The sequence below is a fragment of the Noviherbaspirillum sp. Root189 genome (assembly GCF_001428545.1).
In the GTDB taxonomy this organism is placed as follows: domain Bacteria; phylum Pseudomonadota; class Gammaproteobacteria; order Burkholderiales; family Burkholderiaceae_D; genus Noviherbaspirillum.
The window spans coordinates 57,672-288,357 of record NZ_LMHZ01000056.1 but is presented as its reverse complement, the minus strand read 5'-3'; the positions used below and the strand labels follow the sequence as shown (position 1 = coordinate 288,357).

Sequence of the window (230,686 nt, the reverse complement as noted above, 5' to 3'; positions counted from 1 at the left end):
ATATCGAGCAGACCGACATCTGCATGATGTACTCGGTCACTGACGTCTCGGGCCTGAACCGCATCAGCGAGCAGGTGCTCGGCAACGCCGCGCATGCGCTGGCCGGCATGATTGCCCACCCGGTCCGGCCAGCCTCCGAAGCCAAGCCAGCGGTCGGCTTGACGATGTTCGGCGTCACCACGCCCTGTGTGCAGGCAGTGACAAGGGCGCTGGAGGAGCGCTTCGACTGCCTGGTGTTTCACGCTACCGGGACAGGTGGCCAATCGATGGAAAAGCTGGCTGAATCCGGGTTGCTCGACGGGGTAATCGACATCACCACGACCGAGATTGCCGACCACTTGGTAGGAGGCGTATTCTCGGCCGGCGAGCAGCGCATGGACGCCATCATACGGAGTCGCTTGCCTTACGTCGGCTCCTGCGGCGCGCTCGACATGGTGAACTTCCATGGCATCGACACCATGCCAAGCCAATTCCGCGGCCGCACCCTGGTCAGGCATAACGACAACGTGACGCTGATGCGTACCTTGCCTGAGGAAAACCACCGCTTTGGCGAATTCATCGCGGCCAAGCTGAACCGTATGGAAGGGCCAGTGCGCTTCCTGATTCCAGAAGGCGGCGTGTCGCTGCTTGATGTGCCGGGCCAGCCCTTTCACGACCCTGCTGCCGACCGGGCACTGTTTTCGGCAATCGAGAAGGACTTCCGCGCAGGCCCGCAGCGCAGGCTGATCAAGCTGCCCTATAACATTAACGACGCGCGTTTTTCCCAAGCGCTAGTCGAAGCTTGGCTGGAGATCGCCGTCAACAACCGCGCGCCGCTGCGCCAGGCACGCTAGGAGACGACATGGCAAGAATCGAACGACAACAGGTCTTGGCCAAGTTTCGCGCAATGATCGAACGCGGCGAACCGATTATCGGCGGCGGCGCTGGCACCGGACTGTCGGCGAGGTGCGAGGAAGCCGGCGGCATCGACTTGATCGTAATCTATAACTCCGGGCGCTACCGCATGGCCGGGCGCGGCTCGCTGGCCGGCCTGCTAGCCTATGGCAACGCCAATGAGATCGTGGTGGAGATGGCACACGAAGTACTGCCGGTGGTCAAGCGCACGCCGGTACTGGCAGGTGTCAACGGCACAGACCCTTTCATGATTCCGGAGCACTTCCTGCGTCGCCTGATTGATCTCGGGTTCTCTGGCATCCAGAACTTCCCGACCGTAGGGCTGATCGATGGCAGCTTCCGGGCCAACCTGGAAGAAACCGGCATGGGTTACGGCCTGGAAGTGGATTTGGTGCGGAAGGCGCGGGAACTTGACCTGCTTACCACCCCGTATGTATTCAGCGAGGGGAATGCGGCCGACATGGCACGCGCCGGTGCCGACATCGTGGTCTGCCATCTCGGCCTCACCACCGGCGGAGCGATCGGGGCAGAAACGGCGCTCGGGCTGGCGGAATCTGTCCCCCGCATACAAGCGTGGGCCGAAGCGGCGCGCCGCTTCAATCCGGACGTGATCGTGTTGTGCCACGGCGGGCCGATCGCGACGCCGGCCGATGCGCAATTCATCCTTGGCGAATGCCGCGAATGCAACGGGTTCTATGGTGCTTCCAGCATGGAGCGTCTGCCCGTCGAGGTCGCGCTGACTGAACGTACGCGCGAATTCAAGAACATTAAGTATTAACAGGAGTATGACCATGAGTGGTGCTGATTTCGGAATGTTTATGCTGGGCCTCGTCACGGTGGCCATCGTCGTTGCAGTGGCAGTCTGGCTGCTGCACTGGTTATACCTGCGCTCGTCCAAGGAGCGTGCTTTCGTGCGCACCGGCTTGGGCGGTGAGAAAGTAGTGCTCAACGGCGGCGCATTTGTGCTGCCGATCGTGCATGATGTCATCCCGGTCAACATGAATACCCTGCGTCTGGAAGTTCAGCGCGGCCGTGACAAGGCGCTGATCACCAAAGACCGCATGCGTGTAGACGTCATCGCCGAGTTCTATGTGCGCGTGGCTGCTAATGCATCGTCGGTAGCGGTCGCTGCCCAGACCCTGGGTCAGCGTAGCATGGAGCCGGAGCAGCTCAAGGAACTGGTCGAGGGCAAGTTCGTCGATGCGCTGCGTACCGCCGCCGCCGAGATGACCATCGAGGAAATGCATGAAAAGCGCGGGGAATACGTCAAGCGCGTACGTGCCATCGTTGCCGACGACCTCACCAGGAATGGACTGGAGCTGGAAGCGGCGTCGCTGACCCAGTTCGACCAGACGTCGATGGAGTATTTCAATCCCTCCAACCAGTTCGACGCCGAGGGCCTGACGCGACTGACCGAGCAGATCGAGCGCCGCAAGAAGCAGCGCAACGATATCGAGCAGGATACGCTCATCTCAATTCGGACCAAGAACCTGGAAGCCGAGAAGCTGTCCCTCTCGATCGACCGTGAAGCCGAATATGCACGCCTGTCTCAGGAACGAGAAGTAGAGATTGCCCGTGCCCAGCAGCGCGCCGAATTAGCACGAGAGCGGGCCGAAACCGACCATCAAGCCGAGCGTGCCCAGATCGCCTCCCGCGAAGCTATCGAACAGGCGCGGGTGCGTTCCGAGAAGCTGCTCGAGGCTGAGCGCATCATGAAGGAACGCGAGATTCAGGCCGCCAACATTGAGCGCCGGCAGGCGCTCGAGCTGGCCGAGCAGCAGCGCGCCATCGCTGTAGCTCAGCAGTCAAAGGCACAGTCCGAGGCGCAGGCCGCAGCTGATGCCGCCCGTGCTGAAGCGGTGTCCGCCGAGGAGAGGGTATTCTCCGCACGTGAAGTGGAGATTGCCGAGCGCCGTAAGCAGATCGAACTGATCGCCGCCAGCCAAGCCGCGGAACGTGAAGCGCTGGGCAAGCGCTTGGCCGCCGAGGCGGAAAAGCTGGCTTCCGCCGACCGGGGCGAGGCGATCCGCGCTCACGCCGAAGCCGAGGCGGATGCCGAGAAGATCCGCGCCGTCGCGACCCGTATCCGCCAGGAAATCGAAGCCGAAGGACTGCGGCAGATGAACGAAGCCTCCAATGTCCTGTCGGCCGACGCCCGTACCTCGGCTCTACGTATGAAGGTAGTGGAGAAGATGGATGCCATTATCCGTGAATCGGTCAAGCCAATGGAGCGCATTGAAAGCATCAAGATTCTGCAACTCGACGGTTTTGGCGGCGCGGGCGGTGGCAATAGCGGCGGCGGCGATCACGGCGGTGGACTGGCCGACGGCGTGGTGAGCTCCGCATTGCGTTACCGCGCGCAAGCGCCCATCGTCGATCAGCTGCTGCGCGAGATTGGACTCGATGCCAAGGACCTGACGCGTGCTGCAGCATCGGCATTGCCTGCTGCAGTGACCGCAGGCGCAACAGCCGCAACAGCCGCAACAGAGCATAAAGACGGCGAGTCGTCGGAGTAGGCGGAGATGATACGCGTTTATACCAGCAGCGTGATCGATGCTCCGGCCGATCAGGTATGGGGGAAAGTGCGCGACTTCAACGGTCTGCCGCAGTGGGCACCGTTTGTTGCTGAAAGCCGGATCGAGGGCAGTCTTCCCTCCGACAGCATCGGCTGCATCCGCAACTTCCAGCTGCGTTCCGGCGGCACGATACGCGAACAGTTGCTGGCTCTGTCGGATTACGAGTACACCTGCGTCTATTCGATACTGGAGAGCCCGATGGGCGTTGACAATTATGTAGCGACGTTGAAGCTGACGCCGGTTACTGATGGCAATCGTACCTTCGCCGAATGGACGGCGGAATTTGACTGCGCCAGGGAACGCGAGAAGGAGCTTGCCGAGTCGATCGGGCAGGGCGTCTTTCAGGCGGCATTCAATTCACTCAAGAACCTGGTTGCCGGACGCTGATGCCGCTTCATTTCCAAAAACATGCAACATAGAAAATCAGTCAATTGAACAGGAAGACCTCCATGTCACGCATACATTTTCCTCTACGAATCATGATTGCGAGCGCCGTACTTGCTCTGTCCGGTGCGTGGGTTTATGCGGCCGATGAAGCTTGGCCTGCAAAGCCGATTACCATCATCGTTCCTTTCCCACCCGGAGGCGTGGCCGACACAGTTGCCCGTCCCGTAGCGCAGGCGCTGGCAAAGGAACTGAAGAAAAGCGTGGTTGTGGAAAATCGTGCCGGCGCTGGCGGCGGTATCGGCATTGCGCAGGTTGCCAAGGCAACGCCGGACGGCCATACCCTGCTTATGTCGCTCTCATCGATGACAACCATTCCTGAGGCCGACAAGATTCTCGGGCGGCCTGCGATGTTTGAGCTGGCGCAACTCAAACCCATTGCTCGCTTTACCGCCGACCCCACCGTGCTGGTGGTGCGGGCCGACAGTCCCTGGAAAAATCTTAATGATTTCATCGCCGCAGTGCGCAGCAAACCTGGTGCTTACTCATACAGTTCCTCCGGCAATTACGGGACCATGCATGTGCCGATGGAAATGTTGAAAGCGCAGGCCAATCTGCGTATTCTGCATATTCCCTATACCGGCGCAGCACCGGCCGTGCTTGGTTTGCTCAGCGGCCAGGTCGATGCGGTCTCAACTGGCCCTGCCAGCGTTGTCCAGCATATCAAGTCGGGTAAGCTGCGTGCACTTGCGCACTGGGGAACCGACCGTCTCTCCGCGCTCCCTGAGGTGCCTAGTCTCAAGCAATCAGGTTTCCCCGTCGAATATGCACAATGGTCAGGGCTGTTCGTGCCTGCAAATACCCCCGAACCCGTCATAGCCAGACTGCGCGATGCTGCGCAAAAGGTTGCGGAAGATCCTGCAGTTAAGCAGGCCATCAGCACCGCAGGTAGCCCAATCATGTATATGGATGCACCGGAATTCCAGCGTTATCTCGCCGCCGATGCAGAGAAAATGAAGGATGTGGTGAAGAAAATCGGAAAGGTCGACTAGCTATTGGAGTGCAGCGTTTATAGGCTAGGGGCATTCTAGCCAAGGGGCGACGTGGTTAAAGCGATGACAAGTGTCGCATCGCTTAACCTTCCGCCACGGTCCCAGCAGTTTCTCGAACTTGATGATTAGGTTTTAGCACCGAGCTTGAGCATCTCCACGAGGAGTTCTACAGTTCTTTCTGCAGCAAGGTGCTGGTCATACCATTTTTCGAACTCGTCAAGACTAGAAAAATAGTCAATCTCTGTGTCTTCGAAAGATGTTTGTATTCTCGTATCGGTCATTTCAAGTGCTTCATAAGGTAAGAAATTCTGTGACTAAGCACGCCTAATCAAGTTCCAGTTCTCGCCAATGCGGCGACGTTCTCAATGCTATTCGCCCTAATACAGCCCTCGTCCAAAATACGTATAGCGGCAAGGTAGGTTTCAGAGCTTCCATTGCGATTTCAAGCGAAAAGCCGTGATTCAAGCGCTCGCGTTTTGTCGTTTTATTATCGCCGTCAGGCTCCCTTCGATACATTCTTTAGATCGTACAAGCCATATTTACGATTGGACATGGATTGATCGCTGAATGATGATCTCTCTACCGCCACATCGAGCGGTTTCAACAAGTGAGGAGACCTACATGAAATTCATGGCAACGTTCGTCGGAACCATAGGGTTGCTGATAACCGCTGGTTCTGCCAGTGCACAGACATATCCCTCGGGACCGATCACCTTGGTAGTGCCCTTTGCTGCCGGCAGCGGTACCGACGGGGTTGCACGGGTGGTCGCACAGAAATTAAGCGACCGGCTGAAGCAGCCCGTGATCGTGGACAACAAACCGGGCGCAAGCGCGCAGATTGCGGCGGTGCATGTCGCTGGCGCCAAGCCGGATGGCTATACGTTGATGATGACCACCAATACCTCCCACTCCGCCAATCCGAGCCTGTTCAAGGCGCTGCGCTATGACCCGGTAAAGGATTTCACACCCGTCACGCTGGTCGGCGAGTTGCCATTTGCAGTCGTCGTTAATCCGAAACTGCCTGTTAAAACACTGAAGGAATTCGTTGATTATGCCAAGGCCAATCCCGGCAAGTTGTCCTACGGCACGCCCAACAGCACATCGCTGGTCGCGACGGAGACCATAAAGCGGCTGGCTGGCATCAATATGCTTCAAGTCCCGTATAAATCCAGTCCGCAGGCAATGACTGATCTGATCGGTGGACAGATCGATTTCTACGTAGTCGATTTCGGCTCAGGCATGTCAATGCTTAAGACAGATAAGGTCAGAACGCTCGCGGTGACTACTGCCGCGCCGTCAAGACTACTGCCGAATGTGCCACCCGTGGGCCAGACAGTTCCTGGCTTTGATCTGACGTCATGGAACGGCATCTTCGGCCCGGCGGGAATGCCCAAACCCATCGTCGATCGCCTTAATACCGAAATCCTGGCGGTCCTCGGGGATAAAGAAGTGCAGGACAAGCTTGCGACACAGGGTTTCCAGGTGAGCCCGTCGGCGACGCCACAGGAATTCGCGAAGTACGTCGTTGCGCAACGTGACCACTGGAGCATGCTCATCAAGCAGGCCGGCATCCAACCCGAATAGGTAAGGTATGACAACGCAATCAGGCCCGCTGGCGGGCATCCGGATTCTCGACATGACCTCGGTCATCATGGGGCCATACGCAACACAGATCTTGGCATCGCTCGGTGCCGACGTCATCAAGATCGAGACGCCGGACGGCGACAACATGCGTCATGTCGGACCCATGCGCCATGCCGGCATGGGCCACATCTTCCTTCACGCCAATCAGGGCAAGCGAAGCATCGTGCTCGACCTGAAACAGCCGCAGGGACGCGAAGCGGTGCTGAGCCTTGCCGAGCATGCCGATGTGCTGATCACGAACGTGCGACCACAAGCCATCGCACGCCTCGGTCTCGACTATGAATCGGTCCGGCAGCGCAACCCCCGCATCATTCATGTCAGCTGCTGCGGCTTCGGACAGGATGGGCCATATGCGGAGAAGGCTGCCTACGACGACCTGATTCAGGGTGCCACCGGCTTGCCATGGCTCATGCAGCAGTATGGCGCAGAAGCGCCATGCTATGCCCCGGTCACCATGGGAGACCGCGTCACTGGCTTGCATGCGGTGTATGCGGTAACGACGGCATTGTATGCGCGTGAGAAAAGCGGGACAGGGCAGGCAGTCGTGGTGCCCATGTTCGAGGCGATGTCGCAGTTGGTGCTGGGTGACCACCTGGCCGGATTGTCGTTCGAACCGCCGGAGGGCGAGCCGGGCTACGCACGTCTGCTTACTGCGCATCGTCGGCCTTATCAAACCCGCGATGGTTATCTTTGCGTGCTGATCTATAACGATAAGCACTGGCGCAACTTCTTTGCCGCCATCGGCGATCCGGAGCGTTTTACCCGGGACGAGCGCTTTTCGACGCACCGCATGCGCGCCGCCCATATCGATGCTGTCTATGCAGAAGTCGCCTCCCTGATGCGCGAAAGGACCACGGCGGAATGGCAAGCCCTACTCGATGAGGCTGACATTCCCAACATGCCAATGAACTCCCCGGCCGACCTGCTTGAAGACCAGCACCTGCGGCAGACGGGCTTCATTCGTGAGGTTATACATCCGACCGAAGGGGCGATACGCACCACGGGAAATCCGACTTCGTGGTCGCAGACCCCGCCTAATCCCGAGGTGTCGCCGGCGCCGCTGCTCGGACAGCATTCCGCCGAGATCCTGGCTGAGGCGGGTTATTCGGTACAGCAGATTGAACAATTGATCGCCAGCGGCGTGACCGCTTGCCATTCGCTCGACAAGGAGAACAGTTAATGACCAATCGATATCTGGTGCGCGCTGGCGAGGCGCCCGCCTATTCGCCGGCAAACCACACCGGCACGATTAACCGGCGCCTGATCGGTCGGGAGAACGTCGGTGCCAAGCATGTCGAAGTCGTGCTGGGCGTCATCGAGCGTGATGGCGGAGCACTGCCGCATTCACATCCTGGCATTGAGCAGGTGTGTTACTTGCTAGAAGGCAGCGCGCGTGTCGAAGTTGGCGGCGAGATGTTCGACATGCTTCCGGGGGACACCTGCTTCTTTCCTGCGGATGCAATGCATGTATTCACGGTTACCAGTGAAAAGCCGGCCCGGTTACTAGTGATATACAGCCCGCCTTATGCGGAATCCAATGCCCGCACGACCGCTAACCTGCCGAAGGAGTAAAGAATGGACTACTTGCTGAGCGCAGAACAGGAACAGATACGTAGTGCTATCGAAAAGCTGTGCGTCCCATTTGATGATGACTATTGGGCGACCAAGGATCGCGAGGGCGGATTCCCTGAGGATTTTCATCGCGCGCTGGGAGAGGCCGGCTGGTTGGGCATTGCGATGCCGGAGGAATACGGCGGAGCAGGGCTGGGCATCACCGAGGCGGCATTGATGATGCAAACGATCGCCAGCACCGGCGCGGGTTTATCAGGTGCGTCGGCCGTACACATGAATATATTTGGCTTGCATCCAGTGGTTGTGTTCGGCACCGACGAGCAGAAGCGGCGTTGGCTTCCACCCCTTATTCAGGGTAAGGACAAGGCCTGCTTCGCGGTGACGGAACCCAATACCGGTCTCAATACGCTCAAGCTCGCTACCCGTGCCGTACGCGAAGGTGACCACTATGTGGTGACGGGGCAGAAAGTCTGGATCTCGACGGCTCAGGTCGCCAACAAGATGCTGCTGCTCGCCCGTACCACGCCGGTGGAGGAGGCCAAAGGCACCGATGGTCTTTCGCTGTTCTACACTGATCTCGACCGCAGCCACGTGGAAGTACGCGAGATCGAGAAGATGGGCCGCAAGGCGGTTGATTCCAACCAGGTCTTCATTGATGGTCTGCGTATCCCGGTCGAGGATCGCATTGGCGAGGAAGGCAAAGGTTTCAACTACATCCTCCACGGTCTGAATCCGGAACGGATCCTGATCGCGGCGGAAGCCATTGGCCTCGGCCGCGCTGCGCTGCGCCGCGCAGCCGAGTATGCGAAAGAGCGCATCGTGTTTGACCGGCCCATCGGTCAGAACCAGGGAATACAGCATCCCTTGGCAAAATCATGGATGGAACTCGAGGCGGCCAACCTGATGGTGTTCAAGGCAGCCTCGTTCTATGACAGCGGCAGGCAATGCGCCGCGGAAGCCAACGCTGCCAAGTACCTTGCTGCCGAAGCGTGTTTTCATGCTTGCGAGAATGCTATCTTTACCCACGGTGGCATGGGCTATGCAAAGGAATACCATGTCGAGCGTTATCTGCGAGAATCGTGGATTCCAAGGCTCGCGCCCGTTAGTCCGCAGCTCATCTTGTGCTTTATTGCCGAGAAAGTACTTGGACTGGCGAAATCCTATTGACCGCACAGCATGCGTATTGCATGCGTATTGAAGGCATAAGGAGGAAAAGCGCCTTTATTTATTGTTTATACGACCTTCAACGCACGGGGAGACATGGAGCTCAGGCACTTACGCTATTTCGTCGCTCTTGCCGAAGAACTGCATTTTGGCCGCGCGGCATTGCGGCTCGCAATCACTCAGCCGCCGCTAAGCTTCTCGATTCAGTCTCTGGAAAAGGAGCTTGGCATCCGGCTCTTCGAGCGCGACAACAAGCGCGTGAGCCTGACGGCGGCGGGGAAGGCGTATTACATCGAGGCGCAAGCGATCCTCGATCGGCTCGAACATGCGAATGACACTGCTCGTTCAGTGGCGTCCGGCAGTCTAGGACGACTGGATATCGGGTTCACGGGATCGATGGTGTACCGCGACGTGCCTGACATCGTCACCTGTTTTCTTGCGCGGCATCCCAGCATCGAGGTCACCCTGCGCGAGCAATCATCGATGGAACAAATCGACGGCCTGAAGCATGGAAGGCTCGACGCAGGCTTTGTCAACGTGCCTCACATACCGGATGGCCTGGCGGGTCTTGCACTGCCTGACGACGCATTCGTTTGCTGCCTTCCTGCCTCGCATCCACTGGCGGGGCGAGAGCAGATCGCGTTGAAGGAACTCGTCGGCAGGCCCTTTATCATGTTCGCACGCGAGATATCGCCGGCGAACTACGACAATGTGATCGCCATCTGCCGACAGGCTGGCTTTGAACCGCAGACCCGATATGCGGCGAGACAATGGCTTACCATTACCGCGTTGGTAGCAAACGGTCTCGGCGTATCGCTGGTGCCGGCATCCCTGGCGCGATCGGCGATCTCCGGCGCGCGGTTCGTGCCTATTCTCGGCGCGCGTGCTGTATCAGCGGCGCATCTGTTGTGGAATCCTGCAAGCATCACTCCAGCGCTACGGCTTTTTCTTGATGCCGCGGCGAAGCGGTTAGCCGATCTGCTTTAATAAGAGCCGGAAATCTGGCTCAGGAGCATGATGTAGTTATGCAGGCAGGTCGGAAAAGAAAAAAGCCCGCAGACCTTGCGGTAGCGGGCGAATCCAATTCAAGTTGAGTTGGAGGAGACAGATTCATGATACTGCGCCGCACCATCGTTGTCTTCTTTAATTTCTTTATATGCTTATACGCACAAAAATATAATAGGAAGCCACCTTAAGCCCTGTGGGACTGCGTATGAAGCTTAAACCAAGGGTACAGCAGGGGGCATCAGACTAGACGATGAATATCTGTTTGCACTTTACGGTGCGCGGCTTGACGACCGCTGCACCGGTAGATCAATGGTGATGGCCGTGCGGGCCATGCACGTGCCCATGCGAGATTTCTTCCGTGGTGGCTGCACGTACGTCCGTTACGTTCAGTGCAAACCGTAACGACAGGCCCGCCAGTGGATGATTTCCATCCAATGTCACCTGCTCGTCATTGAATTCAGTCACGGTAAAGACAACGCTGTGCGTATTGTCTTCGGCGTCTACCCTTCCTTCGAATTGCATGCCGACCTCGATTTGCGCCGGCAAGTTTTTACGCGGCTCAACCTTCACTAATTGCTCATCGTAGTACCCAAACGCATCGGACGGTTCGACGTTAATTGTGGTTGTATAGCCTGTATCTTTGCCTTCCATTGCCGCTTCAATTTTAGGCAGCGTATTGCCGTATCCACCATGGAGATACACCATGGGTTGCTTGCTCTTGTCAATTTGATTGCCCTCGGCATCTGATAAGGTGTAGTGGAGCGAGACCACGGTATCTTTCGCTATCTTCATATGGCGTCCTTTCTCTGGGAAGCGCCTATTGTAGCGCTGACTACGCCTTTACCGTCACCATCACGCGCTTAAGGAATCTCGACAGCGCCAATATCGATCAGGCCAGCCGCTGGTCGGGCTTCCTTGCCAGCGGGGTACAGGTATTGGAAGACTGGTGCTAGCGAGACACTGGTATCAATCAATTCAAGGCGCTGCCGCGATTCAATCTGGGGTATCCGCAAAAATCCAGGGGAGATAAGTCTTGAAGACCCTATATGCACATAGTAAATACACCCGCGAAACCAGAATGTTCACAGTGAGAACACTTTTAGTCGAACAACCGTCCAGTATTGAAGGCGCGGCGAAGTCAAAGTACATGAGAAGCCCCGGTAGCTAGACAGTAGGATTGATGCAGGTGGCGATACTACCTAAAAAATTTATTTTACGATTGGCACGGTTTTTGCGATCCGACACACTGGTCAGCGGCGCTTTCTTCGCCTATCGCGTCTTTGCCTTACCTTCTTGCCGAGGTAGCGACGGTCAATCGTCTGTGTCGCGTGATCGGACTGGCAATCCGATGGCCGAGGGCCAGGGAGAATAAGCGTAATGACAGGCGGCCGGTGTGTGGATGAGCAAATGATTACGCGAATCCTTACGCGCAAAAAAGCGGGAATTACCGTGGAGGTGAGGCGTTACTCCTTCCAGCCTAAAGAGATGAAATGCAACATGAATAAAGGTGATTTTCTGGTTCGCCAACTCAGTTCACTGAATGGTGCGATGTCTAACGCACGAGCAAAAGAACTTGTCGGATCACCCGGTGAGGATGCGCTGTCGCGCGACGACTTGTCCGGCTCGACCATGGAAAGCGCCGTACTAAAGATCCTTGAGCAACGTGCGCATGGCGAAACGCTAGGATCGATCGCGCAATCGCTGAACCGCTTGGGAATACGAGGAAGATATGGTGGGAGGTGGTATATGGCAAGTGTGCGCGCCGTTCTCAGACGTAGAGCTGTCAAGTAAATTAAGATTGGCACATCGCACAGCCCGCCATATATCTGTGGCGACTGCCAGACGCCAGGAGCATTCGATAGTACGTTCCGCCTTGCGAGGTTACAGGCAATGCGTTGCGTTACTGAAACCGTAGCCACCAGCTCCGACTACATTGACCGCCGCGATGATGGGCGCGTTGACTCTGAAGACGCAGGACCAATGGCTTGAAGTTCTTCTTAAAGATTCGACGATGCTCGGATAAATGCAATTCCGTGCTGCACGGTCAGAACAACGAGCTTCCATGCAGACCGTCTACCTGCCATCCATCCAGCAGAAAGTCTTACTGCTCGCTTTTAAGCCGTGAGCTAGGCTGAATATGTTCTTCATGCAGACAGTAATGATTACAGCAAGTGTCTTCGCCAGAAACACACTGTACATAAAAATTGGTACGGCAGGCTTTCTATCTGCGGTTCTGCCTATGGCTTCGCAGTCTTGCGCCACCTAATTAATACACAGTCGCCGCCATGGCATATTTGTTGCACTTAGCTGCCCGATCGACCAGCAAGAATAAGGTCGGCATACGTGGCCTGAACACGTCTATGCGCCTCAACCAACATTAGACTAAAGAAAGAAAATGCAATGAACATTCAAACGGTAGGTGTCCTTGGCGCTGGTCTGATGGGCAACGGCATCGCTCAGGTATGCGCAGCCGCAGGGCTGAACGTCATACTGCGCGACATTAACGATGCCGCCGTCGAGCGCGGCATCGCTGCCATCTCGTCAAATCTCGATCGTCTCGTCAGCAAGCAAAAAATCTCGGAGCAGCAGAAGTCGGCGATTCTTGGGTCAATCAAGGGATCCACTGATATTAATGAACTTGCCGCAGCCGACTTCATTATCGAAGCGGCCACTGAGAATCTGGAACTCAAACAAAAGATACTCAAGGAAATCGACGGCGTATCGAAGCCGGAAAGCATCATCGCCAGCAATACGTCTTCGGTATCCATCACCAAACTTGCCGCAACGCTGGCGCAACCAGGCCGTCTGATCGGAATGCATTTCTTTAACCCGGTGCCGGTCATGTCTCTGGTCGAAATCATACGTGGCATACAGACTACAGATGCCACCTTCGCGGCGACCGATGCGTTGGCGAAAAAGATCGGAAAAGCGCCGATCGCGGTCAGGAACGCGCCCGGCTTTGTGGTCAACCGCATTCTGTGCCCGATGATGAATGAAGCCATATTTGTATTGCAGGAAGGTCTCGCTACGCGTGAAGAGATCGATGCCGGCATGAAGCTGGGCGCGAATCATCCGATCGGCCCGCTGGCGCTAACCGACCTGGTCGGCCTAGACACCTTTCTTTCGGTGATGAACGTGTTTTATCACGACTTCAACGACTCGAAGTATCGTCCGGCACCGCTGCTGAAAGAGATGGTTGATGCCGGCTACCTCGGACGCAAGTCGGGGCGCGGCTTCTACGAGTATTAGGCGAATACGCATTCGGGAGCGCTCGTCACGCCGAAAATTCTGTCTTTTCCGGATACAGCGCTTCGTGGTTTTGTCTGCAGTATGAACACGGAACAGACAACTCACAAGGCGAAAGCCTGTGGAACCGTGAATTACATGGCTGGGCATAAAAGCTGCTTACAACGCAGTCGAAGTCCGAAATCCGGACTGTCTATCATCAGAGCGAAAACACTCAAGGCGCCTGAATAAATGCAGCGTTCAACTCGCTGAGCTTCATATAACAAATACCTTGGATAAGGAGACTTCGGGAATGCCCCACTACCTCAAGCGGAAACTTGCTATCGTCCATATCGCGGCGCATCGCTCAATCCCACATTCATCAGGCAATGATACGACTGGAGGTGTGTCATGTACGGCTTGATGCAAGATTGGCAGCTCCTGTGTCATCGTGTGATCGAGCACGCGGCACGTCAACATGGAGAGCGCCGGGTGGTCTCGCGCACGGTAGAAGGCCCGATCAAGGTGACTAACTACGCCGAGATACATGAGCGTGCTTTGCGTGTCTCCAAGCGCCTGGTGAAGGATAGCATTCGTCCCGGCGACCGAATTGCGACTTTGGCATGGAGCACGTCAAACCACCTTGAATGTTGGTACGGCATCGCCGGCATCGGCGCAATCTACCATCCCGTCAATCCGCGTCTGTTCTCAGAGCAGATTTCCTACATCATCAATAATGCGAAAGATCGGGTCCTGCTCCTCGACACCAGTTTCGTTGAACTTGTCGAAAGCCTGTCCGACGGACTACCGACGATCGAGCGTTACGTGATCCTGACCGATCGCGCCAACATGCCCCAGACGCGCTTGAGGAATGCGATTGCGTACGAAGACTGGATAGCGGAAGTCGATGCTGATTTCACCTGGCACAGCTTCGACGAAAACACCGCCGCCAGCCTGGCCTATACCTCCGGCACCACCGGACAACCGAAAGGCGTACTGTACTCGCACCGTTCCATCGTTCTCATGTCGCTTGCCGCCAACTCGCCTGATATGTATGGTTTCGGTTCCAATGACGTGGTCTTGCAGGTGGTGCCGATGTGTCATGCGAACGGCTGGACCTGGCCGTTCTCCGCGCCGATGGCAGGTGCTGAGCTGGTGCTGCCAGGAGCGCAGCTGGACGGCGAATCACTCAGTGAACTACTGCTTAATGAGCGCGTAACCTGTACGGGCGGCGTGCCGACAGTCTGGCAAGGCGTACTGGCACACCTTGCCGAGCGCGGTGAAACGCTGACGGACCTTAAGCGCATCTACATCGGTGGATCGCCCTGTCCGCGCTCGCTCATGGAAGCGTTTATGAATGGGCACGGCGTCGAAGTGCGCTCCGCATTCGGCATGACGGAAATGGGACCGATGGCGGCTATCTGTTCGCTGATGCCGGAAACCCATGATCTTACTGGTGACGCCATGGTCGATTTGCTGCAGACGCAGGGCCGGCCGCCATTTATGGTCGAGTTCCGGACCGAGGACGACGAAGGTCGGATCCAGCCATGGGACGGCGTGAGTGCCGGCCACCTGAAGGCGCGCGGGCCCTGCATCGTGCAAGCCTACTACGGCAATGAAATCGGCAGCGCGCTTGACGAACATGGATTCTTCGATACCGGCGACATCGCCGCCATTAATAAGAACGGGTACGTACGTCTGACGGACCGTGCCAAAGACCTGGTTAAATCCGGTGGCGAATGGATTTCTTCCATCGATCTTGAAAACCATGTAATGGACCATCCGGACGTCTTCGAAGCGGCGGTGATCGGTGCTAAACATCCGAAGTGGGATGAGCGCCCGGTGGTGGTCGCAGTGCGTAAGGAAGGGAGCCGCGTGTCCAAGGAAGACATCATGGGATTCCTGACCGGCAAGATCGCCAAGTGGTGGATGCCCGACGACATTATTTTTGTCGATTCTCTGCCGCATACCGCTACTGGCAAGCTGCACAAGAGCGTATTGCGCTCCCAGTATGAGAACCATCTGGTGGGCCGTCTGACTGGCTGAGGTTCTGGCCCGATATTAACGAATGATGAAACGAGCAATGTCGAACGAAAACTACCCAGTCCTGCTTTCACCGATCACAGTTGGCGCGCATGAATTGCGCAATCGCGTCATTATGGGTTCCCTCCATACTCGATTGGAAAATGAACCCGATGCGATTCCACGGCTTGTCGCTTTCTATTCCGAACGTGCGCGTGGCGGTGTCGGACTTGTTATTACCGGCGGCACCTCGCCCAACTTCGAAGGGCGCGTAGAGGAAGGTGCGCAGGTTCTCGATTCGGAAGAGAAACTCCTTGAGCACACTCCCGTTGTCGATGCCGTGCATGAAGCCGGCGCCAAGATCGTGTTGCAGGTCCTGCACACCGGCATCTATGCCAAGCATCCGCAAATCGTCGGACCGTGTGCATCGGCGTCGCCAATCAATCGTCGCGTACCGCGTGAGATGAGCTCCGACGAAGTGGAGCGCACAATCAACGATTTCGTCAAATGCGCATTGCTCGCCCGTCAGGCGGGCTACGATGGCATCGAGCTAATGGGCTCCGAAGGTTATCTGATTACGCAGTTCACTGCACCACGTACCAATCAACGTACTGACAAATGGGGCGGCTCCTTCGAAAACCGGATCCGCTTCCCGGTCGAGATTGTGCGTCGCACCCGCGAGAGTCTCGGCCCCGGTTTTCTCATCATGTATCGAATCTCGGCGATCGATTTGGTCGAAGGTGGCCTCACCGGCGAAGAAGTAAATCAGCTTGCGCGTGCCGTGGAGAGCGCTGGTGCCGATGCGCTAAATACCGGCATTGGCTGGCATGAATCAGTGGTACCTACAATTGCGACAAGCGTTCCGCGTGCCGCATTTGCTTTTGCCGCCGCTCGGCTGAAAAAGGTTGTCTCTATCCCGGTTGTTGCTTCGAACAGGATCAACATGCCAGCCACTGCCGAGGAAATCCTTGCTAAAGGCGAGGCCGATCTGGTATCGATGGCGCGTCCTTTCCTCGCCGATCCAGAATTCGTGATCAAGGCAGCGACCGGCAGAACAGATGAGATCAACACCTGCATTGGCTGCAATCAGGCCTGCCTAGACCACATTTTCACGGATCGCCTCGCCACTTGCTTGGTAAATCCAAAGGCATGCCACGAGACCGAGTTTTCTGATGAATTACCGGAAGTAAAGCGCCGCATTGCCGTCGTCGGATCGGGGCCGGCCGGGATGGCGTGCGCTGCTACGGCAGCCGAGCGTGGCCATCAGGTCGTGCTGTTCGAAAGTAATCAGGATATCGGCGGTCAGCTCAATATCGCACGTCGCATTCCAGGGAAGGAACAGGAGTTTTCTGAACTCATTCGCTACTTCCGCAAGCGGCTTGACAAGAGCGGCGTCGAAGTGCGGCTCGGGGTGCTCGCCGACACCGAGGATTTAATACGTCAGAAATTCGACCACGTCATCGTTGCCACCGGCATCAAGCCTCGCATACCCGACATTGAAGGTCGAGGACATCCAAAGGTGGTGGGCTATATCGATGTCATCAGCGGCCGTGCACAAGTAGGGGAACAGGTCGCGATTATCGGCACCGGCGGCATCGGCCATGATGTCGCTGAACTGCTGACGGCGCCAAAGCGTGGGGTGACGACCAATCCGGAATTTTTTGACGCTTGGGGCGTCGACCCGAGCATTTCGACACGTGGCGGCTTGCGCGAACCCGTGAAAGAAACACCGGCACGCAAAGTTACTATGCTCCAGCGTAGCGATACGAAACCCAGCGCGCGTCTCGGAAAGAGTACTGGCTGGATACATCGCGCCAAGCTCAACAAGCGCGGCGTTCCAGTGATTACAGGGTGCACCTATCACAAGGTGGATGACGCTGGCCTGCACTACAGTGTCGATGGCGAGATGCGCATACTCCCGGTGGACACCGTTGTAATGTGCGCGGGCCAGGATCCGGAGCAAAGCCTCGCGCAACCGCTGGAGAAGGCCGGGATCGGGGTAACTCTCATCGGTGGTGCTCGTTTTGCGTCTGAACTGGATGCTAAACGCGCAATCGACGAAGGCACTCGTCTCGCCTACAGCCTGTAGAAAGATCACCGATATGAAAGTTATGTCATCGCAAATGACAGGTGCCGCCGAACCAGTGCTGAAGGTGAATAAGCTGTCGCTGAAGTTCGGCGGCATCGACGCGCTGAGCGAGGTGTCCTTTTCGGTTTCACCTGGTTCTATCACGGCCCTAATCGGACCGAACGGTGCCGGCAAGACTTCCCTGTTCAACTGCATTTCCGGTTTTTACAAGCCGTTCTCGGGCGACATCCTATTCGAGGGGGAATCGATCTCACGGGTGCCGCCCCCCGAACGCGCCAAGCGTGGACTGGCACGGTCCTTCCAGAACATCGCGCTATTCCGGGGCATGACCGTGCTGGACAACATCAAGCTCGGACGCCATTCGCATATGAAGAGCAATCTACTCGACGGCCTGATCTACCGAGGTCGCGCCAGGCGTGAAGAAGAAGCGCTTAGCGCCGAGATCGATGAACGGATTATCAAGATTCTCGATATCGGCCACATTCGTGATGAGCCTGTGGCAAATTTGCCGTACGGGCTCCGGAAGCGCGTGGAACTTGCGCGTGCGCTGGCAATGCGACCCAAGGTGCTGCTGCTGGACGAACCGGTGGCCGGCATGAACCGCGAAGAAACCGAAGAGATCGCGCATTTTATCCAGGACATCCGGGAAGAGTGGGGCGTCACGGTGCTCATGGTCGAACATGATATGGGGATGGTGATGGACATTTCGGACCATGTGGTGGTGCTCAGTTTCGGCAAGGTGATTGCGCAGGGCAAGCCGGAAGAAATACAGCGCAATCCTGAAGTGATCAGTGCCTATCTTGGTACCGATGCAGCCGGTCAATTGAGCGTTGCCGTAACAACACAGGAGGTCGTGTGACGATCGATTGGATTTATCTCGCCGAGATCGCCCTCTCAGGCATTGGATCGAGCGCCTTGCTGGCCCTGACGGGGGTCGCTTTTGTCCTGATCTACAAGACGACGCGAGTCGTCAATCTCGCCATCGGCGAAACGCTGATGCTGGGCGCCTATCTGTTCTTCGGATTTACCGGCGCCATGGGTTTGCCAGCATGGCTGGCGATTCCGCTGGTGCTGGCGTGCGGCGCACTGTTCGGGGCCGTGGTCGAGCGTACGATCATTCGACCCATGCTCGGGACCAGCCCGCTTTCCATTTTCATGGTGACTATCGGCATCGGCTCGATGGTGGTCGGCGTGGTTGAATTGCTGTGGGGACTTGAGCCGCACCGTTTAATCTCGTTCGTTGAGGAGAAGCCGGTGTTTCTCGGACCGGCCTATGTCTCGCCCAAGACGGCAGTGGCGCTCGTCGTGGCAACGGGAACCATCGCTTTGTTCCTGGTGGTGCTGCGCTATTGGCGCGGCAGCCTGGCGCTGCGCGCGACAGCGAGCGATCACGGCGCTGCCTACTCGTGCGGTATCAGCGTGCCCAAGGTCTATTCGATGTCGTGGGCCGTCGCCTGCATGATCGCGTCCGGCGCCGGAATTCTGGTGGGTACAGTCGGCGGCATTTCTCCCGCAATGGGTGTGTTCGGTCTGTCGGTCCTGTCCGTGGTCATCATGGGCGGACTGGACTCGATTCTTGGTGTGCTGGTGGCGGCGATGTTTGTCGGTTTGATTGAAGCGTTCGCCGGGGCATTTCTGGGCGGTGAGTTCAAGCAGATTTCCACCTTCACGCTGCTGATGATTATGTTGCTGGTGCGCCCGCACGGCCTTCTTGGAACTGCTGAGATCGATCGACTATGACTACTGCACGAAACATCGATGCCCTCAATGGCGTCACAGGCGAAAAGGCAATGTCGGACGGAAATCGGAAACGAATGCTTTTCGCTGCATCGGCAATCGCTTTTGCAATCGTCCCCTTTCTGGTCGACCAGTACTTGCTGTACTGGATATGCCTGATTGCCATTAACATCATCAGCGCCACCGGACTGAACATCCTGTCCGGCTACACCGGATTGGCAAGCCTTGGACAGGCCGCGTTCATGGGTGTCGGTGCGTACACCGTTGCCCTGCTCGAGCTCCATGCCGGCACCTCGTTCCTGCTCAATGTGCCGGTCGCCGGCGCGGTAGCTGCGCTGGTAGGGCTGGTTGTCGGCATCCCGAGCCTACGTGTCAAAGGACTCTATCTCGCCATCGCCACCATCGCGGCCTCGGTCATCCTGGAATTCGTATTCGCCAACTGGGAGTCGGTCACCAACGGTGTCAAGGGCTTAACTGTTGCACCGGCACAGATCTTCGGCGTCGAGCTCGACCAGCCGGCCGAGCTCTACTGGATCATCGTCCCCATTGCGATCCTCTTCGTGGCGATGGCGGCCAACCTTTTCCGGACCCGCGTGGGTCGCGCCTTCATTGCAATCCGCGACCGCGACATCTCGGCTGAGGTGCTCGGCATTCCGTTGCTAAAGTACAAGTTGCTAAGTTTCGGCCTGTCGTCGTTCTACGCGGGGGTGGCTGGCGGTCTGTGGGCATACTTCTTCCGTGTCGTGACGCCGGAGAGCTTCCCGATTGTGATGTCGATCTTCTTCCTCGCCGCGATCATCGTCGGCGGCATGGGAACGATCCGTGGCAGCATCCTGGGAGCGGCGTTCATGACGCTTGTGCCGGAGCTGTTGCGTTTCGGGTTCACGTTCCTGGGGCCATGGATACCGGACTCCATGACGATCATTCCAGCGGTTCGCTCAATCGTGTTTGGGGCACTGATTATCGGCTTCCTGCTGTTCGAACCTCAGGGATTGGCCGAAGTCCTGCCCCGCTTGCGGCGTTTCTTTGGCCGCAGGCAACAACGCCCTGATTAAATATCTGCCCTCTTTCATAAAAACCTAGGAGACTGAAGTGCACAAATCCAGACGCAATACCATTCGCCTTGCCGCCTGCCTCGCTGCCGGCACCCTGGCCTTTTCGCTGAATCAGGCGATGGCGCAAGCCAAGCCGGACCTCGTGATCGGCGCATCGATCCCGTTGAGCGGCATCTTTGCCGCTACTGCCCCCAGCTACAATAACGCGATGCAGGATTACGCCACGCTCATGAACGAGCAAGGCGGCATCGCTGGCCGCAAGCTACGCTATGTGGCGGAAGATACTGGCTACAAGGTGGACGTTTCGGTTGCCGTATTTAACAAGATCACCTCCAAGGAAAACGTCAACTTTTACTATGGCGACTCTACGGGATTCACCAAGACCATCGCATCGGAAGTGGCCCGGAAGGGGAGCATGATCATGTCGGGTACTTCGTTCGCTACCGAGCTGAACGATCCGAAGAAGCACCCTCTGTACTTCATGCCTGGTCCCGACTATTCAGAAATGGTGAAGATCCTGTTGCGCCACATCGCCAAGACAACACCGAAAGCGAAGGTAGCGCTGGTCTATGCCGATAACGAGTTTGGCCGCGATCCGATCGCGTCCAGCGTCGCCTATGCCAAGGAGCTCGGCCTGAACCTCGTCCAGCAGATTGCCACACCGCCCGGCACGGTTGACGTATCGACCGAAGTGCTGAAGCTGCGCCGCGCCGATCCCGACTATACGATCTTCCACGGTTATACGCTGGCACCGATCCCGGAATTCATCACCCAGGCCAAGGGGTTGGGGATGAAGACCCGCTTCATGGGAACGGTATGGTCGATGGATCTGACGACAGTCGAGAAGATGGGACCCGGTGCCGATGGCTTCATGGGCGTCATGCCGTATCGCTACTACTTCGACAAGGAAGGCAGCTCGCCAATGCTGGAAAAGATCCGCAAGCTGCGGCCGGAGTATCAGCAGGTTGGCTACACCCAGGGCTTTCTGACTGCCATGCTGTTCGCCGAAAGTGCCAAGCGTACGCTGGCCGCTGGTAAGGAACTGAACGGCACCAACCTGAAGGCGGCGCTGAATTCGATCAAGGACTTCGACACCGGCGGTCTGATCGGTGCACCGATCTCGGTGCATGGCAACTCGATTCCGATTGGTCGCGTCTATCAGTACGATGCCAAGCGCAACACCATCGTTGCTGCGTCCGACTGGATCGACCTCACTAAGTAAGCCACTGAATCTGAAAGAGGCACCTATGCACGAAGAGTCCGAAAACATCCTCGATGTCAACGACGTCGAGGTTGTTTATGGCAAATCCGTACTGGCCCTGTGCGGCCTTTCCCTCAAAGTAGGGAAGGGAAGTGTTGTTGCCCTGCTCGGCGCCAACGGTGCCGGCAAGTCAACGGCATTGAAGGCCATCACGAATGTGCTCGCGCTGGAGGACGGCGCTATCCGGTCAGGAACGATCAATTATCTTGGCGTGGCGACCTCGTCGTTCGCACCGGATCAGTTGGTCAAGCGCGGGATGTTCCATGTGATGGAAGGCCGCCGCATCTTCGGCGACCTGACGGTGGAAGAAAACCTGAAGGTGGCCTCCTTCGCGGTATCGGGTCGTGGCGCGAGCGCTGTCAGCCTAAAGGATTCCTTCGACGTCGTGTACGGATATTTCCCGCGCTTATACGAACGACGTAACGGACTGGCCGGCTACCTGTCGGGAGGCGAACAGCAGATGCTGGCGATCGGCCGGGCACTGGTTGCTCAGCCCAAGCTGATTCTGCTGGACGAGCCATCGCTCGGATTGGCGCCGAAGCTGGTCGAGGAAATCTTTTCAATCATCGCTCGCATCAACGGCGAGCAGGGTGTGTCCATGCTCCTGGTTGAGCAAAACGCGTCGATGGCATTTTCGGTGGCTCACCACGGCTACATCATGGAGAGCGGCAAAGTGGTGCTAAGCGGTCCGACCAAGAACCTGGTTAGCAATCCCGAAGTCAGGGAACTCTATCTTGGCGTGCACGGCGATTCGGCAGGCGGCCGGCGCAGCTACCGGCGACAAAAAGCCGAAGTGCTGTAGGCGCCCGGATTGTCCGCTATCGAACCCGTTGCATGCGTGACGGGTTCGCCAAATTTCATTTCCGATTTTATCTGGAGAATAAGTTGCAATCGAAGAAGACTCTTATCGCGGGCTATGTGCGCTCGCCTTTCACTGCGGCCCGTAAAGGCGCGCTGGCCGCCATACGGCCGGACGATCTCAGTGCGCAGGTAATCCGCGCATTGATGGCAAAGGTAAATGTGCCCGCCGATGAGATCGAGGACGTGATCTGGGGCTGTGCGTATCCGGAGGGAGAACAAGGTCTCAATCTCGGCCGCATTGTTTCTATGCTGGCCGGCCTGCCGGAATCGGTGTCGGGCGTGACGGTCAACCGCTGGTGCGGATCGGCGATGCAATCGGTACAGGATGCAGCCGGCATGATCGCCACCAATGCCGGTGATGCGTTCATTTGCGGCGGCGTGGAATCCATGTCACGCGTACCTATGTATGGTTTCAATATGGCACCGCCGACCGCCTGGACCCAGGAACAGCAGGACGCCTATATCAAGGTCGGCCTGACCGCCGAGCGCGTCGCCGCAATGTATGGACTGACGCGGGACATGCAGGATCAGTTTGGCTTTGAAAGTCAGGCCAAAGCGTTCGCGGCGCAGATAGAAGGTCGGCTCACAGATGAAATCGTACCGATCCGGATAGAGAACACCGTGGTCGACAAGGACGGCTGCATCCGCCAGCCCTCGCTGGAAAAAATGGCCGAGCTCAAGCCGCCTTTCCTGGAAGACGGGACCATCACAGCCGGTACGACATCGCCAATGACGGACGGTGCAACCGCGCTGCTGGTGTGCGCCGACACGTTTGCCTCGAAACATGGCCTCCGTGCGCAAGCGGAAGTGGTGAGCTTCGCCGTTGCCGGCTGCGCCGCCGACGTTATGGGTCTTGGTCCGATTGGCGCCAGTCGCAAGGCAATGGCACGCGCCGGGCTGTCGATTGGAGATATCGATGTGGTCGAGATGAACGAAGCGTTTGCCGCTCAGGCCGAAGCCTGCCGCCGCGAACTCGACATCGCCCCGGGAAAGTTGAATGTGGACGGGGGCGCCATCGCGCTCGGTCATCCACTCGGCGCGACCGGCGGCCGCCTGATCGGTAAGGCGGCTCAACGCCTGATGCGTGGCGAAGGACGCTATGCGTTGGCGACCCAGTGCATCGGCGGTGGCATGGGTATCGCCATGGTGTTGAAGGCCGTGCAGTAGTGTGGTGCACGTGGAGGGGGCAGAGCCTGCTTCCTCCGCTATGTGCCACAGCGCGGCATGGGCATGCCCTTCGGCTTTTCCAAATTCGCCGCGAACCCGTACCACCCATACCTTTGGTCAGAGACCGAGTTAATGCAAGCGAAGACTTTCCATGAATGAATATGTGGCTCCACTACGTGACATGCGGTTTATTCTTTCCAGCCTCGCCGGAATCGACGAAATCGGGCGCCTGCCTGGCTATGAGGAGACGACGCCGGACTTAGTTGATGCCATTCTGGAAGAAGCCGGCAAGTTTTCGTCAGGAGTGCTCTCGCCATTGAATCCAGTCGGCGACGCCGAAGGATGCCGTGTTGAAAATGGTGTCGTCAGGACGGCGACTGGCTGGAGCGAGGTCTATGCCCAATTCCGCGACGCCGGATGGGTGGGCCTGGCGATGCCGGCGCAATACGGCGGCCAGGGGTTGCCAAAAGCGGTCGCGGCACCAGTCAATGAAATGTGGTTCGCCGCCAACCTCGCTTTTTCGCTGCTGCCGCCGATGGCGGTCGGGTCGGTTGATACGCTGATGCGGGCGGCAAGCGACGATCTCAAGGCGTGCTACATTCCGCGTATGGTCAGTGGCGAATGGACCGCCACTATGGATCTGACTGAACCGAATGCTGGCTCTGATCTGGGTGCGATCCAGACGCGTGCCGAATCGCACGCCGATGGAAGCTATCGTTTATTCGGACAAAAGATTTTCATCACCTACGGTGATCATGATCTGGCCGAAAATATCGTGCATCTGGTTCTGGCACGCATGTCCGGTGCGCCCGCGGGCGTGCGAGGCATATCGATGTTCCTGGTTCCGAAGTATCTTGTCAATGCCGATGGTACGCTCGGTGCGCGCAACGACATGCACTGCATCTCGGTCGAGCACAAGCTAGGGATACACGGCAGCCCGACTTGCACGATGAGCTATGGCGACGCCGGCGGTGCGGTCGGCTATCTGGTGGGGGAACCGGGTCGTGGTCTCGAATACATGTTCGTGATGGTCAACGAGAGCCGCTTCAACGTTGGCTTGCAGGGTATCGCTCTTGGAGACAGGGCTTACCAGAAGGCACTGACCTATGCGCGTGAGCGCACTCAGGGTCGCGATGCGATTACCGGCGAAGCCAACGTGCCGATCATCCGTCACCCGGACGTCAAGCGGATGCTGCTGGTCATGCGAGCCAGCGTCATGGCTACACGCATGCTTGCCTATGTCGCAGCCGGTTGGTTCGACAAGGCCCGACACCACCCCGACGAAGTGACTGTGGCGCAATGCCGCAGCCTGGTTGATCTGCTCATGCCCGTTGTCAAAGGTTGGAGCACTGAACTCGGCATCGAAGTCGCCAACATGGGGATACAGATCCACGGTGGCATGGGCTTCATTGAAGAAACGGGCGTGGCGCAATACCTGCGCGACGTGCGGATCACTGCCATCTACGAAGGCACAACAGGAATTCAAGCGAACGACCTAATCAGCCGTAAGATCCTGCGTGACGGGGGCGCGGCCCTCGGCCTGCTGATTGCCGAGATCCGGAGCTCGTCGCATCAGGCACTCGAGGATGGACGTACTACCTCGCTTGGCAGAGAGCTGGAACGGTCGCTCGCATTGCTTGAGGATGCGCGAGACTGGATCCTCAGCCATGAAAGTGACACTATCGGTGAGCTTCTTGCCGGTGGAACCTCCTTCCTGCGTATGCTCGGAACGATATGCGGTGCCTGGCAGATGACACGCGCCGCACTTGTTGCTCAGAACACCATAGACGAAGGACAAGGCGACGTAGTGTACCTGCAAGGTATCATCGAGCTGGCACGCTTCTATTTCGCGCAGCTGCTACCTCAAGTAGCCATGCATATGGAAATGCTGAATCGGGCTGGACCGGCAGTTCTGCAATTCCCCGATACAGCGCTATAGAAGGCTGCTTCATCTTCTTGATGACGCCAGGCTTCCGGAAGTGCTCACGGACCGCTTCAGATTGGCGCGGTCCGTTCCACCGTCTTGTCACTGGTAGGCAAAGATGCCTGTTATGAAAAGAGGGCGCGCAGGGATCTGGAACGGTCGATACGCCACAGCCAGATTGCGGTGGCGAAAAGTAAGAGTGTGGCAAAAGCGTTTGAGCATTGAATGCCATCCCAACCCGCAATCTGGAGAGCATCGAACATCCGAACCAACAACGGCCCCAGGATCTGCCCGGACGCAAACCCGGCAGTCATTCGCCCTACCAGGACCGTGGGGTTGTCAGGCATCATCTCCCGGGCTGCTTGCAGCCCCGCCATGGTGACCACCATGAAGGTGCCTCCGACGAGTACGGCACTCATCGCGATCGACCATGGCGATGTGATAAACAGCGGCAAAAGCGTTCCCAAGGCCATGCAGCCTTGGGCCATCGCCCATAAGCGTGCCCTTGACCAGCCTCCCATCCACTGCGATACCAGCGCGACTGAAATCACGGCAGCCAAGCCAAAGAGAGGCCAGGCAAGTCCGAAGATTTGAGGATTGGATGTCAGCTGCCTGGCCATGGTCGGCAGAAAGGTTGCAGGGATGATGTATCCAACGCCGAACGCGCTGTAACAGATCACGACAGCGAAAGTGTCATGTTGTTCATTCCCTGCGCCCGATGCCTTATTGGTAAGGGGAGGCCTACTAGAAACAAGGCTGCCTTTTGCGCACGCCATGTTAAGGACTGCTCCTGCACACGCCAGTGCGCCAAGTTCGACCCAGAGCGCGGTTGCGCTTTGGTTTGCGCCAAGCCAGGTCAACAATCCAGTCAATGTGATGCCCAGACCGACCCCGGTAAATATCCAGCTGCCACGTTCCGATGCCTTGCGCGCCGCGAGTTCACCCAGGCACCAGCCGGAAGTGCACACGAGTGACCAGGCACTGAAGACCCCTGCAGCTCCACGCAGGATGGCGCCAGCGGTTGATGAAGAACCGCCGAAGACGGCAATACCTAAAGTGGTGAGCCCGATGCCGATCAGACTGAAGTGCATGCCACGCAGTGGGCGAGTGCCAAAGCGTGAGGCGGTCAGCGCTCCCAGGAGATAGCCGAGGTAATTGGCTGCTGCCCATTCCGTGCCAATGGTAATGTCGATTAGGCCATCGCGCATCATCAGAGGCAGCAACGGCGTGAACGCGAATCTGCCGATTCCCATCGCCACTGCCAGCGATACCACACCGGCCAGGACGATTGGTAAAGTTGATCGCTTGCCGTTGGCATACTTATCCACTGTTCAATCCATAAGGTAGGCGGACTCGCGTGTCCGAGGCGGGGACTGCCACGACCTTCCTACTCCGCGAGGTCCCGGGCGGTCCGCCTTGACGCGCAGGACGGCGTTGCTTGTCGCTTGTGTGGCCCGCCACACGGCACTTCGCGCGCCTTGTCCTGCACGCCAGGTCGACCCGATGCTCCGTACACCACGATGAAATCCGCTCTAGGAAACGGCGGCATTCTTGCCAGTAGCCGTCGGTGTTATATGTTTCAGCTTGGCCAGCGCAGCAAATTCGCCGACGATACCGCGCCGGAATGCCAGCACGCAGATGATGAAGATGAAGCCGGTCACGATGGTCACTGATTCACCGATGGAGCGGAACCACTCAATGTTGGTCGTCACCGCCAGCCAGTCGCCCATGTCACCCAGCTTGTTTTCCAGCGCAATGATGACAATCGCACCTGCCACCGGGCCAGCCAGTGTACCCAGGCCCCCGACCAGCGTCATCAGCACCACTAGTCCGGACATACTCCAGTGCACGTCCGTCAGCGTCTCAAAGCCCAGCACCACCGTCTTGGTCGCGCCCGCCAGCCCCGACAGCGCCGCCGACAGCACAAAGGCGAGCAGCTTGTACTTGTCCACGTCATACCCCAGCGAGATTGCCCGCGGCTCGTTTTCCTTGATCGCCTTCATGACCTGGCCAAACGGCGAATGCACCGTGCGCACGATCACCGCAAAGCCCGCCACTGCAATGGCCAGCACCACGTAATACAGCGTCATGTCGCTGGACAGTTCCACCATGCCCAACAGCTTGCCTCGCGGCACACCCTGCATGCCATCCTCGCCACCGGTGAACGGCGCCTGCAAGAACACGAAGAACAGCATCTGTGCCAGCGCCAGCGTGATCATGGTGAAGTAGATGCCCTGGCGGCGGATCGCCAGCAAGCCCATTACCAGGCCGATCAGCGCCGCGGCCAGCACGCCTGCCACCAATCCCAGCTCGAACGGCAGGCCGATGTTGCGCAGCGCATAGCCGGCGACGTAGCCTGCCCCGCCAAAGAAGGCCGCATGGCCGAACGACAGCAGGCCGGTGAAGCCGATCAGCAAATTGAAGGCGCAGGCAAACAGCGCAAAGCACAGCACCTTCATCAAAAACACCGGGTACACCAGAAACGGCGCTGCCAATGCGGCAATCAGGGCGAGCGAATAAGCGACTTTCTTGTTCATGGACAACTCCTTATTTCTCTTTGCCGAACAAGCCGGCCGGACGGATCATCAGCACGATGGCCATGATGATGAAGACAACAGTGGCGGAGAGTTCGGGATAGAACACCCGTGTCAGGCCCTCAATGATGCCCAAACCCAGGCCGGTGAGGATGGAGCCGAGGATTGATCCCATCCCCCCAATCACGACTACTGCAAACACGACGATGATCAGGTTCGAGCCCATCAGCGGAGAGATCTGCACCACCGGAGCGGCCAGCACGCCGGCGAAGGCGGCCAGGGCCACGCCGAAGCCGTAGGTGAGCGTGACCATCAGCGGCACGTTGATGCCGAAGGCCTCGACCAGCTTGGGGTTTTCGGTGCCGGCGCGCAGATAGGCGCCCAGCTTGGTCTTCTCGATCACGAACCAGGTCGCCAGGCAAATGGCAAGCGATGCGAAAACGACCCATGCCCGGTATTTGGGAAGGATCATGAAGCCGAGATTGAACGCACCTGAAAGCGCCTCAGGCACCGAATACGGCTGCCCGGACACGCCATAGAAGGAGCGGAACAGGCCTTCGAGCATCAGCGTAATGCCGAAGGTCAGCAGCAGCCCGTACAGGTGGTCGAGCTTGTACAGCCAGCGCAGCATGGTCTTTTCGATGATCACGCCGAAAACGCCAACCAGCAGGGGACCGGCGATCAGCATGACCCAGTAATTGACTTCAAAGTAATTCATGCCCATCCACGCGAGGAAGGCGCCCATCATGTAGAGCGCGCCGTGCGCGAAGTTAATCACATTGAGCAGGCCGAAGATGACCGCCAGGCCGAGCGACAGCATCGCGTAGAACGAGCCGTTCACCAGTCCCAGCATGAGCTGGCTAAGCATGGCTTGCAGAGGAATGCCGAAAATTTCCATGATTTTTCCTTTACACGCCAAGCAGTTCGTTAAGAACCGGCATCTTCGATTCCAACTCTTGCGCATCAAACCGCTCTACGATCTGACCATGCTCCATGACATAGAAACGGTCGGCCAGCGGTGCGGCAAAACGGAAATTCTGCTCCACCATGATGATGGTGTAGCCCTTGGCTTTGAGAGCCGTGATCATGCGGGCAAGCGCCTGCACAATGACCGGCGCCAGCCCTTCCGAGATTTCGTCGAGCAGCAGCAACCTGGCTCCCGTGCGCAGGATACGTGCTACTGCCAGCATCTGCTGTTCGCCTCCTGACAGTCGCGTGCCCTGACTGTTGCGGCGTTCCTTCAGGTTGGGAAACATCGCATAGATTTCGTCGATCGACATTCCCATGTCGGTCTTCGACACCATTGGCGGCAGCACCAGATTTTCTTCCGTCGACAAGGACGAGAAGATGCCGCGCTCCTCGGGACAGTAACCGACGCCGAGATGAGCAATCCTGTGTGTGGGAAGGCCGACGGACTCGACGCCGCCGATCTTGATGGAGCCTTCGCGGCGTCCGGTCAGTCCCATGATTGCCCTCAGCGTGGTCGTGCGTCCCGCGCCATTGCGCCCGAGCAGAGTGACGACTTCACCTTGATGCACCGACAGGTCGACGCCATGCAGGACATGCGATTCACCATACCACGCCTTTAAGCCGCGGATTTCAAGCGCGGACACGTTGCTTTTGGATTGTCTGGTGATGACAGCTTCAGTTACGGTATTCATCAATGCCCTCCCTCAAGTACCGCAGTGGTACTTCCCATATAGGCTTCCATGACTTGAGCATTCGCCGAAACTTCGGAATAGCTGCCTTCGGCAAGTACGGCGCCACGCTGCAACACCGTGATGCGATCGCAAATGCCTGACACGACGGCCATATTGTGTTCGACCATCAGAATGGTGCGTCCGGCGGACACCTTCTTGATCAGCTCGGTCACCCGATGAACATCCTCATGACCCATGCCCTGGGTCGGTTCGTCCAGCAGCATCAACTCTGGTTCCATCGCCAGCGTCGTGGCGATTTCCAGAGCGCGCTTGCGGCCATAAGGAAGGTCGACGGTCATGGTATCGGCAAAGCGCTCGAGATCGACCTCGCCGAGCAGCTGCAGGGCCCGTGCGTCAAGTTGCGACAGCGTACGCTCGCTCTTCCAGAAGTGAAATGACGTTCCCAGAGTACGTTGAAGCGCAATACGGACGTTTTGAAGGACGGTCAAATGCGGGAATACCGCTGAAATCTGAAATGACCGGATGATGCCTCGCCGGGCAATCCCTGCGGAGGGAACGTTTGTGATGTCCTGTGTATTGAACAGAATCTGTCCTTTGCTAGGGGCAAGAAAACGTGTCAGCAAGTTGAAGCACGTGGTCTTGCCCGCCCCATTGGGACCAATCAGAGCATGGATGTTGCCGCGCTGTACGCGCAGGTTCACATTCTGTACTGCGGTGAAACCTTTGAATTCCTTGGTAAGATTTTTCGTCTCCAAGATGATGTCGTCTGGCACCATTTCTATGTTATCTCCTGAAAATATCTCTCGTATCTGGGTCGGCGCGCTACGACAGCAACAAGCGTGCCATGAATATTCCGCTAACTAGGACAGCGGAGAACGGATGGCGGCGCTGCACGATGGCAAGGAGATCGGCAGAAGTGACCGCACATCACGGCAAGGACCTAAACTTGACGCAAGTGTCGTCCGCGTGAACACAATTGGAGGCCATGTGTGTCTTCGCGAGACACATCCGACGCTTGGTATGGGCGGGAAACTTTGTTTTATGGCGTTTTACGCATATGGAACGGTCCTTGCAGATAGCCAGCTCAGACCCGTGTCTCAGCCCGGCCGGGCCGACTTCCTAAAGGTTGCAGGAGACGTCGCGGAAAAAGCAATGGATCGCCGCGAAGGACTCGTACCGGAAAGCGCAAGCTTATCGCGCCGCCTCGTTCAGGTCATACACTTAACTAAAAATGGAGAGAATCACATGAAGCAGGTCGCACGTCACATATTGACCATAATGGCTACAGCCGCAGCCGCCCTCGCATCGGGACAGTCGGCAGCCCAGATTTCCGATGACGTTGTCAAGATTGGCGTCATTGTCGACAAGACCGGCGTTTATTCTGCCAACGGCGGCCCCGGCGCCGTCAGGGCAGTCGAACTGGCGGTCAAGGACTTCGGTGGCAAGGTCAATGGGAAGAAGATTGAGGTCGTCTCCGCCGATTACCAGAATAAGGTCGACATCGCTTTGTCGAAGGCGCGTGAATGGATAGACACCGATAAGGTGGACATGATCATCGAATCAACCGATTCTGCTGCATCGCTCGCAATGCAGAAACTTGGCGCTGACAAAAAGCGAGTGATGATCTTCGCCGGTTCTGCAACGACCGCGCTCACCAATAAGGAATGCTCCCCTTACGGCATTCACTATGTTTATGATACCTATGCGCTGGCGACTGGCACCGGGCGGGCCGTCATGAAGGAGGGCGGTGACACATGGTATTTCATCACTGCTGATTATGCCTTTGGAAATTCTCTGGAAAAGGACACGACGCGTGTGATCCAGGAAATGAACGGCAAGGTATTAGGCACCATCAAACACCCATTGTCGGCATCGGATTTTTCTTCCTTCCTTTTGCAGGCGCAAGCTTCCAAGGCCAAGGTGATTGGCTTGGCCAACGCGGGTAAAGACACGCAGAACTCCGTGCGCCAGGCGGCGGAATTCGGAATTGTCAGCGGTGGCCAGAAGCTGGCTACGCTGCTGGTGTTTGACACCGACATCAAAGGGCTTGGGCTGAAATCCGCCCAGGGACTGTTGTTCACAACGGGCTTTTACTGGGACTACAACGATGAGACTCGCAAGTGGTCTCGCCGCTTCTATGATGTGCACAAGGCCATGCCGACCATGATTCAGGCCGGCATGTATTCCGCGACCATGCATTACCTGAAGGCGATCCAGACCTTGGGTATGGACAACGCCGATGCCGTGATGAAGAAGATGAAAGAAACAGAAATCAACGACTTCTTCGCCAAAGGCGGTCGTATCCGTGAAGACGGCCGAATGATTCATGATATGTACCTTGCCGAAGCAAAAAAGCCTAGCGAGTCCAAGGAAGAATGGGACATCATGAAAATCAAGAACGTGATTCCTCGTGATCAGGCATACCAGCCCTTGTCCGAGAGCACTTGTCCTTTGGTCAAGAAGTAGTCATTTTGGCGGAGCCGATGGCTGGCTTCGCCGCCTTTTGTTGGGTAGCATTCGATGAGCACTAAACAGTTCGGCGTCGCGCCAAGCAAGGAACTGGTCAGGAACTGGTTGCACAAGCGCAGGATTGACGCGGGGCCTCCGCCTGAGCCAGACCAGATCAGACATGAACTCGGCTGGGCGACGCCGGAACAACGTAACTCAACAGAGGAAGTTCATGAGCACACTCTCGGCAATCGCTGACGTAAAACAGGCGGATAGTATATTGATCCATCAGCCTGGAGTGCTTTTTGTGATGAATGACGTTCCGAAAGGGATGGAAGAAGAATTCACGCGGTGGTATCACGAAGAGCACCTGGTGGAGCGACTTGCATTACCGGGTTTTCTTCGAGCGCGGCGCTATCGCTCGGTCGATGGCCAGCCGAACTATATGGTCGTCTATGATTGCCAGACTGTCGAGGTCCTGCGTTCGGCGCCTTACCGACAGCGGCTAGCCGATCCATCACCATGGACGAAGAAAATCATGCCCCATTTCCTCAACATGGAGCGCTCTGCCTGCCGCGAAACGTGGTCATCCGGCATGGGCACTGGCGGTGCCGCGATTGTGGCGCACTGCAAGCCCATTCATGGCAGGGAAGAAGATGCGCGCCGCTTCATACGCGAGGAATTTGGCCCCAGACTGATGCGAAACGCCTGCAACGTGCGCATCGCTCTGTGGGAAACGGACCCTGCGGTCACCAATGTCGCCAATGTGGAACGCGAATTGCGCCCTGCCGCCGACATGGTGGCCGATTGGGTGTTGTTCATCGAGAGCACGGATCTTGGTCAGGTCGCCCTGGCGCTGCACAGTCAGGTGATGGAAGGTGAAGGCGCACGCACTGGCCTGCTTCTGGGTTCGTGGTTACGGTATCAACTGATCTATGAAAACCGCGCATCTGGTACGCCATGCAGGTAGCCTGGCGCACCCCGTGTCCGGTGCCAGGGTTTTAGGCAGATTCCGGTTTTTCGTCCGAAAGTTTCTTATAGAGGTAGGCGCGCGAAATGCCAAGCTCCTCTGCCACCTTTTTCTTGTTTCCCTTGTACTTGGTCATCGCACTACGAATCATCGCTTTTTCCAGATCCTCGATGGCGTCCTGGATCTTGCCGGAGGTTGGCTCTGGCTGAGGCTCATTGACCGGTGGGGCGTGATGTTCGACGAGTTCCGGGGACATCAGACGGAAGTTGTCCAGCGTAATGTCCGGGCCATCACAAAAGATGGCCGCCTTTTCTACCTCATGGAGTAACTGCCGAACGTTACCAGGCCAAGGCAGCTCTTTGAGGTAGGAGTAGACGCGGGAATCAACACCCTTCACCCGGGTCCGGTGTCGCTGTGCAAAAGCCGTCAGGAAGCTCCTGACCAGTTCAGGAATATCCTCGGGACGCTCACGCAGACTGGGCATCCGGATGGTGACGCCGCTGATCCGGTAATAGAGGTCGAGCCGGAACTCGCCGTTGGCAATCATCTGCTGGAAGTTGCGGTTGGTGGCGCTGATGAGCCGGAAGTCAGAGTGACGCGGCCGGTCGCCGCCCACACGCTCAAAGATGCCATCCTGCAGAACGCGCAGCAGTTTGACCTGTACTTCAGCGGGCATATCTCCGATTTCATCGAAGAAAAGCGAGCTGTGATCGGCCAACTCGAACTTGCCCTTGCGACCCTTGCGTTCAGCGCCGGTAAAAGCGCCGGCCTCATAGCCGAACAATTCGCTTTCGACTAGCGAAGCGGGAAGGGCGGCGGCATTCACGAACACCATGGGATTGTCGCACCGGGGGCTCAAAGTGTGAATTGCATGCGCCGCGAGTTCCTTGCCGGTGCCACTCTCACCAATGATCAGTACCGGAACGGACAGTGGCGCGACCTTGGCAATATCAGCCTTTAGCTGTCGCATTGCATCGCTGTCGCCTACCATCTTGTCTAGGCCGGAAGTCTGGCGCTTAAGGCCACTCAACTCATTACGATAGAACTCCACCTCCGAGCGCAGCTTGGTGACCTCCTTGCTGAGCTCGACCAAAGTTTCCGGACCTTTGAACATCACGCGGCCAAGGGCGCCAAGCGTCTTGCCATTCTCGATAATCGGAATGCGGGCCACGACCCGAGTCACGCCACCCATTTCCTGAAGCTTGCCGATTTCAGCCTTGCCCGTGCGCACCACTTCATGCAGGTTGGTGTTCTCGATGACATCCGTTACCTTCTTCCCAAGGGCATCGCCATGCGCAATACCGAAAAAGCGTTCGTGCACAGGCGGTATATATTGAATGCGGGCCTGATCATCGACGACCACGACAGATTCGTAAGGGTTGTTCAGAAAATAGTCGAGCACCGTGTGCGCGAAGTCAACAGTGGCGACAAAGTCAAACAAGGTCGACTTGCTCGATGCCTGCTGGATAAAAAACAGGGTTGCATCTTCATTTGAACGATAGCTTGCAATCAGATCCGGTGGCCCACTCAGCGCCATCATGCCCCGTTGCCGTCCCTCATTCCGATAGCGTTCCGTGATTTGTTGCTGAACCACCATGTCGCGCCCGAAGCCGGTGGCAAAGGCCACTTTTCCCTCTGCATCCAGGATCAATGCGCCGAAGGAAAGCGGATCGTTCTTTCTCGACTCCATAATTTAATGTGTCTGCTATAAATACAAAATTCAATATAGTCATTGTCTCCTAAAAAGACAATTGATGGAGACAAAATAGGATTTTCTATTTCTCGATTCGCTTTCATCGTTCGGGCCTCTTCTGTAAGCCCCTGTATTTGCAAGGAAAACCGGCTTGTCTGTGTTGGTCTGTAACAGTCTCTGGCTAATATACGGTTTAATGGCATGGAGGTTGCAATAAGACGGACACTGCAACTGACGCTGACCAACCAATGCTACCTGCTGAACAATTGTCGCCTGCTCCAAATGGCAAACCGCTAAGCCTGCTCGAGGGGATCCGCGTCCTCGACCTCACAACCTCTATTGCCGGACCGTATGCATCTTTGCTTCTGGCCGACTTCGGTGCGGAAGTCGTAAAAATTGAGCGCCCAGGACGTGGTGATGACGCACGCGCCTGGGGACCACCGTTCCTTGATGGCGAGTCGCTGTGGTTCTTGAGTGTCAACCGAAACAAGCACAGCGTCACACTTGATTACGCGCAATCCGCTGGTCTCGACGTCTTGCATTCACTTGTCAAAGTGGCTGACGTCATCATCGTTAATCAGGTAGGAAAAAGCCAAAAGAAGCTTGGCATCGACTACGCTCGCCTGAGCGAGATAAATCCACGTCTGGTTCACGTGTCCATCACCGGATTCGGCCTTGACGGCGCAAAGAAGGATCAGCCCTGCTACGACCTGATTGCGGAAGGGTACAGCGGCGTAATGGACCTCACTGGCGCATCCCCGGAGTCCGAACCACAAAAAGTAGGCACGCCCGCGGCAGACCTGCTCTCTGGCTCGGATGCCGCCATGGCAGTGCTGGCGGCTCTATTAGACCGCAGCCGTACAGGAAATGGACACGAGATCGATATCGCGATGGTCGAAAGCATGACGCGCTTTATGACGCCACGGATCGTGCCTTATCTTGGCTCCGGTGAACTGTCGCGCCGAAGCGGAGGTACCGACAGCGTGATCGCGATTTACCAGACGTTCCATACGGCTGACCATCCCATTACCTTGGGGCTTGGCAACGATGCGATCTGGAAACGCTTCTGTGACGTGGTTGGTCGACCCGACATGGCACAGGATCCACGCTTCGCCGACAATGCAGGCCGCCGTGCTGCCCGTTCCGAAATTGTTCGTGAACTGCAGAAGATGCTGCTGGAAAAGCCCAGTTCATACTGGCTTGACGCATTTGCCAGTGCACGCATTCCCTCTGGTCCAATCAACCGTCTTGATCAGGTTGTCACAGATCCGACCCTAACGGAACGTGGGCTGTTTTACGCAACTCGTCGCAATGGCGTTGCTGTGCCGCAGGTCGGGCTTGGCATCCGTTTTAATGGTAACTTCAATACCCATCGCAAGGATCCGCCTCGTCTAGGCGAAGACACCCGTCAAGCTTTTCATACCTGGCTAGGCTGGGATGACGACGCGATTCAGAAACTCGACGATGCTGGACTGCTTTAACAGAGCAGCAGCACGCCATCGGAACTATAAATTTAAGGAGAACGACATCATGACACGCCAGTTCGAAACCATTATCTACAGCGAAGACGGCCCAATCGGCACCATTACCCTCAACCGACCTAATAATGGCAACATGTTCAACGAAACAATGTGCCATGAAATCCGCGACTGCATCAACGACATTCGACGTGAGACCCGCACGCGCGTGATCGTCATCACAGGCGCCGGCGACAAGTTTTTCTGCATCGGCGGCGAAAAGACCGGCATGCCTGACACCCATCTCTATCCCGGCGTGTTACCTGTCCTCGACATGTACGAAGCAATCGACCGCTTGCAGAAGCCGGTAATTGCCTCGGTGAACGGTTTTGCCGTCGGCGGCGGAAACGTGCTGCAGGTCATGTGCGACATTACGATCGCCAAGGAGAGCGCTGTATTCCGGCAGGTCGGGCCGATGATGGGAAGCTTCGATGCGGGATTTGGCACGTGGTATCTGGAGGACCTGGTCGGCAAGAAAAGAGCAAAGGAAATCTGGTTCCGCAATCCAAAGATCAGTGCGAAGGAAGCGGTTGAAATGGGCCTCATCAACAAGGCCGTGCCCGACGACCAGCTCGCGGCGGCGACGCGGGAAATGGCGCTGGAGATCGCAGACCGTGGCGCGTTTGCGCTGGCCTCGATCAAGGCCGCCTTTGGCGCCCGCCACGGTGGAGTAGCGGGCTTGTCGCGCGTCACGCACGACCTGCTGCTCCGCTTGAACCTCGACACGGATGAGTCCAAGGAACTGTCGAAGTCCTTTAGTGAAAAACGTTCACCCGACTCTTCCACGTTTGGGCACTAGCGGGAGCTGTTTGATGAGCACAGTCCTTACCCTCCACGATCCGAGGACCGCCCGCCAGTATTACGAGTCTGGCGTCTGGCAGGATCAGACGATGTACACGCTGTTGCAATCTCATGCGCGCGCACGCCCCAATGACTGGGCGCTGCGGGATAGCTCGCGTCGCCTCACATGGGCCCAGCTGCTTGAGTGGACAGACGCTGTTGCAGCCGATTTGGCGGCCGCGGGTTTGCGCAAAAGCTCGCGGGTATCGATCTGGCTTCCCAGCCGGGTCGAATCTGTCGTTGTCTTCCTCGCTTGTTCGCGCAATGGCTACATCTGCAACCCTTCGCTGCACCAAAACTATACGGTGGCCGAGATCGTGCGTCTGATCGAACGCATCGATTGCGAGGCGTTTGTTGGCGAGAAAGGCTACGGAGCGGATGCGAAGCGAGAGGGGGTAATCGACCAGATTGCGGCGGTCAAGAGCCTTCGCCGAACCTATTGGCTGGACCCGGCGCGTACCGATGAAACCGGGTTTCCCAAAGCCGGAGAAAACCGTCCGTCATCCATGCCTGATGACAATGCCGACAAGGTGGTGTATCTCGCTTTTACCTCCGGCACCACTGGTCTGCCCAAGGCGGTTTTGCACAGTGACAATACGTTGCTGGCCAACGGTCGAGCCATGGTGAAGGACTGGGCTCATAACCACAATACGATCCTGCTTAGTTTAAGCCCGGTAAGCCACCACATTGCGACAGTATCAATCGAGCAAATGCTGGTCGCCGGCATGGAGTTGGTGTTAAACGACCTTCCTTCGGGGATGAAGCCGATCGACTGGATCCTTGAGACCGGCGCGACTTATGTCATGGGCGTTCCGACGCATGCGATGGACATACTGGCAGAGGCAAAGCAGCGCGGGCTTGACAAGCTGGGCAACGTGAAGGTGTTCTACATGGCCGGCGCCGCCATCCCCCGTGAGATTGCCCAAGGCTTTTTGAACCGCGGCATTTTGCCGCAAAACGTATATGGCATGACCGAAAATGGCTCACACCAGTACACCCTGCCGACTGACAATACAGACACCATCGTTGGTACCTGCGGACGCGCCTGCGATGCTTATGAAGTCAGGCTCTGGAACCAGGAAAATCCTGACATCGAGGCAAAGCCAGGCGAGACCGGCGAAATCGGTGGCCGCGGAGGTTGCCTGATGCTCGGCTACTTCAACAACCAGTCAGCGACCGAGAAGTCGTTTAACGCGCATGGCTGGTTCCTGAGCGGTGACCTTGGCAAATTTGATGAGAACGGGTGCCTTGTCATTATCGGGCGCAAAAAAGATCTTATTATTCGCGGCGGCCATAACATTTATCCCGCTACGATTGAAGACCTCGCCATCACCCATCCTGCCGTCCTCAAGGCGGCAGCCTTTCCGGTGGCCGATGACCGGCTTGGTGAAAAGGTTTGCCTGGCAATCACCTGTCCAGAAGGTGCCTCGCCACCCATGGGCGAGGAGATCCTCAAGCATCTGCATGACGTCGGTTTGTCGAAATTTGACATGCCGGAATACTATGTATCACTCGATGCATTTCCCCAAACTGCCAGTGGAAAAATCTTAAAGCGCGAACTAATCGAGTGGGTAAAGCAAGGGCGCCTTACGCCAACTCCGGTGCGTTGGCAAAGCACCGAAAACAAGGTCACGGAAAAGGTCAACTGAATATGCCAATCACACTTACTTATCGCGACGAGTTTGCGGTCCTTACGATCGACCGGCAGGAAGCGCTCAATGCCTTGAGCTTTTCACTAATCAGCGATATCGCGCGTTGTTTTGATGAAGTCGAAAAATCATCGGCACGCTGCCTTCTTGTTACCGGCGCCGGATCCAAGGCATTTTGCGCGGGCGCGGACATCGCGGAACTGACTGGACGTGATCTTGAAGCGCAAAAGCGCGGCGCGGAATTGGGTCAGCAGGTCTTCGCCCGCCTGGACCAACTTCCCATGCCTTCGGTTGCGATCCTCAACGGTTATGCGTTCGGAGGTGGCCTTGAACTGGCATTGGCGTGCACCTTCCGAATTGCGATGCCGAACGCGAAGGTGGGCCTGCCTGAAATCAAGCTAGGGCTCATTCCAGGCTATGGCGGCACGCAGCGACTCCCCCGCGTCGTCGGTGAAGCGCGTGCCATGGAGTTGATTCTGACTGGCCGCACAGTCGCCGCAGAAGAAGCAATGCGCATTGGGCTGGTGAACCGGATTGTAGAAGGGGATGCAATAGAAGCTGGCGTTGCGTTCGCTCGCGAATTCAGTGCTAATGGCATGGTCGCGCTGCGCTTGGCGCGCGGGGCCGTGCAACGGGCACTTCAGTCTCCGCTTTCCGAAGGCCTGAAGGTGGAGGCCGACTTGTCCACACTTGCGTACCAGACGAAGGATGCCAACGAAGGAATGGCGGCTTTCCTGGAAAAGCGCAAGCCACAATTTAAGGATTGCTGAACATGTCAGACAAAGGAACTATCATCGTCACTGGCGCAAGCCGCGGAATCGGGGCAGCAATCGCCATTGCCCTCGCCGACCTTGGCTATACCGTAGCATGTCTATCGCGTCGCGGTGAACTGCCTGCCGTTGGCAATGCCAGCGCAGAAGCGCTGACGCGTTGCAAGGGTTTCACCTGCGATGTCACAGACAGTGACAGCTTGTGTGGTGCATTCTCGGAGGCGGCAAAGATCGGTGGACCGATCGTAGGGCTGGTCAACAATGCCGGTGTCCATCTAGAAGGCCCAAGCACGAGCTTCTCGCGCGAGGACTACGAGTCCGTCTTCGCTACCAACACAACCTCGGTGTTCATGAGCTGCCAGCATATCTACTCGTACTTGGTGGATTCTGGTGGCGGCTTAATCATCAACATTGGATCTTTCTTCGACAAACTGGGTGTGAAGCGCAACCTCGCATACTGCGCATCGAAAGCAGCAGTGGGTGCCATCACACGTTGTCTGGCAGTGGAATGGGCGAGCAAGGGCATCCGTGTGATCGACGTCGCGCCAGGCTATATCACCACCGATTTGAATAAGGAAGCCATGTCATCCGGCCCTTTGCGCGAGTATCTCGAGAAACGCATCCCGGGCCGGAACCCGGGTACATCAGAAGATGTGGCCAAGCTTGTTAAAGCGCTTTATATGACGGATTCGCCTTTCCTGTCCGGAGAGACCATTTATATCGACGGCGCACAGGGCGTGGCGCACTAATAGAACCAGCGAGGATCAACGTGAACATTTTTGAACGACTCGATGCAAGCATCGAGCTCTCGGACGACGAAAAACTCCTCTTGGACAGCGTACGCACGCTGGCGCGTACCGAGTTAAAGCAACGGGCAGAACATTACGATCGAACAGGCGAATTTCCTTGGGAAAATGTCAAGGCGATCAATAACCTCGGTTTGAATGCCATGTTCATTCCAGAAGAGTATGGCGGCGCCAAACTTTCGTACACGTCCTATCTTGAGTGTGTGCGCGAGATCTCCAAGGCTTGTGCATCCACAGGCATCATTTGGGCAACCAATTTCCATGCGATCAAGCCGCTCATTGATTTCGGCACCGAAGAGCAGAAACAGCGCCTGCTTCCCCGTATCGTAGAAGGTGGACTTGCTGCACTAGCGATCACCGAACCCAACGCCGGGTCCGATGCTACCGGCATGCGCACACGTTTCACGCCTGACGGTGACGAAATCGTCATTGACGGCGGCAAGACGTTCATCACCAATGGCGATGTCGCTGACGTCTATATCCTTTTTGGTAAATGGAGTGAAATCGACGATCCGAAAAAATCCATTTCGGTGGTGGTTCTGGAAAAGGGTACGCCAGGGCTTTCGGTGGTGCGGACCGAACAAAAGATGGGTCACAGGGCATCAAGCACCGCGACGATTTCGTTTGACGGGTGTCGCGTACCTCGAAGCAATCTGTTGTGCAACCCCGGTGATGGCTTGAACATCCTGTTCGCTTCGCTCAACAAGTCACGTCCGAGCGTGGCGGCTCACGCACTTGGGATTGCGCGCGCCGCACTCGAGGATGGATTGAATTACATCAACGAGCGCAAACAGTCTGGACGGAAGATCATCGAGTTTCAAGGGATCCAGTTCATGCTGGCGGATATGGCCACTGACTTGGCAATGTGCGAGTCCTGGCTCTGGCGCCTTGCAAAACTGGTGGACAACGGCGCTACGGATTTCAGCATTGACGCCTCGATGTTGAAGATGAGGGCAAGCGACATCGCCATGCGTATTACCACCGACGTGGTACAGCTGTTTGGCGGCTACGGTTATTGCCAGGATTTCCGGGTTGAGCGTTTGATGCGCGACGCGAAGATTACCCAGATATGGGAAGGTACTAATCAGGTGCACCGTCAGCTGATCGGCCGCAGTTTCCTGACCAAATAAGAGGCATTCAATGAGTGAAATCAAGACTATCGGTGTCGCCGGATGCGGCACCATGGGAGCGGGCATTGCAATCGTCGCCGCGCGCGCTGGCTTTCGAACAGTCGTATTCGATACGCGTCAGGAGGCGCTTGACAATGCACTGAAGCAGACCGATGGCTTCTTTGCGAAGTCGGTTCAACGAGGAAAGATGACCGAGGAGAAAAAGGCGACAGCGCTTGCGAACCTGGTTGTGACAACGACGCTCGAGAACATGGCTGAGTGCGACCTGATCATTGATGCTGTCTACGAGGACCTGAAGGTAAAGCACGATTTGTTCGGAAAGCTCAACAAGATCTGTCCACCGCATACCATCTTTGCGTCGAATACCTCGACCTTGTCGATCACGGAGATCGCCGCTGGTTCCGGCCGTGACGACCGCTTTGTCGGTATGCACTTCTGCCTGCCGGCGCAACTGATGAAGCTCGTGGAGATGTCACCCGGGCTCAACACGGCTGAAGAGACCTTTGCAAAGGCATGGGCCGCTTGCGAGGCCATGGGGCAGCGTCCGGTGAAGACCAAAGATAACCCCGGCTTCATCCTGAACTACTTCCTCATCCCCTACAACAACGATGCCATCCGTCTCGTGGAGGCCGGCGTCGCCTCGCCCGCCGACATCGATCGTGCGATCAAGGAAGGGCTGGGCTATCCGATGGGCCCCCTGGAATTGCTTGACCTGATCGGGCTCGACACTCAGCTGCTGCTGTGTGAGGCGATGTATGGAATCACCAACGAGCCGCGAGCAGCATGTCCGCCACTGGTCAAGAGGATGATCGCCGCAGGCCACCTCGGCCGGAAGTCGGGACGCGGGTTCTATACCTATGAAGGCAACGCGATGTTCGGGAGCTAAAACATGACTTATTCCATTATTGATACCGGCAACAGCCGCTCGTTCCCCTCCAGGCATCCGCTGATGGACGGCCAATCCAAGGACGGAAATGTTGTCCTGCTCATCGGTGAGAACGCTGGCGACCAGCTGGACAGAATTGTTGATGTCGACGCAAAGACAGCCGTGCTGATTGAACTCGGCACTGAATGCCTTGGTGTTCATACCGGAGAAAGCCGCGCCAAGGAAGGTTCAAATGTGCTCGGTTTTGCGCGTTTTCGATTAGGAGATGGTGAACCTTCCAACCTCATTGAGCTGGTACGGCAGCCGAATACGCTCGAGTCGGCACTCAATGCGGCAAAGGAAGTTCTTGAAGCCGCTGGCTTTAAAGTTGCAGTCTGTTATGACTTTTCCGGCCGTATCATTGACCGTCTGGTTCGGCCCTATTACAACGCCGCGCTGCGCCGCCTTGACGAGGGACTCGCCACCGCTGATGACATGGACCTGACACTCAAGTTGGGTCTTGGCTATCCGGAAGGGCCGATCGCTCTGCTCGAGCGCACAGGGCTTGCTCACCATTTTGATGTGACACAGGCTCTGTTTGAATCCTACGGTGAGTCGCCGTATGCGCCCGCACGGCGGGCCCGTGTTGCGAAAGTCCGTTCGAAGAAGAAAGCAGGCTGACATGATGCGACCACTCGAAGGCGTGCGTGTACTTGACTTCAGCACGCTTTTGCCCGGCCCGATGGCGACGCTGATCCTTGCCGAGGCAGGAGCGGAAGTAATCAAGATCGAACGCCCCGGAAAAGGGGATGAAATGCGGAGCTACACGCCAAAGTTCGGCGAGGACAGCGTGAACTTTGCATTGCTTAATCGCGGCAAACGCAGCGTCGCAGTCGACCTCAAGGATGCCGATGCTGTCAACATGCTGCGCCCACTCATTGAAAGCGCGGACATCGTCGTCGAGCAGTTTCGACCCGGGGTGATGGATCGACTCGGCCTGGGCTACGAGGCGCTGTCGAAAATTAATCCACGCATCATTTATTGCGCAATCACCGGTTATGGGCAAACAGGCCCCAAAGCGAACGTCGCAGCACACGACTTGAACTATGTCGCGGAGGCGGGCATGCTGGGTTTATCGGCAGGCAGCGACGGTGCGCCGGTGCTGCCGCCTGCGCTGATTGCGGATATCGCCGGCGGAACTTACCCGGCGGTGGTCAACATGCTGCTCGCGCTACGCCAGCGTGATCGCACAAACAAGGGCTGTAAACTCGACATTGCGATGGCCGATAATCTGTTTACCTTCCTTTATTGGGCGATGGGCAACGGACAAGTAGAAGGAAAATGGCCAGTACCGGGTGGTGAGCTGGTCACCGGCGGCTCGCCACGGTATCAGATCTACCGCACCAGCGATGAGAAATTCGTCGCGGCTGGCCCGCTTGAGGAAAAATTCTGGGTGAACTTTCTTGAGGCGATCGGTGCCCCGCGTGAACTGCAGGACGACACCAGGGATCCGGCTGGCGTACGCGCCGCGGTTGCCGCCCTCATTGCCGCTAAACCTGCTGACCATTGGCGCGCGTGCTTCGCCGGCAAGGATGTCTGCAGCGTGATTGTAGCCACCATGCAGGAAGCGATGCAGGATGAGCACTTCCACTCACGCGGCCTGTTTGCCAAGGAACTGGAAAGCGGCGGAGAACGCATTAGCGCACTGCCGGTGCCGGTTTCAAGTGCGTTCCGCGACGACGCCGTAAGCGGCAGCTATCCCAAGCTGGGTGAAGGCAATCAAGATTTCGGTTTTTCATAAATCATCTCCATGAATCGCGGGCTGCTTTAACGCCTGCTTGATACAAACGAACAACTATGCGTGCAATCCTAATCCGTGAACACGGTGAACCGTCGTCCCTCGTTATTGAAGACGTTTCCACCCCTGTTGTCGGCGATGACGAGGTCTTAATTGATGTTCAAGCCATCGGCGTCAACTATCCCGATCTGCTCGTCATCGGGGGCCAATATCAGATTTTGCCCCCACGTCCATTCAGCCCTGGCAAAGATGCGGCAGGGGTGGTCGCAGCCGTAGGCAAGTACGTTACCTCCTGCAAGCCCGGGGACCGGGTCGTAGCGCAGGTTGAGTACGGAGCCTACGCCGAACAGCTTGTCGCCCGCGGCGTAAATTGTTTTGTGCTGCCGGAATCGATGCCTTACACAGAAGCAGCCGCGATGGGATTGGTTTATCAGACCGCCTATTTCGCGCTGGTCGAGCGCGGTCAATTCCGCAGTGGTGAAACAGTGATGGTCACTGGCGCCGGCGGTGGTGTTGGTCTCGCGGCAGTGCAGATTGCGAAGGCCCTGGGAGCGACTGTGCTGGCTGGCGTCCGGAAGGAAAACCATGCACAGCTGGCGCGGGAGAGCGGTGCAGACTACATTATCAACCTCGGCGTGGACAACTTGCACGAAGAAATCCGCCGCCAGGTGCATGCCGTGACAAATGGTCGCGGCGCCGATGTGGTGCTTGATCCGCTTGGCGGCGATGTGTTCGACGGCAGCCTGCGTGCGATGGCGTGGCGTGGACGGATGGTCGTGATCGGGTTTGCGGCGGGCCGTATTCCTACTATCAAGGCAAATTACCTGCTGGTGAAGAATATCGCCGTATCCGGGATCCAGTGGAGCGATTACCGGGAGCGCGATCCCGCGTGGGTGCGGCGCGTTCAAGATGAACTCTTCCAGCTGTACACCGAAGGTAAGATCAAGGCACACGTCATGCAAGCTTTCCCGATGGAGCAATTTGCCGAGGCGCTTTCCCTGGTCAAGAAGGGGGAAGTCAATGGGAAGGTAGTGTTGACGACGAACAGCGGTAAGCCCCAAGGAAAATGATATGCAAAGCGCTTTAACGACATCCTCTCTTGTTGCCGTCGTCGGCGCCGGCGCGATGGGGGCGGGAATTGCCCAGATCGCCGCGGCGGCCGGACATCCGGTGAAACTGTACGACACCCACCCTGAAGCAGTGGACAAAGCGCTTGCCGGCATTCGCAAGACATTTGGCATGCTTGCCGAGAAGGGACGAATGACGCAGGATGAGGCCGATGCGGCCAGCCAGCGGTTGCAGAAAGCCAATGCGCTTGAACAGCTCGCCGATGCCAGGCTGGTAGTCGAAGCCATTGTTGAGAACCTGGACGTCAAGCGCCAGCTTTTTGGCGAATTGGAGAAGGTAGTCGCCAATGACTGCATCCTCGCCACCAATACCTCATCGATTTCCGTGACCGCTTTGGCTGCCAAGCTTGCCTTGCCCGGACGTCTTGTGGGCATGCATTTTTTCAATCCGGTACCGCTCATGGCATTGGTCGAGGTCATCAGTGGCCTTGCGACGAATGTGGAGGTTGCCGGATGCATTTTCGCCACGGCCGCCGCATGGGGAAAGTCGCCGGTACATGCGGCATCAACTCCCGGTTTTATTGTCAATCGCGTCGCACGCCCGTACTATGGCGAGGCGCTGCGTCTAATCAACGAGAAGGCTGCCACGCCGGCGACAATCGACGCGATCATGCGCGAAGCAGGGGGATTCCGGATGGGGCCATTTGAGCTCATGGACTTGATTGGACACGACGTGAATTTTGCCGTGACACAGTCGGTCTTCACTGCTTACTACAATGATCCTCGCTTCACGCCTTCACTTGTGCAACAGGAACTGGTAAATGCCGGTTTCCTCGGACGTAAAAGCGGACGTGGCTTCTATCGCTATGATGACGGGAGCAAGCCCGTTCCGGAAACCATTGCCGATGTTCCCAAAACCGATCGCGTTACCGTAGTCGGGCAAAGCCACGCGATCGACGGCATTGCTGGCCGTGCCATGTCGGCCGGTGCGTCCGTCCAGCGCGTTGACGGCAGTAGCGGGGCGGATGCGTTTATCCAGTGCGGTGACGCCGTGCTCTGCCTGAGCGATGGCAGAACCGCAACGCAGCGCGCTGCAGAGGAGGGCATCGCCAATCTTGTGCTCGTCGACCTGGCTCTCGACTATACCAATGCAAGCAGGTTGGCAGTTACAGCGGCTGCGCAGTGCGACGATCACGCGTTCCGCATGGCAGTAGGTTTCTTGCAGATGGCAGGTTACGCAGTGTCCCGGATTGTGGATGTTCCCGGGATGGCTGTGATGCGCACAGTCGCCATGCTGGCAAACGAGGCTGCGGATGCAGTCAACCAGGGGGTATGTGATGCTGCTGGCGCAGACATTGCGATGCGAAAGGGCGTGAACTATCCGCAGGGGCCTCTGGCATGGGCTGACGGAATTGGTCTTGGTTACGTCCGGCGCGTACTGAACAACCTGGCGCGCACGTACGGCGAGGATCGGTACCGCGTTTCCCCGTTGATTCAGCAACTGGTGTGGAGCAATACTATAACGTGACAAATGAGATCGATGGATTTTTTTGACTGGCAAGGCGCAGGAGGAGTCAATAGCGAGCTATTGACGACGAGTGCAACGCCGGCAGGCAGAAAAAGACGCGATCTCATGGTGCGTTATGGGTTGGGATTGGTATAAGATCCATCATGAAATCTGCGTTCATTTGCAACGCGGTGCGTACTCCCTTTCGGCCCGGCTGACCTGTCGGCTGCGATCCGCCTCAAGCCGCTGGCAGCGGAAAAAGGCAGCGCAGCGCGCGGTTGGGCCGTCGGCGCAGGTTTGGCGTGCGTTAGCCACGCGCAAGTACCGCCGCAACGCCTTCTTTTTCATCAGGACAAGTGTAGGAAGCAGCGTGCTCGCGGTACCATGTCGCAAACTTGCCGCCAGCTACCGGCTTGCACACATGATATCCCTGTGCCTGATGACATCCATGTCGGCGTAAATACTCCATCGTCGAGTCGCACTCAATACCTTCGGCAACGATTTCGAGGTCGAGCGTGCGGCCCATCGCAATAATGGCCTCGATAATTGCCCGGCTCGCTGTGTCATTCTGGAGCCGATGCACAAAAGATTTGTCGACCTTGATTTTATCTAGCGGCAAGCGACTTAAATAGTTCAGGCTCGAATATCCAGTTCCAAAATCATCGAGCGAAATTTTAATGCCTTTACTACGCAGCCGGTTTAACATGACGATGGCATGGTCGATGTCTTCCATTACTGCCGTTTCGGTTAGTTCAATCTGGACCCCGTTTGTGGCAATGCAATGATCATGAATCGTCGATTCCAGATACGTTGCAAAGTCCTTTCTCCGAAACTGCATGGGTGACACGTTGACTGCAATCGGAATTGCTGGCAAGCCTTCCTTTATCCATGCGGCGTGTTGATGGCACGCCCGTGAAAAAACCCATTCGCCCAGGCGTCCGATCAAGCCAGTGATCTCGGCTACCTGAATAAAGCGGTCAGGGCCCATGCCGTTGGCGGGCCACCGAAGCAGGGCCTCCACGCTCACCACCTGACCGGTTTCCATATCGACCAATGGTTGGTAATACAGGGTGAACTCATCATGCCGGAGGGCATGTTTAATTCCCTCCTCAATGAGGGACTGCATATAGACGCGCTCCGCCAGGGAAGACGTGTAAAGCTGGATGGTGTTACGCCCCATCTGCTTTGCAATGTACATTGCAGCGTCCGCATGGCCGATCAGCATGTCAACGTCAACACCATTGCGGGGGTAGACGCTGACTCCGATGGAACAGGACAAAGAGACTTCCACTGAGCCGACATGGTATGGACGACTGATTGCCTCCATCAGATGCCGTGCCACTTTTTCTCCGGCAGTCGCTTCACGTTGATGAGGGACGAGGGCGAGAAATTCGTCTCCTCCCAATCGGAACACGATGTCCTGTCCCCGCATATTCCGTTTTAACCGGCTGGCGACCTGACGCAGTACCATATCGCCGACCTCATGGCCGTGGACGTCGTTAATCGGCTTAAAACGGTCGAGATCAATAAACAATACCGACACTTCTTGCTGGGCGCGGTTTGCAGTTGCGAAGGTATGGCGGGCATGCTCGTAGAGAAGGGCACGGTTCGGCAATCCTGTCAGAGGATCATGCAAGGCCGCCTGCCGGATCTTTTCTTCAGCCTGTCGCCGTTCGCTATAGTCGTGGCAGATGACCATGATTTCTCGTACCGTTTGACCTCCTTCGGTAATGGGTACGCAGGTGACTCTGAGGTTGCGAAGCCCGGCTTCCGTAGGAAAGTCAAAATTACTGGTTTGCAGTGTGGCTGACGTGAGCGTCGCGGCTAGCAAGGGTTGCCATAAACCCAGAATGGACTTTGTCGGGGCATCCTCGATATGTTGGCCGATTAATTCATTGGCACTCTTGCCGATATTGTAGGCAGCCGTCAGGTTGACATACTGTATACGCTGGCCAGCATCGTAAATCACGATCATGTCAGGGATATGGTCGAACGCCAGTCGCAACCGTTGCTCGCTCACCCGTAACGCAGTCTCTGCCGTCATGCGCTTGGTGATATCCTTGAAGGTCAATACTGCGAGCGGGCCTGGTAGCTGCGCATCGTCTACCAAGGTTCCAGAAACGCTCGCGATCCATGCCCTTCCGGAGTTACGGCGGCTCACAATCATTTCCGCGTTGGAAATTGTTTCGCCTCGTAAGAGTTTCGATACGGGCCAGTCTTCTATCGGGATCCCCTGCCGGTCCAGCGTAGTGGCTTCAAACATATCCGTAAGCGCGTTGGACACCGAACGGATTTCGGCTTGAGTTTTGTACTCGAACAATCGCATTGCAGCCGGGTTGGCTTCCAGAAGCTTGCCTGTATTTGAATAGACAAGAACGCCTTCATCGAGACTATCGAGCACGGCCTTCAGGCGTGCGCGGATTTTTTCCCTGTGGCGTTGCGCTCGCACACGTGCGTCGATATTCTTGACGATAACGATGAAGTAGCTCGGTAAACCATTGGCGTCGCGTACCAGAGAAACACTAAGGTGCGCCCACACCGGATCACCACTTTTCGTGACATAGCGCTTTTGCACCGCGTATGACGTGTGCTTGTCATTGATCACTTCAGTGAGCCGTTGCAGATCGAGCACAAGATCCCCAGGATAGGTCAGTTCCTCAAAGGTCTTTGTTTGCAGTTCTTCCTTGCTATAGCCGAGCATCTCGCACAGGCAAGGATTCACACGAAACCATCTTCCGTCCAACGTGATATGGGCTATGCCGATAGCGGCAAGATCGAACGTCGTTCGATAGATCTGCGTGACTTCGTCGAGGTTGGCCTTTGTGCGGACCAGGGCCATCTCCGCTGATGCCAGGGAAGTGGACTTCTCTTCAAGTGTCTTTTTCAGCTGTGCAATACACTGCTGCATCTCATGGACACTGGTGCTTATCATGAGCGCCTCTTGTATGAATAAGGGACTGAAGAGCAATGCGATAAGCAGAAAGGATGATGCATGCACTTATAATTTTGATGAGCGCATTACTCATTTCATCCGTTTGCAGCATCAGTCATTTGTACCAATATCCGCACCGTCCATCCAGAAAAAGCGAAGCCCGATTTTTTTCAAATATCGATATGGCGAACCATCTCCTGGCCACGATGATGCACTAGGCTTCTACTGGTATAAAAGGAAAAGGCCGCAATGCGGCCCTTGTTTGCCTTCGGCGTAGCACTTACTTGCGAGCGCGCGCCTCAGTCCCGGTTACCTGTTCAGCCGCCTTGGTGACCTGGTCAGCGGAGGCTGCAACGTTGGCCTGAACGACTTCGGCTGCCTGGCGTGTTGCTCTGTTGAACTGATCGTAACCTGCGTTGGCATTGGCAATCGCGGCCTTCATGACTGCCACGACGTTTTCGGAGCCGGCTGGTGCATTTTTAGCCGCGCCATCAACGGCTTCGGTGAAATGACGGGACGTTTCCTTCACCTGCTCCTGAATGGCTGCGGAAAGGGCAGTTTGCGCACCCGATGCGATATCGGCGAGATGGCGGTTGTACGCGGTGACCTTCGTCAGTGTTGGCTGCTGCAGTGCAGTGAGCAACTGCAGTGCTTCTTGCGGTTCCTTCACCGTAAGGAACTGAGTTGTGACGGTCTTTGATTCTTCCAGCGATGCCTTGCAAGCAGTAAGGTTGAGTTCGGCAAGTTTGCTCACACTGTCGATGGCAGTTTCGGCTAAGGTATTGAAGAACGCCAATTGCTTTTCAGCGCTAGCCTTGAACGTGCCTAGGAATTGCTCATTGGCCGGACCCATATTCTGGAATGTCTGGAATGTGTTGGCGAACTGCGTACTCGCAGGCTGCAAGGTTTTGAAGAAAGTAGCGAATTGGTCGTTCATGGGAAACATCGATTTATTCCTTAAGGCGAGGATCAGAAAAATGACTGAATTAAACTGGAGTTGTGCAGTGCAAGATGCGCAGTATAGAGGGATGGTAGAGACTTTCAACGTTTTTATTGTGCAATGCAATAAGGAAACATTTTGGATTGCTGCGTGTTAATTTCACCGCTTGATAAAGACTGCCGAAAGTAGATGGGATCTGCATTGTCCGCAACGGATAATTCTTACCCTCGGGGTCGGCCCTACACGGAGCATACGACTTGAAAATTAATCGCCGAGGTTTGGAACCATTGTAAGAATATGTATCAAAACTGGTACGCGACCTGGGCTCTAACCCGTTATTCTTCAGAGCAGCCAGGAGTCATGCAGCTCTATTCTCGTATGGAGAGTATCTGGGTCGCGGTCTGCCTTAAGAAGGCATTGTTTTTATTCTTGATTAGTGAACGCTACTTGGCGGTAGATCGGTCCGGACCCGTAAGAGGGTACGCGGGCCGCTTTGTGCTGGATCGTTGTACTTGGAACGAAAGCGGATGTGCTATTGCAGCAGCGTTAGAGGCGATCGGGTAGGCGCCTTGCAGTAGTCAGTGGCACAACACTTGTGCAATCGACCTGCATGTTTGAATGAGGGAGCGAAGTGTTGAAGATAAAGCCCTGGTCACGCACTTCGGACCAGGACTTGCCGGAAAGTCTAATTACATCGGAACGATGTTAGACGCCTGCGCACCTTTTGGGCCACTCGTGACTTCAAACGATACTTTTTGACCTTCTTTTAAGGACTTAAAGCCCGAAGAATTGATGGCCGAGAAGTGAGCAAACAAATCCTCGCCACCTTGGTCTGGCGTAATGAAGCCAAAGCCTTTTGCATCGTTAAACCATTTTACTGTACCTGTTGCCATAATTGCATTTCTTCCTAGTTACTGTTTGAAATGCTCCTGCACTGTGCCACTCGTTTCTCGTGTGCATAGGAGCTGATATATCGAGCTAATCGTAGCTTGTTTCGCCTCGATGGAACGGAGTTTAACTTAAGTGGGCAAAGAGACAAGCGAATCTTTGCTTCACCGTTACTTGGTCAATCTATATCTATTGCACCGTAATCACAAATGTTTTTATCAATGTCTCAGGAAGCACCCATAGCGATGGGCCTTGCCCGTCTGCAAATCAGAGCAGGAAGAGCAGGGCTGCAACAACAGTTGGCAGAATCGCCCCAGCCAGCAGCCCGCCGATTCCAATTGCTCCATCGTTAAAGCCATCCCTTAACAAAGCCACGCCTGCAGGATTAGGTGCATTGGCAATCACGGTGAGTCCACCACCAGCCACGGCTCCTGCGACCAACATGTACTTTGCCTGATCGGTCATTCCTTCTATTAGTGACCCCAAATAGGTCAGTGCAGCGTTGTCGGTGATTGCCGTCAGACCGAGTGCGCCAAAGAATAACGCAGTCGGCTCAAGGCTCGAGACAATCGGCTGAAGCCACCACTGCTGCATGCCCCCGAGCACGACGAGACCGGCTAAAAAGAATCCTACGAGCAGGCCCTCCTTGAGAATCAAGGGGTTTTGGTATTCGCCATAAGCATGCGTGAAGCCCAAAAAGAACAAGAAGAAACCCAGGAAAACCACCGGATGATGGGCGAAGACGACGACAGATGCCAGGAAAACAAGGTGAATCCCGCTCACCCAGGCCGGAACGCTGACCCTGTTTTTCTCGTTGTCAGTGGGGACGTGGTCGGACAGTTGCGAGCGAAGCAGGAAGGTGACTACTGTCGCGTTGATGAAGACGGCGGCGACCGCTTTCCAGCCAAAGTTTGATGCCATGAACGCACTGTCCCAACCCCAGGTGGAAGCTACCATTAGCACTGGCGGTGCGGCGAAAGATGTCAGTGTCCCACCGATGGAAATGTTCACGAAGAGCACACCCAATGCGCCGTACTTGAGCCATTCGGGAATGCCAGGCCTAAATACCAATGGCGCCAACATTAAGGCAGCGAGCGTCATTGCAGCGGGTTCAGTAATTAGCGAACCGATGAGGGGCACCAGGGCAAGACAGAGCCAAACCTGAGCGACAGCTGTTCTGACCGGAGACAGCTTTGCAATCGCCGCAACCAGCGACTTCACAGCTTCCAGAACTGGCCGCGAGGCTGCGATGACCATGATGACGAAGACGAATAAGGGCTCCGTATAGTGGCGCGACTCGACGTAGTCGATTGCCTCCTTACCTCCCATGAGCATCGCCATTATCACGATAAGGACAAAGGCCCATAGTCCGAATACGATTTCAATTTCACCAAGTAGATGAAACAAGCCTGCATGCTTCGTGCTCCTGTCGGCAATCCGCTCAAAAGACTTTGCCGCGAAAGTGTGAACAAGGGCAATTGCGAAGATGACCGCTGCGATAACGTTTATGTTTTCCATTTTTTTAGCAAGGGATATATGCTCGGACCGACTTCAGTCCCTCGTAACCGGTATCCCGGTACGATGAACTTTGCGAAAGGGAAGAAGTTTTCCAACTTTCCGCAAGCGAATGTGGGACACAGCCGAAGAGATATGCGCTGGAGAGGCTAGCGCCACGAGGTTGGATGGACGTGGATGCGGTCATAGGTCATAGGTCGTAGAAAAGCCGCGAGGCGGCCCGACCGTCGCACAACCTGCCACACGTAATTGTGTGAGCACCCTTAAAAAGTATATCACGCCGGTGTTGGCAAAGCCCCAAGGCAAATGACTCGGATCTATACGTTCTCGATCTTCGGAGCCGGGCGCAAAGCCGGATGCCTGATGCTGCAAGGGGTGATTATTGCCGTAGCCGCCGTGGCCGTGTGCGCAGTGTAAATCCGAGAACAATCTCGAATTTGGAAGAATATTTCGTCAATATACCGGCGCGCTGATCTTTGTTCTGTGTGCGGTGCTTGAAGAACCTATTTCCTGGCTATCGTTCGCACTGAGCATATGCAAATTGGAATTACTTCGTTCGCAATTCGCGACGGAATCATTATCCTCGTGGCCATACGTAATAAAGTAGTCATACGCTACACCTTCCATGATTCATATTGAAGCACTCCACAAGACGTATTCCTCCGGCGGCCGCACCGTTAGCGCTCTGGCCAATGTGAACCTGCATATCCCCAAGGGTAAAATTTTCGGCATCATTGGACGTTCCGGCGCCGGAAAAAGTACATTGCTGCGCACCTTCAACCTGCTCGAAAGACCGACACAAGGCAAGATCTACATTGATGGACGGGACATCACGCAGCTGGATAAGGCAGAACTTAATCGAGTGCGCCAAAGCATAGGGATGGTATTCCAGAGCTTCAACCTGTTATCGTCGAAGACGGTCCTGGACAACATCGGCTTTCCCCTCAAGCTTGCCGGCGGTTATAGCCAGGCACAGCGTGCAGAACGTGTCGATGAATTGCTCGAACTCGTTGGCCTTCAAGCGCACAAGCACAAGTATCCAGCGCAGCTTTCCGGCGGACAGAAGCAGCGTGTAGGCATTGCGCGCGCAATTGCACATGCACCCAAGCTTCTGCTTTGCGATGAAGCGACGTCCGCACTCGATCCTGAAACCACACAGTCTATTCTTGGACTGCTTGAGGAAATCAATGTCAGGCTCGGGCTGACTATTGTGCTCATTACTCATGAAATGCACGTCATCCGCAGTATCTGTGACCACGTCGCAGTGATTGATTCAGGCGGGATAGTAGAAACCGGCGAAGTGAAAGAAGTTTTTCTGCATCCGCGGCATGCGGTCACGAAAAGCCTGGTGGCCGAAAATACCTACGATGACCTTGCGTTGGATGGTCAGCGTGCGATGACTGGCAATGGCCGTCGCCTGCGCCTTACCTATGTCGGCGATGCGGCTTACCAGCCGCTCCTCAGTGTCGTGGCCGCGCAGACTAGTGCCACCATCACTATTCTGCAAGGTGCGGTGTCGCGGATCAAGAAAACACCCTTTGGGCAGATGCTCGTGGAAATCGGTGGAGAAGCAGAGGAATTCGCCAAGGTGCAAGAGTTGTTTCAGCGCCTGGATATTCGCTGCGAGGTATTGAATTGAAGCTGCTGAATTGATGAACCATATGGACTTTTCCAACATTGACTGGGTTGATATCGCCCAAGCCACCCTTGATACGCTGACCATGACCGGCTTCTCGCTGGTATTCACGGTCCTGCTTGGCCTGCCGCTGGGCGTGCTGCTATTCCTGACCGGGCGTGGCCAGCTACTCGAGCAGCCGGGCGTGTACACGGCCTTATCGCTCGTCGTGAACGTGCTGCGTTCCCTACCTTTCATTATCCTTCTGATCGTCATGATCCCTGTGACGTTGGTGCTGGCTGGAACCTCGCTCGGTGTGGAGGGCACTATCCCCCCGCTGGTCGTCGGCACCACGCCTTTTTTCGCACGATTGGTGGAGAACGTATTACGCGAAGTTGACCGCGGCGTGATCGAGGCTTGCCAGGCGATGGGCGCAAAGACTCACCAAATCGTGTTGCAAGCCCTGCTACCGGAAGCCTTGCCCGGACTGATGGCAGCAATCACTGTCACTACGATTGCCCTGGTGTCGTATGCCGCAATGTCCGGCGTAGTCGGTGGCGGCGGTCTTGGCGACCTGGCGCTGCGCTACGGGTATCAACGTTTCCAGACCGACGTGATGATTGTCACCGTGTCGATCCTTGTCGTCCTGGTGCAACTGCTGCAGGCAGGCGGCGACCGCTTAGTGCGCAAGTTCACCCGAAAATAAATCGTTCCCCAACAACATTCAAAGAACAGGAGTTCCCATGCGTTTCAAATTTGCATTTCTGCTTGCAGCATCGTTCGTTCTGGCTCAGCCATCTGCCTATGCTGCCGACAAGCTGACCATTGCTGCCACGCCGGTTCCACACGCCGAGATCCTGGAGTTCATCAAGCCACAGTTGGCCAGGCAAGGTGTCGACTTGCAGGTCAAGGTCTTTACCGACTACGTGCAACCGGCGGTGCAAGTTAACGAAAAACGCCTTGACGGCAATTTCTTCCTGCACCAGCCCTATCTGAATGAATTCAAGAAGGGGCACAAGAATGACATCGAAGTGCCTGTCGCCAAGGTGCATGTCGAGCCTTTCGCTGGCTACTCGGTGAAGCACAAGACACTGAAGGACCTGCCGGCAGGCGCCACCGTCGCCATTCCAAACGACCCATCCAACTCTGGTCGGGCGCTGCTGCTGCTGGAACGTCATGGCTTGATCACGCTGAAGGACCCGGGCAACATCTCTGCGACTAAAAAGGACATCGTTGCCAACCCTAAGAACTTGAAGTTCCGTGAACTTGAAGCGGCGACCCTGCCGCGTGTACTGAACCAGGTAGATTTGGCGCTTATTAATACCAACTATGCGTTGGAGGCCAAACTCAACCCGGTCAAGGATTCACTCTTCATCGAGAATGGCGATTCTCCTTACGCCAACCTATTGGTGGCTCGTGAAGATAACAAGAACAGCGAGGCAATCAAGAAGTTGGCGTCCGCACTGAACTCGCCGGAAGTGAAGAAGTTTATTGAAGAAAAATACAAGGGCGCCGTGGTTCCGGCTTTTTGATCTGCTGACCAATTAAGTGTTGATACGAAGCCAGCGGCACTTCATTCCGCCAAAGGCTTCGTATAAAACTCAGCTATTCGCTCATGGCAAAGCCATCTTGCCATTGAGATGTTGCATGTTCCTCAACGGACGCAAGCTTTGCGTAGAGATACGCCATCTGCTTCGGCAGACGTATTGCGTTTCAGACATAGAAGCGGATCCGCTTTCTACTCCTGCCTATCACTGCCTTGGTTGAAATTCTTCCCTATTTCAAGCAGTCGGTAATCATTCATTTCTTTCCTCCATCTGTCAGCTAGCGAAATACGTTGTTATTCGACTTGCATTTGACGGCTTGAACTGCGAAAGAAATGCCGTTCTTTGGCAGTTGGTTCGCATACGGGCCTTGTCTTGCATGAATGCAATTTGTTGCGCATTACAAAACTGTTGACAGTAAATTCCAATCTAAGCACAATGAACAATCGTTTGTTCAACCAAGTTTTGCTTGATTAAGGAACCAACAGAATGATTCAGACAGCTCCAGCGACGCTGGCAACGGACGAATCGCCACTTGGCAAAGAAGCAATTACCGACTTTGCAGCGATCGTTGGCGAAGCCAATGTGATGACAGGCGTGGCGGATCGCTACGCCTACAGCCGCGACCGCCTGCCATACGGCCTTTTCCAACTGCGTGCCGGCAATCTTCCCGGCACGCTGCCTTCGGCGATCGTCTCCCCGCACAACACGGAGGAATTGCAGGCGATTGTTGAATACGCGCGCCGCAAGCAGCTCCGTCTTATTCCCTTCGGCGCGGGATCGGGCGTGCTTGGCGGCACGGTGCCGCTCGTCAATGAGGTCGTGGTGGATCTCAAGCGCCTGAACCGCATCGTCGAACTCAACAAGATCGACGGGACGGTAACGGTCCAGGCCGGCATGAACGGCATGCAGTTTGAGGAGGAATTGCGGCGCGAGGGCTTTACTGCCGGTCACCTGCCGCAATCGATTGCCATGTCGACGGTCGGCGGCTGGGTCGCCTGCCGGGGCGCCGGCCAGGCGTCCTCCCGCTACGGCAAGATTGAAGACATGGTCATTGGCCTGAAGGCGATTTTGCCCGACGGACGACCGCTCGACGTCAGGCCGGTGGCCCGCCGTGCGGTCGGACCGAGCATCAAGGACCTGCTGGTTGGTTCCGAAGGCGTGTTCGGCTTCATCACCGAGGTCACGCTGCGTGTCTGGCGCAGCCCGGAGTTCGCGAGCCCGCTGGTGCTGGCTTTCCCCAGCCTTGCCGAAGGCTTCAGCGCATTGCGCGAGGTGTTACAGGCAGAATTGCGGCCGGAGGTCATTCGCCTGTACGACGTCAAGGAAAGCGCGCAGCGCACCGAAGGCATGCCGGAGTTCGCAGGTCATCCCATCCTCTGCATCATGAAGTTTGCCGGCAAGCGCGACCTGGCCATGGTCGAGCGCAGTCTGTCTCTCGCCATCTGTGCCCGCCACGGAGCTGTCGTGGCCGGCAATGCGCCTTACGAGCACTGGGATGCGACGCGCTTCCATTCCTACTCGACGAAGTGGCAGAGCGAAGGCTATTACATGGACACGATCGAGGTGACGGGAACCTGGACCCGGTTGCACGACATGTACACAGCAATGCGTAGCGCCGCCGAGTCCATCCATCCCGACATGCACTTCGGCGCGCACTGGTCACATATTTATCCGGAAGGTGCCTGCCAGTATATGACTATCCGCCTGCCGCCGATGCCGCAGGAAGAGGCACTCCGCCTGCACCGGCAGACATGGGACCGGATCGAGCAGCTGTGCCTGGACATGGGCGGATCGGTTGCTCACCACCATGGAGCAGGGTTGTTCCGGAACCCTTATGTTCGCGCCGAACTGAACGAGGGTTTAAGGTTGCTGCAAATTCTCAAGGATGGACTCGATCCCGACAACCTGATCAATCCCGGAAAGCTCGCCTTGCGCCAGCCGCCCGGCTCCGGCTGGCAATCCTGAGGAGATACCATGAACGAACATCGCGCCACATTGACAACCTGTGCCTACTGTCCGAACACCTGCCGGCCGAGCTATGCTGATAACGACGCAGTACAGACGGAATCACAGACCCCTTCGGCGCTGTCGCTGATCACCCTGGCGGTGCTCGACGGCCGTCTGCCGCTCGACATTGACACGCGGACTGCGCTTGGCAGGCGAGACGCCGCCAATGCCAGCGTAGGGCACTGCACCTACGGCCTGAATATCCCCGCCACGCTCGATGCGGCGCTGGCCGAAAGGATTGAGACATGAGCGCCGTACCTGAAAAGACCTGCCTGATGGGCATCGATATCGGCGCCGGCAGTCTGAAGACCATGATCATCGATTCTTCGGGGCGTGTCCGCGGCAGCGCGGCGGTCGATATCGTTACCCATTCGCCCCATCCGCTCTGGAGTGAGCAGGACCCGGAGGATTGGTGGAAGGCGGTCTGCACCACCGTACCGATGGCATTGAAAGAAGCGGGTCTGACCGCTGGTCAGATTGCCGCCATTTCCTTCAGCGCCGGTGCACACACCCCGGTCCTGGAAGACGGACAGGGCAGACTGGTGCGGCCCGCCATTCTGTGGAATGACCAGCGCAGCGGCGCCGAGTCGCGTGAACTGCAGGAGAAATACGGAGACCGCATCCTCGCCATCGGGCTGAACCGGCCTGCGCCGACCTGGACCCTGCCACAGTTCCTCTGGCTCGCACGCCATGAACCCGACGCCGTGCGTCGCACTGCGCGTGTCTATGTTGCCAAGGACTGGCTGCGCTCGCGTCTGACGGGCACCTGGGAGACCGACCGCACCGAAGCGGTCGGTACGCTGCTATTCGATGCAGCGAACGACAGATGGTCGCCGGAACTGTGCGACATGGCGCACTGGGACATCGCCACGCTGCCGCCGCTGGTGACACCCACCACCATCGTGGGCCAGGTGACGGCGGCAGCGGCGCGTGCCGCCGGGTTGGCGGAAGGCACGCCGGTAGTCTGCGGCACGTCAGATACCTCGATCGAGACCTTCGGTGCGGGCTCGGTCCGTCCGGGAGATGGCACTGTCAAGCTTGCCACTGCCGGCACCATCAGTGTGGTGAGCCGCGAGCCGCGGGTCCACCCGACATTGATCAACTATCCGCTTGCCGTGCCGGGGCTGTGGTACACCATCACAGGGACCAATAGCTGCGCATCGGCACATCGCTGGTTCCGCGACCGCTTCATGATGGGGGCCGGTACCAGCGGCAGCGCCGCGTTCGCCGAAATTGACCGGCTCGCCGCCACCGTGCGCCCGGGTGCCGAGGGATTGCTCTTCCATCCTTACCTGCAGGGCGAACGGGCACCGTACTGGGACCCGATGCTGCGTGCGGACTTCGTCGGCATGACGTTCCGGCACGATAAGGCGCATTTCTCGCGGGCGATCTATGAAGGAATCGCTTTCTCGCTGCGCGATGTGCTCGACCAGTTCCGTGCGCAGGAAATGGATATCCGCACGGCGCGCATCATTGGGGGCGGCTCGAAAAGCGCGACCTGGCGCCAGATCGTCGCAGACGTGCTGAATGTCGAAATTCTCCTGCCGGAGACTACCGATGCCTCTTTCGGCGCCGCCCTGCTTGCCGGCGTGGGTATTGGGGTATTCAGCGATGAATTGTCAGCGGCCGCTGCTTGTGCAAAAGTCATCGACAGGTCGACTCCCGACCCGGACAACGTCGCGTTCTACGATCGCCTGTTCGGGGTCTACAAGGAAGCACAGGCCGGCCTGGCGAACGTCAACCATGCTCTGTCACGCATAACGGGATGAGCGCGATGAACAAGATCGTTCTTTCCAGAGTGTGCAAGCGCTTCGGCGAGCAGGCGGTGGTGCATGAGCTTGACCTCGAGATGGCCGACAGCGAGTTTGTCGTCCTTGTCGGACCGTCCGGTTGCGGCAAGTCGACCACGCTGCGGATGCTGGCCGGACTGGAGGAAGTCAGCAGCGGAACCATCCATATCGGCGGCCGTGACGTCACCCGACTGCAGCCCGGGGAACGCAATATCGCGATGGTATTCCAGAACTATGCGCTGTATCCGCACAAGACCGTGCGCGAAAACCTTGCTTTCGGGCTGCGCATGCGAAAGGTGCCGACAGCCGAAATTGAAAGCAAGGTGCGCTGGGCGGCAGAGATGCTGGGCATCGAAAACCTCCTCGGCCGCAAGCCGCGCGAACTCTCGGGCGGTCAGATGCAACGTGTGTCTCTTGGGCGCGCATTAGTGCGTTCGCCGGAGGTATTCCTGCTCGACGAGCCACTGTCTAACCTCGACGCCAAGCTGCGCATCCGCATGCGGGAAGAAATCGCCCAACTGCATCGGCGCGTCGCCACCAACATGGTCTACGTTACCCATGACCAGGTTGAGGCGATGACGCTCGGCGACCGCATTGTGATCATGAACCAGGGCCAGGTACAGCAAGTAGGGCGGCCACTGGAGGTCTACGACCGGCCAGCCAATCTCTTTGTGGCAGGCTTCATCGGCGCGCCCGAAATGAATCTCGTCAAGGGACGGCTGCGTACCAGCGCCGGACGCTTGATATTCGATGCTCCCGGTCTGCAGGTCCCGGTCGATGCCCCGCCTGCGAAGGCGCGTCCGGATAGCGAAGTTGTGCTGGGCTTCAGGCCGGAGCACGCGCGCATGACCGGTGAGGAAGCCAATGGCAATGCAGCGACGGTGGTCCTGGTCGAACAACTCGGCGCGCAGACGCTGATCATGCTGGAGACGTCTGGCGCCGGTGCGCAAGGCGCAGCATCGGCACGCATCCGCGTCCTCGGTGGCCGACGCAACGATGTGCATCCAGGCGATCGTGCGTGCATCAGTCTGGACTACTCCCGCATTCACCTGTTTGACGCCGCATCGGGAGTGAATCTGGACATGGCGTAACCGTAGTGGCAAGCAGTTCATTTCATCACACTAACAAAGGAGACAAAAAATGACTCAGCGTGACCAGAACGATTTGCTGGCAGAGGAATGCCGTCTTGCCCAGGAGAAGCCACCGGTCAGCCGGCGCAGCGTGCTGAAGTCAGCGGCTGCGGGAGCGGCGCTGATGGCCGTCGGTGCGCCAGCGGTATTTGCGCAGCCCAAGATCCTGCGTTTCCTGAATGCCGAGCCGGGGCGCGAATCGGTACGGGCGCTACGGGTTGCCGCAGCAGAGTACGAGAAGAAAACGGGTATCAAGGTGGTCATCGATACGGTGCCGCCGGACGACGCATACAACAAGCTGCAGAGCGCAATTGCCGCAGGCACCTCTTATGACGTGGGGACGCTCGCGTTCGGCGGCCATGTATTGCTGCTGCAGCAGGCAGACAAACTGGTGCCGCTGACCAAATTGGTGCAGCGTCACAAGTGGGGACCGAACGTCCTGTTTCCCATCAAGGGCGAAAATTACTGGTATCCGTACGACTACAACTTCTGCTGGATGTACTACCGCAAGGATCTGTACCAGCAGAAAGGACTGAAGGTCCCGACCACCTGGGACCAGATGGCGGAAAATTGCAGGGCGCTGACGGAAGGCGGCAAGTATGGCGTAGGCCACCCGGTAGGCTCGAACGCCGCCGCCCAATGGATGTCCATCGGGTACATGTGGGCGGACGGGGTGCGCATGCTGGACAATAATTACAAGCTGATCGTCGACAATGCGGAGATGAAGCCGAAGGTCGTACGCTATCTCGAGTTCATGAAAAAGATGGCGCCATCCATGCCGCAGGGAATGACGCAAGCCCTGTTTGGAACAGTGCTTGGCCAGTACTCCGGCGGACAGATCGCGCACGCGCCGTATGCCGGACGCCTGATTGAGGTATTGGAGGACAAGGCACCGGACTTGGTCGCCAAGACTGGATTCTTCATGTACCCGGACTCGGCCGGCAAGTCCCAGGCCGTCAACCACGGCTACGATGGCTGGGTCGTACTCAACACGCCGATGCGCGAAGAGTCCCTGAAGTTCATGGAATGGTTCGTCGACAACCACTACATCAATTTCCTGCACTCCGCGCCGCTGCACATGCAGCCGCCGCGAATGGATGTTTATGACGACAGCCGCTGGCGTGCGCATCCGCTGATCGAGAAGCATGGGGAACTGGTCGAGTTCATGAAGAGCATACTGACCCGAAAGGACGCGGTGATCCGATCTATCGATACCGAAGGTCCGGAAATCGATCTGCGGCCTGGGAAGATGTTCGAAACGTTTGCCATCTGCGATGCGGTCCAGAATGTCTTGTACAAGAACATGCCGGCCACAGAGGCAGTCGATGTCATGGCAGCGAAATACCGGACCGTGCTCTGACAACCACCTGCCAGGCCCGCAGCGCCGCCGCGCAGCGGGCCTGCGAATTCACGCAGCCAGGTTCAAACATCTATGCTCTCTTTTCGCACAAACAGCGACAAGCTACTGCTGGTCGCCTTCGTCGCCAGCGTCGCCGTCACGCTGGTCCTGATCCTGTTTCCCGTGCTGCACGCGATCCAGCTGAGCTTCTATCGCTCGGAGTCCTTCGTCTCCGAGCGCACCTGGGTCGGGCTTGGAAACTACCTGCGCATGCTGGGAGAAAGCGGTTTCTGGCGAGCGTTCGGAATCGGCATCACATTCAGCGTGGTCACCATCCTGCTGCAGGTCACGCTCGGCATCGCCTGTGCGCTGCTGCTTGACCAGCCGTTCTTTGGCCGTCCGGTAATCCGCGGCCTTGCGGTGCTGCCTTACCTGCTGCCGACAGTGGTGGTCGCAGTTGCCTTCCAATGGCTTCTGGATGGCAGCCTCGGACTGTTTACCGTGTGGGCGGAGCGATTGGGATTTGGTCGACCGGCATGGTTCGAAGACCCGACGATGGCAATGCTGGTCGTGGTGGTCGCCAGCGTCTGGACCTGGACACCATTCGTCACCATCTCGTTTCTTGCGGCCTTGCAGACCATCCCTAAATCCTTGTATGAGGCCGCGCGTGTCGATGGCGCCGGGCCGTGGAAGCGGTTCTGGCATGTCACCATCCCGATGCTGGTTCCGATGCTGATGGTCATCGTCCTCCTGCGCAGTATCTGGATGTTCAACAAGTTCGACATCATCTGGCTGATGACCAAGGGCGGACCGCTGTCGGCCACCGAGCATTTGCCGGTCATGGCTTATCGAAAGGCCTTCCTGCAGTATGACGTCGGGGGCGGGGCGGCAGTCGCCACGCTCTCGTTCGCCGTACTCTCGATACTGATCATCGTGTACTTCTACTTCTATCCGCTGGACGGAAAGGGTGGCAACAAATGAACGACCGACCGTTGATCCTGCGCGCCATGACACTGGTGGCCGCCGCACTGCTCGGACTATGGTCCTTTTTTCCGATCTATTGGATGATCGCTTCCAGCGTTCGGCCCGAGCGCGACCTGTTCGCCCCGCCGAAGCTGATCCCGGAAAACATCGACTGGAAATTCAGTGCCTACCGCAACCTGCTGGAGCTGACCGATTACCCGGTGCAATTTGCTAACAGCGTGCAGGTCGCACTGGCCGTCGTGGTGATCACCCTGCTGGTGTCAGTGGTGATTGCCTATGTCGTGACCCGCTACCGGGTACCGGGCAAGACGCTGATCATCGGCAGCATGTTGTATGCCTATATGTTTCCGCCGCTGCTGCTGGCGATTCCACTATTGTCGATCTTCGCGCGCATGGGGCTGGCCGATCACCTGATCGCCGTGGTCATGGCGCATTGCACGCTGTCGATTCCGCTGGGCGTCTGGATGCTGTGGGGATTTTTCAAGGCCATGCCGTTCGATCTCGAGGAGGCAGCAATGGTCGATGGCTGCTCACGAGCTGGCGCCTTCTTCCGCATGGTGCTGCCGCTGTCGGCGCCGGGCATCATCACCGTGGCGATTTTTTCGTTCCTGCTGTCCTGGACCGACTATGTGTTCTCATTCGTGCTGGTCAACAGCGATGCGAACAAGACCCTGCCGGTCGGACTCGCCTCGATACTCGGCACCTTCGATGCGCGATGGGGTGAACTGATGGCGGGCGCGACGCTGATTGCGTTGCCTCTGTTCATCATGTTCATGTTCCTGTCACGCTATTTCATCAAAGGCCTCGCGGCTGGCGCACTGAAAGGTTAGATCATGGATTTCGGATTGCAGGACAAGGTTGCACTGATTACTGGCGGCGCACGCGGTATTGGCCTGGCTGATGCGCGTGCACTGGGAGAGGAAGGGGCGCTTATCGTGCTCAATGAACTCGACCCCGAGGCAGGGGAGGTGGCGGTCAATGCACTCACCGGCATGGGCATACACGCGGTCTGCTATCCGGGGGACGCCGCCGACGAGTCGGTGGCACGGAATACGGTCGCCCGCATCGTTGAGCGCTTCGGGCGGCTCGACATCCTGGTCAACAACGCAGGTATCGGCGTCAAGCCGGCCTACCACGTGGAAGACATGCCAGTTGATGCCTGGGACACAATGATCCATGTCCACATGAGAAGCACCTTTTTGTGGTCGCGCGAAGCGATGACTGCGATGAAGGTAAATCGCTTCGGCCGCATTATCAATGTGTCGTCGATGAACTTCACCGGCGGTGGGCGGCCGGGAGTGGCACACTATGCGGCGGCAAAGGCCGGGATCGCAGGGTTCACGCGCACGCTCGCCAAGGAAGCCGGCCCACTTGGAATTACCGCCAATGCAATTGCTCCTGGCTATGTCGAGACCGAACTGATTGCGCAATTCTCTGAAGAGATGCGTGAACGGCTCTGCAAGCAGAACCCGGTGGGCCGCACCTGCAGGCCGGAAGAAGTCGCTGCGTTAGTGGTCTTTCTCTGCTCGCACCAGGCAGCGTTCATCAACGGCGAACTGGTGTGCATGGATGGCGGCCGGCGCGATTTCTATTGGGGAAATTGAAAGGACGAAGAATGACAGTCAAGACCATAGGTTTTCCAGGCCGGTATCTTCAGGGACCGGGTGCCATTGCCGAGCTGGGCAGCCTGCTGCGGGAATTCGGCTGCATGTCGCCGGTTGTCGTCATGGACGATATTGTGCGGCAAGCTGCCGGCGCCGCGCTGGATACAGCGCTGGCATCTTCGGGCGTCAGTGCCCGGCACTTGCGCTTCGCCGGCGAATGCACGAAGGAGTCGATCCAGGCACTGTCCGAAGAAGGTGCCGGCGCCGATCTGGTGATAGGCTTCGGCGGCGGAAAAACCATTGATACCGCGAAAGGCGTCGCGAAGGCGGTTGGCGCGCGGCTCATGATCGTGCCGTCGATCGCCTCCAATGACTCCCCGACCAGCCGTCTGATCGTGCTCTACGACGAGCAGCACCGGGTCGCTGGCGTCGAGACCATGACGCGCAATCCTGACGTGGTTCTGGTCGACACTGCGATCATCAGCCGTGCGCCAGCCCGATTCTTCAGCGCCGGGCTGGGCGATGCACTGAGCAAGAAATTCGAGGCGCAGCAATGTCATCTCGCCGGCGGGAAGAACTTCTTCGGCACTGCGTCACTGGCGACGGCGCGCCTTCTGGCGGACCGCTGCTACGAGACGATCATCGAGTTCGGAGCAGAAGCAGTGCGCCAGGTACGTACCCATGGTACGCCGAACGAAGCGGTCGAACGCGCGGTCGAGGCATCCGTCCTGCTCAGCGGTCTCGGTTTCGAAAGCGGCGGGCTGTCGTTGTCGCATGCGCTGACACGCGGCTTCACGGCGCATCCGGTACTTGGCGGATTCTTGCACGGCGAACTGGTTGCGTTCGGCACCATCGTACAGCTGATCGCCGAAGAGCGCCCGCTGGAAGAAGTGGAACGGCATGCGCGTTTTTGCCGCGAGCTGGGATTGCCTGTGCGCTTTGCGGACATGAACGTGCCGGCCATCACTGACGATGAACTGGACGGCATCACTGAAAGGACATGCGCGGCGCCGTATATCGGGAATCTGCGTCCTGCGGCGAACGCGTCGCGGGTCGCCGATTGCCTCCGCCGCGCCGATGCGCTTGGGCGAGGGCTGGATTAGCTGGGTTAGCGGCCAGCCGGCCGCGGCGCCGCGGTCGAGCCGCGCACGACCAGTTCCAGCGGCAGCAACGCCTCGGATACGCCGTCGCGGCGTCCCTCGATAATATCGATCAGACCAATCGCGCCGTCGTATCCCATCTGGTCGATCGGCATGCGCACCGTCGTCAGTGGCGGATACATCGCTTCTGCCAGTGCGCCGTCGTGGACGGTGATGACGGACAGATCTTCGGGGATGCGCAGGCCGTACTGCTGGATTGCCATTACCGCGCCAGCCGCTGCCGTCAGTGTGATCGGGAACACCGCCGTCGGCGGCGCGCTGGACCGTTGCAGCACCGCCCGCATCGCGTCGGCACCGCCCTTGATCGTATAGCCGGATACCTCCACCAGGCTTGGGTCAATGGCGATACCTGCCAGCTCCAGCGCATCGCGATAACCCGCGAAGCGACCGACACCGGTGGATGGGTTGAGCTGGCCGGACAGATGGGCGATGCGGGTATGTCCGAGGCCGATCAGATGTTCCATCGCCATTCTGGCTGCTCTGGCACTCTCGAAGTAGACCGAATTTTCAATTCCGTCGACGGTGCGATTGAGCATCACGACCGGCACCCTTGCTTTTCGCGCCGCCCGCAGCACGACGCTGTTGTCGTCGAGCGTGGTGATCAGCAGGCCGTCGACCCGGTTGGCGGTAGCTAATCGTTCGTACGCATCCTCGTCCGACGATCCTTCTCCGATGTGCGCAATCAGCAACGAATAGCCGCGTTCGCGCGCTCCGCGCTCCGCTCCAATAATCATCTGCGAGTACACCGGATTGTCGAGCTGCGGGACCGCGATACCCAGCGTAAATGTTTTCGCCGCGCGCAGGCTGCGTGCAGTGAAGTTGGGCCGGTAGTCCAGTGCCTTGGCCGCATCCAAAATGCGCTGTCTGGTTTCCTCCGCCACACGCTGCTTCTGCACGCCGCGCAGCACCCGGGATGCGGTGGAAACATCGACGCCTGCCGCATGTGCGACATCATTCAGGGTGGCGCGGATCGTTGCCGCAGCCGGGGTGTGATCGTTGGACATGTGTCTGGCCAGGGCCTTCCTCGAGCCGATAGGGTAGGGGGCGTTGCATGGAGGAAGAAGCACCGCCTCAAGGTGGATATTTTACTCGGCGGGCACCCGCACGGTGAAGCAAAACTGCAAGTTCTTTTGCAGCAAAAGTGAGACTCCCATCCTGGTGAAGCAAAGAGCCGAAAACTTTCCCTTAGATCGGCACTCATCCCGGGAGGGAATCAAAGTGAAAAGCTTGTTCTCATGACTGGTATAGTTGCTGGAAATCCCCGATATCCACTTCTACCTATGTGCCTGGCATTATGAAGAACCATCCAGTTGGAGGCGCGCGCCAGCATCGCGAGGCGATCATGGAGGATGTGCACGACCAAAAACGAGAGCGCATCCTCGCCGTCGCCGAAGAGCTCTTTTTCCAGCGAGGCTATGCTGGCACGACGATGTCAGACATCGTCGAACAGCTCGGCGTTGCCAAACCATACCTGTATTATTACTTCAGCAACAAAGCGGAAATATATGAAACCCTGACCCTACGTTCTTCGCATGCCTGCCTGACGGCCATGCACTTTGACGCGAGCGATACCCGACCTGCGGTGGAAAAGCTGAGGGAAGGGCTGCAACGATTTGCCACCGCTAATGTCCTGTATTTCAAATCCGGTACGTTTGCTTACCGTGAAAGTGCCACGCGTCATCCCGAAGTCGACCGCGAGGTGCGCAACCTCGCCCGCAAGTTTTATAAGGAACTGCGCAGTCTGCTCGACGAGGGACGAGAGAATGGTGATCTTGACTTCGAGGACACGAAACTGACGGCGTTCGCCATCGGAAGCATCGCTGGGTTCCTTTACACCTGGTACAAGCCGGACGGGGCGATATCTCCGGAAGACATGGCGGCGCAACTAACCTCAATCCTGTTGCGCATTGCTGGCGACCGGCCACGGACGACGCGCGCGCGGGGCCGGTCCTGCTCCCGATAGGGCGCTTATGTGTGTCATACCAATCCCAACCCATAACGCACCATGAGATCGCGTCTTTTTCTGGGCGCGCCGAGCTGCCTGCCTGCGTTGCACTCGTCGTCAATAGCCCGCTATTGACTCCTCCTGCGCCTTGTCAGTCAAAAAAATCCATCGATTTCATTTGTCACGTTACAGGTCGGGATTGGTATCAGGCGTTCGCCAATTTGCGCCGTAGCAGTTTGCCGGTCCCGGTCGCCGGCAATGACTCTCGGAACTCGACGATCCTGGGTACCTTGTACGTCGACATATTCGCGCGGCACCATGCAATTAGTGCCTCGTCGGTAAGGACGTCTACACCGTCCTTCAGCACCACCACCGCCTTCACAACCTGTCCCTTGACAGGATCCGCGACGCCAATGACCGCAGCTTGGCGGATGGCCGGATGCCTGATCAGAATCGTTTCGACTTCCTCTGGAAACACGCTGTAGCCGGAGATCTTGATCATCTCCTTAAAGCGTCCGGAAAACGTCAGGTAACCGTCTGCGTCCAGATTTCCCATGTCGCCAGTGTGCACCCAGCCATCACGTAGTGTTGCAGCCGTCGCTTCGGGTTTGTTCCAGTACCCCCTGAACGTGCCGGGACTGCGCAACACGATTTCCCCCATTTCCCCGCTTGGCTGCTCGTTACCGTTCTCGGGATCGAGGATGCGGCATTCGACCCCGGGCACCAGCTTCCCATGCGTTCCCCATTTGACCGCGTCCAGCGGCATATAGGTATCCCAGGTGTGGGTCTCAGATAAACCGTAAGTCGCCTCATAGGTGTGGCAACGGCCGGTAAACTTGCGCCATTGTTCAGCAAGCGCTTCAGTCAGGATGATGCCGAAACTGGTTACCGGATTCAGGCGCAGTGACTGTAAATTGTATCGAGTCGCATTTTCCACTTGCATTGCGGAGACATTCATTGTCGCGATGCTGTACCAGCAACTCACTTGATAATGGTCGATTGCCTGCAAGGCGGTGGCTGGATCGAAGCGGTACATCAACACCGTGGTGGCGCCCGTATAGACCGTTAGATTGATCCCCATCAGCATGCCGGCAATATGATAGAGCGGTGCGATCGCCAACAGGATGTCATTTTCGTTTAGCTCGTTACAATCACCGGCCGCCGATGCCTTGAACAGCGCGTTGCGATAGGAAAGCATCGCGCCTTTGGGCATTCCGGTTGAGCCGGAGGTATAAGTCATCAAGGCGACGTCGTCCATGGAAACCACGAGAGACGGCGGCATGTCGTGCAAGCCTCGGATCGCGTCGAGGAAATCGAGTGTGCCCGAGATTGGCTGCCGGGCCGTGCGAAGCTCCTCAGGAACATCAAGCGTCGGCTGGGACGGCAGGAAGTCGCCGTAATGGGTGAGGAAGCAATGCTTTAACGCGGTTTGCCCTTGCACCGCCGCTACAATCGGATACAGGTTATCGGCTGCAACAATGACCTCGGCCCCGAGGTCGGCCAGTTGATATGCCAACTCATGTTCCTTGAAGAGCGGGCCGCAGGGGCCGACTACGGCTCCCAGTTTTTGAATGCCGAAATGGGCAATCACGTACTGCGGACAGTTCTGCATGAACAGCGCAACGCGGTCACCTTGCTTGACACCGAGGGACGCGAGCTTACTTGCGAAAGCGTCGCTCAGATGGTCCAATTCCGCGTAGGTAATGACGGCGCCGTACCAAATGAAGGCGGCCTTGTCGGGGCAAGCCAAGGCGTGCTGGCGCAGGTAATCATGCAGGGGTTTCTCTCCTTGTCGGTACGTGGCGCAGTGCATGGTGTTGTCTCCTTTTATGGGTGTGCGGATCAAGCGGGGCAAATGAATCGGCTGATTGCACGGGGCGCGCCCGCGCGTCAATAGCAAAACCTACCAACTGGTAGTATATTACTACCAGCCAGTAAAAAGTTCTGGTTGATGACACGCTCATCTTTTCCACAACAATTCAACGGAGACAGCATCATGAACAAGCGGGTTAGCTACTTACTGGCCGTCGCAGGCACATCGGGTCTATGCGCGCTGCCGGTGCAGGCACAGAAGATGACGGATGACGTCGTAAAGATTGGCGTGCTTAGTGACATCTCAAGCGCGTATGCGGATATCGGCGGCAAGGGTTCCATTGCGGCTGCCAAAATGGCTATCGCTGACTTCGGCGGTAAGGTGCTGGGCAAGCCCGTCGAACTGGTGTCAGCCGACCACCAGAATAAAGCTGACGTTGCCTCGACGACTGCACGTACCTGGTTTGATCGGGAAAAGGTAGACGTCGTGTTTGGCCTGGGGAACACTGCGGTTCACATGGCAGTAGCTAATATCGGGAAGGAAAAGAATCGCGCGATCATTAATACTGAAGCTGCCTCCAGCGGCATCACCGGCGAATCCTGCAGCCCGGTTGTCGTGCATTACACCTACGATACCTATGCGCTAGCTAAGAGCACCGCAAAGGCAATCGTCGAGCAGGGAGGAAAATCTTGGTATATGGTCGCAGTGGATTACACCTTTGGACAGGCATTGACCAAGGACGTGACAGACGAAGTACAAAAAGGGGGCGGAAAAGTAATGGGCGTGGTCAAGCACCCGCTAAATGCTCCCGACTTCTCGTCCTACTTGCTCACCGCCCAAGCGTCAAAGTCGCAGGTAATCGGTCTGGCGAACGCAGTAAGCGATACCATTAATTCGATCAAGACTGCGCGTCAGTTTCAGATTACCGATAAGCAGAAAGTAGCAGCCATGTTGCTGTTTCTGACCGACGTACACGCGCTCGGCCTTGAGACCGCACAGGGCATGTACGCTACTACCGGGTTTTATTGGGACCGCAACGATGAAACCCGCAAATGGTCGAATCGATACTTTAAAGAGGTCGGCAAGATGCCCACCATGGCTCAGGCCGGCACCTATTCGGCCGTGACTACGTATCTGAAGGCGGTGCAGGCCGCCGGCACAGACAACACGGCTACAGTGATGACGACGCTAAAGAAACTCCCGATTGACGATTTCTTTGCGCGTGGTGGGAAAATCCGGGAAGACGGGCGTATGGTACATGACATGTATCTGATCCAGGTGAAGACCCCGGCCGAGTCAAAGTATCCCTGGGATTACTACAAGGTCGTGGCGACGGTGCCGGGCGACGAGGCTTTCCGTCCGTTGGCGGACGGTAACTGCCCGATGATCAAGAAATAGTCTTTCGTCATCTCACACACGTGGATATACCCCCATAGGCACCGGCATTCTTTGTTCTGGCATGTAACATGCTCACGCTTAACCTCGACTTCGGCAAGAGCTTGCACGCCGCCTTGGCGGCATGCAAGCTCGCCACACCGATATGAGCGGTTTCGTCTAATTGAAAGAAGCCTTACTGCCCAGTGAAAGGGGATGACGATGAAAAAAGCTGTTAGGCGGCTCTTGTTGATGGCCGTCATGTCGCCGCTTGCTTGCCACGCCTACGATTTCCCGACGACTGACCGCGTCGAGTACGTGCTCGAATGCATGAAGAATCATGGAGGCAAGCAGGAGTACCTGTACAAATGCTCTTGTGCGATAGACAATATTGCCAAGAAGCTAAAGTATGACGAGTACGTCGAGGCCTCGACTGCCCAGCGATACCAGAGCCTCGGCGGTGAACGCGGTGCAGTGTTCCGCGATCCGCAGAATGTAAAGAAGGTGGCCAAGAACTATAAGGCGATCGAAGACGCCGCCCAGTCTGCCTGCTTCGCGGGGTAATCGGTGCACAGTCAGGGTTCCCGCTTGCCGGTTTACTGCCGGCTAATCCGCTTGTCTATGCCGCTGCTGGCGGCTGCGGCACCTTTGGGTGCTCATGCGGATCCTGCTTTGAAGACATTGCTCATGCTCGACTTTGAAATGATCGACGAGACCGGCGATACATCTGCCTTGCCTGCCCAGAATGCGCGCCTGGAAATCATCAGCCAACAGCTGAGCAACGAATTCCATCAAAAACAGCTCTATACGATCCTCGACCGGGCACCGGTACAGGCAATGATCGATGAGCAGCGCAGCCGCTTCAAACTGAATGATTGCAACGGCTGCGAATTGGATATCGCCAGGGCGCTCAACGCTGATCGTGTCCTGACCGCATGGGTGCAGAAGGTCAGCAACCTGATCCTGAACCTCAACATCGAGATAAAGGATGCCAGGACGGGCGCCACTGTCTTGATGAAATCAGTCGATATCCGCGGCAATACTGACCAGACCTGGACACGTGGGATCAATTTCATGGTACGCAGCATGGTCGATAAACAGCAAGGCAACCGATAAGGCTCGCCAGCGTCTGACAGCGCCGACGTATCTATGCCTCGCAGCGTGCCCGTACGGGTCTTCACCAGCGTGACACGAAATCGGCACAAGCCGGAACAAGGCGTTTCGCAGCATGTTCACGAAGCAGGACATGGTGCTCCGCAACATCCACGCGATAGCAGCATGTCGAGCCGTACACCAAAGAAGGTACGGTAGCTGACGCGATATTCGATAGGGACAGCCTTGTTGCGACTGGCATGCTAAGTGCTACGTTGTTCCCAGGGTAACGCCGGTTGTTTCATCCGGCTCTTGGCCAAAGCCCGGTGATTTACACCGGCACCTTGCCGATAAAAATTTTTAAGGAGCTCAGAGATGTCATCCACTAAAAGCTGGATCGGGCTATGGCCGTGCGCACTGATTATGAGCGTGCCGGGTCTGACACTCGCCAATGCAGATGTCGATAAACTCACCAAAGATCCGAAGAACTGGGCAATGCAGGCGGGCGATTTCTCGAACAAGCGCTATAGCGAATTGAAGCAGATCAACAGTCGCAACGTCAAGGATCTGCAGGTGGCGTGGACCTTTTCCACTGGTGTGTTGCGTGGTCACGAGGGGGGGCCGCTGGTCGTCGGCGACACCATGTACCTGCACAGCCCGTTTCCGAACAAAGTATTCTCGATCAGCCTTGCTGACCAAAGCCTCAATTGGAAATACGAACCTAAGCAGGACGCGGCCGTTATTCCGGTGATGTGCTGCGACACCGTCAACCGTGGGCTTGCCTTTGCCGAAGGGAAGATTTTCCTGCAGCAGGCCGACACTAATCTGGTGGCGCTCGACGCCAAGACTGGCAAGGAAATCTGGAAGGTCAAGAACGGCGATCCAAAGATCGGCGAGACCAATACGAATACGCCGCATGTGTTCAAGGACAAGGTCATCACCGGTATCAGCGGCGGCGAATTCGGCGTGCGAGGGCATGTGACCGCATATGACATCAACACCGGCAAGCAGGTCTGGAAGGCATACAGCGTCGGCCCCGATGAAGAAATGCTGATCGATCCCGAGAAGACAATGACCTGGACCGACGGCAAGATGGCGCCGGTAGGCAAGGATTCCTCGCTGAAGACATGGAAAGGCGACCAGTGGAAAGTAGGCGGCGGAACGACTTGGGGTTGGTATAGCTATGACCCGGCGCTGAACCTGATGTATTACGGCACCGGCAATCCGAGCACATGGAACCCGAGCCAGCGGCCGGGGGATAACAAGTGGTCGATGACCATCTTCGCCCGCGACGTCGATACCGGCAAGGCGAAATGGGCATACCAGATGACGCCGCATGACGAGTGGGACTTTGACGGCGTCAATGAAAACATCCTGGCCGATATCAAGATCAAGAACAAGCCGGTAAAGGCCTTGGTACACTTCGATCGCAACGGCTTTGCGTACACGCTCAACCGTGAGACGGGTGAATTGCTGGTAGCGGAAAAATACGATCCGAAGGTCAACTGGGCAACCCACGTCGACATGAAGACCGGGCGCCCGCAAGTGGTCGCCAAATACAGCACTCAGCAGAACGGTCCCGACGTCAATTCCAAGGGCATCTGCCCGGCAGCGCTGGGCACCAAGGACCAGCAGCCATCTTCGTACTCGCCTAAGACCGGGCTGTTTTATGTGCCGACCAACCATGTGTGCATGGACTATGAACCGTTCCAGGTCGACTATACGGCAGGCCAGCCTTATGTAGGTGCCACCTTGTCGATGTACCCTGCGATGGACAGCCATGGCGGTATGGGCAATTTCATCGCCTATAACGCGAGCACGGGAAAGATCGTCTGGTCCAAGCCGGAAAAATTCTCAGTGTGGAGCGGCGCGCTTTCGACGGCCGGCGACGTGGTGTTCTACGGCACGCTGGAAGGCCACATCAAGGCGGTCGACAATAACGGCAAGGAACTGTGGAGATTCAAGACGCCATCCGGGATCATCGGCAATGTCAATACATGGGAATACAAAGGCAAGCAATACGTCGGTGTACTTTCCGGCATTGGCGGCTGGGCAGGCATCGGCATGGCCGCCGGCCTGGAAAAGGATACGGATGGCCTGGGTGCGGTGGGCGGCTACAAGGAACTGTCCAAGTACACTGAACTGGGCGGCGTACTGACCGTGTTCGCACTGCCGGGCAAGCCGGGTAGCTAAGTCCGGGAAGACGATATCTATGATCTGTCGTTCTATGGTGTTTTTTCCTCTTGCATGTTTATGCATGTTTGCCGACAGCCCGGTCCCGGCCGGTCTGTCGGACTTTTTTTACCGGTTGGAAGGCTCGCAATGGGACCTACAGCGCCACGGATAGCAGTGATATTGTGGATAGCGGCCATGCTCGTCGCGTCTGGCATGGCGCAGGCGGCCGATGCAGCGCCGTACAAAGTGGTGGATGGCACCAAGGTGGATGCCAATACCCTAAAAGGCTGGCGCACCTGGCGCGCCGCCGCCTGCGAGCGCTGCCATGGGGCAAAGCAGGAAGGCCTGGTCGGTCCTTCACTGGTCAACAGCTTAAAAGTATTGTCGAAGGATGACTTCAAAAAGACCGTGTTGAAAGGCCGGCCGGAAAAAGGCATGCCGAATTTCGACGGCAGTCCGCAAGTCGTCGAGAACATCGATTTCCTGTACGCATATCTGAAAGGTCGGTCCGACGGCCAGATCCAGCCTGGACGCGTGACTGCAATTGAGGAATGAATACCATCGTGCCAATAATGACTCACTTAAAGCAGAATCACTCGAACCGACTGCCACGTGTCCGCGTGCTCCGGGCCGGGGTCGTTTTTGCGGCGGTCGCTATCGCAGCCGGTGTGTCGGCGCCAATGGCCAGCGCAGACGACAAAGACAAGGTTTTACGGGTCTGCCAGGACCCTAACAACCTGCCGTTCTCGAATCGTGACCTGATGGGTTTCGAAAACAAGATCGCCCAGTTGCTCGGACAGGAGCTCGGCTGGACGGTCGAATACACCTGGTACCCGCAACGTATGGGCTTTGTCCGCAACACGCTGCGGGCGAAAATTCCCGACTCGAACAAATATAAATGCGATCTGATCGTCGGCGTGCCGAAGGAATTTGAACTGGGAGCGACTACACGCCCCTATTATCGGTCCACCTATGAGATGGCCTACGTGAAGGGCAAGGGCTTCGACAGCATCAAGACACCTGCGGATTTGCTTGCGCTCGACCCCGAGCGGCGCAAGGCCTTGCGGCTCGGCGTATTCATAGGTTCCCCGGCCACCGATTGGCTGCTGCAGAACGGCATGATCGACCAGATCGTTTCCTATCAGTCGCAGACCGGCGATGAAAACCAATATCCCGGTCAAATCATTGAAAAAGACCTCGCTCAGGGAAAGATCGACTTTGCCTTCGCATGGGGGCCGATCGTTGCGTACTACGCTAAAAACTCTACCAGTGCGCCGATCGTGGCGATTCCATTCAAGCCGCAGCCTGACATCAAGTTCGATTTCAGCATTGCGATGGCGGTACGTCATGGCGACAAGGCATTCAAGGAGAAGATCGACCAGTTAATCGAAAAGAACCAGGAGAAAATCAACGTCATCCTCAGCAACTATGGCGTACCGATGGTCGACGAGCATGGTGACCTGCTGGTCTCGACCCTGCGGAGATAACCGGCGATGGTATCCACGCGGACTATTTGCATTATCTTTGTCGCCTATTTTCGGGAAACATCGATGAGCTGGTTTTCCGTCACGCGCCATGTATCGCGAAACTTCCTTCAGTGCATCTTTTTTCTGTGCGCATGCCTGTCTTCGACGGCAGCAATGGCGCAAGGAATTTCAGCTGCCGAACATTTGCTGTTCGAAACCAATCACATGCAAGGCATCCGTGTCCCGTCGACGCTGACCTATTCATATCGGAAGGAAGCGGCAGCGGAGGACGGTTTTGAAGACCAGGTTCAGATAGACATCAGCAGGATCAATCCGGACAACACCGTCGCGACGACGACCCGCTTTCTTTCCGGCGACCGGCAAGTGCCGATCCCTGCCATAGAGGAAGCGCACGGTAACCCGGCGGTGCTCGGCTTTCTGGAGCGCGACATCGTGGAAATGAAGCGACTCACCGGCGGCGCGTCCAGTTATTTTCGCAAGCGCATCCGCCTGGCATTGGCCGATGCGCGCGACTTGCGGCCGGTGCGCTTTCGCTACGCGGGGAGGGAAGTACAAGGTCAAGAGGTGAGCATCCAGCCCTATCTGAACGATCCCATGCGCCAGCGCTTTCCTGAATATGAGCACAAGAGTTACGTATTCGTATTCAGTCCCGAATTGCCCGGTGGCCTGTACCAGATAAGCAGTTCATCCGCGGACCCGGCAAAAAAGGAAAAATCCGGGATTGTCGAAACCCTTACGCTCATCAGGGAGCAGCCGTCGGGGAAAAAATAAGTCACTGCATTTTTGCTGGTATCCAACAGGGACACGTCTCCGCGGGCAATGCGAGAAGGCCAGGGTAGGTAAAAACCAAGCATCGCTGGTCGGAATGCCGCCGGCAATGTTGCCCGCTTCGGGCACGTTTCCTTAGTTGACGCTGAATGTCTGAGCATCGACATTGACCACCACTTTGTTGAGCGACGCCGGGACTATATCAATCTTCTTTTGCAGAAGATCGAGCACGAGTCCCGCCGGGTTGCAGCCAATCGATGCATGCAGTCCCGCGTAGGACATGGTCAATCGTGGGTAGATGCCAAGCACGACCGGTCCGGATTCCGTCAGGATAAAGTCGACAGACACATAGCCCCATAAGCCCGGAATCGCTTTGGCGATCTTGCCTGCAAGGCGATGGCATTCCGCGGCGCCGGTACGGATGCTGTTGACCGAAGTGCCAAGGTAATGGAACTGGCTGTTCATTACCGCGAAACGCTGCTCGTCGCAGCTTAGCAGGTGGGCGTCGCCACGGCAGCATAGTAGTGACAGACTGCACGGTTTACCGTGCAGGAATGGCTGCAGCACATACTGTTTTTCGTGGCTTTCGTTGATCCAGTCAAGCGCATTCTTGGCACTGTGAAATATCTGCGTCGTGTGGAATCCGACCCCGTCATCCGACTTGACAACCCAGGCACCGACATCTCCGGGCAAATCGTCGTGAGGCAGATAAGTGTCGATGACGCGTACGCCGGCACGAGCCAGACGATGCCCGGTTAGCAGCCTGCTGGATGCGACACGGACCGCACTGGCCCTGCTGCCCAAAAGAATGCGCTTGTTTCTGACGATCTTGCGCGACAGACGTTCGAGAATGCCCGCACATTCCGGCGCAACTGGCCAGACTGCATCCGACGCGCGGAGACAGTGGTTGAAACCGTTGTCGGTCAAGCCGTCAGTCGACACGACAAGCACCGACTCAGGCAGGTTTAATGCGGGCAGGCGTGGCTCGCGCGTCGTGATGACTTCAATGTCCGGCAGCCTGGTCAGATCAGAGATCAAGGCACAGAGCATGAAATCACCCTGATACACCAGGGGAGGCCGCATCGTTCGATCGAACAGGCCGCCCCCTGAGCCATACTCATATGCAAATATCTTCACGGTCGCCACCGCCAGTCTAAAACATTGTGATACAAGCAACGAATATGCCATCGTCAATTGGCGTCATCGGGTACGGTAGCCAGCCGTATGGCGTCATGCGGTGATGCATCTCAAGCGACACTACTGTCATCCGATTCCCTTGCGCTCCGGACATGCCGCCTGATGTTTTTATGGTGAAGAAAACCCTGGCAGCTGACTAAGGTCTAAGCAGATGCCGGATGCGAACGGTAAATAGTGTTGGTAAGTCCTGTAGACAAAGGTACAAGCCTTTCCTTTGTCCAAATACGCGCGAAGGCGATTCCAGATTTTTTTATTTCATGGCTCTATCCACTTTGCTGTTGGGGCGACTCCTGGCCGCCGCCGTTCAGTTTTCAGGTTTGCCTGCCATCGACGTTAGCGATCTGCCACCGATTGATGTCATCGATACAGGCGCCTTCCTTAAGGCGGTATGCCCGCAAAAGCCTGCGCGATGCGTCCCCATGATGGCGGCATTCGATACGCAGCACTATCGGATTGTCATTCGTGATTCGCTCAACATGGACGATCCTTCGCACAACTCATTTCTTGTTCATGAAATGGTGCATGTGCTGCAGTACAAAAGGGATGGCAGCACACGTTTCATGTCTTGCGAAGCAGTAATAGAAAGCGAACGGCAAGCCTTCAATGCGCAAAATCTTTACATGGAGTCGAACGGCTTGCTGCAGCGGGAAGGCAGCATGTTGCGCTACATGAAGTGTCCGCCGCCAAACAGGCCGGTCGGCGACAACAGTCCACCCTCATAGCGTAAGAGGATGGCAGGACAATATTACTGACATGGCGCCATGTCAGTAATGTGCGGCTTTGTCCGAATCCCGGATATTCAATCGCTGCAGCTTGCGGTACAAGGTGTTGCGGCTCATCTTGAGATTCTTCGCGACATTCGAAATATTCCAGTGGTGGTGATCCAGTTCTTGAATCAGCGCCTCGCGTTCGGCATTTTCAAGGGGATTCAAGCCGACAGACTGTTCGGCAGCCACATCATGGCCTTTTGTGAACTGCGCTGCCCCGCCGGCGAAATCCGCCGGCAAGTCTTTGATCGTCAATATCCGCGAGCTGCACAGCGCCAGCATGGTCCGCAGGTTATTGCGCAATTCGCGCAGATTGCCGGGCCAGTCATAATGCATCAAGGCATTGAGCAGTTCGTCATCGATCCCGAATTCGCCCGCCTCACCGCTTTCCCTTGCCAGGATATGCTTGATGAGCTCACGCTTGTCGGTGCGGTCGCGTAAGGGTGGAAGGGTAATCGCCAATCCATGCAGCCGGTAGTAAAGGTCTTCCCGGAATTCCTTCGCTTCAATTTTTTGCATCAGGTCGCAATGGGTGGCGCTGATCACCCTGATATCCACCTTCACCGGCGTGTTGCTGCCCAGCGGCAGGACTTCTCTTTCTTCCAGCACTCTCAGCAGACGGGCCTGCAGCAGGATCGGCATATCGCCGATTTCATCCAGAAAGAGTGTGCCGCCGTCCGCCTGGAACAATTTTCCGCGCTGGCCTTCACGGCTCGCTCCGGTAAAGGCACCCGACTTGTAGCCGAACAGTTCACTCTCGATCAACGATTCTGGTATCGAGGCGCAGTTGATCGCAATAAATGGCTTGTGCGCGCGGCTGCCGGACTGATGCATGGCCTTGGCAAACCATTCCTTGCCGGAGCCGGTCTCGCCATATAGCAGAACAGCGACATCGCGCTCCAGCACGCGTTGGGCCAACCTGATGTTGGCTTGCATGGCGGGGTCCCCAAACTGCAATTCGTCCAGCGGAGTACGGTGTCCTTCGGGTAGCGTCGTCTCGGGTTTTTGCTTGGTGCGCGGCACCGCCATCGGGCGCGACGCACGTACCGCAGGTTCAGGCGAATAGGCGACCGCGTAAAAGCGGCCGCCGCGCCTGACATCGAAGATCGGAACGGGGTGAAATCCCTTGCCCAAGCTGTTTTCCATCAGCACCGGCAACGATGCATTGAACAACTGGCCTATCTGCAGCCCGCAAATATCCGCAGGCGCCGGAATGTCGAGCTGGAACCGCGCCGTGCGGGATGCGCCAAGCACGATGCCATCGGAGTTGAAGGCGATCAGCCCTTCATTCAGCGTGCCGACGAATTCCGGCCTGCCGTGGAAGTGCACAATGTAGTCATTGCGGAACTGGCGCTGGAATACCCGGTTCTCGATCATGTGTACCGACATGTTGACCAGGACCAGCGTGTGCTGTTGGGCGAGCCGCGCCTCGCCGGACGCGTCAAGGGCGGCCACGATGTCGCCCCGGTCATTGTAGATGGGCGCGGCGGCACAGGTAATGCTGGTGTTCCGCGTCAGGTAATGCTCATCACGGTGAACGATAAGCGGCCGGTTTTCACACAGGCAGGTGCCCATGCCGTTAGTGCCTTGTACCGATTCGCTCCAGACCGCACCCTGCATCAGTCCCGTCCGGGACGCGGCATGCGTAAAGCTCGGGTCGCCAAAGTAATTCAGGACGACCCCATCGCGGTCGGTGAGCATGATCGCGTACCCGGAACCGGACAACTGCTGGTAGAGATTTGCCATCTCGATGCTGGCGACTTCCAGGACATCAGCAATGCGCTCCTGCCGCTCCTGCAACTCGGTGCGGCCGATCACGACAATGTCATGACCGCTTCCCGGGTCGAGATGGTATTCCTTGAAGCATCTGATCCATGACTTCGTAATCTGATTCTTTACGTCAGCGCCGCCATTAAGCCGCATTCCGTGCTGAACAGCCGAGTGCACGCGCCGAATATGGTTGACATCTAACCCCGACATTGGCGTCTCCTATCAGGTAGTTCCCGGCGGGGTTTTTTACCCTCTTGCGGCTACCCGTGTCTCATCCTCTCCTTATTTCTTTTATTCGTCTTTTGCCGTCAAGCAGTGTTAACGGAATGCTTGCAGTGGCCTGTTTTTTGCTCATTGCCTCTATAAGGCAGACGACAAGGTACCGCCGCCAGTGTAGTTATTGCATCGTACGCGCTTCCGTTTGTAGAGAGCCCGGTCGGTGGCCGGCAAGGTGGCACGGACAAGCGCCCGAACGCACAACAATTTGACAGGAAAACTGTGCAGCACACTGAACACTGAAAACCAAGACTGATACAAATCTGAACAGCATCGGCCGGGTAAATAAGTTAAGTGCGATGGCCGTTCTTAACCTTCGCACCAAATTCGTAAATCGATATTGACGTGGAGCAGAACAGTTAATAGCGATCTCGCGGTTATTGCCGCCTGCAAACTTCGTACGACAAAACGGTACTCACAGACAGGTTAGTGTATTGCGGGCCGCGCCAGGCACGCAAACATGAATTTGAAACAGATAGAAACACATGGACTCTCATACATCAAGGAGCAGAACATGGACGTACGTGCGGCTGTTGCACATCAGGCAGGCCAACCGCTGACCATCGAAACCGTACAACTTCAGGGCCCGCGGTCCGGCGAAGTACTGGTCGAAATCAAGGCGACCGGCATTTGCCATACCGATGCCTTTACCTTGTCCGGCGAAGATCCCGAGGGGCTTTTTCCGGCCATCCTCGGCCATGAGGGCGCGGGTGTGGTCGTCGACGTAGGACCGGACGTGCGTTCGCTGAAGAAAGGCGATCATGTCATTCCGCTGTATACGCCAGAATGCCGTCAGTGCGAATACTGCCTGTCACGCAAGACCAACCTTTGCCAGGCAATCCGCGCGACACAGGGCAAGGGAAAAATGCCGGACGGCTCCAGCAGGTTCAGCCTGAATGGCAGTGAATTGTTCCATTACATGGGCACGTCCACTTTTGCCAACTATACCGTGGTACCTGAGATCGCATTGGCAAAGATCCGCGAGGACGCCCCCTTCGACAAGGTGTGCTATATCGGCTGCGGCGTAACGACCGGCATCGGCGCGGTGCTCTTTACGGCAAAGGTGGAGGAGGGCGCGAAGGTGGTGGTATTCGGGCTGGGCGGGATTGGGTTGAATGTAATCCAGGGCGCTCGCCTGGCAGGCGCTGACATGATCGTCGGTGTCGACATCAATCCTGGCCGCACCGCGCTGGCGGAAAAATTCGGCATGACCCACTTCGTCAATCCCAAGGAAGTGGACGGCGACATTGTTTCCTACCTGGTAAACCTGACCAAGGGTGGCGCCGACTACACGTTTGAATGCGTCGGCAATGTCAACCTCATGCGCCAGGCGCTCGAATGCTGCCACAAAGGCTGGGGCGTCAGCACCATCATCGGTGTGGCCGGGGCCGGACAGGAAATCTCGACCAGGCCGTTCCAGCTGGTCACGGGACGCGTCTGGAAAGGCAGCGCATTCGGTGGCGCACGGGGACGTACCGATGTGCCGCGCATCGTCGACTGGTACATGGACGGCAAGATCAACATCGACGACCTGATCACGCACGTGATGCCGCTCGAAAAAATCAACGATGCGTTCGACCTCATGCATGAAGGAAAATCGATCCGTTCCGTTGTCACGTTCTAACGACGTGGTGGGCTGGCATTCGTTCGCCGTTGCGGTCGGTTCATGCGTCGGACGAATGCTGTAGCAAGCAGGCAATTGCAGCAAAGGTTTGCAGCACCTGATCGCAGCACCTGGTTTAACAATTCTGGTAACCGTTACACCGTTGTTTCAAGAAACCCAACGAAGGAGCCAACATGATCACGCTTTATGACTTTGAGCTTTCCGGAAGCTGCTACAAGATCCGGATGTTCATGAACATCCTCGATCTGTCTTACAAAACGATCCCGGTCGACTTCGTCAACAAGGAGCATAAGACAGACAAATACACGGCCCTCAATGCATTCGGCGAAATCCCTATCCTGGACGACGACGATCTGCGCTTGCGCGATGCGCAGGCCATCATGGTTTATCTCGCCAAAAAATACGACAAGAGCAACCAATGGTATCCGGACGACGCCAGGTCGATGGGATTGATCCAGCAATGGCTGTCCACCGGTGGCGGCGAGATCATGAATTCCGCTGGCGCGCGCCTGGTGAAGATATTGAACTATCCGCTTGACCTGGAAAAACTGCAGGCCGGTGCCAGGCGCGTCTTCAAGATCATGGACGATCATCTGGCAGACAGGGATTTCCTCGAACTGGGGCACCCGACGATTGCCGACATTGCCTGCTTCCCGTACACCGCGATGGCAGGTGAAGGCGGTATCGACCTTGCACCTTATCCGAATATCCTGAAATGGATTGGGAACATGAAGCGCATGCCCGGCTTTATCACGATGCCGGGAATCCCGGCCGCAGCGTGATCAGCGCATGAGCGTACGGCCGGCGTCCCATGGCTACCGGCCGGTCTCCGGGCTTCATGCAGTCGCTGCCCATGCCCACGGTCCCAACCCGATAGAAGGAGGAGCGCCATCGTTCCTGTCACGAACACCGCAGCTGTCGCCACGAAAATCGACATGGAGCAGCGTGCGGTATCTCCACGCTCGCAGCCGCTCTTCATCCAGGGACTGAACAAGTCTTTCGGTAACCGGAAAGCGCTCGACAACATCAGCCTGAGCGTATTCGAAGGCGAGTTCGTCGCCTTGCTCGGCCCCAATGGGGCGGGCAAGACCACCTTGTTCCAGATCCTTTCCGGATTGTTTACTGCGGATGCGGGAGGCGCCGCGGTGTTCGGGGCCGAGATATCGACCGCCCCTTTGCCGGCACTGGCCCAGATCGGCATCGTGTTCCAGCAGCCCGCCATCGACCTCGACCTCTCGGTCAGGTCCAACCTGCAATTCCAGGCCGACCTGCATGGCATCGCGCGCGCCGATGCGCGACACCGCATTGCTCACTGGCTCGGACGTTTCGGACTGGCCGATCGGGCCGGCGATCCGGTGCGCGCCCTGTCGGGCGGCAATCGCCGCAGGGTGGAACTGGCGCGCGCCTTGCTCTCCAATCCGCGCCTTTTGCTGATGGACGAAGCAACCGTCGGCATCGATCCGGCGTCGCGCATCCGGATCTTGTCCGATGTACACGCCTTATGTCATGAGCAAGGCCTCGGTGTGTTGTGGGCCACGCATCTGGTGGATGAAGCCGAGGCGGCCGACCGCATAGTGGTGTTATCGAAAGGGCAGATCAGGTTCGACGGCACGCCGGTCGAATTGAAGGGCCGGCGTGGACATGGAAACATGACCGATGCCTTCCTGGAGCTGACGCAGTGACATGAATCGTGTGCACTATCCTTCGTGAACAAAACGGGAGACCGAGCATGGCAAAGTACCTGGGGATGTTGATGGCGGCCACGGCCTTCGTGCTCGCGTCGGTGCCCGCATGGTCATCCAGCGGCGCGGTCTTCATCTCAAGCGAAAAGGACAATACGATCACCGTACTGGACGGCAAGACGCAGCAGCAGATCGGCGTGATCAAGACATGCAAGCGTCCGCGCCACATGCAATTCACTCCGGACCGCAAGCGACTCATTGCCGCTTGCGGTGACGACGGCAGCGCAGTGGTGGTTGACGTCGAGAGCAGGAAGGTGGTCGACAAGGTCGCGCTGGAACAGGGCGCGGAAATCTTCGACGTATCCCGCGACGGTAAAACGCTTTATTTTTCCAATGAAGACGAGGCAACGATCGTCGGTATCGATCTCGTCACTAAAAAGATCGTCAAGGAAATAAAGGTCGGTGAAGAGCCCGAGGGCGTGCTGATCGCGGCCGATGGCAAAAGCCTGTATGCCGCTTCCGAGGTCGCCAGCCTGGTGCATGTCATTGACCTGTCGAACGGCAAGGTCATCAAGAATGTCCCGGTGGGCAAGCGGCCGCGCCGCCTCATGCTGACACCGGATGGAAAGGAGCTCTGGGTCACCAATGAACTCGGCGCGTCCGTCAGCGTGATCCGGACGTCCGACTATGCCGTCACCGACACCATCAAGTTCGAGCCCAAGGGCTTTCGCCCGGACAATGTGACGCCGGTCGGGATGGCGATGTCGAGCGACGGCAAGACCGCTTTCGTCACTTTGGGCAGGGCCAACCATGTGGCTATCGTCGACGTGGCGACAAAAACCGTGAAGAAAATGGTGTTGGTAGGAAAACGCGCCTGGGGCGTCGCGCTGGCACGCGACAATAGCCTGTTATATGTCACCAATGGCCTGTCGGATGACGTGTCGGTGGTGGACGTGGCAAGCGGTCGTGCGATCAAATCGGTCAAGGTCGGGCGTGTACCGCATAGTGTGGTGATCGATGATTAAGCGCACCGGCCATCAGCCCGTACGCCGCCTGCTGCAGGCCATTTTCGCTTGCCTGTTTGCCTGCATGGGCGTGACCGCGCAGGCGCGCGAGCTGAGCATCGCGGTGGTGTCCGATCCTGCCGACCCGCGTTATGACGCTACGCGGCTGGACAAGAATTACCCCGGGCAGCCGCTTGGCCGGCCAAGGGCGGGAGCGGCATTGGCCATTGCGGAATCGGAATTCAGCCTTCGGCAGGCGGGCCTGCAGGTGAGCCTGGTCGACGTTGAGGTTGACAACATCGAAGACGCACATGCCAAGATCGATGCGCTCGCAAAGAAGGGCGTCGCACATTTTCTGCTCGATCTTCCCGGTCCCGCGATGGAAGAATTAAGCAAGGCCATCCAGCCTGGCAATGTGCTGATGTTCAATGTATCGGCGCCCGATGCAAGGCTGAGACGCGCCGCATGCAACGCGCAGTTTTTTCATACCCTGCCGGATGAAACCATGCGCGCAGACGCGATGGCGCAGTTCCTCGTTGCACGCAAATGGAACCGGGTGCTGCTCCTTTCCGGCACCTTGCCCGCTGATCAGGCGATGGCCGCAGCGGTACAGAATGCGATTAAGCGCTATGGGCTCAAGCTGGTCGCCAGCAAAGCCTTCAAGCTGTCCAACGATCCGCGCGAACGGGACATGGCGAATGTGGCATTGCTCACGGCCGGCATCGATACGGACGTGATCTGGGTAGTGGATAGTGACGGCGAGTTTGCGCGCGATGTGCCCTACCATACCGTGTTGCCGCGCCCGGTGGTAGGCAGTTCCGGCCTGGTGGCCGAGGGCTGGCATTCCTCGTGGGAGCGGAATGGGGCGCCGCAACTGAACCGCCGCTTCAGAAAGGCTGCGCGCCGGCCAATGGCCAGCGAAGATTGGGCAGCCTGGATGGCGACCAAGGCGATCATCGATGTCGCGCTCAGGGTGCCGGATGCGCGCGAGCACCGCAATGCCTTACGCAGCCAGGAACTTGTTCTGGACGGATTCAAGGGAGCGCGCCTGTCGTTCCGCCCTTGGGACCAGCAATTACGCCAGCCAGTGTTTCTAGCGCATGGCGGCATTGGGGGCGGCATTGCCGGCGCAGCGCCATTCGAAGGTTTCCTGCACCCGAAAAATAATCTCGACACGCTGGGCGCCGATGAAAAGGAATCGCCCTGCCGGCTGGGAGAAGTGCCGGCAGCGCCTGGCAAAGCAAAATAAGGAGATGAACATTGAAAACCGCGCATGCCTTGCTTGCCTTGCGGGCGATTGCCGGCCGCGAAGTGCATAAGTTCCTGCGCCAGCCCGGGCGCCTGGTATCGTCGATGGTGCGGCCCGCACTTTGGCTGGTGGTATTCGCCGCCGGCTTCCAGAACGTATTCGGAGTGGCGATCATTCCGCCCTACGATACCTATGTCGAATACCGCGTCTACCTGCTGCCGGGCCTGGTGATGATGGTGTGCCTGTTCAATGGCATGCAGTCGTCGCTGGCGATGGTGTATGACCGCGAGATGGGCGTGATGCGGCTGCTGCTCACCGCGCCGTTGCCGCGAACCTATCTGCTAGCCTGCAAGCTTGCTGCGGGCACTTTCCTGTCCGTGCTGCAAGCGATAGCCTTCATCGTACTGGCCCTGCTGTTCGGCGTCGATCTGGGTATTGTCCAGATCCTCGCTGGCCTGCCTGTCATCGTGCTTGGCGCCTTGATGCTGTGCGCCTTTGGTCTGGTGCTGTCGGTCTACATCAAGCAATTGGAAAATTTCGCGGGGACGATGAACTTCGTGATCTTTCCGATGTTCTTTCTATCGTCGGCCCTGTATCCGCTATGGAAGATCCGCGAATCAGGAGCAGAGTGGATCTATAGGCTCGCCAGCCTGAATCCCTTCACGCACGCGGTGGAAGCCTTGCGCTTTGCGCTGTACGGGCAAGTTGAGCCGGCATCGCTGGCGGTGGTCGCCCTCTGCACGGCAGTGTTTTATGCGATGGCTTTGGTCGGGTACAACCCGCAAGGAAGCCTGATCAAGGCGGCACGGCCCGCTTGAGCGTGCTTTCGCGCTCGCTTATTTAAGCTGTCCATCCACGAAGCGCTTCGAATTGGCGTCGGTACGAAACAGGATAGGTTGTTCCATCTTCCGCGCAGCCTGCTCTGCCTGCTTGCGCTGCGTCTGCAAGACAATCGCTTCCAACTCGCCATGGTGGGGCGACTTGCTGCATACCGGATCCGCGTTTTCCGCGGCCCCGGTCAACGCATACGCCTGACAGCGGCAGCCGCCAAAATCCTTCGTCTTTTCCGGGCAGGAGCGGCACGGCTCGCGCATCCATCCATCGCCCCGGTAGCGGTTAAAGGCTTCGCTGTGATACCAGATGTCATGCAGGCTGTGTTGCGTGACGTTCGGGAATTCGAGCCCGGGCAGGGTGCGCGCCGCATGGCAAGGGAGGGCAACACCGTCGGCGGCGATGGCAAGGAACACGCCGCCCCAGCCATTCATGCAAGCTTTTGGACGGTTTTCGAAATAATCGGGTACCACGAACAGAATGCGCAGCCTGTTGCCGAACCGGGCGCGATACTCGCTGACGACCGCTTCGGCCCGTTGCAATTGTTCCTTGCTTGGGAGCAGATGATCGCGGTTGGCAAGACCCCAGCCGTAGTATTGCGTATTGGCCAACTCCAGGTATTCCGCCCCCATTTCCAGCGCCATGTCGATGATGCGGCCGACATGGTCGAGGTTATACCGGTGCAGTACCACATTCAGGACCATTGGGTAATCGTACTGCTTGATCAGGCTGGCGACGCGCGATTTCAGCGCGAAGGTCTTAGTGCTGGACAGGAAGTCGTTCATCTCCTTGGTGGAGTCCTGGAACGACAGCTGGATGTGATCGAGGCCGGCCTGCCGCATCCCTGCGATGCGCGCTTCGTTCAGTCCGACGCCGGACGTGATGAGGTTGGTGTAATAGCCAAGCCGGCGCGCTTCGCCAATCAGCTCTTCCAGGTCTTCGCGCACCAGCGGTTCGCCGCCGGAGAAGCCGACCTGAGCGGCACCCAGCGCACGTGCCTGCCGCATGACGTCGATCCATTGGGCAGTGCTCAATTCGGAGTCCTTTGTTGCGTAGTCCAGCGGGTTATAGCAATACACGCAGTGCAAGGGACAGCGGTAGGTGAGTTCCGCCAGCAGCCAGAGCGGTGGCGCAAGGGCATGGACAGCGGCGCCCTGCGCGCGCTTCGTGGATTCCGTGGATTGAATCGTCTGTACAGCCTCGTTGCGTGATTCAGACAAGCCAGCCTCGCTCGGTTGCGGTACGCAGGAAGGCCCTGACATCTTGTTCCAGTCCTGCGGTGGAGAACGATTGTTCCAGGTCCGTCACGATATGGACGATGTCGCGTTCGCCGTTGCAGCGCTTCAAGATTTCCGCCGCGCTCTGGTTCAGCTTTACCATCCCCTCCGGATACAGCAGCACGTAGTTGCCCTGCGCTTCTTCCCACTGAAAGCGGAACAGGCGCGAGAGCTGGGGCTTGTCGGGAACGTCGTTCATCGTCTCTCCTGTCGTCCTGTCATTGCGTCCTAAGGAAATGCCTTGTCGACTGCGTCAAGCATCGCCCACAGAATATCGAGCTTGAACTGCAGGATATCCAGCGCGCGTTCCTGCTGTGCCCGGCTGGTGAAATGATCCAGCGTCACCTGCAAACCATGCTCGACATCGCGTTCGGCAAGGGCGATACGGCTGCGGAAATACTGCAAGCCTTCCTGGTCGATCCAGGGATAATGGTGCGGCCAGTTGGCAAGCCGGTCTTGATGGATTTTCGGCGCAAACATTTCGGTCAGCGACGAGCATACGGCTTCCTGCCATGGTGCGGTCCTGGCGAAATTGACATAGGCATCCACCGCAAAGCGCACACCGGGCACCACTGACCGCAGCGACCATAATTGTTCGCGCTCTATGCCGACCGCGGTGCCAAGGCGGGCCCACGCTTCAATGCCGCCTTCGCCGTCCCCAAAGCCGTCATGGTCAAGTATGCGCAATACCCATTTGCGCCGCATCTCGCGGTCCGGACAGTTGGCGAGGATCGCCGCGTCCTTTTGCGGGATTCTGAGCTGGTAGTAAAACCGGTTGGCCACCCAGCCGCGAATCTGCTCGGGTTCAAGCTGGCCGCTGTTCATCCGGCGATTGAACGGATGATGAATGTGATAACCGGCACCCTTGGCGCGCAATTGTTCCTCAAACTCGGCGCGACTCCATGCTGCCTTCGTCTTCGTCTCTACGACCGCGCTCATAAGTTGATCTCCATCCCGTCGCAGGCAACTTCGATGCCGTGCCGCGCAAGCGTCGCCCGTTCGGCGGAATCTTCATCGAGTATCGGGTTCGTGTTATTGATATGGATGAGGATTTTGCGGCGGGATTCGAGCGCGTCCAGAACTTCAATCATTCCGCCGGGGCCGGACAGATGAAGGTGTCCCATATCGGCTGCCGTCTTGCCCGACAATCCCATTCGGATCATTTCATCGTCGGTCCACATCGTGCCGTCCACCAGCACGCAGTCTGCGCTGCGCATGGCTGTTTCAATGTGCGGCTCGATTTCGCCAAGACCCGGCGCGTAAAAGAGGATCCGCCCGGTTGCCATATTTTCGATAAGCAGTCCGCAATTGTCGTCGGGCTGTGGACATTGTCGATGCGGCGAATAGGGCGGCGCCTTGCTCTTCAATGCCAAGGCGCTAAAGCGGATGCCTTCAATGTCCGGTATGGTGAAGCGCCTGGCGGAACCGGCAGCGTCCTGAGCGTCGACCGGGTGCCACTGGACGCCGCAGTAATGCATCAGCACCGATGCCACGGGCAAGCCCTTGTTCAGGTCTTCCCAGACCGATGCCGTGCAATACAGCGGCAAGCGCTTGCCCTCGCGCAGCATCAGCAGTCCAGCGACATGGTCAATCTGCGCATCCATCAGCATCACCGCCGCGATCCCGGTATCGCGACTGGCGCGTCCTGGCTGCAGTGCCGGCGTCGCACGGATCTGCACCAATATGTCGGGAGATGCATTGACGATGACCCAATTCATGCCATCTGCGGAAACGGCGATGGATGATTGGGTGCGCGGAACGGCCCGGACTGTTCCCTTGCGGATGCCGTCACAGTTGCGGCAATTGCAGTTCCATTGCGGGAACCCACCGCCAGCCGCGGAGCCCAGGATATGTATCTTCATTCAGTGGCGGATCCCCGAAAAAGCGCGCGGCGATCCGCTTCACGGCCGCCGCGCTACCGTGGCATGTACTAGCTTAGCGATTGGCAATATACATCGTGATTTCAAAGCCGAAACGTAAATCGGTAAATTGAGGTGTGGTCCATTGCATGGCTTTCTCCTTGCATGTTAGATGAGGACGGTCGGATACATCCGCACCGATGAGCTCCGCTCCGTACGCGCTCCGCGCTGCGTCGATCCAGGGCAGTCAACCAACTACGCAATGTTTATGCCGAAGCCAATACCTCTATCGTTACCGCTTCCGTTCCATGAGGGATATCTCCCGGTAGGCGGCGGGCACAGGCTTTACTTCGCGCAATACGGCAACCCCAATGCACCCGCCTCCCTCGTATTGCATGGCGGCCCGGGCAGCGGCTGCAAGCTTTCCATGCTGGATTGGTTCGACCTCTCGCAAGATCAGGTCGTTTTGTTTGACCAGCGCGGCGCGGGCAGGAGCCTGCCGGCGGGCGCGACAGACAATAACCAGACAGGCGACCTGATAGAGGACATTGAACGTCTACGCATGCGATTACAACTGTCCAGCTTCCTGCTTGTCGGAGGCTCCTGGGGAGCGATGCTTGCCCTGTGTTATGCGGGCCGCTATCCGGAAGCCGTTCATGGCCTGGTGATGAGAGGCGCGTTTCTTGCAACAAGAATGGAATTGGACTGGTTTTTTCAATCCCTGAAAGCATTAGTGCCGGCCGCATGGGAGCGCTTGACCGCCGGATGGAACATATTGCAGAAGCGGAATGTGCTCCAAACCCTGACGGTGATGTTACAAAGTGTCTCATCGGAGGAACAGCAGGATGCAGCACGCCGATGGGGGGAATACGAAGAGGCGGTGTTGCAGGCAATGATGGGAAACGGGCCTGTGCCGGTGGACTTCGATCCTCGCTGGGTCGGTAAATACCGTGTGCAAGCCCATTACATCAGTAATGCCTGCTTCACCAATACGCGGTCACTTTTCCGTTGCGCGCGGCGGACGGCGGCAATACCGGCCATCCTGCTGCATGGCACGCATGACTGGATCTGTCCGCCTTGCAATGCACTGCGGCTGACCCGCTGTATGCCCCATGCCGATTTACGCTGGATCACAAGGGGAACGCACACACCATCGGATCCGACAGTGAGAGAGGCGCTGCGGAAGGCAATCCGGGATTTGCGCAAGACGGAATGACGGACGCTATGCCACGGGTGGGTTGCACAGAAGAAGCGATAGGGAAAAATGCCTGTAGTCGGATTGCAATTGGTTTGTGACTCACTAATAAGTAATTGTTCAACTTGGAGGTTGCCGTGAAAACCTTTATCCAGTTGGTAGCAGCATCAATACTGACAATCAGCACAGCAGGCGTGCCGTTGACCGTCCAGGCACAGGACAAGGCCGCACCGGAAAAAGATGAATCGAAGATGGATGCGAAGGGCGTGCAAGGTAGTACGTCAACGCAAAGCGGTAAGGATCCGGCTGACGCTTCCAGTTCTTCATCGGGCAGCTCATCAGACAGCTCATCGGGAAGTTCATCAGGCAGCTCATCGGGTGATTCATCAAACAGCTCATCGGGCAGCTCGAAGGCTGGCGAGGAAAGCGCCGGAAATTCTTCTGGCGGTGCGACAGTATCGAGGGATGAATCGAAGTCCGACCCGAAAGGCATACCGGGCAGCCCCACGACACAAAGCGGCGAAAATCCGGCTTCGAAGTAGTGAACGGATGGAGCGAAGGCGCTTCATCGAATTTCAAGCGAACCGGTATCCAAAGGCGTAGCGGTGATACGCTGCGAGAACGTCATGTTTTTGCCGCCGAGCTTCACTTGCAGGGTCCCCCTGGTCTGTCCGTTCCACTTTTCCCAGAGCGCCGTCCCTGTCGTGCCATTGCTGCCATCGCATAAAAGCGTATAGGCAACCTTGTCCGCACTGCGGCTTTCGTTGCCAAGCCGGCATCCGCGCAGCGAGGAATGCGTCAGGATCGGAAACGCATTCGGCAGCTCGCCAGGCATCAAACAGCGCTTCTCGCGGGTAATGGTGTGACGAAGATTTTCTTCGAGGTGCGGCATCACGGTTTCGGTCAGCACCTCGTGCGGTCTGCAGGCTGGCGGTTCGGCAAGCAGCGGCAGGGCGGTCAATGCCAGGCCGATCGTCAACGCCATGTGACCGCCGGCCGTCGTGATAGTACCCATTGTCAGCCCGCCCGGTATTGGCCGAGCATCGCCGATGCATGTGCCGGCGCTGCGGAGCCCTCCAGCAATTGCGGATAACGCGACAAGAGTTGATGGTGTATCTGCTGCACTGGAGCACTGTCCAATGTGCGCGGCCGGGGCAATGGGATCTCATAGTCCAGGATGACATGGGACGGCCGCGCGGAAAAAAACAAGATGCGATCGGCAAGGCTGATGGCTTCCTGCAGGCTATGCGTAACAAACAAGACCGTAGGCGAGGTGCGCTGCCACAGATCGAACAGCAACTGGCGCAGTTGCTCGGCGGTGGGCGCGTCCAGCGACTGGAAAGGCTCGTCCATCAATAGCAGGTCGGGATCGATAATGAAGGCGCGCAGCAGTGCCACGCGCCGGCACATGCCCGCTGAAAGCTGGCTGGGGAACATGCCGCCGAAGTCCTTTAGCCCGACCAGTTCCAGCAAATGCCGGACCTGCGCATCGTCGTCCACGGCATTGCGCCGGCCCGCATAAGGCCTCAGCACCAGGTCGATGTTTTGCTGGACGGTCAGCCACGGCATCAGGCGCGGCTCCTGGAACATGAAACCGGTCCTGAACCGGTGCTGCTGTGCATCGCCAGTTTTGGCGGAAATATCGCCATCCACTGCGGGATCGAGTCCGGCGATCAGGCCAAGCAGCGTGCTCTTCCCCGCGCCCGAAGGGCCGACGATGGCAAGGAATTCGCCGGGCCGGGCATCGAAGGACATGTCCTTGATCGCGCACACGCCATTGGTAAAGGTCTTGCTGCGGATATTGACGGAAAGTGAAATCATGTGCGCCACCGGGTCAGGCGGGACGCGAGCGGATGAAACAGCAATGCTTCGATCGCGAAGATCACCAGAATAAAGGCAAGCGTATAGGCGAGGATGTTCGTGATATCGAAGAAATGGAAAAAGCTGCCCAACTGAAATCCGATGCCGTCGCTGCGCCCCAGCAGTTCCACCACCAGCACGATTTTCCAGATCAGCGACAAGCCGTTGCGGGCCGACGCGAACAGGTAGGGATAAAGCTGCGGCAGGTAGACGGAAAAAAAAGTATCGCGCCTCGAGAGCCGGTAGACGCTGGCGACTTGCAGCAGTTGCGTGTTAATCGCCCGTGCGCCTTCACGGATCGTCACCGTCACCATTGGAATCTTGTTGACTGTCACGGCGATGATTGCGGCAGTTTCCGTCAGGCCGAACCAGACATAACACAGGATGATGGTGACCAACGCCGGGATGTTCATGCCGAGAATGATGAGAACATCCAGCCGGTTGTCCCAGTGGCGGAAACTTCCCATCAGGATGCCAAGTGCGACGCCAACCAGCATCGCAAGGATGAAACTGATCGTTACCCTGGAAAGCGTCATGCCGAGATGGAAAAGCAACTCGCCGGCGTAAAGCTCTTGCCAAAGTGCCCGCAGCACGTTTTGCGGCGAGGGAAGGGCCTTGCTGTCCAGTCCGAGCGCGAGCACTTCCCAGACGCAGAGCAAGACAAGCACGGACAGTACCCGCGGCCATCCGTCGTGTAGCCACGCTCGGTCAGGTTTTGGCGACCTTAGCACTCCGGTAGTTGAAAGTTCGGCCAAAATGTCCCCGGTGTCAATTGAGTAGAGTTGCCGACCAGTTGCTTGCCGCCCACTTCCGCCAGGACCTGAAAGGTCTTGCTGACCGCGTCCATGGTCTGCCGGTCGGAGCAGGCTGGAATCCCTTCGCGGAACCCTTTGACGAGTGCCTTGAAAATACCTTCCGATTCAGCACGCATCTTCGGGCGTAGCCTGGTCCATTCGTCATCCGAATTCGCCAGCAGCGTCTTGGCCTCGTAGGAGGCGGCGAGGAAGCCTTTTACCGTGTCCCGATTGTTTGCCGCCCAGTCGTCGCGGAAAATCCAGCCGATCAGCGGAATCGGCCGGTCAATACCCAATCCGCTCAATATCTGCGGCATGGTGATCAGGGGACGCATCCCATTGGCTTCCAGCCGCGCGGCGTAATGCCAGTAGTTGAGTGCGCCATCCACCTGGTCCCGTAATGCAAGCTCGTTAAGCAAGGGAGGCGCGGCAAAAGTCGGCTTTACCAGCTTCGCGAGGTCGGTATTGAATTGCCGTTGTGCATACGCGCGTAGCAAGACCCATGTTTTGTCGTTCGGGCCGCCGGCGATGCCCAGTTTCTTGTCCTTTAAATCGACCAGATTCTGATATGGGCTGCTGTTTTTGACCATCAATGATCCGACTGCATTGGAGAAGGGGACGAACGCATACGGCTTCGCTTCGGCGCGCTGGCGGGAAACCCAGATCCAGTCAGAAACGATGATATCCACTGCGCCACCCTGCAATGCGATGGTGGAGGCATCGCCCGAGGCCAGTCGAACCTCGACCAGTTCGATGCCATGCTTGCGTGTAAGTCCATGGGCCTGCATCACGTCAAGCTCCCAATTGACGGAACCGAATTCCAGTACGCCGACGCGTACCTTCTTCATTGCCTGGTCGTCGGCATATGCGATGCAGGCCAACATGGCGAGCAAGGCCGCGACGATGTACCTTATTAAATGCCGATAGAACATAGGAGCGTCCACGCCGGACATGTCACATCCCTTTCGTTAACGCTATCCGTTTGCGCGGAATAGTTGTTAAACATGCGAAGCAATAGCAATATCCATACCGTAGGTTACTGACACGCAATTGGCACGAAGTCTGCTGCATTTGCATACGCTGCTTCATGGTGTGGCGAGGTTCCAGGCGTATTCTTGTTCCCAGCTTGTTCTCAGCCTGCCTTCCACGCCAAAAGACATATGGAACGAAAGGCACCGTACTTGGAACATCTGTTTCAGGAATGGAGCAGCGACGCAAGGCAACGACAAAGCAAAAACAAGATAAATGCGAGGCATGCATAAAGCAGAAAGCCAGCGAGAGGATTTGGCTGGTATGTGCGCGGCAGGCAACGCGAATCAGGCCATTTTGTTGAAAGCCGGCAAAGCGGAATAGCGAGACATCCATGAACAGCAGAATCATTCCTATCGCTGCCGCCGCGCCGACGAGAGAGCGAAAGCGCCAGGCGCCAAGGGGACGAATCGTGGATCCCAAAGCGCTCCATGAAGTACAGGAACTGCTTGCGGCTCGCCCGAGGCAGGCCGATTTGCTGATTGAATACCTGCACCTGATCAATGATTGCTACGGCCGACTATCGGCACCGCACCTTGCGGCGCTCGCGCAGGAACTACGCATGGCGCAGAGTGAGGTCTATGAAGTGGCGACGTTCTATCACCACTTTGACGTCGTCAAAGAGGATGAAATCGGCATTCCGGCCGCGGTCACGGTGCGTGTCTGTACTGGCCTTTCCTGTGAGCTCGCCGGCGCACCCGGCCTGCTCGGTAGCCTGGCAACGGACCTCGGCACCGAAGTTCGCGTGATCCCGGCCGCCTGCGTCGGCCGTTGCGAACAAGCGCCGGTGGCGATCGTGGGCCACAACCCGGTACCCAATGCCACTGACGGTGTGGTGCGGGCCACTGTCGCGGCAAAGGCAATTCACCACGTTCCCAACCACTATATCGAGCTCGCCGCCTATCGCGCTTATGGCGGCTACCAGACATTGAAGCAATGCCTGTCGGGGGAACGCGATATCGACAGCGTGATCGGCTCGATCGAAGCGGCCGGCCTGCGCGGCCTGGGCGGCGCAGGTTTTCCGGCCGGGCGTAAATGGCGGCTGGTGCGCGCCGAACCTGCTCCGCGCCTGATGGCAGTCAATGTTGACGAGGGTGAGCCGGGCACGTTTAAGGATCGCACCTATCTTGAACGCGATCCCCATCGGTTCCTTGAGGGCATGCTGATCGCCGCATGGGCGGTCGACGCCGCCGCCATCTACATTTACCTTCGTGACGAATACCATGGATGCCGTGCGCTGCTGCAGTCGGAGCTCGACAAGCTGCATGCTGACCCGCCGATGGAGAACATGCCCGAAATCCACTTGCGGCGCGGCGCGGGCGCCTATATCTGCGGTGAAGAATCGGCAATGATCGAGTCGATAGAAGGCAAGCGCGGCATGCCGCGCCTGCGTCCCCCGTATGTCGCGCAGGTTGGCCTGTTCGGGCGGCCAACGTTGGAACACAATTTCGAAACGCTGTACTGGGTGCGCCAGATCCTGGAGCAAGGCGGCGCATGGTTTGCATCGCATGGTCGCAATGGACGCACCGGCCTGCGCGCATTTTCAGTGTCCGGCCGGGTACGCAAGCCCGGCGTGCATCTTGCGCCGGCCGGGATTACGGTCCAGGAACTGATCGACGAATACTGCGGCGGCATGACGGAAAATCAGACTTTCTATGCTTATTTGCCGGGCGGTGCGTCCGGCGGCATTCTTCCGGCGCGGCTGAACCAGATTCCGCTCGACTTTGATACCTTGCAGCCGTATGGCTGTTTCATTGGTTCGGCCGCCATCATTATCCTGTCGGACCAGGATTCCGCAGTCGGCGCGGCACGGAACCTGATGCGTTTCTTCAAGGATGAGTCGTGCGGTCAATGTACGCCGTGCCGCGTCGGCACCGCGAAGGCGCTTGAGCTTATTTGCCGGCCGCACTGGGACATTGCCTTGCTGAGTGAACTGTCGCAGGTGATGCGCGATGCATCGATCTGCGGGCTTGGCCAGGCGGCCCCCAATGCTGTCGATTGCGTCATCAAGTATTTCCCGCATGAGCTGGACAAAGCGGGAAGCGAGGCGACATGAATGCCATTACCCGCCGCGAACTGGGCTTGCTTCCGGCCGCCACAGTCCGCTTCACACTTAATGGCAAGGTAATCAGCGCCAGGGAAAACGAGACCATCCTGTCAGTGGCCGCCCATCATGCCATCAAGATCCCGCACTTGTGCTACATGGATGGCCTTGATACGGCCGGCAATTGCCGCGCCTGCGTGGTGGAAATCGCCGGTGAGCGCGTTCTCGCTCCATCGTGTTGCCGCTATCCGCGCGAGGGCATGGAGATCGTGACCGACAGTGAGCGTGCGCTCAAGGCGCAGAGGATGGTGCTTGAACTGTTGCAGTCCGATATGCCGGCGACCGAATACACGCGGCAGAACGAGCTGACCCAATGGATTCGCCGGCTGGGGATCGGCCCGCCGCGCTTTGCGCCGCGCCTGCAGGTAAAGGCGGACCTGTCCCATCCTGCCATCGCCGTCAACCTCGATGCCTGCATCCAGTGCACCCGTTGCCTGCGCGCCTGTCGCGAAGAACAGGTCAACGATGTGATCGGCCTCGCATTTCGCGGCGACCATGCACAGATTGTCTTTGACATGAACGACCCGATGGGCGGATCGACCTGCGTCGCCTGCGGCGAATGCGTGCAGGCCTGTCCTACCGGCGCGCTGACTTCCGCTGGCGGCGCTGCACTTATCGAGCCGGAAAAGAAAGTGGATTCGCTGTGTCCGTATTGCGGCGTCGGGTGCCAGGTCAGCTATGGCATCAAGGATAACAAGATCCTGTATGCCGAAGGACGCGACGGACCGGCCAACCACAAGCGGTTGTGCGTCAAGGGACGTTACGGCTTCGATTACGCGCACAATCGCCAGCGGCTCACAAAACCCCTGGTCCGGCGCGCGGGCGTGTCCAAGCTTGCCGGAATTGAAATCGACCCGGCCGACGCGATGGGCTTGTTCCGCGAGGCGTCATGGGAAGAAGCGCTGGACCTGACCGGCCGGCAATTGATGCATATCCGTGAAACCGCCGGCAAAAGGGCGCTCGCCGGGTTCGGTTCGGCCAAGGGCAGCAACGAGGAAGCGTATCTGTTCCAAAAACTGGTGCGCACCGGATTCGGCAGCAATAATGTCGACCACTGCACCCGCCTTTGCCACGCATCGTCGGTGGCGGCGCTGCTGGAAGGTATAGGATCGGGTGGCGTTTCCAATCCGGTGATGGATGTCAGCAAAGCGGATCTTGTCCTGCTGATCGGCGCCAATCCAACCACTAACCACCCGGTTGCGGCGACCTGGATCAAGAATGCGGTCAGGAACGGGACGCGGCTCATCATCGCCGACCCACGCCGGTCCGACCTCGCGCGGCTGGCCTACCGGCATCTGCAGTTTGCTCCCGATACCGACGTCGCTTTATTAAATGCGATGATGCATGTGATCGTGCATGAAGATCTCGTCAACAGGGACTTCATTACGCGCCGTACCGTCGATTACGATGCGCTTGTGCAGAACGTCGAAACCTATAGCCCCGAACGGATGGCCCCGATCTGCGGCATTGATGCGGGCACCATCCGTGAGGTCGCACGGCTGTATGCCACCTCACCACACTCGATGATCTTGTGGGGGATGGGCATATCGCAGCATGTGCACGGCACCGATAATGCGCGTTGTCTCATTGCGCTCGCCCTGATGACTGGGCAGATCGGGCGCCCCGGCACCGGCCTTCATCCATTGCGCGGGCAAAACAATGTACAGGGTGCATCGGATGCCGGGCTGATCCCGATGATGTATCCGGACTACCAGCGGGTCGACGATCCCGTCGTGCGCGCAAAATTCGAGCAGCTTTGGGGGATGCCGCTAGACCCACGACCCGGACGGACTGTGGTCGAGATCATCCATGCAATCAAGGCGGGCGAGATACGCGGCATGTATATCATGGGTGAAAATCCGGCGATGTCCGACCCGGATGCAAGCCGTGCGCGCGAGGCGCTCGCCGCGCTGGATCATCTGGTCGTGCAGGATATCTTCCTTACCGAAACTGCTTGCCTCGCCGACGTCGTCCTTCCCGCATCCGCGTTCCTGGAAAAAACCGGCACATTCACCAACACCGACCGTGTCGTGCAGCTCGGCAGGCCGGCGGTCGACACACCCGGCGATGCGCGTCAGGACTTATGGATCATCCGCCAGATCGCCGCGCGCATGGGACTGAACTGGCATTATGGCGATGCGTCCGCTGTGTCTGATGTGTTCAATGAAATGCGCTCTTGCATGCCAAGCATCGCCGGCATTACGTGGGAGCGACTGCAGGCCCAGCACGCGGCAACCTATCCTTGCCTGAACGAGGACGATCCGGGAGAGCCCGTCGTGTTTACCGATACATTCCCGACGCCGACCGGCCGCGCGCGCTTTGTGCCTGCCGATATCATCCCCGCTGCGGAAAGGCCGGATGCGCAGTATCCGGTCGTACTGATCACTGGCCGGCAGCTTGAACATTGGCATACTGGCAGCATGACGCGCCGCGCCGCCGTGCTCGATGCGATCGAACCCGATCCGGTGGCATTGGTCCATCCGCTCGACCTTGCGGAACTTGGCTCCAAACCCGGTGAAGTCATTACCCTGGAATCGCGCCGAGGCAAGGTGTCGCTGTTTGCCCGCGCCGACGATAGCTCGCCGCGCGGTACAGTGTTCGTGCCATTCTGCTATTTTGAAGCGGCGATCAACAAGTTGACCAATCCGGTATTGGATCCGTTCGGCAAGATCCCCGAGTTCAAATACTGCGCCGTCAGGCTGCAGCAGGGCGGCGACGATCCGAAGCAAATCGGTTATGGCGGTGACCTCGCCAAAGAGCAAACGCAAACCGTTCCGGAGCAGAGATGACGCGCCGGTTTATACAAGCAAGCCTCAGCACCTTGTGCCTGCTATGGACGGTGCAAGCAGCCGGTGCCGCCGACTGGGCCGGCTATGAAAAGCTGGAACGCGAACAGGTGATTGATGCACTGGCCAGCGCATCACCCGCTACACCGGCCAATTTTTATGCAAAGAATCTCTCCGGGCTGAATCTGTCGGGCATCGATTTCAAAGGGGCGAATCTTGCCGCCGCCGTGCTGAACGGAAGCAATCTGACCGATGCCAATCTTTCCGGCTGCAAATTAACCGTCAGTTTTGCGGAAGGCGCGAACATGACTCGCGCCAATTTGACAGGTGCGATGATGTTCTCGATGCAGCTTGGCGGCGCCAACCTGACGGGAGCCGATCTATCGGGTGCGCGATTCGTCGGCGACCTGCGCAAGGCGAATCTCGAAAAAGCCATCCTCAAAAAAATGGACGGCGCGGCGGACATGAAGAATCAATCGATGGGGCTTATGCGTGCAAACATCGCGTCGGCCAACCTGAAGGATTCGGATTTGTCCGGCTCGGATTTCTCGCGGGCGGATTTCAGTTTTTCGGATCTTTCCGGCGCCAATCTGGCAGGAAGCAAGCTGCGGGGCGCCGAATTCAGCGGCACCGATCTGCGCGGTGCCCGGCTCACCGGCGCTGACTTCAGCGGATCGAAATTCATTGATACCGATTTCACCGGCGCAGATCTCCGCGATGCGGATTTCACGAACGCCACCTTCCGTGGCGTAAAGGGATTGGACCAGGCGAACACCCAGGGAGCCCGTGGTATTGAAACGGCGACGCGCTGAGCGGAGATCCTCACTGCGATCACCATCATATGGTCAACCTTCATCTAGGGCTCAGCAGTAAACAACTTGGTCATCAACGCCTGATGCCATGAAACCGGTTCTCCTCCCAATCTCAGCAAATCACCATGTTGTTGTATGACAAGCCCTAACCGGGGCGAGACAAATCAACCAAATCAACTATCGGCGGATAAGCCATAGTTCAAAAATGCAACTATTTTCGATCACGGTCACTAATAGCTGCGACAGCGCTCTATGGCTCCTGTTGACACTCATTTCGGGTTGAGAGTGTGCTCCCCGCACATTGCGCTACATCTCTGCGCATCTAAACTTGGGTAACGTCAATTTACATCAGAACGTTACCCTTTTGAGTGCGCAGCACGATATTAAAAGGACCGCTCTAGACGGACCAGGTGTTTGAACGAACACTATATTAATCCCGGAGACAATATGAAAAAGTTAGGATGTACGCTCTCGATTTCGTACTCAGCACTGGTAATAGCACTCACGGCATGCGGCGGGAGTGGCGGCGATTCGGGGCAGGTCGCTGCACCGGACACGTCAACCTCATTACCTCTCGCATGCGCGCAACTGCCTGGTACCGTTATACCGGCTTCTTCCATCGGACTGCCCACATCGGGCGGCGTCGTAACAGCCGCCTCGGTGGTTGCAGCTAGTGGTACAGGAGCCAGCGCGGTTCCGGAACACTGTCTCGTCACAGGCAGTATCTCGCCATTCGACAAAACAGCGCCCAACATCCAATTCAGAGTAGCGATGCCGACCACATGGAATTCGAAGGTAGTCATGTTTGGTGGCGGCGGATTCGACGGTAGCATTCCGAGCGTCACCGGGAATGTGCCGGCCGGACCTACCAATCAGCCCACTCCGCTCGGCCGGGGCTATGCGACATTTGCGAGCGATTCGGGGCACCAGGCGAATGCATTCGGCTCGCAAGATGGATCCTTCGCTCTAAACGAGGAGGCGGCTCGCAACTTCGGCGGCGATGCGCTTAAGAAAACCCGTGATGCGGCCATGTATCTTATCAAGGCTCGTTATGCAGTGGATAAAGTTCAGAAATCATATTTCGCCGGCGGTTCAACTGGAGGTCGTGAGGCGCTAGCTTCAATTACCCGGTGGCCAGCCGACTGGGATGGGGCTATCGCATGGTATCCGGCTTGGAATGACGCCGCTGCGCTTCTTGGCGGCCACCGAATGAATCGCGCTCTCGCGAAGCCGGGAGCCTATCCAAACACGGCTAAACGCGAACTGGTCTATAAAGCCGCCATTGCAGCCTGCGACGGCTTGGATGGCGCCATGGACGGACTCATCAGCAACCAGTCGCGATGCAACGCCATCTTCGATCCGTCAACCGCCACATTCAATGGTAGACCAGTGCGCTGTGAAGGCGGAGCGGACACCGGAGATATGTGCTTGTCCGACGCCCAAATTACGGCATTAAAAACCATTAATACGGATACACGTTTCAACTTCTCGCTCGCAAGCGGTGAGACTCACTATCCTGGCTACAATGTTTGGGGCGCGGATCTTGGGATCACGACCAATCCCTCGCCGCTTCAGCCAACCGTTACCTTTCTCGCGCTCGGAACTTCACAGCCAGCCATGCCAATGCCGAGGACGGCGCCATACGTAAGCGTCTTGCTGGATCAATGGATTAAGTACTCCGTTACCCGGGATCCCAATTACGACTCCTTGTCTCTCGACCCCGAAAATCCCGGCCCTTGGGCAGGAAGGATTAGTGAACTCAGCACACTGCTTGACACAAGAGTCGATCTGAACGCATTTGCCGCCAAAGGCGGAAAACTGCTGTTGGCACATGGCTTGTCCGATGTACTGGTAAGCAGCCGTGCCACCGAGCAGTATTACCAGCGTCTCCAGAGCCAGATGGGACCGTCCGAAGTGAACAAGTTTGTTCGTTACTATGAGGTGCCGGGCTACGGACACGCTGCCAGCACGTCGTTCAACGCTTCTTGGGATTCGCTTTCTACACTGGAAAAATGGACGGAAAATAGCGCCACTCCCACAGCCGAAGTAGTAACCGATACTGCGGGAGTTCCAGGCCGTACACGACCACTGTGCGATTATCCGAAGTGGCCGAAGTATAGCGGCGCAGGAGATATCAACAGCGCTTCGTCATTTACATGTTCCAATTGACTTTGGGATAAAGAAGGAAGTCGTGAATGCCAGTTCGGCAAACACGACTTTACCTCGGCAGAGTCTAGATTTAGCGGCCCTAATAGAGATTAAAAATGATTAATCAGAAAGATATTGTCGTCGTAAGCGCTGTTCGAACAGCTATCGGCACCTTTGGCGGCTCACTCAAGGACTTCTCCGGTTCCGACCTCGCAGCGATCGTCGTAAAGGAGGCGTTCGTCCGCGCCGAAGTCGATCCGGTCTCCGCACAACAGATCGTGCTCGGCAACGTAATACAATGCGAACCGCGCGACTTGTATGTATCACGCGTGGCGGGCCTGAATGCGGGCATGACAAAGCAGTCTGCCGCGCTGACCCTGAACCGTCTGTGCGGTTCCGGCCTGCAAGCGATCATCACGGCAGCAAACGCCATTCAGCTGGGAGACGCAGATATCGCAATCGGCGGCGGCGTGGAAACCATGAGCCGCGCTCCATACGTAATGCAAAGCGCCCGGTGGGGAAATCGCATGGGTGATGCAAAGCTGCTGGACATGCTGCTGGGGGCCTTGAATGATCCCTTCGGTGCCGGACATATGGGTGTTACCGCCGAAAATGTTGCAGACCACTACAAAATTTCCCGCGAAGAGCAGGATGCGTTTGCTGCCGAGAGCCAGCGCAAAGCGGCAACTGCTATCGTTGCTGGCCATTTCAAGTCACAGATCGTTCCCGTCGAGATCAAGGGTCGGAACGGCGTTATAAGCTTTGACACTGACGAGCATTCGAAGCCTGGAACCACGGCGGATGCATTGGCCAAGCTTAAACCTGCATTCAGACGGGAAAACGGGACCGTCACAGCGGGAAATGCATCCGGATTGAACGACGGTGCTGCGGCTTGTCTCCTGATGAATGCGGAAGCCGCATCCCGCGCCAATGTAGCCCCAATGGCTCGCTTGGTGTCCTACGCGGTTGCCGGTGTGGAACCATCGATGATGGGTACCGGCCCCATACCTGCGGTTCAACTTGCCCTCAAGCGTGCCGGCCTCTCATTGGACCAGATGGACGTCATCGAGTCGAATGAGGCGTTTGCTGCACAAGCCTTGGGCGTGTGCCGTGGTCTGGAACTTGATCCGCTGAGAACGAACCCGAATGGCGGAGCGATCGCACTGGGGCATCCACTCGGCGCGAGCGGCACGATCATTACAGTCAAATGTTTGCATGAAATGATCCGCACCGGGAAACGCTACGGTCTCGTCACTATGTGCATTGGCGGCGGACAGGGTATTGCGGCGATTTTCGAGCGGTTATGAATCTCGCCGATTTAAGCAAAATGATGAGTTAGTCGGAAACCGGAATTTTAGAGCGAATGGCAAGCGCCCACGCACCAAAGATATCTGGCTTGGTGTGCCCGGGATCATGTTATTAGTCAAGATCGCCTTGGTTCGCCTGACTGTGACTGATAACCTGTCTGGAGCGCTTTGCCCAATAAGGTTTCCTAGAGCGGATTTCATCGTGGTGTACGAAGTGCCGTGTGGCGGGCCACACAAGCGACAAGCAACGCCGTCCTGCGCGTCAAGGCGGACCGAGGCGACAGTACACACGATGAAATCCGCTCTAAGCATCACTCTAAAGTCAGGCTCCAAAGGCGAAGCGCGACATGAATCTCGAGGGCACGATTGGGGCTGCTCCAATGCCCCAGAAGCTCGTCTACGTTTGCCAGCCGTTGTCGAACAGTATTGACATGAATTCCCAAACTGGCTGCCGTCGACTTGGCATTTTGATTATTGTCTAAGTAATTAAGTAAGGTGCCTGCGACTCGGGTGCCGCGCTTGAGGTCATGCGTAATTATTGGGCCAACGCTCGCGTTAATAAATGATTTCAAACTTTCCTGATCATGCGACTCGAAGAGCACCGAATACAGGGCCATTTCACTTTGGTCGACGATCTGGCCTTTGACTCCGATTCGGTGAAGGACCGATAGGCCCCGGCGTAACGACAGATACAATGCGGGCACCGCCTCTATTACCTGGATGGGCTTGGAAAGAATGCCACGGTATTCACCGCTGAATTCGTGCTTGGCTATTGCGTTGAATTCCTTGAGAGTCATCTGCGCTTTCGCGGTGGGACATATGATTGCCAAGATGTCGTCCATCTCATCGAGGACTAGTTCAGACAGCCGAGACCCGGCGCGTAGGCGACGGGCAACGGATTCCGGCTTGGGATGCTCTGTGTCGATGACGATCAGCGAGAAAGGTTGAGAGAGATCTATCCCAAGACGTTTGGCGCGCTCCAGTATTGATGCCCGTTCCTCCCGATGGGCTGTGGCGAGCGACCGCAGCAGAGCCGAGGCATCCCGGTGCTTGTTTGCCTCCATGCGCTCTTGAGACAGAAGCACAATAGCCATGACGGTGGCGCTCCGCTCAAGAGTCCGGACCGATATCTCATCCAAGTCGTCGTGGCGAAACAGCAGCACCGCGCCGAGTACATCATTGCCCCCTATCACGGCGGCGACCCTGCATATTTCGCCCCCATTCTCATAAGCGACAACGGATCGTCCCCCTTGTCTGCTGGCTCGTATGGCTTGCGTAATAGTCGTGTTGGGAGCGCCATGTGGTTCATAGGCCTCTGCCGCCGTGCCGTTGTATTCAGGCGAGGTCGCCCGGCTGATGACATGAAAAGCCTCGTCCAGCACGAGGATACTGCCTCTTAGCAAATGAGCGACCGTATTCGTGAGCGTGTCAAGCGATGCACCTTTTGCCAGCAACGATGTGAGCTGTTCGTGCGCCGCTGCCGCTCTCTGGACATCTCGTGCATGACGCTCGAGTTCCGCACGAGCGTGGTCCGCCTTCTCAAGCGCTATCTTGACTTGTTCAAAAGCTTTTGCATTGTTGATTGCCACGGCAGCGTGCGTTGCCAATGTACTAAGAATGGCGATATTTAATGCGGTATGCGAGCGCTGATACCGGTCAGCGACAAATAAAAGGCCGATGACATTGTCATCGAACAGCAAGGGTACACCGGCCATTGCGGCAACCCCTTCATTTCGAAACGTGTTATCCAGCACGGGATCATGGGGAAAGCGGTTGTCCAGCAAATAGTTTGGCGTATAGAACGGCAGGCGCGTTGACATCACCATGCCCGCGATCCCCTGTGTTTTATTCGCCGTCATCTTCGTCGTGTTGATAGATATCGCACCGTCGGTGACCAGAGCGCGAAATTCCTCGGCTTCGACATCGTACACAGTGAGCCAGGCCAAATGCGATCCCAAGAGGTTTCTTGCGCGCGTGACGATCGCATTCAGCAAGCTTGTCAGGTCAAGCCGGCCGGATAGATCTTTTGCAGAATCGACTGTGGCGAGTAGGCCTTGCTCACTGAGCTGATGCAGTTCCAATTGATGCTTTATCGCCATTGCCGTTTTTATAGCCTCGATAGCGCTGGATCTGCCGAGTGTATCGTTCGGAAGCTGTTCTATCACCGCAAGCCGCGCATTGAATTCCTCGATGGGCGCGTCCCGTTGAAGCATGCGGATGAGATCGAAGGCAACTTCTTCAGTTTCATGGCGCATAGTCATAGCAATTCTGCAATTCAAATGTTTCCACATTAACGCAAGAGGCTCTTGCGTCGACAACAACGGATCGGCTGACCCCCTGGCTGATGACTTTACGTTATTGCACTGACAGCCACGATGTCGATTATAGACATAATAAGGGGCGAAAGATGTTCAGTTCCACATAGCTTGCCAAGCTCAGGTTTGCGAAACTGGCAGCTGTTGAACGGCATGAAAATTATTATAAAGAGGAAGACTGCATAAGACAGATCGACACCTGTTGCGATGTTCAACGTCGCTGGTGTACTCGACGCCGAAGGATATAAGAGCAGACCGGCAAGCTGGTCATACGTTGACTTCCTCCTTGATCTTTATCTATCTGCCTCCTTTCGGTGTGGCAGGAATGGGTCACGCATTACTGGCATGGACGTTGTCAAGCCGGCAGTCATTAAAATTTTTCAAACCGTTAAATACAGCCCCATCGAACAGGGTGCGAATGTCATCAAGGAGCTAATGCAATGAAAAGGTATTTGGAGGGCAGGGTAGCGATCGTTACAGGGGCCGGCAGTGGATTAGGACGAGCGCATGCATTTGCTCTCGCAAAGCATGGTGCCAAAGTGGTCGTCAATGACATCAACGGTCGGCATCAAGGTTCTCCCGGGCGTGACGTTGCGGATCAAATCGTCAGAGACGGTGGTGCCGCGATCGCCGACGGCGGAGACGTCAGGAACATGGAACAGATGGAGGCCATGGTTGCGCGCGCCATTGGAGAATGGGGCCGCGTGGATATTCTGGTGAACAACGCAGGGATCTTGCGTGACAAGAGTTTCTCGAAAATGTCCCTTGAGGATTTTCGCCTGGTGATTGATGTCCACCTGATGGGGGCGGTGAACTGCACCAAAGCGGTGTGGGAGCACATGCGCGCTCAACAATATGGGCGCATCGTCATGACTTCGTCGTCGTCGGGACTATATGGGAATTTCGGGCAATCGAACTACAGCGCCGCAAAAATGGCAGTGGTCGGATTGATGCAAACTCTGTCGCTCGAAGGCGCAAAACATAACATTCGCGTCAACTGCCTGGCGCCCAGCGCCGCTACAGCGATGACCGAAGGCATTCTTCCGTCGGCGGACCTTGAAGGTCTTCGTCCTGATGCGGTAAGTCCCGGGGTGATTGCACTGGTCGGGGAAGATGCTCCGTCGCGGATGATTCTCTTGGCCGGAGCAGGAAGTTTTGAGGCAGCCAACATCACAATGACGCAGGGCATATATCTTGGGGGCACGGACGAGCCGGTGAAGCACATCGTCGAAAGGCTCGGAGAGATCAAGGACCGGCGGGATGAGATTGTGCCCGCGGCGGGCTGGGAGCAGTATCGACTGGAGCTCGCCAAGGCGGGACTCTTGCCATAGCGCTGGGCGTTCGAATGAGAATTTGCATGCGACAAATTCTCTGCCGATCAATATCGGGCATACCCGAATGTTGCAAACATTCGGAATGCCAATAAAACAGGTAGACGCATCTCCGTCTCAGGCGTCATATCTACGAGGTAGTGATCGCTGGTGAGAAACCTGTTGCCCTTGGCCGCAGGCACGCTGAATTGGCTCACATGCGGCGTCTATCGTCTGGCGGTCACACGGTACAGGCCTTCATCAAAAATGCGTCATGACGTTCGTGCTGGCTTGCCTGCTAAACAGTGGATTATGCACATTACGAATAGGTCGGCATGTACATCTGCACATAGCATTCTGATTTGACTTAACGGACACTATTCTCGTCAGGCCACGTCACGGGAAATGAACCCGGTGTGACGATGTTGCGGTGGCGTGATGGGAAGCCATACAGCAGCTTCGTCTATTCCGGTGCAGCACATGAAACATGAATGGCCATAACGGCCGCCAATTTTATTCCTTGCGATATGACTTCGGACATTACTCCAGAATACCCCAAGAGCCCGACGATGGGCCAGATGATGAATCAACCCATGCTGATATCTAGCATCATCCAGCATGCCGACCGCCATTTCGGGCGCAAGGAAATCGTTTCCCGCCGCGTCGAAGGCGATATACATCGTTACACCTATCGGGACTGCCACAAGCGCGCACGCCAAATGGCCAATGCGCTTGGAAACCTCGGAGTAGCGATGGGGGATCGGGTGGCCACCCTGGCCTGGAATGGCTACCGTCACCTGGAGCTTTATTACGCTATATCAGGAAGCGGCGCGGTAATTCATACAATCAACCCTCGATTGCATCCGGAGCAAATCGCATACATTGCCAACCATGCGGAAGATACCTATGTTTTCTTCGATTTGACTTTCCTGCACCTCGTGGAAACCCTTGCCGCGCAATGCAGATCCGTAAAGGGCTATATCGCCATGACGGAACGAAGCAACATGCCGGCCGTGTCAACGATTCCTAATTTAATGTGCTATGAGGACTTGATTGAGGCGAGCTCGGACCGTTACGAATGGCCGACGTTCGATGAAAATTCCGCGTCGACGTTGTGCTATACGTCAGGCACCACGGGTAATCCAAAGGGCGTCCTATACTCGCACCGCTCCACGATTTTGCATGCATATGCCTCGTCGATGCCCGATGCATTAAACATGTCAGGTCGCGAAGTGGTGCTGCCTGTAGTACCGATGTTTCATGTCAATGCCTGGGGCTTTCCTTACTCCGCGCCGCTCACAGGCGCAAAGCTGGTTCTGCCAGGGCCGGCGCTGGATGGCGGCTCGCTCTACGAGCTTATCGAACAAGAGGGAGTGACCTTTTCCGCGGGCGTGCCTACGGTCTGGCTTGGACTCCTTGAGCATGCAGGACGAGGGAAATTGACGTTTTCGAGCTTTCGCCGGATCGTGATCGGTGGAGCCGCCTGCCCGCCCGCAATGATGAAGACCTATCGTCAGCAGTACGGCGTTGAGCTAGTGCATACGTGGGGTATGACCGAGATGTCGCCGTTGGGAACGGTCTGCACGCTTCAGAGCCATCATCTCGTTCTGCCGCAGGACGAGCAACAGGCAATCCTGGAAAAGCAGGGTCACGTGGTATATGGCGTCGATATGAAGATCGTCGACGACGCGGGCAGTGAACTGCCCTGGGACGGTACTATCCGCGGCAATCTGTACGTTCGGGGGCCGTGGGTCGCCAAAAGCTATTTCAAGGCGGAAAACGGCGAAGTTTTGCAGGATGGATGGTTCCCGACTGGAGACGTTGCCACCATCGATCCGGAAGGCTATATGCAGATTACTGACCGTAGCAAGGATGTCATTAAGTCCGGCGGTGAGTGGATCGGTTCGATCGAACTCGAGAACGTTGCGTTGGCTCATCCCGCAGTTCGGCTAGCGGCCTGCATCGGTGTGTTCCACCCGAAATGGGATGAGCGTCCGCTGCTTGTCATCGTCAAGAAGCCTGGCGCCGACGTCAGCAAGGATGAGCTGATCAACTCCTACAAAGGAAGAGTCGCCAGTTGGTGGACACCAGATGATGTGGTGTTTGTAGACTCGCTGCCGGTCGGCGCAACCGGGAAAATTCTAAAGAATGAAATTCGCAACCAGCTGAGGGATTACAAGCTGCCTACAACCTAGTGATACAAGCCACTGCCAACTATTTCAACAAGGAGACTTACATGACATTCAAACTTCGCCCCGTGATGACGGCTCTTGCCATCGTATCCGCGTTTTCCGCATCGCCAACCGTGCATGCCGAGAATGTGAAAGTCGCATTTATCGATCCGCTTTCCGGTTCATTCGCTCCGGTCGGCCAGAACATCCTGAAGAGTTGGCAGTACATCGCTGATATGGCGAACAAGGAAAAATGGGCAGGCAACCATACCTTTGAAATCGTCGGCTTCGATAACAAAGGCAGTCCACAAGAATCGCTGACGGTCTTGAAGGCTGCAATTGACCAGGGTTATCGTTACATCATTCAGGGTAACGGCTCCGGGGTGGGCCTGGCAATCTTGGACGCGGTCAACAAACATAACGAACGCAACCCTGGCAAAGAAGTGGTCTATCTGAACTACGCCGCGGTGGATCCCGATCTCACGAATAGCAAATGCAGCTTCTGGCACTTCCGCTTCGACGCGAATTCCGACATGAAGATGGAAGCAATGACCTCTCTGATGGAGAAAGATCAGAACATCAAGAAGGCCTACATTATCGGCCAAAACTATGCATTCGGACATCAGGTTGCCAAGGCGGCTAAGGACTACTTGAAACGTAAGCGTGCGGATGTGCAGATCGTTGGCGATGACTTGCACCCGATCGGCCAGGTGAAGGATTTCGCTCCCTATGTCGCCAAGATCAAGGCATCCGGAGCGGATACCGTGATTACCGGCAATTGGGGTGCCGACCTTGCCCTATTGATCAAGGCGGCGAAGGAGGCGGGATTAACCGCCAATTTCTATACGTATTATGCTGGCACCACTGGCGTTCCCACCGCGATGGGTGCAGCGGGTGAAGGCCGCGTTAAAACCGTGTCGTACTGGAACCCCAATGGTCCAGGAGCAACGGGGCAGGCCATAGTGGAAGGCTTCAAGAAGAAGTACAACGATGACTACTCTGTCATGGCGACCTATACGGGTGTCGCCATGCTGTCAAAGGCGTTCAAGGACGCCAATTCGACCGACCCGCTCAAGGTCGCCCGAGCCATGGAAGGAATGAAGGTACAGAGCCTCAACGGTGAGGTCGAAATGCGCAAGAGCGATCACCAGTTGCAGCAACCTTTGTATATCACCACGTGGACCAAGGTGAACGGCAAGGACGTCAAGTACGACCAGGAAAACACCGGCTACGGCTGGAAAACCGACAGGAAAGTAGACACGTATATCGCGTCACAGCCATCATCTTGCCAGATGAAGCGTCCTGACTAAGGAATCACCTCCTGCTGCGTGCCACCGCCAGGTGGCACTTGGCACTTTCTGTTCAGTCAAGTACGCTAATAAAAATCCTTTCCTGTCAATTCATACCCATTCTAGGAGTTAGGCGTGGAGTTTACTTTAATTACCTTGCTTAACGGTCTGAGCTACGGGCTCCTGCTGTTCATGCTTTCATCCGGTCTGACGCTGATCTTCAGCATGATGGGTCTGAGCTACGGGCTCCTGCTGTTCATGCTTTCATCCGGTCTGACGCTGATCTTCAGCATGATGGGCGTGCTCAATTTTGCGCACGCCAGCTTTTACATGCTGGGTGCGTATTTCGCCTATGCGATCAGCATCAAGATCGGTTTCTGGCCAGCCCTGATCGTCGCGCCGCTGCTGGTYGGTGCGATTGGCGCCCTGGTCGAGCGCTATGGGTTGCGCTCGGTGCACAAGTACGGCCACATTCCCGAACTGCTGTTTACCTTCGGCCTGTCCTATGTGCTGGTCGAAGTGGTGCAACTGATCTGGGGCCGSGCCGCGGTGCCTTACCCGATTCCRCCKGAACTCGATGGCTCGCTGTTCACCCTGTACACCACCACCTTCCCGATGTAYCGCGGCTTCATGATGCTCATCGCCATCCTGATGCTGATCTCGATCTTCCTGGTGCTCACCAAAACCCGGATCGGCCTGGTCATCCAGGCYGCGCTCACSCATCCCGACATGGTGGAATCGCTCGGCCATAACGTGCCGCGCGTSTTCATGCTGGTGTTTGGCGGCGGCTGTGCGCTGGCCGGACTGGCCGGTGTCATCGGCGGCAATGCGTTCGTGACCGAACCCGGCATGGCGGCGACCGTCGGCAGCATCATCTTCGTRGTGGTGGTGGTGGGTGGCATGGGCTCGCTGGTGGGCGCCTTGCTCGCGTCACTGCTGATCGGCATCCTGCAAACCTTCGCGGTGGCACTSGACTATTCGTTTGCCACCTTGCTCTCCGGCCTGGGCACCAGGGTGACACCGGAAACCTTCGGTTTCCCGGTGCTGAACCTGACCATTTCCCAGGTCGCRCCGATCATGCCGTACCTGCTGCTGGTGCTGATCCTGATCTTCAGRCCGCGCGGTCTGATGGGKACACGGGAGGGCTAATGAACATGAATACCTTGACCATGAAAAAAACAATGACGTACAAGCCGCTCAACCTGRCGCGCTGGATCATYTGGGGCCTGTTTGCGGTGGCCCTGATCGTCGCGCCGCTGATCTTCRACAAGGGYGCGTCGCTGTCGATCCTGTCGCAGATCGGCACCCTGATGATCTTCGGCCTGTCCTACAACATGCTGCTGGGGCAGGGCGGCATGCTGTCGTTCGGCCATGCGGTCTATTCGGGCCTGGGCGCGTTCTTTGCGATCCATGCGATGAATCTGGCCACCGCCGGCAAGATGTGGATGCCTGTCAGCATGATCCCGCTGGTCGGCGGGCTGGCCGGCATGTTCTTCGGCATGCTGTTTGGCTATGTGACGACCAAGAAGTCCGGCACCACCTTCTCGATGATCACGCTCGGTATCGTCGAACTGGTGTTTGCCTGTTCGYTGATGTTCCCCGAGTTCTTCGGCGGGGAAGGCGGCATCTCGACCAACCGCGTGTACGGCGAGAAATTCCTCGGCATCAGCTACGGTCCGCAGATCCAGGTGTACTACCTGATCGCYGCCTGGCTGTTCATYGCCACCATCGGCATGTATGCGTTCACGCAGACGCCGCTGGGCCGCATCATCAACGCGGTGCGCGACAATCCGGAGCGGGTCGAATTCATCGGTTAYGACACCCAGTGGGCCCGTTACCTGACGCTGATCCTGTCGGGTTTCTTTGCYGGCATTTCGGGTGGCTTGTCGGCCATCAACTTTGAAATCGTGACTGCCGAAAACGTCAGTGCCTTRCGCTCGGGCGGCGTGCTGCTGTTCACCTTCATCGGGGGTGTCGGCTTCTTCTTCGGCCCGATGATCGGTGCCGTCATCGGCGTGTTCCTCACCGTCATGCTGTCGGACTTCACCAAGGCCTGGCAGCTTTACCTCGGCATCTTCTTCATCCTGATCGTGATGTACGCCCCGGGCGGTATCGCCGGCATCCTGATGCTCAACCTGCGGGTGGCCAAATTCGGCAAGTTCCGGCGGGTCTGGCCGCAGATGCTGGCCGTGTGCATTGCCGCACTGRTCGGCCTGGTCGGTGYCGTGATGGTGATCGAAATGCTGTACCACTACACGCTGGAATCGGTCAACGGCACGCARATGAARCTGTTTGGCACCATGGTCGATACGGCCGCGCCAATACCCTGGGCGATTGCGCTGGCGTTGGTGGCCATTGGCAGTGCTGGTTTTTGGAAAACGAAACAATCATTTACCCATGTGTGGGGCGAAGTGAATGGCGAAATTGAAGAACAGATCCGGAGGGCCACGGCATGAGCGCGTATTCCCTTGAACTGAAAGAYGTRCGCAAGAGCTTTGGCAAGTCGGAGATCATCCGCGGCGCCAATCTGGCGGTCCCCAAAGGCGAACGCTTCGCCATCATCGGCCCCAACGGCGCCGGCAAGTCGACGCTGTTCAACCTGATCTCGGGGCGTTTCCCGGTCAGCTCGGGCGACATCCTGCTCAACGGCAAGAGCATCCTGGGGCTCAAGCCMTTCGAGATCAACCGCAGCGGCCTGTCGCGCAGCTTCCAGATCACCAACATCTTCCACCGCTTGTCGGTGTACGAAAACCTGCGTTGCGCGGTGCTCTGGTCGCTGGGGTACAAATACTCGTTCTGGCATCGCCTCAACGGCTTGAAGGATGCGCATGAACGTGCCGAAGCGGTCCTYGAGCAAATCGGCCTGCGGCGCCGKCGCGACACCTCGGCCGGTCTGCTGACCTATGCCGAGCAGCGTGCGCTGGAAATCGGCATCACGATCGCCGGCGGTGCGGAAGTRATCCTGCTCGATGAGCCGACCGCCGGCATGAGCCGCTCGGAATCGGACGCGGCGGTGGARCTGATCCGCAAGGTSACGGTGGGCAAGACSCTGCTGATGGTCGAGCATGACATGAGCGTGGTATTCGGCCTGGCCGACAAGATTGCGGTGGTGGTGTATGGCGAAGTGATCGCCTGCGACACGCCGCAGAATATTCGTGGCAATCAGAAAGTGCAGGAAGCCTATCTGGGCGGCCATGCACCGGCGGAGGYGGCATAAATGGCAGCATTACTGGAAATCAAGGACCTGCACGCATACTACGGCAAGAGCCATGTGCTGCACGGGGTCGACCTGAATGTGGGCGAAGGGGAAATCGTCAGCCTGCTGGGYCGCAACGGCGTGGGTCGTTCGACCACGGTCAAGTCGACCATGGGACATGTCGATGTGACYGGCTCGATCAAGTTCAGGGGGGAAGAGCTCACCGGSCTGAAGGCCTTCGAGATTGCCCACAAGGGCTTGGGGTATGTGCCGGAAAACCGCGATGTGTTTCCCACGCTGTCGGTCGAGCAAAACCTGATCCTGGGCGAGAAGAAGGGCAAGAAGTCGCGCTGGTCGCTGGACGACATGTACAAGATGTTYCCGCGGCTGAAGGAGMGSCAGCATACGCCGGCCGGGGTGCTGTCGGGCGGMGAGCAGCAGATGCTGACCTTGTGCCGCACGCTGATGGGCGACCCGGACCTGATCATGATCGACGAGCCGACCGAAGGGCTGGCGCCGAAGATTGTGGAACTGGTGGGGGCATTTCGGTATTGCTGGTCGAGCAGAAGCTGGCGATTGCGATGGAGATTTCGCAGCGCGTGTACGTGATGGGGCAYGGCTCGATTGTGTTCGAGGGCACGCCGGATGACCTGCGCGGCAATGCGGCTATTCGCAAGGAATGGCTGGAAGTCTGAAGCAAGAAGCACAGGAAAGGGTGGAGTTGTCCACCCTTTCTTTTTTGTCCTTTCCGTTTAATCCAGACAACGACGCGAGCACCTTTCATGCCCTTCATCGGACCTGATGTCACTCTGAACAACCCCGCCTATGTCCACGACAGTGCTCTGCTGTACGGAAAGGTCACTGTCGACAAGCACGCGTCGATCTGGATGAACGTCGTTGCCCGCGCCGAGCACAAGGAGATCGTGATTGGCGAATACACCAATATCCAGGACTTTGTAATGCTGCACATCGGTGACAAAACATCGACCGTCATCGGCAGCCATTGTTCTATCACGCACCACTGCACCATTCATGGCTGCACGATCGGTGACAATTGCCTCATCGGTATCAACACGACAATCATGGACGGCTGCGTGATCGGCGAAAACAGCATCGTTGCAGGACACAGCTTTCTGAAAGAAGGCACAGTCATTCCGCCCAATTCGATCGTGATGGGAACACCGGGCAAGGTGATACGCACGCAAAACAACTTCGTGCGTAACCGCCTGAATGCCTACATGTATTACCGTAACGCGCTCGCCTACGCGTCCGGCGATTATCGTGCCTGGTCAACGGAGTCCTTTCCACATGAAGTGGCCGAAGAGGTCCGCCGCCTGTCAGCACTGGTGGAAGCTGGCGAGGTCTAGAACAGATTTCATATGTTGGCGCGCATCCAGACTGCCGCAATCTAATAGAGCGGATTTCACCGTGTGTACTGTCGCCTCGGTCCGCCTTGACGCGCAGGACGGCGTTGCTTGTCGCTTGTGTGGCCCGCCACACGGCACTTCGCGCGCCTTGTCCTGCAACACCACGATGAAATCCGCTCTAGAAAATCCGGTCCAGTAAATTCGAATGTGAATAAAGTGTCTACGTAATACTACGCCTACCTCTGCGAACAAGCCTGCTCAATACTTCATTAAAAATAAAAGCTAACGACATGACGGCATGTATCCCTTTTTGGGATATCACCGCGCCATATTCTGGGGAGAAGACACAATGAAAAACCTGAGCAAGCGCCGGACATTCCTGCTGTACGCATTTTCCATCGCAGCCGCTGCCAGCGGTTCCCTCTATGCGCAAAACACCGATCCAATCAAGATCGGCGTATCCGGTCCGTTCAGTGGCGGATCGAGCCCCATGGGCGAGAGCATGCGCAACGGAATTCGTCTTGCTGTGGACGAAATCAATAACATCGGCGGTATCAACGGTCGCAAGATCGAACTGATCGAACGCGATGACGAAGCTAAAAATGAAGTAGGGGCGAAGATCGCCGATGAACTGACCAGGCAGAAAGTCGTGGCGACAATCGGTATTGTGAACACAGGTGTCGGACTTGCATCGATTGATGCATACCAGAAGGCGAAGATACCGCTAATGATCGCCGTGTCGACAGGCACTTCGCTGACCAGAAAATATGCACCGCCATTAGCGTCAGAGAATTATATTTTCCGGGTTGCGCCCACACTTGATCTGGAAGCGAAGGTCCTCGTCGCCGATGTCAAGCGCAAAGGCTTTGATAGCCTCGCGATCCTCGCCGATGGCACCGCGTATGGTGAGGCGGGGCTCAAGGCATTTCAGGAGCAGGCAAAGCAGGCTGGGCTGGAAATTGTCGCTGAAGAGCGCTTCAAGATCGGTGACCAGGATATGAGTGCGCAGGTAAAACGCGCAAAGGCCGCCGGCGCGGAAGCCTTGATCGTATGGGGTATCGGCCCTGAACTGGCCGCCATCGCACGCAATAAGGATGCGGCCGGGTGGAAAGTGCCAATGCTCGGCAGTTGGACCTTTTCAATGCGCAATTTTATTGACGGTTCTGGCAGAGCGGGCGAAGGTGCGCTGATGCCGCAAACGTTTATTCAAGACCTCGGTTCCAGCAGCAAAAATAGTTTCCTCCTTGCGTACAAGCGTGCGTTCAAGAACGACCGTATTCCTTCTCCGATGAGTGCTGCGCAGGGCTATGATGGCATGCATCTGCTGTATCTCGCGATCCGCCAGGCCAACTCGACCGAAGGACCGAAGATCGTGGCTGCGCTTGAGAACCTGAAGAGTCGTTACCAGGGCGTGATTACGAGCTACAACAAGCCATTCTCCAGAGAAGATCACGACGCAATCACACAGAATATGTTGATCATGGGGGTGGTTGCCTCCGGGCGCGTTGATTATGCGTATATGGATGACCAGAAGAAAGGTGCGCTACTGCGATTGAAGGCGCAATAAGCCTGTGTGGGCGTGAGCGTAAAAGTTCGTGCAAAACCGGTGAATGGCAGCAGCGACAGCGCTGCAACTCGCTTCACCGAACCGGGTCTACTGACGACCCGGTTTTTTTTCTTGAAAATAATACGGCCGTGCTTTTTTGCGGTATAGTTGTGGCGTCAAAAAATAAGAAAGTGGTTCCGAGCTTGGGAATAAGCTTGCGATTCATCGCTGCCGATGCTGTGAGTTAGCAGTGTGGTCGATGGATCGGCAATCTCGTAGACATCTAATTTAAAAAGGAAGAGATATGACTGCCGAATACAAGGTCAATGGCGCGGTTGCCGTCATTACGCTCAACAATCCCCCGGTAAACGGCCTCGGCCATTCAACCCGCAGCGCCATCGTCGACGGCATGAAGCAGGCCTTGAACGACGATGCTGTCAAGGCGATTGTGATCACCGGCGCCGGCAAGGCATTTTCGGGCGGCGCGGACATCAAGGAATTCAATTCCCCCAAGGCTCTTGCGGAACCCTCGCTGCACACCGTCATCAACGTCGTCGAAAGCTCGACCAAGCCGGTCGTCGCTGCCATCCACACCGTCTGCATGGGCGGCGGCCTTGAACTGGCCCTCGGCTGCAACTATCGCCTCGTGTCGCCTGGTGCGCAAATCGCGCTGCCGGAAGTCAAGCTCGGTATTCTCCCGGGTGCCGGCGGCACACAGCGTCTGCCGCGCGTACTCGGCCTCGAAATGGCCCTCAACATGATTGTCTCCGGCAACCCGGTTCCTTCTGACAAGCTGGCAAAGACCGGCCTGTTCAATGAACTGGTGCAAGGTGACCTGATGGAGGCCGCTATTGCGTTCGCCAACAAGGTTGCCGATGTGCGTCCGTTGCCGAAAGTACGTGATATCAAGATCGACTATCCGAATTACGAAGGCTTCCTGCAGTTCTCGCGCAATACCGTGCGCGCAATGGCGGGTCCGTTCCCGGCACCGCTCAAGTGCGTCGACGCTGTCGGCGCCGCTGTCACGATGAAGTTTGAAGACGGCTTGAAATATGAGCGCGAACTGTTCCTCGATCTGGTCCAGACGACCGAATCCAAAGCCCTGCGCCACGCCTTCTTCGGCGAGCGCGCGGCGAGCAAGGTACCTGACGTTCCGGAAGACACCGCGACCCGCCCAATCAAGTCGGCTGCGGTAATCGGCGCGGGCACCATGGGCGGCGGCATTGCAATGAACTTCGCCAATGCCGGCATCCCGGTCAAGATTCTGGAAATGAAACAGGAAGCGCTCGACAAGGGCCTCGCGACCATCCGCAAAAACTACGAGAACACGCTGAAGAAGGGCAAGCTGACTCAGGAAAAATTCGACCAGCGCGTCGGCCTGATCACCGGCACACTGTCCTATGATGAGATCGGCCAGGCGGACATCGTCGTCGAAGCGGTGTTTGAAGAAATCGGCGTCAAGGAACAGGTCTTCAAGAAGCTCGATGAAGTCATGAAGCCCGGCGCAATCCTCGCGTCCAACACATCGACACTCGACGTCAACAAGATCGCCAGCTTCACCAAGCGTCCGCAAGACGTGATCGGCCTGCACTTCTTCAGCCCGGCCAACGTCATGAAGCTGCTCGAAATCGTTCGTGGCGAAAAGACTGGCAAGGATGTGCTTGCCACATCGCTGCAACTGTCCAAGAAGATCAAGAAGACCGGCGTTGTTTCCGGCGTCTGCGATGGCTTCATTGGTAACCGCATGATCGAGCAGTACAGCCGCCAGGCAGGCTTCCTGCTGGAAGAGGGCGCACTGCCGGAGCAAGTCGACAAGGCCATCGAGAAGTTCGGTTTTGCGATGGGTCCGTTCCGCATGGGCGACCTCGCGGGCAACGACATCGGCTGGGCTATCCGCAAGCGCCGCTATGTCGAAAAACCGGAAGTTACTTACTCCAAGACGGCCGACCTGTTGTGCGAGATGGGCCGCTACGGTCAGAAGACCAGCGCAGGCTGGTACGACTACAAGCCGGGCGACCGCAAGCCATATCCATCGCAAGTCGTCAATGACATGATCGTCAAGCATTCGGCCGACCTCGGTATCGAGCGCCGCAAGATCAGCGACCAGGAAATCATTGAGCGCCTGGTGTACGCCCTGGTCAATGAAGCCGCCTACATCCTGGAAGAAGGCATCGCCCAGCGCGCGTCCGACATCGATATGGTTTATCTGACCGGCTACGGCTTCCCGCTATTCCGTGGTGGCCCGATGTTCTATGCCGACACGGTCGGCCTGCCAAACGTCGTGATGGCGATGGAGAAGTACGCAAAGGGCCGCCACGGCGAGGCCTGGAAGCCGGCACCACTGCTGGCGAGGCTTGCTGCGGAAGGTAAAACGTTTAACTGATGTCCTGATGTCCTGATGCGCTGACGTTAGCAGAATCGCTGGCCGAATTTATCGGTCAGTGAAGCATCAAGAGAAAAGCCCGGCCCGGCATGGTCCGGGCTTTTTGTTTTTTGGCTTTCTGCCCCCTGTTTGCGCGACCCGGGAAAAACAGCATCCAAATGGCACCTTGCTTGACGAATGTCAAAACACGTTAATTGTCGTAGAGCAACATTGACGACGGAGGGTCTCGTCCTTCCATAGTTATGGGATACCGGATGTATCTTGTTGCGTTTATAGTCGAAACGATGCGCAGGCCCGATGTTCCAGGCTTGTATCCTTGAGCGGAGGTCCGCGCAAGACGGTAATTGAAAGCAGTGTCATGGAAGATCCCCGCAAATCGACGATCCTGATCGTCGATGACGAAGTACGCAATCGCAGGCTTCTCGAAGTGTTTGTGCAAGCCGACGGTTACCAAACCCTTGTGGCTGGAAGCGGCGAAGCCGGATTGGCCATCGCCATCGAACATCAGCCGGATCTGGTCCTGCTGGACTTGATGATGCCGGAAATGGATGGATTTGAAGTTGCACGCGCGCTGAAAAGCAATGTGCGGACACAGGCTATTCCCGTATTGATCGTGTCCTCACTCGATGATCCCGCAGCACGCAACAGGATGCTTGCATCGGGTGCCGATAAGCTGATTGTCAAACCGATCGATCGCTGGCAACTCTCTCGTGGTATGGCAGATCTGATGAAGGGCAACAGCGGCGGATGAAGAAAAAGAACATCGCTAGCCTGGATCGCGCCAACCGTGTGCTGACCATGCTCAGCCGGATCAATCGCACGATCATCCGTGCCGAGTCCCCCGATACCCTGTACCGCGAGGCATGCCGGAGCGCCGTGGAATGCGGCATGTTTCGTTTTGCCTGGATCGGGATGGTGGATTCAGTCAGCGGCGATATTCGCCTCATGACTTCCCATGGCGATCCCTGTGGCGACGAAGCCAGTCTTGTGGCCAGTGGCGGCCTGGCGGATGTCGTCCGCCAGAGCGGCCGCCTGTGCATTTACAACGACCTCATGACGCTGCCAGACCACATGGGGCGTCTGGAGCTGTTCAACCGGGGCTTCCACGGGATGGCCGGTCTTCCGCTATCCGAAGACGGCAAGGCTATCGGCGTTTTCCTGCTCTATACGGACCAGACGGAATGCTTCGATGACACCGTGGTTGAGTTGATGCACGAGGTCGCTGACGATATTGGTTTTTCGCTTGGTCATATCTTGAATGACCAGCGCAGGCTGGCCGCCGAATCGAAGCTGTATTACCTCGCGTTCTACGACGCGCAAACCGGCATGCCCAACCGGGCACTACTCGATGAGCGTCTGCCGGTCCTTGCCCGACGCCTCGGTGACATGCTTGTTCTCGATATCCGCGTGCATCGCGTCGATAAGGTGACCGAGGCGTTCAGCCGCCCGATAGCGGAAGGCGTGTTGCGCTCGTTAGCCTCCAGGCTGGATGCCTTTCGCGGCAACGAAGGGTTCCTGGCGACGCTCGCACAGGATGAATTTGTTCTGGCCGTTCCGACCCCGGCTGGAGATGGCAGCATCGACATCCTTGCACAGGATATCTTGCATCTGGTGGAGGAGCCGCTGGCCTTCAGTGGCGGCGAGATCTTCCTGCATGCGTCGGTTGGCGTGGTGCGATATCCGGATCAGGAAACGGACCCGGCGCAGCTTTTACGGCGCGCGCGCGTCGCGGCGGACAGTACCGGCGCCGGCTACGGCTACCGCTTGTACAGTTCTGAGCTGGACCACGGGTCTGAGCAGCGCGTACAGATGGAGATCGAGCTGCACAAGGCACTCGAACGGGAAGAGTTCCGTTTGTATTATCAGCCGCAGCTCGACATCAATTCCGGGCACATGGTTGGCATGGAAGCGCTATTGCAGTGGCAGCATCCCGAGCGCGGCATGTTGTCGCCCGGCGTTTTCATCCCCTTGCTGGAAGAATGCGGCCTGATGCCCCAGGTCGGCGCATGGGTATTGCAAACGGCCTGCGCCCAAGCCAGGGAGTGGCAAGACAGTGGTCTGCCGTCAGTGCGAATGGCGGTGAATGTGTCGGCCTTGCAGTTCAGGATGGCGAACCTGACGTCCGTAGTGTGCTCGGCGTTGAAGTCGACCGGACTTGATGCCCGATGGCTGGAACTCGAACTGACCGAAAGCCTGATCCTGGAAAATGCCGAAGCCACGATAGGCGCGATGCATGAACTCAAGGCACTTGGCGTCACACTGTCACTGGATGACTTTGGCACCGGCTATTGCTCGCTCAGCTATTTACGTCGCTATCCAATGGACCGGCTCAAGATCGATCGTTCATTTGTCAATGACATGATCGAGCACGCAGGGAGCGCCGAGTTGGTCCGTGCGATACTTGCCATGGCCAAGGCATTACGGCTCCATACCATTGCGGAAGGAGTAGAGACCGAAGAGCAGTTACACTATCTGCTTGAGCAGGGTTGCGACGAGATGCAGGGTTATTTTTTCAGCAAGCCCGTTCCGCCGGAAGATGTGCGCGTCCTGCTGTCGAATAGCGCAGCCCTGCCAATGTCAAGAAAGTCGCCGTGCGATTGAAGGCATTAGGCATTAGTGCGACCGTCTGGACGTCAACGCTTGCCGCACCGTCGGCGGGCACCAATCAGGAAAACGATCAGTCAATAGCAAGGTGGGCGGGCAGGCAGTGAACTGACATTACATGAATACGACGGCATGCACGAAGAATTGACTGAGATACTCATCGCGGAAGACAGCCCCACACAGGCGGGGAAATTAAGATATTTGCTGGAGGGCAAAGGATATGTGGCGCGAGTGGCGGGCAATGGACGCCTCGCCCTTGAGGCAATCCGACAGCGCAAGCCCCATCTGGTGTTGTCCGATATTGTCATGCCTGAACTTGATGGCTACGGCTTGTGCCATGCGCTCAAGTCCGATCCGGCATTGCGTGATATCCCTGTCATTCTCGTGACCTCGCTGATCGATCCCGAAGATATCGTGCGCGGCCTGGAGTGTGGCGCCGACAACTTCATCCGCAAGCCGTATGCTGATGATTACCTGCTGGCCCGGATCGAACAGGTACTGATGAACCGCAGGCTGCGTCAGAACCACGAGGCAGGCGAGGGCATTGTCGTCTACCTGAATGGCGCACAACACCACATCACCGCAGAAAAGCAGCAGATCCTGGATTTGCTGGTGTCCACTTATGAACAAGCCGTACTGGTCAATGAACAGTTGCAGGCGCGTGAGCGCCAGGTCAATGAATTGAACGTACGCCTGGCACAACATGCCGCGCAACTCGAAGCCACCAACCGGGAAATCGCCCATCAGAACCTGCAACTGGAACAAGCGAGCCGCATGAAGTCGGAATTCCTCGCCAACATGTCGCATGAGTTACGCACGCCACTCAACGCGATCATTGGCTTTTCCGAGGCGCTGAAAACGGGGCTGCTGGGACCGCTCGAATCTGCCCAGGAGGAAGCTGTGGGTGATGTCTTTGACAGCGGGAAACACTTGCTCTCGCTGATCAATGACATTCTCGACCTGTCGAAAATCGAAGCTGGAAAAATGGAACTCGAACTGGAGCCGACCGATATCCAGCGATTGTTGCAAGGAACGATGGCGGTCTTCAGGGAAAAGGCGGCGATCGGGCAGATTCACTTGCGGCTCGAACTGGAAAACCTGGGGTGGACCATGCTCGATCAGCGCAAGACGCGGCAGATTGTCTTCAATCTTGTTTCGAATGCGGTCAAGTTCACTCCGGCCAGCGGCAGCGTTACGTTGCGCATGTGTCGCATGGAGCGCGAGCAGCTGGCGGGCCGGCGCCTTGTCGGCGACGAATCCACCATCGCGCCCGACGCGCGGCAATTCATTACGATTTGCGTGATCGACACTGGCATCGGCATCAGTGATGAAGATCTCGGCCGCTTGTTCCAGCCCTTCGTACAACTGGACAGCGGCATGGCCCGTAAATACGAAGGCACAGGGCTTGGACTTGCACTCGTCAAGCAACTAGTCGATTTGCACGGCGGGGCAATGACGGTTGCCAGTGTGCCCGAGCGCGGTTCAGAATTCATGGTGTGGATACCCTACCTTGAGGCAACCGCACCGGCGCTGCTGGCAACGAGCTGACGGCTTTTGGTATTGCGCGAACCTTATCTGCCGTTCTACCAATAGTTCTCGGTTACATACTGTCCCGGCGTCGCGCGGCGGTCCGGTCGCATGCCACGCTGGTGCAAAAGGGCGCGCATGTCGTCGATCATCTCCGGATTGCCGCACATCATGATTCGCGAGGTGTTCATAGAAAGTGGCACTCCCGCCGCCTTCTCCAGCCTACCGTCCTCGAGCAAGGTCGTGATTCGGCCTTGCAGATAAGGTGCATTTGCCGGAAGACTCGTTTCTCGTGTCACCGAACGCACCACGTGGAGCTGCGCCGAGGAGCCAAAAGCCGGTTCACGGCACAGGCGTTCAAGTTCTTCCGTATAAGCAAATTCATTGGCATGTCGCACGCAGTGTACGAGAACCAGATTGCGGAAATGCTGCCAGACATAGGGATCGCGCAGCATTGAGATATACGGGCCGACGCCTGTTCCGGTCGATAGCATCCACAGATCGCTGCCGTCTTTGAAACGGTCCGGGGTCATGAAGCCGTAACGCTGTTTTTCTAGGAGAATAGGGTCGCCCGTACGCAGGCTCTTCAGTCGCGTGGTGAACAAGCCATGGGCAACAATGATGCCGTAGAACTCCAGGGTCGCTGTTTCCGCAGGCGCCGAAACCATCGAAAAAGCGCGCCAGATAATCCCGTTGTCGTCACGCAGGCCAAGGCGTGCATACTGGCCTGCAACGAAGGAATAATTTTCAGGACGTGTGGTCGTAAACGTGAGCAGCCTATCGTTCCACCATTTCATCCCGGTGATCGATTCGGTCGTCGCTTTCGACGCAATGAGTTCTTCATTCAGCATTTGTATCTGGCGTGACAGGCAACGCACCATGAATATTTAAGATATATTGTACGTGAATCTTTATTCAAGGGCAGGCAATGGCAAAAATCGTCTTACTCGAAAAAATCCATCAAAGCGCAGTGGAACATCTTCAAGCGGAAGGCTTCACGGATATCGTCCAGATGCCCACCGCACTCAAGCCGGATGAACTCAAACGCGTCCTTGCCGACGTCGATATGGTTGGGATCCGTTCCGCTACCCACGTGTCGGCCGATACCTTGCAACAGTTACCGCGCCTGAAAGCAATTGGGTGCTTTTGCATCGGTACCAATCAGGTTGACCTGACGGCCGCTGCGGCGCAAGGTATTCCAGTATTTAACGCACCATTTTCCAATACCCGTTCGGTTGCCGAACTGGTCATTGCACAGGCGATTCTCTTGCTGCGTCGTATCCCTGAAAAAAATGCGAAGACCCATCGGGGCCAATGGGATAAAAGCGCACAGGGCGCCTATGAAGTACGGAACAAGGTGCTCGGCATCATCGGCTATGGCAACATCGGCGCCCAGGTCGGCATCCTCGCCGAAAGCGTCGGCATGCGGGTCAATTATTACGACGTGGAGAGCAAGCTGCCGCTGGGTAACGCTCGTCCCATGCCGACACTGGACGACTTGCTGGCAACGGCCGACATCGTCACTTTACATGTGCCAGGCGGCAGCACAACGGAAAACCTGATGACGGCGGAGCGCATTGGTCTGATGAAACCGACTGCGGTACTGATCAATGCGTCGCGCGGCGGTGTGGTCGATATCGATGGCCTGAATACGGCCTTGCGCGAAAAGCGACTGGCGGGCGCGGCGCTCGACGTATTTCCGGCAGAACCGAAAAATGAAAAGGAAGAGTTTATTTCTCCTTTACGCGGGCTGGACAATGTCATCCTGACGCCACATATCGGTGGCAGTACCGAAGAAGCCCAGGAAAACATTGGCCGGGAGGTGTCGGACAAGCTGGCGCGTTTCCTCAAGGCCGGCACGACGCGCTGGGCTGTTAATTTCCCGGAAATTCGCCATCTTGTAAAAGAAGCCAAGAGCCGCGTGCTTCATGTCCACAGGAATGAGCCTGGCGTCATCGCGCGCATGAACGCCGATTTTGCAGCGAGTGGAATGAACATCGTCGCGCAGCACCTGCAGACGCGCGGGCCGATTGGTTATGTAATGACGGACGTCGATGCGGTGATTCCCGCAGACTTGCTGCAGAAGTTGCGCAGCGAACCGGCGACGATTCGCTGTGAACTGATCTGAGGGTTCGCCGTTTGCAAAAACTGGTCGACAGCGCGGAGGGCAGCGGCTCAGGCCGTGGCCTTTTCTTTTTCCCGGCTGTGAAACTGAATGATCTGGCGTTTGCGCAGGCTGCCGTTGCCCTTGAGTATATCGGCGAGCGTCAATTCGCCGAGCACGCTCAGATAGGCCTGTGTCGCCTTGGCCAGTGCGCCTTGCAGCTGGCACGAAGGTGAGAGCACGCATTCGTTGGCTTCAGTGTCGAAGCATTCCACCATTTTGAAATCCGGCTCGGTCAGTTTCACGACGTCGCCGATATTGATGGCTGCGGGCTCTTTCCCCAGACGCAACCCGCCGCTACGGCCACGGGTCGTTTCAACCAGACCCGCAAGACCCAGTTGATGAACGATTTTCATCAGGTGGCTCTTGGAGATATCGTAGGCATCTGCAATGTCCTGAATGGTGACCACGCGATCACGATGCATGCCAAGATACATTAGCACACGCAGGGAATAGTCGGTGTAATCGGTAAGACGCATTGGAAAGGCCAATCGTGCAAAGCGGGATTGGCCCATTATATATGCGATGTTCTTCGCAGTAGAATCAGGCCCTTCCGGCGCTGTTCCACAACTGCCGAATTAGCGTCTTTCCTTAACGTCTTTCAGATGCGTCAGATGCGCTTGCTGGTGACGACCCGTGCTTCACCGCGATCGCCAATGGTATGCAGCGTGACCGGCCGACGCCAGATGCGCCCGATGTATTCGAGCACACGTTCCGCGCGCGCAAGATCGATACCGCGACCGTCGCTCTGGTGGTCATGCAGCAATTGCAGACTGCCGTCCACGTGCAGGTTGTTGGCCGCGATACGTGGGGCGCCGTAGTTGAATTTCGGCGACAGGATGGCCTCATGCACTGCGTGGACGTCGTTGTCCGCAATACGAATGTCGCCATCGTTACGGGCCTCGTAGACAAACAGCTCCAGCTTCTCAATCAGTTCCTTGGTCAGATAGTTACGTACGAAGCCGAAGTCATCTTCTTCTTTCATGATGCGGCGCGCATTGTCCAGTCCATGCTTTTCAATGATGTCTTCCCACATCGAAAAGCCGAGGTGATACGGATTGACCGCCAATGCCAGTTGCCGCTCCGCCGCATACGGGCGCACGACGTCGGAGTGCGCCTTGATCGCCGACAGGTAGAGGTCATGCGGGAGGAAGTCCGCTTCGCGCAACAGCCGCGCGTGCCAGTACGATGCCCAGCCTTCGTTCATGATCTGGCAGGCAAATACCGGGTAGAAATAAAACGACTCTTCCCGGACCGCGAGGAAAATGTCGCGCTCCCAGCCTTCCAGATCCGGCGCGTAGTTGGCGATGAACCACAGCAAGTCATATTCCGGTTGCGGGGGAATAGTGGCACGTTTGCCCGTCGCATGATGATCCGTCGGCGCCTTCTCGCCGGGCAAGCTGCGAAAACGCTTGAGGAAGGGATCTACGTCCGGTTGCGGTTCGGCCTTCTGTCCCGGGGCCGCGTAGAGTGGGCGATGAAGCTCGCGGTTAATGTCGATGTGCGGCTCCAGCGCAAGCGCCGCATCCAGCACCGCTTCGACGCGTTCCTGTCCGTGCTCCTGAATCGCCGTCTCGATCCGGTGCGCGCGGGCCGCGGCTTGTTCGAGGATGTGACCGCCCGCCATTTCCATGAACTTGGCGAACAGATGATTGTTCTTGGAAAAATCGGCATGCCCGAGCACGTGAGCGGTGACCAGTGTGTTTTCCGGCAGCGTATTGCCGTTGACCAGATACGCGCGACATGGGTCGCCGGGAAACATCACTTCAAAAATGCGCGAGTGGCCCATCCCTTGGCGGATCAACTGGTGGATGTAGCGCACGCCGAATGACCAGTGATGCATGCGTACGGGCAAGCCGTACACTGCAATTTCCATCATGAAATTATTCGGCACCAGTTCAAAGTCGACCGGATAATAATCCAGCCCAAGATCCCGTGCGAGCTGCTCGATCTGGCCTGAGTATTTCTTCAGCGCCTCGATGGTTTCAGGCGAGTTCGTCGTTGTGCACATGTATCCGCCTATCCTTATTCACTGTTACTGTTGCGCTTATTCCGATTCCTGTTGCACGAAGAATTTACGGATTGCTTTCCATACGTCTTCATGGCGAGTCAGGATGCTGCTGCCGATCGGTGCGCCGGTACGCTCGATTTCCCCGCAAAGCATTTTCATTTCCGTTTCGCTGGTTCGCGGCGAACCCGGTACCGTTTCGACATAACCGATGAAATTAAGCAACTTGCCCAGCTTCGCAAGATACTCGGTCGCCGCGGCCCGGTCTTCGGTGAAATTTTCGCCATCCGATGCGTAGAACATGTAGCCGTTATATTGCGACGGGTCGTATTCAGTCTCCACCATTTCATGGACCAACTTGAACGCTGTGGAAGCGCCGGTGCCACCGGTACCAGTCACATTGAAAAACTCGCTTTCCGAGAATTCCCACGCCTGCGTGGTATGAGCGACAAATCGCGTTTCTACCTTTGCATAACGACGCCGGATGCCCTGCAGCACGAAGAAGAAGAAGCTCTTCGCCAGTTTGCGTTCAGCGTCGGTCATGCTGGCCGAAACATCAAGCGCAAAAATCACGACGGCGTTGGTGGCCGGCTTGCGTCGGTGCACCAATTGCTTGAAGCGCAAGTCTTCATTGGTGAAGGCAACCGGATTTTCCTGCGTCGCGCGCCGCTTGACCGCTTCCTTGACGGTGCGCCGACGGTCAAGGCGGGCACGCGCGCCATGTTTGTCCCAGCCTTCACGGACATACTCATCGTCGGTCACGGCAGTGTTGCGCTTGGGCTGCAGATCGGGCAGTTGCAATTCTTCCCACAGCCAGTCGATGATGTCATCAACCTTGAACTCCAGCATCAGTTTGACTTCACCTTCATCATTCCCGCCCTCGCCATCTTCGTCACCCATGTCGGGTTGCGCTTGCCGCAGGATGTCGCCGGGCTTGCCCTGACCCTGGCCTGCGCTCGAATGGGTTTGCGAAGGAGATTCGTTGAGGCGGAACCGCGCATGTTCCAGCAGCTTCACCGGAACCTGCACGGTCCTTTCCTGGGAGCCGGTGATGACATCCGGCCCCGCTACCAGGTTGGGAAGGTTCTCCTTGACGGCCTCGCGCACTTTCTCATTGTGGCGGAGCCAGTCGCGCGAGCCCCTGGAGAACAGGTCATACCAGGGTGTTTCAGCAGAGATCGTGATGAGATCGCTCATAGTTGAACCTTAAGATGCGCAATGCGCATCATTCCTGCGCCATCAACGTGGTCACATAGTTCAGTGCCTCGCGTGCGCTGTGGCTGTCATACGCATACTCGTCGACAAGCCGTTTCTCCACCACGGAAATTTTCTGACGCACTTCTTCGTCAGGACGCGTGGTGGAACTGACAAGCCGCAATACATCACGGCGCTGTTCAAACAGGTACTGCTGGACCGCGTTATGCAACTGCGCATGACTGTCGAGCGTGAACTTCTCGCCACGCTTGTACGCGCCCATGGCTTTGCGGACCACCTCCTGGCGGAAGGACTGTTTGCCTGAATCGGAGATGTGGATCTTTTCTTCGACCGCGCGCAGGAAGCGTTCATCCGGTTTGCGTTCTTCGTTCGTGATCGGGTCCTTGATGTGGCGGTTGTCGAGCATCGCCTCCACTTCATCAAGGTACTTGTCGAGCAGATCCTGGGCTTCCTGTTCGAAGGAGACGAACAAGGCCTTGTGCACATCTTCCTTGACCCAGCGGTTATAGAAATCCTTGCGCGCCAGCACAAGATAATCAATCCATTTGCGCTTGCGCTTCGGGTCGATACGTGCATCGTTTTCAATCGAGTCCTTCAGTGCGAGCAGCACGTCCATCGTGGTCAGGCTCTTTGCGTTCGACTGGATGATGGCATTCGACAGCGCGTTGATGACAAAGCGCGGTGAAATACCTGCAAGGCCTTCATCGGGCATGCGTTGCTTGAGCTTCTCCGTTTCCGCATGTGCATAGCCCTCGACCTCTTCACTGGCGTAGAGACGCACTTTCTTGCTTAGTTCCAGTTCCTTGTCTTCGCCTTCATGCAGGCGAGTCAGGATTGCAAACACCGCGGCGGCGTGCAACACGTGCGGGTCGAGGTGCACTTCACGGAAGGCCGGTGCGGCGGACGAAATCAGTTTCTTGTAAATTCGCGCCTCATCCTTGTAATTCAGCGTATAGGGCACCTGGATAATAACCATGCGGTCAAGCAGGGCTTCATTCTCGCTCTCCTGCAAAAATTTGCGGAATTCTGCAAGGTTGGTGTGAGCGAGAATCGTTTCGTCCAGATAGATCAGCGGAAAGCGTGACACCTTGACGTTCTTTTCCTGTGTCAGCGTCAGCAGCAGGTAAAGGAATTCGCGCTTGACCTTCAGAATCTCGATCATCTCCAGCATGCCGCGGCTCGCTGCGTAGACAGCGCCGGACCACGACCATGCACGCGGGTCGCCTTCGTCGCCGTACTCGGCGACCTTGGACAAATCCACGGAGCCGACAAGGTCAGCGAGGTCCGCAGTCGTCGGATCGTGCGGCGCATAGGTGCCGATACCCACGCGTCCTGCCTCGGAAATGAAAATCCGCTCAACCGGCATGCGCAGGAAATCGCCATCGTAGTCGTTCTCGAGACGGGTACGGCAGTGCGGGCAGACTTCACCGCTGATTTCGACGCCATACGTCTCGCGGAAGCGTGCGCGCAAAGAATGGGGTACGAGGTGCAAAGGCGATTCATGCACCGGGCATCCCTGGATCCCGTATACCGCGCCCGCTTCCGTGCGGCTGTATTCTTCGAGCCCGCGTTTGAGAAGGATCACCAGCGTTGATTTGCCGCCCGATGGCGGACCCAGCAACAGCAGCAGGCGACGTCCGACTTCCGACCCCGCAGCAGCAGCCTTGAAGTAGTCGACGACACGTTCGATCGATTCGTCGACGCCGAACAGTTCCTGGTCAAACAACTTGCATCGGAAGTTGCCGGTTTCATCTTCGCCGCCCATCCAGCGAATCATGTCCCACATGTACTGGTGGGACGTACGCGCAGCACCACGTGGGTCTGCAGTCATTATGCGATCGAGGAAATCCGAGAGCGTCCCGGACCAATACACTGCACGATGGTCCTTGGTGAAGGCGACCAGACTTTTCAGAAGGTCCTCTTGCTGCTCGGTACGGTTGACATCACTTTGAGTGGTCATTGCATCTGCTCCCCGCAAGTTTGCCGTGTATTCAGGATGGACACACGAAATCGGTTTACGTTTCTGTCGCTCTCAAGTTAAGTATAGGGCGGGCTGAAAACATTAAATGATGAGACTCGTCAATGAATCCACATTGCCTCGCGTCTGTATTTGCTTGAGGTGCATGTGCACATCTACGTTAGTAGCAAGATGCATGCAAGCACATCAGCGGGAATGGCGGTGTGAAAATCGGAGTAGCACAAGCTGCATCGCCCGGTTCCGGCATTAAAAATGGCTGGATCGCTTGTTGATCGTTTCGGTCTTGCCTGCACGTTCTTTCAGTTCGCGATGGAAAAGATGCGCACGGTAAAATTTACATGCAGATCGGGACGAATGCGCATGGCCAAGCTTGCTATGGATCAACTGGCGTGTTGGGTAAGCGCGCATTGCAGCGCTAAAGAAGCGCGGTCTGCGCTGGCGCATAGATTGGTATAGGCGGATGTGTACATTGAATCCATTCGGAACTAAATAGAGGTTGACCCATGATGCCGGTGCTGTTTGCGTTGCCAGGCAACGAAGAGGCAGGCAAGCGTCTTGCCCGTGCAATTGGATGTGAAGTCGGACGGATCGAGAGCCGTCGCTTCCCCGATGGCGAGTCGTATATCCGCTTGCTGTCGGCAGTCGAGGGCCGGGATGTCGTGCTTGTCTGTACGCTGCACAAGCCTGATGAGAAACTCGTTCAGCTTTACCTTGCGGCAAATATTGCCCGCGAGCTTGGTGCACGCAGTGTCGGCCTGATCGCACCATATCTGGCCTATATGCGCCAGGATTCCAGGTTCAAATCTGGTGAAGGCCAAACTTCGTCCCATATTGCACGACTCATTTCTTCGTGCTGTGACTGGCTGGTAACGGTAGATCCACACCTCCACAGGCACAGCAGCCTATCGGAGATCTATTCCATTCCTACCCGTGTCGTGCAATCCGCATTATCAATCGCTGCCTGGATTAAGGCCAATATACCTGATCCGGTCATCATTGGTCCTGATGCGGAAAGCGAGCAATGGGCTGCGAAGGTTGCAGCCGCTGCCGGCTGTCAGCATGCCATCCTGCAAAAGACCCGCTATGGCGATCGCGAAGTGGAAGTGTCCGTACCCGACACCACGGGATGGGATGGTGCAACGCCTGTCGTGGTTGATGACATTGCCTCCAGCGGCAAGACCATGCTTGCCGCCGTGCTCCATCTGCGCAACACAAACCTGCCGGCACCGGTGTGTGTTGCGGTCCATGGGGTTTTTGCTGGCAGCGCTTGCCAGGAATTGACTGAGGCCGGTGTGGCACGGATCGTCAGCTGCAACACAATCGCACATGAGACCAACGAAATCGATGTTTCTGACGCGATTGCCATCGCAGCGGCCGAGATGCTGAATCGTACGGCTTTAGCCGCTTAAAGACTTTTGCCAAGGGTTCTGTTTGAAGATTGCGGAGCGGCAGTATCAGATACTGTACGCCGGCATTGGCTTTTCATGGTTCTCTTTTCTGGAAATGCAGTGCTTAGTGCGGCGCGACAGCCACATCTCTTCTGCATTCGCAGCATGTCATTGACATGGTCCGCCAATTTAGGTGGAATAAGGGTAACGATGAATAGCGGAAATCTTTGCCTTGGAACAGAGTTTGCATGGTGAGTAATGAAGGCATGGAAAAGTTGGCCCATGCCGAACGCTGCAACTTACTCGCTAGCAGATATTTTTAAAGGACAATGCCAATTGTAGTTTTTGCAGAGCTGACATACGACCATTCGACTATGCGGCCATGCGTCCCGGAGCCTCAGGAGTTTCAGACATGACGATTACACTCGCTCGCTCTCATCCGATCTATAGCATGAAGGAAGTTGAGTCTGCCCAGGAAAGGGCACGCGCATTGAAATCGCCAGAGCTTGAAGCGTTTTACGAAAATATGCTTGAACTTGGTGCAGAGCGTTTCGTGACCACGCCTTCCTCGACCAGTGCGCTGGAACCGCTTTACGAAGATTGCCCCAATTTCAGCGACGTGCTGGACGACCTGAAGCGTTATCTTGGGTTGTCGATTGCAGGCGGTGCAAGTTTTAACGTGATGCCGGTGCTGCTATTGGGTGATCCCGGTGTCGGCAAGACCCATTTTGGAAAAAAGCTCGCGGCCGTGCTCGGCACAGAATTCGAGTTCATCAGCATGAATGCATTGTCGGCCGGCTTTGTGATTACTGGCAGTTCATCGACCTGGAAAGGTGCAAAATGCGGCAAGGTCGCCGAGCGCCTGGTACGCGGCAAGTTCGCCAATCCTGTTGTCCTGCTTGATGAAGTTGAAAAGGCGACAGGCTCAACCCAGTCTGACCCCATGGCCGCCCTGTACCAGTTGCTTGAGCCTGAAACGTCGCGCGCTTTCCATGATGAATTCATCGATGTCGACCTGGACGCCAGCCAGGTATTCTGGGTGCTGACTGCCAACAGTATCGATGGCATACCGGAAGCGCTGCTGTCGCGCATGGCCGTGTACGAAGTGCCGTCGCCAACGCCTGATCAGGCTGCAGGTATTGCACAGCGTGTATATGTAGGCCTGCTGCGTGAGCTGCGGCTTAAGCATGTCGATGAGGAATTGTCGGATAACGTGCTCGACAAGTTATCTGAAGTCTCTCCAAGAGAAATGCGCAAGGCGCTGCTCGATGGCCTCGGCTATGCCGTTGCTGCCGGGCGCACCGCTCTGACCCCGGAAGATGTTCGACTCAAGGCGGAAACGGGCAAGCGCCGGATCGGGTTCTGACGGCAAAGGCAACCGCGACCTGCAGACCTTCTGCGTTCACTACTTTAGTGCGCCATCGTGCGCCGCGTCGCAGCGGCAGGCGGCTCTTTCCATTACTATGTTTTTTGACGGTGCTCAATATCGCGCCTTTCTTTGTGCAACATCACTGCACAGGCACTCTCAATACAACATCAACATAAGGAGCGTCATGGATAAATTGCTTGGCGGATTCATGCTGGCGATAGTGGCTTTTCTGACTGTCGGCTGTGATAAGCAAGGAAAGCCGATCCAGGAGTTTGGTTTGGATAAACTGGAAAAAGGAGTTTCGTCCGAATCGGACGTACGCATGGTGATGGGACAGCCGGAAACCGTGTGGGAAGACGACGACGGCGGACGTGAGCTGCAGTATCCCAAAGGCCCGGAAGGAGTGCGCACCTGGGAATTCATCATCGACAAGCATGGAAAACTCAAGGACTACCGGCAGCTGCTGACCGAGGAAACCTTTGGCCGCATCAAGACCGGTATGACAAAAGATACCGTGCGCCGTATGCTTGGCAAGCCACGCACGGTCCAGCAATATAAGCTGAAGAACGAAGAAGCATGGGACTGGCGCTATCTGACCGGCACCACTGAACGTTTCTTTAACGTGCATTTCGATATGACCACAGGCCGTGTCACTGGCACATCCAGTTCAGACGCATCCAATTATTGATCGCGCTAATTGGCCATTGCATTTTTACCGATGTTGACGAAACTGAAATAGTAGCGTGCGGTCGTATGGATAGCAGCTTGACGCAAGGTTTTCAGAAGACAAGCTGAATGAAAAATGCGCATCAGGTCTACGGCACGCACTGTCACGATCCCGAGCGTTCGTTCCAGTTTATATAATGGAGGTAACAATGAAGAAAACATCGATGGCAATGCTGATTTCCCTGCTGACTGTCACGGGCGTAGTATTTGCCCAGTCCCAGGCACCGTCGACAGAGATCCGTGAAAGCACTGATCCGGCCAAAGTCGCCGATGTCGAGCAGCGCGCCGCTGATATCCAGGCACGACAGCAGGCGTCGACATCCAGCCAGGATATGAGCTCGGGGTCGAGCGAATCGACCACGACCAAATCTCGTAGTGGGCGTGGCGGCAAAGGGCATGGCAAGATGCATTCCCGTTCCCAGTCACGCAGCGGCAGCAATACCGGCAATTCATCCGGTGCAGGCGCAGAGGTTTCAGGCAGCAAGTAAGCGCAGCTTTTAAGAGCGACATGAAAAGCCCGCTTGCGCGGGCTTTTCATTCGGCTGAGACAGATCGCGACACAACATCAATGGGTGCTGCCATGCGCCTTCGGCAGCCACGCCAGTATTTCTGGCCAGAGCTTACTATGCGCGCTTTCTCCCACGAGCGCACCGACATGAGCGAGCGCGACACCGGTATCTCCCTGATAGACATAGAAGCGCCTGTCGCTACTTGATGTCGCTTCTACAAAGCCGGTTACCGATATGGAAGGAATAATGCGGCTGCGTGGATCATACACGGCGTAGATCGGACAAACGACCGCAGCAGGAGCCAGTCGATGCCCGTCAATCTCCAGCGTGCCACACATAAACGCATCTCCGTGGTACAAACGTTCGATCACGTCCTGAAACAGTGCGGTTGACATCGGTGCTTCATCAAGCGTCCAGCGTTCGACCAGGAAGTGTGTGCGAAGGTCTTCGGACGAACCCATGCACGCCAGCAGATCCGCATAGCGCTCCGCGCCGAAGGTGGACGGAGCGGCAAGCATGCTGGCGAGGTTGAGGATCGTGCCAGGAACACGATCAAACTCTGCGGTCATCGTGTGAGCACGCGGTCCGGCGGCAAGAAGCGGGCCGAAGGCACCTGTGCAGCCGGCGAACTTGAGCGGTGCCTCGACAAGCACCAGACTGGCGACGCGCTCAGGGCGCATGGCCGCATAGATGGCAGCCAGGACGCCGCCAAGAGAATGACTGAGCAACGAGATGCAGGTGTCGTGATGTCGTGAATTTTCCCGTTCGATCGTATCGACGCACGCATCGAGCAAGCGATATCCATAGTGCTCCAGGCCAAAGCCGGCTTCCGCCTTGCCCGGTTCAGTCCATTCGATGAGATAGACCTGCAACCCGTTGTTAAGCGCATCCCTTACCACGCTCCGTTCCGGTGCGAGATCCCAGATATACGCCTGTTTGATCGGTGCCGGGACAATCAACGCGATATCCCTGGATGTATGGTTGCCTGAAAAGCGCCGCAGGCGTAAACCAGGCATACTCAAAGCAACTTCAGACTCGGTTTCGTTTGGCACATAGCCAAGGTGCTCCATCGCAATACCGTGGCGTCTTCTTGCTTGGTCGAGAAGTTCAAAGTACCACTGGATACCAGCCGACATCTGCTGCATGTAAGCTCCTTCAATATGAGATAGGCATATTTCGCAGTCAGAATAATCGTTATATCGATCCCGATGCCAACGCATTACGTCACGGAGTTATATAAACTTTTCCGATGGCTAACGAATTTCTTATTGGTCATTACGCCGGCGAGATTGTTCCTTAACATGCGGCATTCCACCATGCTGTATATGCTGTATACCGCAAGGTAGTGAGCGTGATGGTCTATCATGTGCAAGCCATGGACAAGCAATGTCGATACAGACAAGGCCTTAAGCATCGTTGAGGCTTACGTTCAATGGACAGGTCAAGCTGTGGAACGAAGCGATGGGCGAATGGTCCTTACCTTATATAAATAAAAGTCGAAATCCAGCCTTTTTGGTACGAATATAACAGACGGTGTTGCACGCTTTTCTCGTAACCGCTGTGTCTTTGTTTTAGAGCAACATAAGGAGCGTAAATAGCCGACTATAATGCAAGCTCCAACGCAGGCGGAATTGCTTTACCCGTAGGTGTTGGCCGAACCTTGGCTGCAAGGCGGCGGCGCGATGCGCTAACTTCTCAGACGAGTTGCATGATCTTGTCTTCCTAACGCAATATATTTTTCGACCTTCCACTCTATCCAATGCGTGTATTGGTAATCGAAGACAATCAGGACCTGGCAAAACTGTTTTGCGACCTTCTTGAGGTCATGGGTTGCGTCACCAGTGTTGCTTTCAATGCGCGGACCGCACTTGAACTGGCACGCACTACCATGCCGGATCTGATTTTTTGCGACCTGCGTTTGCCAGGTGAAAAAAGCGGATTTGACGTCGCTTCGTCACTGCGCGCGGATGCTGCGTTCGAGCACATTCCCTTGATTGCGGTTACTGGTTTCGATGACGCTATCGAGCATCAGCGCGCACGCGATGCCGGTTTCGACCGAGTGTTTGAAAAGCCGGTGAAGTTTGCACAAATACAGGAAGTGCTCAATACCTATCGCAAAAGCTAGCAATGCGACGCAGCCCGCCATGTCGAGCCTTGCTGATGTCGTTGGTGACATGGTTGGTGACCGGCTTGATGGCGGGAACGGCGAACGCTGATGAAGCCGCATGGCGCGCCCTGGAAAGGGGACGCGCCATTGTCCTGCTGCGCCACGCAGTTACGGAAGCCGGCATCGGTGATCCTCCCGGATTTACGATCGGAAAATGTGAAACACAGCGCAATCTGTCTGAACAGGGACGTCGTGACGCCCTACGTATCGGCGAGGCGTTCAAAGTTCGCAAGATTCCGATTTCCGATGTCCTGAGCAGCCGCTGGTGCCGTTGCGTCGATACCGCGACTCTGGCATTCGGACGGGCAACGCCAGCGCCGATGTTGGACTCCATGTTCAATGAAGAAAGCAAGGCGCGTGTTCGCAAGGTAAATCTGGTGCGGGACGCCATCATGCAACGACAGCGCGCAGGGAAAACTTCAGGCAATCTGATCCTGGTCACCCATCAGCAGAATATTCTCGCCATCGCCGACGTGTCGCCCGCCTCCGGGGAAATGATTGTGACCGAGGCAGACGGCAAAGGAACTCTGCATGTCATTGGGCGCATCGGGCCCGACGAATACTGAAGGGCAGCGCTATCCCTGCCGAGTAGGCCGCATCAGTATCGCCTGCAAAGCACGAACAAGAACCACCGGCAAAAGCGAAGGCACTACGGTCAGGCAAGCACCCGTACCTGCGCCGGTCCGTCGACAATCTCGCCGACCACCTGTGCATCTTCAAAACCTTCCTTGCGGAACAGTGCCAATACCTCTTCGACGGATTCGGCGGTACAGGATACGAGCAGCCCGCCCGATGTCTGCGGATCGGTCAGCAGCGCTTGCTGTACCGGCGTCACCGCTTCCGACAACACGACATCATGGCCGTAGCCGGCCCAGTTTCGCCCTGACGCTCCTGTGATATAGCCTTTGGCAGCCAATTCTTCCACGTTGGGCAGCAATGGAACATCGGGCATATTGATACGAACCTCGACACCCGCACCGCGCGCCAATTCCAGTGCATGGCCGAGCAGGCCGAAACCGGTGACATCCGTCAGGGCGTGGACGCCGCTCAGACCCGATAGCGACTTGCCGGGTTTGTTGAGCTTGGTGGTGTTGGCGATCATGGCACGGTATCCGGCATCATCCAGTGCTTCTTTCTTCAGGGCCGCGGAGAGTATGCCGACGCCAAGCGGTTTGCCCAGCACAAGTTTGTCGCCCGCTTTCGCATCGGCGTTGCGCTTGATCTTCGACGGATGCACCAGGCCCATGACGACCAGACCGTAGATAGGTTCTACCGAATCGATCGTATGTCCGCCAGCGATCGGAATGCCTGCTTCAGCGCAAATCGATTCGCCGCCCTGGATAATGCGGCCGATCACGTCGACCGGCAATTGGTTGATCGGCATCGCGACCAGCGCCAGTGCCATGATGGGCGTACCGCCCATTGCATACACGTCGGAAATGGCATTGGTCGCGGCAATGCGCCCAAAGTCGTAAGGGTCGTCCACGATCGGCATGAAGAAATCGGTCGTTGCGATCAGCGCCTGTTCATCGTTCAGCTTGTAGACCGCCGCGTCGTCTGCGGTTTCGATGCCGACCATCAGTTCCTTCGGAACCGGGAAACCTGTTGATTTTTTGAGAATGTCCGCAAGCACGCCAGGGGCAATCTTGCAGCCGCAGCCGCCGCCATGCGAAAACGAAGTCAGCCTGATGTTGAGGTCAGCGGAGGTCACGGGAGCGTTAGAGGCTGGTGAGATCGCAGAGGCGGGGGCAGGTGCAGTGGAAGAAGTCATCGTCGTGTCAGCAGGTCGAAAGCGGTCGAGGGAAACCATTGGAGGGAATCCATTGGAAACCCGTAGCAACCAATGGAATCAATACTGCCAGGCCGTCATTGACCGGGCGAAGTTGGAGATTATCGCCGAACTGGCCGGCGTTTGCTGACTTCCCGTCCAAAGGCCTTACAATGGCGGGCTATGTACGATTTCAATTCTTATGACCTGATCATCGACGCGCGCAGTCCGCGTGAATTCGCCGACGATCATATTCCCGGCGCGGTCAACCTGCCGGTCGTCGACAATGCCGAGTTTGCCGAAGTCGGGACTCTGCATCGCACCGACCCTCTTGCCGCCTACCAGCTCGGCGCACGGTATTCCCTGCTCAATATTTCGCGCCATATCGAAACGCATATTTCGCATGTCGAGGCAAGGAGCCGCATTCTCGTCTATTGCTTCCGCGGCGGTAAGCGCAGCAAGGTCTGGCAGGACGTGCTGGAAACCATCGGCTATCGTGTCGAGCGGGTCAAGGGCGGCTGGAAAGCGTATCGTCGCTGGGTCAATGAACAACTGGTAACTGCTCCGGCAAACTTTCGCTACATTGTGGTTTCCGGCCCGACCGGTTGCGGCAAGACCCGGCTGTTGTCAGCTTTGCACGAAAGCGGCGCGCAAGTGCTTGATCTGGAAGGGCTCGCGTCCCATCGTGGCTCCATCATCGGAGCGGTGCCCGGCAAGCCGCAGCCAACCCAGAAACTGTTCGATAGCCGCTTGCTCGAACGCCTCTCACAATTTGATCCGTCACGCCCGGTATGGGTGGAATCCGAGAGCAAGAAAATAGGGCAGGTGCAGTTGCCTGAAGCCTTGCTCGTCAAGATGCGGGAAGGCCAGGTGCTTGCGGTCAATGCACCGATGGCGCAGCGCGTGCAATTGCTGCGAGAGGATTACCAGCATTTTGAAGAAGACCCGCAAGTCCTGATCGATCGCCTGCGTAATCTTCGGCCGCTGATCGGCGGTGAAGAGTTCGAAAAATGGGAAGCACTGGCTGCCGCCCGGCAAGTGCCTGAGTTGTTCGAGCGCCTGATGCGCTATCACTACGATCCCACTTATCGGCGTTCCATTTTGCGTAATTACCCGGGAATCGATTCATCGCCGCAGATTCCCTTGCAGGATTTGTCACCCGCAGGCTTACTGCCTGTCGCCAGAGAATTGCAGGAACGCTTTGAGCGGAATGTCGATTGAAGCGATGAGACATAAGGCTCACTTCTAACTTCTAATCACGTATCGCACCCGCAGGAAAGCAAAAAGCCCCGTCTGTCAGGACGGGGCTTTTTTACGCTACTGCTCTAAAAAGGTTCAGGCAGCCTTGCGCGGTGTTTCAGTCAATTCCGCCAGCAGGGAGAACACTTCATCTTTCGACAAGACATAGCGTTCCAGCAGGGTGCCGGTGAGGGCGCTGATCAGCTCCTTGTAGTCCTGCATCGCTTCGAGCGTGCGGGTGTACAGTTCATCTGCCTTGGCTTCCACCTGCTTCAGTGCTTCCTCCGGCGAGCCCTCACGCTTCAGCTGGCTGTAGTCCAGCTTCGAGCGGGAATACATGGACAGGCGATTCACCATCAGGTCGAGCATCCCGGTGACCTTCTGGATATCGTTCTGGCTCCCGGTCGAAATCCCGCGCGCGCCGTAGAACAATTCTTCCGCTGCAACGCCGCCGTAAAGCTGGATCACATCCTGTTCCATTTCTTCCAGCGTGCGCAAGGACACGTCGCTGGCCGATGACAGCACATAGCCAAGGGCGCCGATCTTCGATACGGATTCGGTGCTGATCTTCAGCAAATGCGATTTGGCCTTGATATCGTCCCATGCCAGACCCTGACGGACGTAGGGATCAATCTGCATGAAGAAGTGGCCGAGTTCATGCAATGCAACGCGCTCGCGTTCCTTGTCCTTTTCGGCGGTGGTCGCGCGGTCGGTCAGGCCGATGGATGCACGTTCGAAAGCGCGGAACAGCACATCGGTCGTGATCAGCGTCTTTTCCTGAATCGCGATCATGCTGGCACGATCGACAACGGTTTCTAACAGCGCCGGGCTGAGATTGGCGGTGATTTCGGCAACATAGTCGAGATTCAGGTTGCTCCAGTCTACGCATTCCACTTCCTTGCGCGACAGGAATACGTTCAGCAACTCACGGCGTTCTGACTTGTTCGGGAGGCGGAAATTGATCTTCACGGCGAAACGACGCAGCATCGCCTCGTCCATTTCGGAGTTTGCATCGTCGAAGTTGGAAGCAACCACCCAGATCACACCCGCGCCTTCATCACTCTTGATGCCATCCAGCAAGCCAAGCAGGGTATTGGCGGTGTCATCGTCCCAGCGCTTGTCGCCGCGTCCACGCGGCATGAACAAGCTTTGCGCCTCGTCGAGGAAGATGATGCAGCGGCCTTGGGCGGCAGCCTTTTTGTAGATGCCGTTCAGTGCCTTCGAGCCACCACCGACGAAGCCGGATTCAAGGCCGGAACCAGAAGCCTGAATCAGCGGGATGCCGAGTTTTTTTGCAAGATAGCCGGCCAGCTTGGTCTTACCCGTACCTGCCGGTCCGGTCAGCATGACATTGAAGGGCTTGTCGATATTGTGCGAGCGATACAACTCACGATTGACGATCATTTCTTCCAGGTGAGCTACTTCCTGCTTGATGTCTTCCATGCCGACCAGATCGTCCATGCTGCCTTTCAGGTTTTCCGGTTTGATCACGGAAGCGCTGTTGCCCATCATGCCCGGGATGCCTTTGCGCATACCGATAAAAAGAAAGGCGAGCAAAGCAATACCGATGGCATTGCGCGCAAGAAAGCCACCGGCTTCCGCCAGCGCACTGCGTTGGGCTTCTGCGTCCTGTAATACGGCACTGTTGGCATTGAGAAAGTCATCCTTCGCAATTGCATAAGGAATAGCATTCTTGAGCAACACTTCGCGTTCGAGGTTGGCATGTGAAGTACTTGGCACTTTTACCACGTGAATGTCGTCCGCGTCCTTGTATTTAAAGACGTAGCGTGGAAAGTCGGAAAGGGGCAGAGCCACCAGCAGATATTCAAGTCGATGCTTATTGGTCGCCAGCTTGGTGATTTCGGAAATGTCTTGCGACTGTACGACTGGGTTGGAGTGGGTTGTCAGTGGTTTGTATACCACGGCGGCCACAGTAAGGAAGGCGAGCAAAACGGACACCACGGCGACGACGTATCCGTTTTTGAACGACTCGTAAAGTTTGGAAATGCTTGGCATGCGTAATCCTATAGACGGTCATTATTGCGGTCTGGAGACAGTCAGGAGGTGCTGTTGGCCGCAACGTTTCTGGTAAGCAGTGATAGGACAGAGCAAGCGCATTTTGGTTGCCCCGGACAAAAATTAATTCACGATTTTTTTCCTATTATGCTCATAGGAGAAGACGACGTTGCAAGCCTTTTAACGATTATTTAAAAAGAAGTTGTCGGGGTGAATTACATGCGGCAATAGATTGACCATTCGCAATTGGATAATGCATTGCAGTGCTTTAATGAAGTATCCACACCGGTGATCGTAAGTGTCCAGAAGGAGGTCCAAATGGTTTCAGCAATCATTATGTTATTGGCGCTGCTGACCGCAGTTCTGGTCATCGGGGTTTTCGCGATGGCACTCATTGAACTGAATCAGATCGATGAAATTGCCTCGGGGAAGTCTGGCTATTGCGCGGGTAGTGATACGTTGCCTCTACAGGCTGGCTCAACTTCTCCGTCCCAGGTTTGAGCCGGAATAGTCGGCACACGAGGCACATGAGGCACACGAGTGTGTGCGGGGAAGCAAAGGAGCTCCTCTGTGTTGCCATACTTGCTGTATTAATAGTGAGACGCCTGTAACGTCTCCTTGAAAATTGCTTTATTAGATTTTCTGCAACATTCCACAAGGAAAACGATCCGCGGTGGTAACATTACCGTCCATGCGGAAACGTCTCATCCTTACCTATAAAACTCCGGTCGCTGATCCTGACCGCGCAGGAAATCCCGACATCATGCGGCGCCTTGCAGATCATGCACGCGTCGTGGTCTGGGAAGCGAAGCCTGATGGAACCTGCGTCTACATTGGTTCTACTGTAACAGGACGCATATCACACAATCCTGACTTATCGGAATGGTACGCCTGTGTCCATACGGAGGACCGCGCAAGGGTTGCCACCTTTATTGATGACGCCAGGCAATACGGTCGCGAATACCAGCTTGAATATCGCATCGTGCGTTCGGACGGGAGCATACGGTGGATCGCTGAAACTGCGGCGCCCAAGCTGGCCCCCAATGGCACGGTCGATCTGTTTGTCGGCACATTTGCCGATGTGACCGACAGTCATGAAACGCGGACCAAACTAATGCGCAGTGAAACGGAACACAGGCTGCTGACGGAAAACGCCTGTGACATGATTTCGCATTGCGATGCGAATAATGTTTATGTGTACGTTTCTCCTTCACACAAGGACACGCTCGGCTATGAGGCGCATGAGCTGATTGGCACGCCGTTATATGACTACATTCACCCTGACGATCTCAAGGCTGACGCGAGCGTCGTCCGGCCTCCCGGTACAAAGCGACGTGGGCTGGTCAATATCCGGTTTCGACATAAGGACGGGTCATGGGTCTGGCTCGGCGCGACGACGCGCACGTTGCGCGACCCGAATACCGGGGCCAAGCTGGGCATGGTGTCGGTGGCACGCGAAATCACGGTGCAGATAGAAGCAGAGCGCGAACTTGCACGACGCGAGGAACGATTCCGCAGCCTGATTTCCCTTTCCTCCGACTGGTACTGGGAAACCGATGCGGATCTGCGCTTCACCTTCTTTTCGGAAGGCATCTACAGCAAATTGCGAGTCCAGCCAGAACGGCTCCTTGGTTCCCGCTTCGAAGACCATGCACAGGACAAGCATGCGCAAGGATTGATGGTCTGCCTTGAAAGCATCCGCGCGCGGCGTCCTTTCCATGACGTGATTTTCCCGGCGGCATCCAGTGCCGACCCGGAGGTGGTGCGATTCCTGCGCATCTCTGGCGAGCCATTCAGCGAGAACGGCGAGTTCCGCGGTTATCGCGGCGTCAGTCGCGACGTCACGCGTGAAGTCCGTACCGCCAAGGCATTGGAGCGCCTCGCCACCCGCGACATTTTGACCGAGTTACCGAACCGCGCCTTGCTGCAGACACGCTTGCGTCAGCGACTCGAGAAACGTGAAAGCAATGTTTCTCATGCAGTGTTCTTTATCGATCTCGACGATTTCAAGGAAGTCAACGATTCCTTTGGCCACGCGGCGGGTGACGTCCTCCTCAAGGAAATCGCAGTACGACTGAGCCAGTGCGTACGTCCTGACGATACCGTGGCGCGGCTGGGTGGAGACGAGTTTGTCGTCGTGGCCGAGTGCCTTAATGGCAATGCGTCCGCGATCGGCCTTGCGGAAAAGCTGTGCAAGATGCTCGACCATCCGGTCATCATCGAAGGCCACGAAATCAAGGCCAGCGCATCGATCGGCATCAGCATGTATCCAGCGGATGGCGACAGTAGCGAGTCCCTGTTGCAAAGCGCGGATACCGCCTTGTATCGGGCCAAGGCGCTGGGCGGAAATACATTCTGCTTCTTCACACCCGAGATGGGGGAAGCCTCACGTTCGCGCATGGTGATGCAGGCAGCGCTGCGCCATGCGATTGCGCGCAACGAACTACAGGTGTACTACCAGCCGCGTGTACAGCTGAAGTCTTTTACCGTCACCGGCGTCGAAGCATTGCTGCGCTGGATGCATCCTGAACTGGGCGCGGTCTCGCCGAATGAATTCATTCCGCTGGCTGAAGAAATCGGACTGATCGATGAAATTGGCGACTGGGTTTTGCAGCAAGCCACACTGCAGGCGCAACAATGGAGTCTGCGCTTCGGCAAACCGTTGAAAGTTTCGGTGAACCTGTCGGCACGACAGATTCGCACCAAGAAGTTGCTGACCTCCGTAGAAAAGGCCTTGCAGGACAGCGGCCTGCCGGCGCATCAACTGGAACTGGAACTAACCGAATCAGCCCTGATGGAAGATGCGGACGTGGCGGCCGACCTGCTGACTGAACTCAAGGCCTTAGGCTTGCGACTGTCAGTCGACGATTTCGGCACTGGCTATTCTTCGCTGGCCTATCTCTGTCGTTTTCCCCTTGACAGCCTGAAGCTCGACCGTTCCTTTCTGATGCAGGTTCAGGCGCACGACACCAGTCGCTGGAAACTGGCGGAAGCTGTCATCAAACTTGCCCATACACTGGATTTGTCGGTCGTGGCCGAAGGCGTGGAAAGTGAAGAACATCTCGCCTTCTTGCGTACCACGTCCTGCGACGAAATCCAGGGTACCTGCATCAGCGAACCGCTGGGACAGGTGAAAGCTGAAGCCTTGCTTCAAGCTGTGTTCGCCAACGGTACGCTGTTGTCACCAGCGTCACCAGCGGCACCTGTGACTTCCGCAGTCCCCGCTGCACCCGGCTTGGCGCCGTAAATTCTTTCTCTCCATGCCGGATGGGCGAGGGCGGAAGTCCAGACACTGAAATGCAGACGCGATAGCGCGATCGGATCGTCGAGCAGGAGTCGGCGCTGCGCTGCGTCCAACACGGCAGGACCATCCTGCAGCGCTGCATCGGCCAGCGCTGTTCGATCTTCCCGCACTTGCGCGGGAAGATGCGGGTGTGGGCGCGAGCCCCGGCACACCACAGCATTTAGCAGGGGGTCGACAACCGCATCCACGAAGTCGGGTTTTTCGACGGCGTTTTTAGCGTAAGCAAAGGTTTCGGTCAACTCCACCGGCGGAGCGGTTTCCTCTGGAATCAGGAATAGCCCGGCATTGCGAAAACGGCGACCCAACGATACGCGACTTGAGAATACGGACATCGGGATGGAGACGGCGAGCGCACCGGCAATCGGCAATAGCCACCAGACAAACGACGGATTGAGGAAATACACACCAATTCCCCATGCCAGGCCGATCAGGGTGTGCAAGCCATGTTTGCGGAAAGCTTCTCCCCAAGTGGTTTCGGAATCTTCTCTGGGCGGCGATTTCCAGCGCATTTCCCAGCCAAGGAATGCCGCTGTGACGAATGCAGTATGGAACAGCATGCGAACCGGGGCCAGAAGCATCGAAAACACCAGTTCGATCAACATGCTGACGGTCACGCGGAATATGCCGCCAAACAGTTTTGCGCCGCGCAATATAATCAGCAGCACGCTGAGAATTTTCGGCAGGAATAATAAGGTCGCCGTCGCGCTGAACAGGGCCAGAGCCTCTTCGGGATGCCATTGCGGCCATATCGGAAATAGTTGCCGCGGTTTGACGAAGTACTGCGGTTCGACCAGGGTGTGTAACGCCAGCATGCCGGTCGACAACACCAGGAACAGGAACCACAAGGGCGCGGACAAGTAAGCCATGACGCCAGTCACAAAGACCGCCCGGTGTACCCGATGCATGCCGCGTGCAGTAAACAACCGGAAGTTCATCAGGTTGCCGTGGCACCAGCGGCGGTCACGCTTGAGTTCATCGAGAAGATTGGGCGGCATCTCTTCGTAACTACCTTCCAGATCGTAGGCAATCCAGACTCCCCAGCCGGCGCGTCGCATCAATGCCGCTTCAACAAAATCATGTGACAGGATTTCACCGGCAAGCGAACCGCGTCCGGGCAGTGGAGCGAGCGCACAATGCCGGATGAAAGGGGCAACCCGGATGATGGCGTTATGGCCCCAGTAATGAGATTCGCCCAGTTGCCAGTAATGCAGGCCAGCGGTAAACAGCGGGCCATAAACGCGCGTCGAAAATTGCTGGATGCGGGCATACAGGGTGTCGCGGCCGGCGGCTGTCGGAGCGGTCTGGATGATGCCCGCACCGGGATTGGCTTCCATCATTTTGACCAGATCGGTCAGGCACCGGCCACTCATCACGCTGTCGGCGTCGAGCACCAGCATGTAGCGATAATTTGCACCCCAACGCCTGCAGAAATCGTCGATATTGCCGCTCTTGCGCTTGACGCGACGACGGCGACGCCGATAGAAAATGCGCCCGAATCCATCAACAGCACGACATAGTTCCTTCCACGCATTGAGCTCGGCAACGCAGGTGTCGGGATCGTTGCTGTCGCTGAGAATAAAGAAGTCAAAACGATCAAGATCGCCGGTTCTCGCAACGGATTCATACGTCGCTCGCAATCCTGCAATCACGCGTGTCACTTCCTCGTTGGCGATGGGCATCACGATGGCGGTGCGCGCATCACGTGGAATCGGGACGTGGCCCATGCCGCGACGGGAAATGACAAAACGGTCCGTGCCGCGCAGCATGACCAGAAAGCCCGTCATGGCGGTCCAGAACCCGGCAGAGACCCAGCAGAACAAAATGGCGAACAGGGTCAGAGTGGCGATTTCGAGCTTGGTCGTTCCCTGGTAAGGAAGGACTTTGGTCATGAACCAGGTGGCGACAGCGGTCTGGCTCAGCATCAATACCAGCAACACGAGACGCCGTATATTGCCCAAGTGCTGCCACTGACCGTGCGGATCAGGCGCATCGATGACGTCTTCGCGCGGCGTCGACGGCATGGCGGCAGGCCAGGCTTTTCGCCCGGCCTCATCCACGCGCCGCTCGACCCAGTGCCGGCGCCGGCGAACGAGCGCGATCGCCCATCGCTTGAGGGGATTAAGTGGTGTCCACGGATGCGGCACCATCGACGTGCGCTTCAGCGGTGGTGCGAGTGGTCCTGACGGTATGGCTGACACGTCATGCTGCTCGCCTGGCGAGGCAGCATCAGTCACACCGGGCAAATCTGTGCCGGGAGCGGACGCAAGTGCAGCACGCGCAGGCACGGAACCAAGCGCCGGATTGCCGGGAGTCGGCGCGGAGCCGGCAAGGGCAGCATGCAACGCGGAAAATGCCTCTGCCTCATTGGCAGCGCCGGTAGCGTCAATGGCATCGGAAGCATTCTTGCGCACAGCGGGAAGTGCCCGCAGACGATCAAGATAGCGCTCGCACAAAGGCGAGCTGCTATAGACACGTTTTAATCGGGCGGAAGAATGTAGCTCCACGTCTCTGACAAGGTTGTGTTGTTGTTTCGAAGGAAACCGCGCAATTCCACGGGTTTCTTATCATCGTTGCGCTTGAAGCGGATGGCGGTTCGCCAGCCACCGGTCATATCATTGAAATACGTATTTGTTTCCAGCACCTTGGCGTTGCCATCGACCGTGATCGATGCTTCCGGCTTGGTGCCGTCCTCCAGCTTTTTCAGTGCCGGACCCTCAAAATCAATGAACAAAGCAATGCTGTCGTCCGGCTTCCTCAGGTAGCCGTGACCGCGCCGTGTTTGCGCCACCCAGGCAAGTGGCGGGCGCTTGTCGGCATCCTTCTGCCAGTACATCCGGTACGCAAGGTCAAGTGCCGCACCTGGTTTGGGCGGTACGTCCGGTACCCAATACGCGACGACGTTGTCATTGGTTTCGTCCGGCGTCGGAATCTGCACCAGTTCAACACGTCCCGGCCCCCAGTTGCCCCGCGGCTCTATCCATGCACTGGGACGACGTTGATAATGTGCTTCGAGGTCTTCGTAGCTGGAAAATTCCCGATCTCGTTGCATTAATCCAAAGCCTTGCGGATTGTTAACCGCAAATGAAGTAATCAGCAGCCGTTTCGGGTTAACCAGCGGCCGCCAGATCCATTCACCGGTACCCGATTGCACAGACAGTCCGTCGGAGTCGTGCACTTCCGGACGGTGGTCATCTATGTTGGGACGGTGGTTCTCACCAAAGAAAAACATGCTGGTGAGTGGCGCGATGCCCAATTTGGAAACGTTTTCGCGCAGGAATAATTCGGCTTTCACGTCGACCACGGTATCTGTGCCGGGTTTGACGACGAACTGATAGGCGCCTGTGACCCGTCGAGAATCCAAAAGCGCATAAATCGTGAGCTGTTTCGCCTTCGGTTCCGGGCGCTCGACCCAGAATTCAACGAACTGGGGAAACTCTTCTCCGGAGGTCAACGCAGTGTCGATGGCCAGTCCGCGTGCCGACAAGCCGTATAACTGACCCTTGCCAATCGCCCGGAAATAGCTGGCGCCCAGAAAAACGAGCACTTCGTCCTTGTATTTATTGGTATTGATCGGATAGTGCACCCGAAAGCCGGCAAAACCGAGGTTGGTTAACTCCTTGGGATTGAGATCGTTCTTGCCGTAATTGAAGAGCATGGGGTCAAAGCGGATTTCGTGCACCGTCTTGTTGCTGATCTCATTGATCCGGACGGGACTCTCAAAAAACAAACCCTGATGGAAGAACGCCAGTTCGAACGGCAGTTTGGCACTGCGCCAGTGTGATTTTTCGGGATTGAAGCGGATATCGCGATACTGATCGTAAGTCAGGGTTTCCAGGCTTTTGGGCAGGTTCTTCGGCGGCTTGACATAGGAAGCCGCCGCCAGGGTTTTCGCTTTGGCGGCGACATCCGCAAAACCGAAGGCCAACGCGCCTTGCGCCGGTAGTGCAAAAACGGCAATTGCTGCCGTAGCGGCAAGAAGCCGGCGCGGCGCAGCAAGAGTATGAAACAGATTCAAAAGCATTGAGTGTGTGTTTACCAAGTACCGTAACGGCCACCATGTTGCCATTTCTACACATGAGGCTTTTGACAACGGGCAATGGGTGTCGATCTTCTTGACAGGCTTGCTGTACGAAGATGAAAAATTCAGTTGTGCTTATGCACAGGCCCAGCCGATCCCGCTAGCGCGGTCAGCCTGTTAAGGACGGAAAATGGAGAAGAAAATACAAACAGAAAAATGGAATGACCGGCGTTGCGCACGGCAATCTATCTGCTGGTTAATGGCTTAGGCTCGTTGAGCCGGTAGAGGTGCAAAAGCCTTTCACGCCAAGGACGATAACCTCCTGGAGCAGTCGAAAGGCTGTTGCATAAGAATCTGCTGATGATAAATAGTGATGGCCCTCAGTTGCCGATGAGTTGGCAATGGCTTAATCCTTGAGAGGTACGCGACGCGAGCGTCGAATCGCTGTTTTGCGTGCTTCCACGACTTCGCGCAACGCGGCAGCGAGCATTTCCTGCCGTCGCTGTTGTGAAACCATATGGGTCGTGACGCTGTAAGCGCGCACGGTGCGTTCCAGGTTGCGAAGGGCACGCAACTCTTCACTGTGTTGTTCGTCCAGCATCATGTTCAATCACTTTCCATAAAACCGATATATCACCCTAGACCGGCAAAGTTAAAAGTTGTTCCCTTGTAGCAAAAGTTCTCTGATGCATCACTGCGGCATCACTGCGGCATCACTGTGCGTGAGCAGACCGGGCGCGCGATCCGCACCATCGAGCGCCGTTCGGGAGGTTCTGCGCATTCATAAAATTTCGTCTATATTCTCCTCACCGCAACGCCATCCATTGGAGCAGAACAATGATCACATTGAATATCAACGGCCGCGACGTGCAAGTCGATGCTGATCCCACCACACCCATCTTGTGGGCGTTGCGAGATAACCTCAACATGACCGGTACCAAGTTCGGCTGTGGCGCCGCACTGTGCGGGGCTTGCACCGTGCATCTCAACGGCGAGGCAACCCGTTCCTGCGTGATGCCGATCTCGGCCGCTGTCGGACAAAAAATCACCACCATCGAAGCCATGGAAAACGACAAGGTCGGCAAGGCCGTTCAGGACGCCTGGGTCAAGCATGACGTTCCTCAATGCGGGTATTGCCAGAGCGGGCAGGTGATGAGTGCGACGGCCCTGCTCAGGGTCAAAACAAATCCGACCGATGCGGATATCGATGCCGCGATGAGCGGCAACATCTGCCGGTGCGGTACCTACCAACGCATTCGCGCCGCTATCAAAGACGCCTCTAAAACTCTCGCCTGAGGAAAATGCCATGCGCACCGAATGGATGAATACACAAGCTGCACCGGAACCCGCCACGCTCAATGGACAGGGCGGCATGTCGCGGCGCGGCTTCCTGAAGGCGACGGGTGCTGTCGGCGGCGGGCTGGTGCTCGGCTTTTTTGTGCCAGGCGCTGGTCGCGTCGCGCTGGCCCAGCCGGACAAGCCAGTCTCGGCGCCCAATGCTTTTTTGCGGATTGCTCCTGACAACACGGTGACGGTATCAATCAACCGGCTGGAATTTGGCCAGGGCGTGCATACCAGCCTGCCGATGCTGATTGCCGAAGAACTCGATGCGGACTGGACAGCCATGCAAGCCACGCTCGCACCAGCCGGCAGCGCCTATAAGGACCCGGCTTTCGGCATGCAGATGACAGGCGGCTCCAATTCGGTCAAGAACTCGTTTGTGCAGTACCGTGAAATTGGTGCTCGGGCGCGCGCCATGCTGGTGGCCGCAGCCGCGCAACAATGGCATGTCACCCCCGATCAATGCCGGACGGACAAGGGCATGGTGTACGGGCCGGGTGACCGCAAGGCTAGTTACGGCGAGCTCGCCGAATCGGCGATGAAGCTGCCTGTGCCGGGAAAAGTCAGCCTGAAGGATCCCAGGGACTTCCGGATCATCGGCAAACCGACGCCGCGTCTCGATGCCCGGGAAAAATCGAGCGGCAAACAGCAATTCGGTATCGACGCCAACGTTCCTGGCATGAAGGTCGCAGTCGTCGCACGGCCGCCGGTGTTCGGTGCAAGGATAGCTAAATTTGATGCGATGAAGGCGAGGGCGATCAAGGGCGTCGTCGATGTGCTCGAAGTACCGACTGATCGCGGCGGGACGGGGATCGCCGTGATCGCGGACGGCTACTGGCCGGCGAAGCAGGGACGCGAAGCGCTTGGGCTGGAGTGGGATACGTCCTCAGTCGAAAAGGTCAGCAGCGACAAGCAATTTGCCACCTATCGAGAGCTCGCGAAGAAACCCGGCATCGTCGCCAGGGATGCCGACATATCCAGACTGGCCAGAGCGCCAAAGAAAATCACGGCGGAATTCGAGTTTCCTTATCTTGCGCATGCGCCGATGGAGCCGTTGAACTGCGTGGTCGACCTCAAGGCCGACTCGTGCACGGTGTGGGCAGGGTCACAGTTCCAGACCGTCGACCAGGGTGCCATTGCGAAGACTGCGGGACTCAAACCCGAGCAGGTCACGCTCAATACCATGATGGCCGGCGGCGGTTTCGGGCGTCGCGCGGTGCCGACCTCGGACTACATTGTCGAAGCGGTCAATGTGGCCAAGGCTTATCACGCTACAGGTAAAGCAGGCCCGGTCAAGCTGATCTGGAGTCGCGAGGACGATATCAAGGGTGGTTACTATCGGCCAGCCCATGTCCATCGTGCCGAGATCGGGCTTGATGCGAAGGGCAATATCCTCGCCTGGAATCACACCATCGTCGGGCAATCCATTCTGACCGGGACACCGTTCGAACCCTTCATGGTCAAGAACGGTGTCGACGCTACCATGGTTGAAGGCATGGGAGAACCCTACGAGGTGCCGCTCAGGCTATCGGTTCACAATGCCAAGGCCAACGTGCCGGTGCTCTGGTGGCGTTCTGTCGGTTCTACCCATACCGCCTTCGTGATGGAAACCCTGATCGATGAAGCGGCACAGATTGCTAACGTGGACCCGGTCGCCTACCGCAAAAAGCTGATCGGAGACAAGCATCCGCGTCACCTGGCCGCGCTGGATCTTGCTGTCGTCCAGTCCGGCTATGGCAAGATAAGCTTGCCCAAGGGCAGAGCCTGGGGCGTGGCGCTGCACGAGTCATTCCAGAGCGTGGTTGCCTATGTAGTCGAAGCGTCGATTGAGAAGGGTGTGCCGAAGCTGCACAAGGTTACGGCAGCGGTCCACTGCAATCAGGCAGTCAACCCATTGTCGATCGAAGCGCAGGTCCAGGGCGCGGCGCTGATGGCCTTGGGCACGACCTTGCCAGGTGCGGCGATCACGCTTAAGGATGGCGTCGTCCAGCAACAGAATTTCAGCGACTATACGGTGGCCCGCATGCCCGACATGCCGCAGATCGCAGTGCATATCGTGCCGTCCGGCGATGCGCCGACAGGAATGGGGGAACCGGGGCTTCCACCGCTGGCGCCAGCCTTCGCCAATGCCGTCGCCAAACTGAGCGGCAAGCGCTTGCGCAAGCTGCCCTTTGAGTTGAACGCAGGTACCAAAACAGCCTAAGGCACGCATGGACAGCATCGACCTGGAAGTACTCAAAAGCTGCGATGACTGGCTCAAGGCCGGCCACCGCTGCGAGCTTGTCACCGTTATCCGCACCTGGGGTTCCAGCCCACGGCCGGAAGGCGCGATGCTGGCGATAAGGGATGACGGCATGGTCGTCGGCTCCGTTTCCGGCGGCTGCATCGAAGACGACCTGATCGAGCATGTCCGGCGCCACGGAATTGTTCGTGAACACCCGGAGATGGTGACCTATGGCATTACGGCAGAGGAAGCGCATCGATTCGGCTTGCCGTGTGGCGGGACCATACAACTGGCGATCGAACCGCTGTCGGTCCAAAGCCGGATTCCCGAATTGCTGGATCGCCTTGCCGCACAGCAGTTGGTCGCCCGTCGGCTGGATCTCCACACCGGTGCGGTGGTGTACAGCGAGGCGCGTCCCGCTATGACAATGCAAGTCTCGGACACCGTCCTGACGACCGTTCATGGACCGCGCTGGCGCCTGCTGATTATTGGGGCCGGCCAACTTTCCAGATTTCTTGCGCAGATCGCGGTCGGTATGGAGTATCAAGTTACAGTCTGTGATCCGCGGGAAGAATATCGACAAGGATGGTCGGTGCCGGGGGTAAGTTTGGTACACGATATGCCGGATGACGTCGTGATCTCCATGCGTCCGGACAGCCGGAGTGCGGTGGTTGCCTTGACCCACGATCCCAAACTGGATGATCTGGCCTTAATGGAAGCCCTGAAGTCAGACGCATTTTATGTCGGCGCCATCGGGTCACGCGCCAACAATGCCAAACGGAGAGAACGGCTTAAGCTGTTTGATCTCGACGATACCCAGCTTGCGCGCCTGCACGGTCCGATCGGCATCTACATCGGCAGCAAGACACCGGCCGAAATTGCCGTGTCCATCCTGGCTGAACTGACGGCGGCAAAAAACGGCATCGATCTTCCTCATGGTGTCCGGGTCGCTGAAGCCAAGTCGATACTGCAGACGCCGCCCGGCGCGGACGCCTGTACGATTCCGGGCCCGCATTAGCCACATTGACCACATAGACCGCATAGACCGCATAGGCTGTCTTGGCGGGAGCGGGCTTGAGATGGGGGACATGAAGCGTTTTGCGCTGAAGTGAATTAATTTCAAGCACCGTCCGCATGCCTGAATGTGGTTGCCTGGATTACACTTGCTCATCTCAGTGAGGAGTTGCCCCAATGCCTGTCATTACCACCATCGAAGACCTGCGCCGTCTCGCGCAAAAGCGCGTACCGCGAATGTTTTACGATTACGCCGATTCCGGGTCATGGACCGAATCGACTTATCGTGCCAATAGCTCGGATTTCGAACGCATCAAATTCCGCCAGCGCGTCGCGGTCAATATGGAAAACCGTACGCTGCGCACTACCATGGCCGGTCAGGAGGCGGCCATGCCTGTGGCGCTGGCGCCGACCGGACTGACCGGCATGCAACATGCGGACGGCGAGATCCTGGCGGCCAAGGCGGCCGAAAAATTCGGCGTGCCGTTCACGTTGTCGACGATGAGCATCTGCTCGATCGAAGACATCGCGGCCAATACCAGCAAGCCGTTCTGGTTCCAGCTTTACGTCATGCGCGACCGCGAATTCATCAAGCGCCTGATTGCTCGCGCCAAAGCCGCGAACTGCTCGGCGCTCGTGCTGACACTGGACCTGCAGGTGCTGGGCCAGCGGCACAAGGATCTGATCAACGGTTTGTCGGCACCGCCGCGGCTGACCATTCCAAACATCCTCAACATGGTGACCAAACCGCGGTGGTGCCTGGGCATGCTCGGCACCTCGCGTCGCTCGTTCGGCAACATCGTCGGCCACGCAAGCGATGTGTCGGACATGTCGTCTCTCTCATCGTGGACCGCGCAGCAGTTCGATCCGCGCCTGTCATGGGATGACGTGAAATGGATCAAGGACCAGTGGGGCGGCAAGCTCATCATCAAGGGCATCATGGATGAAGAAGACGCGCGCCTTGCCGCCGCGAGCGGCGCCGATGCACTGATCGTCTCCAATCACGGAGGGCGACAGCTGGATGGTGCGCCTTCATCAATCTGGGCATTGCCGCGTATCGTCGAGGCCGTTGGCGACAAGATCGAAGTCCACATGGACGGCGGCATCCGTTCGGGTCAGGATGTGATCAAGGCCCTTGCCCTTGGAGCAAAAGGTGTTTATATCGGCCGCGCATTCCTGTTCGGCCTTGGCGCCATGGGAGAAGAGGGTGTCGCTAAGTGCCTGGAGATCATTCAAAAGGAATTGGACCTGACCATGGCGTTTTGCGGACTCACTGATGTCCGCAAGGTCGACAAGGGCATCCTGCTTCCCGGGACCTATTAAGTCCCGTCAAAGCAATCAGGCGACCGGCGTACAGGAAGACCAACCAGGGTGTCACTTTAGATACCGGAACTATTGGCAGGCCGAGACTGACCAATGAAAACCGGGCACGGCTCCGCTTCTTGCGTGATGCCGGTCTCCCGGTTTCACCATGTCCCGAAAGGCGTTGCCATGCATGAATACATCATAAAAACCCCGGACGGCTATCTCTATCCCTTCGCTGGTGATTTATCGCTGACTGACGATGAAACCCAGGCGGGCCGATTTTCCAGTGTTGAAGAAGCCCGCGAAACGGCCGAGAGCCGTGGCTATTACGATGGCGGTTTCGAAATCATCCCCATCGATCTGCATGCCTCGAAACCCGCACAACATTGAAAAAGTGAAAAAGCTGAAGCCACCCATACTGCGCTCCCGAAACGCTTGCTTTTGCATGGCAAGAAGGCCGCGAAACAGGAAGAAATAAACAAATGTCCGTTTGCAAGGAATGTCTTGCGCTCGAAGGTGCGAATACCGCCACGTCGCCCCATGCCAATCTGTTGCTCCATTCTGAGGCGCCGATCAACTTTGGAGCGACGGCGACCGGACGGGTCGAATACTACGTATGCAATGCATGCGGTACGCAATGGGAACGCGAACGTGCGCGTAGCGAACCCGAAGCCACGTGGCAACATTCGCGTCGGACGCTTGCCTAGCTGTACATTGAAATTTCTTCAAGTGGAAGCGCAAGATTACCGCTGCCATTGCATCTGTATAAAAATCACCCAGCCGGTTCGAATGACAGGCTGGGTGATGCACTTGCCTTGCACTTGTCGACGCAGTGACTGCGGCAGTCTTATTGAGACTGAGTTGCCGGCTGGGCCGCTGGGGCGGCGGCAGGTTGCGCTGGCGGTGTAGCTGGCGCACCGGGTGCCGGCTGTGCATCAGCTGATGGTGGAGTCGCCGGTTGGGCTGCGGGAGTCGGTGTGCTCGTGCCGGCGGCCGAGGTGCCTGTTGTTCCGCTGCTGCCGCTGCTAGTCGCGGGTTTTGCTTGCGCCTGTTTTTTCGCTTGCGCGATTGCAAGATCCTGCGTTGCTTTCGCTTCATTCTGGCAAGCTTTTTTTGCGTCGCCAACCTGGTCGTCGCATTTTTCCTTCGCTACTTTATACTGCGCTTCAGCCTTTGCCTGTTCAAGCTCCAGACGGTTTTTCGGTGTGTCGCGCTCAGTCACTTTCGCTTGAGCCTCTGCAACCTTTTGCTGCCCGTCGGCTTCGGCCTTGCAGATATCCTTGGCGTTGTCTTTCATGCTGTTGCATTTTTCCATGGCGGCCTTGTGTTGTTGCTCTGCCTGGTCCTTCGGCGATTGTTGACCAGATGCGCCACTTGACGGCGCCTGTGCCTGCGCTGCGCCGGCAAAAACAAAGGCCAGTGTTGCCGTGATTGTAGTGAGTTTCATCGTCATGTCATTACTCCTGCGTTGCTGTTGGAAGTAAGATCCGAGTGCAAACACTGTGCCTATTTATCGGGCAACTCATACCGATGTCCTGAATCGACATCATTTTTTCCCGGCTTGCATAGCGGGAACGGAGATTGCAAAGAAAGTGCGTTAATGATTAGCGGTATTTTGAGCCGTCCTTAGCCGATGAGTCCCGGCAGCAATGGGGCAGTTACATGGACGTCCTTTTATAGCGTTGTTATAACGGATTCACAACGATTTACTGACCGCCTTACTTCCTACTTCGCCGGCCAAAATGAATTCATGAAAGTCCGCTCATATCTATTGCTGATGGCGCTCGCGACGCTGATTCCAGTCATTATTTTCTCGACTGTAGCCATTGGACAGCTGTTGGAGGCGGAACGTAGCGCTGCCCTGCGCGGCATGCGTGAAACCGTCAATGCCATCACGCTCGCCATTGATGCGGAATTATCGAGTGCCGAAGCCGCGCTGGCGGTACTGGCCCAATCAGAGGCGATTAAGTCCGGTGACTCCGACTCGGCATACTGGCAGGCTAAAGCTGTCGGTAAAGGGCGCGACGAGTGGACAGTTCTTACCGCGCTCAACGGTCAGCAGCTGATGAATACATTTTTTCCGCGCGGAGCGGCGCTACCGGTCTTGTCACCCCGCAGCATCGCACGTATCGAGAACGTTGCGCGGACCGGTGTGCCGCAGGTGTCCGATCTGGTCATCGTGACCGCTTCGATGGAGCATGCCATTGCAGTGGATTACCCAGTCAAGGTGGATGGACGTGTCCGTTATATTCTGACCAAGGCGTTCCGCGCAGATCACTTTGCCGGCGCTTTGCAGGAACGGAACCTGCCGGAGAGCTGGGTCATCGGCATCTTTGACCGCTCAGGCATCAGTATTGTCCGCAGGCCCGGCGCCGAACGGTTTGTCGGCCGCCCGGTGCGGCCCGAACTTTACAGCGCGTCCCGTGCCAATGCGAGCGGCGTGCTTCGGCACGAGACCCGTGACGGGGTGGACGTTTTTGATTCGTACACGCATTCGCGGAAGGCAGGATGGACCATTGCGGTCGGTGTGCCGGTGGCTGAGATCGAACTGGCTGCGCGTCGCGCGGTATGGCTATCGGTGTTGGGACTGGGGGCCGCCGTTCTCTGTGCGGCAACTGTCGCCGTAGTTTTTGCCCGCCGCCTGATCGGATCGATTGACGGCGCCGTCGATGCGGCGGATACGCTGGCAAAAGGGGAGGCGCCCCCGCCTTTGAAAACCTCCGTCGGAGAAGTCGATCAGTTGCACCTAGCGCTCAATAATGCCGGAACACTGATCCAGCGCGGCCAGCGCGAACGGGCCGAATTGCTGCTAAGGGAGCAACAGGCGCGTCGACTCGCGGAAGAGCAGAACAAGGCCAAAGACGAGTTTCTTGCCATGCTCGGTCATGAGCTGCGCAATCCTCTCAGCGCCATCACCTCCGCCATCGACGTCATCGAGGCGCCCGGCATGAAGCAGGCAACGGTGGAAAGAGCTCGATCCATCCTGCGTCAGCAAACCGAACACCTTGGCACGATTCTCAACGATTTGCTGGACCTGAGTCGTATCATGTCCGGAAAAATTTCACTGAATATTGCACCGATCGACCTGGGCCGAACGGTGCAGATGTGTATCGACACCTTGAAGACGACCGGACGAATGACCGGGCATCGCCTAGTTCTTGATTTGCATCCGATGCGGATAGCTGCCGACGCGACGCGTATCGAGCAGATCGTCAACAACTTGTTGATTAATGCGGTGAAGTACACACCTGAAGACGGGCTTATCGACGTCAGCGTGCGGCAGGAGGGCGAGTCTGCCGTGCTGACCGTCAAGGACACCGGCATCGGTATCTCCGCCGATTTGCTTCCACACATTTTTGATGTTTTCGTGCAAGGCTCCACCGCCATCGATCGTGCCCAGGGCGGACTGGGAATCGGGCTATCGCTGGTGCATCAGCTTGTGACCATGCATGGCGGCAGCGTGGCGGCGAGCAGCAAGGGTGCAGGGCAGGGCAGCAGCTTCACGGTCAGGCTCCCGGTTTCCGTTGCTGCGGCCACGTCCGGTACGACATCACCGAATGCCCTTCCTGCGGGCGTTTCGCGCCGTATTTTGCTCGTCGAGGATAACGAACAGGCTCGTTTGATGGTTGCATCCATGTTGGGCGCACATGGCCACATTGTGTATGAATCCGGCAATGGGCTCGATGGATTGAAAATCGCGGTAGAGGAACGACCGGACATCGCCATCGTCGATATCGGCTTGCCCGGCATGGATGGGTATCAGTTTGTCCGGAAAGTCCGAGACACACGCGGTATCGCCGGGATGCCCGTGATTGCGCTTACCGGATATGGACAGGAAACGGACCGGCAGCGCGCATTGCAAGCCGGCTTCAATTTGCATATGGTGAAGCCGGTCAACATTCCGAAATTGCTTGAGGAGATTGACCGCCTTATCGTTCACGACGATTCGGAAACCGTACGGACCTTATAAATTCACTAGAGCGGATTATTGCCACTACCCTTGTGCCCACTCTGCCCAAGCCACGGAAGCCGTGCGATCACTTCAGGCGGGATCTTTGCGGCATCAAGGATCGGGTCTTCCACCCATTCCACCAAACCCTCAACGCCCTCATCGGCCAGTAGTTGTATATCGCCCAGCCAGCCCTTGCACACATCGGCAACGAAGAGGGAAGAGTGGTCTTGAAGCCAAGGCTGAAAAAGCATAGACCCTTCACCCATATTGGTATCGCCGCGTAACAGCAGGTACTTTACATCGTCGATGCGATCTTGAAGAACAAATTCTGGCTCGGCCTGTAGATGCCCTTGGTCTTGCTCCAAGACGCTGACGACATCATGTCCGTAATTCTCCGGTTCGAATTTTCCGGACCAGACGTTATCATCAAGCGCAAAGGCTTCCTGAAACGCTTTGTCCGCTGCATCTTCCTCGTTGTCTGCTTCAACTTCAATGATGGTGGACTGGATGACAGGTCGACTGACAGCGACATAGTATTTTTTTCGGGCTGGCGACATAAGAGCTCCCTTGGGAAAGGCTTTATCAACCTTATACAGCATCCGATAGGGAAAAGATTTGTGATTAAGCATCTCATGCTGCGCGTTTGTTGAGGGAGCTCTATGACGGCTACGCTTTAACCACCGTGAAGTAGCGGTTTGGTACATGGCACCGTATGTGTATCTCATTGGCTGGCGAACGACGCATTCGGCTACCCAACATCCGACGTCATCCGGGTAACTTCAAATCGAATCTTACTGCCGCCATTCTCGTGACAACGGTCACTAGAATACCCGTCGATAAACTGAGCGTTTCAGGAAACGAAAGCCAGTCCAGCAACAGATAGACCCAGCAGCCAAGAAAGGCACAGGTCGCGTAAAGCTGTCCACGCCGAAAAACCATGGGGATTTCATTGCAGATGACATCCCGCAGCACGCCGCCAAAGATGCCGGTAATGACACCCATCATCACACAGACAAAAGGGGGCATCCCTGTGCGGATCGCCAGGGATGTGCCGAGAACACTGAACAAACCCAAGCCCAAGGCATCGGCTGTCACGAGAAGCTTTTCCGAGAAGGCAGAACGAAGATGACGCATGAAAGGAGTAATCACCAATGCAAGGATAAAGATCAACAAGGTGTATTCCTGATGCTCGACCCAAAACAGCGGGCGCCGATCGAGTAGCAGGTCTCGCAGCGTTCCTCCGCCAAAGGCGGTAATGAATGCGACTGTAAAAATGCCCACCAGATCCATGTCCTTTTGGCGTGCTTCGATGAACCCGGAGAAAGCAAAGGCAATGAGGCCCAGTACTTCGACTACCTGGATTAATGTATTAAAACCCTGCATATGAAAGTCACCACACATCAAATAGAGATAACGCGATATTGTCCTGCATAAATTGTGCGCGCGTTGCGCAATGCCAGGTCCAATACCAGGTCATATACGGCTGCGCCGGCGTATGGCAATATTGGCAAGTAAAGAAAAACCAAGTTTAAAGGTTGAATGAGAGAAGAGCGCATGGGCAGACAGGAGCCTGTGAAAAACGACTGATTCCAATATTCCAATTGGTTTTATATGTCTTATATTTACGGAACGAGACGGTGGACAAACTCACTCGCGTAACTTCAATGCGATCTGCAGCATCAGGTGCGAACGGAAATGCCGCCAGTCGAACGGTCGTGCTGGCAGGAGCAACCGGTCTGGTCGGCAAGGAAATTCTGCTTGGTCTGCTGGCAGATAACTCGGTCACGTCGGTCCATTCGCTAGGGCGCCGTCCATTGGACGTCCAACATCCCAAGCTGATCTCGCATGTGGTCGATTTCAAGGCACTGCCAAGGCTTCAGGCAATTGATGAAACGTATCTCGCGCTCGGCACCACGATCAAAATCGCCGGTAGCCAGGCAGCGTTCCGATCTGTCGATTTTGACGCCAATCTGGCGGTGGCGCGAGCAACGCTGGCAACAGGCTGCCGCCGTCTCGGTGTGGTAAGCGCAATGGGCGCGAATGCGCAATCGACTGTATTTTACAATCGAGTGAAGGGTGAACTTGAGCAGGCGCTGGCGACGCTTGACTTCGAAGCCCTTGTCATAGCGCGCCCGTCGCTTTTAACGGGCGACCGCAACGTATTGGGTCAGCCTAGTCGATCCGGCGAGACTATTGGAAAGTATGTCAGTGCGCTGCTACGACCGCTCATTCCTTCGAACTTTCGTGCAATCGCTGCCATTGACGTCGCGCGGGCCTTACTTGAACGCGTACCCGTAGCACAAGGCCGCGAGGTGCTGCTTTCCGGTTCGATGCAAAGCAAGGGATCCCACGCTGGAGAAGAACTACGGTAGCGGCTATGCGACGGCCGGTGTGCTGAAGTCAGGATCATTTCAATCTCACCGACTCTATTTTACATAACGCAAATTATGAGCGATTCCGGTGCTACCAAGAAACATTCTGTCAAGCAATTTCCCATGAACATGGGATGCCAAATAACAAGGCCGGGGTTACTGTAAACCCGGCCTTTTTGTTTCATTGGAGAAATGATGCGTTACCCGAATTTACGCTATGGGAATCCGCAGGAATTGGCCTACCATGCGCAATTTATTGCCTTACCAGATTTAGCAAAACGCCTGCGTCGATCTGAAAGGACCGTACATGATTGGATTTCAGGCAAAACGAAAATGCCCTGGTGGGTTCCTGAAATTATCCGCCTGCAAAAGATGGAACATGCCGAACGACTTCGACAAATGAACATGCAACCTCGGCTCGCCCGCTTAGGTTTGGTTACCGGCGACGTTATCCAGTTCACACCGCCAAATAAAAAGCCGCATACTGCCGAACCTGCCGCAAAAGACCCATTCCATAAAACGGCATAGCCTAATAAATCAGGGAGCTTTAAATGAGAAAATCTATCGCCATCACCATCACGGTCCTTGCCATTGCCGGATGCGCAACCAACGCAACCGTCATTCCTCAGACTGGCGGGATATACAAAACGATTTCCTACGGACAGACGCAACCTATAGCGCTCAATGACGCGCTTTCTGGCGCTGAGTCTCAATGCTCACGGCTAAAAAAGCGATACGAAGTCTCAGACCAGAAAGACGAAACTATCCCGCAGGTTCCAAACACCGTTCTTGGCGAAATGCTCAATAAATCCGGGTTGATTAACCCGCCAGTTGATTACCGCGTAACGCTGACATTCACATGCGTTTAATGAAAAAGGCCCGGATCATCACCGGGCCATTTTTATTTCTTCTTGGCGCTCTTGCGCTTTTTGAATTGTCCGTTCGCCTTGCGTGCTGGCGTTTTCGGTTTGCGCTTTTTCGGCGCTGCTTTTTTCTTCGTCATTTTTTGCCTTTCACGTCATTGATAGTTTCTAGTACCGTCACGCGCTTTTCCATTGCTACACCCCACTTGAAAATAGCCGCCGCCAGCGATAGCACGCCCGCCCCGTTCAGCAATTGCAGGGTTTCAGCAATGGACATAATTACGCTGCCTTTTCGCGCTTGATAATTGCGATTAGACCGCCGATAAGCTGGCCCCACGCCGTTGCGCTTTTCCCGCCCGTCATCACCAGTTCACCAATGGCCGGAACCATCAAACCGAGTCCCGCCCATGTACTTGCTTCGTTAATGCGATCCATGCTTCCCCCTAGTTTTTTGGCATGCCAGCGGCTAGCCATTTAATAAAATCGACCGCTGGCATGTACTCAGACGCAGCCCACACGTCGCCCTCTTTTCGCGCCTTTGCCGCCTTCTCTGCATCCGTAAGTGGAATGCCAAGAATTGAGCCAGCAGAAGTCACCGCGCCCTTTACAACACCGTCTGCCAGATCAATCGCCCCGCTGCCGATGTCTTGCCCAACATTCTTTGCGCCCCGCGTTACCACGTACAAGAGCACCGCCGCGCCGACGCCCGCCGCCGCAATGACCAATGTCCGCTGGTTTATCACGTTGTCAGATTCCCGTAGTTAGAACCGACGCTTACGCCGTCATACGTGCTGGAAATGACTTTGCCCTTCAGGTAATACGTACCATCGGGAGAAATCGCCGTGCCGTCCGAGAAATAGCGCCACCCGTATCCGTTTTGCCCCGGCAGAGCCGAGTTTGGAATTTCGGTTGCAAACGACGATGCCGCGCCCCGTCGCTTGAGCACCATATATGCCGCCACCGCAACACCTGCGAAAATCAAAATGTCTTTTGCGCTCATGCCACCGCCGTTGTAGTTTCACCGCCCGCCATTGCGTAAATTTGCCGCGCTTTGTCGATCGTCATTACAGGTTGACCGTAAGGCGATCCGGGCAAGCTGGCCCACTCTTTTGCAATCTTCTTGATTGCCACATCAAACCGGCCCGCCAGCACGTCAGGAAGCGCCCCACGCGCTGCGATGCGCCCTACTGCTGCCGCATCCTGCGACGCTGGCGAAAAATCGCTTAAACCCATCATCTTGCGGGTTTCATCCCACGTCGACGCCAGCATTTGATATGCGCCCGCCGCCGTGCTCTTGTAACCGCTTTTCGTTACCGTGATGCGTGGATGATCGTCATACGATGTGAACATCTGGCCGCCAAAGATGCGACGATATCCCGCCTCATCTGCCGTGCCTTCCCCGGTACGGATCACGCGCAAAATTGCTTGCACGTTTGGATTAGTCAGAACGGATAAATCGACCGTTCGCATTGCTGAAATTTTCAAGAATCCCCCCGTTGCCGAGTCTAAGAAATTCGCCGCGGTTGCCGCTGCTGATTCAAGTTCGCTTGTAACGTCATCGACAAAATCTGAATCGCCTTCATCGTCTGTCACTTGTTCGCCCTGGCGCTTCTTCCATTCGTAGAAAGCCACGCCAAGGAGCAATCCATACGCGCAAATTAGGACTTCACGCCGCATCACTTACAGGCTCAGGACGTGGCACAAATGCGCCGTTGACATACTCGCCGCCAATGTAAGCATCTGGGTTGCCTGTGCATTCGGCCACCGCGTCATAATCCGGCGCGATGAGATCCGCAAAGGACTTATCAGCAACGATGATGTTTTGCACAATACCGCCCGATACAATCGCAAAAAGTTGTTCTGTCTTTTTCATTCGTACCACTCCACACGTGCATAACCAGAACCGCCAGCCCTGTTGCCGCCCGAAGCACCGGCCCCGGTATTAGCTGGTCCCGCTGACAAAGATTTAGCGCCGTTTGCAGGATGCGCTGCATATGGATAGCTGACTGTTACGCCATTGCCGCCGAAACCGTCCACGCCAACCACTACTCCTGTTGACGATCCCGTTTCAGGACCGAATGACCCGCTAGAATCCGTCGCACGAATCCCGTTTCCTGAGCCGCCGTAAGCGATTGCCACGCCGTCAAACGATGTATTTCCGCCGTCACTGCCGCCCGCCGCTCCGCCCGCACCAATCACGACCGCGCAAGACGCTTTTCCGTTCACGTCATACTTCGTTTTCACGACGTTGCCGCCCTGCCCCGCCGCATAGGTATTAGATGCCGTACCGCCGCCGCCGCCGACGAGGAACAGTTCAACGGTTTTTACGCCTGATGGCACTGTGAACGTGCCTGAAGCACGAAACTCCATCACGCGCAGAGTTTTGCCGCCGCTTGTACCAATTAAACCGGCCATTAGATTAGCTCCTGAATTCTGACGGACTGTCCCGCCGATGCGCTGATTCCATACCATGCCGCTGGCGCTGCCTGATCTTCAATCCATGTTTGGCCGGAAGCGATCTTGATCGCGCCGCCCGCGACTGTCACGCCAGCGCCGCCTAGGTACACGTCCGCAGAACCGTCATTTGTGAAGCGCAGGCCCTTGCGCAGCGCCGAGGCCGCAACCAATGCGGTTGCCACTGTGCCGACATTGACCGCCGCAATTTGATTGACCGTCGACGCCTGTTCAATGCGCAGGTTTGCCAACGCGCTGGTAAGGTCTACGTTGAAATGGTCATAGCCGCCGTCACCATCAAGCACCATGATTTTTATGGTCTGTGCCGTCGCATTGGTGATATCTATGCGATCAAACCCACCTGCCGGTTTCAGATAGAACCCGGTATCCATTTGGGTTGCGCTTGCTATTTCCTGACCTGCACGAAAGAACTTGATATCGACCGGCGAAGGACTTGACACCAGCCGGAAATAGTTGCCTCCGGTTTGTAGCTGCCAGATTGCCCCGGCCCCTAACGCTTGAATAAACTGTTGCATTATTTGAAGGCCCTCATAGCAACCAAGGCAACCGCAACCAAGCCCGCGATCACCAAATATTTACTATCTGCGGTCTGCTTCTCCGCTTGATACCCGGTCGCCGTGTCGTATGCCCGCCCGACGAGGTTCGCTGCATTGGAGCTTGCCTCAAGCGACATTTTTGTATTGTTGTCGTTCGCTTTGAAAGCGAGGTCGACCACATGACCGACCATGCCGAGCGATTCCGCCGCGCTGGTCGCAATCATTGACTGACCACGCGCCGCAAGGTCTAAGGAATCCCGGTTGACCTGTGAGGCGAAGTTCAGCGAACTACTATTCGCCCCAGATACGGCAGTAATTGCGTCTCGCGTTGCGAGGCTTGTCGCCGATAGTGCATCGCGAATGACAGACGAGTTAGCCGCAAGTGCACCGCCCACCGTTCGATCAGCAAGCGATAGCGACCCCATTAATGAGTCGCTCGCCGCAGTTACTACATTGCCACTCAGCGCCATTGCCTTAGCAATCGAGCCTAAATCAGACGTAGTTGTGTTTGTGATGACCGACAAGGCGTTACCGTCGCCGGTAATGCCTTGCGACGCGTTGTCTAACGCAACGCGCCGGTCATTATTTTGCGTTTCATTTACGGTGCTGCTACTGGAATTGCCGCCGCCGAATAAACCCATTTTTTTACCTCTTGAGCATTTTGAAAGCGACTAGCAAAGTAACGACGCCCGCAGCAATGCCGATCCATTGGCTTGCCGCTTCACGCGTCGCGCTGCTGGTGATCCCTCCGCTGCCGAAATTGACATTCCACCCCGAATGATCGTAGCCGCCCCCGAACGTATTACCGTCCGCCGACGAGGTAGCGTTCGACGCTGCCGCCGAACCTAACAGGTTGGCCGCCGCCACATATGGATTAGCGGCGGAAGCAACCGACGATGATCCTAGTAACTGACTCATCAACATCGTGCCAGCCGCCACATTTTGCGCGCTCATTACTTCACCAGCTTGTAAAGCACCACGCCCACCAGCGCCAAGCCAGCTAGCATGACCATGGGGTTTGACGCCATGGTGTTTGCAAGTTGACCCGGCACACGGTTAATGATCTGGCCTGTTGGCACCACATTGCCGTTTTGGTCGACGTAGTAGCTCTGCCCGTTTTGAAGCTGCGGCGTTGAAAACTTTTTCGTCGCCGCAGCCTTAACCACGAAGTCAAGCGTCTGTTGCCACCATGCAGGACCGCTATCAACGGTTGTTTGATCTTCGTCCATTCATGGCCCCGATTACAGGTTGTTCAGCAAATCGAGATATTCGACCTGGACTGTGATGACGTCAGCTTGCGAAACGGTTGCATTCCACTGCATGGACTGTGCATCTGCTGTCACCAGCATGCCGGACTGGTTGTTATCGACAATGAAGTCAGCGACATACAGACCCGCTTGAGGAACGCGACGGTTCTCAGTCTGGAAGTATTCATTGATGACCTTTTTAGTGTCATGAATCACCAGACCGTTTTTCTTCACTTCGAGTTCTGTCATATACGAATTGAAGAAGCCAACGCGCTTGATAATGCTCCCGCCCTGATTACCGTAAGGCAGTTGAATCGGGAACTTACCCGCCGCGCCCAGCGTCACGTTATAGCTCAGCAGCTTATTGATGACGCTGAGCTTCTTAGGACCAGACAGGACAGACCAACTTTCCAGCGTAGGAGCCGTAGCGCCTGTAATGGTGACTTCGAGAGTGAAGCTGCCGACGCCGTCCGCAGTGCCGATAGCGCCGAGGCTTTGGCCGACTTCATCACGAGCGAAAATTTCGGTGAAGTCCATCACCAAGTGCGAAGCGTCTGTCGCAAGGCCACGGAATTTGTTCAGCAAATCCAGCTTTGCGCCGGTTGTTTGCCAGATCACCTTACCGTTAAGTTTGGCCTTCAGATCGGTAATCATTGCCTTAGTAAAGGCAGTGCCGCCGAGTTCCAGAATGATGCGTTCGTATGTCATGCCCAATGGCAGAGACAACGACGCAACACCGGTTGCGACGACGTTAAAGAACGGAAGATTTTTCAGAATTTGCATGTGATGCCCCGATCTTAGGCGAGGTTAAAAACGACTTTTTTTGCAGCATCAACGCGGGAGATCACGGCAACTGCTGCCAGTGCGATCAGAGCGGTTTTCAGATATGCATTCATTTCGGTTCCTTAGAAAGAGTTAGTGACCAGTCTACGAACATCGGTAACGCGATAGACCAGAGCCATCGTCGCCACGACAATCAAAACTGTTTTTACGGTTTGGTTCATGGCTTGCGCCCCCTGTTGTAACGAGTCCCCATGTTGCAATTCCGACGCCCAAAAAACAAACAGCCTGCATATATGCGCAGGCTGTCAATAGATACCTCCTCAGGAACCCCTAGCGGAATTTGATTTTCCCGCGCTCCAATGGCTTTCCCGGCTCAAATCTGATGTATTGCAGAGGCATCAATTGGTCTAATTCCTCTCCCGGAATACGTGTTTTCCGGCATAGATAGGTCACATCGTCCGCACTGGCCGACATAAAACAGACGTACTCAGACGCATTGCCAAAGGCCGTTTTATCTGCCTCCGCCCACCGCTGCGAAATGCAGTACATTGTGATACCCCTCTTGAGACCCCTTCTAATGATGATCCCCCAAGCATCTGGCGCTTTTGCCGTGGTAGTCACGTCCGCAAGTTCCTCCGCAATTACTACCCCGCCACCATGGAACCGCCCCCAATGGAAGGCGCACCGGCAGAAGAAATTGAATTCTTCTTTTAGGTTTGCCGACGCGACATAGGCAACTTTCATTTGTCCCGGCTTGTCTGCCAGTCGCGCCAGTTCCGCCCGTGTTGTAACGCGTTGGAATCCACGGACCTGCGACCATTGGTCTTCAGGGTCCCAAGCGAAAATACGCTTATCCGAACGCGTCCGCCGTTCTACGTAGACCGTTTTCCCCGACCGGGTTTTCCCTGAGATGATGACAATGCGCCCGTCATTGGTTTGCATTGGCCGACGCCTCCTTTTCCTTCGCTTCCCGCGCCGCTGCCTCTTTCCGCTGCTGATTGTCGTGCTTTACCGCCGCCGCAGTTTCTTTTGCCAACGGCAGAGCGACCAGCGCAAAATTGATTTCAGCGCCCCACCGTTCGAAAATTGTCCCCATAGAGAGACCGTATTTCTGCATGAGTGGAGCCGACACCATGGCAAGCTGCTCCTGCCGCGCTTCCGTATATACCCGTTCCAGTGACGGATACAAAGGGAAGAACAGCGTAGTCGCAAACCGGATCACTTCCCGCGCTTCTGTTGCCGGGTCTATTGGCATCCCTCCTGAGACCCCCCCACCCTGCGCATCGTCCACTGGCTCCGCTTCGAGTACTTGACCCTGAATTGCCGCCAGCGATTCGGCCCGCGCCGGATCTCCTGTTGCTACCTCTTCACCTGCCTGACCCTGAATTTCCATGACTCCCCCTTAGCTAATCAATAACCCGTTGCCTGCTTTCGGCTTTGGTGCTGGTGCTGGTGCTGGTGCTGGCGCCGCAACCGGTTTTGGTGCTGGTGCCGGCGCATTGCGCTGCATTGCCTCAGTCCATTCCGCATGCTGGCCAGTACCCGGCCTTGCGTATGGCGCACGCCCGCACCAGTCGCAGGAATAGGACAGTGTTTGCTTTTCGTTCTGGAAAACGACTACCGGCGCACCGTGATCGTGAGATTCGCACCGCTGGCCCTCGCATGCCATGATTCCGGCCCGTACCTTAGCCATGCTTCAGCCTCCCTAATGCCTTCTCGTTAAATTCCTGGCGTACTTCGACATGCTCGCCGTTCTGCACGCCACTGATAGCGACCGTTATTTTGTCGCCGTCGATTGCCTCAACTGTGCCTGCCAGCCCCGCATATTTGCCGACGTTGACCCGCACGACGTCATGTATACGTGCCTCATCCCCTTTTTTCATCCCATCGCCCCCTGTAGTTCCTTCCAGTTGAGAAAAGCCGCCAGCTTGCGAAGAAATCCCTTCACCTGACCCGGCAGAAAAAACCCGTACTGCTTCCAGAGCGCGACCGCTTCGCGCTCCAATTCCTGATGCTGGCCGCTTTGCCCCTCAGTTGACATGCACGGCTTGCCTGTTATTTCGCATTTCATCGGATATCCCTGAAAATGCCCCGTCTGGCCGGGGCCACGCCATTGACAACCGCTGCGCAGGTTAACGGTCTGCTGCTATCGGCCAAGTAGCTGCAACGAGGTCGCGTCAATTCTTTTTTGATGCAAATTTCCATGTGGCCTGATCTATCTCTTTTGCCTGCCGCCTGATTTCCGGCCAATCAACCCACGCGGGAGCGGAAAATTTTTTGTTTTTTACCGCTTCAATGACTGCATCAGTGCTCTTTTCCATCTTTGCGGATATGTCGCCGTAGTCAACTTGCGTACAGTTATTTACACCAGTCCAAGGAACGGCAACGGCAAAAGCCTCTACCTGCTTACGAGTCCATACGTAACGAACCGACTCATATATCCTTGTCGGTTCGCCCTCGCGATTGACGCACGCGGCCTCATAGACGCCAACCGGCTTAGCAGCCGTATATGTCGCGTACTTGCCTTCAATATCCGCCTCTCTACAAGCAAGCCTAATTGCGCCCATGCGCCCAACAACCGGACCACCTTGGGCTTTGAGGTACGCAGCCCACGAAGCCTGTTTTGCAACTTCCGGCGAACCTTCAATTTTTTGGACGGCTTGCCACGCTTTTTTAAGTGCCTCTGAACCGCCCTGTACTGTCTCTGCTTTGATCCTGCGAAGTTCACGCCATACCCCCACCGGCGCACCGCCGATTTGCTGAAATTGACGAATGCCCCACGTCTGCGACCAATACGTGACGCGCTGCGAAGGCGTTATCTCCATATCGCCGATCAAGTCGGCAACGACAATATGCCCTTCGATTGTTCGATGATCTCCGACAGCTTCACCGTCGATATTTTTTGAAACGTACTTTGCAATGTATCCCGCTGCGCTGCCCTTTTCCGGGTTGATGCGCACGAACTTAACGCGGTTTTTTTGCGCCCCGGCTTCGTCGCCGTCTTCAGCGAGCGCATACGATTTGATAATTTGTTCATAGGTCTCTACGTGTTCCGGCGCAACGAACATCAGCATGTGCCAATGTGGGCAACCGTCATGGTGCGGCTCAGCAATGCGGAATCCATAGGCATGGATTCCCCGCCTATGCAGCGCAGCACGCGCACGCGCCCATACGCCCACCAGATGCTTTTGCGCCTGTCTAGGTGTAGGCGAGCCGAACGCGATGTATTTGGGATTGGCCTCGCCGCTTGCCGACAAGACGCCGTGATATTTCGATGGTGCAGTGAGCGTGCCGAACACGCCCACATGCTTCAGGTCCGTTGCGATTTCCTCGAAGCCCCGGATACGCGTCATAAGTTCGCCACGCCTGATAGTCTTATTCGACATACCTAAGGAGGCCAGATGTGCGAGTGTGTAGCTTTGTCCGAGTTCGTTTTGCACTTCGATGGAAGCAAGCAGTTTTTCATTCTGCTTATTGCGCCTTGCCTGCCGCGCCGCACTCTCATTCGACAGATATGGACCTGTACGATAGCTGGTAAAGCCCAACTGTATAGCCGCATGTTCAAAACGGCGGGCATGCGCTTTCCGAATGCTGCGAATCCACCAACCCCGGTCAACAGCACGAGCAATCTTTTCACTAGGCTTTTCTCCCTCAGGTTCCGGCACTTCGCGCCGCGCACATTCCTGGCGGATTTCATCAAGAATCGCATCGACCGTCTTAATACGATCTGCAACCGCGTAGCAGTGACGCGACGCCGCGTCACCCGCCTGATAAATCGCATCATCCCCGGCATCCAGTGGCAATGGGCCGGATTCGGCCCCATGCAGCACTTCTAGCTTTGCAATGTGCTTTGCAATGCCGTCACGAGCGAACAGCGCAGACAGCGCAACGCCCATGCGACGCGGCAGGCCGGGAATGTACGGATAATTCATTGCAGCGTAGTTTTTGCCGTAATGCCGTCAAAACAATGTGCCGCGACTTCGCCATGATCGTTGACCTTGCCACCAGTGCAGCACCTTTGAAGGTCAGGCAGGAACCGCAGCATGTGACCGATCTCTGCATGCACTCGCGCACGCTCCGCCGCATCCAATGCCAGCAATGGCCCCTTGCCCTTCTTTGCGTCAATCCCGGCCATATGGCACACCATCTGCCGCATGCGTTGAGGCATACGGTTCCAGTAAGCCGCCCGCACGGCCTCAGCGTCTGCCAGTTCACGAGCCTCTAGCCGTTTTGCAGCTGCGAGCGCTTCTTTTGCCAGCGCCCTACCCGCTGGCGTAGGTCCGCACGTTGTAACCGGCGCAGATGCTGCCATGAAGGACGGATGCCACACGTTAGAAACCCGGCGCACGACTTCTGTATGATCGTGATCGCCGCTGTCATAGTCGCCAATGTCACCATCCAGATCGCGCGCGCCCATGGTTAAGCCGCCTGCTGCTGCAAAAGATAAATGTTCGAAACGCGCAGATGTACATCGCGCTCGACTGCACGCCAGTCAAACGACGAATAAAGGGATTTCATGAATTTGCGAGCGTTTTCCGCCGCTTCGCCGTCTGGGAAAGTTAAGGCTTTGTCCGCCTTATAAGTGACCGCCACCACGTCGAAATGTGACGTTGCGTCGGCGAGAAACAGCCCGCATGCGGCGCAACGGAGAATGAATTCTGATGTGTTTTTGTTACCAGTTGTAACGTTCATAACGGCCCCTTGGTCTTATCTCCCTTGGTCAGAATGCCGTCAGGCACTAGAAAACTAGCCGACCAAGGAAGCTTTTCGTAGGAATTGCCTGACGACATGTCGGAATATAGTCTACTGGTCTGATACTCGTCAACACCTCTGATACCGGTTGATGGTAAATTGACCGTGTACTACCATTCGCACATCCGATTAATTTCGGTTTTCCTCGACCAAGGAGCAATAAATGAAACCGTCCGAATATCTCGACGCATTGCGCGCCGAGCTTAAATTGCCGTCTGATTACGCGCTGCAAAAGGAATTAGGCGTGACAAAGGCCGCTATCAGCAAATACCGGAATAACAAGGCCCATTTTGATGATGCAGTGTGCCGCCGCGTCGGTGCGCTTCTGAATAAGCACCCCGGAATTATCATGCTTGATATGCAGAGACAGCGAGCACGCGAGCCTGAGGATCAGGCAATGTGGAATACGATTCTGGAAAAATTTTCCATGGGTTTTAAAGGCCTCATGTCGCAGGCTACCCCGCGTCGCAGAAGGCTTGCAACGCGGTGACATGAGGTTTTAGGGTAGCACCGGCATAAGGCAAATTAGGCGTAATTTTCCTGTGGCAGCCGTTTCAAAATGTCCACATCTGGCCAGATTCAAATGTCCATTCTACGGCTAGGCGATGCTGAAGGTTCCTTCCTGTTTAAGGAGCCCAGTGATGGCAAACCAAGGACTGATTACCATGAGTATGCGGGGGTAAGAATCTGAAAACGGCAGCCGGCAAGCTTATATCCTTAACTGACCGCTTTCTTTGAATGCAAGGGGTTTGCACCGCCGTTTTTGCCTCCTTTTAATGGGTTGGTCAGCGGATCGCTTTCACCCAGCTGTGTAAGTTGCTCATCGCGCAATGGTTTCGGAAGCGCCGCAAGACTGCGCGCAGTGACATAGAATGCTTGAAGGTTCGGTTGCTTGTGGAGAAGCGCTTTAAAGCCGGGCACGAAATCATGATAGGTTGCGATGGATGCCAGGTGCGCGTTGTTGAGTGGTTGGGCAAACCAGTCGTCGTAGCCGGAATACCCGCCCCAGCTTACTTTCAGCGTACCGAATTCGTCTTTCAGGCCATGTAGGATCTGCAATTTACGGGCGCGCTTTTCCGAGGTGGATTTTTCGCTGGTGTACAGGTCGGCGAGACGTTCCCGGTATTTCGTCAGGAGCGTCAGAAATTCTGTCTTCCGTTTTTCATAGGCAGTGAGCTTCTTCTGGACACCTGCCGCACCGAATTTGGCGATCCATCGTTGCACGCCCTCCTCGGCTACCGTCACTGCAAAGGATTCGTTGAATTGAGAATCGCCCTTTGCATACAGCACCTGGTGCGCAAGTTCATGAAAGATCAGGCGCGCAAGTTGCGGTTCGGCGTAGTTGACGAAGCTGGAGAGCACAGGGTCATTAAACCATCCCAGGGTCGAATAAGCCGGAACTTCGGAAACATGCACATCATAACCAGCCTTCTGCAACGTTCGCGCATAGGAAACGGCATCGGCCTTGTTGTAATAGCCGCGATAGTTGACACAGCCAGCGATCGGAAAGCACCACTCGACGGGCTGAAGCGATAGTTGCGTCGTCGCGATGACGTTCCATGCAACATAGGGACGCCCTATGTCGACGTAGGTGCGGTAACTGTCGTTATCAGGCAAGCCGAGTTCGTGTACCGCAAAGTCGCGAATCTGCTTGATCTTTGCAAGCCGGACTTTGAGGTCAACCTCAACAGACGGGTCCTTGAGACAGTCATCGATGGGACGCGCGCCCATGACAATCGCCAAATGCCCACAGATTGCCTGCGCATAATATTGAACAAAGGAGTAACTCGCGAGCAGCGAAACAAGCAGCCCGCCAGCGATAACTCTGTGGATTCTCTTATCAGGCGGAAATATTCTACGTAAGGTTGATACGAGCATGTGATCGTTGCCTATCCCTGACGCGTGCAGACACCTAAATAGACCTTTCAGTCAAAGAATAGTTTGTGGGAAGCCAGAAATTGTTGTCTTCCTGCCCATCGTTCCTTTGTATCTGAGAAATGCTCGCCATGGACTCGGCATCCCGGTTACTCCGTATCACGCCTCCTAAGAGTTCACATAGCGTAGTTTGCCTCGCCGTGAATCCCACCTGCTTTCTGCAGGCGGCGCATTGCTGTTCGCACACGGTCTGCGAGTGCTGAATTGCGTACCGGAATGTCCCGTGCGGTAATACTTTTGAGCACGCCGTCATCAGCCAAGATCCATAGCTTCTTTTTCGCCCTTGAAAAGGCCGTATAGACGATGCCGCGATGTACGAAGTTTGGCGAACCATTGGTGCAAATGAAGATCACTACATCGTATTCCGAGCCCTGTGCCGCATGAACAGTCATTGCATAAGCCAGGCCGATTGCTTCGAGATCCTTGCCGGGAAATTCTATTTGCCGGCCATCGTCCAGTTCGAGGCACACCGCAAGGACATTCCGCCCCGAACGGTCGACATGTGCATCGCGGATAAAGCCGGTGTCGCCGTTGACCACCTGCTCGCTCCGCTTGTTACCCTCAAGGTCTTCGCCCAGATCAATGACAATATTCTTGCGAACGATGATCCTGTCGCCAATGCGCAGGCTGGTACCCACCACACGTTCACCATCCGGGTTCAAACTTTGACGCAGCAATTCGTTCAGGTACGTGATGTTCCAGCCCGGTACATGGATGTCACCCTTTCGACGTGGCATGAGCAGGCCGACGCGAGGCATGCCATGGCGCTCGATGGCTTTGAGGTAAGCGGCGATGACGCGTGACATACCCACGTCATCCGGGGCCGGCAGTCGACGTGAGAACATGACATCGGTGCGGTCTTCGCAATCCACCTCCCCTTTTCCTGCCTGCCGGACCACGTCGAGGATACCGCCGTCGTTTCGATGCGTATGTGTTAACCTGTGATGGTCGAACGGCATTTCGAGAAGATCTTTCAGCATCTGGCCCGGCCCGACGGAAGGTAGTTGATCGACATCCCCAAGAAAAATAATATGTGCCTCGTAGGGCACGGCGTCCATTAAGGCTCGTGTCAGGGCGAGGTCGTCCATCGACGTTTCATCGGCAACGATGATGTCCGCGTCGAGCAGATTGTCTTCATTGAACTGGAATCCCTCCACGCCTACCCCGAGCATGGCATGGATGGTTGTCGCTGAAAATCCGAAGCGCCTGACCCTTGCTGAAAGCACTTTGGCCGCCTTGCCGGTAGGCGCACAAAAGAGAATCTTTTTATCTCGCGTAACATGGACCAGGATTTCCATCAGCGCGGTCTTGCCGCAACCGGGCCCGGCCGTCAATGTGTGGACGGAGTGCATGGAAGTCAGGATGCCGAGAATCGCCTTTCGCTGTGATGGATCCAGTCGGAACTGCTGTCCCGTGTCCGAGAGCATTTCCTCTGCTGCGGCAATCTCGGACAACAATTGTTCTTCGGGCTGCCGCGTAATCGGCTCTGCCATTTGTAGGGCGCGGACAGCAAGATTGCGGGCAAGCGTCCGTTCCGAAATCCAGAGATGACGCGGATAGTATCGGTCGCCATCGACAACGAGAGGTTGCTTGCGATCACGGGCAGCAGCCATGGCGCGCTCGGCGCTGACGTCCGGATCGATCACGGCGATGCGTTCCGACAGGTTTTGCAGACTGAGATAGGCATGTCCGTTCTGCTCACATCCTTCGCGCAAAGCATGCGTGGCCAATGCCGCGAGGCGGAACTCATGAAACCGCGGAAACCCGATTGCACGTACGGCGATCAGGTCTGCTGCGGTAAACCCGTAACCGTCAATATCCTGGATCGGCGCATAGGGGTCTTTGGAAAACAATGCCCAACCAGCTGAAATCGGTTCCGGTTTATCTTCGACCCGGGGTGCGAGCCATTCCGCTACCTTGCGAAGCACCGCATCCTTGATGCCTATCATGCCGATACGCGTCGACAGATCGCGGTAAAGCAAACCTTTGAGGTCTCCGGCCCCGGCGACAGAAACCTTGCGTTTGGTAATCCTGCTGAAATCAAGAGAATACGGATTGGTCACCAGCTGATCCCGCAGCGCCGAGAGATTGCCGCGATGGCTGTCGATGATCTTGCGGGCGGTGACTTCGCCGCAGCCCTTGAAGTTCTTGCGCAGATGACGAACCAGCGCTTCTTCGTCTAACGGGATATCGATCGCCGCCACTTCGCAGTCGAACTGCTTGCCGAATTTTGGATGCTGGACAATACGGCCATCCATCCGATAACGGTTTCCTTCCGCGAGACCGACCAGTGACTCTCCGGTGACGACAAGATGGTCTCCATCTTCGAGGCGTACGATGCCCCTTCCCCACCGTTCGTTATAAACCTGACAGGATGTGAGTATGCCGACTATCTGCTGTGTCATCGGATGCTTGGTGCAGGTGAAAAAAAACCGGCATTTCCAGAGCCTGGAAAATGCCGGTGAGCTGATACGGGGTCCTGCTTTGGAATGCTGTACCGCGTGATCGCAGTATCGAGCCGGCCATTGCCTGGAACTCAGAATGGAATCGCGTCGTCAATGAAATCGTAACGCGAACTTTTGGCCTGCTCGGTAGCCGTGCTTTCCCGCTGTTCCGCCGTGTCCTGGGGTGGATGTGACGCTTCGCCTTCGTGCTCGTCATCGTGTGGACGTGCGCCCAGCATGCGGAGGTCGTCGGCAATGATTTCAACAGCCGTGCGTTCGACATCGTCCTTGCCTATCCACTTGCGTGTCTGCAGGCGCCCTTCCACATAGACCAGCGAACCTTTCTTCAGGTATTCACCCGCAATCTCGGCCAGCTTGCGATACAGGACGACACGATGCCATTCGGTCGTCTGCTTGCGCTCACCGGAGGACTTGTCCTTCCAGCTTTCGTTCGTCGCCACCGTCATCTGCGTGACGGCATCGCCGTGCGCTGTGACCCGGCGCTCAGGATCGCGTCCGAGGTAGCCAATCAAGGTGACTTTGTTCAGTGTTGCCATGACAATCTCCAAGGTGGATGAAATTATTGAATTTCAAGGCGCAAGCCTTGTTCGCTGTGTACGCCGGGTACTGCTATACCTGCCTTTAGCGCGGCAGCGATCGCGCGCTTGTTGGGTGTCGGTGCCGGTGGCTCGTGGTGCGTGAGGAATTCCGGCTCCAGTGCGGCGGGGTCATCGACAACGACCGTCAACGGATTTTTTCGCACGGCCATCGAAAACAGCGCCGTCGTCACCCTCTCCCGTCCGGCCGTCTGCATCAGATCCAGGATGAGCTGCCGGCCTCGCTGCGCCGCACGTTCGAGAGACGCATGACGCGCTTCCAGATTCGCAATGGTCTGCTCGACGCCGCGCGTTGCCGATTCGATGTTCCGCACCATCTTGGCAAGGTTTTCCAGGCGGGCATCGAGCGGCTCCGACAGGCTTTCCAGCGTGTCCTCAATAATTTGAGGGTCGTCGTGCCGCTCGGCCAGCAGTTCGGCGAGCTGCCGGTATTGCGCAGCCAGCTCGAACGCTTCAAAGATCGGATTCATGCTGCTATCCCGAATTCAGCGTCGTTATGCACTTCGAGCAGAGCTTTCCGCTCGTCCTTTAATGCCGTCAGTTCAGCCAGGGCTTCCGCATCGGGCAATGAGTTGGCAACACGGTAGGCCACCGAAAATGCGCGGTACAAATCGTCCAGTGTGCTCGCACGGTTGATCGCATCCGACATCGCGGTCTTCTGATCCGCTGACATGACCGTGGTTGAGCGAGGTCCGTCAACGCCGGAATTAAGCCAGCTGAGCAGCTTGCGGCCGGTTTCCATGTCGGGGCGGAAGATCTCGCCATCGAACAAACGTGTACGGTCTTTGCCTGTGTAGGCCATGTGCTGTACATCGAGTTCGAAGAAAGTGGTGAATTCGTACTCGATGCCGTCACGCATGATTGGCGCGAGGCCGATCTTGCGCACCACTTGCTTGCCGGTGCGCTCATCCTTTTCCTGCACGTATTCGGTCTTTGCACGCATCGTCGCAATGATGTGGCAGCGACTCTGCAGCAAGGCCTCAACCAGCGCATTGTGTTCCGGTGTCACCTGGCGCCATGCCTGCCAGCTATTGCCTGACTTGTCAGCAATCTTGCCCTGACGATCGAGCGAGCCGCCCTCGCCGGTCCATGCATGCGTCAGACTGTCAATGATAATGGTCGATACGCCGAGGTCTTCCAGCGCATGGATTGCTTCGATATAACGCGCAGGCGTGTATGGCGGCGACAGCGAAAGAACGTCATAGCCTTCAGGGAGCAGATCGGCATACAGATCGCCGCTCCCATGCTCGGTATCGATCATGCCGATGCGGCCGCCGAGTCCACCGGCGATTTGCAAGGCTGAATAGGTTTTTCCGCTGCCTGCCGGTCCGGACATGCCGAGACGGAGCTTTGCGCGGCGCTTGGTTGCGCGGTGAATTTCAAATGTAGCCATGGTAAGTCGTGTCCTTTCTCGTTCCTCGTCTTCAAACTGCTCCTGACGGCCGATCTGCTCATACCACTGCAAGCCGCCATCATCCATATCAACTTGGCAATCCATCAAGCGATCCCAATCATTGAGTTTCCCAACACACTACCAAACAGGTAGCGTTAAAGAAGTCGATTCGAGCCTGCGAAGCGTATTCATTTGCTCCTTAGTGCAGATTCTTGATATCGGCCTGGTCCAGCAATGCCGCTTCATCTACTTCTTTGGTGCTTCCTTCCAGGAGCAAGGCAGCATGCGCCGCCGTCATGCGACCCGCGTCGACCGCATCGCGCAGTACCTGCTCGCGCGCCGCCACATCGCTGCCAAGCGAAGGTGTCCAGTGTGCGGGCTCGCGCCGCAGACGCGCCTCGAGTACGCACTTTACATACAGCTCCCGGAACACTTTTTGCGCAGTGCCCGCATCGCCGGAATCCAGCAGAGGCAGGACTACGCCCCAGGCATGCGCCATTTCTTCGGTCCACACGACAGAGGTTCGCTCGTCACGCGGCAGCATTGCCCAAGCCTCATCCGGTGTAGGACGACCATCTTCAAGGCGCAGCAGGATTTCCTTGACGCGAAGCGGACCCTGTAACTCGAGCCGGCAACGCGCCAGTGCCGCCAGCACGTCGTCTTCACCGAAGTCAGCCAGATCGTCCGCAAGCATCTCGGCGGCAGCCCGCGACAACACCTGTCCGCAGACTTCCGCAGTCAGCGTGATCGCTTCAATCAATTCGCGGTAGCCGATGTCTCGGCGCGGATTGTTCGAGGCCACACGCTCTTTCCATTGGGGATAGTGAATTTTCGTTTTGCTCATAAACCGTTTTACCGTTCTCAAAATTTGCAAATGCGAGCGTGGGTGTGCCTAACAACAACCAAAATGGTTGCATAACTTCATCCAACCCTGGCGTTGGTGAGGTACACTGCCGAACTCAATGAGCAGCGAACGGACCGGCATCGGCTGTTGCGGTGCAGTCCTGTCGGACTTCGCTGCATGGCTTCGACGGTTGCGTGAATGACGCTGCTATCAGGGAGATGTCAAATGGCGATGGACAGTGCACAAATCCGGCATAAGAACTTTCAAAAGCTTTATACCGACTTTGTCGACCAGCGCCCCCATTTGCCGCAACGCGGCATGCTCAAACTCTTCGCAGAGCACCTAGGTTTGTCGAACCGATACCTTAGCCACATCAAATGCAATCGTAAAAATATCGGAAGCAGTGTCGCTCGCATGATTGAAGAGCGACTCAGGCTGCCGCGTGGCTGGATGGATCGGGAACATGACCGGTTAAATCCACCGGTCGATGAGAACGAAAAGCTGTTTGTCGACATGGCACTCACCCTGTTTCGATCACAGCAAGCGGAGGCACGGGAGTTCATGATCAACCTGTTGCGCCAGCGTCTTGAGGCTTCGCCCTCAAAGCCAAAAACCCGGCTCAACGCCGGAAAATGATGCTGTTCCTCAAGCCCGATAAACTCCTAAAGTTCAACTTTCATCGTTCAATTGATACTGTATGTATATACAGTATATTTTAATCAAAACCGCTTCTGACTACAACATGAATTTCGGTTTTTTTTCGAAAATATCGATGTATTTTTTAACTTCGGGGCATTGCTGCAACATGTTGATATTTAAAGAATTTTTCCACGCGGAAAGCACTTTTTAAGGACGAACTTACCTTTGTTTCATATGGGTTTTTATACAGGGTTTTCAAGGGATTTTAAAGTGAAAAATGCCTCTTTTTTCAGCAATTTCCAAGCTGAAAAAAGAGGCTCGTGAACTACCATTCGCTGTCTTAAAAAGCCGCGATTCCGATTGAAACCCTCCCACATCGTCGCACTGACTATGCCAGGTTCCGTTTTTCTCCAAATGTCTGCTGGGCCAGATATAAGGGCCGTGTCGGGAACGCGAAATCGACACCGAGGCGGCGGAACTCGCGCAGTATTGCCAGGTTGATTTCTTGCTGAATGTCCATGTACCGATTGAAGTCGAGAGTCAGTACGTAATAGACCACTTCAAACTGCAATGCACTTTCCGAATAATTGCGAAAATGAGCACGGTCGATGCGCGTCAAATCACTCGTGGATTTGACAATGCTTGACACCATTGCCGGGATTTTTTCTACCAGGTGATAGGAGGTCTCATACGAAATTGAGAATTTAGCTTGCGTCCCTTGTGGTCTGATGTCATTCGCTCAACATGCAGACCTGTATTCGACCTGGAACGTTCCGTGGGATCATTGTGGCATTCGTATGCCAATGCTGTGCCTTAACAGGCGCGTTTCATCCGGGCAAAAAAATGCCCTCTGCTCGATGCAGAGGGCGTAGTACAAGCTTTGGGTCTTATATCAACTACTACGGCGTTTCGACGGAAGACTTTAGCTTATGCGTCGAATTAAGCGTGTTCATGGTTTCTTTGTCGCAACGGGGCGCGGCTTACGCAGTTCTGAAGATAAAGGTCCAGCCTGAAATGGGGGCGCGACTGAAAGCCGCAATGACTTGCTCGCCGCTTAATGTCGGCCCTTCATTGAAACCTTCTCTTCACATTGTAACGAGGGAAACTTTCTGGGCGGGCATCAAGTAAGGGAAACAAGGGAAACAGAACCTCTCGCCTAAGCTGTCATCAAACAGGCAATGTCATGCCGAACGACCGCCGAGAGGTATCGCAGGCATGCACTATCGCGCCACGTCACACTAGCATTTAAGGAGTCTCGATGAGCAAACCGCCCTCTCCAACCGAGCCGTCCTCAACCACTCGCAATCCCGGAGACGAAGCCGCACCGGGGACTGAGCAAACCGGCGAAAATACGTGTCCGGTCTGTAATGGAAGCGGCCGTACCGCGAATGACACGGTGTGCACCAATTGCGGCGGCAGTGGAAAAGTCATTGTCATCGTCGGCGATGCCTGACGAGACGCACGGTCCTCGGCTGCTGAATCCTTCTGCCGGTCAATGTGTCGAACGCCATGCCCAGCGACTGGTAGGTGCGCTGCGCATTGACGTTATCCTTTTCAACATAGAGTCGGAAACGCTGTTGGCTGCGAAGTATGGTGCGCGATAAGGCAGCATCCTCCGCCAACCGGTGAAGGATGCAAGGCAAATCAAATTACTGGTTGACCAGTTTCCAGTTACCGTTGTCGATGGTCAGCATGACGCGGGCATTGTTTTCAAGACCGAAGTGATCCTTGGGCGTGTAACGCACCACGCCCTGCGTGATCGTGATGCCTTTGGTGGATTCCAGGTTTTCCTTTAGCGCGGCGCGGAATTCTGGCGTGCCCGGTTTGCCCTTTTTGAGCGCCTGCGGCACGATGGCCTGCAACAGCAGGTAGGCGTCGTAGCCGTGCGCAGCGAACTGGTTGCGTGTCCCCGCCCCGAACTGTTTTTCGTAGCGTTCGACAAATTCGGTTGCCAGCTTCTTGGACGGATGATTGTCAGGCAGTGCTTCGGGCATGACGGCAAGGCCAGCGACGACGTAGGAACCTTCGACATCCTTGCCCCCGATACGGATCAGGTCACGCGATGCGGCGCCATGTGTCTGGTAAATCTTGCCCTTGTAGCCGCGTTCGATCAATGCTTTGTGCGGCATCGCCGAACCGCTGCCCGAAGCGCCGATCAGAATGGCATCCGGTTTGGCCGATACGATCTTCAAGGCTTGCGCGGTTACGCTGGTATCGGCACGGGCAAAACGCTCTGTAGCGACCGGCTTGAGGCCGGCCTTTGCGGCCTGTTCGTTAAAGGCCTTGAGCCAGGTTTCACCATAGGCATCGGAGTAGCCGAGATAGGCGTAAGTCTGTACGCCATGGGCTTTCATATGTTCGATTACAGCGCTGGACATGAGTGGCGTCGATTGAGCGACACGGAAGGTCCATCCGCCCTTGCCTTCCGGCAGATCCACCGGGGATGTAGAAATCTGCACCGTATTGCCTTCAGAAGCGACATCCGCCAATGCAACCGATGCGGGCGTTGCGGTGGAACCCACGATCACGTCGACCTTGTCTTCTGTAATGAATTTGCGGCCGTTCTTCGCCGACTGGGTTGTATCCGACGCATCATCCAGAATGATCAGCTTGACTTTTTCTCCACCGATCGTATCCGGCCACAGCGAAATGCCGTTCTTGGTCGGAATGCCAAGGCCGGAAGCCGGACCGGTCAGCGGCAGGCTGACGCCGACAGTGATGTCGGCCTGAGCATAGCCTGCGGCCAAGACGGCGATTGCAGCCAGAATTGGTTTGAACGATGCTTTCATGTTGTCTCCTCGTGATTCGTCGAATAGTTTAAATAGTTTGAATAGTCAGTAATATGCCTCGCCGTGCGGACCTAATGCAGTCTTCAGCTAGTTGCCAGCGTGTTTTTAAATTTGTTATGGTGGATAACAGTTATTTACTATAATTAACTCGTCCAATGAATGCAAGCATGGCCTGCTCCGTCGTGGTTTACTGAGGGGTAGTCACACATAGCTAAACTGCACACGCGGTGTTCCATCAACGAAATGTTTTTTCAGATCGCTGGATTCACTCCATCTCTGTGCGAAGGCAAATCTTTCGCAATAGTGACTTCAATTGCTGTTTCTCCGTCGCAGTGAGCGCGCCGGTAATGCGATCGTCATGGTCCTTGACGGCTTTTTTGTAACGCTTGAGTTGCTTCTGCCCTTCGCGCGTCAGGTGAAGGTTATACGAACGCCTGTCGCCGGACGCCTGACGCTCGACCAGTCCCGTTTCTTCAAACCGGTCGATAATCGACACTACGCCGGAGCGGGCGATTCCCATGACTTCCGCAAGACGCGTCTGGGAAATTCCAGGGTTGTTTCCGATAATGACCAGTGATGAAAACCGCTGCGGCGTGATGTCTTCAGCAGCAAGGGCGGCGCCAAAGTCTTCGTAAATCGAAAGCTGGGCGCGGCGCACTGCGTATCCGACCAGTTCGTCAAGGACGTCGTAGTTGATTCCTTCGATCCTTGCGTTGAAATGCACCATGTTTTCTTTCGGATCTGATTTTTTGTTGCTGGACAAGGCAAACCCCTTTGGATGGCGATTGTGTATTCTTTAGAAACTGTGGCTTCTTTCGCGCGCCGTCGCTGTCTGCTCGCTAAGATGTAATTGAATAAACACGAGACTGGGCGACTCGCCGCTGCGGCATTGTATCCTGTGCAACTTCAAAACCGTGAATTTCAGCAATCTGTCGTGCATCTCAATGACGAAACCTGCTACCGGGCTGCTAGTGAGCCCGGTCGTGACATTTTCAATGAACCAGTGCGAATTGTGTTCGAATAAATAACTGTTATATAGTAGAACAATAAACTGGCGGCGCAAGAAATCAAGGAGTCGTCGCTCAGCGGATCAATTGAGGAGACTGACATGAAAGTTGCAATCGCCGGCGCCGGTATCGGTGGGCTTACATTAGGGCTGATGCTCCATGAACGCGGTATCGAAGTCGAGATCTTCGAAGCCGTCAATGAAATCAAACCATTAGGCGTCGGCATCAATCTGCTGCCGCATGCAAGCCAGCAACTCCTGCAGCTGGGTTTGGAAGAATGTCTTGCTGAAAGAGGCATAGAAACATCTACCCTCGCCTACTTCAATAAGCTTGGACAGGAAATCTGGCGCGAGCCGCGCGGACGTGCCGCTGGCTATCCGTATCCGCAATTTTCCATCCACCGTGGTGAGCTGCAGATGGCGCTGCTGGAGGCGGCAGGCAAGCGTATCGGTGACGGCCATATCCACGCCGGACATGCGTTTACGGCGTTCGAACAAGCTGGCGACAAGGTCGTATCAACGTTTACGCGGCGGGTCGATGGTTCCGAAGTAAGGGTCGAGAGTGACGTACTGGTCGGCGCAGACGGTATTCATTCTGCGGTGCGCCGTTTTCTCTATCCGACCGGTGACGAGCCTCGTTTTTCCGGCCGCATGTTATGGCGTGCTGTCACGGAAGGCGAGCCGTATATGGACGGGCGTAGCATGTTCATGGCCGGACATCAGGACCAGAAATTCGTCTGCTATCCGATTTCCGAACCTTTGCGCCAGAAAGGCCGTTCGCTGATCAACTGGATTGCCGAGCTACGGGTGCCAAATGGCGAGTTGCCAAAAACAGACTGGAACCGCAAGGTAGACAAATCGGTGTTCGAGCAAGCTTTCCAGACCTGGAAATGGGATTGGATCGATATCCCCTCCGTGATCAACGGCGCAAGCGAAATCTATGAATTCCCGCTGGTGGATCGCGATCCCGTGCCGCGCTGGACCTTTGGTCGGGTCACTCTGCTGGGTGACGCCGCCCATCCGATGTATCCGATCGGATCGAACGGCAGCGCGCAAGCAATCCTTGATGCACGCTATTTGAGCGACTGCCTTGCTACCGATCCAAACACTTTGTATGCCTTGCGCGAATACGAGGCCGAACGCCTGCCGCGTACCGCAGGCATCGTCTTGCGCAACCGCATGAACGGGCCGGAACAGGTAATGCAGATGGCGGAGGAAAAGGCGCCGAATGGATTCCGGCATGTGAATGATGTTATTCCGCAGGAAACCCTGGAAGCGATTTCCTTGCGTTACAAAAGGCTTGCCGGTTTCGACAAGGACTCCCTCAAATCATGAGCCAGGTATCGAACATTGGTCTGCGCAGCATCGCCAAACTGGAGATCGAGGTTGTCCCTCCGGTTGTGCTGGGAGAACTTAACGGCACCGAACGGCGATTTGTCTCGATCAAGGGCGGAAGCGTCAATGGCCCGCTGTTCAGCGGGACCATTCTCCCGGGCGGCAGCGACATTCAACTGGTGCGCGCGAATGGAACGATCGAACTGGTGGCCCGCTATGCGCTCGATCTCGGGCCATTCGGTACGGTGCTGGTAGAGAACACCGGTATCCGGCGTATGGTAGACGCGGCCGATGTCAATGGACATGCCTATTTTCGTGGCGTAATGCGTTTTGAAGCGCCGCGTGCCACGCTTGGCTGGCTCAATGACACCGTGTTTATCAGTACGGGATATCGGGATGGCAGCATTGTCTACCTGGAAGTATTTGAAGTACTTTAAGAGCGTTCAGCAACATCCCGTAACGTCGCTATGCCGCCGGGAGATGGCATTCGTATTCGAGACCCACACCCTCATCAAGCCGACACAGTTTGCGTTGGAGACCTCGTAATTGCAGAGCGAGCATTTCCAGTGCTGGCAAAACATCAGGAAAAACTTTTCAACCCGACAACAATAAGGCCGAGTAGGCATTCCTTCAAGAACTATTTTATGCGCGGTGCGTCCACGCTGTCGCCCGACAGGAAGGCAATGGTTTGTTATGATGCAAAACACTCTTTTGCAATCGCGCTCGCACGTGACGTCGTCATAGCGAGCAATATAAAAGGATAGACAATGACGATCTGGAAGACGAACCTTGACCTTCCAAGCCTGAGCAGAATGCATCGCGGCACGGCTATTGACCATCTTGGCATTGAATTTACCGACTTTGGCGAAAACTGGCTGGAGGCCAGGATGCCTGTCGATAAGCGTACCATCCAGCCATTTGGCATCCTCCACGGCGGTGCGTCAGTGCTGCTGGCTGAAAGCCTCGGAAGTGCTGCAAGCAATTTTTCCATTGACAACGAAACCCATTACGCCGTGGGCCTCGATATCAATGCTAACCATGTTCGCGCAGTGCGCGAAGGCTATGTGACCGGCAAGGCGACACCCATCCACCTCGGACGTTCGACCCACGTCTGGCAAATCATGATTTATGACTCGGCCCAACGCCTTAGTTGTGTAGCGCGCCTGACGATGTCAATTCTGGAACGCAACCAGGCGTAATCGTCTACCTCTGGCTCGGCCGTTCGGTGAACTTCCTGAAATTAGGCCAATCTACTTGACTATCATTGCATTACATTTTGTCATGCAATGATAGTCAATTGGTGTACGCACGATATGCAACACCTTCGTGCCGGCATTCACCACGAATATCAGGAGGCTTCATGAGCGTCACGCCATCATCGGGCACCCCCGGCAAGTCGGACGCCCATCTCAAACCGGGCGACGAGGCCGTGGCCGGCACACCGGGCACGGGTGAGGATTTATGCCCAAATTGCAGCGGCACCGGAAAGATAAGGGATGGGGCTGCGTGTCCGATTTGCGAAGGAACCGGCCGCATTACGCAGGGCATCGGCGGAGGCTGATCGTCACGTAAACTGCCTCGGTTTTCGGCAATGCTTCGCATACTGGTTCATGTTTCATGCCGCCATTCGGCAAGTGAGGCTGGACCGGCGTAATCACACGCGTAGCGTCATCCCACGGGCTTGGTCCGGCGCCATGTGTCATGTGTCAACGCGACTATGGGTTTTGGTTCTCGTGGTATAGCAATGCGATCGCTTCTGCGGCAATGCCTTCTTCCCGGCCGAGATACCCGAGCTTTTCATTGGTTTTGGCCTTGATGTTGACTTGCGCCGTCGTCACGCCGAGTTCTTCAGCCACGTGTGCCACCATCTGTGGGATGTGCGGTGCCATTTTGGGTGCCTGGGCGATGATGGTCGCGTCCACGTTGCCGATCCGATAACCCGACTCGTTAACACGCCTGCACGCCTCGCGCAGCAGCACCCGTGAGTCTGCACCCGAGAACTGCGCGTCGGTGTCCGGGAAGTGCCGCCCGATATCGCCCAGCCCTGCCGCACCGAGAATCGCGTCCGTCACTGCATGCAACAGTACATCGGCGTCCGAATGTCCCAGCAAGCCGGTAACATGCGAAATCGTCACTCCGCCAATGATCAGCTTGCGGCCCGGGACCAGCGCGTGGCAGTCATAGCCCTGGCCGATGCGGAACGGAAGAAGACTCATGAATTTCCTTTCAAATGCAGTTCGGCCAGTGCCACGTCATGCGGCAAGGTGACCTTGAAATTGCGAGGGCTGCCTTCAACCAGCTTCGGGTGATGGCCAAGCGCTTCGATGGCGCTTGCTTCATCGGTCACGTGCGTTGCCGATTCCAGAGCATGCTTCAGCAAGCCATAACGAAACATTTGCGGTGTTTGTGCCGCCCACAGATTTTCACGCGATACCGTCTCCTGCACACGCGACTGGGCATCACTACGCTTCAACGTGTCGACTATCGGCAAGGCGAGCAAGCCGCCAATCGCATCATCCTCCAGAGTATGAACAAGCCGGTCAATCAACTCCCCGGTCAGCCCTGGACGGGCCGCGTCATGCACCAGCACCCAGTCACTGTCGGTAAGCTGATTACCGATTACCCTCAGACCGTTAAGCACGGACGCATGCCGGGTTTGTCCGCCGTGGCGCAATACGGTGACTTTGTCCTGCAAATGCGTTTGGGCGCCGAGCACGTCATCGATATAACCGTCCTCGGCGCTGACGACCACAAAGCTGTGTTCTACCAGCGGATGCAGCGCAAAGGTTTCCAGCGCATGCAGCAACATGGCCTTGCCGGCGAGCGGCAGGTATTGTTTTGGATGGTCTGCCCCCATGCGTGCACCAACGCCGGCAGCGGGAATAAGAGCAAAGTGACGTGGTGGAATCATCTGGTAAGGCGAGTAAATGCGAAGTCCAGTAAAAGTTTTAATGCGTGTTAACGTCGATTGTGTCCGGAAATGCCTGTATTTTCTCAAGCTATAGGCAGCCGTTCGGCTATGGCAAAGGGCTTGGTTTATAATCCCGTTATATTTTCTCACAGTCGCAGCGTGCTGCATTGCCTGACAAGGCGCATGCTACGGCCTCTCTGACATTCCAGATGTCGTCCGTTGATGTCGTTCGATCTAAAAAAATCCCTTCCCAAGCCCGGTAGCCGCTTCGCACTTCCGCCCGTACACGGTTCGGCGGATGCCTTCGCCCTTGCCCAGGCCGCCCTTGAACTGAAGTCGCAACAGCGCATGCTGGCAGTCATTGTCGCCAATGCAACCGATGCCCAGCGGCTGCTAGCCGAAATTTCCTGGTTTGGCGGCCAGGATTCCGGTTTGCGCTGCCATCTCTTGCCCGACTGGGAAACCCTGCCCTACGATGCTTTTTCGCCGCACCAGGACCTGGTGTCGGAAAGACTGGCAACGCTCCATGAAATCAGCAGTGGACAGTGCGATGTTTTGATCGTGCCGGCCACGACGGCACTGCTGCGCATGGCGCCGCCGTCCTTCCTCGCGGCGTACACGTTTTTCTTCAAGAAGGGTGAAACGCTCGACGAAGCAAAACTGAAATCGCAGCTGACGCTGGCTGGCTACACGCATGTGACGCAGGTCATGTCGCCTGGCGAATATTCGGTGCGTGGCGGCCTGATCGACCTGTTCCCGATGGGCTCGGCGCTGCCATACCGCCTGGACCTGTTTGGCGACACGATTGAAACCATTCGTACTTTCGATGCCGATACCCAGCGCTCGCTGTATCCTGTACATGAAGTTCGCCTGCTGCCTGGACGCGAATTTCCCATGGATGAGGCCGCGCGTACTGCCTTTCGCAGCCGCTGGCGCGAGGAATTTGAAGGCGATCCGTCGAAATCATCGATCTACAAGGATATCGGCAACGGCATTGCGTCGGCCGGCATTGAATACTATCTCCCGCTTTTCTTTGACGAGACGGCAACGCTTTTCCAGTACGTGCCGGATGACACGACCTTCGCACTGGTCGGCGACATCGAGGCGTCCATCAGACGCTTCTGGGGCGATACGCAGTCACGCTATAAATTCCTGAAAGCCGACCGGGAACGTCCACTGCTGCCACCGGAGCGTCTGTTCCTGACGGACGAGGACTTTTTCGTCCTCGCCAAACCCTACGGTCGCTGGGTAATCCAGGTTGGCGACGTCGCGTCGGCGTTGTCGGCCCCGATCCCCAACATCGCGGTGAACCGCCGTGTCGATGACCCGCTGGTCAACCTGCGTTCCTACCTTCTGCAGACCGACAGGCGCGTCATGATCTGCGCCGATTCCAACGGCCGCCGCGAGACGCTGCAGCAATATTTTGACGAGTTCAACCTGCCGCTGGCACCGTGCGAAAGCCATGCCGATTTTGCGACTTCATCGGCAAAGCTCGTGCTCGCCGTGGCGCCCTTGCAGGCTGGCTTCGAACTGAGCCAGGACCTGGGCGGCATTGCCTTCATTACCGAAACCGAGTTGTATGCAGGATCGGGACGACGGGCCGGTCGCCGCAAACAGGAAGCAGTGACCCAGGTCGAGTATATGGTGCGCGACCTGTCCGAGCTCAAGGTCGGTGATCCGGTAGTGCACGTCAATCATGGTATCGGCCGGTACATGGGCCTGATCAGCATGGACCTTGGCGAAGGCGAAGCGGAATTCCTGCATCTGGAATATGCGAAGGAAACCAAGCTGTACGTGCCGGTTTCGCAATTGCATGTGATTTCCAGGTATTCCGGCGCATCGCCCGACGAAGCGCCCTTGCATACGCTCGGTTCGGGTCAGTGGGAAAAGGCAAAAAAGAAAGCCGCCCAGCAGATACGTGATACAGCGGCCGAACTGCTCAACCTGTATGCCCGCCGGGCTGCGCGCCAGGGCCACGCCTTCCAGTATTCGGCGCGCGACTACGAAACTTTCGCCGAAAGCTTCGGATTTGAAGAAACGCCGGACCAGGGTGCCGCCATCAATGCCGTGATCAAGGATATGACCAGCGGCAAACCGATGGACCGGCTGATCTGCGGCGATGTTGGCTTTGGCAAGACCGAGGTGGCGCTACGTGCGGCGTTCGTCGCCGTCATGGGTGGCAAGCAGGTTGCCATTCTTGCCCCCACCACACTGCTGGCGGAGCAACATGCGCAAACCTTCGCTGACCGTTTTGCAGATTGGCCCGTCAAGATTGCAGAATTGTCGCGTTTCCGCACCGGCAAGGAAGTCACTCAGGCGATCAAAGGTATGGCCGACGGCACTGTAGACGTCGTGATCGGCACGCACAAACTGCTTTCCAACGATGTGAAATTTTCGCGCCTGGGCCTCGTGATCATTGACGAGGAACACCGCTTCGGTGTGCGTCAGAAGGAAGCGCTCAAGGCACTGCGTGCGGAAGTCGATGTACTGACGCTGACTGCGACACCGATTCCCCGGACACTCGGGATGGCGCTTGAAGGCTTGCGGGATTTTTCGGTGATTGCAACCGCGCCGCAAAAGCGCCTGGCGATCAAGACCTTTGTTCGCCGAGAAGACGATTCGGTAGTGCGCGAAGCCTGCCTGCGCGAGCTTAAGCGCGGGGGACAAGTGTACTTCCTGCACAATGAAGTCGAGACCATCCTTAATCGCAAGGCGATGCTGGAAGGCCTGCTACCGGAAGCGCGGGTCGCGGTCGCACACGGGCAGATGCACGAGCGCGACCTTGAGAAGGTCATGCGGGATTTCGTTGCGCAGCGTTTCAACATCCTGCTGTGCACGACCATTATCGAAACCGGTATCGACGTGCCGACGGCGAATACCATCATCATGCACCGGGCCGACAAGTTCGGCCTGGCGCAGCTGCACCAGCTGCGCGGTCGCGTCGGTCGTTCGCACCATCAGGCCTATGCTTACCTGCTGGTGCACGATGTGCAGGGACTGAGCAAGCAGGCGCAGCGCCGCCTGGAAGCCATCCAGCAGATGGAAGAACTGGGTAGCGGCTTTTACCTGGCAATGCACGACCTGGAAATCCGTGGCGCGGGCGAAGTCCTCGGTGAAAACCAGTCCGGTGAAATGCAGGAGATTGGTTTTCAGCTTTACTCGGACATGCTCAACGAGGCGGTGCGCTCGCTCAAGAATGGCAAGGAGCCGGATCTGGCCGCGCCCTTGTCCACCACAACGGAAATCAACCTGCACGTACCTGCCCTGCTCCCACAGGACTATTGCGGCGATGTGCATGAGCGGCTGTCGCTGTACAAGCGGCTCGCCAACTGCGAAACGCAGAACGCAATCGACGATTTGCAGGAGGAACTGATCGACCGTTTCGGCAAGATGCCGGAGCCGGCCAAGGCGCTGATCGAAACCCACCGGCTGCGGATCGCCGCCATTCCGGCAGGTATTGTTAAAATCGATGCCCATGCCGAATCAGCGGTGCTCCAGTTCTGCCCTAATCCACCAATTGAAGCAATGCGCATCATCGAGCTGGTACAGAAGAACCGGCAGGTCAAGCTGAATGGCCAGGACAAGCTGCGCATCACCGCCAACATGCCGGATCTTGCGGCGCGGGTGACGCAGGTCAAGGCCACGATACGGTCGCTGATCGGTTAAGCGATCGTATGAATGTTAACTTTTAAACTCTTTCGATGAATCTTATTCTCCAGGGCCTCTCGGTCGACCATTCCACCATCGAGCGTATTGCCCGGCTCGTCAACGGCAAGCACATCACGGTCTTGCATGACAATGTCTTCCGCTGCGAAGAGGTGCAGTTTTCCGAATCACTGAAGGCCGAGGTGGATAGCGCCTGTTTCGCCGCTCAGCTTGATTATGCGTTCACCGAACCAGGTCGAAAGCTAAGCGATTTCCGGTTGGTTGCGATGGACATGGATTCCACCGTGATCACGATAGAATGCATTGACGAGATCGCTGACATGCAAGGCTTGAAACCGCAGGTTGCCGAGATCACAGAGGCGGCGATGCGTGGCGAAATCGAATTTCGCGAGAGCCTGACCCGCCGAGTCGCTCTACTCAAGGGACTGGATGCCAGCGCTTTGCAGCGTGTCTATGATGAGAGGCTGAAGCTTTCCCCCGGTGCGGAACGCATGCTTGCCGCAGTAAAGGCTGCGGGTTTGAAAACCTTGCTAGTATCCGGCGGATTTACCTTCTTTACCGACCGCATGAAAACCCGCCTTGGACTGGATGTTACCCATTCCAATACACTGGAAATTGCCGACGGTAAACTGACTGGCCGTGTCGTGGGCGGCATTGTCGACGCCGATGAGAAACAACGTACGGTGGAACGTGTGTGCCAGGAAATTGGTTGTTCTCCGCGTCAGGCCATTGTGATGGGTGACGGTGCCAATGATCTGAAAATGATGGGTATTGCCGGCATGTCGGTCGCGTTCCGCGCCAAACCCGTTGTACGCGCGCAAGCAGATGTGGCCTTGAATTTTGTTGGACTCGACGGAATCTTATCTTTGTTTGAATGATCTTTTTGGGTATGGCAGCCGATATCGCGCCCCGTACTCATTCATCAAGGAAACCAAATGGCCCAAGAACTCGTTTTCGACAGCAAACTGCAGTCCAACAAAAGCCTGGCATGGTGGCTATATATCATTCACGGCGTCAGCTTTGCCTTCTCACTTGGCGCATTTTCCTGGATTCCCCTGATCATCAATTACGTCAAGAAAGATGACGCAAGGGGTACCTTCGTCGAAAGCCATCATCGCTGGCAGATCCGGTCTTTCTGGTGGTATTTGTTCTGGATGCTCGTTGGCGGCGTGCTATTTCTTACCGTCATCGGCATCCCCATCGCCTGGCTGGTATGGACAGGTGCCTGGGTATGGAAAGCTTATCGTCTGATCAAGGGCATTATCGATCTGAACGATAACAAGGCCATGCCAATTTAAACGGGTTGACCCGCTAAACCTGAGTGGATTTCATCGTGGTGTACGGAGAATCGGGTCGACCTGGCGTGCAGGACAAGGCGCGCGAAGTGCCGTGTGGCGGGCCACACAAGCGACAAGCAACGCTACACACGATGAAATCCGCTCTAAGTGGACAGGGCCGGCTGTGTCCCTGTCCATATGGACTTTATTTGGCGCCTATCCGAGTGCGCTGAACGCCTGTTCGATGTCCGCAATAAGATCGCCTGGCTCTTCAAGTCCGATATTGAAACGGACCAGTTGCCCGCTTCCCTGCCAATTGCTACGCATGTTCTGAATACGGTATGGAATACACAGGCTGTTCGCCCCGCCCCAGCTGAAACCGATCTTGAAGAGCTTGAGGCTGTCGACGAAGCGATCAGTCTGGGCCTCGCTGTAGCGCTCATTGAAGACGACCGAAAATAATCCTCCTGCGCCGGTAAAGTCGCGCTTCCAGTTGAGGTGCCCCGGACAATCTTCGAAAGCCGGATGCAGTACACGGCTGATTTCAGGCCTGGCTTTCAGCCAAGCCGCCACCTTGCGTGCACCGGCATCGTGCGCTTCGAAGCGGAGTTTCATGGTCGGCAATCCGCGTAGCACCAGATAGGTATCGTCGGCACTGACACCGAATCCAAGGCGCATATGGGCCATTTCAATCCGGTGGATCAATTCCTTGTCCTGCGTGATGACCGCGCCCATCAGCACATCGGAGCCGCCTGATTGATATTTGGTCAAGGCATGCATCACGATGTCGACGCCGTGATCGAAGGCACGGAAAGCCAGTCCGGCAGACCAGGTATTATCGATGGCGACATGGATATCCTGACCAGCGGCTCTTTTCTCGCGGACTATTTTTGTCATCGCCGGAATGTCGGGTACTTCCATGGATACCGAACCGGGAGCCTCGGTCCATATCAGGCGGGTGTTCGGCTGAATCAGCTCGGCGATGCCGGCGCCAATCAAGGGATCGTAGTAACGGGCGGTGATGCCGTAGTCGCGCGTCAGCCAGCGACCAAGTTCGCGGTTCGGATTGTAGACGTTGTCGGGAAGCAGAACATCGTCACCGGTCTTGAGCAAGGCAAAGTCCACCATGGCGATTGCGGCCAACCCACTCGGTGCGAGCAGACAATGGTTGCCGCCCTCGATTTCGGCGAGACGGCCCTCAAGTGTGAAAGTGGTGGGCGTGCCGTGCAGGCCATAGGTATAGGCATTCTTTTCCTGCCAGTTGCGCGAACGCATTGCCGCGACGTCCTTGAAGAGGACTGTCGATGCATGATGAATCGCGGTCGGGAATGCCCCAAAGCCCGAGGGCGCCACATAGTCGGAATGAATGAGTGAAGTCTGTATCGATTTCCGGTCAGTCACGCGTATTCTCCGCTGGATGGCTTATTGGTTATTGTCGGGACGGCATCGCAGTTTTTCCGTTTGAGGCAGATTTTTGCTTCGCCTTTTCTTCAGTACGCACCACGCGCAGAGTGAACGGCTTCTTGATCTTGCCGTCCGCCGACTGCCACTCGCCGCTGATGGTATTGTCCGCGAGTTTACCGTCCCACTGGCCGGATACATCCGTGCCGTTTTCGGATTCTTCCATGAACAGATATTCACCGTCGATTTCGCCGGCCAGGAGAATGTTCTGCGAGCGTCCGAAGTAGAAGTACTCTCCTTCCACGCCGTCCTCCATCTGCTCCTTGGTGCGCAGGCTGACTTGAATATCCCCGTCACCCAGCTTGCCGCGCAGTGTAACGGGTTTGACGAAGGCGGCTTTGCCGTTCAGCGTTGTTGCCGGTACGGCCTGAGCCTGACCTTCGGCGGCATGAGCAAATGGCGCGGACATCACAATGGCAGCCGCCAGCAGCGGCTTGACGAACATCCTGATCATCAGGCCTCCGCCCACAGGTCGTGCGCATCGGCGGCAGTGACGCGCACGTCGACAAATTCGCCGACTTTCAGTTTGAGATGTGGCTCGTAGGGGGGCTTCACGTAGACCACGCCGTCGATTTCCGGGGCATCGGCAACCGTCCGGCCGACGCCGCCGTTCGGGCCCACTTCATCGAGCAGCACGCGCACGGTGGTGCCAACCTTCGATTGCAGGCGTTTTTTGGAAATACCTTCCTGCAGTTCCATGACGCGGGCACGGCGTTCTTCCCGGACTTCTTCGGGAACGGGATTGGCAAGCTCATTTGCCGTAGCGCCTTCTACCGGTGAATAGGCGAAACACCCGAGTCTGTCGATCTCGGCTTCCTTCAGGAAGTCGAGCAGGTACTGAAATTCTTCTTCCGTCTCGCCAGGGAAACCGGCAATGAACGTGGAGCGTATCGTCAGTTCCGGGCACATCTTGCGCCATGCCTGAATGCGATCAAGGTTCTTTTCGCCATTTGCCGGGCGCTTCATGCGCTTGAGCACATCCGGATGCGCATGTTGCAGCGGCACGTCCAGGTAGGGCAGCACGCGACCTTCAGCCATCATCGGGATGACATCATCGACGTGCGGATAGGGATAGACGTAGTGCAGGCGGACCCATGCGCCGTATTGCGCGGCCAGCTCGCCAAGCGCGCCCACCAGTTGTGTCATATGGGTACGTACGGGTTTGCCGTTCCAGAAACCGGTGCGGAACTTGACGTCGACGCCATAGGCGCTGGTGTCCTGCGAGATGACCAGCAATTCCTTTACGCCGGCCTTGAACAGGTTCTCCGCTTCGAGCATCACGTCGGCAATCGGGCGCGACACCAGGTCACCACGCATCGACGGGATGATGCAGAAGCTGCAGCGATGGTTGCAGCCTTCGGAAATCTTGAGGTAAGCGTAATGTTTCGGCGTCAGTTTGACGCCTTGTGCCGGGACCAGGGAGGTGAAGGGATCATGCGGCTTGGGAAGATGTTTGTGCACGGCAGCCATCACCTCGCCGACAGCATGCGGGCCGGTGACTTCGAGCACCTTGGGGTGCACACTCTGAATAATGTCGTTGCCGGCGGCATCCTTCTTCGCGCCAAGGCAACCGGTCACGATGACCTTACCGTTTTCGTTGAGCGCTTCGCCGATGGCGTCCAGCGATTCCTGCACCGCGGCGTCGATGAACCCGCAGGTGTTGACGATGACGAGGTCAGCGCCATCGTAAGACTTGGCGGTGTCATAACCTTCGGCGCGCAGCTGGGTGAGGATTTGTTCGGAGTCGACGAGCGCCTTGGGACAACCGAGCGATACAAAGCCGACTTTAGGGGAGGAGGAAGCGTTGGACATGAAGGAAAAGGGCACAAAAGCGTAATCCGCTATTGTACCCCGTCAGGGATGGTTTCCCATTCACGCAAATCTCCGCAACCCTTGCTCTTCCATCAACGCTGCGGTCCTATCCATTTCCATGGCAATTCTGGCAGCGTTATCGGCTCTGTTTCCGGTCTTATACCAATCCCAACCCATAACGCACCATGAGATCGCGTCTTTTTCCGCCTGCCTGCGTTGCACTCGTCGTCAATAGCTCGCTATTGACTCCTCCTATTTGTCACGTTATAGCTTGGGATTGGTATTACTTCTTTGTATTGTCCGGCGGCGGGAACGGGAAAGTCCCGAACATGTTCTTTGTCTGGCTTTGCATCTGGTCCTGCATCTGCATGAACAGGTTCTTGCTCTGTTCGATGTAGTTGCTCATCATTCCTTGCATCATGGGGCCCTGAACATTCATGAACTGAGTCCACATTTCCTGGCTGAAAGGCTTGCCTTCATAGAAACCCTTGGAGCTTTCGGCCAGCTTGTTCTGAATGTCGATAAAGGCCTGGATGTTCTTTTCCAGATAAGAGCCCATCATTCCCTGCATGGCATGGCCATAGTAGCGAATGATTTGCGACAGTGCGCCGCTGGAAAACATTGGTGTGCCGTTGGCCTCTTCTTCCAGAATGATCTGCAAAAGAATCGCGCGGGTCAGGTCTTCTTCGGTCTTGGCATCGACGACGGTGAATTCTTCGTTGTCGAGGACTAATTGCTTTACATCAGCGAGCGTGATGTAGGAACTGGTTTGTGTGTCATACAGACGGCGGTTCGGATACTTCTTGATCAAGCGCTCGGAAAGCTTTTTTGCACTATTCATCGAAAATTCCAGTTATTGCGTCGCAACGCGTCGATGCCGTTTTATCTGAAAAGCGAACAACCGTTCGCTCTGCTTACTTTTATTATAGTGCGAAAAAACAAAGATTTACGCAACTATTGTCAAGAGGTTACCCGGTTATTGCAATGCGTTTGCGAAAAATCCTGCCTGATGGCATTGCTTGATAGAGTTTCCTTTACTTAACAGTTTGCCGCATCCTGTATGTTGTGCCAACTACCTGAAATTGCCGGAAGGACGGGCCACGGCCGGCCCTGTCCAGTCGCTCAATGGTCGGCTTTTACCTTTACATAACGGCCTGGCGCAGGCTCGATCTGCGTATATTTTGTATTACCGTATTTCTTCGGGGCAGGAACCTGCTTGCCCCCGTACTGTTTCAGGAATTCCGCCCATTCCGGCCACCAGCTGCCTGGCTGCTCCTTGGCGGCCGCCATCCATTCATCCGCAGAATCCGCATTCACATCGCTGATCCAATGACTGCGCTTCTTTTTCGCCGGTGGATTGATGACGCCCGCGATATGCCCGGACGCGCCGAGCACAAAGCGATTGCGGTCGCGTTTTTTGGGGTTCAGCAGCTTGGTCGATTCGTAGGCCGATGTCCACGGCACGATATGGTCTTCGCGCGAACCGTAAATAAAGGTAGGCGCATCGATCTTCGCAAGGTCGATCGGCTCGCCAGCGACCTGTGTCTTTCCCGGTACCCGCAAATTGTTTTCGAGGTACATATTGCGCAGGTACCAGCAAAACATCGGACCAGGCAAGTTCGTGCTATCGGCATTCCAGTAAAGCAGATCGAATGGCGGTGGTTCTTCACCCTTCAGGTAATTGGCCTTCACGTAATTCCAGACCAGGTCGTTCGGACGCAGGCTGGAAAACGCAGACGCGAAGTCACGCCCCGGCATCAGGCCACCATGTCCGATCGCCTGCTCGCGCATCGCCACCTGCGCCTCGTCCACAAAGACCTCGATCACACCGGTATCGGAAAAGTCGAGGAACGTAGTCAGCAAGGTAAGGCTGGCAACCGGCTTTTCACCGCGCGCAAACAGCAGTGACAGCGCTGTCGAGAGCAATGTGCCGCCGACGCAGAAACCCAGTGCATTGATCTGATCCTGACCGGAGATTTCCTGCACGACGTTGATGGCTTTGACGACACCCTGCAAGATGTAGTCATCCCAGGTTGCCTGTGCCAGAGATTTGTCCGGGTTGACCCACGAAACCAGGAACACGGTATGGCCTTGCTCGACAGCGTAGCGGACCAGTGAGTTTTCAGGCTGCAGATCAAGGATGTAGTATTTGTTGATGCAAGGCGGCACCAGCAGTAATGGGCGCTCGTACACCGATTTTGTCAGCGGCTTGTACTGGATCAGCTGGAAAAATTCATTTTCGAAGACGACTGCGCCTTCGCTCGTGGCCACGTTTCGGCCGACCTCGAATGCGGATTCGTCAGTCTGCGAGATACGCCCCTTCTGCATGTCTTCGAGCATATGGGCAATCCCTTTGGTAAGGCTTTGCCCTTTTGTCTCGATGATTTTCTGCTGTGCTTCCGGATTGGTCACCAGGAAGTTCGCCGGCGACATCGCATCGACCATTTGTTGCACTGCGAAACGAATCTTCTGCTTTGCGCGGGGCGCCGCTTCGACGGAGTCCGCAAGTGCCATCAAGAACCGTGCGTTCAAGAGGTAGGCTGCCGCATTGAAGGCGAACATCGGGTTGGAATGCCACTCGGGCGAAGTGAAACGCCTGTCTCCGATTGCCGGTGCCTTTGCGTTCAGCATTTCCTGCCAGAGTGAAGTCATCTGCTGCATGTAATCGCTTTGCAGCCTGGACAGCGTTGACGGGTCGATGGTCGCGCCGAATTCCTTTACTGTTGCGGTAATCGGCTTGGTATCGAGCGGCGCGGCTTGTGTCCAGGCTTTCCAGGCATTGGGATCGGAAAACTGGGCCATCCATGCCTGCGGGTCCATCTGAGGCGGGAACATATTATTCATGTCTGCATCTCTTTTTTCGCGTAAGGTTACGGTTTGATTGAATGCCTTGAACTGCTATGTATATCGTCGCCATCGCATGGATTTATGTTGTTCTGATGATGTCCATCACCGAACATTCGGTCGTCGCCGGTGTGATGACCTTCCTGCTCTATGGCGTTCTGCCCTTGTTAATCATTTTATACTTGATGGACGCCCCACGGCGCAAGCGCAAGCGTGCGGCAGATGAAAAATTGCTACGGGAAGAAGAAATGAAGGTCCAGGCGTGCATTCCACCGCAGATGGATGAAAAGACTTGATTAACGGCCTGCTTGATTAACAAGGTTTGATTTAAGTTGATTCAGGGCATCGTCAGCGTTTGCATTGCGCTGAACCTTTATTTAAGCCAGATCAGAGAGACCATCCTGCCCGTAACACCATCCCGGCGATAAGAATAAAACCGGGCCGGGTCACTGACGGTACACAAATCGCCACCGAAAACCTCGCTCACTCCCGCGTTGGCAAGGCGCCGGCGAGCCAGCGCATAGATATCTGCGAGATATTTACCGGCCCTGCCTTCAATGGCTCTGAATGCCGCGGTCGTTTCCGGGTCGGGAACGACGAATGCATCAAACACATCCTGTCCCACCTCGAATGCATTGGGCCCGATGGCCGGTCCCAGCCAGGCCATCAGCGATCCCGCCCCTGCATCGCCCATACGGGCAACCGTCTTTTCAAGTATCCCATTCGCCAACCCGCGCCAACCTGCATGGGCAGCACCCACCACGCGTCCATCCAGGTCGCACAAGAGCACCGGTAAACAATCCGCTGTCTGAATGACGCAGACTACCCCGGGTGTGCTGGAAATGCAGGCATCCGCATTCGGTACGACCCCATGAAGGCTTGCGGCATCGACGACTGTCGTGCCATGAACCTGAGACAGCCATGCTGGGTCCGATGGCAAAAATGTTCTCAGCAATGCCCGGTTGCGATCGACCGCCTTCGGCCGGTCGCCGACGTGAGTGCCAAGATTAAGCCCTCCCCCAGCCTTGCCATCGTCATACGGTACCGTGCTGACTCCGCCGCAACGGGTCGTGGACAGCGAGCCGACGGATGCAGGGGCGTTCCATTGCGGACGGATGGGTTCGGGCGAGGCCATGGAAATCCTTTATCCGACAATAGAGCTGTCGATTCCGGCGCGCATGAGAAGGCTGGCGAAATCCTCAGGCAAAACGGACTGCCATTCACAATCCTTGCCGGTCGCCGGATGGATCAGCCCAAGTCGGTAGGCATGCAGCGCCTGGCGTGGGAATATCGGTGCCAGATGCGGTTTCCCGTACAGGGGATCGCCAACCAGCGTAAAGCCGATCGATTGCATATGGACCCGGATCTGGTGGGTCCGGCCGGTTTCGAGCTGGCAACGCAACAGACTGACCGGACGGCCATCCAGTGTGCCGGTCGCGATCCGCTGGTAATGGGTGACCGCCGGCTTGGCGCTGGCATTGTCAGTGACCGCCATCTTGATTCGATCACGCGGATGGCGCCCAATGGCCGCATCGATTTTTCCGCTGATTTGCGGCGAACCCCAGACCAGCGCCAGGTATTCGCGCTTGACAGTGCGTGCCTGCAGTTGCCTTACAAGGTCGGTTTGTGACTGCAGGGTTTTGGCGACCACCATCAGTCCACTGGTTTCCTTGTCGAGCCGATGCACGATGCCAGCACGAGGAACGCCCGAAATTGCCGGAAAATGATGCAGCAAGCCATTGAGCAAAGTGCCGGACCAGTTACCTGCAGCGGGATGCACCACCAGTCCGGCCGGCTTATCGATGATCATCAGTTCGGCATCCTCATGCAGGATGGAGAGCGGCATGGCTTCGGGCGTGAATGCCGTATCTTCGGGCGCTGCCTGCGGATGAACCACGATGGTTTCGTCGCCCAGCGCCAGCGTCTTGCCCTTTGCGGGTTGACCATCCACCGTGACGAAGCCGCCGTCCATCCATTGTTGCAGACGGCTGCGGGAATACTCTGGCACCAGTTGCGACAGGGCCTTGTCCAGGCGTACGCCGCAAAATTCCGGGGTCAGCTTTAATTCGATGGGCGCGACGTCGGGCGTGGCGCCCTCTTCATCATCGCCGTCATACAGTTCATTTTCGGTCAGGTTTGAGGTCAAAATCAGAGGTTTCTGTGAGTATCGCTTGAAGGAGTCGCCATCGGCTATAATCGTGGCCTTGTCCAGCCGTGCTCCTGCAAACGTTATGTATAAAAGATTGTTGAAAATCGCCGCTATCGCTCTTGCGCTATCCCTGTCAGGCTGCGGCCTGTTGCCGGACAAGGTGGACGAAACAAAGAATTGGTCAGCGTCGAGATTATACTCGGAGGCCCGGGACGAACTCAGCAGCGGTAATTATGAAAAGGCGATCCAGCACTTCGAAAAGCTGGAATCGCGTTACCCGTTCGGAACCTATGCCCAGCAGGCCCAAATGGAAATCGCCTATGCGCACTACCGCCAGGGTGAACAACCGGAAGCGCTGGCGGCAGTCGACCGCTTTATCAAGCTGCATCCGAATCATCCCAACGTCGATTATATGTATTACCTGCGTGGGCTGATCAACTTCAACGACCGCGTTGGTTTTCTCGACTTTTTGTCCAAGCAGGATCCAAGCGAACGCGATCCGAAGGCGGCGCGCGATGCATTCGATTCGTTCAAGCAGCTGGCGGAACGTTTCCCGAACAGCATCTACGCCAAGGATGCGATTTCACGCCTGAAGTATCTGGTCAATGCGATGGCGCAGTATGAAGTGCATGTTGCCAAATATTACTATCGCCGTGGCGCATATCTGGCAGCTGCAAACCGCGCGCAGGTCGCGGTAACCGAATACCGTGATGCGCCAGCAGTTGAAGAAGCTTTGTACGTAATGGTCAAATCCTATGACGCGATGGATTTGCCGCAGTTGCGTGACGACGCCGACCGGGTACTCAGGACAAACTTTCCGAACAGCGTCTACTTCAGCGGTGGTCCAACAAGCGACAAGCCCTGGTGGCAGATCTGGTAATACAGACGTTTGCCATACCCGCAATACAAACAAATAACCCCGCTGTGCGGGGTTATTTTTTTGTCAGCAAGAATTGCGTGGGCACATCCAGGGTTAGCCCCCATTTTGCAGGATCAGGCTTCCATGCGTCGCCGAAACACCCAGTTCCGCGCAGTTGAAACTGATGCATCGAAAGCATAACCATCGACATTGAATGCCTTCAGTTTTTCGGGCTGCGTCACATTTTTTACTGCCGCATAGCGCGCCATCAATCCGCGCGCCCGCTTCGCAAAGAAGGAAATAACCTTATATTTGCCGTTTTTCCAGTCCTCGAACACCGGCGTAATAATCTCTGCATCAAGCAACTTGGGTTTCACTACCTTGAAATATTCTTCTGATGCGAGGTTGACGAGTACCTTTGCACGGTGGCCGGCAATCTGGGCGTTCAAGGCTTCAGTGACAAGATTGCCCCAGAAAGCATAAAGGTTACGGCCACGCGCATTGGCAAGGCTTGTTCCCATTTCAAGCCGGTAAGGCTGCATGAGGTCCAGCGGCCGGAGTACGCCATACAAGCCCGACAGTATGCGCACATGCGCTTGCACATAATCCAGCTGCTTCACAGTAAGCGAAGGCGCATCGAGTCCTTCGTACACGTCGCCGTTAAACGCCAGCACCGCCTGTTTCGCATTTTTGCGGGTGAATTTGCGCGACCAGGAGGCATACCGGGTAACATTCAGCACTGCCAGCGCATCGGAGATGTCCATCAGCGATGATAGCTGCGCAGGCGACAGCGTCCGCAAGGCCTCGATCAGCTCGGCCGAATGCGAAATGAAATCGGGCGTTGAATGAAGTTCTGTCGTCGGCGGGGTCTCGTAGTCCAGCGTCTTGGCGGGCGAAATAACAATCAGCATTGAAAAATCAGCACTTCAGTAGTGTTTCAAGGAAAAGAATTGCGGCAATGATACAGAAACGCATCGTCATCGACACAAACGTCTGCCTCGACCTGTTTGTCTTTCGCGACCCCAGGTGGATCACGCTCCTGGATGCGCTGCGCAGCGGTGAGCTGGAAGCGGTTACCCGTGACGATTGCCGGACCGAATGGCTCATGGTTCTGGAATATCCCCATTTGCCGCTGGACGAGCAATCCCGTCCCGGCGCGATCTCTGCTTTTGACAGCCTGATTTCCTGCCTTCTGCCGAACGACATGCCGGGACGCAGCGACGTACGCCTACCGGTCTGTACCGATCGCGACGACCAGAAATTCCTCGAACTGGCACGAGATTCCTCCGCGGCCATCCTGATCACCAAGGACAAAGCGTTGCTCAAACTGGCCAAACGCACGGCCAGGGCGGGCATGTTTCAGATCATGGCGCCGGAAAAATGGATAGCGTCCTGGAGTTCTGCCCAGACAACACTTACTGCGCATGGTTAAAATATTATTTTTGCATTCCGCTGTGTCTTTACCGTCCTTATCATGAATATGCCCACTTCCGTATCACTTGCTCCCGACGCTTCCAACGTCCAACTGTTGTCGCTGCAGTCCCGGCTGCCGAATGTCGGAACGACTATTTTTACCGTCATGTCCGCATTGGCCGCTGAAAAAGGAGCTGTCAATCTTGGTCAGGGTTTCCCGGATTTCGACTGCGATCCGGCGCTCGTCGACGCGGTGACGGAGGCGATGAAGAGCGGATTCAACCAATATCCGCCGATGACTGGCGTCCCAGCCCTGCGTGAAGCGATCGCCGCAAAGATCGCCACCATCTATGGACATCGCTACAATCCGGCGACCGAAATCACGATTACCGCCGGCGCAACCCAGGCGCTGCTCACGTCCATCCTGTGCACGGTCCATCCCGGTGATGAAGTGCTGATCATTGAACCGGTCTACGACAGTTATGTGCCCGCCATTGAACTGGCCGGCGGCACACCTGTCTTTGTGCAGATGGAGGTTAGCGCTGAGGGATACGCCATTCCATGGCAAAAAGTTGCTGCTGCCATTACGCCACGTACCCGGCTGCTGATGATCAATTCCCCGCATAATCCGACTGGCTCGGTGATGCGCGAATCAGACATGCGCGCACTCGCCGATATCGTGCGTGATACCCGTATCCTCATCGTGTCGGATGAGGTCTACGAACACATGGTGTACGACGGCGCGCGTCATGAGTCGGTCTGCCGTTATCCCGATCTGGCCGCACGGTCGTTTGTGATCTCCAGTTTTGGAAAGACCTACCACGTCACCGGATGGAAAATCGGTTATGTGGCCGCCCCGGCCGCACTTTCCGCCGAGTTTCGCAAGGTCCATCAGTTCAACGTGTTCACCGTCAACACGCCAGTCCAGCATGGCATCGCCCGCTATATGGCCAACCAAAACGCCTATCTGGATCTGCCCGCGTTTTACCAGCGCAAACGGGACCTGTTTCGTGATGGATTGCAGTCTTCGCGATTCAAGCTGCTTCCTTCCGACGGGACCTACTTCCAGTGCGTCGACTATTCGGCCATTTCCGACTTGCCCGAGGTTGAGTTTGCAAAATGGCTGACCAGTGACATCGGCGTTGCCGCCATTCCGGTTTCGGCTTTTTACAACCAGCCGAAGGATTCCGGCATCGTCCGCTTCTGTTTTGCGAAAAAAGACGAAACCCTGCGAACAGCGCTCGAAAAGCTTGCCAGCCTGTGAAAAACGCCAAAGCTGATTAAAAATATCTCCTGACATCCAATCGTGTCGATCTGTGGAACGGTCTCAGGCAACTGGGTCCGCGTTCACGCCTACGGGCGTCCCTGCGACGCGGAACGACCTAATCCGAATTCCGCGCCGACGACCTCATGCATTACATGTCGATTACTTGCTGATGTTCTTCATCATCTCCACGTTCGCCTTGCGGTCTGCATTGACGCGTTGCGCGGCTGGGCGTTCTCCAAGCATCTTGACGTAATCGCGTGTCGGCAGATCGGCCAGCACATCTTCGCCATAAATGGTCTTCGATGCCATACTTACCAGGGGCAGGTGCACCATCCCCGCGCAATCCGCCATGGTGAATTCCGACCCCGCGACATAAGGTGAAAACTTCGCCAGCTTCGCAAATCCTTTCACATTGCGTTTGAGGAGCTTGAGCGTGCGTTCCTTGATCTCATCGGAGACCTTGCCGCCGAAAAAAGCCTCCGGATACAGTTCACGGGCCACCAGCTCGAGGTGCAATTCCATGAAGGTGATGAGTTCACGTACCTTCGCCGCCTGATAAGGATCCGCCGGAATCAGCGGCTTCTGCGGATAAACTTGTTCGATATAGTCCATCATGACCTGCGACTCGCACAAATGTCCATGATCGGTTTCGAAGAATGGCACTTTGCCCAGTGGCGAGCGAGCCAGCAGTTCCGGGGAGCGATCGGTCCACACCAGTTCTTCTTCGAAGTCCACGCCCTTTTCAAGCAAGGCAAATTTGACTTTGTTGTAGTAGTTGCTCATTGCAAAGCCGCATAATTTCAACACGCTGTCTCCTGATGTCTGGATGTTTTGGAGTGGAAAGCTTACCGCAGTCCCACGTATCTGTCTTCACCCGGCCCGGATTCCGGTATCGGATGACCGACCCGACCCATTTCGGCAATAATAGAGACAGCAATCCCGATAAACAGATATCACCCGATATAACCAGATCTATCCAGACTCATCCAAACTCGCCCGGCGACGCAGCGGGCTTTGATTCCGTTAAACAACCATCCTGACATGTCCGCCGAACTCCAAGCCTCTCGCCAAGACGCCACACTCATCCTGACAATTTCCAACCCCGGCGCAAGAAATGCCTTGCATCCCGACATGTATGCAGCAGCGATTGAAACGCTGTCGACTGCAGAGCGCGATGATTCGATCCGCGCAGTGGTACTCACCGGCGCCGACGATATTTTTTGTGCGGGCGGGAACCTCAATCGACTGCTCGAAAACCGCAGCAGGGACAAGGCGGTTCAGGCCGAGTCCATCGATAACCTGCATGGCTGGATCGAAGCCATCCGGGATTGCCCCAAGCCGGTCATCGCAGCTGTCGAAAACACCGCGGCAGGAGCCGGCTTTTCGCTGGCACTGGCTTGCGACATGATCGTCGCCGGCGCCTCCGCCAAATTCGTGATGGCCTATGTAAAGGTCGGCCTGACTCCGGATGGCGGCGCCAGCTGGTTCCTGTCCCAGGCACTGCCACGACAGCTTGCGACCGAGATACTGATTGAAGGCAAACCGATCAGTGCCGAACGGTTGCATCAGGTCGGTATCGTTAATCGTGTCGTTCCCGATGGGAGCGTGCTCGACGCCGCGCTCGGCTGGGCCGATCAGCTGGCCCAGCTTTCGCCGAACTCTGTCGAGCGAATCAAGTCCCTGACAAACGAGGCACAGCGTAATTCGCTGGGCCAGCATTTTGAATCTGAAAAACGCAACTTCGTGGAAAGCCTGCATCATCGGGATGGCCTGGAAGGCATCACCGCGTTTCTCGAAAAAAGAAAGCCGCATTACAAATGACAGCACAACAGCGACGTCGCATCTACCTGATGCGCCATGGTAGCGTGACCTACTTCGACGACCAGGGAAAACCCTTCCTTCCCGAGATGGTGCCCCTCAATGAACTCGGTCGTGCACAAGCCAGTGCGGCGGGCAAAGTATTTGCGCAGGAAGGCTTACGCTTTGATCGCGTGATCATCTCCGGCCTGCCGCGTACCGTCGAGACGGCCACGCGTGTGCTTGCCGAAACTGGGCAACAAATTGAACTCGAACGCTGGCCCGAACTGGTGGAACTGCGCGGCGGGAAGCTCTCCGCGATCCCCGATGAAAGTCTGAAGGAAGCGTTCGTTGGCGCCTTCGATGGCGTGGTTCCGGAAGACCGGCAATTCCTTGGCGGCGAGTCGGTCGGAGAACTCATGGATCGGGTACATCCCTGTATCGACCGCCTGCGCGAAGACAAGTCCTGGGACACCGTGCTGCTGGTATTGCACGGCGGCGTCAATCGCGCGATTCTTTCATATGCCCTCACCAATCAACGCATTTTCCTTGGAAATCTCGCACAAACCGCCGGTTGCATCAATGCGATTGACGTCGGAGAGAACCATGCTGACTGGGTGGTACGCGTGGTGAACTATTCGCCGATCTCTACGTTGCAGGGTGAATCCAGGCATACCACCATGGAGGTGTTGCTGGAGCAATACCTGAAATCACGTGGCAGCTAAAGCAGCTAAGCTGGTGCACTGGAAAGGCGTATCGAAAGACTTCCGGGCCATTTGAAATTTGAAAATAGAATAGTACGATCGTACGCTTTTAGCGGTAGAATGTGGCGATAACACTTTCCAGCAGTTCGCAAAGGAGACAAGATGTTTGAAGAGTTCATGGGCACACGGCCAGTATCGGAACGTCAGAAGTTCGATGTCGGGGCCATGCAGGAATACATGCGCCAGAACGTGGAAGGCTTTTCCGGTGACCTGACGGTTGAGCAATTTAATGGCGGCCAGTCCAATCCGACCTTCAAGCTGACCGCCGGCGGCAAACGCTATGTCCTGCGCACCAAACCCGGCCCTGCGGCCAAACTTCTCGCTTCAGCCCATGCCATCGACCGCGAATTCCGCGTGATGAATGCACTGAACAAGGCTGGCTTCCCCGCCGCGAAGCAGTATGCCCTGTGTCTCGACGAGTCCGTCATCGGCCGCGCCTTCTACATCATGGATTTCGTGGATGGCCGTGTGCTCTGGGACCAGTCACTGCCGGGCATGAGCAACGATGAGCGCGCAGCGATCTACGACGAAATGAACCGCGTCATCTCGCAATTGCATACCGTTGATTACGCGGCCATCGGCCTTGCCGACTATGGCAAACCGGGTAATTATTTCGTCCGTCAGATCGATCGCTGGACCAAGCAGTACAAAGCGTCCGAGACCGAAAAAATCGAGGCGATGGACAAGCTGATCGAGTGGCTGCCCAACAATATTCCGCCAGGTGACGACACCAGCATCGTGCATGGCGACTACCGTCTCGACAACATGATTTTCCATCCGACCGAGCCGCGCGTACTGGCTGTGCTGGACTGGGAACTGTCGACTTTGGGCCATCCGCTGGCAGATTTTTCCTACCACTGCATGAGCTGGCATATCCCGCAAGGCCAGTTCCGCGGTATTGGCGGCCTGGATCACAAGGCGCTCGGCATTCCCATCGAGGAAGAATACATCGCCAGGTATTGCGAACGCACCGGCAAGACGATCCGCAAGGAAGATTTCAATTTCTACCTGGCGTATAACATGTTCCGTATGGCCGGCATTCTGCAAGGCATCATGAAACGCTACGTGGACGGCACCGCCTCCAGCGAACAGGCATTGAAGTCCGGTAAATCGGCGCGTCCGATGGCGGAAATGGGCTGGGCCTATGCGTCCGGCCAGCACAACTGATTTCAACGAGACCAGCGACAACAACGAGTGTAAGAGTGTAAACATAGGGACTAACCCGAGGAGACATGATGGAATTCGAGTATTCAGATCGTTGCAAGCAACTGCAGGAAAAGCTGTTGAAGTTCATGGATGAACATATCTATCCGAACGAAAAAGCTTTTGATGAAGAAGTCGACCGTAACGGCCGTGAAAAAGGCAATCGCTGGATTCCCACCCAGCTGATCGAGGACCTCAAGCCCAAAGCGCGCGCAGCCGGTCTATGGAATCTGTTCCTGCCCAAGTCCACCCGCGCACCGGAAGGCCTGTCGAACCTCGACTATGCCCCGCTGTGCGAAATCATGGGCCGCGTGTCCTGGGCGCCGGAGGTGTTCAATTGCGCCGCGCCGGATACCGGCAACATGGAAACGATCGAGCGCTACGGCAGCGAAGAGCACAAGAAGCAATGGCTCGAGCCATTGCTGCGCGGCGAGATCCGCTCGGCCTTCGCGATGACCGAGCCGGCGGTCGCTTCCTCCGACGCGACCAATATCGCGACGCGCATCGAGCGCGACGGCGACGAGTATGTGATCAACGGCCACAAGTGGTGGATCTCGGGTGCCGGCGATCCGCGCTGCAAGATCTTCATCCTGATGGGCAAGACCGATCCCGACGCCCCGCGTCACTCCCAGCAGTCGATGATCCTGGTGCCGCGTGATGCCAAGGGTGTCACCATCAAGCGTCCCCTGCCGGTTTTCGGCTATGACGATGCACCGCACGGTCACTGCGAAATCCTGTTTGAAAACGTCCGTGTTCCCGCGTCCAACATCCTGCTGGGCGAAGGCCGTGGTTTCGAGATCGCACAGGGCCGTCTCGGCCCAGGCCGTATCCACCACTGCATGCGCGCCATTGGCGTCGCCGAACGCGCACTGGAATACATGTGCAAGCGACTGAATGACCGCGTTGCTTTCGGCCGCAAGGTGTCGGAGCAAAGCATCTGGCATGAGCGCATTGCCGAATCGCGCATCATGATCGACACGGCGCGTCTGCTGACGCTCAAGGCTGCTTACATGATGGATACGGTAGGCAACAAGCATGCGAAGGCCGAGATCGCGATGATCAAGGTGCTCGCACCAAACGTCACGCAGCAAGTGCTCGACTGGGCAATCCAGGCGCACGGCGCAGGCGGCGTGTGCGACGACTTCCCGCTGGCCGGTCAGTGGGCAGGCAACCGTACGCTGCGTATCGCGGACGGTCCGGATGAAGTACACCGCAACTCCATCGCCAAGCTGGAACTGGCCAAGCACATGGCGGTTCCTTCCCGCGATCTCGAACTGCCGATCACACGTTCGTAAGCGGTTTTCAGCTATACCGCGCTGCCCTGCAAGGACTGTCATTTCGCTGCATAATCAAGCAGCGTTTGACAGTCCAATAACAATCTGCAGGAGCATAAATGATCGACGTCTACTCGACAGCCACGCCTAACGGCCACAAAGTCCACATCATGCTGGAAGAATGCGGCCTCCCCTACCGTGTTCACCACATCAATATCGGCGAAGGCGACCAGTTCAAGCCTGAATTCCTCGCCATCTCGCCGAACAACAAGATTCCCGCCATCGTCGACGCCGACGGCCCGGACGGAAAGCCCATGTCTCTGTTCGAATCGGGAGCGATCCTGGTTTACCTTGCCAGCAAGGTTGGAAAGTTTCTCGGCAATACCGATCGCGAGAAATTCACGACCCTGCAATGGCTAATGTTCCAGATGGGCGGCGTCGGTCCCATGCTCGGACAAGCGCATCACTTCCGCATTTACGCCCCTGAACAGATCGAGTATGCGGTGAACCGCTACACCAATGAGGCGAGGCGGCTTTACGGTGTCATCGACAAACAGGTCGCAAAGGAAGGATATCTGGCGGGGGACGAGTACACCATCGCGGACATCGCGACTTTCCCGTGGCTGCGCTCATGGAAAAACCAGGGAATCGACTGGGACGACTATCCGAATGCAAAGCGCTGGTTCGATGAAATCAGCGAGCGTCCGGCGGTCCAGCGCGGTGTGGAAGTGCTTGCGAATCTGCGCAAGCCGCTGGCGGACGATAAGTCCAGGGAAATGCTGTTCGGATCGACCCAGTATCAGAAGCGCTAGGCGAACCGGGAACAGATAACAAGCGACATTGCGCGCGGTCGCCGGTTACGGCCACCGCGCGCATCGTCTTTCGGGATGGGTAAAAACTACCAGTAACGGCGAGAAATCGACTCTGCGATGCAGACCGGCTTGTCCCCACCTTCGCGTTCGATGGTCACGGTCCAGATGTTCTGCACGCCACCTTCAAATTCTTCAACTTCCTTGAGCACGATGCGTCCACGTACGCGGCTGCCGCTCGGCACTGGTGCCGGGAACCGGACCTTGTTCAGGCCGTAGTTGACACCCATTTTCCCGGCCGGGAAAGAGATGGCGCTCTCTACGATCATCGGCAACAAGGATAATGTGAGGAAGCCGTGTGCGATCGTGGTACCGTAAGGAGACTCCTTGCGGCAACGTTCTTCATCGAGGTGGATCCACTGATAATCGCCCGTGGCTTCGGCAAATTTCTTGATGCGTTCCTGTGAAACATCGAACCATTTCGTGACGGCGACTTCCTGTCCGAGCAGGCTCTTCAATTCTTCTACCGATGCAATTTCACGCATGCTCTCTCCGTTATTGTATTTGGTGACCGGGGTAAAGACTGGTCTGTGCCATGCACAGGCACAGCGGACATATTGCTGCCTTATTGCGGACGACGTCCGTACATCCCCATGCCCTTGACTGTCACAACCAGTTCGCCATGCTGGTTAACGGCATGCCACTCGGTCCTGACGATGCCGCGGTCAGGCTTGCTGGTCGAAGGACGAACTTCCAGCACGGTCGTAGAGACTTTCAGGGTGTCGCCGGGGCGGACTGGCTTGATCCAGCGGACTTCATCGACACCTGGCGAACCCATGCTGGCTACGTCGCGCAGGAATCCATCGACCATCATCCGCATCATCATGCTGCAGGTATGCCAGCCGCTCGCAATGATGCTTCCGTAGATTGATTTCTCGGCAGCTTCCTTGTTCACATGAAAGGGCTGAGGATCGAACTTGGTCGCAAAGTCGAGGATTTCTTCTTCGGTGACCGTTCGCGTTCCAACATCGATAGTCTGGCCTTCATGAAAATCTTCAAAATACCATTTGTATTGCGCCATTTCGATCCCGCTCCTTTTGCTGTCTTTGGGCTGTTTACCTGACGATTACGCTGCGTTCCTGAAATCAGGCTGGGAAGCGAAGCGTGCCAGATGATGGTCCGTATCGCCCAGCGTGAGTTCGATCATCGTCAATCGTTTGAAGTGATGTGCCGCCGGCAGTTCGTCGGTAACACCCATGCCGCCGTGCAGCTGCACTGCCTGCTGGCCGACAAACTTCAATGCCTGACCAACGCGCGCTTTGGCCGCGGAGATGGTGCGGCGACGCTCCTGGACGTCGCCCGACTCGGCCTTCACTGCTGCCAGTGTTGCCATCGAACGCGCCTGTTCCGTCTGCATGAACATGTCCGCCATACGGTGTTGCAGCGCCTGGAATTTGCCGATCGGCACGCCGAACTGCTGGCGTGTCTTCAGATATTCCAACGTGGCAGCATTCAGTGCATCCATCGCGCCGACTGCTTCCGCGCACAGCAATGCACGACCATAGTCTGCTGCCGCGTCGAGAATGTCCCAACCTGCGCCAGCCTTGCCCAGCAATGCCGAAGCAGGAACATGCACATTGGCGAAAACGATATCGGCAGCGCGCTGGCCATCGATAGTACGGTAATCGCGGCGAGTGACACCGCCTGCGTCCGCAGGAACCAGGAACAGCGAAATACCGTCGGTGTCGCGCTGACCGCCGCCGGACCGTGCGGACACGATCAGCTTGTCGGCCTGTCCGCCATGGAGCACAACTGTCTTCGTGCCGTTCAGAATGTAGCCGTCGCCATCCGCCTTGGCTGTGGTGGTGATGTCGAACAGGTCGTGACGCGCCTGCTTTTCGCCAAGCGCGGCGGCCAGTTTCAGTCCACCGCCTGCAAGCTGCTCGAGCAGCGCTTCCTGGCCACCGGACAGCTTCAAAAATTGTGCGCCCAGTACGGTTGCAAAGTAAGGCTCGACGACGAGGCCGCGGCCCAGTTCCTGCATCACGACCAGCATGTCGACCGCGGAACCATTGAAGCCGCCCTGCTCTTCAGCGACCGGCAAGGCAGTCATGCCCAGCTCGACAAGCGTGCCCCATGCCTGGTCCGATACGCCTTGCTCCGAATGAACGATTTTCTTGCGATGCTCGAAGGTGTAATCCTTGTCGATGAAGCGGCGCAGTGCATCCTTGAATTGTTGCTGCTCTGGTGTGTAATTAAAGTCCATGTCCGCCTCACAGTCCCAGGATCATCTGGGTGATGATGTTTTTCTGAATCTCGTTCGAACCACCGTAAATCGATGTCTTGCGGTAGTTGAAGTAGTACGGTGCCAGCGGAGCCGCGTCGTCGTCCTGAGTGATCGCGTGCTCGTGCTCGCCTTCGAGATAGGCGCGGTCGAACGGCAAGGCATACGGACCGACGGCTTCCACCATCAACTCTGTCAGCGCCTGCTGCACTTCAGTACCCTTGACCTTCAGCATCGACGCTTCCGGTCCAGGGCCGCGCTTGGCGCTTTCCTGCGACAGGACGCGCAGCACGGTCATTTCAAGGGCCATGATTTCGATTTCTAGGCTGGCGACCTTGGCGGCAAACATCGGATCATCGAGCAAGGGTTTGCCGTTCTTCATTTCCTTGGTCGCGAGACGCTTGAGGAACATCATTTCGCGCTTGGCGCGGCCGACGGCGGCGATGTTGGTGCGCTCATGTCCCAGCAGATATTTTGCGTAGGTCCAGCCCTTGTTTTCTTCACCGATCAGGTTCTCGACAGGTACCTTTACGTTGTCGAAGAAGACTTCATTCACTTCATGGTCTTCATCGAGCATGATGATCGGACGCACCGTGATGCCAGGCGTATGCATATTGATCAGCAGGAAGGAGATGCCTTCCTGCTTGCGCGCTGCCGGATCAGTACGCACCAGGCAGAAAATCATGTCTGCGTGCTGCGCAAGCGTAGTCCAGGTCTTCTGGCCATTGACGATGTAGTGATCGCCCTGGCGCTCGGCGCGTGTCTTCAGCGACGCAAGGTCCGAGCCGGAACCGGGTTCCGAATAACCCTGGCACCACCAGTCTTCGCAATTCAGGATACGGGGAAGGTAATAACTTTTTTGCGCTTCGTTACCGAAGGCCATGATGACAGGCGCCACCATGTTGACGCCGAACGGGAGAATGGGCGGCGTACCATAGGCGGCGCACTCTTCTTCCCAGATATGGCGTTGCACGGGACTCCAGCCAGTGCCGCCGTACTGGGTCGGCCAGCCTGTGCCCACCCAACCCTGCTTGGCGACGATCTTGTGCCAGCGGACAAAGTCTTCCTTCGAAAGACGCTTGTGGTTGAGGACTTTTTGCTGCAAGTCTTTTGGCAAGTTCGCATCCAGGAAGGCGCGAACGGTATCACGGAAGGCCAAATCCTCCGCTGTGTAATTCAAATCCATGCTGTCTCCTTGTAATCCCGGCTAAAAAGCACGACCGTTCTAAAACGATTATACAGCGGAATTTCCGTACGTGCCGAAATAATATGCGGCGCAATGCAGCATGCGGTGTTGATATTTCTGGGTGGACGGGTATTGCAGAACGCTCAGACGGTGAGCGTTAAGGCAGACGCAGAAGGTGCTGTTTGCGATGCCTGCTTAATGAACAGATTCCTTGGGCGGAACAGGCAGGGGGAGCGGGACCACTTCAATACCCTCTTCGCTCAACTCCTGGAATTCCTCAACTGAAGCGATGCCGCGAATTGCGCGCTCAGTCGTTTCCTTGTAATGGATGCGACGGGCCTCTTCTGCAAATCGCGTACCGACATCTTCCGTGCTTTCGACGACTTTGCGAATAAGTTCGACCAGTTTGACTTGCAGTGCGGGGTCTTCCAGAACTTGCGAGTCTGAATTCGACAAGTTCAGCCGCGGTGCCGATGGCATCCGGCTGATAGCGTGACTGTCGCAGAATGGGCAAGCGATGAGGGATTTCTCCGTCTGTGCGTGGAAATCCTGTTCCGAAGAAAACCATCCTTCGAAACGATGACCGGATTCACAGCAGAGGTTATAGACTTTCATGAATACGCAAGAATTGAATTAGCCGACAGTCGACTATGATCTATGCCTGGTTGATTGCTGCATACATCATCAGCAGACTGCCGGCCCGGGAGGTAGTCAGACTACCCCGCGCAATATTCTACCGTCTTCTTTTCGGGAACGTATAAGTCGCAGCAATGCGCTGGGACGCGCTCTCACGGTTTCAATCCTTGAATTCGAATTTCTGCTGGGCGCTGCTCAATATACCTGGAAGCTGTTGGGCCAGAAGAATCGCCTTTGCACGGCGGCGCGCGCTTTGGCTATCGATCGCGCCGGTCAGACGCTTGACACTTGCCTTGATCTCAACAACCTGTTCCGCTTTCGCCAGTCTTACCAGACTACGCAGGCTTTCGCGATAGAGATGCCGCTCGCGAGCCCCCGCCCCCTCACCCAAAGCCGCGGAAATCAAGCTCTCAATGACTTCATCCGAATCAAACTTTTTCTTCATGGCGCCGTATTTGCGAGTGAGTTGACGAAAAATCCAACTCTGCAATTTTGACAACTTTTCCATACGGAATGCTTGATTTTCCTCAAACGAAAAGCTTTTGAGAAACAGTTGCTGTAAAAAATGCCCGCACGGCTGGCAAAGCGGTGCGGGCAAACTTCTTGGGAGGCTTAAGGAGCCGATTTCATGGTAGATCGGGCATTTTTTGCCGATTTGCGTTTCCGCAATGAAGCGCTGTGCCTTCACGACGAACCTCAAATGAGAGGACCGGCACCCTTGCATGCATGTGAAACAACTACGATGCTTCAGCCAGCAGCGACTTTGACTGCAGATCTGCGTGGTAGGAAGAACGCACCATGGGACCAGAAGCAACGTGGGTAAATCCCATTTGTTCCCCAATCTCTTTCAACGCAGCGAATTCGTCGGGAGTGACATAACGCTGAACTGGTAAGTGATGAATACTCGGTTGCAAATACTGTCCGAGTGTAAGCATGCGAACCCCATGCTCTCTCAAGTCCCGCATGACCTTCTCGACTTCTTCAAGCGTCTCGCCCAATCCAAGCATCAGCCCCGACTTGGTTGGAACAGTCGGGTGCTGTTCGGCAAAACGCTGCAGTAGCCGCAGCGAACCTAGATAATCTGCTCCGGGACGCGCCTGCCGGTACAGGCGTGGTACCGTTTCGAGATTGTGGTTGAATACATCGGCCGGTGCCTTGCCAAGTACCTGGAGTGCCAGATCTACGCGACCGCGGAAATCCGGTGTCAGCACTTCAATCACAATGCCCGGGTTGTGGATTCGGGTCTGTTCAATGCACTCGACAAAATGCCCGGCGCCGCCATTCCGCAGATCGTCGCGGTCGACCGAAGTGATCACGACATATTTCAGGTTCATCGCCTGAATGGTGCGTGCCAGGTTGAGCGGCTCTTCCGGATCGAGCGCGTTTGGCCTGCCGTGTCCGACGTCGCAGAATGGACAGCGGCGCGTACAGATGTCACCCATGATCATGAATGTCGCAGTGCCACCTTTGAAGCACTCGCCAAGATTCGGGCAGTTGGCTTCCTCGCATACCGTATGAAGCTTGTTTTCCCGCAGGATGGCCTTAAGGCGCTGCACTTCTCGCGTGCCGGTGAACTCGGCACGAATCCATTTCGGTTTGCGCAGGAGCTGTGCCGGCTCCGTCGGTACGATTTTGATGGGAATGCGCGCCATCTTTTCCGCGCCGCGCATTTTTTCGCCGGCCTGGACCGGTTTCACCGTCGCCTTGGAGTCGTTCATTGTCTTGCCTCAACCACGATAATAACGCTGGGGGATGAATGGCGTATTTGCCACTTCAACGGCGATCGGCTTGCCGCGCACAATCGCATTCAGGGCGGTACCCGGTGATGCCAAAGACGACTCAAGATAGCCCATCGCGACTGGGCCGCCAACCGTCGGGCCGAAACCGCCGCTGGTGACCTTGCCGATAATGCGGCCGTTACCGTCTGCCAGTTCGGCGCCTTCACGCACCGGCATGCGATCCTTGACCAGCAGCCCGACTCGCTTGCGCTGCACGCCTTCCGCAAGCTGCCGCAAAATGATGTCTGCCCCCGGATATCCGCCAGGTCTTGCGCCATCCGCACGGCGCGCTTTCGACAGCGCCCACCCCAGGCTCGCTTCGACAGGTGTGGTTGTAGCATCCATGTCGTGACCATAGAGGCACAGCCCTGCCTCTAGCCGTAGTGAATCTCGGGCCCCGAGACCGATCGGGGCGACTTCGGGTTGTGCGAGCAGGAGACGAGCGACATCTTCCGCCTTATCGTTCGGTACCGAAATCTCAAAACCATCTTCACCGGTATAGCCGGAACGGCTGATAAAACATTCGGCGCCTGCCAGCGTCACCCTGCCGGTATTCATGAAAATCATTGCGGCAGTCTGCGGAGCGAGTCGCGCCATGACCGCTGCGGCTGCCGGTCCTTGTAGCGCCAGTAAAGCCCGGTCGCCAAGCACAGTGATGTCACAGCGGTCGGAAAGATGCGTGTGGAGATGCGCGATATCCTGCTCCTTGCACGCCGCGTTGACGACGACGAACAGATGGTCGCCGCCATTCGATACCATGATGTCGTCCAGTATGCCACCCTGCTCGTTGGTGAACATGGCATAGCGTTGCATGCCGACCGGTAGGCCGACAATATCTACGGGCACCAGGGATTCCAGCACTGCGGCCGCGTCCGCACCACCAAGACGCACCTGGCCCATGTGCGACACATCAAAAAGTCCTGCCTGCGTCCGTGTATGCGCATGCTCCTTCAAAACGCCGGTCGGATACTGGACAGGCATTTCATAGCCTGCGAAGGGAACCATTTTCGCGCCAAGTTCCAAATGCAGGTTGTAGAGCGGCGTGCGTGCCAGAGGCTTTGTTGTGGTGTCCATGAATTGTCTTCCTTATGATTGATCTGCCCTGCTCAACATTCAATGACATTGACCGCGAGTCCGCCGCGCGCAGTCTCCTTGTATTTGATTTTCATGTCGGCGCCGGTCTCGCGCATGGTCTTGATGACGTTGTCGAGGGAAACGAAATGGTGTCCATTACCACGCAGCGCCATGCGCGCCGCATTGATGGCCTTGATGGAGCCCATGGCATTGCGCTCGATGCAGGGTACCTGTACCAGTCCGCCGATCGGATCGCAGGTAAGACCAAGGTTGTGTTCCATGCCGATTTCGGCCGCATTCTCGACTTGTTCAATGCTCCCGCCCATGGCCTCGGCAAGCGCACCGGCCGCCATGGAACAGGCCACGCCAACTTCGCCCTGACATCCGACTTCCGCACCGGAGATAGAGGCGTTTTCCTTGTAAAGGATGCCAATGGCGCCGGCAGTCAGCAGAAAGCGAATGACGCCATCGTCGTTGGCTCCGGGGATAAAGCGATGGTAATAATGCAGTACAGCGGGCACGATGCCGGCAGCGCCGTTGGTCGGTGCCGTCACGACTCTCCCCCCTACCGCATTCTCTTCGTTGACCGCAAGCGCGTACAAGTTCACCCAATCCAGCGTGGTGAGTGGATCGCGCAAGCTGACTTCGGGCTGGCTTGAAAGGCTCCGGTACAGTTCGGCGGCACGTCGCTGGACTTTCAGGGGACCCGGCATGGTCCCTTCCCGCTCGCAACCTCGCTTCACGCAATCCTGCATGACCTGCCAGATACGGAGCAAGCCTTCGCGTGTCTCCTGCTCGGAGCGCCAGGCCTTCTCATTTTCCAGCATCAGCTGGCTGATCGATAGCTTGTTCTCGCGACACATAGCCAGCAGTTCATCACCACTGTGGAACGGAAAGCGCAGTGCGGTGTTGTCAGGAACAATGCGGTCGGCCCCTGCGGCATCTTCGTTAATGACAAAGCCGCCGCCGACCGAATAGAAGACTTTGGCCGCCAGATCGGCACCAGTGCTGTCATAAGCACTAAAGCGCATGCCATTGGGGTGGAATGGCAGGGACTGGCGGCGGTACATCAAAAGGTGTTCTCTTTCGTTGAACGCGATTTCCCGTTCGCCCAGCAATCGAATTTTTCCGGTACTCCGTATCGACGCCAGCATCGCATCAATCTGATCGGTATCGACCAGATCGGGCGCATGTCCTTCCAGGCCCAGCAGGACCGCCTTATCGCTGCCGTGACCCTTCCCTGTCGCACCGAGCGAACCGTACAGTTCGGCTTTGACCGATGCGACCGAGGCTAGCTGACCGTCTTCCTTCAGTGTGGTGACGAACTGCAATGCGGCGCGCATAGGCCCGACGGTATGCGAGCTGGATGGCCCGATACCGATCTTGAACAACTCAAATACACTGATTGCCATTTTGCCGCGTTTCCTTTCAGTGGTGCCGCATTGGGCCGCACCACCGGTTGTTGCTGAGCGCCTGCAGGCGCTTATTCGTAGTCCGACATAGGCGGACAGGCGCAGACCAGATTACGATCCCCGTAGACATTGTCGACACGCCCAACGGGTGGCCAATATTTCGCCCTGCGCAGCGACGCAACCGGGAACACAGCCTGCTCACGCGAATAGCGCCGGTCCCATTCACCGGCGATGTCCATCGCGGTATGTGGTGCGTGTCGAAGCACGCTGTCTTCCGCTGTAATCTCTCCATTTTCAATGGCGCGAATCTCGTTGCGAATCGCAATCATTGCCTCGCAGAAGCGATCCAGTTCATCCTTTGATTCGCTTTCCGTCGGTTCGATCATCAAAGTTCCCGCCACGGGGAACGACATGGTCGGCGCGTGGAAACCAAAGTCCATGAGGCGCTTGGCGACATCATCCACGGTAATGCCGGTGTCCTTGAGTGGCCGCAGGTCGACAATGCACTCGTGGGCAACAATGCCATTTTCGCCCGCGTAGAGAATCGGATAATGCGGTGCGAGACGCTTGGCAATGTAATTTGCGTTAAGAATGGCAACCTGGCTTGCCTCCTTAAGACCTTGGCGGCCCATCAGTTTGATATAGGTCCAGCTGATTGGAAGGATGCTCGCACTTCCCCATGGTGCCGCACAGACTGGGCCGACGTGGCTCTCCAGCATCGCATGCCCTGGCAGGAACGGCGCGAGATGCGACTTGACGCTGATGGGACCGACACCCGGACCACCGCCGCCGTGCGGAATGCAGAAGGTCTTGTGCAGGTTGAGGTGCGAGACGTCACCGCCAAACTTACCTGGCGCACAGAGTCCGACCATCGCGTTCATGTTGGCGCCGTCGATGTAGACCTGACCACCGTGCGCATGCACGATGTCGCAGATTTCACCCACCGCTTCTTCAAACACGCCGTGCGTCGATGGATAGGTAATCATGATCGCCGCGAGATCCGCCGCATGTTTTTCCGCCTTCGACTTCAGGTCCGCCACATCCACATTTCCACGCTCGTCGCATTGCACAACCACCACTTGCATGCCCGCCATATGCGCGGTTGCCGGATTGGTACCGTGGGCAGAACTTGGAATGAGGCAGACATTGCGATGACCTTCTCCACGGCTCTGATGGTAGGCACGAATCGCCAGCAAGCCTGCATATTCACCCTGCGATCCGGCATTAGGTTGCAATGACACAGCGTCGTATCCTGTGCATGCAACCAGCATTCCTTCAAGTTCTTTGATGAGATGCTGGTATCCCTCCGCCTGATCAAGCGGAGCAAAGGGATGTAATCCACCAAATTCCGGCCAGGTCACCGGGATCATTTCGGTGGTCGCGTTGAGCTTCATGGTGCACGACCCCAGTGGAATCATGGTGCGATCCAGCGCCAGATCCTTATCGCTCAGCGCGCGCAGGTAACGCAGCATCTGCGTTTCGGAGTGATGGCTGTTAAATACCGGATGCGTCAGATATGGGCTACGCCTTACCAGCTCCGCAGGAATATAATCGGCGGCTTCGGCTTCGGCTTCGGCGGCCTGGAACGATGGTATGGATTTGCCGCCCGCAAAAATCTCCCACAATATTTCCACGTCCGCGGGAGTTGTCGTTTCATCGAAGGAAACGCCAACAGTTTCATTGTCAACGACACGCAGGTTGATCGAACGGTCGTGTGCGGCAGCGTGTACGTCGCCCGTGCGGGTACCCGTGTGTACTGTCAGTGTGTCGAAGAAAGCCGAGGTGCGTACGTTGACATCCAGCGTACGCAAGCCGTGTGCGAACGCAGCCGTCAAACGGTGCACGCGCTGGGCGATCGTTTGCAAGCCTTGTGGACCGTGATAGACCGCGTACATGCTTGCAATATTGGCGAGTAATACCTGCGCAGTACAAACATTGCTGGTCGCCTTCTCACGTCGAATATGCTGCTCTCGCGTCTGCAAGGCAAGCCGGTATGCTTTATCGCCGTGGCTGTCAATCGACACGCCGACGACGCGCCCTGGCATCAGGCGCTTATTGGCATCGCGTGTCGCAAAGTATGCGGCATGCGGGCCGCCATAACCGAGTGGTACACCAAAACGCTGTGCAGAGCCAATGGCGACATCGGCGCCGAATTCTCCAGGCGGTTTCAGAAGCGTCAATGCCAGCAAATCGGCCGCAACGACCACCAGCGCGCTTTTGGCATGTGCCTTCGCGACAGTCGCCGCATAGTCATGGACTTCACCGTTCAGCGCCGGATACTGCAGGAGTACGCCGAAGCAATCAATCTGGTCGAGCGCAGTTTGAGGATCACCGACCACTACGTCGACACCGATCGGTTCGGCACGCGTACGAACGACGTCAATCGTCTGCGGAAAGCAATCCTGCGATACGAAGAAGATCTTGCTCTTGCTTTTGGAAACGCGCTGGCAAAAGGTCATTGCTTCTGCAGCAGCAGTCGCCTCATCCAGCAGGGACGCGTTGGCGATTTCCAGACCGGTCAGATCCGAGATCATGGTCTGAAAGTTGATCAATGCTTCAAGGCGCCCTTGTGAAATTTCAGGCTGATAAGGGGTATAGGCCGTGTACCAGGCGGGGTTTTCCAGCAGGTTGCGCAGGATGACGTTTGGCGTATGGGTGTTGTAGTAACCCATTCCGATGTAGGACTTGTATACCTTGTTGCGTGCCGCAATCTTGCGGAGCTCGTCCAGCACTTCAGGTTCGCTACGCGCGTCATCCAGATTGAGTGCCTGATTCGTCAGGATGGTGCCTGGAACAACCTTTTTGATGAAAGCATCCATGGACTCGAAACCGAGTTCGGCAAGCATGTCGTTCTGGTCGGCCTGCGCCGGTCCGATATGCCTGTCGATGAAGTCTGAGTGCTGCTGCAATGTTTCAAACGCAGCGCGTTTCTGAGTCATGGTTACCTCTCAAAGCTTAAATAAAATAGTTGACGGCGTCGGGCCAGCGGGGTTTGCCGGCCTGTCATGCCCATTGAAGCAGGCGCTGCCCCTTTGACAGCGCGATGGAGGCAAATCAGCCTAGCGTTTCGATATACGACTTGTATCCGGCTTCGTCCATTAGATCGTCAAGTGCCGCAGTGTCACTCGCCTTGAATTTAAAGAACCAGCCCTCACCCATCGGATCTTCATTGACTTTGCCTGGTTCGTCGCCAAGCGTTTCATTGACTGCCGTCACCATACCTGCGACCGGCATCAGGATTTCGCCGGCGGTCTTCACCGACTCGATTACCGCAGCTTCTTCGCCTTTGACGAATTCCTTGTCCACTTCCGGGAGTTGCACATACACGAGGTCACCGAGGTGGTCTTGTGCGTAGTCGGTAACGCCAACCGTCACAACACCGTCGTCTTCAACGCGCAGCCACTCGTGTTCCTGTGTATAGAAGGTCTTTGCCATTTGCTTATCTCCGGAAAAATGTGAGGAAGTGATCTGTGATGAAACGCTTCAAGACCGATGCGTGCTGCCTTTCAAGCTCGGCGCGTGCGATAAGGCGCTGAGATTGCTTGTTTTTGAGCCGCATCTGCGTCTTGGCGTTCTTGATTCTGAGGAAAATTTTAGAGGGTTCTATGTTTTTATTGTATTCAATCAGATGGATTAAACATTTAATTTTTTAAACAGACAGAGGTTAATATTTTCGAAATATAAAGTATTGAGCCTAATTGTTTTATTCTTAAAAGACGCGCAACAATTTGCATTGGTGGCGCAAGCCAAGTTGCCAAATATCAAAAAGGAGGTTATTTCTTGGTCCGCTTAATTAATATTAAGAAATACCGATTTGACACGAAGAAGGTCTTCACCGCACTCCCTTTACCTGTCAATAAGATTGTCCGGTCAATAGACTTGCTACGTTGTCGCGGATGAATGAAGTGCATCGGAGGCAGAGCCACGCGATGGTTTAAGTAGGAGCTAGAGATGGAGACTTCGTAGCACCAAGTATGTTTTGCTGACTTGGTCGAAGAAAATAATTGGTGCCCGAGACCGGAATCGAACCGGTACGCCCCCTCTCGGGTAAGCGGCGGATTTTAAGTCCGCTGTGTCTACCAATTTCACCACTCGGGCACGATACAGCCGTAATCCGCTGCACATGTAAAAAAAGCGCACGTAGCGCTTTTTGGAAAAAACCAGACCAGCTCGGCTGAAATGGCTTTGGAAGCCTTGGCGTGTCTTACAAATCAAAGGGTTATTTACCATCCCCTCAATGCGCCTTTCGCCTTCATTTGCACATCAAAAGCAGGTCGAATTGTAGCATAGCGACATGTTGTTGACGAAGCCCCAATCAATTCGTCGAAGCGGAAATCTTCATGTTGAAGAAATGCTCGGCAGAGTCATACCGGTTTAAACCGGATTGGCCAACGTGCATCCGGAACGATGTTGGTTTCCCAGAAACATGCTCCGCCAAATATAAATTACAAGAGCGTGTAATTTTTTTAGTACAACAGCCTGTTTTTATTTGACTCCGGCGCATCCATCGCTTCAGTTGCTCGCTGAAAGGCTAATCGCCCAGAGTTGAGTATTGGGTATGAAAAATGCAACTGAGAGACGACCCGAGAGGGACATTTCCGTTTCAATCAATGGGACTAAGCCGTTTAATACATACGGACGCCCGCATACTAAAGAGGAAATCCAATGAACATCCTGAAACTCGTTCTTCCCCTACTCTTATCCCTGTTCATTGCCGCTTGTGCACCAACGCAAACTTCGCGTTCCACCGGGCAGGCGTTGGATGACGCTGCCATTACTGCACGCGTAAAGACGGAGATCGCAAAAACGGCCGGGGTTGGCGAGGCCGCAATGATTAACATTGATACCTATCGGGGAGTGGTATCGCTTGCCGGTTTCGTCGATTCCGAACAGCAACGTGCCAGTGCAGCAAAAGCTGCCATGGGCGTGTCTGGAGTCAGCCGAGTTGTCAATAATCTCGAACTCAAAAAGCGGCAGTGATCAGTTTGCTACGCCAAGGTACGGCCTTGTAACGGCTACAGGATGGAAACAATGGCGTAGCAATGTAAAGCTACTGCAGACACAATTCGCACCGTAAGTGCTATTGCAAGCACTTCGGGAGGTACAGCATGCGTGCTGGTTCCTGCAGTCAGTCCTGGTTAGGGCTGTGGCATCAATACCCGAATGGCCATTGCGCAAGCTGTACGTAAGGCTCCTGTGCGATATGACAATCGATCGCGATTCAACGGGCTGAAATTGTGGCGAGACGCTGCTTGGCTGCCTCAGCCAAGGCCTGTGCCTTAAGAAGTAATTTTTCCACGTTGGCCGATGTGGTTGTCTTTAAAGCTGCATTTGCAGCGTCGGCCAGTTTTGTTTCCGTGATGATGAGTTCTTCCAGCATGGTTGCCTGGGTATCACCTGAAAAGAACTCTTTTACCGCACTTAATACTTCTACTGCGGCCTCGCGGTCCGGATCAGGCATTTTCGGGAGGTCGTCCATACGGCGCAGTTCTTCGGCGATTTCAAGCGCGAGTTCATTATGGCGTCCGGCCAGTGATTCGAACTCTTCACTAAGTACTATATCGTCGGAACGTTTGGCACTGCCCGCGAAGTGGTCCGAGGCTTCAATACAGAGTTCCTCGACCTGGTTCAAGGCGACCTGCACATCGTTCCTGAGCAACATATTGCCCTCCTCATGAGATCTCCACGGTGATGAGCAACCCGATGCACCGTGCACATTTAAGAACAGAGTGTCCATGCTTCGTTAATACCTGCCTGCACCCCAAATCTTCAGCATCGCAACTTATCAACGCACAGCTTTTTGACAAAAATGTGAAATGGATTGTTCGCCGTGGATTGATGAATTGCGATCTTTTTGGCGACTTCACCACGTGTAAGCCGGAAGGAAATTCCTTCATGTCACGATTCAGTATGCCCTTGCGGAGATTGTTTAGGCGATGAGCCGTATGGAGGCGACGGGACAGCCCCAACATTTGCTGCTACGCCCGGATGGTCAAGCCATATTAAGGCTTACAGGCCCTGCGCAATCACGAATCACGCATGTCTTCCATAAAACAGCAAAGAGTCTCGTGATTATCGCTGGCTTTTTACACAGAGGATGTATGTGCGACCTTATAGAAATCGCGAGGATGGTTCGAAAGCATACAAACGCCGAGGAGGTAAAACCTCTCCTATCATAACGGACGCCTGAAATGAAAATGGGTTAGCTATCAATAGCTAACCCATTAAATATTTGGAGGCGGGGGTCGGGATCGAACCGGCGTAAACGGCTTTGCAGGCCGCTGCATAACCACTTTGCTACCCCGCCATGGAGTGATATTTTAACTACAAAACTCAAACGGCGCTTTTTAGATCAGACCGGTGAAATCGAAGCGGTCTGTCGCGCCTGAAGACAAATTAATTGTCCTCTTCAAAAACTGGAGCGGGAAAAGAGTCTCGAACTCTCGACCTCAACCTTGGCAAGGTTGCGCTCTACCAACTGAGCTATTCCCGCATATGCTGCATGGCTTACTTCACTAAGGAAATCGGGACATCGAAATCCTGTGAAATAAAAAAGGAAGCTAGGTCAGCTTCCTTTCGGATTCTGGAGCGGGAGAAGAGTCTCGAACTCTCGACCTCAACCTTGGCAAGGTTGCGCTCTACCAACTGAGCTACTCCCGCGTTCACAACAGACACGCATTATAGAGGATTAGAGATGTTTGTCAACCGTTGGCAATTGGTACAAAGGCATGAAACTCCGTCATATAGCCATCGGGACTCACTGTCTCAGCTGATCGATTGTCACCCGTAGTACGCCGCAGATTTGCCTTTCGTTTTGCCGCTCAAGAGTCAATACAGCGCGGGTTCACAGCTATTCTCGGGTACGGTCAAGAATGATCGTGTCCCAGATATTCATCCTGCCTTTTCCTTGATCAAAGGCCAGGCCTTGCGCAGATAATAGAACATTGACCATACGGTAAGGACAGCTGCGATCAGTAACAGCCAAGCCCCCAGCACGCGCGTATCAATTACGCCAAACAGCATGTCGCTGAACAGCAGCATGGGAATTGCGACCATCTGCGCCATAGTCTTGATCTTACCCAGCGAACTGACCGCTACGGATTTGGACGCCCCCAGTTGGGCCATCCATTCGCGCAAAGCGGAAATGGCGATCTCACGACCAATGATGATGAAAGCCACTACCGCATTGACGCGATCAAACTCAACCAATACCAGTAAAGCACCAGCGACCATCAATTTATCGGCAACCGGGTCGAGAAACGCACCAAAGGCAGAGGTTTCATTCCAGCGACGCGCAAGAAAGCCATCGAACCAGTCTGTGACTGCGGCCACAATAAAGACTACTGTCGAGGCGAGCCCCTTTGCGTAGGGAGTCAGCCAATCATCTGGCAAATAAAATACCCCCACCACAAGGGGAATGAGCGCAACGCGCAACCAGGTAAGTAAAATAGGAATATTGAGTGGCATAGTCGGCGCCTGTAATTTACCGCGATTATCGCGTGGAACTTGCGTTGACTGCAATGAATTACCGACTGGAATCCGACACAGCGCTAATGCAATTGCTTGTAGATCTCTTCGGCAAGCTGTCGGGAGATGCCATCAACGGATGCAAGGTCCTCTATGCTCGCGTCTGCAACGCCGCGCAAACCGCCAAACCGCGCCAACAATTTCTGACGGCGTTTGGCACCGATGCCTTCAATTTCTTCAAGACGAGACGTCTGTCGTGCCTTCGCACGCTTGGCGCGCATACCCGTGATGGCAAAGCGGTGCGCCTCATCGCGAATCTGAGCGATGAGCATGAGCGCGGCGGACTCTTTGCCCAATTCCTGTGGCGTCCGCTCGTCGGCAAACACCAGTGTTTCGAGTCCGACCTTGCGGCCTTCGCCTTTCGCGACGCCAACGATGAGGCTGATGTCGAGGCCGAGCTCGCTGAATACCTGGCGAGCCATTTCTACCTGCCCCTTGCCTCCGTCAATCAAAACAATATCTGGCATGATGCCGTCTCCGTTTGCCACTTTCTCGTAACGGCGCATCAGGACCTGACGCATCGCGGCATAGTCGTCGCCGGGCGTAATATCGTGGATGTTATAGCGACGGTATTCGCCATTTTGCATCGCATGATGATGAAATACCACGCAAGATGCCTGAGTAGCCTCGCCTTGGGTATGGCTGATATCAAAGCATTCGATGCGCACGGTCTCGATGTCAGTGACGTCGAGACCAAGCACTTCGACGAGTGCTCGCGTGCGAGCCTGTTGTGACCCTTGTTCGGACAAGAGGCGTGCAAGTGCAATTTCAGCGCCCTTTTGTGCCATTTCGAGCCATTGGCGCCGTTGCCCCTGGGGTTGGAAGACCAGCGAGATCCGATGACCACATTGCTCCATGAGCGCCATCATGAGCGCCGGCTCATCCAGCTCGATGTTCAGGATGAGTACCGACGGTATGAAGGTATCAATGTAATGCTGCGCGAGGAATGCCTTCACTACCTCGATCTCTACCGAACCCTCTGCCGTCGCAATCGCGTCGTCAACATGCGTCGGAAAATAGGCGCGATCGCCGAGATGACGGCCTCCACGGACCATGGCCAGATTGACGCAGGCACGGCCACCCTGGACGACAACCGCGATAATATCGATATCGGCGTCACCAACAGTTTCCATGGTCTGCTGGTGAAGCACGCGAGACAATGCAGTGATCTGATTACGCACTGCCGCAGCTTGCTCGAACTTTAGTTCTTCAGCGAAGCCGTGCATCTTTTTTTCGAGGGTTTCCAGGACTTCCTTTTGGCGGCCGCGCAGAAACTTCGCCGCATTTTCGACATCGAGCGCGTAGTCTTCCTTGCTGATTGCGTTGACGCAGGGACCGCTACAGCGTTGAATCTGGTGCAACAGGCAGGGACGCGTACGGTTGGCAAATACCGTATCCTCGCAGGTCCTGATCTGGAACACCTTCTGCAGGATCTGCATGGATTCCTTGACGGCCCAGGCACTGGGAAACGGGCCGAAGTACTGATTCTTTTTATCAACCGAGCCGCGGTAATAAGCCATGCGCGGTGTTTCCTGCGCGGTGATTTTCAGATATGGATAGGACTTGTCATCTCGGAAAAGGATGTTAAAGCGAGGCTGAAGCGTCTTGATCAGGTTATTTTCAAGTAGCAAGGCCTCTGCTTCGCTCCGCGTGACCGTCGTTTCAAGACGGGCTATACGCTCGACCATCATGGCGGTGCGCGGACTGGCAAGATTCTTTTGAAAATAACTCGACACACGTTTTTTGAGATCGCGCGCCTTCCCGACGTACAGCAGCTTGTCATCGGCATCGAAATACCGATAGACACCAGGCAGGTGCGGCAGCTTGGCGACTGTCTCGAGGACGACCGCCCGCGGATCAGGTGCTGGAATGTCGGACATCGGTAGAACTCTTTCTTAATCACCCACCAGCGACTGTGCGGTTTGCCTTGCCGCACGATACCGAGGGTCCTGCTGCAACGTCTCCCAGTCCATCGCCCTGCCCTGCGGTACAAGCGAGGCAATGCGCGCGGACGAGGCAGAACTGCCCGCGCCGGATTCAGGCTTGAGCCCGTTGAGCAACTGGTCGGCCTTGTCCGGCGAATTACAGATCAGGACCATATCGCAGCCTGCCGTCAATGCAGCCGTCGCACCGTCGACGACGGAACCGGCAACGCTCGCGCCTTCCATACTGAGGTCATCACTAAAAATGACTCCCTGGAAACCAAACTGCTCTCGCAACATTGTTAGCCATTTTCTTGAGAAGCCAGCCGGGTGTTTGTCGACCTTGGGGAAGATGACGTGAGCTGGCATGACGGCGGTCAGGCTCATCCCTATCCAGTCATAAGGAGCAGCGTCATCTGTGAGGATTTCTTGTAGACTGCGCTCGTCCACGGGAATATCAACATGCGAATCGGCCTTGACGAAGCCATGTCCCGGAAAGTGCTTGCCGCAGTTTGCCATGCCTGCGAGCGCCAATCCATGGTTGAGGCTTTTTGCGAGTGCGGTGACGACACGAGGATCACGGTGGAACGAGCGGTCGCCAATGACACCGGACTCGCCATAGTCGAGGTCAAGCACTGGCGTGAAAGAAAGATCTATTCCGCAGGCACGCAACTCAGTCGCGAGGACGAAGCCGACATCCGTCGCCGCGCGCATCGCTTCAAGCACATTCGTATCCCACAGCTCCCCTAGTTTTCTCATCGCCGGCAGGCGTGTAAAGCCGTCCGTTCTGAAACGCTGAACGCGTCCGCCTTCATGGTCGACCGAGATCAAGACGCCGGGACGAGCCGCATGAATTGCTTCCGTCAGCGCGGTCAGCTGTCGGCGGTTTTCATAATTCCGGGCAAACAGAATTACGCCACCGGTCAATGGATGCTGGATACGGCGAATGTCCTCATCTGTCAGCGTCTTGCCGACTACATCCAGCATGACTGGCCCAAGCCCGCCGTTTGCTCCCTTTACACTCATGTCTTCTCCACAATGACAAAGGCGACTGCGTATTCTGCCTCATCGGTAAGCGATACCTGCGCAGTCAATCCATTCGTTTCCATAAATTCTTTCAGCGCACCACTTAGTACTGCGACAGGCTTGCCGCTTGGCGCGTTCAACGTCTGCATCGAGCGCCATGTCATGGGCATATGCATACCGAGGCCGATCGCCTTGGAAAACGCTTCTTTCGCCGCAAAACGCGTTGCAAGAAATCGTATGCCTCTTGCTTCTACCTTGTCTTTTCTGCGCCGATATTTTTCCAGTTCTTCGGGCCCGAGAATCTTAGAGGCAAAACGTTCACCGTG

Annotated in this window: 216 protein-coding genes, 4 tRNA genes and 1 pseudogene (2 of these 221 only partly in view); 122 read left to right on the top strand and 99 right to left on the bottom strand. The window is 56.4% G+C overall.

The window, feature by feature from the left end:
- The 10 genes from ASE07_RS29535 to ASE07_RS24155 form a co-directional block, all read left to right on the top strand.
- Positions 1-833: the 3' portion of a Tm-1-like ATP-binding domain-containing protein gene (locus ASE07_RS29535; RefSeq protein ID WP_200961017.1), read on the top strand. 394 nt of this gene lie to the left of the window's left edge; only the last 833 of its 1,227 coding nucleotides appear in the window; its start codon lies beyond the left edge, outside the window; the stop codon is at positions 831-833.
- An 8-nt stretch (positions 834-841) separates the two neighbouring features.
- Complete coding sequence (locus tag ASE07_RS24195; RefSeq protein ID WP_057293368.1) at positions 842-1,672, top strand: phosphoenolpyruvate hydrolase family protein; 831 nt, start codon at positions 842-844, stop codon at positions 1,670-1,672.
- Positions 1,673-1,685: 13 nt separating this feature from the next.
- The gene (locus ASE07_RS24190; RefSeq protein ID WP_200961012.1) at positions 1,686-3,410 is read left to right on the top strand and encodes a flotillin family protein; all 1,725 of its coding nucleotides are present in this window, start codon (positions 1,686-1,688) and stop codon (positions 3,408-3,410) included.
- A 6-nt stretch (positions 3,411-3,416) separates the two neighbouring features.
- Positions 3,417-3,857 (top strand): SRPBCC family protein, encoded by a 441-nt coding sequence (locus ASE07_RS24185; RefSeq protein WP_057293366.1) that lies wholly within the window; start codon positions 3,417-3,419, stop codon positions 3,855-3,857.
- 62 nt (positions 3,858-3,919) lie between these two features.
- A complete protein-coding gene (locus ASE07_RS24180) occupies positions 3,920-4,906 on the top strand; it encodes a Bug family tripartite tricarboxylate transporter substrate binding protein (RefSeq protein WP_156396961.1) in 987 nt (328 codons plus the stop codon).
- Positions 4,907-5,536: 630 nt separating this feature from the next.
- Positions 5,537-6,490 (top strand): Bug family tripartite tricarboxylate transporter substrate binding protein, encoded by a 954-nt coding sequence (locus ASE07_RS24175; protein WP_442946126.1) that lies wholly within the window; start codon positions 5,537-5,539, stop codon positions 6,488-6,490.
- Between the two features lie 7 nt (positions 6,491-6,497).
- Entirely contained in the window at positions 6,498-7,730 is a 1,233-nt protein-coding gene (locus ASE07_RS24170; RefSeq protein WP_057293364.1) for a CaiB/BaiF CoA transferase family protein, read from the top strand.
- The gene (locus ASE07_RS24165) at positions 7,730-8,122 is read left to right on the top strand and encodes a cupin domain-containing protein (protein WP_057293363.1); all 393 of its coding nucleotides are present in this window, start codon (positions 7,730-7,732) and stop codon (positions 8,120-8,122) included. The genes ASE07_RS24170 and ASE07_RS24165 overlap by 1 nt, the downstream gene beginning before the upstream one ends.
- Before the next feature lie 3 nt (positions 8,123-8,125).
- The gene (locus ASE07_RS24160; protein WP_057293362.1) at positions 8,126-9,289 is read left to right on the top strand and encodes an acyl-CoA dehydrogenase family protein; all 1,164 of its coding nucleotides are present in this window, start codon (positions 8,126-8,128) and stop codon (positions 9,287-9,289) included.
- 93 nt (positions 9,290-9,382) lie between these two features.
- Entirely contained in the window at positions 9,383-10,273 is an 891-nt protein-coding gene (locus ASE07_RS24155) for a LysR family transcriptional regulator (protein ID WP_057293361.1), read from the top strand.
- Positions 10,274-10,600: 327 nt separating this feature from the next.
- On the opposite strand, the gene ASE07_RS24150 is transcribed toward ASE07_RS24155, so the two are convergent.
- On the bottom strand, positions 10,601-11,086 hold the full coding sequence (locus ASE07_RS24150; protein ID WP_057293360.1) for an FKBP-type peptidyl-prolyl cis-trans isomerase: 486 nt from the start codon (positions 11,084-11,086) through the stop codon (positions 10,601-10,603).
- 615 nt (positions 11,087-11,701) lie between these two features.
- Here ASE07_RS24150 and ASE07_RS24145 point away from each other — a divergent pair.
- The 11 genes from ASE07_RS24145 to ASE07_RS24095 all read left to right on the top strand — a co-directional run bounded on the left by ASE07_RS24145 (position 11,702) and on the right by ASE07_RS24095 (position 25,650).
- Positions 11,702-12,085 carry a recombinase family protein gene (locus ASE07_RS24145; RefSeq protein ID WP_162256946.1) on the top strand — a complete coding sequence of 128 codons (384 nt, stop codon included), beginning with the start codon at positions 11,702-11,704 and terminating at the stop codon, positions 12,083-12,085.
- Between the two features lie 609 nt (positions 12,086-12,694).
- Positions 12,695-13,543 carry a 3-hydroxybutyryl-CoA dehydrogenase gene (locus ASE07_RS24140; protein ID WP_057293358.1) on the top strand — a complete coding sequence of 283 codons (849 nt, stop codon included), beginning with the start codon at positions 12,695-12,697 and terminating at the stop codon, positions 13,541-13,543.
- A 387-nt stretch (positions 13,544-13,930) separates the two neighbouring features.
- Positions 13,931-15,565, top strand: a complete 1,635-nt coding sequence (locus ASE07_RS24135) for a long-chain-fatty-acid--CoA ligase (RefSeq protein ID WP_057293357.1) — start codon at positions 13,931-13,933, stop codon at positions 15,563-15,565.
- Positions 15,566-15,602: 37 nt separating this feature from the next.
- Positions 15,603-17,630 carry an NADPH-dependent 2,4-dienoyl-CoA reductase gene (locus tag ASE07_RS24130; protein WP_057293356.1) on the top strand — a complete coding sequence of 676 codons (2,028 nt, stop codon included), beginning with the start codon at positions 15,603-15,605 and terminating at the stop codon, positions 17,628-17,630.
- Between the two features lie 13 nt (positions 17,631-17,643).
- Positions 17,644-18,489 carry an ABC transporter ATP-binding protein gene (locus tag ASE07_RS24125; RefSeq protein ID WP_235548592.1) on the top strand — a complete coding sequence of 282 codons (846 nt, stop codon included), beginning with the start codon at positions 17,644-17,646 and terminating at the stop codon, positions 18,487-18,489.
- A 2-nt stretch (positions 18,490-18,491) separates the two neighbouring features.
- A complete protein-coding gene (locus ASE07_RS24120; RefSeq protein WP_057293453.1) occupies positions 18,492-19,370 on the top strand; it encodes a branched-chain amino acid ABC transporter permease in 879 nt (292 codons plus the stop codon).
- 50 nt (positions 19,371-19,420) lie between these two features.
- Positions 19,421-20,422, top strand: coding sequence for a branched-chain amino acid ABC transporter permease (locus tag ASE07_RS24115; protein ID WP_156396977.1), 1,002 nt, complete (start codon positions 19,421-19,423; stop codon positions 20,420-20,422).
- A gap of 37 nt (positions 20,423-20,459) precedes the next feature.
- Entirely contained in the window at positions 20,460-21,644 is a 1,185-nt protein-coding gene (locus ASE07_RS24110) for an ABC transporter substrate-binding protein (protein ID WP_057293354.1), read from the top strand.
- A gap of 25 nt (positions 21,645-21,669) precedes the next feature.
- Positions 21,670-22,485 (top strand): ABC transporter ATP-binding protein, encoded by an 816-nt coding sequence (locus tag ASE07_RS24105; RefSeq protein ID WP_057293353.1) that lies wholly within the window; start codon positions 21,670-21,672, stop codon positions 22,483-22,485.
- 83 nt (positions 22,486-22,568) lie between these two features.
- The gene (locus ASE07_RS24100; protein ID WP_057293452.1) at positions 22,569-23,711 is read left to right on the top strand and encodes a thiolase family protein; all 1,143 of its coding nucleotides are present in this window, start codon (positions 22,569-22,571) and stop codon (positions 23,709-23,711) included.
- A 151-nt stretch (positions 23,712-23,862) separates the two neighbouring features.
- Positions 23,863-25,650 carry an acyl-CoA dehydrogenase gene (locus ASE07_RS24095; RefSeq protein ID WP_057293352.1) on the top strand — a complete coding sequence of 596 codons (1,788 nt, stop codon included), beginning with the start codon at positions 23,863-23,865 and terminating at the stop codon, positions 25,648-25,650.
- Positions 25,651-25,760: 110 nt separating this feature from the next.
- On the opposite strand, the gene ASE07_RS24090 is transcribed toward ASE07_RS24095, so the two are convergent.
- From ASE07_RS24090 to ASE07_RS24070, 5 genes are all read right to left on the bottom strand, one after another.
- A complete protein-coding gene (locus ASE07_RS24090; protein ID WP_057293351.1) occupies positions 25,761-26,963 on the bottom strand; it encodes a YbfB/YjiJ family MFS transporter in 1,203 nt (400 codons plus the stop codon).
- 204 nt (positions 26,964-27,167) lie between these two features.
- Positions 27,168-28,172 carry a branched-chain amino acid ABC transporter permease gene (locus tag ASE07_RS24085; RefSeq protein WP_057293350.1) on the bottom strand — a complete coding sequence of 335 codons (1,005 nt, stop codon included), beginning with the start codon at positions 28,170-28,172 and terminating at the stop codon, positions 27,168-27,170.
- 10 nt (positions 28,173-28,182) lie between these two features.
- Positions 28,183-29,067: a branched-chain amino acid ABC transporter permease gene (locus ASE07_RS24080; RefSeq protein ID WP_057293349.1), complete on the bottom strand. Its 885-nt coding sequence runs from the start codon at positions 29,065-29,067 to the stop codon at positions 28,183-28,185.
- Between the two features lie 10 nt (positions 29,068-29,077).
- Positions 29,078-29,830, bottom strand: coding sequence for an ABC transporter ATP-binding protein (locus ASE07_RS24075; protein WP_057293348.1), 753 nt, complete (start codon positions 29,828-29,830; stop codon positions 29,078-29,080).
- A complete protein-coding gene (locus tag ASE07_RS24070) occupies positions 29,830-30,606 on the bottom strand; it encodes an ABC transporter ATP-binding protein (protein ID WP_057293347.1) in 777 nt (258 codons plus the stop codon). Before ASE07_RS24070 ends, ASE07_RS24075 begins: the two co-directional genes overlap by 1 nt.
- Positions 30,607-31,075: 469 nt before the next feature.
- Here ASE07_RS24070 and ASE07_RS24065 point away from each other — a divergent pair, with 469 nt between their 5' ends.
- Genes ASE07_RS24065 through ASE07_RS24060 form a run of 3 tightly spaced genes read left to right on the top strand, consistent with a single transcriptional unit; the run spans position 31,076 to position 33,248 of the window.
- Positions 31,076-32,296, top strand: coding sequence for an ABC transporter substrate-binding protein (locus ASE07_RS24065; RefSeq protein WP_057293346.1), 1,221 nt, complete (start codon positions 31,076-31,078; stop codon positions 32,294-32,296).
- Positions 32,297-32,350: 54 nt separating this feature from the next.
- A complete protein-coding gene (locus ASE07_RS29130) occupies positions 32,351-32,536 on the top strand; it encodes a hypothetical protein (RefSeq protein ID WP_156396958.1) in 186 nt (61 codons plus the stop codon).
- Positions 32,537-32,588: 52 nt separating this feature from the next.
- Positions 32,589-33,248 (top strand): DUF4286 family protein, encoded by a 660-nt coding sequence (locus tag ASE07_RS24060; RefSeq protein ID WP_156396957.1) that lies wholly within the window; start codon positions 32,589-32,591, stop codon positions 33,246-33,248.
- Between the two features lie 31 nt (positions 33,249-33,279).
- Here the strand turns inward: ASE07_RS24060 and ASE07_RS24055 are convergent, their stop codons facing one another.
- Positions 33,280-34,938 carry a sigma-54 interaction domain-containing protein gene (locus tag ASE07_RS24055; RefSeq protein ID WP_057293344.1) on the bottom strand — a complete coding sequence of 553 codons (1,659 nt, stop codon included), beginning with the start codon at positions 34,936-34,938 and terminating at the stop codon, positions 33,280-33,282.
- Positions 34,939-35,189: 251 nt separating this feature from the next.
- Between ASE07_RS24055 and ASE07_RS24050 the strand changes: the two genes are divergently transcribed.
- From ASE07_RS24050 to paaH, 11 genes are read left to right on the top strand one after another with little or no spacing between them, the layout of a single operon-like run.
- Positions 35,190-36,422, top strand: coding sequence for a CaiB/BaiF CoA transferase family protein (locus ASE07_RS24050; RefSeq protein ID WP_057293343.1), 1,233 nt, complete (start codon positions 35,190-35,192; stop codon positions 36,420-36,422).
- Positions 36,423-36,471: 49 nt separating this feature from the next.
- The gene (locus ASE07_RS24045) at positions 36,472-37,257 is read left to right on the top strand and encodes an enoyl-CoA hydratase-related protein (protein WP_057293342.1); all 786 of its coding nucleotides are present in this window, start codon (positions 36,472-36,474) and stop codon (positions 37,255-37,257) included.
- Positions 37,258-37,270: 13 nt separating this feature from the next.
- Complete coding sequence (locus ASE07_RS24040; protein ID WP_057293341.1) at positions 37,271-38,947, top strand: class I adenylate-forming enzyme family protein; 1,677 nt, start codon at positions 37,271-37,273, stop codon at positions 38,945-38,947.
- A gap of 2 nt (positions 38,948-38,949) precedes the next feature.
- Positions 38,950-39,717: an enoyl-CoA hydratase/isomerase family protein gene (locus ASE07_RS24035; RefSeq protein WP_057293340.1), complete on the top strand. Its 768-nt coding sequence runs from the start codon at positions 38,950-38,952 to the stop codon at positions 39,715-39,717.
- 2 nt (positions 39,718-39,719) lie between these two features.
- Positions 39,720-40,466: an SDR family NAD(P)-dependent oxidoreductase gene (locus ASE07_RS24030; RefSeq protein WP_057293339.1), complete on the top strand. Its 747-nt coding sequence runs from the start codon at positions 39,720-39,722 to the stop codon at positions 40,464-40,466.
- A 20-nt stretch (positions 40,467-40,486) separates the two neighbouring features.
- Positions 40,487-41,653 (top strand): acyl-CoA dehydrogenase family protein, encoded by a 1,167-nt coding sequence (locus ASE07_RS24025; protein ID WP_057293338.1) that lies wholly within the window; start codon positions 40,487-40,489, stop codon positions 41,651-41,653.
- 10 nt (positions 41,654-41,663) lie between these two features.
- Positions 41,664-42,539, top strand: coding sequence for a 3-hydroxyacyl-CoA dehydrogenase family protein (locus ASE07_RS24020; RefSeq protein ID WP_057293337.1), 876 nt, complete (start codon positions 41,664-41,666; stop codon positions 42,537-42,539).
- A 3-nt stretch (positions 42,540-42,542) separates the two neighbouring features.
- Entirely contained in the window at positions 42,543-43,199 is a 657-nt protein-coding gene (locus ASE07_RS24015; RefSeq protein ID WP_057293336.1) for a 3-hydroxyacyl-CoA dehydrogenase family protein, read from the top strand.
- A 1-nt stretch (position 43,200) separates the two neighbouring features.
- The gene (locus tag ASE07_RS24010) at positions 43,201-44,319 is read left to right on the top strand and encodes a CaiB/BaiF CoA transferase family protein (protein WP_057293335.1); all 1,119 of its coding nucleotides are present in this window, start codon (positions 43,201-43,203) and stop codon (positions 44,317-44,319) included.
- A 56-nt stretch (positions 44,320-44,375) separates the two neighbouring features.
- Positions 44,376-45,386 carry an NADPH:quinone oxidoreductase family protein gene (locus ASE07_RS24005; RefSeq protein ID WP_057293334.1) on the top strand — a complete coding sequence of 337 codons (1,011 nt, stop codon included), beginning with the start codon at positions 44,376-44,378 and terminating at the stop codon, positions 45,384-45,386.
- 1 nt (position 45,387) lies between these two features.
- A complete protein-coding gene (paaH, locus tag ASE07_RS24000) occupies positions 45,388-46,911 on the top strand; it encodes a 3-hydroxyacyl-CoA dehydrogenase PaaH (protein ID WP_057293333.1) in 1,524 nt (507 codons plus the stop codon).
- A 286-nt stretch (positions 46,912-47,197) separates the two neighbouring features.
- On the opposite strand, the gene ASE07_RS23995 is transcribed toward paaH, so the two are convergent.
- The 4 genes from ASE07_RS23995 to ASE07_RS23975 all read right to left on the bottom strand — a co-directional run bounded on the left by ASE07_RS23995 (position 47,198) and on the right by ASE07_RS23975 (position 53,168).
- Entirely contained in the window at positions 47,198-49,822 is a 2,625-nt protein-coding gene (locus ASE07_RS23995; RefSeq protein WP_156396955.1) for a sensor domain-containing protein, read from the bottom strand.
- 280 nt (positions 49,823-50,102) lie between these two features.
- Complete coding sequence (gene phaP, locus ASE07_RS23990; RefSeq protein WP_235548591.1) at positions 50,103-50,759, bottom strand: TIGR01841 family phasin; 657 nt, start codon at positions 50,757-50,759, stop codon at positions 50,103-50,105.
- 692 nt (positions 50,760-51,451) lie between these two features.
- A complete protein-coding gene (locus ASE07_RS23980; RefSeq protein WP_057293330.1) occupies positions 51,452-51,655 on the bottom strand; it encodes a cold-shock protein in 204 nt (67 codons plus the stop codon).
- Positions 51,656-51,917: 262 nt separating this feature from the next.
- Positions 51,918-53,168, bottom strand: coding sequence for a putative Na+/H+ antiporter (locus ASE07_RS23975; RefSeq protein WP_057293329.1), 1,251 nt, complete (start codon positions 53,166-53,168; stop codon positions 51,918-51,920).
- Between the two features lie 622 nt (positions 53,169-53,790).
- On the opposite strand from ASE07_RS23975, the gene ASE07_RS23970 reads away from it, so the two are divergent.
- From ASE07_RS23970 to ASE07_RS23915, 12 genes are all read left to right on the top strand, one after another.
- On the top strand, positions 53,791-54,804 hold the full coding sequence (locus ASE07_RS23970; protein ID WP_057293328.1) for a methionine ABC transporter ATP-binding protein: 1,014 nt from the start codon (positions 53,791-53,793) through the stop codon (positions 54,802-54,804).
- Positions 54,805-54,826: 22 nt separating this feature from the next.
- Entirely contained in the window at positions 54,827-55,486 is a 660-nt protein-coding gene (locus ASE07_RS23965) for a methionine ABC transporter permease (RefSeq protein ID WP_057293450.1), read from the top strand.
- A 37-nt stretch (positions 55,487-55,523) separates the two neighbouring features.
- Positions 55,524-56,312, top strand: a complete 789-nt coding sequence (locus ASE07_RS23960; RefSeq protein WP_057293327.1) for a MetQ/NlpA family ABC transporter substrate-binding protein — start codon at positions 55,524-55,526, stop codon at positions 56,310-56,312.
- 501 nt (positions 56,313-56,813) lie between these two features.
- Positions 56,814-58,292, top strand: a complete 1,479-nt coding sequence (locus ASE07_RS23955) for an FAD-binding oxidoreductase (protein ID WP_057293326.1) — start codon at positions 56,814-56,816, stop codon at positions 58,290-58,292.
- 9 nt (positions 58,293-58,301) lie between these two features.
- A complete protein-coding gene (locus ASE07_RS23950) occupies positions 58,302-58,583 on the top strand; it encodes a hypothetical protein (RefSeq protein WP_057293325.1) in 282 nt (93 codons plus the stop codon).
- The gene (xylB, locus tag ASE07_RS23945; RefSeq protein ID WP_057293324.1) at positions 58,580-60,103 is read left to right on the top strand and encodes a xylulokinase; all 1,524 of its coding nucleotides are present in this window, start codon (positions 58,580-58,582) and stop codon (positions 60,101-60,103) included. The genes ASE07_RS23950 and xylB overlap by 4 nt, the downstream gene beginning before the upstream one ends.
- Positions 60,104-60,108: 5 nt before the next feature.
- A complete protein-coding gene (locus ASE07_RS23940) occupies positions 60,109-61,215 on the top strand; it encodes an ABC transporter ATP-binding protein (protein ID WP_057293449.1) in 1,107 nt (368 codons plus the stop codon).
- Positions 61,216-61,264: 49 nt separating this feature from the next.
- Positions 61,265-62,614 carry an ABC transporter substrate-binding protein gene (locus ASE07_RS23935; RefSeq protein WP_082584422.1) on the top strand — a complete coding sequence of 450 codons (1,350 nt, stop codon included), beginning with the start codon at positions 61,265-61,267 and terminating at the stop codon, positions 62,612-62,614.
- Positions 62,615-62,686: 72 nt separating this feature from the next.
- Positions 62,687-63,574: a carbohydrate ABC transporter permease gene (locus ASE07_RS23930; protein WP_057293323.1), complete on the top strand. Its 888-nt coding sequence runs from the start codon at positions 62,687-62,689 to the stop codon at positions 63,572-63,574.
- On the top strand, positions 63,571-64,407 hold the full coding sequence (locus ASE07_RS23925; RefSeq protein ID WP_057293322.1) for a carbohydrate ABC transporter permease: 837 nt from the start codon (positions 63,571-63,573) through the stop codon (positions 64,405-64,407). Before ASE07_RS23930 ends, ASE07_RS23925 begins: the two co-directional genes overlap by 4 nt.
- 3 nt (positions 64,408-64,410) lie before the next feature.
- The gene (locus ASE07_RS23920; protein ID WP_057293321.1) at positions 64,411-65,181 is read left to right on the top strand and encodes an SDR family NAD(P)-dependent oxidoreductase; all 771 of its coding nucleotides are present in this window, start codon (positions 64,411-64,413) and stop codon (positions 65,179-65,181) included.
- An 11-nt stretch (positions 65,182-65,192) separates the two neighbouring features.
- The gene (locus ASE07_RS23915; protein ID WP_057293320.1) at positions 65,193-66,284 is read left to right on the top strand and encodes a glycerol dehydrogenase; all 1,092 of its coding nucleotides are present in this window, start codon (positions 65,193-65,195) and stop codon (positions 66,282-66,284) included.
- A gap of 5 nt (positions 66,285-66,289) precedes the next feature.
- Here ASE07_RS23915 and ASE07_RS23910 read toward each other — a convergent pair whose 3' ends face one another.
- Positions 66,290-67,345 carry a LacI family DNA-binding transcriptional regulator gene (locus tag ASE07_RS23910; protein ID WP_057293319.1) on the bottom strand — a complete coding sequence of 352 codons (1,056 nt, stop codon included), beginning with the start codon at positions 67,343-67,345 and terminating at the stop codon, positions 66,290-66,292.
- Positions 67,346-67,635: 290 nt separating this feature from the next.
- Between ASE07_RS23910 and ASE07_RS23905 the strand changes: the two genes are divergently transcribed.
- Complete coding sequence (locus ASE07_RS23905) at positions 67,636-68,304, top strand: TetR/AcrR family transcriptional regulator (RefSeq protein ID WP_057293318.1); 669 nt, start codon at positions 67,636-67,638, stop codon at positions 68,302-68,304.
- Positions 68,305-68,491: 187 nt separating this feature from the next.
- Here the strand turns inward: ASE07_RS23905 and ASE07_RS23900 are convergent, their stop codons facing one another.
- On the bottom strand, positions 68,492-70,099 hold the full coding sequence (locus ASE07_RS23900) for an AMP-binding protein (RefSeq protein WP_057293317.1): 1,608 nt from the start codon (positions 70,097-70,099) through the stop codon (positions 68,492-68,494).
- A gap of 183 nt (positions 70,100-70,282) precedes the next feature.
- Between ASE07_RS23900 and ASE07_RS23895 the strand changes: the two genes are divergently transcribed.
- The 7 genes from ASE07_RS23895 (at position 70,283) to ASE07_RS23865 (ending at position 76,998) form a co-directional block, all read left to right on the top strand.
- Positions 70,283-71,497 (top strand): ABC transporter substrate-binding protein, encoded by a 1,215-nt coding sequence (locus tag ASE07_RS23895; protein ID WP_057293316.1) that lies wholly within the window; start codon positions 70,283-70,285, stop codon positions 71,495-71,497.
- Between the two features lie 198 nt (positions 71,498-71,695).
- Positions 71,696-72,037, top strand: a complete 342-nt coding sequence (locus ASE07_RS23890) for a hypothetical protein (RefSeq protein WP_057293447.1) — start codon at positions 71,696-71,698, stop codon at positions 72,035-72,037.
- A 108-nt stretch (positions 72,038-72,145) separates the two neighbouring features.
- Entirely contained in the window at positions 72,146-72,589 is a 444-nt protein-coding gene (locus ASE07_RS23885) for a DUF3280 domain-containing protein (RefSeq protein ID WP_162256944.1), read from the top strand.
- Between the two features lie 399 nt (positions 72,590-72,988).
- Positions 72,989-74,758 carry a methanol/ethanol family PQQ-dependent dehydrogenase gene (locus ASE07_RS23880; RefSeq protein ID WP_200961016.1) on the top strand — a complete coding sequence of 590 codons (1,770 nt, stop codon included), beginning with the start codon at positions 72,989-72,991 and terminating at the stop codon, positions 74,756-74,758.
- A 177-nt stretch (positions 74,759-74,935) separates the two neighbouring features.
- Positions 74,936-75,295 carry a c-type cytochrome gene (locus ASE07_RS23875; RefSeq protein ID WP_235548590.1) on the top strand — a complete coding sequence of 120 codons (360 nt, stop codon included), beginning with the start codon at positions 74,936-74,938 and terminating at the stop codon, positions 75,293-75,295.
- A gap of 17 nt (positions 75,296-75,312) precedes the next feature.
- The gene (locus ASE07_RS23870; RefSeq protein WP_082584447.1) at positions 75,313-76,227 is read left to right on the top strand and encodes a quinoprotein dehydrogenase-associated putative ABC transporter substrate-binding protein; all 915 of its coding nucleotides are present in this window, start codon (positions 75,313-75,315) and stop codon (positions 76,225-76,227) included.
- 63 nt (positions 76,228-76,290) lie between these two features.
- Positions 76,291-76,998 carry a hypothetical protein gene (locus ASE07_RS23865; RefSeq protein ID WP_057293312.1) on the top strand — a complete coding sequence of 236 codons (708 nt, stop codon included), beginning with the start codon at positions 76,291-76,293 and terminating at the stop codon, positions 76,996-76,998.
- Positions 76,999-77,130: 132 nt separating this feature from the next.
- Here ASE07_RS23865 and ASE07_RS23860 read toward each other — a convergent pair whose 3' ends face one another.
- Entirely contained in the window at positions 77,131-78,132 is a 1,002-nt protein-coding gene (locus tag ASE07_RS23860; RefSeq protein WP_162256943.1) for an ATP-grasp domain-containing protein, read from the bottom strand.
- A 317-nt stretch (positions 78,133-78,449) separates the two neighbouring features.
- On the opposite strand from ASE07_RS23860, the gene ASE07_RS23855 reads away from it, so the two are divergent.
- Positions 78,450-78,914, top strand: coding sequence for a hypothetical protein (locus ASE07_RS23855; RefSeq protein WP_057293310.1), 465 nt, complete (start codon positions 78,450-78,452; stop codon positions 78,912-78,914).
- A 42-nt stretch (positions 78,915-78,956) separates the two neighbouring features.
- Here the strand turns inward: ASE07_RS23855 and ASE07_RS23850 are convergent, their stop codons facing one another.
- On the bottom strand, positions 78,957-80,939 hold the full coding sequence (locus ASE07_RS23850; protein WP_057293309.1) for a sigma-54-dependent Fis family transcriptional regulator: 1,983 nt from the start codon (positions 80,937-80,939) through the stop codon (positions 78,957-78,959).
- 580 nt (positions 80,940-81,519) lie between these two features.
- On the opposite strand from ASE07_RS23850, the gene ASE07_RS23845 reads away from it, so the two are divergent.
- The 6 genes from ASE07_RS23845 (at position 81,520) to ASE07_RS23820 (ending at position 87,382) form a co-directional block, all read left to right on the top strand.
- Complete coding sequence (locus ASE07_RS23845; protein ID WP_057293308.1) at positions 81,520-82,629, top strand: S-(hydroxymethyl)glutathione dehydrogenase/class III alcohol dehydrogenase; 1,110 nt, start codon at positions 81,520-81,522, stop codon at positions 82,627-82,629.
- A gap of 173 nt (positions 82,630-82,802) precedes the next feature.
- Positions 82,803-83,411, top strand: coding sequence for a glutathione S-transferase (locus ASE07_RS23840; RefSeq protein WP_057293307.1), 609 nt, complete (start codon positions 82,803-82,805; stop codon positions 83,409-83,411).
- Between the two features lie 153 nt (positions 83,412-83,564).
- Positions 83,565-84,311: an ABC transporter ATP-binding protein gene (locus tag ASE07_RS23835; protein ID WP_057293306.1), complete on the top strand. Its 747-nt coding sequence runs from the start codon at positions 83,565-83,567 to the stop codon at positions 84,309-84,311.
- 47 nt (positions 84,312-84,358) lie between these two features.
- Positions 84,359-85,336 carry a PQQ-dependent catabolism-associated beta-propeller protein gene (locus ASE07_RS23830; RefSeq protein ID WP_057293305.1) on the top strand — a complete coding sequence of 326 codons (978 nt, stop codon included), beginning with the start codon at positions 84,359-84,361 and terminating at the stop codon, positions 85,334-85,336.
- On the top strand, positions 85,329-86,564 hold the full coding sequence (locus ASE07_RS23825) for an ABC transporter substrate-binding protein (RefSeq protein ID WP_057293304.1): 1,236 nt from the start codon (positions 85,329-85,331) through the stop codon (positions 86,562-86,564). The genes ASE07_RS23830 and ASE07_RS23825 overlap by 8 nt, the downstream gene beginning before the upstream one ends.
- A gap of 11 nt (positions 86,565-86,575) precedes the next feature.
- A complete protein-coding gene (locus tag ASE07_RS23820; protein ID WP_057293303.1) occupies positions 86,576-87,382 on the top strand; it encodes an ABC transporter permease in 807 nt (268 codons plus the stop codon).
- 18 nt (positions 87,383-87,400) lie between these two features.
- Here the strand turns inward: ASE07_RS23820 and pqqE are convergent, their stop codons facing one another.
- From pqqE to pqqA, 5 genes are all read right to left on the bottom strand, one after another.
- Positions 87,401-88,615 carry a pyrroloquinoline quinone biosynthesis protein PqqE gene (gene pqqE / locus ASE07_RS23815; protein ID WP_442946123.1) on the bottom strand — a complete coding sequence of 405 codons (1,215 nt, stop codon included), beginning with the start codon at positions 88,613-88,615 and terminating at the stop codon, positions 87,401-87,403.
- Entirely contained in the window at positions 88,608-88,871 is a 264-nt protein-coding gene (pqqD, locus tag ASE07_RS23810) for a pyrroloquinoline quinone biosynthesis peptide chaperone PqqD (protein ID WP_057293302.1), read from the bottom strand. Before pqqD ends, pqqE begins: the two co-directional genes overlap by 8 nt.
- A gap of 29 nt (positions 88,872-88,900) precedes the next feature.
- The gene (pqqC, locus tag ASE07_RS23805; RefSeq protein ID WP_057293301.1) at positions 88,901-89,611 is read right to left on the bottom strand and encodes a pyrroloquinoline-quinone synthase PqqC; all 711 of its coding nucleotides are present in this window, start codon (positions 89,609-89,611) and stop codon (positions 88,901-88,903) included.
- On the bottom strand, positions 89,608-90,534 hold the full coding sequence (pqqB, locus tag ASE07_RS23800; protein ID WP_057293300.1) for a pyrroloquinoline quinone biosynthesis protein PqqB: 927 nt from the start codon (positions 90,532-90,534) through the stop codon (positions 89,608-89,610). Before pqqB ends, pqqC begins: the two co-directional genes overlap by 4 nt.
- A gap of 73 nt (positions 90,535-90,607) precedes the next feature.
- Positions 90,608-90,682 (bottom strand): pyrroloquinoline quinone precursor peptide PqqA, encoded by a 75-nt coding sequence (gene pqqA, locus ASE07_RS28425; RefSeq protein WP_082584446.1) that lies wholly within the window; start codon positions 90,680-90,682, stop codon positions 90,608-90,610.
- 117 nt (positions 90,683-90,799) lie between these two features.
- Here pqqA and ASE07_RS23795 point away from each other — a divergent pair, with 117 nt between their 5' ends.
- Both ASE07_RS23795 and ASE07_RS29530 read left to right on the top strand, forming a co-directional pair.
- Positions 90,800-91,747: an alpha/beta fold hydrolase gene (locus ASE07_RS23795; RefSeq protein ID WP_162256942.1), complete on the top strand. Its 948-nt coding sequence runs from the start codon at positions 90,800-90,802 to the stop codon at positions 91,745-91,747.
- A 116-nt stretch (positions 91,748-91,863) separates the two neighbouring features.
- Complete coding sequence (locus ASE07_RS29530; protein ID WP_200961011.1) at positions 91,864-92,268, top strand: hypothetical protein; 405 nt, start codon at positions 91,864-91,866, stop codon at positions 92,266-92,268.
- Between the two features lie 23 nt (positions 92,269-92,291).
- Here ASE07_RS29530 and ASE07_RS23785 read toward each other — a convergent pair whose 3' ends face one another.
- From ASE07_RS23785 to ASE07_RS29120, 5 genes are read right to left on the bottom strand one after another with little or no spacing between them, the layout of a single operon-like run.
- On the bottom strand, positions 92,292-92,741 hold the full coding sequence (locus ASE07_RS23785; protein ID WP_057293297.1) for a hypothetical protein: 450 nt from the start codon (positions 92,739-92,741) through the stop codon (positions 92,292-92,294).
- Between the two features lie 2 nt (positions 92,742-92,743).
- Positions 92,744-93,547 carry an ABC transporter ATP-binding protein gene (locus ASE07_RS23780; RefSeq protein ID WP_057293296.1) on the bottom strand — a complete coding sequence of 268 codons (804 nt, stop codon included), beginning with the start codon at positions 93,545-93,547 and terminating at the stop codon, positions 92,744-92,746.
- Positions 93,544-94,254, bottom strand: coding sequence for an ABC transporter permease (locus ASE07_RS23775; RefSeq protein ID WP_200961010.1), 711 nt, complete (start codon positions 94,252-94,254; stop codon positions 93,544-93,546). Before ASE07_RS23775 ends, ASE07_RS23780 begins: the two co-directional genes overlap by 4 nt.
- Before the next feature lie 56 nt (positions 94,255-94,310).
- Complete coding sequence (locus ASE07_RS23770) at positions 94,311-95,333, bottom strand: ABC transporter substrate-binding protein (protein WP_200961009.1); 1,023 nt, start codon at positions 95,331-95,333, stop codon at positions 94,311-94,313.
- 1 nt (position 95,334) lies between these two features.
- Complete coding sequence (locus ASE07_RS29120) at positions 95,335-95,760, bottom strand: hypothetical protein (protein WP_156396950.1); 426 nt, start codon at positions 95,758-95,760, stop codon at positions 95,335-95,337.
- On the opposite strand from ASE07_RS29120, the gene ASE07_RS23765 reads away from it, so the two are divergent.
- From ASE07_RS23765 to ASE07_RS23745, 5 genes are all read left to right on the top strand, one after another.
- Complete coding sequence (locus ASE07_RS23765; protein ID WP_057293294.1) at positions 95,744-97,465, top strand: NADH-ubiquinone oxidoreductase-F iron-sulfur binding region domain-containing protein; 1,722 nt, start codon at positions 95,744-95,746, stop codon at positions 97,463-97,465. The two genes, ASE07_RS29120 and ASE07_RS23765, sit on opposite strands and share 17 nt — an antisense overlap.
- Positions 97,462-100,302, top strand: a complete 2,841-nt coding sequence (gene fdhF, locus ASE07_RS23760) for a formate dehydrogenase subunit alpha (RefSeq protein ID WP_057293293.1) — start codon at positions 97,462-97,464, stop codon at positions 100,300-100,302. Before ASE07_RS23765 ends, fdhF begins: the two co-directional genes overlap by 4 nt.
- A complete protein-coding gene (locus tag ASE07_RS23755) occupies positions 100,299-101,111 on the top strand; it encodes a pentapeptide repeat-containing protein (RefSeq protein ID WP_057293292.1) in 813 nt (270 codons plus the stop codon). Before fdhF ends, ASE07_RS23755 begins: the two co-directional genes overlap by 4 nt.
- Before the next feature lie 447 nt (positions 101,112-101,558).
- Complete coding sequence (locus tag ASE07_RS23750) at positions 101,559-103,280, top strand: tannase/feruloyl esterase family alpha/beta hydrolase (protein WP_057293291.1); 1,722 nt, start codon at positions 101,559-101,561, stop codon at positions 103,278-103,280.
- Positions 103,281-103,375: 95 nt separating this feature from the next.
- Complete coding sequence (locus ASE07_RS23745; protein WP_057293290.1) at positions 103,376-104,566, top strand: acetyl-CoA C-acyltransferase family protein; 1,191 nt, start codon at positions 103,376-103,378, stop codon at positions 104,564-104,566.
- 311 nt (positions 104,567-104,877) lie between these two features.
- On the opposite strand, the gene ASE07_RS23740 is transcribed toward ASE07_RS23745, so the two are convergent.
- Entirely contained in the window at positions 104,878-106,827 is a 1,950-nt protein-coding gene (locus tag ASE07_RS23740; RefSeq protein ID WP_235548589.1) for a helix-turn-helix domain-containing protein, read from the bottom strand.
- Positions 106,828-107,321: 494 nt separating this feature from the next.
- On the opposite strand from ASE07_RS23740, the gene ASE07_RS23730 reads away from it, so the two are divergent.
- The 13 genes and pseudogenes from ASE07_RS23730 to ASE07_RS23670 all read left to right on the top strand — a co-directional run bounded on the left by ASE07_RS23730 (position 107,322) and on the right by ASE07_RS23670 (position 124,295).
- Positions 107,322-108,212, top strand: a complete 891-nt coding sequence (locus tag ASE07_RS23730; protein WP_057293287.1) for an SDR family NAD(P)-dependent oxidoreductase — start codon at positions 107,322-107,324, stop codon at positions 108,210-108,212.
- 548 nt (positions 108,213-108,760) lie between these two features.
- Entirely contained in the window at positions 108,761-110,386 is a 1,626-nt protein-coding gene (locus ASE07_RS23725) for a 3-(methylthio)propionyl-CoA ligase (RefSeq protein ID WP_082584445.1), read from the top strand.
- Positions 110,387-110,451: 65 nt separating this feature from the next.
- On the top strand, positions 110,452-111,672 hold the full coding sequence (locus tag ASE07_RS23720) for a branched-chain amino acid ABC transporter substrate-binding protein (RefSeq protein WP_442946125.1): 1,221 nt from the start codon (positions 110,452-110,454) through the stop codon (positions 111,670-111,672).
- 171 nt (positions 111,673-111,843) lie between these two features.
- Positions 111,844-112,800, top strand: a complete 957-nt coding sequence (locus ASE07_RS23715) for a branched-chain amino acid ABC transporter permease (protein WP_442946124.1) — start codon at positions 111,844-111,846, stop codon at positions 112,798-112,800.
- Positions 112,800-114,107: a branched-chain amino acid ABC transporter permease gene (locus ASE07_RS23710; protein WP_442946122.1), complete on the top strand. Its 1,308-nt coding sequence runs from the start codon at positions 112,800-112,802 to the stop codon at positions 114,105-114,107. Before ASE07_RS23715 ends, ASE07_RS23710 begins: the two co-directional genes overlap by 1 nt.
- Positions 114,104-114,868, top strand: a complete 765-nt coding sequence (locus ASE07_RS23705; RefSeq protein ID WP_057293285.1) for an ABC transporter ATP-binding protein — start codon at positions 114,104-114,106, stop codon at positions 114,866-114,868. The genes ASE07_RS23710 and ASE07_RS23705 overlap by 4 nt, the downstream gene beginning before the upstream one ends.
- Positions 114,869-115,542, top strand: a pseudogene (locus ASE07_RS23700) (ABC transporter ATP-binding protein).
- 87 nt (positions 115,543-115,629) lie between these two features.
- Complete coding sequence (locus tag ASE07_RS23695) at positions 115,630-116,214, top strand: gamma carbonic anhydrase family protein (RefSeq protein ID WP_057293284.1); 585 nt, start codon at positions 115,630-115,632, stop codon at positions 116,212-116,214.
- Positions 116,215-116,563: 349 nt separating this feature from the next.
- Positions 116,564-117,781, top strand: a complete 1,218-nt coding sequence (locus ASE07_RS23690; protein WP_057293283.1) for an ABC transporter substrate-binding protein — start codon at positions 116,564-116,566, stop codon at positions 117,779-117,781.
- 283 nt (positions 117,782-118,064) lie between these two features.
- Positions 118,065-120,143: a 3-hydroxyacyl-CoA dehydrogenase NAD-binding domain-containing protein gene (locus ASE07_RS23685; RefSeq protein ID WP_057293282.1), complete on the top strand. Its 2,079-nt coding sequence runs from the start codon at positions 118,065-118,067 to the stop codon at positions 120,141-120,143.
- A gap of 358 nt (positions 120,144-120,501) precedes the next feature.
- Entirely contained in the window at positions 120,502-120,894 is a 393-nt protein-coding gene (locus ASE07_RS23680; protein ID WP_057293281.1) for a response regulator, read from the top strand.
- The gene (locus ASE07_RS23675) at positions 120,891-122,744 is read left to right on the top strand and encodes a putative bifunctional diguanylate cyclase/phosphodiesterase (protein WP_057293280.1); all 1,854 of its coding nucleotides are present in this window, start codon (positions 120,891-120,893) and stop codon (positions 122,742-122,744) included. The genes ASE07_RS23680 and ASE07_RS23675 overlap by 4 nt, the downstream gene beginning before the upstream one ends.
- Before the next feature lie 135 nt (positions 122,745-122,879).
- The gene (locus tag ASE07_RS23670; protein ID WP_057293279.1) at positions 122,880-124,295 is read left to right on the top strand and encodes a hybrid sensor histidine kinase/response regulator; all 1,416 of its coding nucleotides are present in this window, start codon (positions 122,880-122,882) and stop codon (positions 124,293-124,295) included.
- Between the two features lie 35 nt (positions 124,296-124,330).
- Here the strand turns inward: ASE07_RS23670 and ASE07_RS23665 are convergent, their stop codons facing one another.
- The gene (locus tag ASE07_RS23665; RefSeq protein ID WP_057293440.1) at positions 124,331-125,125 is read right to left on the bottom strand and encodes a ferredoxin--NADP reductase; all 795 of its coding nucleotides are present in this window, start codon (positions 125,123-125,125) and stop codon (positions 124,331-124,333) included.
- Positions 125,126-125,202: 77 nt separating this feature from the next.
- On the opposite strand from ASE07_RS23665, the gene serA reads away from it, so the two are divergent.
- Positions 125,203-126,402 (top strand): phosphoglycerate dehydrogenase, encoded by a 1,200-nt coding sequence (gene serA / locus ASE07_RS23660; protein WP_057293278.1) that lies wholly within the window; start codon positions 125,203-125,205, stop codon positions 126,400-126,402.
- 47 nt (positions 126,403-126,449) lie between these two features.
- Here serA and ASE07_RS23655 read toward each other — a convergent pair whose 3' ends face one another.
- From ASE07_RS23655 to ASE07_RS23640, 4 genes are all read right to left on the bottom strand, one after another.
- A complete protein-coding gene (locus ASE07_RS23655) occupies positions 126,450-126,917 on the bottom strand; it encodes an RrF2 family transcriptional regulator (protein WP_057293439.1) in 468 nt (155 codons plus the stop codon).
- 131 nt (positions 126,918-127,048) lie between these two features.
- Positions 127,049-128,449, bottom strand: coding sequence for a SpoVR family protein (locus ASE07_RS23650; RefSeq protein WP_057293277.1), 1,401 nt, complete (start codon positions 128,447-128,449; stop codon positions 127,049-127,051).
- A gap of 36 nt (positions 128,450-128,485) precedes the next feature.
- Positions 128,486-129,643 carry a DUF444 family protein gene (locus tag ASE07_RS23645; protein ID WP_057293276.1) on the bottom strand — a complete coding sequence of 386 codons (1,158 nt, stop codon included), beginning with the start codon at positions 129,641-129,643 and terminating at the stop codon, positions 128,486-128,488.
- Between the two features lie 28 nt (positions 129,644-129,671).
- Positions 129,672-131,621, bottom strand: a complete 1,950-nt coding sequence (locus tag ASE07_RS23640) for a prkA protein (protein ID WP_057293275.1) — start codon at positions 131,619-131,621, stop codon at positions 129,672-129,674.
- Positions 131,622-132,142: 521 nt separating this feature from the next.
- Between ASE07_RS23640 and ASE07_RS23630 the strand changes: the two genes are divergently transcribed.
- From ASE07_RS23630 to ASE07_RS23615, 4 genes are all read left to right on the top strand, one after another.
- Positions 132,143-133,048 carry a ribose-phosphate pyrophosphokinase gene (locus ASE07_RS23630; RefSeq protein ID WP_057293273.1) on the top strand — a complete coding sequence of 302 codons (906 nt, stop codon included), beginning with the start codon at positions 132,143-132,145 and terminating at the stop codon, positions 133,046-133,048.
- A gap of 391 nt (positions 133,049-133,439) precedes the next feature.
- Complete coding sequence (locus ASE07_RS23625; RefSeq protein ID WP_082584419.1) at positions 133,440-134,393, top strand: AAA family ATPase; 954 nt, start codon at positions 133,440-133,442, stop codon at positions 134,391-134,393.
- Between the two features lie 187 nt (positions 134,394-134,580).
- Entirely contained in the window at positions 134,581-135,084 is a 504-nt protein-coding gene (bamE, locus tag ASE07_RS23620) for an outer membrane protein assembly factor BamE domain-containing protein (RefSeq protein ID WP_057293271.1), read from the top strand.
- A gap of 187 nt (positions 135,085-135,271) precedes the next feature.
- Positions 135,272-135,610 (top strand): hypothetical protein, encoded by a 339-nt coding sequence (locus ASE07_RS23615; RefSeq protein WP_057293270.1) that lies wholly within the window; start codon positions 135,272-135,274, stop codon positions 135,608-135,610.
- A 77-nt stretch (positions 135,611-135,687) separates the two neighbouring features.
- Here ASE07_RS23615 and ASE07_RS23610 read toward each other — a convergent pair whose 3' ends face one another.
- Positions 135,688-136,776: an alpha/beta fold hydrolase gene (locus tag ASE07_RS23610; protein WP_057293269.1), complete on the bottom strand. Its 1,089-nt coding sequence runs from the start codon at positions 136,774-136,776 to the stop codon at positions 135,688-135,690.
- A gap of 614 nt (positions 136,777-137,390) precedes the next feature.
- Between ASE07_RS23610 and ASE07_RS23600 the strand changes: the two genes are divergently transcribed.
- Both ASE07_RS23600 and ASE07_RS23595 read left to right on the top strand, forming a co-directional pair.
- Entirely contained in the window at positions 137,391-137,756 is a 366-nt protein-coding gene (locus ASE07_RS23600) for a response regulator (protein ID WP_057293267.1), read from the top strand.
- Positions 137,757-137,791: 35 nt separating this feature from the next.
- Complete coding sequence (locus tag ASE07_RS23595; protein ID WP_162256941.1) at positions 137,792-138,364, top strand: histidine phosphatase family protein; 573 nt, start codon at positions 137,792-137,794, stop codon at positions 138,362-138,364.
- 89 nt (positions 138,365-138,453) lie between these two features.
- Here ASE07_RS23595 and selD read toward each other — a convergent pair whose 3' ends face one another.
- Complete coding sequence (selD, locus tag ASE07_RS23590) at positions 138,454-139,569, bottom strand: selenide, water dikinase SelD (protein ID WP_082584442.1); 1,116 nt, start codon at positions 139,567-139,569, stop codon at positions 138,454-138,456.
- A gap of 180 nt (positions 139,570-139,749) precedes the next feature.
- Here selD and mnmH point away from each other — a divergent pair, with 180 nt between their 5' ends.
- Entirely contained in the window at positions 139,750-140,787 is a 1,038-nt protein-coding gene (gene mnmH, locus ASE07_RS23580; protein ID WP_057293263.1) for a tRNA 2-selenouridine(34) synthase MnmH, read from the top strand.
- Positions 140,788-140,901: 114 nt separating this feature from the next.
- On the opposite strand, the gene ASE07_RS23575 is transcribed toward mnmH, so the two are convergent.
- Positions 140,902-142,821 carry an AAA family ATPase gene (locus ASE07_RS23575; protein WP_057293262.1) on the bottom strand — a complete coding sequence of 640 codons (1,920 nt, stop codon included), beginning with the start codon at positions 142,819-142,821 and terminating at the stop codon, positions 140,902-140,904.
- 318 nt (positions 142,822-143,139) lie between these two features.
- Here ASE07_RS23575 and ASE07_RS23570 point away from each other — a divergent pair, with 318 nt between their 5' ends.
- Together ASE07_RS23570 and ASE07_RS23565 are read left to right on the top strand one after the other, a co-directional pair.
- The gene (locus tag ASE07_RS23570; protein WP_057293261.1) at positions 143,140-143,322 is read left to right on the top strand and encodes a hypothetical protein; all 183 of its coding nucleotides are present in this window, start codon (positions 143,140-143,142) and stop codon (positions 143,320-143,322) included.
- Positions 143,323-143,512: 190 nt separating this feature from the next.
- Complete coding sequence (locus ASE07_RS23565) at positions 143,513-146,068, top strand: sensor domain-containing protein (RefSeq protein ID WP_057293260.1); 2,556 nt, start codon at positions 143,513-143,515, stop codon at positions 146,066-146,068.
- Here the strand turns inward: ASE07_RS23565 and mdoH are convergent.
- The 3 genes from mdoH to ASE07_RS23535 all read right to left on the bottom strand — a co-directional run bounded on the left by mdoH (position 145,972) and on the right by ASE07_RS23535 (position 150,753).
- Positions 145,972-148,578, bottom strand: a complete 2,607-nt coding sequence (gene mdoH, locus ASE07_RS28420; RefSeq protein ID WP_442946121.1) for a glucans biosynthesis glucosyltransferase MdoH — start codon at positions 148,576-148,578, stop codon at positions 145,972-145,974. The two genes, ASE07_RS23565 and mdoH, sit on opposite strands and share 97 nt — an antisense overlap.
- A gap of 23 nt (positions 148,579-148,601) precedes the next feature.
- A complete protein-coding gene (locus tag ASE07_RS23540) occupies positions 148,602-150,146 on the bottom strand; it encodes a glucan biosynthesis protein G (RefSeq protein ID WP_082584417.1) in 1,545 nt (514 codons plus the stop codon).
- 403 nt (positions 150,147-150,549) lie between these two features.
- Positions 150,550-150,753: a hypothetical protein gene (locus tag ASE07_RS23535; RefSeq protein WP_156396946.1), complete on the bottom strand. Its 204-nt coding sequence runs from the start codon at positions 150,751-150,753 to the stop codon at positions 150,550-150,552.
- A gap of 227 nt (positions 150,754-150,980) precedes the next feature.
- Between ASE07_RS23535 and ASE07_RS23530 the strand changes: the two genes are divergently transcribed.
- From ASE07_RS23530 to ASE07_RS23505, 6 genes are all read left to right on the top strand, one after another.
- Positions 150,981-151,439 (top strand): (2Fe-2S)-binding protein, encoded by a 459-nt coding sequence (locus tag ASE07_RS23530; protein WP_057293254.1) that lies wholly within the window; start codon positions 150,981-150,983, stop codon positions 151,437-151,439.
- Between the two features lie 10 nt (positions 151,440-151,449).
- A complete protein-coding gene (locus ASE07_RS23525) occupies positions 151,450-153,687 on the top strand; it encodes a xanthine dehydrogenase family protein molybdopterin-binding subunit (RefSeq protein WP_057293253.1) in 2,238 nt (745 codons plus the stop codon).
- Positions 153,688-153,694: 7 nt separating this feature from the next.
- On the top strand, positions 153,695-154,726 hold the full coding sequence (locus tag ASE07_RS23520; RefSeq protein WP_057293252.1) for an XdhC family protein: 1,032 nt from the start codon (positions 153,695-153,697) through the stop codon (positions 154,724-154,726).
- Between the two features lie 173 nt (positions 154,727-154,899).
- The gene (locus ASE07_RS23515) at positions 154,900-156,045 is read left to right on the top strand and encodes an alpha-hydroxy acid oxidase (RefSeq protein ID WP_057293251.1); all 1,146 of its coding nucleotides are present in this window, start codon (positions 154,900-154,902) and stop codon (positions 156,043-156,045) included.
- Between the two features lie 93 nt (positions 156,046-156,138).
- Entirely contained in the window at positions 156,139-156,417 is a 279-nt protein-coding gene (locus tag ASE07_RS23510) for a hypothetical protein (RefSeq protein ID WP_156396944.1), read from the top strand.
- A 92-nt stretch (positions 156,418-156,509) separates the two neighbouring features.
- Positions 156,510-156,734, top strand: coding sequence for a hypothetical protein (locus ASE07_RS23505; protein ID WP_057293249.1), 225 nt, complete (start codon positions 156,510-156,512; stop codon positions 156,732-156,734).
- Positions 156,735-156,874: 140 nt separating this feature from the next.
- On the opposite strand, the gene ASE07_RS23500 is transcribed toward ASE07_RS23505, so the two are convergent.
- Positions 156,875-157,480, bottom strand: coding sequence for a hypothetical protein (locus ASE07_RS23500; RefSeq protein ID WP_057293248.1), 606 nt, complete (start codon positions 157,478-157,480; stop codon positions 156,875-156,877).
- Between the two features lie 297 nt (positions 157,481-157,777).
- Between ASE07_RS23500 and ASE07_RS23495 the strand changes: the two genes are divergently transcribed.
- Positions 157,778-159,997, top strand: a complete 2,220-nt coding sequence (locus tag ASE07_RS23495) for a hybrid sensor histidine kinase/response regulator (protein WP_057293247.1) — start codon at positions 157,778-157,780, stop codon at positions 159,995-159,997.
- A 5-nt stretch (positions 159,998-160,002) separates the two neighbouring features.
- Here the strand turns inward: ASE07_RS23495 and ASE07_RS23490 are convergent, their stop codons facing one another.
- Complete coding sequence (locus ASE07_RS23490) at positions 160,003-160,608, bottom strand: hypothetical protein (protein WP_156396943.1); 606 nt, start codon at positions 160,606-160,608, stop codon at positions 160,003-160,005.
- A 136-nt stretch (positions 160,609-160,744) separates the two neighbouring features.
- Entirely contained in the window at positions 160,745-161,362 is a 618-nt protein-coding gene (locus ASE07_RS23485) for a trimeric intracellular cation channel family protein (RefSeq protein WP_057293437.1), read from the bottom strand.
- Positions 161,363-161,616: 254 nt separating this feature from the next.
- On the opposite strand from ASE07_RS23485, the gene ASE07_RS23480 reads away from it, so the two are divergent.
- From ASE07_RS23480 to ASE07_RS23470, 3 genes are all read left to right on the top strand, one after another.
- Positions 161,617-162,351, top strand: a complete 735-nt coding sequence (locus ASE07_RS23480) for a nucleoside-diphosphate sugar epimerase (RefSeq protein WP_235548588.1) — start codon at positions 161,617-161,619, stop codon at positions 162,349-162,351.
- Between the two features lie 192 nt (positions 162,352-162,543).
- On the top strand, positions 162,544-162,879 hold the full coding sequence (locus ASE07_RS23475) for a hypothetical protein (protein ID WP_156396941.1): 336 nt from the start codon (positions 162,544-162,546) through the stop codon (positions 162,877-162,879).
- 23 nt (positions 162,880-162,902) lie between these two features.
- Entirely contained in the window at positions 162,903-163,220 is a 318-nt protein-coding gene (locus ASE07_RS23470) for a hypothetical protein (RefSeq protein ID WP_057293243.1), read from the top strand.
- A gap of 130 nt (positions 163,221-163,350) precedes the next feature.
- Here ASE07_RS23470 and ASE07_RS29115 read toward each other — a convergent pair whose 3' ends face one another.
- From ASE07_RS29115 to ASE07_RS23390, 19 genes are all read right to left on the bottom strand, one after another.
- The gene (locus tag ASE07_RS29115; protein WP_156396939.1) at positions 163,351-163,491 is read right to left on the bottom strand and encodes a hypothetical protein; all 141 of its coding nucleotides are present in this window, start codon (positions 163,489-163,491) and stop codon (positions 163,351-163,353) included.
- 2 nt (positions 163,492-163,493) lie between these two features.
- Positions 163,494-163,649, bottom strand: coding sequence for a hypothetical protein (locus ASE07_RS29110; protein ID WP_156396937.1), 156 nt, complete (start codon positions 163,647-163,649; stop codon positions 163,494-163,496).
- An 8-nt stretch (positions 163,650-163,657) separates the two neighbouring features.
- Complete coding sequence (locus ASE07_RS23465; protein WP_057293242.1) at positions 163,658-163,957, bottom strand: hypothetical protein; 300 nt, start codon at positions 163,955-163,957, stop codon at positions 163,658-163,660.
- On the bottom strand, positions 163,954-164,214 hold the full coding sequence (locus ASE07_RS23460; RefSeq protein ID WP_057293241.1) for a hypothetical protein: 261 nt from the start codon (positions 164,212-164,214) through the stop codon (positions 163,954-163,956). The genes ASE07_RS23465 and ASE07_RS23460 overlap by 4 nt, the downstream gene beginning before the upstream one ends.
- Positions 164,211-164,699, bottom strand: coding sequence for a glycoside hydrolase family 24 protein (locus ASE07_RS23455; protein ID WP_235548587.1), 489 nt, complete (start codon positions 164,697-164,699; stop codon positions 164,211-164,213). Before ASE07_RS23455 ends, ASE07_RS23460 begins: the two co-directional genes overlap by 4 nt.
- 181 nt (positions 164,700-164,880) lie before the next feature.
- Positions 164,881-165,087 (bottom strand): hypothetical protein, encoded by a 207-nt coding sequence (locus ASE07_RS23450; protein WP_057293240.1) that lies wholly within the window; start codon positions 165,085-165,087, stop codon positions 164,881-164,883.
- The gene (locus ASE07_RS23445) at positions 165,084-165,629 is read right to left on the bottom strand and encodes a glycine-rich domain-containing protein (protein WP_057293239.1); all 546 of its coding nucleotides are present in this window, start codon (positions 165,627-165,629) and stop codon (positions 165,084-165,086) included. Before ASE07_RS23445 ends, ASE07_RS23450 begins: the two co-directional genes overlap by 4 nt.
- Complete coding sequence (locus ASE07_RS23440) at positions 165,629-166,204, bottom strand: hypothetical protein (RefSeq protein WP_057293238.1); 576 nt, start codon at positions 166,202-166,204, stop codon at positions 165,629-165,631. The genes ASE07_RS23445 and ASE07_RS23440 overlap by 1 nt, the downstream gene beginning before the upstream one ends.
- Positions 166,204-166,866 (bottom strand): hypothetical protein, encoded by a 663-nt coding sequence (locus ASE07_RS23435; protein WP_057293237.1) that lies wholly within the window; start codon positions 166,864-166,866, stop codon positions 166,204-166,206. The genes ASE07_RS23440 and ASE07_RS23435 overlap by 1 nt, the downstream gene beginning before the upstream one ends.
- Positions 166,867-166,870: 4 nt before the next feature.
- Complete coding sequence (locus ASE07_RS23430) at positions 166,871-167,179, bottom strand: hypothetical protein (protein WP_057293236.1); 309 nt, start codon at positions 167,177-167,179, stop codon at positions 166,871-166,873.
- Positions 167,179-167,454, bottom strand: a complete 276-nt coding sequence (locus ASE07_RS23425; protein ID WP_057293235.1) for a hypothetical protein — start codon at positions 167,452-167,454, stop codon at positions 167,179-167,181. Before ASE07_RS23425 ends, ASE07_RS23430 begins: the two co-directional genes overlap by 1 nt.
- Positions 167,455-167,466: 12 nt before the next feature.
- Positions 167,467-168,255 (bottom strand): major capsid protein P2, encoded by a 789-nt coding sequence (locus tag ASE07_RS23420; RefSeq protein WP_057293234.1) that lies wholly within the window; start codon positions 168,253-168,255, stop codon positions 167,467-167,469.
- A gap of 330 nt (positions 168,256-168,585) precedes the next feature.
- Positions 168,586-169,197 carry a hypothetical protein gene (locus tag ASE07_RS23415; protein WP_057293233.1) on the bottom strand — a complete coding sequence of 204 codons (612 nt, stop codon included), beginning with the start codon at positions 169,195-169,197 and terminating at the stop codon, positions 168,586-168,588.
- The gene (locus ASE07_RS23410; protein WP_057293232.1) at positions 169,184-169,648 is read right to left on the bottom strand and encodes a hypothetical protein; all 465 of its coding nucleotides are present in this window, start codon (positions 169,646-169,648) and stop codon (positions 169,184-169,186) included. Before ASE07_RS23410 ends, ASE07_RS23415 begins: the two co-directional genes overlap by 14 nt.
- Positions 169,649-169,940: 292 nt before the next feature.
- On the bottom strand, positions 169,941-170,138 hold the full coding sequence (locus ASE07_RS23405; RefSeq protein ID WP_057293231.1) for a KOW motif-containing protein: 198 nt from the start codon (positions 170,136-170,138) through the stop codon (positions 169,941-169,943).
- Complete coding sequence (locus ASE07_RS29105; protein WP_156396935.1) at positions 170,135-170,296, bottom strand: hypothetical protein; 162 nt, start codon at positions 170,294-170,296, stop codon at positions 170,135-170,137. The genes ASE07_RS23405 and ASE07_RS29105 overlap by 4 nt, the downstream gene beginning before the upstream one ends.
- Before the next feature lie 136 nt (positions 170,297-170,432).
- The gene (locus tag ASE07_RS23400; protein ID WP_057293230.1) at positions 170,433-172,187 is read right to left on the bottom strand and encodes a replication endonuclease; all 1,755 of its coding nucleotides are present in this window, start codon (positions 172,185-172,187) and stop codon (positions 170,433-170,435) included.
- On the bottom strand, positions 172,184-172,672 hold the full coding sequence (locus ASE07_RS23395; RefSeq protein WP_057293229.1) for a hypothetical protein: 489 nt from the start codon (positions 172,670-172,672) through the stop codon (positions 172,184-172,186). Before ASE07_RS23395 ends, ASE07_RS23400 begins: the two co-directional genes overlap by 4 nt.
- Positions 172,673-172,674: 2 nt before the next feature.
- Entirely contained in the window at positions 172,675-172,947 is a 273-nt protein-coding gene (locus tag ASE07_RS23390) for a hypothetical protein (RefSeq protein ID WP_057293228.1), read from the bottom strand.
- A 223-nt stretch (positions 172,948-173,170) separates the two neighbouring features.
- Here ASE07_RS23390 and ASE07_RS23385 point away from each other — a divergent pair, with 223 nt between their 5' ends.
- Positions 173,171-173,497, top strand: a complete 327-nt coding sequence (locus ASE07_RS23385; RefSeq protein WP_057293227.1) for a transcriptional regulator — start codon at positions 173,171-173,173, stop codon at positions 173,495-173,497.
- Between the two features lie 227 nt (positions 173,498-173,724).
- Here ASE07_RS23385 and ASE07_RS23380 read toward each other — a convergent pair whose 3' ends face one another.
- The 6 genes from ASE07_RS23380 to ASE07_RS23355 all read right to left on the bottom strand — a co-directional run bounded on the left by ASE07_RS23380 (position 173,725) and on the right by ASE07_RS23355 (position 180,240).
- Positions 173,725-174,885: an aminopeptidase gene (locus ASE07_RS23380; RefSeq protein WP_082584415.1), complete on the bottom strand. Its 1,161-nt coding sequence runs from the start codon at positions 174,883-174,885 to the stop codon at positions 173,725-173,727.
- Between the two features lie 173 nt (positions 174,886-175,058).
- Positions 175,059-177,347: an AAA family ATPase gene (locus tag ASE07_RS23375; RefSeq protein WP_082584414.1), complete on the bottom strand. Its 2,289-nt coding sequence runs from the start codon at positions 177,345-177,347 to the stop codon at positions 175,059-175,061.
- A gap of 131 nt (positions 177,348-177,478) precedes the next feature.
- Positions 177,479-177,943 (bottom strand): single-stranded DNA-binding protein, encoded by a 465-nt coding sequence (gene ssb, locus ASE07_RS23370; protein WP_057293225.1) that lies wholly within the window; start codon positions 177,941-177,943, stop codon positions 177,479-177,481.
- A 23-nt stretch (positions 177,944-177,966) separates the two neighbouring features.
- Positions 177,967-178,473: a siphovirus Gp157 family protein gene (locus ASE07_RS23365; RefSeq protein ID WP_057293224.1), complete on the bottom strand. Its 507-nt coding sequence runs from the start codon at positions 178,471-178,473 to the stop codon at positions 177,967-177,969.
- Entirely contained in the window at positions 178,470-179,501 is a 1,032-nt protein-coding gene (locus tag ASE07_RS23360) for an ATP-binding protein (protein ID WP_235548585.1), read from the bottom strand. The genes ASE07_RS23365 and ASE07_RS23360 overlap by 4 nt, the downstream gene beginning before the upstream one ends.
- Positions 179,502-179,595: 94 nt before the next feature.
- Positions 179,596-180,240: a hypothetical protein gene (locus tag ASE07_RS23355; protein ID WP_156396934.1), complete on the bottom strand. Its 645-nt coding sequence runs from the start codon at positions 180,238-180,240 to the stop codon at positions 179,596-179,598.
- 225 nt (positions 180,241-180,465) lie between these two features.
- Between ASE07_RS23355 and ASE07_RS23350 the strand changes: the two genes are divergently transcribed.
- Positions 180,466-180,876, top strand: coding sequence for a hypothetical protein (locus ASE07_RS23350; RefSeq protein WP_057293221.1), 411 nt, complete (start codon positions 180,466-180,468; stop codon positions 180,874-180,876).
- A 391-nt stretch (positions 180,877-181,267) separates the two neighbouring features.
- Here the strand turns inward: ASE07_RS23350 and ASE07_RS23345 are convergent, their stop codons facing one another.
- Positions 181,268-181,576: a mechanosensitive ion channel domain-containing protein gene (locus ASE07_RS23345; RefSeq protein ID WP_268793466.1), complete on the bottom strand. Its 309-nt coding sequence runs from the start codon at positions 181,574-181,576 to the stop codon at positions 181,268-181,270.
- A 561-nt stretch (positions 181,577-182,137) separates the two neighbouring features.
- Here ASE07_RS23345 and ASE07_RS23340 point away from each other — a divergent pair.
- Positions 182,138-182,332 carry a hypothetical protein gene (locus ASE07_RS23340; RefSeq protein ID WP_057293219.1) on the top strand — a complete coding sequence of 65 codons (195 nt, stop codon included), beginning with the start codon at positions 182,138-182,140 and terminating at the stop codon, positions 182,330-182,332.
- A gap of 196 nt (positions 182,333-182,528) precedes the next feature.
- Here the strand turns inward: ASE07_RS23340 and ASE07_RS23335 are convergent, their stop codons facing one another.
- Positions 182,529-183,668, bottom strand: coding sequence for an ABC transporter substrate-binding protein (locus ASE07_RS23335; protein ID WP_057293218.1), 1,140 nt, complete (start codon positions 183,666-183,668; stop codon positions 182,529-182,531).
- A 265-nt stretch (positions 183,669-183,933) separates the two neighbouring features.
- Positions 183,934-184,431 carry a MarR family winged helix-turn-helix transcriptional regulator gene (locus ASE07_RS23330; protein WP_235548584.1) on the bottom strand — a complete coding sequence of 166 codons (498 nt, stop codon included), beginning with the start codon at positions 184,429-184,431 and terminating at the stop codon, positions 183,934-183,936.
- Between the two features lie 345 nt (positions 184,432-184,776).
- Here ASE07_RS23330 and ASE07_RS23325 point away from each other — a divergent pair, with 345 nt between their 5' ends.
- The 4 genes from ASE07_RS23325 to ASE07_RS23310 all read left to right on the top strand — a co-directional run bounded on the left by ASE07_RS23325 (position 184,777) and on the right by ASE07_RS23310 (position 187,570).
- Positions 184,777-186,009: a flavin-dependent oxidoreductase gene (locus ASE07_RS23325; protein ID WP_057293216.1), complete on the top strand. Its 1,233-nt coding sequence runs from the start codon at positions 184,777-184,779 to the stop codon at positions 186,007-186,009.
- Positions 186,006-186,446, top strand: a complete 441-nt coding sequence (locus ASE07_RS23320) for a DUF3237 family protein (protein WP_057293215.1) — start codon at positions 186,006-186,008, stop codon at positions 186,444-186,446. Before ASE07_RS23325 ends, ASE07_RS23320 begins: the two co-directional genes overlap by 4 nt.
- Before the next feature lie 330 nt (positions 186,447-186,776).
- Complete coding sequence (locus ASE07_RS23315) at positions 186,777-187,208, top strand: hotdog fold thioesterase (RefSeq protein ID WP_057293214.1); 432 nt, start codon at positions 186,777-186,779, stop codon at positions 187,206-187,208.
- 161 nt (positions 187,209-187,369) lie between these two features.
- Positions 187,370-187,570, top strand: a complete 201-nt coding sequence (locus tag ASE07_RS23310; protein ID WP_057293213.1) for a hypothetical protein — start codon at positions 187,370-187,372, stop codon at positions 187,568-187,570.
- 154 nt (positions 187,571-187,724) lie between these two features.
- On the opposite strand, the gene ispF is transcribed toward ASE07_RS23310, so the two are convergent.
- Complete coding sequence (gene ispF / locus ASE07_RS23305) at positions 187,725-188,225, bottom strand: 2-C-methyl-D-erythritol 2,4-cyclodiphosphate synthase (protein WP_057293212.1); 501 nt, start codon at positions 188,223-188,225, stop codon at positions 187,725-187,727.
- Positions 188,222-188,920, bottom strand: coding sequence for a 2-C-methyl-D-erythritol 4-phosphate cytidylyltransferase (gene ispD, locus ASE07_RS23300; RefSeq protein ID WP_057293211.1), 699 nt, complete (start codon positions 188,918-188,920; stop codon positions 188,222-188,224). The genes ispF and ispD overlap by 4 nt, the downstream gene beginning before the upstream one ends.
- 222 nt (positions 188,921-189,142) lie before the next feature.
- On the opposite strand from ispD, the gene mfd reads away from it, so the two are divergent.
- Genes mfd through ASE07_RS23285 form a run of 3 tightly spaced genes read left to right on the top strand, consistent with a single transcriptional unit; the run spans position 189,143 to position 193,884 of the window.
- The gene (gene mfd / locus ASE07_RS23295; protein ID WP_057293210.1) at positions 189,143-192,586 is read left to right on the top strand and encodes a transcription-repair coupling factor; all 3,444 of its coding nucleotides are present in this window, start codon (positions 189,143-189,145) and stop codon (positions 192,584-192,586) included.
- Positions 192,587-192,621: 35 nt separating this feature from the next.
- A complete protein-coding gene (serB, locus tag ASE07_RS23290) occupies positions 192,622-193,464 on the top strand; it encodes a phosphoserine phosphatase SerB (RefSeq protein WP_057293209.1) in 843 nt (280 codons plus the stop codon).
- A gap of 57 nt (positions 193,465-193,521) precedes the next feature.
- Complete coding sequence (locus ASE07_RS23285; RefSeq protein ID WP_057293208.1) at positions 193,522-193,884, top strand: DUF4870 family protein; 363 nt, start codon at positions 193,522-193,524, stop codon at positions 193,882-193,884.
- Between the two features lie 195 nt (positions 193,885-194,079).
- Here the strand turns inward: ASE07_RS23285 and ASE07_RS23280 are convergent, their stop codons facing one another.
- The 5 genes from ASE07_RS23280 to phaC form a co-directional block, all read right to left on the bottom strand.
- Positions 194,080-195,264, bottom strand: coding sequence for a cystathionine beta-lyase (locus tag ASE07_RS23280; RefSeq protein ID WP_057293207.1), 1,185 nt, complete (start codon positions 195,262-195,264; stop codon positions 194,080-194,082).
- Between the two features lie 28 nt (positions 195,265-195,292).
- A complete protein-coding gene (locus ASE07_RS23275; protein WP_082584440.1) occupies positions 195,293-195,769 on the bottom strand; it encodes a hypothetical protein in 477 nt (158 codons plus the stop codon).
- 8 nt (positions 195,770-195,777) lie between these two features.
- Positions 195,778-197,136, bottom strand: a complete 1,359-nt coding sequence (gene rimO / locus ASE07_RS23270; protein ID WP_057293205.1) for a 30S ribosomal protein S12 methylthiotransferase RimO — start codon at positions 197,134-197,136, stop codon at positions 195,778-195,780.
- 283 nt (positions 197,137-197,419) lie between these two features.
- Positions 197,420-197,977, bottom strand: coding sequence for a polyhydroxyalkanoate synthesis repressor PhaR (phaR, locus tag ASE07_RS23265; RefSeq protein ID WP_057293204.1), 558 nt, complete (start codon positions 197,975-197,977; stop codon positions 197,420-197,422).
- A gap of 281 nt (positions 197,978-198,258) precedes the next feature.
- The gene (phaC, locus tag ASE07_RS23260; protein ID WP_235548583.1) at positions 198,259-199,980 is read right to left on the bottom strand and encodes a class I poly(R)-hydroxyalkanoic acid synthase; all 1,722 of its coding nucleotides are present in this window, start codon (positions 199,978-199,980) and stop codon (positions 198,259-198,261) included.
- Positions 199,981-200,036: 56 nt separating this feature from the next.
- On the opposite strand from phaC, the gene ASE07_RS23255 reads away from it, so the two are divergent.
- Positions 200,037-200,276, top strand: coding sequence for a hypothetical protein (locus ASE07_RS23255; RefSeq protein ID WP_057293203.1), 240 nt, complete (start codon positions 200,037-200,039; stop codon positions 200,274-200,276).
- A gap of 77 nt (positions 200,277-200,353) precedes the next feature.
- On the opposite strand, the gene pgeF is transcribed toward ASE07_RS23255, so the two are convergent.
- Both pgeF and ASE07_RS23245 read right to left on the bottom strand, forming a co-directional pair.
- Positions 200,354-201,115, bottom strand: coding sequence for a peptidoglycan editing factor PgeF (pgeF, locus tag ASE07_RS23250; protein ID WP_057293202.1), 762 nt, complete (start codon positions 201,113-201,115; stop codon positions 200,354-200,356).
- Between the two features lie 9 nt (positions 201,116-201,124).
- Positions 201,125-202,126, bottom strand: coding sequence for an RluA family pseudouridine synthase (locus ASE07_RS23245; RefSeq protein WP_156396931.1), 1,002 nt, complete (start codon positions 202,124-202,126; stop codon positions 201,125-201,127).
- An 85-nt stretch (positions 202,127-202,211) separates the two neighbouring features.
- Between ASE07_RS23245 and ASE07_RS23240 the strand changes: the two genes are divergently transcribed.
- The gene (locus ASE07_RS23240) at positions 202,212-203,009 is read left to right on the top strand and encodes an outer membrane protein assembly factor BamD (protein ID WP_057293201.1); all 798 of its coding nucleotides are present in this window, start codon (positions 202,212-202,214) and stop codon (positions 203,007-203,009) included.
- A gap of 113 nt (positions 203,010-203,122) precedes the next feature.
- On the opposite strand, the gene yaaA is transcribed toward ASE07_RS23240, so the two are convergent.
- Entirely contained in the window at positions 203,123-203,899 is a 777-nt protein-coding gene (gene yaaA, locus ASE07_RS23235) for a peroxide stress protein YaaA (RefSeq protein WP_057293200.1), read from the bottom strand.
- A gap of 47 nt (positions 203,900-203,946) precedes the next feature.
- On the opposite strand from yaaA, the gene ASE07_RS23230 reads away from it, so the two are divergent.
- Together ASE07_RS23230 and ASE07_RS23225 are read left to right on the top strand one after the other, a co-directional pair.
- Positions 203,947-204,420 carry a putative toxin-antitoxin system toxin component, PIN family gene (locus ASE07_RS23230; RefSeq protein WP_057293199.1) on the top strand — a complete coding sequence of 158 codons (474 nt, stop codon included), beginning with the start codon at positions 203,947-203,949 and terminating at the stop codon, positions 204,418-204,420.
- A 48-nt stretch (positions 204,421-204,468) separates the two neighbouring features.
- Entirely contained in the window at positions 204,469-205,665 is a 1,197-nt protein-coding gene (locus ASE07_RS23225; protein ID WP_235548598.1) for a pyridoxal phosphate-dependent aminotransferase, read from the top strand.
- 162 nt (positions 205,666-205,827) lie between these two features.
- Here ASE07_RS23225 and ASE07_RS23220 read toward each other — a convergent pair whose 3' ends face one another.
- Positions 205,828-206,475 carry a glutathione S-transferase gene (locus ASE07_RS23220; RefSeq protein ID WP_057293197.1) on the bottom strand — a complete coding sequence of 216 codons (648 nt, stop codon included), beginning with the start codon at positions 206,473-206,475 and terminating at the stop codon, positions 205,828-205,830.
- 234 nt (positions 206,476-206,709) lie between these two features.
- Here ASE07_RS23220 and ASE07_RS23215 point away from each other — a divergent pair, with 234 nt between their 5' ends.
- The 5 genes from ASE07_RS23215 to ASE07_RS23195 all read left to right on the top strand — a co-directional run bounded on the left by ASE07_RS23215 (position 206,710) and on the right by ASE07_RS23195 (position 211,518).
- Positions 206,710-207,489, top strand: coding sequence for an oxepin-CoA hydrolase, alternative type (locus ASE07_RS23215; protein ID WP_057293196.1), 780 nt, complete (start codon positions 206,710-206,712; stop codon positions 207,487-207,489).
- Positions 207,486-208,190 carry a histidine phosphatase family protein gene (locus ASE07_RS23210; protein WP_057293195.1) on the top strand — a complete coding sequence of 235 codons (705 nt, stop codon included), beginning with the start codon at positions 207,486-207,488 and terminating at the stop codon, positions 208,188-208,190. Before ASE07_RS23215 ends, ASE07_RS23210 begins: the two co-directional genes overlap by 4 nt.
- Positions 208,191-208,331: 141 nt before the next feature.
- A complete protein-coding gene (locus ASE07_RS23205) occupies positions 208,332-209,396 on the top strand; it encodes a phosphotransferase family protein (protein WP_057293194.1) in 1,065 nt (354 codons plus the stop codon).
- Between the two features lie 68 nt (positions 209,397-209,464).
- Positions 209,465-210,727 carry an acyl-CoA dehydrogenase family protein gene (locus ASE07_RS23200; RefSeq protein ID WP_057293193.1) on the top strand — a complete coding sequence of 421 codons (1,263 nt, stop codon included), beginning with the start codon at positions 209,465-209,467 and terminating at the stop codon, positions 210,725-210,727.
- 98 nt (positions 210,728-210,825) lie between these two features.
- Positions 210,826-211,518 (top strand): glutathione binding-like protein, encoded by a 693-nt coding sequence (locus tag ASE07_RS23195; RefSeq protein ID WP_057293192.1) that lies wholly within the window; start codon positions 210,826-210,828, stop codon positions 211,516-211,518.
- Positions 211,519-211,604: 86 nt separating this feature from the next.
- Here the strand turns inward: ASE07_RS23195 and ASE07_RS23190 are convergent, their stop codons facing one another.
- From ASE07_RS23190 to ASE07_RS23135, 12 genes are all read right to left on the bottom strand, one after another.
- On the bottom strand, positions 211,605-212,060 hold the full coding sequence (locus tag ASE07_RS23190; protein ID WP_057293191.1) for a MaoC family dehydratase: 456 nt from the start codon (positions 212,058-212,060) through the stop codon (positions 211,605-211,607).
- An 80-nt stretch (positions 212,061-212,140) separates the two neighbouring features.
- A complete protein-coding gene (locus ASE07_RS23185) occupies positions 212,141-212,596 on the bottom strand; it encodes a MaoC family dehydratase (RefSeq protein WP_057293190.1) in 456 nt (151 codons plus the stop codon).
- Positions 212,597-212,641: 45 nt separating this feature from the next.
- Positions 212,642-213,781 carry an acyl-CoA dehydrogenase family protein gene (locus ASE07_RS23180; protein ID WP_057293189.1) on the bottom strand — a complete coding sequence of 380 codons (1,140 nt, stop codon included), beginning with the start codon at positions 213,779-213,781 and terminating at the stop codon, positions 212,642-212,644.
- Positions 213,782-213,788: 7 nt separating this feature from the next.
- Positions 213,789-214,985, bottom strand: a complete 1,197-nt coding sequence (locus ASE07_RS23175) for an acyl-CoA dehydrogenase family protein (RefSeq protein ID WP_057293188.1) — start codon at positions 214,983-214,985, stop codon at positions 213,789-213,791.
- Positions 214,986-215,180: 195 nt separating this feature from the next.
- On the bottom strand, positions 215,181-215,600 hold the full coding sequence (locus ASE07_RS23170; protein ID WP_057293187.1) for a DUF1178 family protein: 420 nt from the start codon (positions 215,598-215,600) through the stop codon (positions 215,181-215,183).
- A 181-nt stretch (positions 215,601-215,781) separates the two neighbouring features.
- Complete coding sequence (locus ASE07_RS23165) at positions 215,782-216,309, bottom strand: hypothetical protein (RefSeq protein WP_057293186.1); 528 nt, start codon at positions 216,307-216,309, stop codon at positions 215,782-215,784.
- Positions 216,310-216,358: 49 nt separating this feature from the next.
- The gene (lipA, locus tag ASE07_RS23160) at positions 216,359-217,339 is read right to left on the bottom strand and encodes a lipoyl synthase (RefSeq protein WP_057293185.1); all 981 of its coding nucleotides are present in this window, start codon (positions 217,337-217,339) and stop codon (positions 216,359-216,361) included.
- 9 nt (positions 217,340-217,348) lie between these two features.
- Positions 217,349-218,473 carry a glycine cleavage system aminomethyltransferase GcvT gene (gene gcvT, locus ASE07_RS23155; RefSeq protein ID WP_057293184.1) on the bottom strand — a complete coding sequence of 375 codons (1,125 nt, stop codon included), beginning with the start codon at positions 218,471-218,473 and terminating at the stop codon, positions 217,349-217,351.
- Between the two features lie 32 nt (positions 218,474-218,505).
- Positions 218,506-219,885, bottom strand: coding sequence for an L-serine ammonia-lyase (locus tag ASE07_RS23150; protein ID WP_057293183.1), 1,380 nt, complete (start codon positions 219,883-219,885; stop codon positions 218,506-218,508).
- A gap of 71 nt (positions 219,886-219,956) precedes the next feature.
- Positions 219,957-222,824 (bottom strand): aminomethyl-transferring glycine dehydrogenase, encoded by a 2,868-nt coding sequence (gene gcvP / locus ASE07_RS23145; RefSeq protein WP_057293182.1) that lies wholly within the window; start codon positions 222,822-222,824, stop codon positions 219,957-219,959.
- A gap of 115 nt (positions 222,825-222,939) precedes the next feature.
- Positions 222,940-223,320 carry a glycine cleavage system protein GcvH gene (gene gcvH, locus ASE07_RS23140; RefSeq protein WP_057293181.1) on the bottom strand — a complete coding sequence of 127 codons (381 nt, stop codon included), beginning with the start codon at positions 223,318-223,320 and terminating at the stop codon, positions 222,940-222,942.
- A 570-nt stretch (positions 223,321-223,890) separates the two neighbouring features.
- Positions 223,891-223,983: transfer RNA gene (locus ASE07_RS23135), tRNA-Leu, on the bottom strand.
- A 567-nt stretch (positions 223,984-224,550) separates the two neighbouring features.
- Here ASE07_RS23135 and ASE07_RS23130 point away from each other — a divergent pair.
- Positions 224,551-224,865: a BON domain-containing protein gene (locus tag ASE07_RS23130; protein WP_057293180.1), complete on the top strand. Its 315-nt coding sequence runs from the start codon at positions 224,551-224,553 to the stop codon at positions 224,863-224,865.
- Between the two features lie 241 nt (positions 224,866-225,106).
- On the opposite strand, the gene ASE07_RS23125 is transcribed toward ASE07_RS23130, so the two are convergent.
- The 8 genes from ASE07_RS23125 to acpS form a co-directional block, all read right to left on the bottom strand.
- Positions 225,107-225,622, bottom strand: a complete 516-nt coding sequence (locus ASE07_RS23125) for a DUF2383 domain-containing protein (protein WP_156396929.1) — start codon at positions 225,620-225,622, stop codon at positions 225,107-225,109.
- A 496-nt stretch (positions 225,623-226,118) separates the two neighbouring features.
- Positions 226,119-226,192, bottom strand: a tRNA-Cys gene (locus ASE07_RS23120).
- Between the two features lie 110 nt (positions 226,193-226,302).
- A tRNA-Gly gene (locus ASE07_RS23115) sits at positions 226,303-226,378 on the bottom strand.
- 91 nt (positions 226,379-226,469) lie between these two features.
- Positions 226,470-226,545 (bottom strand) — tRNA-Gly (locus ASE07_RS23110).
- A gap of 231 nt (positions 226,546-226,776) precedes the next feature.
- Positions 226,777-227,352 carry a CDP-diacylglycerol--glycerol-3-phosphate 3-phosphatidyltransferase gene (pgsA, locus tag ASE07_RS23105; RefSeq protein ID WP_057293178.1) on the bottom strand — a complete coding sequence of 192 codons (576 nt, stop codon included), beginning with the start codon at positions 227,350-227,352 and terminating at the stop codon, positions 226,777-226,779.
- An 83-nt stretch (positions 227,353-227,435) separates the two neighbouring features.
- Positions 227,436-229,292, bottom strand: coding sequence for an excinuclease ABC subunit UvrC (gene uvrC, locus ASE07_RS23100; protein ID WP_057293177.1), 1,857 nt, complete (start codon positions 229,290-229,292; stop codon positions 227,436-227,438).
- 15 nt (positions 229,293-229,307) lie between these two features.
- On the bottom strand, positions 229,308-230,360 hold the full coding sequence (nagZ, locus tag ASE07_RS23095) for a beta-N-acetylhexosaminidase (RefSeq protein ID WP_057293176.1): 1,053 nt from the start codon (positions 230,358-230,360) through the stop codon (positions 229,308-229,310).
- Positions 230,357-230,686, bottom strand: partial view of a holo-ACP synthase gene (gene acpS / locus ASE07_RS23090; RefSeq protein WP_057293175.1) — the 3' portion only. 63 nt of this gene lie beyond the right edge of the window; only the last 330 of its 393 coding nucleotides appear in the window; the start codon falls outside the window, past its right edge; its stop codon occupies positions 230,357-230,359. Before acpS ends, nagZ begins: the two co-directional genes overlap by 4 nt.

What these genes read in the sequence shown, in the direction of transcription:
- ASE07_RS24155 (WP_057293361.1), top strand. Translation starts at nt 9,383, where the DNA reads ATGGAGCTCAGGCACTTACGCTATTTCGTCGCTCTTGCCGAAGAACTG.
- ASE07_RS23390 (WP_057293228.1), bottom strand. Translation starts at nt 172,947, where the DNA reads ATGAACGTTACAACTGGTAACAAAAACACATCAGAATTCATTCTCCGT.
- ASE07_RS24080 (WP_057293349.1), bottom strand. Translation starts at nt 29,067, where the DNA reads ATGGAAATTTTCGGCATTCCTCTGCAAGCCATGCTTAGCCAGCTCATG.
- serB (WP_057293209.1), top strand. Translation starts at nt 192,622, where the DNA reads ATGAATCTTATTCTCCAGGGCCTCTCGGTCGACCATTCCACCATCGAG.
- ASE07_RS23125 (WP_156396929.1), bottom strand. Translation starts at nt 225,622, where the DNA reads ATGGACACTCTGTTCTTAAATGTGCACGGTGCATCGGGTTGCTCATCA.
- ASE07_RS23365 (WP_057293224.1), bottom strand. Translation starts at nt 178,473, where the DNA reads ATGAATCCGATCTTTGAAGCGTTCGAGCTGGCTGCGCAATACCGGCAG.
- mnmH (WP_057293263.1), top strand. Translation starts at nt 139,750, where the DNA reads ATGTACGATTTCAATTCTTATGACCTGATCATCGACGCGCGCAGTCCG.
- gcvP (WP_057293182.1), bottom strand. Translation starts at nt 222,824, where the DNA reads ATGACTCAGAAACGCGCTGCGTTTGAAACATTGCAGCAGCACTCAGAC.
- ASE07_RS23350 (WP_057293221.1), top strand. Translation starts at nt 180,466, where the DNA reads ATGGCGATGGACAGTGCACAAATCCGGCATAAGAACTTTCAAAAGCTT.
- ASE07_RS23835 (WP_057293306.1), top strand. Translation starts at nt 83,565, where the DNA reads ATGGAGCAGCGTGCGGTATCTCCACGCTCGCAGCCGCTCTTCATCCAG.
- ASE07_RS23830 (WP_057293305.1), top strand. Translation starts at nt 84,359, where the DNA reads ATGGCAAAGTACCTGGGGATGTTGATGGCGGCCACGGCCTTCGTGCTC.
- uvrC (WP_057293177.1), bottom strand. Translation starts at nt 229,292, where the DNA reads ATGTCCGACATTCCAGCACCTGATCCGCGGGCGGTCGTCCTCGAGACA.
- ASE07_RS23950 (WP_057293325.1), top strand. Translation starts at nt 58,302, where the DNA reads ATGAACGAACATCGCGCCACATTGACAACCTGTGCCTACTGTCCGAAC.
- ASE07_RS24015 (WP_057293336.1), top strand. Translation starts at nt 42,543, where the DNA reads ATGACTTATTCCATTATTGATACCGGCAACAGCCGCTCGTTCCCCTCC.
- ASE07_RS29105 (WP_156396935.1), bottom strand. Translation starts at nt 170,296, where the DNA reads ATGTCAACTGAGGGGCAAAGCGGCCAGCATCAGGAATTGGAGCGCGAA.
- ASE07_RS23190 (WP_057293191.1), bottom strand. Translation starts at nt 212,060, where the DNA reads ATGCGTGAAATTGCATCGGTAGAAGAATTGAAGAGCCTGCTCGGACAG.
- ASE07_RS24055 (WP_057293344.1), bottom strand. Translation starts at nt 34,938, where the DNA reads ATGGAGTCGAGAAAGAACGATCCGCTTTCCTTCGGCGCATTGATCCTG.
- ASE07_RS23865 (WP_057293312.1), top strand. Translation starts at nt 76,291, where the DNA reads ATGAGCTGGTTTTCCGTCACGCGCCATGTATCGCGAAACTTCCTTCAG.
- ASE07_RS24160 (WP_057293362.1), top strand. Translation starts at nt 8,126, where the DNA reads ATGGACTACTTGCTGAGCGCAGAACAGGAACAGATACGTAGTGCTATC.
- pqqB (WP_057293300.1), bottom strand. Translation starts at nt 90,534, where the DNA reads ATGAAGATACATATCCTGGGCTCCGCGGCTGGCGGTGGGTTCCCGCAA.
- selD (WP_082584442.1), bottom strand. Translation starts at nt 139,569, where the DNA reads ATGACTTCTTCCACTGCACCTGCCCCCGCCTCTGCGATCTCACCAGCC.
- ASE07_RS23975 (WP_057293329.1), bottom strand. Translation starts at nt 53,168, where the DNA reads ATGGAAAACATAAACGTTATCGCAGCGGTCATCTTCGCAATTGCCCTT.
- mfd (WP_057293210.1), top strand. Translation starts at nt 189,143, where the DNA reads ATGTCGTTCGATCTAAAAAAATCCCTTCCCAAGCCCGGTAGCCGCTTC.
- ASE07_RS23645 (WP_057293276.1), bottom strand. Translation starts at nt 129,643, where the DNA reads ATGAGCGATCTCATCACGATCTCTGCTGAAACACCCTGGTATGACCTG.
- ASE07_RS23575 (WP_057293262.1), bottom strand. Translation starts at nt 142,821, where the DNA reads ATGCCAAGCATTTCCAAACTTTACGAGTCGTTCAAAAACGGATACGTC.
- ASE07_RS23445 (WP_057293239.1), bottom strand. Translation starts at nt 165,629, where the DNA reads ATGGCCGGTTTAATTGGTACAAGCGGCGGCAAAACTCTGCGCGTGATG.
- ASE07_RS23470 (WP_057293243.1), top strand. Translation starts at nt 162,903, where the DNA reads ATGAGAAAATCTATCGCCATCACCATCACGGTCCTTGCCATTGCCGGA.
- xylB (WP_057293324.1), top strand. Translation starts at nt 58,580, where the DNA reads ATGAGCGCCGTACCTGAAAAGACCTGCCTGATGGGCATCGATATCGGC.
- ASE07_RS23425 (WP_057293235.1), bottom strand. Translation starts at nt 167,454, where the DNA reads ATGGACGAAGATCAAACAACCGTTGATAGCGGTCCTGCATGGTGGCAA.
- ASE07_RS24145 (WP_162256946.1), top strand. Translation starts at nt 11,702, where the DNA reads ATGATTACGCGAATCCTTACGCGCAAAAAAGCGGGAATTACCGTGGAG.
- ASE07_RS23320 (WP_057293215.1), top strand. Translation starts at nt 186,006, where the DNA reads ATGAGCCAGGTATCGAACATTGGTCTGCGCAGCATCGCCAAACTGGAG.
- gcvH (WP_057293181.1), bottom strand. Translation starts at nt 223,320, where the DNA reads ATGGCAAAGACCTTCTATACACAGGAACACGAGTGGCTGCGCGTTGAA.
- ASE07_RS24165 (WP_057293363.1), top strand. Translation starts at nt 7,730, where the DNA reads ATGACCAATCGATATCTGGTGCGCGCTGGCGAGGCGCCCGCCTATTCG.
- ASE07_RS23770 (WP_200961009.1), bottom strand. Translation starts at nt 95,333, where the DNA reads ATGTCCGGCGTGGACGCTCCTATGTTCTATCGGCATTTAATAAGGTAC.
- ASE07_RS29110 (WP_156396937.1), bottom strand. Translation starts at nt 163,649, where the DNA reads ATGGATCGCATTAACGAAGCAAGTACATGGGCGGGACTCGGTTTGATG.
- ASE07_RS23240 (WP_057293201.1), top strand. Translation starts at nt 202,212, where the DNA reads ATGTATAAAAGATTGTTGAAAATCGCCGCTATCGCTCTTGCGCTATCC.
- ASE07_RS23415 (WP_057293233.1), bottom strand. Translation starts at nt 169,197, where the DNA reads ATGCAAACCAATGACGGGCGCATTGTCATCATCTCAGGGAAAACCCGG.
- ASE07_RS24085 (WP_057293350.1), bottom strand. Translation starts at nt 28,172, where the DNA reads ATGAACAAGAAAGTCGCTTATTCGCTCGCCCTGATTGCCGCATTGGCA.
- ASE07_RS23595 (WP_162256941.1), top strand. Translation starts at nt 137,792, where the DNA reads ATGTCGTTGGTGACATGGTTGGTGACCGGCTTGATGGCGGGAACGGCG.
- ASE07_RS23725 (WP_082584445.1), top strand. Translation starts at nt 108,761, where the DNA reads ATGGGCCAGATGATGAATCAACCCATGCTGATATCTAGCATCATCCAG.
- ASE07_RS23600 (WP_057293267.1), top strand. Translation starts at nt 137,391, where the DNA reads ATGCGTGTATTGGTAATCGAAGACAATCAGGACCTGGCAAAACTGTTT.
- ASE07_RS23310 (WP_057293213.1), top strand. Translation starts at nt 187,370, where the DNA reads ATGAGCGTCACGCCATCATCGGGCACCCCCGGCAAGTCGGACGCCCAT.
- ASE07_RS23930 (WP_057293323.1), top strand. Translation starts at nt 62,687, where the DNA reads ATGCTCTCTTTTCGCACAAACAGCGACAAGCTACTGCTGGTCGCCTTC.
- ASE07_RS23570 (WP_057293261.1), top strand. Translation starts at nt 143,140, where the DNA reads ATGGTTTCAGCAATCATTATGTTATTGGCGCTGCTGACCGCAGTTCTG.
- ASE07_RS23765 (WP_057293294.1), top strand. Translation starts at nt 95,744, where the DNA reads ATGAACAGCAGAATCATTCCTATCGCTGCCGCCGCGCCGACGAGAGAG.
- ssb (WP_057293225.1), bottom strand. Translation starts at nt 177,943, where the DNA reads ATGGCAACACTGAACAAAGTCACCTTGATTGGCTACCTCGGACGCGAT.
- ASE07_RS23475 (WP_156396941.1), top strand. Translation starts at nt 162,544, where the DNA reads ATGATGCGTTACCCGAATTTACGCTATGGGAATCCGCAGGAATTGGCC.
- ASE07_RS23405 (WP_057293231.1), bottom strand. Translation starts at nt 170,138, where the DNA reads ATGAAAAAAGGGGATGAGGCACGTATACATGACGTCGTGCGGGTCAAC.
- ASE07_RS23520 (WP_057293252.1), top strand. Translation starts at nt 153,695, where the DNA reads ATGGACAGCATCGACCTGGAAGTACTCAAAAGCTGCGATGACTGGCTC.
- ASE07_RS23795 (WP_162256942.1), top strand. Translation starts at nt 90,800, where the DNA reads ATGCCGAAGCCAATACCTCTATCGTTACCGCTTCCGTTCCATGAGGGA.
- ASE07_RS23500 (WP_057293248.1), bottom strand. Translation starts at nt 157,480, where the DNA reads ATGACGATGAAACTCACTACAATCACGGCAACACTGGCCTTTGTTTTT.
- ASE07_RS23180 (WP_057293189.1), bottom strand. Translation starts at nt 213,781, where the DNA reads ATGGACTTTAATTACACACCAGAGCAGCAACAATTCAAGGATGCACTG.
- ASE07_RS23335 (WP_057293218.1), bottom strand. Translation starts at nt 183,668, where the DNA reads ATGAAAGCATCGTTCAAACCAATTCTGGCTGCAATCGCCGTCTTGGCC.
- ASE07_RS23430 (WP_057293236.1), bottom strand. Translation starts at nt 167,179, where the DNA reads ATGAGCGCGCAAAATGTGGCGGCTGGCACGATGTTGATGAGTCAGTTA.
- ASE07_RS23840 (WP_057293307.1), top strand. Translation starts at nt 82,803, where the DNA reads ATGATCACGCTTTATGACTTTGAGCTTTCCGGAAGCTGCTACAAGATC.
- ASE07_RS23360 (WP_235548585.1), bottom strand. Translation starts at nt 179,501, where the DNA reads ATGGATTGCCAAGTTGATATGGATGATGGCGGCTTGCAGTGGTATGAG.
- ASE07_RS23965 (WP_057293450.1), top strand. Translation starts at nt 54,827, where the DNA reads ATGGACTTTTCCAACATTGACTGGGTTGATATCGCCCAAGCCACCCTT.
- ASE07_RS23410 (WP_057293232.1), bottom strand. Translation starts at nt 169,648, where the DNA reads ATGGAAATTCAGGGTCAGGCAGGTGAAGAGGTAGCAACAGGAGATCCG.
- bamE (WP_057293271.1), top strand. Translation starts at nt 134,581, where the DNA reads ATGGATAAATTGCTTGGCGGATTCATGCTGGCGATAGTGGCTTTTCTG.
- ASE07_RS23385 (WP_057293227.1), top strand. Translation starts at nt 173,171, where the DNA reads ATGAAACCGTCCGAATATCTCGACGCATTGCGCGCCGAGCTTAAATTG.
- ASE07_RS29115 (WP_156396939.1), bottom strand. Translation starts at nt 163,491, where the DNA reads ATGTCCATTGCTGAAACCCTGCAATTGCTGAACGGGGCGGGCGTGCTA.
- ASE07_RS23745 (WP_057293290.1), top strand. Translation starts at nt 103,376, where the DNA reads ATGATTAATCAGAAAGATATTGTCGTCGTAAGCGCTGTTCGAACAGCT.
- ASE07_RS23510 (WP_156396944.1), top strand. Translation starts at nt 156,139, where the DNA reads ATGAAAACCGGGCACGGCTCCGCTTCTTGCGTGATGCCGGTCTCCCGG.
- ASE07_RS23730 (WP_057293287.1), top strand. Translation starts at nt 107,322, where the DNA reads ATGAAAAGGTATTTGGAGGGCAGGGTAGCGATCGTTACAGGGGCCGGC.
- pgsA (WP_057293178.1), bottom strand. Translation starts at nt 227,352, where the DNA reads ATGCCACTCAATATTCCTATTTTACTTACCTGGTTGCGCGTTGCGCTC.
- ASE07_RS23755 (WP_057293292.1), top strand. Translation starts at nt 100,299, where the DNA reads ATGACGCGCCGGTTTATACAAGCAAGCCTCAGCACCTTGTGCCTGCTA.
- ASE07_RS24045 (WP_057293342.1), top strand. Translation starts at nt 36,472, where the DNA reads ATGACACGCCAGTTCGAAACCATTATCTACAGCGAAGACGGCCCAATC.
- ASE07_RS23970 (WP_057293328.1), top strand. Translation starts at nt 53,791, where the DNA reads ATGATTCATATTGAAGCACTCCACAAGACGTATTCCTCCGGCGGCCGC.
- paaH (WP_057293333.1), top strand. Translation starts at nt 45,388, where the DNA reads ATGCAAAGCGCTTTAACGACATCCTCTCTTGTTGCCGTCGTCGGCGCC.
- ASE07_RS24125 (WP_235548592.1), top strand. Translation starts at nt 17,644, where the DNA reads ATGAAAGTTATGTCATCGCAAATGACAGGTGCCGCCGAACCAGTGCTG.
- pgeF (WP_057293202.1), bottom strand. Translation starts at nt 201,115, where the DNA reads ATGGCCTCGCCCGAACCCATCCGTCCGCAATGGAACGCCCCTGCATCC.
- ASE07_RS23530 (WP_057293254.1), top strand. Translation starts at nt 150,981, where the DNA reads ATGATCACATTGAATATCAACGGCCGCGACGTGCAAGTCGATGCTGAT.
- ASE07_RS24180 (WP_156396961.1), top strand. Translation starts at nt 3,920, where the DNA reads ATGTCACGCATACATTTTCCTCTACGAATCATGATTGCGAGCGCCGTA.
- ispF (WP_057293212.1), bottom strand. Translation starts at nt 188,225, where the DNA reads ATGAGTCTTCTTCCGTTCCGCATCGGCCAGGGCTATGACTGCCACGCG.
- ASE07_RS23665 (WP_057293440.1), bottom strand. Translation starts at nt 125,125, where the DNA reads ATGCTGAATGAAGAACTCATTGCGTCGAAAGCGACGACCGAATCGATC.
- ASE07_RS24065 (WP_057293346.1), top strand. Translation starts at nt 31,076, where the DNA reads ATGAAGCAGGTCGCACGTCACATATTGACCATAATGGCTACAGCCGCA.
- ASE07_RS23655 (WP_057293439.1), bottom strand. Translation starts at nt 126,917, where the DNA reads ATGCGTCTTACCGATTACACCGACTATTCCCTGCGTGTGCTAATGTAT.
- ASE07_RS23695 (WP_057293284.1), top strand. Translation starts at nt 115,630, where the DNA reads ATGCCCTTCATCGGACCTGATGTCACTCTGAACAACCCCGCCTATGTC.
- ASE07_RS23150 (WP_057293183.1), bottom strand. Translation starts at nt 219,885, where the DNA reads ATGGCAATCAGTGTATTTGAGTTGTTCAAGATCGGTATCGGGCCATCC.
- ASE07_RS23780 (WP_057293296.1), bottom strand. Translation starts at nt 93,547, where the DNA reads ATGATTTCACTTTCCGTCAATATCCGCAGCAAGACCTTTACCAATGGC.
- ASE07_RS23485 (WP_057293437.1), bottom strand. Translation starts at nt 161,362, where the DNA reads ATGCAGGGTTTTAATACATTAATCCAGGTAGTCGAAGTACTGGGCCTC.
- ASE07_RS23980 (WP_057293330.1), bottom strand. Translation starts at nt 51,655, where the DNA reads ATGGCAACAGGTACAGTAAAATGGTTTAACGATGCAAAAGGCTTTGGC.
- ASE07_RS23130 (WP_057293180.1), top strand. Translation starts at nt 224,551, where the DNA reads ATGAACATCCTGAAACTCGTTCTTCCCCTACTCTTATCCCTGTTCATT.
- ASE07_RS24150 (WP_057293360.1), bottom strand. Translation starts at nt 11,086, where the DNA reads ATGAAGATAGCGAAAGATACCGTGGTCTCGCTCCACTACACCTTATCA.
- ASE07_RS23935 (WP_082584422.1), top strand. Translation starts at nt 61,265, where the DNA reads ATGACTCAGCGTGACCAGAACGATTTGCTGGCAGAGGAATGCCGTCTT.
- ASE07_RS24135 (WP_057293357.1), top strand. Translation starts at nt 13,931, where the DNA reads ATGTACGGCTTGATGCAAGATTGGCAGCTCCTGTGTCATCGTGTGATC.
- ASE07_RS23450 (WP_057293240.1), bottom strand. Translation starts at nt 165,087, where the DNA reads ATGAAAAAGACAGAACAACTTTTTGCGATTGTATCGGGCGGTATTGTG.
- ASE07_RS23170 (WP_057293187.1), bottom strand. Translation starts at nt 215,600, where the DNA reads ATGAAAGTCTATAACCTCTGCTGTGAATCCGGTCATCGTTTCGAAGGA.
- ASE07_RS23215 (WP_057293196.1), top strand. Translation starts at nt 206,710, where the DNA reads ATGTCCGCCGAACTCCAAGCCTCTCGCCAAGACGCCACACTCATCCTG.
- ASE07_RS23915 (WP_057293320.1), top strand. Translation starts at nt 65,193, where the DNA reads ATGACAGTCAAGACCATAGGTTTTCCAGGCCGGTATCTTCAGGGACCG.
- ASE07_RS24130 (WP_057293356.1), top strand. Translation starts at nt 15,603, where the DNA reads ATGTCGAACGAAAACTACCCAGTCCTGCTTTCACCGATCACAGTTGGC.
- ASE07_RS23460 (WP_057293241.1), bottom strand. Translation starts at nt 164,214, where the DNA reads ATGAGCGCAAAAGACATTTTGATTTTCGCAGGTGTTGCGGTGGCGGCA.
- nagZ (WP_057293176.1), bottom strand. Translation starts at nt 230,360, where the DNA reads ATGAGTGTAAAGGGAGCAAACGGCGGGCTTGGGCCAGTCATGCTGGAT.
- ASE07_RS23400 (WP_057293230.1), bottom strand. Translation starts at nt 172,187, where the DNA reads ATGAATTATCCGTACATTCCCGGCCTGCCGCGTCGCATGGGCGTTGCG.
- ASE07_RS24115 (WP_156396977.1), top strand. Translation starts at nt 19,421, where the DNA reads ATGTCGGACGGAAATCGGAAACGAATGCTTTTCGCTGCATCGGCAATC.
- ASE07_RS23750 (WP_057293291.1), top strand. Translation starts at nt 101,559, where the DNA reads ATGAAAAAGTTAGGATGTACGCTCTCGATTTCGTACTCAGCACTGGTA.
- ASE07_RS23630 (WP_057293273.1), top strand. Translation starts at nt 132,143, where the DNA reads ATGATGCCGGTGCTGTTTGCGTTGCCAGGCAACGAAGAGGCAGGCAAG.
- ASE07_RS23285 (WP_057293208.1), top strand. Translation starts at nt 193,522, where the DNA reads ATGGCCCAAGAACTCGTTTTCGACAGCAAACTGCAGTCCAACAAAAGC.
- ASE07_RS23900 (WP_057293317.1), bottom strand. Translation starts at nt 70,099, where the DNA reads ATGCACTGCGCCACGTACCGACAAGGAGAGAAACCCCTGCATGATTAC.
- ASE07_RS23225 (WP_235548598.1), top strand. Translation starts at nt 204,469, where the DNA reads ATGCCCACTTCCGTATCACTTGCTCCCGACGCTTCCAACGTCCAACTG.
- ASE07_RS23905 (WP_057293318.1), top strand. Translation starts at nt 67,636, where the DNA reads ATGAAGAACCATCCAGTTGGAGGCGCGCGCCAGCATCGCGAGGCGATC.
- ASE07_RS23995 (WP_156396955.1), bottom strand. Translation starts at nt 49,822, where the DNA reads ATGATAAGCACCAGTGTCCATGAGATGCAGCAGTGTATTGCACAGCTG.
- ASE07_RS23875 (WP_235548590.1), top strand. Translation starts at nt 74,936, where the DNA reads ATGCTCGTCGCGTCTGGCATGGCGCAGGCGGCCGATGCAGCGCCGTAC.
- ASE07_RS23895 (WP_057293316.1), top strand. Translation starts at nt 70,283, where the DNA reads ATGAACAAGCGGGTTAGCTACTTACTGGCCGTCGCAGGCACATCGGGT.
- ASE07_RS23255 (WP_057293203.1), top strand. Translation starts at nt 200,037, where the DNA reads ATGTATATCGTCGCCATCGCATGGATTTATGTTGTTCTGATGATGTCC.
- ASE07_RS23845 (WP_057293308.1), top strand. Translation starts at nt 81,520, where the DNA reads ATGGACGTACGTGCGGCTGTTGCACATCAGGCAGGCCAACCGCTGACC.
- ASE07_RS23920 (WP_057293321.1), top strand. Translation starts at nt 64,411, where the DNA reads ATGGATTTCGGATTGCAGGACAAGGTTGCACTGATTACTGGCGGCGCA.
- ASE07_RS23490 (WP_156396943.1), bottom strand. Translation starts at nt 160,608, where the DNA reads ATGCTTAATCACAAATCTTTTCCCTATCGGATGCTGTATAAGGTTGAT.
- ASE07_RS23680 (WP_057293281.1), top strand. Translation starts at nt 120,502, where the DNA reads ATGGAAGATCCCCGCAAATCGACGATCCTGATCGTCGATGACGAAGTA.
- ASE07_RS23880 (WP_200961016.1), top strand. Translation starts at nt 72,989, where the DNA reads ATGAGCGTGCCGGGTCTGACACTCGCCAATGCAGATGTCGATAAACTC.
- ASE07_RS23495 (WP_057293247.1), top strand. Translation starts at nt 157,778, where the DNA reads ATGAAAGTCCGCTCATATCTATTGCTGATGGCGCTCGCGACGCTGATT.
- ASE07_RS23355 (WP_156396934.1), bottom strand. Translation starts at nt 180,240, where the DNA reads ATGAGCAAAACGAAAATTCACTATCCCCAATGGAAAGAGCGTGTGGCC.
- ASE07_RS23910 (WP_057293319.1), bottom strand. Translation starts at nt 67,345, where the DNA reads ATGTCCAACGATCACACCCCGGCTGCGGCAACGATCCGCGCCACCCTG.
- ASE07_RS23440 (WP_057293238.1), bottom strand. Translation starts at nt 166,204, where the DNA reads ATGCAACAGTTTATTCAAGCGTTAGGGGCCGGGGCAATCTGGCAGCTA.
- ASE07_RS23940 (WP_057293449.1), top strand. Translation starts at nt 60,109, where the DNA reads ATGAACAAGATCGTTCTTTCCAGAGTGTGCAAGCGCTTCGGCGAGCAG.
- ASE07_RS24190 (WP_200961012.1), top strand. Translation starts at nt 1,686, where the DNA reads ATGAGTGGTGCTGATTTCGGAATGTTTATGCTGGGCCTCGTCACGGTG.
- fdhF (WP_057293293.1), top strand. Translation starts at nt 97,462, where the DNA reads ATGAATGCCATTACCCGCCGCGAACTGGGCTTGCTTCCGGCCGCCACA.
- ASE07_RS23670 (WP_057293279.1), top strand. Translation starts at nt 122,880, where the DNA reads ATGCACGAAGAATTGACTGAGATACTCATCGCGGAAGACAGCCCCACA.
- ASE07_RS24035 (WP_057293340.1), top strand. Translation starts at nt 38,950, where the DNA reads ATGCCAATCACACTTACTTATCGCGACGAGTTTGCGGTCCTTACGATC.
- ASE07_RS23690 (WP_057293283.1), top strand. Translation starts at nt 116,564, where the DNA reads ATGAAAAACCTGAGCAAGCGCCGGACATTCCTGCTGTACGCATTTTCC.
- ASE07_RS23825 (WP_057293304.1), top strand. Translation starts at nt 85,329, where the DNA reads ATGATTAAGCGCACCGGCCATCAGCCCGTACGCCGCCTGCTGCAGGCC.
- pqqC (WP_057293301.1), bottom strand. Translation starts at nt 89,611, where the DNA reads ATGAGCGCGGTCGTAGAGACGAAGACGAAGGCAGCATGGAGTCGCGCC.
- ASE07_RS23650 (WP_057293277.1), bottom strand. Translation starts at nt 128,449, where the DNA reads ATGTGCACAACGACGAACTCGCCTGAAACCATCGAGGCGCTGAAGAAA.
- ASE07_RS23275 (WP_082584440.1), bottom strand. Translation starts at nt 195,769, where the DNA reads ATGTTCGTCAAGCCGCTGCTGGCGGCTGCCATTGTGATGTCCGCGCCA.
- ASE07_RS23685 (WP_057293282.1), top strand. Translation starts at nt 118,065, where the DNA reads ATGACTGCCGAATACAAGGTCAATGGCGCGGTTGCCGTCATTACGCTC.
- ASE07_RS23185 (WP_057293190.1), bottom strand. Translation starts at nt 212,596, where the DNA reads ATGGCGCAATACAAATGGTATTTTGAAGATTTTCATGAAGGCCAGACT.
- yaaA (WP_057293200.1), bottom strand. Translation starts at nt 203,899, where the DNA reads ATGCTGATTGTTATTTCGCCCGCCAAGACGCTGGACTACGAGACCCCG.
- ASE07_RS24010 (WP_057293335.1), top strand. Translation starts at nt 43,201, where the DNA reads ATGATGCGACCACTCGAAGGCGTGCGTGTACTTGACTTCAGCACGCTT.
- ASE07_RS23505 (WP_057293249.1), top strand. Translation starts at nt 156,510, where the DNA reads ATGTCCGTTTGCAAGGAATGTCTTGCGCTCGAAGGTGCGAATACCGCC.
- ASE07_RS24030 (WP_057293339.1), top strand. Translation starts at nt 39,720, where the DNA reads ATGTCAGACAAAGGAACTATCATCGTCACTGGCGCAAGCCGCGGAATC.
- ASE07_RS23610 (WP_057293269.1), bottom strand. Translation starts at nt 136,776, where the DNA reads ATGCAGCAGATGTCGGCTGGTATCCAGTGGTACTTTGAACTTCTCGAC.
- phaP (WP_235548591.1), bottom strand. Translation starts at nt 50,759, where the DNA reads ATGAACGACCAATTCGCTACTTTCTTCAAAACCTTGCAGCCTGCGAGT.
- ASE07_RS24195 (WP_057293368.1), top strand. Translation starts at nt 842, where the DNA reads ATGGCAAGAATCGAACGACAACAGGTCTTGGCCAAGTTTCGCGCAATG.
- lipA (WP_057293185.1), bottom strand. Translation starts at nt 217,339, where the DNA reads ATGAACGACTCCAAGGCGACGGTGAAACCGGTCCAGGCCGGCGAAAAA.
- ASE07_RS24185 (WP_057293366.1), top strand. Translation starts at nt 3,417, where the DNA reads ATGATACGCGTTTATACCAGCAGCGTGATCGATGCTCCGGCCGATCAG.
- ASE07_RS29120 (WP_156396950.1), bottom strand. Translation starts at nt 95,760, where the DNA reads ATGATTCTGCTGTTCATGGATGTCTCGCTATTCCGCTTTGCCGGCTTT.
- ASE07_RS23855 (WP_057293310.1), top strand. Translation starts at nt 78,450, where the DNA reads ATGGCTCTATCCACTTTGCTGTTGGGGCGACTCCTGGCCGCCGCCGTT.
- rimO (WP_057293205.1), bottom strand. Translation starts at nt 197,136, where the DNA reads ATGTCCAACGCTTCCTCCTCCCCTAAAGTCGGCTTTGTATCGCTCGGT.
- ASE07_RS24005 (WP_057293334.1), top strand. Translation starts at nt 44,376, where the DNA reads ATGCGTGCAATCCTAATCCGTGAACACGGTGAACCGTCGTCCCTCGTT.
- ASE07_RS24175 (WP_442946126.1), top strand. Translation starts at nt 5,537, where the DNA reads ATGGCAACGTTCGTCGGAACCATAGGGTTGCTGATAACCGCTGGTTCT.
- ASE07_RS24140 (WP_057293358.1), top strand. Translation starts at nt 12,695, where the DNA reads ATGAACATTCAAACGGTAGGTGTCCTTGGCGCTGGTCTGATGGGCAAC.
- ASE07_RS24060 (WP_156396957.1), top strand. Translation starts at nt 32,589, where the DNA reads ATGAATGACGTTCCGAAAGGGATGGAAGAAGAATTCACGCGGTGGTAT.
- ASE07_RS29130 (WP_156396958.1), top strand. Translation starts at nt 32,351, where the DNA reads ATGAGCACTAAACAGTTCGGCGTCGCGCCAAGCAAGGAACTGGTCAGG.
- ASE07_RS23435 (WP_057293237.1), bottom strand. Translation starts at nt 166,866, where the DNA reads ATGGGTTTATTCGGCGGCGGCAATTCCAGTAGCAGCACCGTAAATGAA.
- ispD (WP_057293211.1), bottom strand. Translation starts at nt 188,920, where the DNA reads ATGATTCCACCACGTCACTTTGCTCTTATTCCCGCTGCCGGCGTTGGT.
- ASE07_RS23375 (WP_082584414.1), bottom strand. Translation starts at nt 177,347, where the DNA reads ATGACACAGCAGATAGTCGGCATACTCACATCCTGTCAGGTTTATAAC.
- ASE07_RS23325 (WP_057293216.1), top strand. Translation starts at nt 184,777, where the DNA reads ATGAAAGTTGCAATCGCCGGCGCCGGTATCGGTGGGCTTACATTAGGG.
- ASE07_RS23625 (WP_082584419.1), top strand. Translation starts at nt 133,440, where the DNA reads ATGACGATTACACTCGCTCGCTCTCATCCGATCTATAGCATGAAGGAA.
- ASE07_RS24070 (WP_057293347.1), bottom strand. Translation starts at nt 30,606, where the DNA reads ATGGTGCCAGACGACATCATCTTGGAGACGAAAAATCTTACCAAGGAA.
- ASE07_RS23380 (WP_082584415.1), bottom strand. Translation starts at nt 174,885, where the DNA reads ATGCTCGTATCAACCTTACGTAGAATATTTCCGCCTGATAAGAGAATC.
- ASE07_RS24050 (WP_057293343.1), top strand. Translation starts at nt 35,190, where the DNA reads ATGCTACCTGCTGAACAATTGTCGCCTGCTCCAAATGGCAAACCGCTA.
- phaC (WP_235548583.1), bottom strand. Translation starts at nt 199,980, where the DNA reads ATGAATAATATGTTCCCGCCTCAGATGGACCCGCAGGCATGGATGGCC.
- ASE07_RS23955 (WP_057293326.1), top strand. Translation starts at nt 56,814, where the DNA reads ATGATTCAGACAGCTCCAGCGACGCTGGCAACGGACGAATCGCCACTT.
- ASE07_RS23870 (WP_082584447.1), top strand. Translation starts at nt 75,313, where the DNA reads ATGACTCACTTAAAGCAGAATCACTCGAACCGACTGCCACGTGTCCGC.
- ASE07_RS23210 (WP_057293195.1), top strand. Translation starts at nt 207,486, where the DNA reads ATGACAGCACAACAGCGACGTCGCATCTACCTGATGCGCCATGGTAGC.
- ASE07_RS23420 (WP_057293234.1), bottom strand. Translation starts at nt 168,255, where the DNA reads ATGCAAATTCTGAAAAATCTTCCGTTCTTTAACGTCGTCGCAACCGGT.
- ASE07_RS23850 (WP_057293309.1), bottom strand. Translation starts at nt 80,939, where the DNA reads ATGTCGGGGTTAGATGTCAACCATATTCGGCGCGTGCACTCGGCTGTT.
- ASE07_RS23340 (WP_057293219.1), top strand. Translation starts at nt 182,138, where the DNA reads ATGAGCAAACCGCCCTCTCCAACCGAGCCGTCCTCAACCACTCGCAAT.
- ASE07_RS23200 (WP_057293193.1), top strand. Translation starts at nt 209,465, where the DNA reads ATGGAATTCGAGTATTCAGATCGTTGCAAGCAACTGCAGGAAAAGCTG.
- ASE07_RS23615 (WP_057293270.1), top strand. Translation starts at nt 135,272, where the DNA reads ATGAAGAAAACATCGATGGCAATGCTGATTTCCCTGCTGACTGTCACG.
- ASE07_RS24075 (WP_057293348.1), bottom strand. Translation starts at nt 29,830, where the DNA reads ATGAATACCGTAACTGAAGCTGTCATCACCAGACAATCCAAAAGCAAC.
- ASE07_RS23205 (WP_057293194.1), top strand. Translation starts at nt 208,332, where the DNA reads ATGTTTGAAGAGTTCATGGGCACACGGCCAGTATCGGAACGTCAGAAG.
- ASE07_RS23565 (WP_057293260.1), top strand. Translation starts at nt 143,513, where the DNA reads ATGCGGAAACGTCTCATCCTTACCTATAAAACTCCGGTCGCTGATCCT.
- ASE07_RS24095 (WP_057293352.1), top strand. Translation starts at nt 23,863, where the DNA reads ATGAATGAATATGTGGCTCCACTACGTGACATGCGGTTTATTCTTTCC.
- ASE07_RS23515 (WP_057293251.1), top strand. Translation starts at nt 154,900, where the DNA reads ATGCCTGTCATTACCACCATCGAAGACCTGCGCCGTCTCGCGCAAAAG.
- ASE07_RS24170 (WP_057293364.1), top strand. Translation starts at nt 6,498, where the DNA reads ATGACAACGCAATCAGGCCCGCTGGCGGGCATCCGGATTCTCGACATG.
- ASE07_RS23395 (WP_057293229.1), bottom strand. Translation starts at nt 172,672, where the DNA reads ATGGGCGCGCGCGATCTGGATGGTGACATTGGCGACTATGACAGCGGC.
- ASE07_RS23720 (WP_442946125.1), top strand. Translation starts at nt 110,452, where the DNA reads ATGACGGCTCTTGCCATCGTATCCGCGTTTTCCGCATCGCCAACCGTG.
- serA (WP_057293278.1), top strand. Translation starts at nt 125,203, where the DNA reads ATGGCAAAAATCGTCTTACTCGAAAAAATCCATCAAAGCGCAGTGGAA.
- ASE07_RS23315 (WP_057293214.1), top strand. Translation starts at nt 186,777, where the DNA reads ATGACGATCTGGAAGACGAACCTTGACCTTCCAAGCCTGAGCAGAATG.
- ASE07_RS24040 (WP_057293341.1), top strand. Translation starts at nt 37,271, where the DNA reads ATGAGCACAGTCCTTACCCTCCACGATCCGAGGACCGCCCGCCAGTAT.
- ASE07_RS23640 (WP_057293275.1), bottom strand. Translation starts at nt 131,621, where the DNA reads ATGACCACTCAAAGTGATGTCAACCGTACCGAGCAGCAAGAGGACCTT.
- ASE07_RS23890 (WP_057293447.1), top strand. Translation starts at nt 71,696, where the DNA reads ATGAAAAAAGCTGTTAGGCGGCTCTTGTTGATGGCCGTCATGTCGCCG.
- gcvT (WP_057293184.1), bottom strand. Translation starts at nt 218,473, where the DNA reads ATGGACACCACAACAAAGCCTCTGGCACGCACGCCGCTCTACAACCTG.
- ASE07_RS24105 (WP_057293353.1), top strand. Translation starts at nt 21,670, where the DNA reads ATGCACGAAGAGTCCGAAAACATCCTCGATGTCAACGACGTCGAGGTT.
- ASE07_RS23675 (WP_057293280.1), top strand. Translation starts at nt 120,891, where the DNA reads ATGAAGAAAAAGAACATCGCTAGCCTGGATCGCGCCAACCGTGTGCTG.
- ASE07_RS23925 (WP_057293322.1), top strand. Translation starts at nt 63,571, where the DNA reads ATGAACGACCGACCGTTGATCCTGCGCGCCATGACACTGGTGGCCGCC.
- ASE07_RS23230 (WP_057293199.1), top strand. Translation starts at nt 203,947, where the DNA reads ATGATACAGAAACGCATCGTCATCGACACAAACGTCTGCCTCGACCTG.
- phaR (WP_057293204.1), bottom strand. Translation starts at nt 197,977, where the DNA reads ATGAATAGTGCAAAAAAGCTTTCCGAGCGCTTGATCAAGAAGTATCCG.
- ASE07_RS24020 (WP_057293337.1), top strand. Translation starts at nt 41,664, where the DNA reads ATGAGTGAAATCAAGACTATCGGTGTCGCCGGATGCGGCACCATGGGA.
- ASE07_RS23785 (WP_057293297.1), bottom strand. Translation starts at nt 92,741, where the DNA reads ATGGGTACTATCACGACGGCCGGCGGTCACATGGCGTTGACGATCGGC.
- pqqD (WP_057293302.1), bottom strand. Translation starts at nt 88,871, where the DNA reads ATGAACGACGTTCCCGACAAGCCCCAGCTCTCGCGCCTGTTCCGCTTT.
- ASE07_RS23540 (WP_082584417.1), bottom strand. Translation starts at nt 150,146, where the DNA reads ATGCTTTTGAATCTGTTTCATACTCTTGCTGCGCCGCGCCGGCTTCTT.
- ASE07_RS23525 (WP_057293253.1), top strand. Translation starts at nt 151,450, where the DNA reads ATGCGCACCGAATGGATGAATACACAAGCTGCACCGGAACCCGCCACG.
- ASE07_RS23195 (WP_057293192.1), top strand. Translation starts at nt 210,826, where the DNA reads ATGATCGACGTCTACTCGACAGCCACGCCTAACGGCCACAAAGTCCAC.
- ASE07_RS23960 (WP_057293327.1), top strand. Translation starts at nt 55,524, where the DNA reads ATGCGTTTCAAATTTGCATTTCTGCTTGCAGCATCGTTCGTTCTGGCT.
- ASE07_RS23740 (WP_235548589.1), bottom strand. Translation starts at nt 106,827, where the DNA reads ATGACTATGCGCCATGAAACTGAAGAAGTTGCCTTCGATCTCATCCGC.
- ASE07_RS23175 (WP_057293188.1), bottom strand. Translation starts at nt 214,985, where the DNA reads ATGGATTTGAATTACACAGCGGAGGATTTGGCCTTCCGTGATACCGTT.